This is a genomic window from Vagococcus sp. 211 (assembly GCF_056322705.1).
Map to the genome: position 1 here is coordinate 173015 of NZ_CM150475.1, position 230686 is coordinate 403700.

General features: G+C 37.5%; 223 protein-coding genes, 2 tRNA genes, 1 other RNA gene, 1 pseudogene and 3 other annotated features (2 of these 230 cut by a window edge). Of the genes and pseudogenes, 179 read left to right on the forward strand and 48 right to left on the reverse strand.

Going from position 1 to position 230686, the window contains the following annotated elements; genetic code table 11:
* The 12 genes from ACVWM0_RS00940 to ACVWM0_RS00995 form a co-directional block, all read left to right on the forward strand.
* Positions 1-71 carry the 3' end of a Maf family protein gene (locus ACVWM0_RS00940; RefSeq protein ID WP_476472782.1) on the forward strand. The gene continues 493 nt to the left of window position 1, outside the view, so only the last 71 of its 564 coding nucleotides appear in the window; the start codon falls outside the window, past its left edge; the stop codon is at positions 69-71.
* Positions 68-496 carry a peptide-methionine (R)-S-oxide reductase MsrB gene (gene msrB, locus ACVWM0_RS00945; RefSeq protein WP_476472783.1) on the forward strand — a complete coding sequence of 143 codons (429 nt, stop codon included), beginning with the start codon at positions 68-70 and terminating at the stop codon, positions 494-496. Before ACVWM0_RS00940 ends, msrB begins: the two co-directional genes overlap by 4 nt.
* Before the next feature lie 102 nt (positions 497-598).
* On the forward strand, positions 599-1216 hold the full coding sequence (gene ruvA, locus ACVWM0_RS00950; RefSeq protein ID WP_476472784.1) for a Holliday junction branch migration protein RuvA: 618 nt from the start codon (positions 599-601) through the stop codon (positions 1214-1216).
* A gap of 12 nt (positions 1217-1228) precedes the next feature.
* Positions 1229-2233, forward strand: a complete 1005-nt coding sequence (ruvB, locus tag ACVWM0_RS00955; protein ID WP_476472785.1) for a Holliday junction branch migration DNA helicase RuvB — start codon at positions 1229-1231, stop codon at positions 2231-2233.
* A 124-nt stretch (positions 2234-2357) separates the two neighbouring features.
* Positions 2358-2612, forward strand: a complete 255-nt coding sequence (locus ACVWM0_RS00960) for a hypothetical protein (protein WP_476472786.1) — start codon at positions 2358-2360, stop codon at positions 2610-2612.
* A 103-nt stretch (positions 2613-2715) separates the two neighbouring features.
* Positions 2716-3750: a tRNA preQ1(34) S-adenosylmethionine ribosyltransferase-isomerase QueA gene (gene queA / locus ACVWM0_RS00965; protein ID WP_476472787.1), complete on the forward strand. Its 1035-nt coding sequence runs from the start codon at positions 2716-2718 to the stop codon at positions 3748-3750.
* A gap of 17 nt (positions 3751-3767) precedes the next feature.
* Complete coding sequence (tgt, locus tag ACVWM0_RS00970) at positions 3768-4913, forward strand: tRNA guanosine(34) transglycosylase Tgt (protein ID WP_476472788.1); 1146 nt, start codon at positions 3768-3770, stop codon at positions 4911-4913.
* Between the two features lie 80 nt (positions 4914-4993).
* Complete coding sequence (yajC, locus tag ACVWM0_RS00975) at positions 4994-5335, forward strand: preprotein translocase subunit YajC (protein WP_476472789.1); 342 nt, start codon at positions 4994-4996, stop codon at positions 5333-5335.
* Between the two features lie 170 nt (positions 5336-5505).
* Positions 5506-8109, forward strand: a complete 2604-nt coding sequence (adhE, locus tag ACVWM0_RS00980; RefSeq protein WP_476472790.1) for a bifunctional acetaldehyde-CoA/alcohol dehydrogenase — start codon at positions 5506-5508, stop codon at positions 8107-8109.
* 156 nt (positions 8110-8265) lie between these two features.
* Positions 8266-9135 (forward strand): rod shape-determining protein MreC, encoded by an 870-nt coding sequence (gene mreC, locus ACVWM0_RS00985; protein WP_476472791.1) that lies wholly within the window; start codon positions 8266-8268, stop codon positions 9133-9135.
* Positions 9128-9640 carry a rod shape-determining protein MreD gene (gene mreD / locus ACVWM0_RS00990; RefSeq protein WP_476472792.1) on the forward strand — a complete coding sequence of 171 codons (513 nt, stop codon included), beginning with the start codon at positions 9128-9130 and terminating at the stop codon, positions 9638-9640. Before mreC ends, mreD begins: the two co-directional genes overlap by 8 nt.
* A gap of 148 nt (positions 9641-9788) precedes the next feature.
* Entirely contained in the window at positions 9789-11138 is a 1350-nt protein-coding gene (locus tag ACVWM0_RS00995) for a C40 family peptidase (RefSeq protein WP_476472793.1), read from the forward strand.
* Positions 11139-11232: 94 nt separating this feature from the next.
* Here ACVWM0_RS00995 and ACVWM0_RS01000 read toward each other — a convergent pair whose 3' ends face one another.
* Positions 11233-13047: a M3 family oligoendopeptidase gene (locus tag ACVWM0_RS01000; RefSeq protein ID WP_476472794.1), complete on the reverse strand. Its 1815-nt coding sequence runs from the start codon at positions 13045-13047 to the stop codon at positions 11233-11235.
* A 113-nt stretch (positions 13048-13160) separates the two neighbouring features.
* Here ACVWM0_RS01000 and ACVWM0_RS01005 point away from each other — a divergent pair, with 113 nt between their 5' ends.
* The 11 genes from ACVWM0_RS01005 to ACVWM0_RS01055 all read left to right on the forward strand — a co-directional run bounded on the left by ACVWM0_RS01005 (position 13161) and on the right by ACVWM0_RS01055 (position 20626).
* Entirely contained in the window at positions 13161-13664 is a 504-nt protein-coding gene (locus ACVWM0_RS01005) for a VanZ family protein (protein ID WP_476472795.1), read from the forward strand.
* 72 nt (positions 13665-13736) lie between these two features.
* Positions 13737-14462, forward strand: a complete 726-nt coding sequence (locus ACVWM0_RS01010) for a YebC/PmpR family DNA-binding transcriptional regulator (RefSeq protein ID WP_476472796.1) — start codon at positions 13737-13739, stop codon at positions 14460-14462.
* 61 nt (positions 14463-14523) lie between these two features.
* Positions 14524-15501 carry a competence type IV pilus ATPase ComGA gene (comGA, locus tag ACVWM0_RS01015; RefSeq protein WP_476472797.1) on the forward strand — a complete coding sequence of 326 codons (978 nt, stop codon included), beginning with the start codon at positions 14524-14526 and terminating at the stop codon, positions 15499-15501.
* Complete coding sequence (gene comGB / locus ACVWM0_RS01020; RefSeq protein WP_476472798.1) at positions 15458-16513, forward strand: competence type IV pilus assembly protein ComGB; 1056 nt, start codon at positions 15458-15460, stop codon at positions 16511-16513. Before comGA ends, comGB begins: the two co-directional genes overlap by 44 nt.
* Positions 16503-16823, forward strand: a complete 321-nt coding sequence (gene comGC / locus ACVWM0_RS01025) for a competence type IV pilus major pilin ComGC (protein ID WP_476472799.1) — start codon at positions 16503-16505, stop codon at positions 16821-16823. Before comGB ends, comGC begins: the two co-directional genes overlap by 11 nt.
* Entirely contained in the window at positions 16810-17265 is a 456-nt protein-coding gene (gene comGD / locus ACVWM0_RS01030) for a competence type IV pilus minor pilin ComGD (RefSeq protein ID WP_476472800.1), read from the forward strand. The genes comGC and comGD overlap by 14 nt, the downstream gene beginning before the upstream one ends.
* Positions 17255-17566: a hypothetical protein gene (locus tag ACVWM0_RS01035; protein ID WP_476472801.1), complete on the forward strand. Its 312-nt coding sequence runs from the start codon at positions 17255-17257 to the stop codon at positions 17564-17566. The genes comGD and ACVWM0_RS01035 overlap by 11 nt, the downstream gene beginning before the upstream one ends.
* On the forward strand, positions 17563-18003 hold the full coding sequence (comGF, locus tag ACVWM0_RS01040) for a competence type IV pilus minor pilin ComGF (RefSeq protein WP_476472802.1): 441 nt from the start codon (positions 17563-17565) through the stop codon (positions 18001-18003). Before ACVWM0_RS01035 ends, comGF begins: the two co-directional genes overlap by 4 nt.
* Positions 18004-18038: 35 nt before the next feature.
* Positions 18039-18299 (forward strand): hypothetical protein, encoded by a 261-nt coding sequence (locus ACVWM0_RS01045; protein ID WP_476472803.1) that lies wholly within the window; start codon positions 18039-18041, stop codon positions 18297-18299.
* Between the two features lie 115 nt (positions 18300-18414).
* On the forward strand, positions 18415-19434 hold the full coding sequence (locus tag ACVWM0_RS01050) for a class I SAM-dependent methyltransferase (RefSeq protein ID WP_476472804.1): 1020 nt from the start codon (positions 18415-18417) through the stop codon (positions 19432-19434).
* Between the two features lie 4 nt (positions 19435-19438).
* Positions 19439-20626, forward strand: a complete 1188-nt coding sequence (locus ACVWM0_RS01055; RefSeq protein ID WP_476472805.1) for an acetate/propionate family kinase — start codon at positions 19439-19441, stop codon at positions 20624-20626.
* Between the two features lie 44 nt (positions 20627-20670).
* Here ACVWM0_RS01055 and ACVWM0_RS01060 read toward each other — a convergent pair whose 3' ends face one another.
* The 4 genes from ACVWM0_RS01060 to ACVWM0_RS01075 all read right to left on the reverse strand — a co-directional run bounded on the left by ACVWM0_RS01060 (position 20671) and on the right by ACVWM0_RS01075 (position 23006).
* On the reverse strand, positions 20671-21126 hold the full coding sequence (locus tag ACVWM0_RS01060) for a universal stress protein (protein WP_476472806.1): 456 nt from the start codon (positions 21124-21126) through the stop codon (positions 20671-20673).
* A gap of 25 nt (positions 21127-21151) precedes the next feature.
* The gene (locus tag ACVWM0_RS01065; protein WP_476472807.1) at positions 21152-21421 is read right to left on the reverse strand and encodes a hypothetical protein; all 270 of its coding nucleotides are present in this window, start codon (positions 21419-21421) and stop codon (positions 21152-21154) included.
* A 79-nt stretch (positions 21422-21500) separates the two neighbouring features.
* Positions 21501-21690, reverse strand: a non-coding RNA gene (gene ssrS / locus ACVWM0_RS01070) — 6S RNA.
* Between the two features lie 41 nt (positions 21691-21731).
* Complete coding sequence (locus tag ACVWM0_RS01075; protein WP_476472808.1) at positions 21732-23006, reverse strand: replication-associated recombination protein A; 1275 nt, start codon at positions 23004-23006, stop codon at positions 21732-21734.
* 132 nt (positions 23007-23138) lie between these two features.
* Between ACVWM0_RS01075 and ACVWM0_RS01080 the strand changes: the two genes are divergently transcribed.
* The 10 genes from ACVWM0_RS01080 to ACVWM0_RS01125 all read left to right on the forward strand — a co-directional run bounded on the left by ACVWM0_RS01080 (position 23139) and on the right by ACVWM0_RS01125 (position 35239).
* Positions 23139-23615 (forward strand): DUF3013 family protein, encoded by a 477-nt coding sequence (locus ACVWM0_RS01080; RefSeq protein ID WP_476472809.1) that lies wholly within the window; start codon positions 23139-23141, stop codon positions 23613-23615.
* A gap of 16 nt (positions 23616-23631) precedes the next feature.
* The gene (gene prmA / locus ACVWM0_RS01085; RefSeq protein WP_476472810.1) at positions 23632-24579 is read left to right on the forward strand and encodes a 50S ribosomal protein L11 methyltransferase; all 948 of its coding nucleotides are present in this window, start codon (positions 23632-23634) and stop codon (positions 24577-24579) included.
* Between the two features lie 5 nt (positions 24580-24584).
* Complete coding sequence (locus ACVWM0_RS01090; RefSeq protein WP_476472811.1) at positions 24585-25337, forward strand: 16S rRNA (uracil(1498)-N(3))-methyltransferase; 753 nt, start codon at positions 24585-24587, stop codon at positions 25335-25337.
* Positions 25338-25458: 121 nt separating this feature from the next.
* Positions 25459-27675 carry a RelA/SpoT family protein gene (locus ACVWM0_RS01095; RefSeq protein ID WP_476472812.1) on the forward strand — a complete coding sequence of 739 codons (2217 nt, stop codon included), beginning with the start codon at positions 25459-25461 and terminating at the stop codon, positions 27673-27675.
* Between the two features lie 14 nt (positions 27676-27689).
* Entirely contained in the window at positions 27690-28136 is a 447-nt protein-coding gene (dtd, locus tag ACVWM0_RS01100; RefSeq protein ID WP_476472813.1) for a D-aminoacyl-tRNA deacylase, read from the forward strand.
* Between the two features lie 68 nt (positions 28137-28204).
* Entirely contained in the window at positions 28205-29515 is a 1311-nt protein-coding gene (locus ACVWM0_RS01105) for an FAD-dependent oxidoreductase (RefSeq protein WP_476472814.1), read from the forward strand.
* A complete protein-coding gene (locus ACVWM0_RS01110) occupies positions 29505-30992 on the forward strand; it encodes a helix-turn-helix domain-containing protein (protein ID WP_476472815.1) in 1488 nt (495 codons plus the stop codon). The genes ACVWM0_RS01105 and ACVWM0_RS01110 overlap by 11 nt, the downstream gene beginning before the upstream one ends.
* A gap of 172 nt (positions 30993-31164) precedes the next feature.
* Positions 31165-32679 carry a glycerol kinase GlpK gene (gene glpK, locus ACVWM0_RS01115; RefSeq protein ID WP_476472816.1) on the forward strand — a complete coding sequence of 505 codons (1515 nt, stop codon included), beginning with the start codon at positions 31165-31167 and terminating at the stop codon, positions 32677-32679.
* Between the two features lie 12 nt (positions 32680-32691).
* On the forward strand, positions 32692-34512 hold the full coding sequence (glpO, locus tag ACVWM0_RS01120) for a type 1 glycerol-3-phosphate oxidase (protein WP_476472817.1): 1821 nt from the start codon (positions 32692-32694) through the stop codon (positions 34510-34512).
* A gap of 7 nt (positions 34513-34519) precedes the next feature.
* Positions 34520-35239: an MIP/aquaporin family protein gene (locus ACVWM0_RS01125; RefSeq protein ID WP_476472818.1), complete on the forward strand. Its 720-nt coding sequence runs from the start codon at positions 34520-34522 to the stop codon at positions 35237-35239.
* Between the two features lie 60 nt (positions 35240-35299).
* Here the strand turns inward: ACVWM0_RS01125 and ACVWM0_RS01130 are convergent, their stop codons facing one another.
* The gene (locus tag ACVWM0_RS01130; RefSeq protein ID WP_476472819.1) at positions 35300-36940 is read right to left on the reverse strand and encodes a peptide ABC transporter substrate-binding protein; all 1641 of its coding nucleotides are present in this window, start codon (positions 36938-36940) and stop codon (positions 35300-35302) included.
* A 207-nt stretch (positions 36941-37147) separates the two neighbouring features.
* Between ACVWM0_RS01130 and ACVWM0_RS01135 the strand changes: the two genes are divergently transcribed.
* Complete coding sequence (locus tag ACVWM0_RS01135; RefSeq protein WP_476472820.1) at positions 37148-38236, forward strand: M42 family metallopeptidase; 1089 nt, start codon at positions 37148-37150, stop codon at positions 38234-38236.
* 46 nt (positions 38237-38282) lie between these two features.
* On the opposite strand, the gene ACVWM0_RS01140 is transcribed toward ACVWM0_RS01135, so the two are convergent.
* Entirely contained in the window at positions 38283-39653 is a 1371-nt protein-coding gene (locus ACVWM0_RS01140; RefSeq protein WP_476472821.1) for an N-acetylmuramoyl-L-alanine amidase, read from the reverse strand.
* Between the two features lie 124 nt (positions 39654-39777).
* Positions 39778-39985, forward strand: a binding site (T-box leader).
* 53 nt (positions 39986-40038) lie between these two features.
* Here ACVWM0_RS01140 and aspS point away from each other — a divergent pair.
* Both aspS and ACVWM0_RS01150 read left to right on the forward strand, forming a co-directional pair.
* Complete coding sequence (gene aspS / locus ACVWM0_RS01145) at positions 40039-41811, forward strand: aspartate--tRNA ligase (RefSeq protein WP_476472822.1); 1773 nt, start codon at positions 40039-40041, stop codon at positions 41809-41811.
* Between the two features lie 30 nt (positions 41812-41841).
* Positions 41842-42726, forward strand: a complete 885-nt coding sequence (locus ACVWM0_RS01150; RefSeq protein WP_476472823.1) for a YitT family protein — start codon at positions 41842-41844, stop codon at positions 42724-42726.
* Between the two features lie 11 nt (positions 42727-42737).
* Here the strand turns inward: ACVWM0_RS01150 and ACVWM0_RS01155 are convergent, their stop codons facing one another.
* Both ACVWM0_RS01155 and ACVWM0_RS01160 read right to left on the reverse strand, forming a co-directional pair.
* A complete protein-coding gene (locus ACVWM0_RS01155; RefSeq protein ID WP_476472824.1) occupies positions 42738-43007 on the reverse strand; it encodes a GIY-YIG nuclease family protein in 270 nt (89 codons plus the stop codon).
* Positions 42994-43740, reverse strand: coding sequence for a tRNA1(Val) (adenine(37)-N6)-methyltransferase (locus ACVWM0_RS01160; protein WP_476472825.1), 747 nt, complete (start codon positions 43738-43740; stop codon positions 42994-42996). The genes ACVWM0_RS01155 and ACVWM0_RS01160 overlap by 14 nt, the downstream gene beginning before the upstream one ends.
* Positions 43741-43856: 116 nt before the next feature.
* On the opposite strand from ACVWM0_RS01160, the gene ACVWM0_RS01165 reads away from it, so the two are divergent.
* The 5 genes from ACVWM0_RS01165 to ACVWM0_RS01185 all read left to right on the forward strand — a co-directional run bounded on the left by ACVWM0_RS01165 (position 43857) and on the right by ACVWM0_RS01185 (position 53323).
* A complete protein-coding gene (locus ACVWM0_RS01165) occupies positions 43857-44483 on the forward strand; it encodes a lysophospholipid acyltransferase family protein (RefSeq protein ID WP_476472826.1) in 627 nt (208 codons plus the stop codon).
* Positions 44484-44598: 115 nt separating this feature from the next.
* A complete protein-coding gene (locus ACVWM0_RS01170) occupies positions 44599-45735 on the forward strand; it encodes an exonuclease SbcCD subunit D (RefSeq protein ID WP_476472827.1) in 1137 nt (378 codons plus the stop codon).
* An 11-nt stretch (positions 45736-45746) separates the two neighbouring features.
* Complete coding sequence (locus ACVWM0_RS01175) at positions 45747-48872, forward strand: AAA family ATPase (protein ID WP_476472828.1); 3126 nt, start codon at positions 45747-45749, stop codon at positions 48870-48872.
* A 15-nt stretch (positions 48873-48887) separates the two neighbouring features.
* Positions 48888-52109, forward strand: a complete 3222-nt coding sequence (locus tag ACVWM0_RS01180; RefSeq protein WP_476472829.1) for a DEAD/DEAH box helicase — start codon at positions 48888-48890, stop codon at positions 52107-52109.
* A gap of 5 nt (positions 52110-52114) precedes the next feature.
* Positions 52115-53323: a chloride channel protein gene (locus ACVWM0_RS01185; protein WP_476472830.1), complete on the forward strand. Its 1209-nt coding sequence runs from the start codon at positions 52115-52117 to the stop codon at positions 53321-53323.
* A gap of 20 nt (positions 53324-53343) precedes the next feature.
* Here the strand turns inward: ACVWM0_RS01185 and ACVWM0_RS01190 are convergent, their stop codons facing one another.
* Positions 53344-54042, reverse strand: a complete 699-nt coding sequence (locus ACVWM0_RS01190) for a GTP pyrophosphokinase (protein WP_476472831.1) — start codon at positions 54040-54042, stop codon at positions 53344-53346.
* Between the two features lie 165 nt (positions 54043-54207).
* Here ACVWM0_RS01190 and ACVWM0_RS01195 point away from each other — a divergent pair, with 165 nt between their 5' ends.
* The 7 genes from ACVWM0_RS01195 to ACVWM0_RS01225 all read left to right on the forward strand — a co-directional run bounded on the left by ACVWM0_RS01195 (position 54208) and on the right by ACVWM0_RS01225 (position 64041).
* Positions 54208-55923, forward strand: coding sequence for an ABC transporter ATP-binding protein (locus ACVWM0_RS01195; protein ID WP_476472832.1), 1716 nt, complete (start codon positions 54208-54210; stop codon positions 55921-55923).
* A gap of 120 nt (positions 55924-56043) precedes the next feature.
* A complete protein-coding gene (locus ACVWM0_RS01200; protein WP_476472833.1) occupies positions 56044-57432 on the forward strand; it encodes an aldehyde dehydrogenase in 1389 nt (462 codons plus the stop codon).
* A 276-nt stretch (positions 57433-57708) separates the two neighbouring features.
* Positions 57709-58197, forward strand: a complete 489-nt coding sequence (locus tag ACVWM0_RS01205) for an ECF transporter S component (RefSeq protein WP_476472834.1) — start codon at positions 57709-57711, stop codon at positions 58195-58197.
* A 252-nt stretch (positions 58198-58449) separates the two neighbouring features.
* Positions 58450-60123 carry a ribonuclease J gene (locus tag ACVWM0_RS01210; protein ID WP_476472835.1) on the forward strand — a complete coding sequence of 558 codons (1674 nt, stop codon included), beginning with the start codon at positions 58450-58452 and terminating at the stop codon, positions 60121-60123.
* 71 nt (positions 60124-60194) lie between these two features.
* A complete protein-coding gene (locus ACVWM0_RS01215; protein ID WP_476472836.1) occupies positions 60195-61616 on the forward strand; it encodes an MFS transporter in 1422 nt (473 codons plus the stop codon).
* Between the two features lie 142 nt (positions 61617-61758).
* On the forward strand, positions 61759-63084 hold the full coding sequence (locus tag ACVWM0_RS01220) for a DRTGG domain-containing protein (protein WP_476472837.1): 1326 nt from the start codon (positions 61759-61761) through the stop codon (positions 63082-63084).
* A gap of 12 nt (positions 63085-63096) precedes the next feature.
* The gene (locus tag ACVWM0_RS01225) at positions 63097-64041 is read left to right on the forward strand and encodes a DHH family phosphoesterase (protein WP_476472838.1); all 945 of its coding nucleotides are present in this window, start codon (positions 63097-63099) and stop codon (positions 64039-64041) included.
* A 67-nt stretch (positions 64042-64108) separates the two neighbouring features.
* On the opposite strand, the gene ACVWM0_RS01230 is transcribed toward ACVWM0_RS01225, so the two are convergent.
* Complete coding sequence (locus ACVWM0_RS01230) at positions 64109-64840, reverse strand: response regulator transcription factor (protein ID WP_476472839.1); 732 nt, start codon at positions 64838-64840, stop codon at positions 64109-64111.
* Positions 64821-66452: a histidine kinase gene (locus ACVWM0_RS01235; protein WP_476472840.1), complete on the reverse strand. Its 1632-nt coding sequence runs from the start codon at positions 66450-66452 to the stop codon at positions 64821-64823. The genes ACVWM0_RS01230 and ACVWM0_RS01235 overlap by 20 nt, the downstream gene beginning before the upstream one ends.
* A 164-nt stretch (positions 66453-66616) precedes the next feature.
* On the opposite strand from ACVWM0_RS01235, the gene ACVWM0_RS01240 reads away from it, so the two are divergent.
* From ACVWM0_RS01240 to ACVWM0_RS01255, 4 genes are all read left to right on the forward strand, one after another.
* A complete protein-coding gene (locus tag ACVWM0_RS01240) occupies positions 66617-68371 on the forward strand; it encodes a flavocytochrome c (RefSeq protein WP_476472841.1) in 1755 nt (584 codons plus the stop codon).
* Between the two features lie 191 nt (positions 68372-68562).
* Positions 68563-69009 carry a DUF3290 family protein gene (locus ACVWM0_RS01245; protein WP_476472842.1) on the forward strand — a complete coding sequence of 149 codons (447 nt, stop codon included), beginning with the start codon at positions 68563-68565 and terminating at the stop codon, positions 69007-69009.
* Between the two features lie 6 nt (positions 69010-69015).
* Positions 69016-69666 carry a DUF421 domain-containing protein gene (locus tag ACVWM0_RS01250; protein ID WP_476472843.1) on the forward strand — a complete coding sequence of 217 codons (651 nt, stop codon included), beginning with the start codon at positions 69016-69018 and terminating at the stop codon, positions 69664-69666.
* A gap of 56 nt (positions 69667-69722) precedes the next feature.
* Positions 69723-70169 carry a DUF4829 domain-containing protein gene (locus ACVWM0_RS01255; RefSeq protein WP_476472844.1) on the forward strand — a complete coding sequence of 149 codons (447 nt, stop codon included), beginning with the start codon at positions 69723-69725 and terminating at the stop codon, positions 70167-70169.
* Between the two features lie 267 nt (positions 70170-70436).
* On the opposite strand, the gene ACVWM0_RS01260 is transcribed toward ACVWM0_RS01255, so the two are convergent.
* The 3 genes from ACVWM0_RS01260 to ACVWM0_RS01270 form a co-directional block, all read right to left on the reverse strand.
* Positions 70437-70895, reverse strand: coding sequence for a GNAT family N-acetyltransferase (locus ACVWM0_RS01260; RefSeq protein ID WP_476472845.1), 459 nt, complete (start codon positions 70893-70895; stop codon positions 70437-70439).
* Positions 70896-70994: 99 nt separating this feature from the next.
* Positions 70995-71738: a DUF6681 family protein gene (locus tag ACVWM0_RS01265; protein ID WP_476472846.1), complete on the reverse strand. Its 744-nt coding sequence runs from the start codon at positions 71736-71738 to the stop codon at positions 70995-70997.
* Positions 71738-72202, reverse strand: a complete 465-nt coding sequence (locus tag ACVWM0_RS01270) for a hypothetical protein (RefSeq protein WP_476472847.1) — start codon at positions 72200-72202, stop codon at positions 71738-71740. The genes ACVWM0_RS01265 and ACVWM0_RS01270 overlap by 1 nt, the downstream gene beginning before the upstream one ends.
* 184 nt (positions 72203-72386) lie before the next feature.
* Here ACVWM0_RS01270 and ACVWM0_RS01275 point away from each other — a divergent pair, with 184 nt between their 5' ends.
* From ACVWM0_RS01275 to ACVWM0_RS01285, 3 genes are all read left to right on the forward strand, one after another.
* Positions 72387-72650: a hypothetical protein gene (locus tag ACVWM0_RS01275; RefSeq protein ID WP_476472848.1), complete on the forward strand. Its 264-nt coding sequence runs from the start codon at positions 72387-72389 to the stop codon at positions 72648-72650.
* 100 nt (positions 72651-72750) lie between these two features.
* Complete coding sequence (locus ACVWM0_RS01280; protein WP_476472849.1) at positions 72751-73281, forward strand: RNA polymerase sigma factor; 531 nt, start codon at positions 72751-72753, stop codon at positions 73279-73281.
* A complete protein-coding gene (locus ACVWM0_RS01285; RefSeq protein WP_476472850.1) occupies positions 73265-74356 on the forward strand; it encodes a hypothetical protein in 1092 nt (363 codons plus the stop codon). Before ACVWM0_RS01280 ends, ACVWM0_RS01285 begins: the two co-directional genes overlap by 17 nt.
* 29 nt (positions 74357-74385) lie before the next feature.
* Here ACVWM0_RS01285 and ACVWM0_RS01290 read toward each other — a convergent pair whose 3' ends face one another.
* Positions 74386-74961: a hypothetical protein gene (locus ACVWM0_RS01290; protein ID WP_476472851.1), complete on the reverse strand. Its 576-nt coding sequence runs from the start codon at positions 74959-74961 to the stop codon at positions 74386-74388.
* Between the two features lie 12 nt (positions 74962-74973).
* The gene (locus ACVWM0_RS01295; protein WP_476472852.1) at positions 74974-75492 is read right to left on the reverse strand and encodes a GNAT family N-acetyltransferase; all 519 of its coding nucleotides are present in this window, start codon (positions 75490-75492) and stop codon (positions 74974-74976) included.
* Between the two features lie 98 nt (positions 75493-75590).
* Here ACVWM0_RS01295 and ACVWM0_RS01300 point away from each other — a divergent pair, with 98 nt between their 5' ends.
* Positions 75591-76448: a S41 family peptidase gene (locus ACVWM0_RS01300; RefSeq protein WP_476472853.1), complete on the forward strand. Its 858-nt coding sequence runs from the start codon at positions 75591-75593 to the stop codon at positions 76446-76448.
* A gap of 20 nt (positions 76449-76468) precedes the next feature.
* Here the strand turns inward: ACVWM0_RS01300 and ACVWM0_RS01305 are convergent.
* From ACVWM0_RS01305 to groES, 4 genes and pseudogenes are all read right to left on the reverse strand, one after another.
* Positions 76469-77593: pseudogene (locus ACVWM0_RS01305) on the reverse strand (IS3 family transposase).
* Between the two features lie 532 nt (positions 77594-78125).
* The gene (locus ACVWM0_RS01310; protein WP_476472854.1) at positions 78126-78785 is read right to left on the reverse strand and encodes a lysostaphin resistance A-like protein; all 660 of its coding nucleotides are present in this window, start codon (positions 78783-78785) and stop codon (positions 78126-78128) included.
* Between the two features lie 133 nt (positions 78786-78918).
* Positions 78919-80544: a chaperonin GroEL gene (gene groL, locus ACVWM0_RS01315; protein WP_476472855.1), complete on the reverse strand. Its 1626-nt coding sequence runs from the start codon at positions 80542-80544 to the stop codon at positions 78919-78921.
* A 23-nt stretch (positions 80545-80567) separates the two neighbouring features.
* Complete coding sequence (gene groES, locus ACVWM0_RS01320; protein WP_476472856.1) at positions 80568-80852, reverse strand: co-chaperone GroES; 285 nt, start codon at positions 80850-80852, stop codon at positions 80568-80570.
* Positions 80853-81030: 178 nt separating this feature from the next.
* On the opposite strand from groES, the gene ACVWM0_RS01325 reads away from it, so the two are divergent.
* A complete protein-coding gene (locus tag ACVWM0_RS01325; RefSeq protein WP_476472857.1) occupies positions 81031-81669 on the forward strand; it encodes a lysostaphin resistance A-like protein in 639 nt (212 codons plus the stop codon).
* Between the two features lie 33 nt (positions 81670-81702).
* Here ACVWM0_RS01325 and ACVWM0_RS01330 read toward each other — a convergent pair whose 3' ends face one another.
* Entirely contained in the window at positions 81703-82338 is a 636-nt protein-coding gene (locus tag ACVWM0_RS01330) for a redox-sensing transcriptional repressor Rex (protein ID WP_476472858.1), read from the reverse strand.
* Between the two features lie 191 nt (positions 82339-82529).
* Between ACVWM0_RS01330 and ACVWM0_RS01335 the strand changes: the two genes are divergently transcribed.
* Positions 82530-84467, forward strand: coding sequence for an ABC-F family ATP-binding cassette domain-containing protein (locus ACVWM0_RS01335; RefSeq protein ID WP_476472859.1), 1938 nt, complete (start codon positions 82530-82532; stop codon positions 84465-84467).
* Between the two features lie 47 nt (positions 84468-84514).
* Here the strand turns inward: ACVWM0_RS01335 and yjeM are convergent, their stop codons facing one another.
* Both yjeM and queG read right to left on the reverse strand, forming a co-directional pair.
* The gene (yjeM, locus tag ACVWM0_RS01340; protein WP_476472860.1) at positions 84515-86011 is read right to left on the reverse strand and encodes a glutamate/gamma-aminobutyrate family transporter YjeM; all 1497 of its coding nucleotides are present in this window, start codon (positions 86009-86011) and stop codon (positions 84515-84517) included.
* Positions 86012-86195: 184 nt separating this feature from the next.
* Positions 86196-87338: a tRNA epoxyqueuosine(34) reductase QueG gene (gene queG / locus ACVWM0_RS01345; protein WP_476472861.1), complete on the reverse strand. Its 1143-nt coding sequence runs from the start codon at positions 87336-87338 to the stop codon at positions 86196-86198.
* A gap of 79 nt (positions 87339-87417) precedes the next feature.
* Between queG and ACVWM0_RS01350 the strand changes: the two genes are divergently transcribed.
* A complete protein-coding gene (locus ACVWM0_RS01350) occupies positions 87418-88584 on the forward strand; it encodes a competence protein CoiA (protein WP_476472862.1) in 1167 nt (388 codons plus the stop codon).
* Between the two features lie 25 nt (positions 88585-88609).
* On the forward strand, positions 88610-90421 hold the full coding sequence (gene pepF / locus ACVWM0_RS01355; RefSeq protein ID WP_476472863.1) for an oligoendopeptidase F: 1812 nt from the start codon (positions 88610-88612) through the stop codon (positions 90419-90421).
* Positions 90422-90454: 33 nt separating this feature from the next.
* On the opposite strand, the gene ACVWM0_RS01360 is transcribed toward pepF, so the two are convergent.
* On the reverse strand, positions 90455-91066 hold the full coding sequence (locus tag ACVWM0_RS01360; protein ID WP_476472864.1) for a DsbA family protein: 612 nt from the start codon (positions 91064-91066) through the stop codon (positions 90455-90457).
* Positions 91067-91165: 99 nt separating this feature from the next.
* On the reverse strand, positions 91166-91756 hold the full coding sequence (locus ACVWM0_RS01365; RefSeq protein ID WP_476472865.1) for a CYTH domain-containing protein: 591 nt from the start codon (positions 91754-91756) through the stop codon (positions 91166-91168).
* 135 nt (positions 91757-91891) lie between these two features.
* Between ACVWM0_RS01365 and yjbM the strand changes: the two genes are divergently transcribed.
* The 5 genes from yjbM to ACVWM0_RS01390 all read left to right on the forward strand — a co-directional run bounded on the left by yjbM (position 91892) and on the right by ACVWM0_RS01390 (position 96646).
* Positions 91892-92575, forward strand: coding sequence for a GTP diphosphokinase (gene yjbM, locus ACVWM0_RS01370; protein WP_476473631.1), 684 nt, complete (start codon positions 91892-91894; stop codon positions 92573-92575).
* Positions 92572-93381 carry an NAD kinase gene (locus ACVWM0_RS01375; protein ID WP_476472866.1) on the forward strand — a complete coding sequence of 270 codons (810 nt, stop codon included), beginning with the start codon at positions 92572-92574 and terminating at the stop codon, positions 93379-93381. Before yjbM ends, ACVWM0_RS01375 begins: the two co-directional genes overlap by 4 nt.
* A gap of 6 nt (positions 93382-93387) precedes the next feature.
* Positions 93388-94281, forward strand: a complete 894-nt coding sequence (locus ACVWM0_RS01380) for an RluA family pseudouridine synthase (protein WP_476472867.1) — start codon at positions 93388-93390, stop codon at positions 94279-94281.
* 29 nt (positions 94282-94310) lie between these two features.
* Positions 94311-95663: a magnesium transporter gene (mgtE, locus tag ACVWM0_RS01385; protein ID WP_476473632.1), complete on the forward strand. Its 1353-nt coding sequence runs from the start codon at positions 94311-94313 to the stop codon at positions 95661-95663.
* 77 nt (positions 95664-95740) lie between these two features.
* Complete coding sequence (locus ACVWM0_RS01390; protein ID WP_476472868.1) at positions 95741-96646, forward strand: magnesium transporter CorA family protein; 906 nt, start codon at positions 95741-95743, stop codon at positions 96644-96646.
* 38 nt (positions 96647-96684) lie between these two features.
* Here the strand turns inward: ACVWM0_RS01390 and ACVWM0_RS01395 are convergent, their stop codons facing one another.
* Positions 96685-97332: a copper homeostasis protein CutC gene (locus ACVWM0_RS01395; protein WP_476473633.1), complete on the reverse strand. Its 648-nt coding sequence runs from the start codon at positions 97330-97332 to the stop codon at positions 96685-96687.
* A gap of 118 nt (positions 97333-97450) precedes the next feature.
* Between ACVWM0_RS01395 and ACVWM0_RS01400 the strand changes: the two genes are divergently transcribed.
* From ACVWM0_RS01400 to recD2, 4 genes are all read left to right on the forward strand, one after another.
* Positions 97451-98320 (forward strand): methyltransferase domain-containing protein, encoded by an 870-nt coding sequence (locus tag ACVWM0_RS01400; protein ID WP_476472869.1) that lies wholly within the window; start codon positions 97451-97453, stop codon positions 98318-98320.
* Positions 98321-98523: 203 nt separating this feature from the next.
* Positions 98524-99027: a tRNA (uridine(34)/cytosine(34)/5-carboxymethylaminomethyluridine(34)-2'-O)-methyltransferase TrmL gene (gene trmL, locus ACVWM0_RS01405; RefSeq protein WP_476472870.1), complete on the forward strand. Its 504-nt coding sequence runs from the start codon at positions 98524-98526 to the stop codon at positions 99025-99027.
* 14 nt (positions 99028-99041) lie between these two features.
* Positions 99042-99665 (forward strand): histidine phosphatase family protein, encoded by a 624-nt coding sequence (locus ACVWM0_RS01410; RefSeq protein ID WP_476472871.1) that lies wholly within the window; start codon positions 99042-99044, stop codon positions 99663-99665.
* 21 nt (positions 99666-99686) lie between these two features.
* Positions 99687-102185 carry an SF1B family DNA helicase RecD2 gene (recD2, locus tag ACVWM0_RS01415; RefSeq protein WP_476472872.1) on the forward strand — a complete coding sequence of 833 codons (2499 nt, stop codon included), beginning with the start codon at positions 99687-99689 and terminating at the stop codon, positions 102183-102185.
* 34 nt (positions 102186-102219) lie between these two features.
* Here recD2 and ACVWM0_RS01420 read toward each other — a convergent pair whose 3' ends face one another.
* Complete coding sequence (locus ACVWM0_RS01420; RefSeq protein WP_476472873.1) at positions 102220-103173, reverse strand: diacylglycerol/lipid kinase family protein; 954 nt, start codon at positions 103171-103173, stop codon at positions 102220-102222.
* Between the two features lie 606 nt (positions 103174-103779).
* Here ACVWM0_RS01420 and ACVWM0_RS01425 point away from each other — a divergent pair.
* From ACVWM0_RS01425 to ACVWM0_RS01455, 7 genes are all read left to right on the forward strand, one after another.
* Positions 103780-106422, forward strand: a complete 2643-nt coding sequence (locus tag ACVWM0_RS01425; protein ID WP_476472874.1) for a vWA domain-containing protein — start codon at positions 103780-103782, stop codon at positions 106420-106422.
* Between the two features lies 1 nt (position 106423).
* Positions 106424-107551, forward strand: coding sequence for a SpaA isopeptide-forming pilin-related protein (locus tag ACVWM0_RS01430; protein WP_476472875.1), 1128 nt, complete (start codon positions 106424-106426; stop codon positions 107549-107551).
* Positions 107544-109079 (forward strand): SpaH/EbpB family LPXTG-anchored major pilin, encoded by a 1536-nt coding sequence (locus tag ACVWM0_RS01435; protein ID WP_476472876.1) that lies wholly within the window; start codon positions 107544-107546, stop codon positions 109077-109079. Before ACVWM0_RS01430 ends, ACVWM0_RS01435 begins: the two co-directional genes overlap by 8 nt.
* A gap of 73 nt (positions 109080-109152) precedes the next feature.
* The gene (locus ACVWM0_RS01440; RefSeq protein ID WP_476472877.1) at positions 109153-110340 is read left to right on the forward strand and encodes a class C sortase; all 1188 of its coding nucleotides are present in this window, start codon (positions 109153-109155) and stop codon (positions 110338-110340) included.
* A complete protein-coding gene (locus tag ACVWM0_RS01445; protein ID WP_476472878.1) occupies positions 110318-111478 on the forward strand; it encodes a class C sortase in 1161 nt (386 codons plus the stop codon). Before ACVWM0_RS01440 ends, ACVWM0_RS01445 begins: the two co-directional genes overlap by 23 nt.
* A gap of 192 nt (positions 111479-111670) precedes the next feature.
* A complete protein-coding gene (locus tag ACVWM0_RS01450; RefSeq protein WP_476472879.1) occupies positions 111671-112597 on the forward strand; it encodes an NAD(P)H-dependent flavin oxidoreductase in 927 nt (308 codons plus the stop codon).
* 153 nt (positions 112598-112750) lie between these two features.
* Positions 112751-113680 (forward strand): nitronate monooxygenase, encoded by a 930-nt coding sequence (locus ACVWM0_RS01455; RefSeq protein WP_476472880.1) that lies wholly within the window; start codon positions 112751-112753, stop codon positions 113678-113680.
* Between the two features lie 46 nt (positions 113681-113726).
* On the opposite strand, the gene ACVWM0_RS01460 is transcribed toward ACVWM0_RS01455, so the two are convergent.
* The gene (locus tag ACVWM0_RS01460; protein WP_476472881.1) at positions 113727-114638 is read right to left on the reverse strand and encodes a LysR family transcriptional regulator; all 912 of its coding nucleotides are present in this window, start codon (positions 114636-114638) and stop codon (positions 113727-113729) included.
* A 293-nt stretch (positions 114639-114931) separates the two neighbouring features.
* On the opposite strand from ACVWM0_RS01460, the gene ACVWM0_RS01465 reads away from it, so the two are divergent.
* The 8 genes from ACVWM0_RS01465 to ACVWM0_RS01500 all read left to right on the forward strand — a co-directional run bounded on the left by ACVWM0_RS01465 (position 114932) and on the right by ACVWM0_RS01500 (position 122918).
* A complete protein-coding gene (locus tag ACVWM0_RS01465; protein WP_476472882.1) occupies positions 114932-116110 on the forward strand; it encodes an acetyl-CoA C-acetyltransferase in 1179 nt (392 codons plus the stop codon).
* A 30-nt stretch (positions 116111-116140) separates the two neighbouring features.
* The gene (locus ACVWM0_RS01470; RefSeq protein ID WP_476472883.1) at positions 116141-116992 is read left to right on the forward strand and encodes a 3-hydroxybutyryl-CoA dehydrogenase; all 852 of its coding nucleotides are present in this window, start codon (positions 116141-116143) and stop codon (positions 116990-116992) included.
* Positions 116993-117007: 15 nt separating this feature from the next.
* Positions 117008-117790 (forward strand): enoyl-CoA hydratase-related protein, encoded by a 783-nt coding sequence (locus tag ACVWM0_RS01475; RefSeq protein WP_476472884.1) that lies wholly within the window; start codon positions 117008-117010, stop codon positions 117788-117790.
* 9 nt (positions 117791-117799) lie between these two features.
* Entirely contained in the window at positions 117800-118531 is a 732-nt protein-coding gene (locus ACVWM0_RS01480) for a CoA transferase subunit A (protein ID WP_476472885.1), read from the forward strand.
* The gene (locus ACVWM0_RS01485; RefSeq protein WP_476472886.1) at positions 118531-119184 is read left to right on the forward strand and encodes a 3-oxoacid CoA-transferase subunit B; all 654 of its coding nucleotides are present in this window, start codon (positions 118531-118533) and stop codon (positions 119182-119184) included. The genes ACVWM0_RS01480 and ACVWM0_RS01485 overlap by 1 nt, the downstream gene beginning before the upstream one ends.
* Before the next feature lie 60 nt (positions 119185-119244).
* Complete coding sequence (locus ACVWM0_RS01490; RefSeq protein ID WP_476472887.1) at positions 119245-120471, forward strand: hypothetical protein; 1227 nt, start codon at positions 119245-119247, stop codon at positions 120469-120471.
* A 78-nt stretch (positions 120472-120549) separates the two neighbouring features.
* Positions 120550-121476 carry a nitronate monooxygenase gene (locus ACVWM0_RS01495; protein ID WP_476472888.1) on the forward strand — a complete coding sequence of 309 codons (927 nt, stop codon included), beginning with the start codon at positions 120550-120552 and terminating at the stop codon, positions 121474-121476.
* A gap of 131 nt (positions 121477-121607) precedes the next feature.
* Positions 121608-122918 (forward strand): hypothetical protein, encoded by a 1311-nt coding sequence (locus ACVWM0_RS01500; RefSeq protein WP_476472889.1) that lies wholly within the window; start codon positions 121608-121610, stop codon positions 122916-122918.
* 44 nt (positions 122919-122962) lie between these two features.
* Here the strand turns inward: ACVWM0_RS01500 and ACVWM0_RS01505 are convergent, their stop codons facing one another.
* Entirely contained in the window at positions 122963-123421 is a 459-nt protein-coding gene (locus ACVWM0_RS01505; protein WP_476472890.1) for a GNAT family N-acetyltransferase, read from the reverse strand.
* A gap of 144 nt (positions 123422-123565) precedes the next feature.
* Between ACVWM0_RS01505 and ACVWM0_RS01510 the strand changes: the two genes are divergently transcribed.
* Positions 123566-124090 (forward strand): QueT transporter family protein, encoded by a 525-nt coding sequence (locus ACVWM0_RS01510; RefSeq protein ID WP_476472891.1) that lies wholly within the window; start codon positions 123566-123568, stop codon positions 124088-124090.
* A 35-nt stretch (positions 124091-124125) separates the two neighbouring features.
* On the opposite strand, the gene cbpA is transcribed toward ACVWM0_RS01510, so the two are convergent.
* Positions 124126-124761: a cyclic di-AMP binding protein CbpA gene (gene cbpA / locus ACVWM0_RS01515; protein WP_476472892.1), complete on the reverse strand. Its 636-nt coding sequence runs from the start codon at positions 124759-124761 to the stop codon at positions 124126-124128.
* Between the two features lie 171 nt (positions 124762-124932).
* Between cbpA and rpmG the strand changes: the two genes are divergently transcribed.
* From rpmG to ACVWM0_RS01550, 7 genes are all read left to right on the forward strand, one after another.
* Positions 124933-125085 (forward strand): 50S ribosomal protein L33, encoded by a 153-nt coding sequence (gene rpmG / locus ACVWM0_RS01520; RefSeq protein ID WP_476473634.1) that lies wholly within the window; start codon positions 124933-124935, stop codon positions 125083-125085.
* Between the two features lie 13 nt (positions 125086-125098).
* A complete protein-coding gene (gene secE / locus ACVWM0_RS01525) occupies positions 125099-125266 on the forward strand; it encodes a preprotein translocase subunit SecE (protein ID WP_476472893.1) in 168 nt (55 codons plus the stop codon).
* Positions 125267-125376: 110 nt separating this feature from the next.
* Entirely contained in the window at positions 125377-125919 is a 543-nt protein-coding gene (gene nusG, locus ACVWM0_RS01530) for a transcription termination/antitermination protein NusG (protein ID WP_476472894.1), read from the forward strand.
* 51 nt (positions 125920-125970) lie between these two features.
* Positions 125971-126813, forward strand: coding sequence for an alpha/beta hydrolase (locus tag ACVWM0_RS01535; protein ID WP_476472895.1), 843 nt, complete (start codon positions 125971-125973; stop codon positions 126811-126813).
* Positions 126814-127187: 374 nt separating this feature from the next.
* On the forward strand, positions 127188-128564 hold the full coding sequence (gene nhaC, locus ACVWM0_RS01540) for a Na+/H+ antiporter NhaC (RefSeq protein ID WP_476472896.1): 1377 nt from the start codon (positions 127188-127190) through the stop codon (positions 128562-128564).
* 174 nt (positions 128565-128738) lie between these two features.
* On the forward strand, positions 128739-130112 hold the full coding sequence (locus tag ACVWM0_RS01545) for a transglutaminase-like domain-containing protein (RefSeq protein ID WP_476472897.1): 1374 nt from the start codon (positions 128739-128741) through the stop codon (positions 130110-130112).
* A gap of 19 nt (positions 130113-130131) precedes the next feature.
* The gene (locus ACVWM0_RS01550; RefSeq protein ID WP_476472898.1) at positions 130132-131781 is read left to right on the forward strand and encodes a peptide ABC transporter substrate-binding protein; all 1650 of its coding nucleotides are present in this window, start codon (positions 130132-130134) and stop codon (positions 131779-131781) included.
* A 50-nt stretch (positions 131782-131831) separates the two neighbouring features.
* Here ACVWM0_RS01550 and sdaAA read toward each other — a convergent pair whose 3' ends face one another.
* Positions 131832-132707, reverse strand: coding sequence for an L-serine ammonia-lyase, iron-sulfur-dependent, subunit alpha (gene sdaAA, locus ACVWM0_RS01555; protein WP_476472899.1), 876 nt, complete (start codon positions 132705-132707; stop codon positions 131832-131834).
* A 12-nt stretch (positions 132708-132719) separates the two neighbouring features.
* The gene (gene sdaAB / locus ACVWM0_RS01560; RefSeq protein WP_476472900.1) at positions 132720-133379 is read right to left on the reverse strand and encodes an L-serine ammonia-lyase, iron-sulfur-dependent subunit beta; all 660 of its coding nucleotides are present in this window, start codon (positions 133377-133379) and stop codon (positions 132720-132722) included.
* A gap of 177 nt (positions 133380-133556) precedes the next feature.
* Here sdaAB and ACVWM0_RS01565 point away from each other — a divergent pair, with 177 nt between their 5' ends.
* The 3 genes from ACVWM0_RS01565 to rny all read left to right on the forward strand — a co-directional run bounded on the left by ACVWM0_RS01565 (position 133557) and on the right by rny (position 137683).
* Positions 133557-134768, forward strand: coding sequence for a competence/damage-inducible protein A (locus ACVWM0_RS01565; protein WP_476472901.1), 1212 nt, complete (start codon positions 133557-133559; stop codon positions 134766-134768).
* A 92-nt stretch (positions 134769-134860) separates the two neighbouring features.
* Complete coding sequence (gene recA / locus ACVWM0_RS01570; RefSeq protein ID WP_476472902.1) at positions 134861-135910, forward strand: recombinase RecA; 1050 nt, start codon at positions 134861-134863, stop codon at positions 135908-135910.
* A gap of 219 nt (positions 135911-136129) precedes the next feature.
* Positions 136130-137683 carry a ribonuclease Y gene (gene rny / locus ACVWM0_RS01575; RefSeq protein WP_476472903.1) on the forward strand — a complete coding sequence of 518 codons (1554 nt, stop codon included), beginning with the start codon at positions 136130-136132 and terminating at the stop codon, positions 137681-137683.
* Positions 137684-137875: 192 nt separating this feature from the next.
* On the opposite strand, the gene ACVWM0_RS01580 is transcribed toward rny, so the two are convergent.
* Both ACVWM0_RS01580 and ACVWM0_RS01585 read right to left on the reverse strand, forming a co-directional pair.
* Entirely contained in the window at positions 137876-139792 is a 1917-nt protein-coding gene (locus ACVWM0_RS01580) for a heavy metal translocating P-type ATPase (protein ID WP_476472904.1), read from the reverse strand.
* A 151-nt stretch (positions 139793-139943) separates the two neighbouring features.
* Positions 139944-140513 (reverse strand): GNAT family N-acetyltransferase, encoded by a 570-nt coding sequence (locus ACVWM0_RS01585; RefSeq protein WP_476472905.1) that lies wholly within the window; start codon positions 140511-140513, stop codon positions 139944-139946.
* Between the two features lie 242 nt (positions 140514-140755).
* Here ACVWM0_RS01585 and rplK point away from each other — a divergent pair, with 242 nt between their 5' ends.
* The 15 genes from rplK (at position 140756) to ACVWM0_RS01660 (ending at position 155569) form a co-directional block, all read left to right on the forward strand.
* The gene (gene rplK / locus ACVWM0_RS01590; RefSeq protein ID WP_476472906.1) at positions 140756-141178 is read left to right on the forward strand and encodes a 50S ribosomal protein L11; all 423 of its coding nucleotides are present in this window, start codon (positions 140756-140758) and stop codon (positions 141176-141178) included.
* Between the two features lie 112 nt (positions 141179-141290).
* Positions 141291-141980 (forward strand): 50S ribosomal protein L1, encoded by a 690-nt coding sequence (gene rplA, locus ACVWM0_RS01595; RefSeq protein WP_476472907.1) that lies wholly within the window; start codon positions 141291-141293, stop codon positions 141978-141980.
* 49 nt (positions 141981-142029) lie between these two features.
* Positions 142030-142152: a sequence feature (ribosomal protein L10 leader region), on the forward strand.
* A gap of 37 nt (positions 142153-142189) precedes the next feature.
* Positions 142190-142693, forward strand: a complete 504-nt coding sequence (gene rplJ / locus ACVWM0_RS01600; RefSeq protein ID WP_476472908.1) for a 50S ribosomal protein L10 — start codon at positions 142190-142192, stop codon at positions 142691-142693.
* A 59-nt stretch (positions 142694-142752) separates the two neighbouring features.
* Positions 142753-143118, forward strand: coding sequence for a 50S ribosomal protein L7/L12 (rplL, locus tag ACVWM0_RS01605; RefSeq protein WP_476472909.1), 366 nt, complete (start codon positions 142753-142755; stop codon positions 143116-143118).
* 107 nt (positions 143119-143225) lie between these two features.
* Positions 143226-144101 carry a helix-turn-helix transcriptional regulator gene (locus tag ACVWM0_RS01610; protein WP_476472910.1) on the forward strand — a complete coding sequence of 292 codons (876 nt, stop codon included), beginning with the start codon at positions 143226-143228 and terminating at the stop codon, positions 144099-144101.
* A gap of 80 nt (positions 144102-144181) precedes the next feature.
* Positions 144182-145261 carry a Gfo/Idh/MocA family protein gene (locus tag ACVWM0_RS01615; protein WP_476472911.1) on the forward strand — a complete coding sequence of 360 codons (1080 nt, stop codon included), beginning with the start codon at positions 144182-144184 and terminating at the stop codon, positions 145259-145261.
* A 15-nt stretch (positions 145262-145276) separates the two neighbouring features.
* A complete protein-coding gene (locus ACVWM0_RS01620; protein WP_476472912.1) occupies positions 145277-145987 on the forward strand; it encodes a ThuA domain-containing protein in 711 nt (236 codons plus the stop codon).
* Positions 145988-146010: 23 nt separating this feature from the next.
* Positions 146011-146979, forward strand: coding sequence for a sugar phosphate isomerase/epimerase family protein (locus tag ACVWM0_RS01625; RefSeq protein ID WP_476472913.1), 969 nt, complete (start codon positions 146011-146013; stop codon positions 146977-146979).
* A gap of 16 nt (positions 146980-146995) precedes the next feature.
* Complete coding sequence (locus ACVWM0_RS01630) at positions 146996-148048, forward strand: Gfo/Idh/MocA family oxidoreductase (RefSeq protein WP_476472914.1); 1053 nt, start codon at positions 146996-146998, stop codon at positions 148046-148048.
* 102 nt (positions 148049-148150) lie between these two features.
* Positions 148151-149131 (forward strand): LacI family DNA-binding transcriptional regulator, encoded by a 981-nt coding sequence (locus ACVWM0_RS01635; protein ID WP_476472915.1) that lies wholly within the window; start codon positions 148151-148153, stop codon positions 149129-149131.
* A gap of 155 nt (positions 149132-149286) precedes the next feature.
* Positions 149287-150603 (forward strand): ABC transporter substrate-binding protein, encoded by a 1317-nt coding sequence (locus ACVWM0_RS01640; protein WP_476472916.1) that lies wholly within the window; start codon positions 149287-149289, stop codon positions 150601-150603.
* A 64-nt stretch (positions 150604-150667) separates the two neighbouring features.
* Positions 150668-151552: a carbohydrate ABC transporter permease gene (locus ACVWM0_RS01645; protein ID WP_476472917.1), complete on the forward strand. Its 885-nt coding sequence runs from the start codon at positions 150668-150670 to the stop codon at positions 151550-151552.
* Positions 151549-152397 carry a carbohydrate ABC transporter permease gene (locus tag ACVWM0_RS01650; RefSeq protein WP_476472918.1) on the forward strand — a complete coding sequence of 283 codons (849 nt, stop codon included), beginning with the start codon at positions 151549-151551 and terminating at the stop codon, positions 152395-152397. Before ACVWM0_RS01645 ends, ACVWM0_RS01650 begins: the two co-directional genes overlap by 4 nt.
* 20 nt (positions 152398-152417) lie before the next feature.
* On the forward strand, positions 152418-153890 hold the full coding sequence (locus ACVWM0_RS01655) for a glycoside hydrolase family 32 protein (protein WP_476472919.1): 1473 nt from the start codon (positions 152418-152420) through the stop codon (positions 153888-153890).
* Between the two features lie 218 nt (positions 153891-154108).
* Positions 154109-155569, forward strand: coding sequence for a nicotinate phosphoribosyltransferase (locus tag ACVWM0_RS01660; protein WP_476472920.1), 1461 nt, complete (start codon positions 154109-154111; stop codon positions 155567-155569).
* Between the two features lie 41 nt (positions 155570-155610).
* On the opposite strand, the gene pgmB is transcribed toward ACVWM0_RS01660, so the two are convergent.
* Together pgmB and ACVWM0_RS01670 are read right to left on the reverse strand one after the other, a co-directional pair.
* Complete coding sequence (gene pgmB / locus ACVWM0_RS01665) at positions 155611-156267, reverse strand: beta-phosphoglucomutase (RefSeq protein WP_476472921.1); 657 nt, start codon at positions 156265-156267, stop codon at positions 155611-155613.
* A gap of 19 nt (positions 156268-156286) precedes the next feature.
* Positions 156287-158209 (reverse strand): fructose-1,6-bisphosphatase, encoded by a 1923-nt coding sequence (locus ACVWM0_RS01670; RefSeq protein WP_476472922.1) that lies wholly within the window; start codon positions 158207-158209, stop codon positions 156287-156289.
* A gap of 155 nt (positions 158210-158364) precedes the next feature.
* On the opposite strand from ACVWM0_RS01670, the gene ACVWM0_RS01675 reads away from it, so the two are divergent.
* Positions 158365-159066 (forward strand): O-methyltransferase, encoded by a 702-nt coding sequence (locus tag ACVWM0_RS01675; RefSeq protein ID WP_476472923.1) that lies wholly within the window; start codon positions 158365-158367, stop codon positions 159064-159066.
* Between the two features lie 58 nt (positions 159067-159124).
* On the opposite strand, the gene ACVWM0_RS01680 is transcribed toward ACVWM0_RS01675, so the two are convergent.
* Positions 159125-159198 (reverse strand) — tRNA-Arg (locus ACVWM0_RS01680).
* Between the two features lie 273 nt (positions 159199-159471).
* Between ACVWM0_RS01680 and ACVWM0_RS01685 the strand changes: the two genes are divergently transcribed.
* From ACVWM0_RS01685 to recN, 14 genes are all read left to right on the forward strand, one after another.
* Complete coding sequence (locus ACVWM0_RS01685; protein ID WP_476472924.1) at positions 159472-160092, forward strand: TetR/AcrR family transcriptional regulator; 621 nt, start codon at positions 159472-159474, stop codon at positions 160090-160092.
* An 81-nt stretch (positions 160093-160173) separates the two neighbouring features.
* Positions 160174-160247 (forward strand) — a sequence feature (ribosomal protein L21 leader region).
* 19 nt (positions 160248-160266) lie between these two features.
* Positions 160267-160575, forward strand: a complete 309-nt coding sequence (gene rplU, locus ACVWM0_RS01690) for a 50S ribosomal protein L21 (protein WP_476472925.1) — start codon at positions 160267-160269, stop codon at positions 160573-160575.
* Positions 160576-160597: 22 nt separating this feature from the next.
* Positions 160598-160927 (forward strand): ribosomal-processing cysteine protease Prp, encoded by a 330-nt coding sequence (locus ACVWM0_RS01695; RefSeq protein WP_476472926.1) that lies wholly within the window; start codon positions 160598-160600, stop codon positions 160925-160927.
* Positions 160928-160939: 12 nt separating this feature from the next.
* Positions 160940-161224, forward strand: coding sequence for a 50S ribosomal protein L27 (rpmA, locus tag ACVWM0_RS01700; protein WP_476472927.1), 285 nt, complete (start codon positions 160940-160942; stop codon positions 161222-161224).
* 116 nt (positions 161225-161340) lie between these two features.
* Positions 161341-162405 (forward strand): M24 family metallopeptidase, encoded by a 1065-nt coding sequence (locus ACVWM0_RS01705; protein WP_476472928.1) that lies wholly within the window; start codon positions 161341-161343, stop codon positions 162403-162405.
* Between the two features lie 30 nt (positions 162406-162435).
* Entirely contained in the window at positions 162436-162993 is a 558-nt protein-coding gene (gene efp, locus ACVWM0_RS01710; RefSeq protein WP_476472929.1) for an elongation factor P, read from the forward strand.
* A 22-nt stretch (positions 162994-163015) separates the two neighbouring features.
* Positions 163016-163444, forward strand: a complete 429-nt coding sequence (locus tag ACVWM0_RS01715; protein ID WP_476472930.1) for an Asp23/Gls24 family envelope stress response protein — start codon at positions 163016-163018, stop codon at positions 163442-163444.
* Between the two features lies 1 nt (position 163445).
* Positions 163446-163880, forward strand: a complete 435-nt coding sequence (nusB, locus tag ACVWM0_RS01720; RefSeq protein WP_476472931.1) for a transcription antitermination factor NusB — start codon at positions 163446-163448, stop codon at positions 163878-163880.
* An 86-nt stretch (positions 163881-163966) separates the two neighbouring features.
* Positions 163967-164827 (forward strand): bifunctional methylenetetrahydrofolate dehydrogenase/methenyltetrahydrofolate cyclohydrolase FolD, encoded by an 861-nt coding sequence (gene folD / locus ACVWM0_RS01725; RefSeq protein ID WP_476472932.1) that lies wholly within the window; start codon positions 163967-163969, stop codon positions 164825-164827.
* Position 164828: 1 nt separating this feature from the next.
* Entirely contained in the window at positions 164829-166178 is a 1350-nt protein-coding gene (gene xseA, locus ACVWM0_RS01730; RefSeq protein WP_476472933.1) for an exodeoxyribonuclease VII large subunit, read from the forward strand.
* 4 nt (positions 166179-166182) lie between these two features.
* Positions 166183-166413: an exodeoxyribonuclease VII small subunit gene (locus ACVWM0_RS01735; protein WP_476472934.1), complete on the forward strand. Its 231-nt coding sequence runs from the start codon at positions 166183-166185 to the stop codon at positions 166411-166413.
* A gap of 2 nt (positions 166414-166415) precedes the next feature.
* A complete protein-coding gene (locus tag ACVWM0_RS01740; RefSeq protein ID WP_476472935.1) occupies positions 166416-167309 on the forward strand; it encodes a polyprenyl synthetase family protein in 894 nt (297 codons plus the stop codon).
* Entirely contained in the window at positions 167309-168136 is an 828-nt protein-coding gene (locus ACVWM0_RS01745) for a TlyA family RNA methyltransferase (protein ID WP_476472936.1), read from the forward strand. Before ACVWM0_RS01740 ends, ACVWM0_RS01745 begins: the two co-directional genes overlap by 1 nt.
* Positions 168137-168175: 39 nt before the next feature.
* The gene (gene recN / locus ACVWM0_RS01750; RefSeq protein WP_476472937.1) at positions 168176-169852 is read left to right on the forward strand and encodes a DNA repair protein RecN; all 1677 of its coding nucleotides are present in this window, start codon (positions 168176-168178) and stop codon (positions 169850-169852) included.
* Positions 169853-169884: 32 nt separating this feature from the next.
* Here recN and ACVWM0_RS01755 read toward each other — a convergent pair whose 3' ends face one another.
* Positions 169885-170004 (reverse strand): DUF4044 domain-containing protein, encoded by a 120-nt coding sequence (locus ACVWM0_RS01755; protein WP_476472938.1) that lies wholly within the window; start codon positions 170002-170004, stop codon positions 169885-169887.
* Between the two features lie 236 nt (positions 170005-170240).
* Between ACVWM0_RS01755 and ACVWM0_RS01760 the strand changes: the two genes are divergently transcribed.
* The 18 genes from ACVWM0_RS01760 (at position 170241) to ACVWM0_RS01845 (ending at position 188982) form a co-directional block, all read left to right on the forward strand.
* Positions 170241-170618, forward strand: coding sequence for a DUF3397 domain-containing protein (locus ACVWM0_RS01760; RefSeq protein ID WP_476472939.1), 378 nt, complete (start codon positions 170241-170243; stop codon positions 170616-170618).
* 154 nt (positions 170619-170772) lie between these two features.
* Entirely contained in the window at positions 170773-171204 is a 432-nt protein-coding gene (gene mraZ / locus ACVWM0_RS01765; RefSeq protein ID WP_476472940.1) for a division/cell wall cluster transcriptional repressor MraZ, read from the forward strand.
* A 23-nt stretch (positions 171205-171227) separates the two neighbouring features.
* Positions 171228-172181 (forward strand): 16S rRNA (cytosine(1402)-N(4))-methyltransferase RsmH, encoded by a 954-nt coding sequence (rsmH, locus tag ACVWM0_RS01770; protein WP_476472941.1) that lies wholly within the window; start codon positions 171228-171230, stop codon positions 172179-172181.
* A 14-nt stretch (positions 172182-172195) separates the two neighbouring features.
* Positions 172196-172582 (forward strand): cell division protein FtsL, encoded by a 387-nt coding sequence (locus ACVWM0_RS01775; RefSeq protein WP_476472942.1) that lies wholly within the window; start codon positions 172196-172198, stop codon positions 172580-172582.
* The gene (locus ACVWM0_RS01780) at positions 172582-174480 is read left to right on the forward strand and encodes a peptidoglycan D,D-transpeptidase FtsI family protein (RefSeq protein WP_476472943.1); all 1899 of its coding nucleotides are present in this window, start codon (positions 172582-172584) and stop codon (positions 174478-174480) included. The genes ACVWM0_RS01775 and ACVWM0_RS01780 overlap by 1 nt, the downstream gene beginning before the upstream one ends.
* Entirely contained in the window at positions 174481-175449 is a 969-nt protein-coding gene (mraY, locus tag ACVWM0_RS01785; RefSeq protein ID WP_476472944.1) for a phospho-N-acetylmuramoyl-pentapeptide-transferase, read from the forward strand.
* Between the two features lie 15 nt (positions 175450-175464).
* Entirely contained in the window at positions 175465-176829 is a 1365-nt protein-coding gene (gene murD / locus ACVWM0_RS01790; RefSeq protein ID WP_476472945.1) for a UDP-N-acetylmuramoyl-L-alanine--D-glutamate ligase, read from the forward strand.
* A 14-nt stretch (positions 176830-176843) separates the two neighbouring features.
* Positions 176844-177932: an undecaprenyldiphospho-muramoylpentapeptide beta-N-acetylglucosaminyltransferase gene (gene murG, locus ACVWM0_RS01795; RefSeq protein ID WP_476472946.1), complete on the forward strand. Its 1089-nt coding sequence runs from the start codon at positions 176844-176846 to the stop codon at positions 177930-177932.
* Positions 177933-177948: 16 nt separating this feature from the next.
* Positions 177949-178899 (forward strand): cell division protein FtsQ/DivIB, encoded by a 951-nt coding sequence (locus ACVWM0_RS01800; RefSeq protein WP_476472947.1) that lies wholly within the window; start codon positions 177949-177951, stop codon positions 178897-178899.
* Positions 178900-179023: 124 nt separating this feature from the next.
* On the forward strand, positions 179024-180355 hold the full coding sequence (gene ftsA, locus ACVWM0_RS01805; protein ID WP_476472948.1) for a cell division protein FtsA: 1332 nt from the start codon (positions 179024-179026) through the stop codon (positions 180353-180355).
* A gap of 23 nt (positions 180356-180378) precedes the next feature.
* Positions 180379-181644, forward strand: a complete 1266-nt coding sequence (gene ftsZ, locus ACVWM0_RS01810; protein ID WP_476472949.1) for a cell division protein FtsZ — start codon at positions 180379-180381, stop codon at positions 181642-181644.
* Between the two features lie 15 nt (positions 181645-181659).
* Positions 181660-182346, forward strand: a complete 687-nt coding sequence (locus ACVWM0_RS01815) for a YggS family pyridoxal phosphate-dependent enzyme (protein ID WP_476472950.1) — start codon at positions 181660-181662, stop codon at positions 182344-182346.
* A gap of 25 nt (positions 182347-182371) precedes the next feature.
* Positions 182372-182953: a cell division protein SepF gene (locus ACVWM0_RS01820; protein ID WP_476472951.1), complete on the forward strand. Its 582-nt coding sequence runs from the start codon at positions 182372-182374 to the stop codon at positions 182951-182953.
* Between the two features lie 20 nt (positions 182954-182973).
* A complete protein-coding gene (locus ACVWM0_RS01825; RefSeq protein WP_476473635.1) occupies positions 182974-183246 on the forward strand; it encodes a YggT family protein in 273 nt (90 codons plus the stop codon).
* A 19-nt stretch (positions 183247-183265) separates the two neighbouring features.
* Entirely contained in the window at positions 183266-184048 is a 783-nt protein-coding gene (locus tag ACVWM0_RS01830; protein WP_476472952.1) for a YlmH family RNA-binding protein, read from the forward strand.
* 16 nt (positions 184049-184064) lie between these two features.
* Positions 184065-184847 carry a DivIVA domain-containing protein gene (locus tag ACVWM0_RS01835; protein ID WP_476472953.1) on the forward strand — a complete coding sequence of 261 codons (783 nt, stop codon included), beginning with the start codon at positions 184065-184067 and terminating at the stop codon, positions 184845-184847.
* A gap of 269 nt (positions 184848-185116) precedes the next feature.
* Complete coding sequence (ileS, locus tag ACVWM0_RS01840; protein ID WP_476472954.1) at positions 185117-187903, forward strand: isoleucine--tRNA ligase; 2787 nt, start codon at positions 185117-185119, stop codon at positions 187901-187903.
* 197 nt (positions 187904-188100) lie between these two features.
* Positions 188101-188982 carry an NADP-dependent oxidoreductase gene (locus ACVWM0_RS01845; protein ID WP_476473636.1) on the forward strand — a complete coding sequence of 294 codons (882 nt, stop codon included), beginning with the start codon at positions 188101-188103 and terminating at the stop codon, positions 188980-188982.
* A gap of 43 nt (positions 188983-189025) precedes the next feature.
* On the opposite strand, the gene zwf is transcribed toward ACVWM0_RS01845, so the two are convergent.
* Positions 189026-190555, reverse strand: a complete 1530-nt coding sequence (gene zwf, locus ACVWM0_RS01850; protein WP_476472955.1) for a glucose-6-phosphate dehydrogenase — start codon at positions 190553-190555, stop codon at positions 189026-189028.
* Positions 190556-190723: 168 nt separating this feature from the next.
* On the opposite strand from zwf, the gene ACVWM0_RS01855 reads away from it, so the two are divergent.
* The 6 genes from ACVWM0_RS01855 (at position 190724) to ACVWM0_RS01880 (ending at position 196316) form a co-directional block, all read left to right on the forward strand.
* Positions 190724-191449, forward strand: a complete 726-nt coding sequence (locus tag ACVWM0_RS01855; protein WP_476472956.1) for an acyl-[acyl-carrier-protein] thioesterase — start codon at positions 190724-190726, stop codon at positions 191447-191449.
* A 104-nt stretch (positions 191450-191553) separates the two neighbouring features.
* Positions 191554-192741 carry a betaine/proline/choline family ABC transporter ATP-binding protein gene (locus ACVWM0_RS01860; protein WP_476472957.1) on the forward strand — a complete coding sequence of 396 codons (1188 nt, stop codon included), beginning with the start codon at positions 191554-191556 and terminating at the stop codon, positions 192739-192741.
* Positions 192741-193379, forward strand: coding sequence for an ABC transporter permease (locus ACVWM0_RS01865; RefSeq protein WP_476472958.1), 639 nt, complete (start codon positions 192741-192743; stop codon positions 193377-193379). Before ACVWM0_RS01860 ends, ACVWM0_RS01865 begins: the two co-directional genes overlap by 1 nt.
* Positions 193376-194305: an osmoprotectant ABC transporter substrate-binding protein gene (locus tag ACVWM0_RS01870; RefSeq protein ID WP_476472959.1), complete on the forward strand. Its 930-nt coding sequence runs from the start codon at positions 193376-193378 to the stop codon at positions 194303-194305. Before ACVWM0_RS01865 ends, ACVWM0_RS01870 begins: the two co-directional genes overlap by 4 nt.
* The gene (locus ACVWM0_RS01875) at positions 194305-194988 is read left to right on the forward strand and encodes an ABC transporter permease (RefSeq protein WP_476472960.1); all 684 of its coding nucleotides are present in this window, start codon (positions 194305-194307) and stop codon (positions 194986-194988) included. Before ACVWM0_RS01870 ends, ACVWM0_RS01875 begins: the two co-directional genes overlap by 1 nt.
* 110 nt (positions 194989-195098) lie before the next feature.
* Positions 195099-196316: a pyridoxal phosphate-dependent aminotransferase gene (locus ACVWM0_RS01880; RefSeq protein WP_476472961.1), complete on the forward strand. Its 1218-nt coding sequence runs from the start codon at positions 195099-195101 to the stop codon at positions 196314-196316.
* A gap of 39 nt (positions 196317-196355) precedes the next feature.
* Here ACVWM0_RS01880 and ACVWM0_RS01885 read toward each other — a convergent pair whose 3' ends face one another.
* Positions 196356-196535 (reverse strand): DUF2187 domain-containing protein, encoded by a 180-nt coding sequence (locus ACVWM0_RS01885; RefSeq protein WP_476472962.1) that lies wholly within the window; start codon positions 196533-196535, stop codon positions 196356-196358.
* 241 nt (positions 196536-196776) lie between these two features.
* On the opposite strand from ACVWM0_RS01885, the gene nagA reads away from it, so the two are divergent.
* The 6 genes from nagA to argS all read left to right on the forward strand — a co-directional run bounded on the left by nagA (position 196777) and on the right by argS (position 202673).
* A complete protein-coding gene (gene nagA / locus ACVWM0_RS01890) occupies positions 196777-197928 on the forward strand; it encodes an N-acetylglucosamine-6-phosphate deacetylase (RefSeq protein ID WP_476472963.1) in 1152 nt (383 codons plus the stop codon).
* A 57-nt stretch (positions 197929-197985) separates the two neighbouring features.
* Entirely contained in the window at positions 197986-199077 is a 1092-nt protein-coding gene (locus ACVWM0_RS01895; protein ID WP_476472964.1) for a M24 family metallopeptidase, read from the forward strand.
* 55 nt (positions 199078-199132) lie between these two features.
* On the forward strand, positions 199133-199687 hold the full coding sequence (locus ACVWM0_RS01900; RefSeq protein ID WP_476472965.1) for a ClbS/DfsB family four-helix bundle protein: 555 nt from the start codon (positions 199133-199135) through the stop codon (positions 199685-199687).
* Positions 199674-200081 (forward strand): GNAT family N-acetyltransferase, encoded by a 408-nt coding sequence (locus ACVWM0_RS01905; protein WP_476472966.1) that lies wholly within the window; start codon positions 199674-199676, stop codon positions 200079-200081. The genes ACVWM0_RS01900 and ACVWM0_RS01905 overlap by 14 nt, the downstream gene beginning before the upstream one ends.
* Positions 200082-200194: 113 nt before the next feature.
* Positions 200195-200674: an arginine repressor gene (locus ACVWM0_RS01910; protein ID WP_476472967.1), complete on the forward strand. Its 480-nt coding sequence runs from the start codon at positions 200195-200197 to the stop codon at positions 200672-200674.
* Between the two features lie 304 nt (positions 200675-200978).
* Entirely contained in the window at positions 200979-202673 is a 1695-nt protein-coding gene (gene argS, locus ACVWM0_RS01915; RefSeq protein WP_476472968.1) for an arginine--tRNA ligase, read from the forward strand.
* 26 nt (positions 202674-202699) lie between these two features.
* On the opposite strand, the gene ACVWM0_RS01920 is transcribed toward argS, so the two are convergent.
* The 4 genes from ACVWM0_RS01920 to ACVWM0_RS01935 form a co-directional block, all read right to left on the reverse strand.
* Positions 202700-203209, reverse strand: coding sequence for a MepB family protein (locus ACVWM0_RS01920; RefSeq protein WP_476472969.1), 510 nt, complete (start codon positions 203207-203209; stop codon positions 202700-202702).
* A gap of 51 nt (positions 203210-203260) precedes the next feature.
* Positions 203261-203692: a GNAT family N-acetyltransferase gene (locus ACVWM0_RS01925; RefSeq protein WP_476472970.1), complete on the reverse strand. Its 432-nt coding sequence runs from the start codon at positions 203690-203692 to the stop codon at positions 203261-203263.
* 78 nt (positions 203693-203770) lie between these two features.
* A complete protein-coding gene (locus tag ACVWM0_RS01930; protein ID WP_476472971.1) occupies positions 203771-204151 on the reverse strand; it encodes a hypothetical protein in 381 nt (126 codons plus the stop codon).
* Positions 204152-204168: 17 nt separating this feature from the next.
* Positions 204169-204858 (reverse strand): DNA/RNA non-specific endonuclease, encoded by a 690-nt coding sequence (locus ACVWM0_RS01935; RefSeq protein ID WP_476472972.1) that lies wholly within the window; start codon positions 204856-204858, stop codon positions 204169-204171.
* Between the two features lie 145 nt (positions 204859-205003).
* Between ACVWM0_RS01935 and ACVWM0_RS01940 the strand changes: the two genes are divergently transcribed.
* The 4 genes from ACVWM0_RS01940 (at position 205004) to ACVWM0_RS01955 (ending at position 210617) form a co-directional block, all read left to right on the forward strand.
* Positions 205004-205705: an ABC transporter ATP-binding protein gene (locus ACVWM0_RS01940; RefSeq protein ID WP_476472973.1), complete on the forward strand. Its 702-nt coding sequence runs from the start codon at positions 205004-205006 to the stop codon at positions 205703-205705.
* Between the two features lie 11 nt (positions 205706-205716).
* A complete protein-coding gene (locus ACVWM0_RS01945) occupies positions 205717-208467 on the forward strand; it encodes an FtsX-like permease family protein (RefSeq protein WP_476472974.1) in 2751 nt (916 codons plus the stop codon).
* Positions 208468-208623: 156 nt separating this feature from the next.
* Positions 208624-209145: an NfeD family membrane protein gene (locus tag ACVWM0_RS01950; RefSeq protein WP_476472975.1), complete on the forward strand. Its 522-nt coding sequence runs from the start codon at positions 208624-208626 to the stop codon at positions 209143-209145.
* 11 nt (positions 209146-209156) lie between these two features.
* A complete protein-coding gene (locus tag ACVWM0_RS01955) occupies positions 209157-210617 on the forward strand; it encodes a flotillin family protein (RefSeq protein ID WP_476472976.1) in 1461 nt (486 codons plus the stop codon).
* Positions 210618-210649: 32 nt separating this feature from the next.
* On the opposite strand, the gene ACVWM0_RS01960 is transcribed toward ACVWM0_RS01955, so the two are convergent.
* Both ACVWM0_RS01960 and ACVWM0_RS01965 read right to left on the reverse strand, forming a co-directional pair.
* Entirely contained in the window at positions 210650-211252 is a 603-nt protein-coding gene (locus tag ACVWM0_RS01960; protein ID WP_476472977.1) for an FUSC family protein, read from the reverse strand.
* Between the two features lie 11 nt (positions 211253-211263).
* Positions 211264-211893 (reverse strand): hypothetical protein, encoded by a 630-nt coding sequence (locus tag ACVWM0_RS01965; protein WP_476472978.1) that lies wholly within the window; start codon positions 211891-211893, stop codon positions 211264-211266.
* Positions 211894-212007: 114 nt separating this feature from the next.
* Here ACVWM0_RS01965 and ACVWM0_RS01970 point away from each other — a divergent pair, with 114 nt between their 5' ends.
* From ACVWM0_RS01970 to ACVWM0_RS02065, 20 genes are all read left to right on the forward strand, one after another.
* Positions 212008-212964 carry an aromatic acid exporter family protein gene (locus ACVWM0_RS01970; protein ID WP_476472979.1) on the forward strand — a complete coding sequence of 319 codons (957 nt, stop codon included), beginning with the start codon at positions 212008-212010 and terminating at the stop codon, positions 212962-212964.
* 108 nt (positions 212965-213072) lie between these two features.
* A complete protein-coding gene (locus tag ACVWM0_RS01975; protein WP_476473637.1) occupies positions 213073-213630 on the forward strand; it encodes a hypothetical protein in 558 nt (185 codons plus the stop codon).
* 3 nt (positions 213631-213633) lie between these two features.
* Positions 213634-214377, forward strand: coding sequence for a M15 family metallopeptidase (locus ACVWM0_RS01980; protein ID WP_476472980.1), 744 nt, complete (start codon positions 213634-213636; stop codon positions 214375-214377).
* A gap of 3 nt (positions 214378-214380) precedes the next feature.
* A complete protein-coding gene (locus tag ACVWM0_RS01985; RefSeq protein ID WP_476472981.1) occupies positions 214381-215007 on the forward strand; it encodes a glycoside hydrolase family 73 protein in 627 nt (208 codons plus the stop codon).
* A 55-nt stretch (positions 215008-215062) separates the two neighbouring features.
* Entirely contained in the window at positions 215063-215755 is a 693-nt protein-coding gene (locus tag ACVWM0_RS01990) for a hydrolase (protein WP_476472982.1), read from the forward strand.
* Between the two features lie 20 nt (positions 215756-215775).
* Positions 215776-216516, forward strand: a complete 741-nt coding sequence (gene lepB, locus ACVWM0_RS01995; protein ID WP_476472983.1) for a signal peptidase I — start codon at positions 215776-215778, stop codon at positions 216514-216516.
* Positions 216517-216531: 15 nt separating this feature from the next.
* On the forward strand, positions 216532-217326 hold the full coding sequence (locus ACVWM0_RS02000; RefSeq protein WP_476472984.1) for a hydroxymethylpyrimidine/phosphomethylpyrimidine kinase: 795 nt from the start codon (positions 216532-216534) through the stop codon (positions 217324-217326).
* 87 nt (positions 217327-217413) lie between these two features.
* Entirely contained in the window at positions 217414-217797 is a 384-nt protein-coding gene (locus ACVWM0_RS02005) for a DUF1149 family protein (RefSeq protein WP_476472985.1), read from the forward strand.
* Between the two features lie 169 nt (positions 217798-217966).
* Positions 217967-220075, forward strand: a complete 2109-nt coding sequence (locus ACVWM0_RS02010) for a hypothetical protein (protein ID WP_476472986.1) — start codon at positions 217967-217969, stop codon at positions 220073-220075.
* A 4-nt stretch (positions 220076-220079) separates the two neighbouring features.
* A complete protein-coding gene (locus ACVWM0_RS02015; protein ID WP_476472987.1) occupies positions 220080-222254 on the forward strand; it encodes a Tex family protein in 2175 nt (724 codons plus the stop codon).
* Between the two features lies 1 nt (position 222255).
* Positions 222256-222693, forward strand: coding sequence for a SprT family protein (locus tag ACVWM0_RS02020; protein WP_476472988.1), 438 nt, complete (start codon positions 222256-222258; stop codon positions 222691-222693).
* Between the two features lie 37 nt (positions 222694-222730).
* Positions 222731-222816: transfer RNA gene (locus ACVWM0_RS02025), tRNA-Leu, on the forward strand.
* Positions 222817-223488: 672 nt separating this feature from the next.
* Positions 223489-224484, forward strand: a complete 996-nt coding sequence (locus ACVWM0_RS02030; RefSeq protein ID WP_476472989.1) for an FAD-dependent oxidoreductase — start codon at positions 223489-223491, stop codon at positions 224482-224484.
* Positions 224485-224572: 88 nt separating this feature from the next.
* Positions 224573-225400 (forward strand): DUF72 domain-containing protein, encoded by an 828-nt coding sequence (locus ACVWM0_RS02035; protein WP_476472990.1) that lies wholly within the window; start codon positions 224573-224575, stop codon positions 225398-225400.
* Between the two features lie 13 nt (positions 225401-225413).
* Positions 225414-226262: a Cof-type HAD-IIB family hydrolase gene (locus tag ACVWM0_RS02040; protein WP_476472991.1), complete on the forward strand. Its 849-nt coding sequence runs from the start codon at positions 225414-225416 to the stop codon at positions 226260-226262.
* Between the two features lie 15 nt (positions 226263-226277).
* Positions 226278-226787: a pyrophosphohydrolase domain-containing protein gene (locus ACVWM0_RS02045; protein ID WP_476472992.1), complete on the forward strand. Its 510-nt coding sequence runs from the start codon at positions 226278-226280 to the stop codon at positions 226785-226787.
* Between the two features lie 185 nt (positions 226788-226972).
* Positions 226973-228004, forward strand: coding sequence for a lipoate--protein ligase (locus ACVWM0_RS02050; protein WP_476472993.1), 1032 nt, complete (start codon positions 226973-226975; stop codon positions 228002-228004).
* The gene (locus tag ACVWM0_RS02055; protein WP_476472994.1) at positions 228001-228726 is read left to right on the forward strand and encodes an ATP-binding cassette domain-containing protein; all 726 of its coding nucleotides are present in this window, start codon (positions 228001-228003) and stop codon (positions 228724-228726) included. The genes ACVWM0_RS02050 and ACVWM0_RS02055 overlap by 4 nt, the downstream gene beginning before the upstream one ends.
* Positions 228723-229406, forward strand: a complete 684-nt coding sequence (locus ACVWM0_RS02060) for a methionine ABC transporter permease (RefSeq protein WP_476472995.1) — start codon at positions 228723-228725, stop codon at positions 229404-229406. The genes ACVWM0_RS02055 and ACVWM0_RS02060 overlap by 4 nt, the downstream gene beginning before the upstream one ends.
* 1 nt (position 229407) lies before the next feature.
* Positions 229408-230238 carry a MetQ/NlpA family ABC transporter substrate-binding protein gene (locus ACVWM0_RS02065; RefSeq protein WP_476472996.1) on the forward strand — a complete coding sequence of 277 codons (831 nt, stop codon included), beginning with the start codon at positions 229408-229410 and terminating at the stop codon, positions 230236-230238.
* Between the two features lie 45 nt (positions 230239-230283).
* On the opposite strand, the gene ACVWM0_RS02070 is transcribed toward ACVWM0_RS02065, so the two are convergent.
* Positions 230284-230686 carry the 3' portion of a hypothetical protein gene (locus ACVWM0_RS02070; protein WP_476472997.1) on the reverse strand. The gene runs 272 nt beyond the window's last position, so only the last 403 of its 675 coding nucleotides appear in the window; the start codon falls outside the window, past its right edge; the stop codon is at positions 230284-230286.

Below are 230686 nucleotides of genomic sequence, written 5' to 3' on the forward strand. Positions count from 1 at the left end.
ATTATTATTCTGTTATGGGATTGCCCATAGGTCAGCTAAATCAATTATTGAAAGCGAGGGAATTAGGATGAAAAAAGATTTAAATAAATTGCGTCAAACACTCACCCCGACTCAGTATCAAGTAACACAAGAGAGCGGGACAGAAATGCCTTTTTCAAGTGAGTACGACCAACAATTTGAAGAAGGTATTTATGTGGATATCGTCGGTGGAGAAGCCTTGTTTAGCTCATTAGACAAGTATGATGCTGGATGTGGTTGGCCATCATTCACGAAACCTATTGCGACTCTTGAAGAGATTGAAGATACTAGCCTATCCCGAGTCAGGACAGAGGTAAGAAGTCAAGACGCAGATTCCCATTTAGGTCATGTGTTTCCTGACGGTCCAGTAGAAGCTGGTGGTTTAAGGTATTGTATCAATGGGGCTGCCTTAAAATTTATTCCAGTGTCAGAAATGGCAGAAGCGGGTTACGAAAAATACTTACCCTTGTTTGAATAATAAAGTGTATCTTCTGATACGCTTTATTTTTTTCTTTAGTGAAACAAAGTGATTTATGGTACAATTTTAGGGAACATGCGTGCGTGAAAGGAAGATGACAAAGTGTTTGAATATATAAAAGGAACGGTAACGTTTGTTAGTCCGTATTATATCGTAGTAGAAAATAATCAAATAGGGTACCAGATTAGTGTGGCTAATCCTTTCCGATTTTCAGCTTATTATAACGAGGAAGTGACGGTTTACTTACATCAAGTGATTCGTGATGATGCTCATTTATTATACGGCTTTTCTAATTTAGAAGAAAAACAACTCTTTTTAAAGCTTATTAGTGTGTCTGGTATTGGACCTAAAAGTGGGTTGGCTATTATGGCACTAGATGACCATGGTGGTTTGGTTCACGCCATCGAAACGGAAGACGCTAAATATTTAACAAAATTCCCAGGTGTCGGTAAGAAAACAGCTCAACAAATGGTCTTAGATTTGAAAGGCAAATTGGATGAATTAAGTATCACCCCTTCTGCCGTCGAAGCTATGGCAACACAAGATGACTTGTTTAATGTGGTGCCAACAACAGGTTTTGATGAGGCAATTGAAGCGCTAAGAGCTTTAGGTTATACGGAACGAGAAGTGAAAAAAATAACCAAAGAACTAGAACAAGCCACAGCCACAACGACGGATGAGTACTTACGATTTGGTTTGAAATTATTAATGAAAAAATAAGGAGGGACAGATATGGAAGAAGAGCGATTAGTCTCAGGTGCCTTTGTTTCTGAGGAAGAGATGTTAGAAAAATCACTTCGTCCCCAGTGGCTATCTCAATATATTGGGCAAGATAAAGTGAAAAAAGAATTGTCAATTTATATTAAAGCCGCAAAACAAAGGGAAGAAGCTCTCGATCATGTGCTCCTTTATGGCCCTCCAGGATTAGGTAAGACCACAATGGCAATGGTGATTGCCAATGAGATGGGAGTAGCGATTAAAACAACGAGTGGTCCAGCTATTGAAAAACCAGGAGACTTGGTAGCGATTCTTAACGAATTAGAGCCGGGAGATGTTTTGTTCATTGATGAGATTCACCGATTACCACGAGTAGCAGAAGAACTGCTTTATTCTGCTATGGAAGATTTTTATGTGGATATTATGGTAGGACAGGGGCCTAGTGCTCATCCTGTTCATTTCCCACTCCCACCTTTTACCTTAGTAGGGGCAACAACACGTGCCGGTATGTTATCGGCCCCTTTGAGAGATCGATTTGGTATTATTAGCCATATGGAATATTATCGGGATGAAGACTTAAAAGAAATTGTGCTTCGTTCTGCCGCGATTTTTGATACAGACATTCAAGAAAGTGGTGCCTTTGAGATTGCGAGACGTTCAAGAGGAACGCCTCGAATTGCTAACCGATTGTTGAAGCGTGTCAGGGACGTAGCCCAAGTTGAAGGAAATGGAGACATAGACGAAGCCATCGCAGACCAGGCCTTGAAAATGCTACAAGTAGATAATAAAGGTCTTGATTATGTGGATCAAAAATTATTAAAAACCATGATAGAGCTATATAGCGGTGGTCCAGTAGGGTTAACGACCATTGCTGTCAATATCAGCGAGGAAACAGAAACAGTAGAAGACATGTACGAACCATACTTGATTCAAAAAGGCTTCATCAAACGAACTCAGAGAGGTCGCGTGGCAACAGAACTTGCCTACGAGCACTTAGGTTATGTGTATATGGAAAAATAACGACAACTCTGATGTATGAAGGAGTTGTCTTTTTCATTTTTAATATAAAGTTAATTCATGCTTACGTGTTAATTAAATTGCATCAGTTATATTTACATAACAAACAAAGAGGGGGAGTTGTAGGATGATAATTAGTGGATTAGTATTTGGAGTCGTTTCATTGGTATTGGCTATCATGGGTAAAGTAAAAAGTAGCGACAAAGAAAGAAGGGTGAGTTTACTGGCATTAGGCCTCGCTTTGACGCTTCATATTACTTACATTGTGGGGTTAATCGATCATGAGAATCATGTGGCGTTGTATGATGTCGCCAAAACCTTACTTCAGGGGATGCTTGGATATAGTGTGTTAAGTTTAATTATAAATAGTCTAGGAAGATAGATTAAAATGAGAGACTCACTATAAAAGGAGGAGCAATGGTTTTTATTTTGGGGTAAAAATGATAGAATACAACAGAAAGACTTAAATAGAAAAGGTGACAATCATGACATTAAGTACCGCAGATTTTGATTTTGATTTACCAGAAGAGCTTATCGCACAAACGCCTTTAGCTAACCGCGTCGCATCACGACTTTTGGTATTAGATAAAACCACAGGCCAAATGGAAGACAAGGTGTTTAGTGATATACTAGATGAACTTCATCCAGGAGACGCCTTAGTAATGAACAACACCCGGGTATTACCCGCAAGGTTGCACGGTGAAAAACCAGACACAGGCGGGCATTTGGAAGTATTATTACTAACAAATACTGAGGGAGATCAATGGGAAACCTTGATTAAACCAGCAAAGCGTGCCAAACTGGGAACAGTGATTTCTTTTGGTGATGGTAGACTACAAGCCACTGTTATCAAGGAATTAGAGCATGGTGGCCGCATTGTTGAATTCTCTTATGATGGCGTATTTTTAGAAATATTAGAATCTCTAGGAGAAATGCCATTACCACCATACATTAAAGAAAAGTTAGAAGATAACGATAGATACCAAACCGTTTATGCTGAAGAAAATGGTTCAGCAGCAGCACCTACGGCAGGGTTACATTTCACGACTGATTTGTTAGAAAAAATCGAAGCCAAAGGGGTTAAACTTGTTTATTTAACCTTACATGTTGGGTTAGGAACGTTTAGACCCGTAAGTGTGGATGATTTAGATAACCATCAAATGCACAGTGAATTTTATCGTTTAACAGACGAAGCAGCAAAAGAACTAAGAGACATTAAAGCCAAAGGTGGTCGTATTGTTGCGGTTGGGACAACCTCAATTAGAACCTTAGAAACCATTGGCACCAAATTTGATGGGGATATCCAAGGAGACAGCGGTTGGACAGATATCTTTATCAAACCAGGGTATGATTTTAAAGTGGTCGATGCGTTTTCAACGAACTTCCATTTACCAAAATCAACCTTAATTATGCTAGTCAGTGCTTTTTCAGACCGAGAAACCGTTCTAAAAGCGTACGAGCATGCGGTAGAAGAAAAATATCGTTTCTTTAGTTTTGGAGACGCGATGTTTGTCAAATAAAGAAAGGTGGAGAAAAAGTGGGAGAACCAGCGATTAAATATCGATTAATAAAAAAAGAGAAACACACAGGGGCTCGTTTAGGTGAAATTATTACCCCTCACGGGACATTTCCGACGCCTATGTTTATGCCTGTTGGGACATTAGCGACAGTAAAAACAATGGCACCAGAAGAATTAAAGGACATGGGTGCAGGTATTATTTTGAGTAATACGTATCATTTATGGTTACGTCCAGGAGAGGACATTGTAGAAGAAGCCGGTGGTCTGCATAAATTTATGAACTGGGATCAAGGGATTTTAACGGATTCTGGTGGTTTCCAAGTATGGTCATTAGCAGACATGCGTCAGATTGAAGAGAAGGGTGTTCATTTTAGAAATCATTTAAATGGGTCTAAAATGTTCTTATCTCCAGAAAAAGCCATTCAAATTCAGAATAAATTAGGACCAGATATCATGATGAGTTTTGATGAGTGTCCACCTTTTGAACAAAGTCATGATTACGTGAAAAAATCAATTGAGAGAACATCACGTTGGGCGGAACGTGGGCTAGAAGCTCATGCTAACCCAGACCGTCAAGGGTTGTTTGGTATTATTCAAGGTGCTGGTTACCAAGACTTACGTGAACAAAGTGCGAGAGACTTAGTGAGCATGGATTTCCCAGGTTATTCTATTGGCGGGTTATCTGTTGGTGAAAGTAAAGAAGAAATGAACCGTGTATTGGAATACACAACACCGTTAATTCCAGAAAACAAACCACGTTACTTAATGGGAGTTGGTACGCCAGACTCATTAATTGATGGTGTGATTCGCGGGGTCGATATGTTTGATTGTGTCTTACCAACGCGTATTGCGCGTAATGGCACATGTATGACAAGTCAAGGTAGATTGGTTGTTAAGAACGCTCAATATGCCCGTGATTTCCGTCCTTTAGACGAAAAATGTGGCTGTTATACTTGTCGTCATTATAGCCGTGCTTACATTCGTCATTTAATTAAGAGTGATGAGACGTTTGGTATGAGATTAACGTCATATCATAACTTATACTTCTTATTAGACGTAATGAAAAAAGTAAGACAATCTATTATGGATGATAACTTATTAGAATTTAGGGAATCATTCTTTGAAGAATACGGTTTTAACGCGAAAAATGCGAAGAATTTCTAAAGTTAGTTAAATAAAACTAGTGAAACCGATTAAAATTTGATACAGTGTATAGTGACTTAAAATTAAAGTGAGGTGTAGATATGGGCGGAGCAGGATTAGGCGGTATGTTATTTCCATTGATTATGATTGGTGGTATGTTGTGGTTTATGACGCGTTCACAAAAAAAACAACAAAAACAACGCCAAGAATTATTAAGCAGTATTACAGCTGGTAGTGAAGTTATTACTATTGGTGGTTTATATGGTATTGTTCACGAATTAAATGAAGACAAAGGCACAGTGACATTAGACTGTGAAGGTATTTATTTAGAATTTGAACGTGCAGCAATTAAAACAGTGAATGCTACAGCAACACCAGCACCAGTCGTGGCAGAAGAAGTTGTTGAAGAAACGATAATAGAAGAAACTGTAAAAGAAGACTAATCGTCTTCTTTTTTTTTTTGCTTTTTCCTATAAAAAAGGGATATTTTGTAAAGAAAACGTATTCATTTGAAAAGTAGTGAAAAAAATCACAAAAGGTATTTACAAGCCTCTTAAAATGTTGTATATTTTAATTGTGAAATACATAACAAACTGTTCTTAGGAGGACTAACATGGCTAAAATAGAAGATAAAAAAGTAGAAATGAAAGAAACGGTATCAGTCGAAGCAGTCATTGATAACTTAGTCGTAAAAGGTAATCAAGCGTTGAAAGAGATGAAAACTTTTGATCAAGAAAAAGTGGATCACATTGTACATGAGATGGCAATGGCCGCACTTAATGAGCACATGCCCCTAGCAAAAATGGCAGTTGAGGAAACAGGTAGAGGAATATATGAAGACAAAGCAATAAAAAATATGTTTGCATCAGAAAGTATTTGGCATAACATTAAACATGATAAAACAGTAGGTGTGATTAGAGAAGATAAGCAAAATGGTATCATAGAAATTGCCGATCCTGTAGGAGTTGTATGTGGTGTGACACCGACAACTAACCCAACATCTACGACCATCTTTAAAGCGATGATTTCCATTAAAACACGTAACCCTATTGTATTTGCTTTTCACCCAAGTGCTCAAAAATGTTCAGCAGAAGCGGCACGTATTGTAAGAGATGCAGCAATCAAAGCCGGTGCACCTGAAGATTGTGTACAATGGGTAGAAGAGCCATCAATAGAAGCAACCAACGCTCTAATGAATCATGAAGGTATCGCCATTGTGTTAGCCACAGGTGGTTCAGGAATGGTAAAAGCAGCGTACTCAACAGGGAAACCAGCTCTAGGTGTTGGACCAGGTAATACCCCATCATACATTGAAAAAAGTGCTAAAATTAAACGCGCAGTGAATGACTTGATTGTATCAAAATCCTTTGATAATGGGATGATTTGTGCGTCAGAACAAGCAGTGATTGTCGATAAAGAAGTATATGCCTCAGTGAAAGCAGAGTTTGAAGCACATCAAGTCTACATTGTTAAACCAAGTGAGCTTGAACAGTTAGAAAATGCCGTGATGAATGAAGCAAAAACAGCAGTGAACCCTCGTATTGTTGGGCATTCAGCAGTATCTATTGCGAAAGACGCAGGGATAACCGTACCAGAAGGAACGAAAATCCTCATTGCTGAATTAGAAGGTGTGGGTGCGGATTACCCATTATCTAGAGAAAAATTATCTCCAGTATTAGCTATGCTAAAAGCAGAGAACACAGAGCATGGTTTAGAATTATGTGAGCAAATGTTACGTTTAAACGGTGAAGGGCATACCGCTGTTTTACACTCTGAAGACGAAGAGTTACAATTAGCCTTTGGTTTAAGAATGAACGCGTGCCGTATCTTGATCAACTCACCAGCTGCCCAAGGTGGGATTGGGGATATTTACAACGAAATGATTCCTTCTTTAACATTAGGTTGTGGCTCATATGGTAAAAATTCAGTGTCTAAAAACGTTACAGCACTTAACTTAATCAATACAAAAACAGTGACGAAACGGAGAAATAACATGCAATGGTTTAAACTTCCTGAGAAAATATTCTTTGAATTAAATTCATTACAGTACTTACAAAAAATGGAAGGGTTAGAACGTGTTTTCATCGTATGTGACCCAGGAATGGTTCAATTTGGTTACGCACAAAAAGTCATTGATGAATTAAACAAACGACCAAACCAAGTACAATTTGAGATGTTCTCGGATGTTGAACCTAACCCATCAACGAATACAGTGTATGCAGGAACTGACATGATTAAAAAATTCAAGCCAGACACAATCATTGCCATTGGTGGTGGTTCTGCGATTGATGCGGCTAAAGGCATGTGGTTATTCTATGAGCATCCAGAAACAGAGTTCTTTGGCGCAAAACAAAAATTCTTGGATATTCGTAAACGTACCTACAAAATGGAAGCAGCGAAGAAAGCCAAGATGGTATGTATTCCAACAACATCAGGTACAGGAGCCGAAGTGACACCATTTGCTGTTATTACTGATAGTGAGACGCATGTAAAATATCCGTTAGCTGATTATGCGTTGACACCAGATGTGGCAATTATCGATCCGCAATTTGTGATGAGTGTCCCAGCTTCAGTCACAGCAGATACAGGGATGGACGTATTGACTCATGCTTTAGAATCCTATGTATCGGTGATGGCTTCTGATTACACACGCGGTTTAAGTTTACAAGCGATTAAATTAGTTTTTGACTATTTAGAGGAATCAGTTAAGAACCCTAACTTAGAAAACAGAGAGAAAATGCACAACGCATCAACAATGGCGGGTATGGCTTTTGCCAATGCTTTCTTAGGTATTTGCCATTCTATTGCACATAAAATCGGTGGAGAATATGGGATTCCTCATGGTCGTACGAATGCCATTTTGTTACCACATATTATTAGATACAATGCTAAAGACCCTTCAAAACACGCTCTATTCCCTAAATATGATTATTTCAGAGCGGACGAAGACTACGCAGATGTGGCTCGTTTCTTAGGCCTAAAAGGCAATACAACAGCGGAGCTTGTGGATGCTTTAGCCACAGAAGTGGAAGAATTGGGAACGCGTGTCGGTATTGAGATGAACCTAAAAGCTCAAGGCGTAACCCAAGAAACCTTGGATAGTACAGTGGATCGTATGGCTGAATTAGCTTATGAAGACCAATGTACAACAGCTAACCCTAAAGAACCATTGATCAGTGAATTAAAACAAATCATCATTGATTCTTACAACAACTAATCATTGATTCCCCTTTGAAGGCGCCACAAACCAGTGGTGCCTTTTTTCATTGCCATTTATCAAAAAAACTGAGGGATGAATGATGGATAAACCCGTGTTTTGATGGTAGAATAAAGGCTGTGTATTTAAAATAGACTCTTTATAAGGTGGAAAAAAATGAAGAAATTTAAATCAAGTAGAAATATAATTATTGCCTTAATCGTGACAATCGTTGTGGTACTGTTAATAAGTTTTAGTGCGGCACAACGTGATGATAAAATGAAAAGTTTACCAGGTCAGTCAGAGGTGAATGGGGTTATTGGAAAAATTGATCGGGTATTGGCAGTTCCTTTTAAGGGGATTGAAGGAAGCGTGAGAGGGATAGGTAATTTGTTTAGCACTTATGCTGAAAACAATCGTTTGAAGAAACAGATTGATTACAACAAAGCCCTAGAAGCACAAGTTGCAAATTATAAAATAGAAAATGACAAGTTAAAAACACAGTTAGACTTAAATGAAACACTATCTAATTATGATGTCATTAACGCTAGTGTGATTAATCGTTCCCCAGATAGTTGGCAAGATGTTTTAACAATTGATAAGGGTTCTAAAGATGGTATTGAAGCTAATATGTCAGTGATGGGTGATAAAGGCTTAATTGGTCGTGTCATTATTGCAGACAAGAGCAGTTCAAAAATTGAGTTATTGACCACAGTGAATCAAAACACGAATCATTTTCCGGTAATGATGAAAGCCAAAGGTGAGAAAGAAGCGTATGGCTTGATGGAAAAATATAATAGTAAGACCCACACGTTAACTGTTAACCAACTGACAACCATCGAGGGAGTCGAAGTAGGCAACCAAGTAACGACGTCAGGATTGGGGAATAATTCACCTAAAGGCTTGTTGATTGGTGAAGTAAAAGAGATTAGAAAAAGTAAAACAGGTTTAGATGATGAAGTCCTATTGACGCCAGCAGCAGATATGTATGATGTAACCACAGTAACGGTTGTTAAACGATTAGCGGGGGCTGGTAGTGATGAATAATCAAAAAATATACCGTTATACGTTGCCCTTTGTGTTCTTTTTGATGATGCTAATTGATGGTCATATTAGTAGTGCGTTATTAGGTTATTTTTCAGTCCCAATGGATTTTACAAGCAATCTATTGTTAATTGTTTTGATGTTTTCTACATTTCAAATGGAAAAAAGTTATATGATTACTTGGTCAAGTATTATTGGTTTGTTGTATGATTCTTATTACTATAATATTTTGGGAGTTAATTTTGTTTTACTTCCGATTATGGTGATGTTAACGTATCTATTATTTGAACATGTTATTCCAAATACTTATACGATTATTTTGAGTGTTATTATTTTTGTCACTACCTTATCTATTGGCCGTGCTAGTATGTTAGTTCTTTTTAATTTAACAAACGGTACAGCATTAGACTTTTTTGTGAGAACCTTGGCGCCTACTCTAGGAATTAATATTCTACTTATTTTGTTACTAATCATTCCTTTAAAACGTTGGTTTAATGTCAAAAATTAACCCTATTACGACTTTGAAATAATCCTGTAACATAACGAACATAAGATTGACATCTATCTATGCTACAATATCAATGTCGTTGAAATTAAAAGTAACTATCTAAAAAGAGATTGAATATAAAAAAAAGAAAACTTGGGGGAATAACCAATTGAAGAAGAAGATTTTTTCAACATTACTAGTAAGTAGTATGGCATTATCGGCAACAGTATTGCCCTTAGTAGCTAGCGCAGAGACAGTGAATCAAAAGATCGAAAATCAAGATAAAAAAATTAGTGACTTACAATCCAAAGAAGCGTCTGCTCAAGCAGAATTAGCAGGGATTGAAGGGAATATTTCATCAATTCAAGAAGAAGCGTCTGCTTTACAAACAAAACAAGCAGAATTAGGAACAGAAATTAAAACATTAGCAGAAGAAATTGCTGAGTTAGAAGAACGTATTGAAAAACGTGACGCGTCTATTAAAGAACAAGCACGTTCAGTACAAGTAGACAGCAATAATTCTAATGTCGTAGAATTAGTATTAAATTCTGATTCTGTTTCAGATGCGGTGACAAAAGTCATGGCAGCAACTAAACTAGTTGGTGCAAACAGTGATATGATGAAACAACAACAAGAAGATAAAGAAGCCGTTGAAGATAAAAAAGAAGCAACGGAAGATAAAGCGACTGAAATTCAAGAAGCAGCTGTTGCTTTAGAAGCTAAAAAAGGCGAACTTGAAGATCAACAATTAGCACAAACAGCTCTAGTAAGTGGTATTGCTGCTGAAAAAGAAACAGAAGAAGGTAAAAAATCTGCATTCTTAGCACAAAAAGCATCTGCTGAAAAACAACGTGCTGCTCAAAAGAAAGCTGTTGAAGTAACGACAACACAAGCTAAAACAACAACAAAAGAGCAATCAGAAAAAGCAACAACGAATGAATCGACAACTGAAACAGTTGTTAACAACACAGATACTAATAACACAAATACTAATAACACAAATAGTAATAATACAAATAATAACAATGTACAACCGTCACAACCAGAAACGCCTGCAGAAACACCAAATACACCAGTTGAAACACCAGCAGAGCCTTCTCAACCTGAGACTCCTGTACAAGAACAACCAGCACCACCAGCTGAAACACCGGCACCACCCGCAGCAAACGGTAGCGCTGTTGTAGCAGAAGCTTACAAACATATTGGTAAACCTTATGTTTGGGCCGCTAGAGGACCAGAAGCGTTTGACTGTTCAGGATTAACGTCATACGTTTACCGTCAAGCAACTGGTAAAGAAATTGGTTCATGGACAGTACCACAAGAAAGTTCAGGAACACAAATTTCATTAAGCCAATTACAACCTGGAGATTTAGTATTCTGGGGTGCTAGAGGCTCAACTCACCACGTAGGTATCTATGTAGGTGGTGGACAATACATTCATGCTCCTCAACCAGGACAAAATGTAACAGTTCAAAGCATTGCTTATTGGTCACCAGACTTTGGTGTACGTGTTAACTAATAATCATAAGAACCAACACATGATGTGTTGGTTCTTTTTTTGTAATAAAAAAGCTTACCTCATATTATGGATGAGGTAAGCTTTTTGGTTATCATTAAATATATTTTTCTGTTAATGTCATGAATTCATTGATATCTTCTTTGATAATATCAATACCTTCTTGCCAGAAATCAGGTTGAGTCAAATCAACATTTAAATGTTTCATAGCTAGATCTTCTGTGGTCATAGATGCCGTATCTTGTAATAAAGCAATGTATTGATCTTCAAAAGAAGAGCCTTGTTTCTTAGCGTGTGCGTAGATACCCAAGCTAAATAAGTAGCCAAAGGTATATGGGAAGTTGTAGAATGGCACATCGTCAATAAAGAAGTGCAATTTACTTGCCCAGAAATGAGGATGGTATTCACCTAATGAATCTTGGTAAGATTCTTTTTGAGCTTCTACCATTAAGGCAGTTATCTCATCTTCTGTTAAGACATTCTCTTTACGGGCTTCATGGAATTTATTTTCAAAAATAAAACGAGCATGAATGTTCATGAACATGGCAATCGCATTTTGCATTTTGATATCAATCAAATTGATTTTTTCTTCTGTTGAAGCGGCTTGTTGTAGAGTAGCGTCAGCCACAATTAATTCAGCAAAGGTACTAGCTGTTTCTGCTACGTTCATAGCATAATCTTGTGACATTGAAGGTAAATCCCACATACAATGAGAATGGAAGGCATGACCTAGTTCATGAGCTAGTGTAGATACCTCGTTAATTGATTCGCCGTAAGTCATAAAGATACGAGATTCACGACTTTCAGGTAACCCAGTACAGTAACCACCAGGGCGTTTTCCAGGACGGTCTTCTGCTTCAATCCAGCTTTTTTCAAACGCCATTTGAGCAAATTCAGACATTTTAGGACTGAATTTATTAAAGTTATCAATAATAAATTCAGCAGCATCATCAAAGCTAAAGCGTTTTTCTTCAAAATCACCTAATAAGATAGGTGCATCTTGATCGTTCCAATCCATTCGTTCTTTGCCGAAAAGATTCGCTTTACGTGTTAAGAAATCAATAAATGGTTGTTTATTGTCAGAAATAGCGCCCCACATTGCATTGAGAGTCTCTTCTTTCATGCGATTGTATTCTAAAGGAATGGTTAGATGATTCGTAATACCGTGTAATTTGTTATTGTTTAAACGGAAACCATCTAAATGGTTTAGGGTATCAGCAGCTAAAGGTGCGACAGCTGACCATGCTTCCTCCCATTTTACAAATAAGTCGTCACGTACTTTTTTATCAGCATCGCCAGTCATACGGTTAAAGGCTTGTCCTGCAGATAATTGAACTTCTTCTCCTTCAGGCGTTGTAAAAGGAATACTTATTTGAGCGACAATTGTGTCGTAATGAGAACTCCATGCATTAAAACCATCTGTTGATAAGGTGTTAATAATGTTCTCTTCAGATTCGCTAAGTAAACGTTGACCTTGTTCTCTTAGTTCAGATAAATTAAAGGCAATGCCTTGTTTTTTTGCTGTTTCTGTTTCTAGTAAGGCTGACCATAAGTCTTCAGACATTGCTGTGATTTCTTTTGTGAATAATACGTTAGCATTTTTGAAATCAGTTGCTTTTGTGAATAGGCTAGCTAGCATGGCACCTGCTTTTTTATTGGCAACATCAGCTGATTGGATAGCATTAACAAAACTAATGGTTTGTCCAAAGCCTGCTTCTACTTTTTCTTGAACCGCTAAAATGTGATCAAAATGGTTAAAATGAGGTGCATCTTGAGCTACGTTCCATTCTTTAACCGATGTTTGATAATCAAGAATTTCTTGATCTAATTGTTCCAATCGTTGTTGTAGAGCGTTTGATTCAATGCCACCTTCAAAGAGTGACTCTAAGTCCCATTTAATTGCATATTTCATACTTTTAAAAACCCCTTTCATTATTACTCATTATTATACACTATTATTTTATTAAAAAAAGTTTGAAAATTGAGACTGACACAGGTAGGATTAGGAAGACAGGAGTGAGACAAATGCAAAAGCACATGAAAAATGGCAACTTTTATATTGGAGTAGCCGTCTTGATGATGGTTCTCTTATTTATTAGTTCTTCCCAAACCTATGAACAGCAATCCAGTGTTTCTTTTTTAAGTAAATGGTTAAAAAACGAGCCATTTAAAGCGTCTTTGAGTGGCATTTCTTTTAGTTATGCGGGGAGTATTATTAGTATTGAAACAAGTGGCTACATTAAATTTATTGAGTTTTTTGTTAGAAAAGGGGCCCATTTCTTTTCTTATTTTATAATGGGCGGTAGTTTATTTTTAGGTATATATCCTAAAATAAAAAACACAGTACTGGCCTTATTCTTAGCCTGGTTTAGTGCAACGGGCTATGCAGCGATGGATGAGTACCATCAAATGCTAACAGGTGGTAGAAGCCCTTTGTTTGAAGATGTGGCGTTAGATAGTTCTGGTGCACTTACTGCGTGCATTATTGCGGTGATTTCTTTCTTATGGGTATCGAACAAGAAAAAATAAGGGAATTTCCGTTACATTGGGTTTTATGATAAGATGCACATGTATGTGATTTTTATGAAAGAGGGGATTAGAATGGCAGGACATTCAAAGTGGAACAATATTAAAGGACGAAAAGGCGCGCAAGATGCTAAGCGTGGCAAAATATTTCAAAAATTATCTCGTGAAATTTATATGGCAGCTAAGAGTGGTGGACCTGATCCTTCGACCAATCCTTCCTTGAGATTAGTATTAGATAAAGCAAGGTCAGCGAATATGCCAAATGATAACATTCAGCGAGCGATTAAAAAAGCGAGTTCAGCTGGAGAAGGCGAAAATTATGATGAGGTAATCTATGAAGGGTACGGACCGGCCGGAGTGGCTATTTTAGTCCATGCCTTAACTGATAATCGTAATAGAACATCCACTAACGTGCGAGTGAGTTTTAACAAAAATGGTGGGTCTTTAGGAGAAACAGGATCAGTGGCGTATATGTTTGATCGTAAGGGCTATATAGCTATTGAAAGAGATGGTTTAGACGTGGATGAGGATACTATGATGATGAGCGTCTTAGAAGCCGGTGGGGATGAATTAGAAGCGTCAGATGAAGTGTTTGAAATTTACACAGAAGCCAGTGAATTTGCGACAGTGAGAGATGCGTTAGAAGCAGAAGGATATACTTTAGCACAATCAGAATTAACGATGGTTCCACAAGTTGTGACGGAACTAACAGAAGAGCAACAAGTAACATTAGAAACGATTGTTGACGCATTGGAAGAAGACGACGATGTCTCAGATGTGTACACGTCTGCAAATATATAATGAAAAAATCTCTTGATAGAGATTTTTTTTTCGTCTAAAACCAATTTTTTAGCGAATATTGATGAGTAAGAGAGGAAGTGGTGGGAAAATAAAAACAGAAGGGATAAAACTACTTAAGCAAGCCCACGATCTAAAAGTGAGTGATCTTTATTTGTTACCTAATGGTGATAGATATCAATTGTTATTTAGGAAGCATCATGATGTCATTTATAAGAAGCGATTAAAAACAGAAGAAGCAGAAAAATTATTACTTTATTATAAGTATCTCAGTGGCATGGATGTGTCCGAAAAAAGAAAAGTACAGCTGGGAAGTGCCACAGTAAGAAGTGGTAGTGACAACATCAGAATTAGGTTATCAAGCGTTGCGGACTTTATGAATAGAGAAACATTGGTCATACGTCTACTTTATACAAATGTGGGTCTAAAAGATGTGAGTTTCCTCTATCCAGATCAGTTACAGGAACTGAGTCACGCTATAAGAGGGACGGGAATGTATTTGTTTTCTGGCCCCACAGGATCAGGTAAATCAACCACCATGAATTTATTGGCTCAGCATGTTATTAAAGCTCAATCGTTGCAACATGTGATGACGATTGAAGACCCTGTGGAGTTAATTCATTCAGATTTCACGCAATTACAAGTCAATCAAAAAATAGGACTGACGTATCCTGAGCTAATCAAAGTATGTTTAAGACATCGTCCAGATGTCTTAATTATCGGTGAGATTAGAGACGAAGAAACCGCCCAAATGGCAATGAGAGCCGCATTAACGGGGCATCTGGTCTTTTCTACGATTCATGCGTTTAGTAAGGAAGGAATGAAGAGTCGATTGCTGGATTTAAATGTGAAAGAAAGCCAAATGGATGAATGTGTCAAAGGGTATATCTATCAAGAACTGTTGCCTATTAATCGAGCAGAGGAGTATGGTGTCTTGTTTGATTACTCTTTAAGCCATCATCACACCAAGTGGGAACACAATCTGAGAAGGGCACTAAATGAAAACATTATTAAAGAAACAACGTATCACCGGTTCAAGTAACACATCATTCACTAAAAAAGAACGGATTCGTTTTATGACGTTGTTAGCAGAGTTATTAGACAACGGGTTTCATTTGCAAGATGGGTTGAGTTTTTTGATGGTCACTATGCCTAAACAACAGCCCATAATTAAACAAATGAAACGCTCCTTGACTAAAGGGATGCCTTTGAGTCAAGTGTTAAAGCAAGTGGGGTTGACAGAATCTCAAATCGCTCAAATCAGTTTTTCTGATGTACATGGTCAGCTATCTGAGACCTTGCTTAGAATGGTTGAACAGATGACAGATACGGAAAGGAACAGACAGACCCTTATTAAGCTTGGGACATATCCTTGTTTATTATTGTTATTTCTTTTCGGGATGATAGGTGGCATGAAGCGTTATGTTTTACCTGAACTAAATGGTATCTATGAGACTGATACATCCCAGTCGTTTGGTGTGGTAGTGATTGAAAATGGCCCTTTGATTTTACTCAGTTTATTGCTAGTGGTAATAGCAGTGTTAGGTGTAATGAAATGGCTAAAACGCCACAACAATCCCTTAACGCTGATTAACAAATACAGTCGCTTACCAATTGCTGGACCATTAGTAAAAGGTTATTATACTTCTTTATTTGCGATTGAATGGGGGTATTTATTGAGTCAGGGATTGGAGATAAGAGATGTCATTTTAGTAATGAACCGGAAAGGATATAGTCCTCTAATGAAAGAGATGGCAAAAGATGTGGAGAGAGAGTTAGAGAAGGGGCACGAATTAGATGTAGCGTTAAAAGGCTGGGCATTCTTGTTGCCAGAGTTACGCATCATTATTAAACGAGGAGAAATCAAAGGGAATTTGGGAAAAGAGTTAGTTATCTATGGTAAAAAAGTATGGGAAGACTTTGTATTAGGGATGGAAAAGTACATCCGATGGTTACAGCCTATTTTGTTTTTGATTATTGCTATCTTAATTGTATCAGTGTATGCGGCGTTATTATTACCGATTTATGGAAATATGGGAGGTTTTGATTATTAATTACATCCAAAAGAAGAGAAAAAGAAGAAGAAGAAAAAATAATAATGGGTTTACGTTACTTGAAATGTTAATCGTGTTATTTGTTATCGCTGTTCTCATTATTTTATTTGTTCCCAATTTAGCCAAACAAACGGACAGTATTAACAAACAGGGTGATGCTGCTTTAGAAAAGGTGATAGAAACACAAACAGAGATGTATTACCTAGATAACAATGAAAAACCAGCTTCTTTAGACACTTTGTTTAAAGACGGCTATATCTCTAAAGACCAACACGATAAAGCGAAAAAATTAGAAATTGTTATTCCATAAGCAAAGAAATCAGGCTGGTTTTACCTTGTTAGAAATGATAATTGTGTTATTGATTGTGAGTATTTTTATGATGAGTCCGTTAATAATGATTAAGAATTGGCGAGAAAATAATAGCGTTCAATGGCAATTGACAGAGTTTGAACGCATAGTACAAAGAGCGCAACAAGGAGCAATTGTGGATAAATATGAGGGGCAAGTAACGTATGTTAAGGATTCGCAAAAAGTAGAAACGATTGTCCGGTATAAAGGAGAAATCATTAAGAGAAATCTAATGGTTACACCACCTTTAGAACTGAGAACAGATGGGACAATAAAGTTTGGTAGCGGCACAGGTAATATCTCTCAAATGGAATCCATTGTGTTTAGAGACACAAAAAATGAAGTGAAGTATACTTATAGAACACAAGTTGGTAGTGGAAAGTTGATCCGATATGAAGAATAATCAGGGTTTTATGTTGTTAGAAAGTATGTTAGCAGCAGTCGTATTATTAGGTAGTGTGTTGTTGTTACTCACGACATTGGGTTTTTTATTTGAACAAGAGCATGACAGCCGTGAGAGATTAGAAATGTGTGTTTTCCTACATGAATTGCAGCAAGTTGAAGAAAAGAAGGCTGATCCTGTGGTACAAAGAGAAGTCCAGATGAAGTTAGAGGCAAATGACTGGTTATTGTTGACATGGGAGGCGACAGCTATTGTGATTAGTAATGGGACAACTGAGGTGAGTGTGAGATCAATCGAATGACATTAGATAATAACAACCGAGGATTTACCTTACTAGAAAGTTTAATTAGTTTATTTATCTTGTCCTTACTGCTACTCTATATTACTCCTTTTATTAAAATGATGGTCAGTATGGATGAACGAGCTAAAAATGATACCTACGTGGAACTTCAAATCGGCAAGATTCAACTGGAGAGAGAGATGTCTGCCTTGGCGTTTGTTGAAGTGAAAAATAACAAATTGGTTTTTTTAGATGATTCAGGAGAACACCCAGAAAAATACAAATTTGAGCACTACAAAAACATGATTCGAAAAACACCAGGGCATCAACCCATTATTATGGGGGTACAAACAGTGAGATTTGCAGAAGTTGATCAGAACATCAGGATGTCGATAAAAATGACTGATGGGAGGCGTTACACGTATTATTTCAACGAAGAGATGAAGGAGGCATACTGATACCTGTTCTGAGTTTACTGGTTATGGTGAGTGTGATGACACTGTTCATTGTGAAAGAATATCAGTACAAACGAGAAATCACTCTGATCACAAGTGATTTTTATATGGCTCAAGTCATGAGTGATATGACCTTTGAACAGATTAAGAAAGAGGGCAAATTAGACAAACATTACGTGTTTGAGGAAGGGCAAGTTGTCACAGAATATGATGATAGACAAAAAGAACTACAACTAGAAGTTCTCTTAAAAAATAGCTATAAACGAACATTTTCATATAAAAATTACAAGAAAGAATGAGAAAACTTACCACTCATTCTTTTTTTCAGTTTCTTTATCTTGAAATATTCGGTTTCATTCGCTAAAATAAAACAAGTGAGGGACTTTATATGATGTGATGGAAGAGGTGAAGAGTTTGTCTCAAGCTGAAATTGAACAAGGCTTTCAATTATTACTTGAATCAGTGGAGCTATTACAACAAGCATTGAACACTTCTTTTTTTGATGCTTATATTGAGAATGCTGAGAATTTGTTAGATGCTCGTAAAGTAAGAGTCATCGAGGGAATTCCGTCTGCTGATACCTGTGCTAAGATTGAAGAAAAATATCATCAATTAGTAGCGCTAGATTTACCTTTGGAGGAGAAACGGAAGGTAAGCCAATTGGTGTTGTTGAAAGGGTTAATGAATGAACCATTACAAGCGAATCATCAGTTAACACCGGATGGTATCGGTTTTTTAATGACCTATTTTGTGGAAACCATGACCAGAGGGACTAAGACATTAACGTTGTCTGACATTACTCTAGGAACAGGGAACCTACTTTATACAGCGATGACTAATTTAACCTTAGCTGGCGTTTCTGTTAAAGGATATGGCGTGGAAGTAGATGATACGATTTTATCAGTTGCCGCAGTGAACCGTGATTTAATGGGATTAGATGTAGAGTTATTGCATCAAGACAGTTTAGGACCTATTTTATTGAATCCTGTGGATGTTACTATCGGTGATTTACCTATCGGTTATTACCCAGATGATGAACGAGCAAAAACGTTTATTATGGGAGTTGAGGAAGGGCATAGTTATGCTCATCATTTATTGATGGAACAGGCTATGACATACGTTAAAGAGGCTGGTTTAGGCGTCTTTTTAGTACCTTCTAACTTTTTAGAAACAGACCAAGCAGATCGTTTTAAAGAATGGATTGGCGAGAAGGTTTATTTACAAGCCATCTTAAAATTACCAAATACATTGTTTAGTAAGAGAAGTTTGGAAAAATCAATACTCATCCTTCAAAATAAGGGAGCAGAAGCATCGCAAGCATCTGAAGTTTTATTAGCAGAATTGCCATCACTAAAAGACAATCAAGCAATACGATCATTTATGGAAGAATTTCGTTCTTGGAGCGAAATTAATATAACTAAAAGGGAGAAATAATAACATGTCAAAAACAATTGCAATTAATGCAGGAAGCTCAAGTTTAAAATGGCAATTATACACTATGCCAGAAGAAGAAGTTATCGCTCAAGGAATCGTGGAACGTATTGGAATCAATGATTCAATTTTCACTATTAAATACGGTGAAGGTCAAAAATACGAAGTGGTTCAAGATATCGAAAACCATGAAATCGCAGTTAACATGTTATTAGAGCAATTAACAGCTTTAAAAATTATTGAATCATTTGAAGAAATTACAGGAGCTGGACACCGTATTGTTGCTGGTGGAGAGCACTTTAAAGAGTCTGTTATCATTGATGATGCAGCATTAAAATTAGTAGATGAGTTAGCAGAATTCGCACCATTACATAACCCTGCTGAAGCAACAGTTATCCGTGTTTTCCAAAAAGTTTTACCAAACACATTAAATGTTGGTGTTTTTGATACATCATTCCATACATCAATGCCAGCAGTAAACTATATGTACAGTATTCCAACTGAATACTATGACAAATTTGCAGCACGTAAATATGGCGCTCACGGAACAAGTCACCGTTATGTTTCTGAAAGAGCTGCTGAAATGTTAGGTAAACCAATTGAAGAAACTAAGATTGTTACTTGTCATTTAGGTAACGGCGCATCAATTACAGCCGTTGAAGGTGGTAAATCAGTAGATACTTCTATGGGATTCACACCATTAGCAGGTTTAACAATGGGAACTCGTTCTGGTGATATTGATCCATCATTATTACAATACTTAATGGGTAAATTAGGTTTAACAGACATTAAAGACATGATTAACATCTTAAACAAAGAATCAGGTTTATTAGGTTTATCAGGTGTGTCTAGTGATATGCGTGACTTAGAAAATTCTGAAGAAGAAAACGCTAAATTAGCATTAGAAATTTTTGCTGACCGCACACGTAAATACATTGCAAGCTACATTTCAGTAATGAACGGAGCAGATGCGATTGTCTTTACTGCTGGTATCGGTGAAAACGACATTAACATGAGAAAATCAATCATCAATGGTATGTCATGGTTTGGTTGTGAAATCGACGATGAGCAAAACGATGTTCGTGGTAAAGAACGCGTTATCTCTACACCAGATTCTAAAATCAAAGTATTATTAATTCCAACAGATGAAGAATTAATGATTGCTCGTGACGTTGAAGCATTAAAAAACAAATAAAGTAAAAAAATAAGACCACACGTCTCAATGTGTGGTCTTATTTTTTATTGATTAGGTTGGTTATCTGTTCTAACGATGAGAACGTCGCACTCTGCGTGTCGCGTCACATAAGTTGATACAGAGCCGATTAACATGCGTTCAACCGCGTTAAGTCCCGTTGCGCCAAGCATGATTAAATCAATGTTATGTTGTTTAGGTAATTCTTTTGTGATGATGGTTTTAGGTGTCCCAAATTCAATTAAACAATCCACATTAGTTACACCGTGTTTTTCAGCGTAAGCAACATAATTATCCAATGTTTCTTTGGCAATTTGGCCTGCTTCTTCTGCTAGTTTTTCGTTGAAGGATGAGACAGACTCAAAAGCGCGAATGTCAATAACGTGACCGATATACAAGTGGGCGTTATTTCTCTTAGCAACATGTACCGATTTTTTAAAGGCTTTTTCTGCTTCTTTGGACCCGTCAACGGCGATTAGAATATTTTGGTAGGGTTTGATCATTTATTTATCATCCTTTCTATTTATATCATGTCATTTGGTTAGCTATTTTAATGGTTAAGACAGCAGAAATAACTAAGACCAAACTAATGAAAGTAAGCAATAAGGTTAAGGTAGGTGTGAAGATACCGATAATGATTCCTATAATACCTAAAAGTATGAATGAGATAGCTAGTTGTTTTAAGGTGCTAAGATTATTTTTTGAAAAAAGGACAACCAGTTCGTTTCTTTTTTTTAGGAGGTAGCCACCAATACCTAGTAATACGAATGAAAACACTAATAATAATACCTGATTCAATTATATCATACTCCCGTCTGTTGTTTAAAAATAGAGGAAAAAAAAAGCAACTTGCCTATTAAGCAACTTGCATAAAAAAACGATATCCGTCGATGCCGTTTTGTGTCTTCGATGGTTGAACCCGCGGTATATGCAGGTGGGAATCACGGTCATTATATCAAGCTACCAAGTGAAAAGGCTTGCTTTCAATCATGAGGCGTTAACTCCCAAGGTATAATGATTTGTTCGGTCAACACTAAATAAAAACACGGCGTACATCACAGATATCTCATAAATTAATACTAACATAAGAAAATGAAATCGGCAATTGTTAGCTCCTTTTTAGTTTGTTTAAATTTTCTAAATAGTGCGCAATCACTTGTTCATATTTTCCAGTTGTTTTTGGTTGGTAGTAAATAGCTTTCTTTAATTTGTTTGGTAAATATTGCTGATTGACCCAACCACCAGGGTAATCATGAGGGTATTTATAATCAACCCCTCTATTCAATTCTTTGGCTCCTACATAATGAGAATCTTTGACATGGTCAGGAATGTCACCAATTTTACCCTGTTTAATATCGGATAGGGCAGCATCAATACCTAAATAGGCAGAGTTTGATTTAGGAGACAGACAAAGATCGATAACCGCATTAGCCAAAGGGATGCGGGCCTCAGGAAGTCCTAGTTTTTCTGCTGCTTGGACAGCTGCAACGGTTCTGGTACAAGCACTAGGATTAGCTAAGCCTATATCTTCATAGGCGATGACAAGTAACCGTCGGCAAGCAATCACCAGTTCACCTGCTTCCATTAATCTAGCTAAGTAGTGTAGAGCAGCGTGGACGTCACTTCCTCGAATCGATTTTTGGAAGGCTGATATCACATCGTAATGGGCGTCGCCATCTTTGTCGTGAGAGAAGGCTTTTTTTTGAATACATTCTTCCAAGATAGGTAACGTTAGCTCAATCATACCTTCAGAGTTAGGTTCCGTGGATTTAGCCGCCAGTTCTAATCCGTTCAAAGCACTTCTCAAATCGCCATTTGTCGCTCTAGCAAGATGGGTTAAAGCTAAGTTATCTAGATTTAAGGGAAGTTCTCCTAGCCCTTTTATTGGGTCATTTATAGCTCTATGTATTGCCTTTTCAATGTCAGATTCTGTTAAGGATGTAACTTCAAATATTTGCGCCCGACTTCTAATGGCAGGATTGATGGTAATGTAAGGATTTTCTGTGGTAGCGCCAATTAATATCACCCGTCCGTTTTCTAAGTGAGGTAAAAGGTAATCTTGCTTTGGTTTATCTAAACGATGAATCTCGTCTAAGAGGAGAATCACTGAGCCACTCATTTTAGCTTCTTCAACGACGACTTGTAAGTCTTTTTTTGTATCTGTGGCGGCATTTAATATTCTGAAAGCATATTGAGTCGAGCCTGCAATCGCACTTGCAATACTTGTTTTACCGGTTCCAGGTGGACCATATAGAATCATGGACGACAGCATTTTGGCTTCCACCATTCGCCTGATAATCTTTCCAGGTCCAACGAGATGTTGTTGCCCGACAATCTCATCAATGTGAGTAGGTCTCATCCTATAAGCTAAGGGTTTGTGCATCTGTCTCCCTCCTTTTTCTTCTTTGTATTAGTATAACATAGTAACATTAAAATAAATGTGAGTGGATGATTGCAAATCTGACTGAATTCTGTATGATAGAAACAGACAAATAAAAGGAAAATGGGTGACATAATGAAAAAAGAAAACATGTTAACAGTAATGGAATATGAGCTAGAAAAAGCATTAACTGATTTTGATTTCGCAATGGACTGGAACACGAAGAAACATACGATTGAACTATTTGTGGTAATCTTTGCTGAAAATAAAGAGTTATCAGAGATTGAAGATGACGAAGGTGTTGTGTCGGAAGAAGAAGTCATTGAGTTTGAAGATTCTATTTTGTTTTACGACATCACAGGTAGCTCGCCGGATTCAGAGGAGTACTTAGCAGTCATTCCTTTTGACCGTAAAAAAGGGATGTCTCGCGAATGGTTGAAAGCTTTTGCTAGTCATTTAAACGATGTATTAGTGGATGGACAAGACGATTTATTAACCTTCTTATCTAATGAAGAGGAAGAAGTCTTTGAATTAAATTGGTCACAAGAGGCATTTGAGCAACACATGGCATCCGTTGAAGACAAGACTATGATCGCGTATCCACGCTTTTAATGAGAGGAATAATAAGATGAAATGGAATCAAGTATCAGTTATAACATCAAGTGAAGCAGTCGAAGCAGTATCAAGTATTTTAATGTCCTTTGGGGCTAATGGTGTTGCGATTGAAGATGCCTTAGACGTGGCTAATTTTGAAAGTGATCCTTTTGGAGAAATTTTAGATAAGAGTACCTTTAAACATATTAAAGAAGGGGCAGAGGTGATTGCGTACTTCCCTGAAACAATCTTTTTACCAGAAGTATTACCAGACATTACAGCAAAAGTAGCTGAGTTAGAGAGCTTTGGTTTAGCCTTAGGTGAGAACGTCATCAGTATGTCTGAGGTAGAAGAGTCTGACTGGGCAACAGCATGGAAAAAATATTACCATCCAGTCATGATTAGTCGTTATTTAACCATCGTACCAGAATGGCAAGATTATACACCGCATCATGCAGATGAGCACATTATTAAGTTAGACCCAGGTATGGCTTTTGGGACTGGAACACATCCAACCACTCGTTTAACATTACAAGCGTTAGAAGTAGTACTACGTGGAGGAGAAACAGTGATAGATGTTGGAACAGGATCTGGTGTCTTGAGTATTGCCAGTAAGTATTTAGGAGCTGATACTGTCTATGCCTACGATTTAGATGATGTGGCTGTAGCTGCGGCAAAAGAAAACATGGCATTAAACCCTGTGGCAGAGGATGTTATTGTTGGAGCCAACAATTTATTAGTAGGTGTTGATAAAAAAGCAGATGTCATTGTCGCTAATATTTTAGCAGACATCATTATTGCACTGATTCCCGATGCTTATCGTTGTTTAACAGATGAAGGAACCTTTATTGTGTCAGGTATTATTGAAGACAAATTACCAAGTGTGATATCGGCTTTAGAGCAACAAGGGTTTGACGTCGATCAAACGTTCAAACAAAAAGATTGGTATGCTCTGATTATCAATAAACGAAACGAGGATTAAGACTTATGCAACGTTATTTTTTAGAAGGGACGTATGCCCAACAAGAGACATATGAACTAGAGGGCAATGACTTTCATCATGCGGCTCATGTGATGCGAATGACAACGGGACAAGCGTGTTATTTGTCTTTTTCTAATCAGGAGACGATTATTGCTGAGGTAACAGAAATAGCAGAGGACAAAGTCTTACTTAAAGAAGTAGGAAAAGAAGAAATGACCAAAGAGATGCCATATGATGTCACCATAGCTTGCGGCTATACCAAAGGGGATAAACTAGAATGGGTCGCTCAGAAGGCTACAGAACTAGGTATGGCAGGTCTAATTGGTTTTCCAGCCAAAGCCTCGGTGGTAAAATGGGACCACAAAAAATTAGATAAGAAGCAACCGAGATTAGAAAAAATTGTTAAAGAAGCTGCGGAACAATCTCATCGTCAATTAGTGCCTAGAGTTAGCCTGCTAACAGCGTTTAGCGAGTTAATCGAGGAGATAAATGGTTATGATATCGTTCTTGTTGCTTACGAGGAATCTGCTAAGGTTGGTGAACAGACGCAACTCGTTCAAACGCTACAGAGCATCACTCGCAACCAACGAGTTCTTGTTGTATTTGGGCCTGAAGGTGGTGTAATGCCAGAAGAAATTTTAGCATTAGAAGCCAAAGGGGCTAAGTTGTGTGCGCTTGGACCAAGAATCCTTAGAGCAGAGACTGCACCGTTGTACTTATTGTCAGCTATGAGTTACCAATGGGAGCTGTTACGTTAGATTAACAAATCGCAACCGCAATGATTGAAATCATCTTTTAAAGTGAGTATAATAAGACTAATAAACAAAACACGAAAAGTACTATTTTAGTACTTTTTTTTAATAACAAAGGAGGGATATCATGCCAAAAGAAAAAGTACTAAGTGAAGAAGAAGTCATCCAAATGGTGTCGAATTATATGAGTCCAGACCATGTGGCTTTTGTCCAAAAGGCGTGTGATTACGCAACAAATGCTCATAAAGAACAATTCAGACAATCTGGTGAACCTTATATTATTCATCCTATTCAGGTGGCTGGTATTTTGGCTGAGCTCAATATGGACCCTCATACTGTAGCCACAGGCTTTTTACATGATGTTGTGGAAGACACAGACGTAACGCTAAAAGATTTAGAAGAGGAATTTGGTTCTGATGTGGCAATGTTAGTGGATGGCGTCACAAAGCTTGGAAAGATTAAGTACAAATCTCATGAAGAACAGTTAGCTGAAAATCATCGTAAGATGTTGTTAGCAATGGCGCAAGATTTACGTGTTATTATGGTGAAATTAGCTGATAGAGTACATAACATGAGAACCTTGCACCATTTAAGAGAAGACAAACAACGTCGTATCGCAAAAGAAACCTTGGAAATCTATGCGCCATTAGCTCACAGATTAGGGATTAGTTTGATTAAGTGGGAATTGGAAGATCGTTCTTTGCGTTACCTTAACCCAAGACAGTATTACCGTATCGTGCATTTAATGAAGACCAAACGCGGTGAACGTGAAATGTACATTCAAGAAGCGGTGGATGATATTACAAAATCAACAGAAGAGTTAGGAATCTACGGGGACATTTATGGTCGACCAAAACACATCTATTCTATTTATTGTAAAATGTCTGATAAGAAAAAAGAGTTTGATGAAATTTATGATTTATTAGCCATTCGCGTGATTGTGGACTCGATTAAGGATTGTTATGCGGTTCTTGGTGCCATACATACGAAGTGGAAACCATTACCTGGCCGTTTTAAAGACTATATCGCGGTTCCAAAAACTAACATGTACCAATCTTTACATACAACGGTCATTGGTCCTAGTGGCAACCCCGTGGAAATTCAAATTAGAACCCATGAAATGCATCAAATTGCTGAATTCGGGGTGGCAGCTCACTGGGCGTATAAAGAAGGGAAAACCGAAGAACAAAAAGATTCCAATGCGAACCAAATTAGTTTGTTGCGAGAAATCATCGAGTTACAGGATGAAAGTTACGACGCCTCGGAATTTATGGAGAGTGTCAAAGGTGAAATCTTTAGTGATAAAGTCTATGTGTTCACACCTAAAGGAGACGTAACGGAATTACCGAAGGGATCTGGACCGTTAGATTTTGCTTATAACATTCATACAGAGGTCGGAAATAAAACAACGGGTAGCAAAGTGAATGGTAAAATGGTGCCACTCGATTATAAACTTAAAAATGGAGATATCATTGAGATATTAACATCAGCGAACTCATTTGGTCCTAGTCGAGACTGGGTTAAGATGGTGGCTACCAGCAAAGCACGAAATAAAATCAAACGTTTCTTTAAAACAAAAGACCGAGAAGAGAACGTGGATAAAGGCAAAAATCAATTAGATAAAATGTTATTAGAAAATGACTTTGCACCAAAAGAATTTTTAGGCAAAGAAAAAGTCGCTGATTTACTTGAACGGTTTAACTATCAAACCCTGGAAGATCTCTACGCAGCCATAGGTTTTGGAGAAGTAACGACTCAAGTTGTGTACAATCGTTTAACTGAAAAAGAACGTCATGAAAGAGGCGTAAAAAAACAACAAGAAGCAGCCGAAGAATTGATGAATCAACCGGTTCAAAAGAAAGACACTGAAAAAATGACCATCCGTCATGATGGGGGTGTCGTGATACAAGGAGCGGATAATTTATTGGTTCGCATCAGTCGTTGTTGTAATCCAGTACCGGGGGACAAAATTGTTGGGTATATCACAAAAGGTCGAGGGGTATCCATCCATCGCCAAGATTGTCCTAATATGACGCATTCCCCAGACATCCAAAATCGCCAAATTGAAGTGGAATGGGAAGACCATGCAGCGGTAAGCGAAAAAGAATACAATGCTGATTTAGAGATATATGGTTATAACCGTTCTGGTTTATTGAACGATATTTTACTTGTTGTCACGGCCAACAGTAGACGTTTAATAGGAGTAGAAGCCAAGCCAGCGAAGAATAAAATGGCAGTGATACACTTAACGTTGTCTATTCAGAACTTATCTCATTTGGAGAGTATTGTAGAGAAAATAAAAAATATCCCTGATGTTCATAGCGTGCGACGAACGAAAGGATAAATCAGGAGGCTCCTATGAAAGTTGTCTTACAAAAAGTAACAGAAGCAAGTGTTGCCATTGAAGGTAATACAAAAGCAAGCATTCAGCAGGGATACATGCTACTTGTTGGTGTCAAAGAAGGAGACACCACTCTTGAGGCAGATTATCTTGCTCGTAAAATAAGCAACCTGCGTGTCTTTGAAGATGAGGAAGGTAAGATGAATTTAGACGTTCATCAAGTGAAAGGGAGCATATTATCCATTTCTCAATTTACCTTACTGGCGGATACTAAAAAGGGCAATCGCCCAAGTTTTACGCAATCGGCAGAGCCGTCTCAAGCACTAGCGTTGTATGACTATTTGAATAACAAACTGCGTCAAGACGGACTCGAGGTTCTTGAAGGTGAGTTTGGTAGTCACATGGCTGTGTCACTTGTTAATGATGGTCCAGTTACTATTGTGTTTGATACAGATCATAAATAATCATAGGTTCTCAAAAAGATGCTATACTCTTTTTGAGAACTTTATTTGTTTAAGGAGAGGGTTTATAAGTGAAAATTATCATTGTTGGGGGCTCTTTTTCAGGCATCCATTGTGCACTAAAGGCACGCGAGTTATACCCTACTGCACGTATCACAGTTATAGAAAAACAATCAGAAATCGGCTATATCCCTAGTGGACTAACATTATATTTAAAGGATCTCATTTCTGATTTGGATGAAGCCCATTTTATTCAGGCTTCGTACTTAGAAAGTAAAGGCATTACGTTACGGTTATCAGAGGAGGTTGTAAGTTATCAATTTGACAACAAGCAAATAACCACGGACAAAGACTCTTTATTCTATGACCGGTTGGTATTAGCTACGGGGTCATCTCAATCTTCTTATAAATTGAGTATGGAACATGAGTGTTTATTAACGTATAAAACAAAAGCATCCGCACAACAAGTGCTACAAAGCATTAAAGACAAACATAAACTACTAATTGTTGGAGCAGGACAAGCAGGAATGGAGATGGCGAGTGCCTTATACCATCAAAAAAAAGAAGTAGAAATTATCGAAAGCATGTCTTATCCTTTATATAAATATTTTGATCAAGATTTCTTATCAGGGTTTCAAAGGTACTTGAATGGACTGACAGGCATAACGTTTACCTTCAATGAAACGGTTAGAGAATTTGAAGGGGAAGATGAGGTTATATTGAAAGGGAATGACATTATCAGACAAGGAGAGGCTGCTGTGTTGACAGTCAATGTGAGACCGGAATTTTCTCAATTTGACAAACAACTAAAAAGTAACCTTGATGGCACGATTTCAGTGTCACCATACCTAGAGACCTCAGAAAAAGACGTTTTTGCTATTGGAGACTTGATACAAGTGCCTGATAAAGTATCAGGGCATCCAGTTTATTTACCTTTAATAAGTAATGCCATTAAATCAGGGGTTGTCTGTGCTGAAAATTTAGAGAAAAAGACCGTTGCTTATACAGGGACATTACGTATTGTGGGGACCTTTTTATTTGATTACTACCTAGCTAGTTGTGGTTTAACAGAATCGGATAGTTTCTTATACCAAGGTGAGGTAGAGGTAGCTGAATTTGTCAAAACGGTCTCCACCCTAAATCAAGAAACCATTCATATTAAATACGTCTTTGATAAAGACACCCATCGATTATTAGGGGTGCAGCTATTATCAAAAGTTAACATATTAGAGCGTATTAATCGCTATGCTTTAGCCATTGAATCAAATCAGACCATTGAGGAGCTAGAACAGAATGGCATGTTTTATCATCCCTTCTTTGGTTCTCAAGTGGATGGATATAATTTAGCCATTAGTAAGGATGTTGATAAGGGTGAGATATGAGCAATTACTAGAGAAAAAGGAATTGAAACAGGTTGAACTCTTGAAATACCTGATGTTAACAGAAGGTGAAGGGAGTATTCAAGAAGTAGCGAAAGAATTGAGTATTTCTAAAACATCTATGGAGAGTTATCTAGAGGATTTAGTGATTTATTTAGAACCGTACCGACCAGATGTAACAATCAGATATGACGGCACAAGGATAACACTCGATATGTCCTATGATTTTTCTCTGACGCAAGTGGAGAGAAGCTTGTATATGGGGTCTATTAAGTATCGAATTCTTGATTATATTTTTCATCATCCTGACTTTTCTAGTGTGTCCTTGTGTTCAGAACTCATGATTAGTGATTCCACTTTGTATCGTAAAATTAAAGAACTAAATAAAATGTTAAAAGAATTTGATATTGAAATTAGGCACGGAAAAATAGCAGGGGAAGAAAGTCAGATCCGTTACTTTTATTTCCAATTTTACTGGTTTTTAAATCACACTTTTTATAACCACCAAGATCTAGAAAATCAATCTCTGATTAGAGTCATTGAGAAAGGGTTAGAAGTGACCTTTACTTTGGAAAGTCAACGACGCTTAAATTTGTGGTTACAGATTGCAAAAAAGCGGATTACGTTAAGGCATTTGACCTTTGATAAATTCAACCGTAAAATCAAAGCTTATGAGAAAGACCCACTGTACAATAAAGTGCGGACGCTTATGCTTCGATTGGTTGGGAATTATGCCATTGAAGTAGAAGAAGGGGAGGTTATGTTACAATTTTCCTTTCTAATTTCTATGTCTATGCTCTCAATGGATGATTTTTATGATTATTCCTTGATTCGGTCAAGGTTTACACCTACTGCTTGGGCAGATACAATGACGTTAGAAACCATCTTACTTTATTATCGACCTATACTTATTCCAAGAACGCTAGAAAAGCGAATTTATTATCTCTTAGCACAAGCTCACCCTCGCCTTTATTTTTTTACGGGAGATATTGAAATATACGATCAAGAGCACATTTGGCGACTTGAGAATGATTTCTCTAGTCACCCGATGCTTCCGTTGGTCACTCATTTAATGCAAATTTTAGAAGGTAAATTTGACCAGACCACTTTTTCTGAGAGTAATAGCTTGATTGCTCTGACAAAAATCAAATATCTGAGTATTCTTTCAATCATTGATTATGAGACAAACCGTGAAATTGAAGTAGGTGTGTCGTTAGAAATGGAAGACATATACCAAGAAGCTACCCTCAGAATGTTGATGACACAATTGAAAAGCTTGAACGGGGTAGTTTGTGAAGTATATAAACCTGGTAAAGAGTATGATTTAGTCATCACTAATAAAAATGGTTTGAAATGGTCAACGGAAGTTTATTTAATATCAGAGCTTGGTGCAGCTTACGACATGTTGCACATCAGAAAATTAATTCGTCTGATCTATAAGCGAAAAAACAACGTTAAGTTACAACCAATCTACCTATAAATTGTCCGATATCAGATTAATATTTTTGATAAAATGACTGGAATCTGTTGGTAATACTGGATTCCGTCATTTTTTTTGGAAATAAAAAAAAGATTGACTGTTTAAAACTGAAAAAAACGGTTACAATAAAGGTACAAAAAGAAAGCGCTAACTATCAAGGAGGAAAATTAACATGACAGAAAAACAATATATTATGGCAATTGATCAAGGAACAACGAGTTCACGAGCAATTATCTTTGACAAATCCGGTAAAAATATTGGGAGTTCACAAAAAGAGTTTACTCAAATTTTTCCAGAATCAGGATGGGTAGAACACAATGCCAATGAAATCTGGAACTCTGTACAGTCTGTAATTGCAGGTGCCTTGATTGAAACAGGCGTTAGACCAACTGAGATTAAAGGAATTGGTATTACAAACCAACGTGAAACGACTGTTATTTGGGATCGTAAAACAGGACAACCTATTTATAACGCAGTGGTATGGCAATCACGTCAATCAGCACCTTTAGCTGATCAATTAAAAGAAGATGGCCATTCACAAATGATTCATGAGAAAACAGGATTAGTTGTAGATGCTTACTTCTCAGCAACAAAAGTTCGCTGGATTTTAGATCATGTAGAAGGGGCACAAGAAAGAGCTGAGCGTGGAGAATTAGCCTTTGGTACTATTGATACGTGGTTATTATGGAAATTAACAGACGGTGAAGTTCACGTGACGGATTACTCTAATGCTGCGAGAACGATGATGTATAACATTCATGAATTACAATGGGATAAAGAAATTTTAGAGTTATTAAATATTCCAGCTGCTTTGTTACCAGAAGTGAAAAGTAACTCAGAAGTTTACGGACACACTCAAAACTTCCATTTCTACGGAGCAGAAGTACCGATTGCAGGGATGGCAGGAGACCAACAAGCAGCGCTATTTGGTCAATTAGCTTTTGAACCAGGTATGATTAAAAACACATACGGTACTGGAGCGTTCATCGTGATGAACACAGGTGAAAAACCTCAACTATCAAAAAATAACTTATTAACAACCATTGGTTATGGTATCAATGGTAAAGTTTACTACGCTTTAGAAGGTAGTATCTTCGTCGCAGGTTCAGCGATTCAATGGTTACGTGACGGCATGCGTATGATTGATTCAGCACCAGAATCAGAAGAATTAGCGAAAGCATCAACAGGAGATAACAGTGTTTACGTAGTACCTGCTTTTACTGGTCTAGGCGCACCTTACTGGAACTCTGATGCACGTGGGGCAGTCTTTGGTTTAACAAGAGCTACAACGAAAGAAGATTTTGTTAAAGCAACGTTACAAGCGATTGCTTACCAATCAAAAGATGTTATCGACACCATGCAACAAGATGCTGGCATTGACATTCCATTATTAAAAGTGGATGGTGGTGCGGCTAAGAATGACACATTAATGCAATTCCAAGCAGATATCTTAGATATTAAAGTACAACGTGCTCCTAACTTAGAGACAACAGCTTTAGGTGCTGCTTACTTAGCTGGTTTAGCAGTAGGCTTCTGGAAAGACTTAGATGAATTAAGAGAATTCCAAGGCAATGGCCGTATTTTTGAGCCAAACATGGCAGAAGAAGAACGTGAAGATTTATATGAAGGTTGGAAAGAAGCTGTCGCAGCAACGCAAGTATTCAAACGTATTGGAAAACGAAACTAAGGACTGATAGACATGAGTTTCTCATTAAAAGATAGAGAACAATCAAAAGCATTTGTAAAAGAGAATGAAGTAGATGTATTAATTATCGGTGGGGGGATTACTGGAGCAGGAGTAGCAATACAAGCTGCTGCTTCTGGTATGACCACGGCTCTTGTAGAGATGCAAGATTTTGCAGAAGGCACATCCTCTCGTTCAACCAAATTGGTGCATGGTGGGATTCGTTACTTGAAAAATTTCGATGTTGAAGTGGTGTCAGATACAGTGAGTGAGCGTGCAATTGTACAACAAATTGCCCCTCATATTCCCAAAGCAGACCCAATGTTATTACCTATTTATGATGAACCTGGCGCAACTTTTTCCATGTTTTCGGTGAAAGTAGCGATGGATTTATACGATCGATTAGCTGGCGTAACAGGAACGGCTTATGAGAACAAGGTATTAACAAAAGAAGAAGTTTTAGAAAGAGAACCCCAATTAAAAGAAGATAAATTACTTGGTGGTGGGGTGTACTTAGATTTTAGAAACAACGATGCACGTTTGGTAATCGAAAATATCAAGCAAGCACAACGTGATGGCGGCCATATGTTAAGCAGAACTAAGGTGATTGGTTTTACGTATCATGAGACAGGCAAAATATCGGGTGCGATTGTTGAAGATTTAGTCACAGGAGAAGAGTATACCATCAAAGCTCGCGTGGTTATTAACACAACAGGACCTTGGTCGGATACCATTCGACAATTAGCTCCAGGTTATGAGCATGTGTCACAAATGAGACCAACTAAAGGGGTCCATTTAGTCGTAGATAGAAGCAAGTTAAACGTGCCACAGCCAACCTATTTTGATACAGGTCGTGGTGATGGACGTATGGTCTTTGTGGTACCTCGTGAAGAGAAAACTTACTTTGGTACGACAGATACAGACTACGATGGGGACTTCAAACACCCAACGGTCACACAAGAAGATGTGGACTACTTAATCAGTATTGTGAACCATCGTTTCCCAGAAACGACTATCACATTAGAAGATGTAGAAGCAAGCTGGGCTGGACTAAGACCGCTCTTATCAGGAAATGGCGGTTCGGATTATAATGGTGGTAACAATGGTAGTCTAACAGAAGAAAGTTTAGACAACGTGGTACAGGCCGTTGAATCTTATGTTCATGAAGAAGGACAACGTGAAGATGTTGAAAAAGCGATTAAAAATGTAAAAAGTAAGTTAGTCGAAAGCGACGCCAACCCTTCAGCTGTCTCAAGAGGAAGTAGCTTAGAAGTAGATGATAATGGTCTATTAACCTTAGCCGGTGGAAAAATCACTGACTACCGTTTAATGGCAGAAGGTGCATTAGCTCTTATAACGGATATTTTGGCTTCTGACTATGATAAAGACTTTACTCCGATTGATTCTAAACAATACCAAGTATCTGGTGGCCGTTTTGATCATAGCCAAGTGGAAGAAAGCTTAGCAGGTTTTGCGAAAGAATTAGCTGTTTCTGAGATTACAGAAGAAGAAGCGTTATTCTTAGCCCATCTATATGGTTCGAACAGTTCAGAATTACTAAACTATCAAGACGTGTTACCTGGTTTAACAAAAGCACAAAGCATGAGTTTGAATTATGCTTTGCATCATGAAATGGTACTAACACCTGTGGATTATTTCTTACGCCGCACTAATTACTTATTATTCATGCGTGACCAGTTAGACCAGATTGATGAAGCAGTCGTTAATGCCATGTCAGCATTTTATGGTTGGAGCAAAGAAACAAAAGATAAGTACTGGGAAGAATTAAAAACCGTCATGGCTGAATCAAGCCTTGAACAATTAAAAAAAGGATGATGAAAAAATGGACTCGAATATGATTCAGATTTTTAGTGAATTTTTAGGAACAATGATTTTAGTATTACTTGGAGATGGCGTTGTTGCTGCAGTCAGCTTAAACAAGAGTAAAGCACAAGGTGCTGGTTGGGTTGCTATTACATTAGGTTGGGGAGCAGCAGTAACGATGGCTGTTTATATCGCAGGCTTTATGGGACCAGCTCATTTAAACCCAGCTGTAACATTAGGTATGGCAATGACAGGTAATGTTGAGTGGCGTTTAGTAGCACCATTTATTATCGCACAAGTATTAGGTGGTGTGGTTGGTGCAATCCTTGTATGGATTACTTACATGCCTCATTGGGAAGAAACAAAAGACGAAGCAGCTATCCTTGGAACATTTGCTACAGGACCAGCTATTCGTAATCGTTTTGCTAACACTGTAACAGAAGCTATTGGTACTTTTGTTTTAGTATTCGCTTTACTAGCATTCTCACAACATACGATTGCTGATGGTATGAACCCTGTTCTTGTAGGTGTGTTAATCCTTTCTCTTGGTTTATCATTAGGTGGACCAACAGGTTATGCTATTAACCCAGCTCGTGACTTAGGTCCTCGTATTGCTCACCAAATCTTACCAATTGCTAACAAAGGTGGTTCGGATTGGGGTTATGCATTAGTACCGATTGTTGGACCTATGATTGGTGGAGCCGTTGCTGCATTGTTATGGATGTTAATGCCACTTTAATTAAAATTAAACTAAAGATAAACAAAAAGAGCCGTGATGATCACGGCTCTTTTTTTGTTGTTAGTCTAGGCTAACATTTTTATAATAAGGACTACCTAAGGCACGGTGCACCAATCCTTTAACATTTGGTTTGATTAAGAAGCTTTCGCTAATTTGATAAAGAGGTGTGTAAGGTAATTCTTTCATCATTACTTTGTGGGCATCCACTAATGCGTCAAATCGTTTAATCGGATCATTAGCAAGAGTGGTTGACGCTTCTGTTAATAAATCAGCATATTCTTTGTTTTCCCATTTACCGTAGTTTTGTGGCGTGCCAATGTTCGCTAGTTGTAAGAAGTCATAAGGATCTGAGAAAGTAGCTGACCAACCAGCCAGTACCACATCGAAATCACCTTTAGACATCGCATCTAAACGGTTAGCAAAAGGAACGGTTGATACGTTGACTTTTAAGCCATCCAGTTCGCTCTCTAGCGTTCCTTGGATGTATTCAGCTAACTTCTTAGCAGAGTCTGTATCAGAGGTTAGGAGGCTGAATTCAAGCTTCGTTGAACCAAGTTCTGCTTTCGCTTCTTTCCAAGTTGCTTTGGCTTTGTCTTCGTCATAAGAGAATAAAGTACCAGATGTTTCAGCAAAGTCTGCTTTATCTGCAGGATTCACAATACCGGTCGGAACGAAACCTTTAATTTCTTTGGATCCATCAGCGACAATTTGTTCTGCTATCTGCTTAGAATCTAAGATATACGTAAAGGCTTCACGGACTTTCTGATTGGCTACTAACTCATTTTCAAAGTTGTATTGTAAATAATAGTTAGCTGGGAATTCTCTAATATGTAAATCCGGATTGCCTTGTTCTTGTTGAGCAAACTCACCTTTGATTTGTACCACGTCAGCTTCGTCAGTGTTGTAAAGATTTAGACTGGTACCATTTTCTTTCACCACCGCTACATCGACTTCGTCAATTGCAACTTTATCAGCGTCGTGGAAGTCTTCGTTTTTAGCGTAAGTCCAAGAAGTGTTTGTACCATCCCAGTTTTCTAGAGTGAAGGCCCCGTTATAAACTAAGCTATCACTATTTGTTGCATAAGCATCGCCCGTTTCTTTTACCAGTTTTTCATTTTGTGGATAAAAAGTAGGTTTTGCTAGTAAAGAGCTTAGATAAGGGATCGGATGGTCTAGTGTAATTTCAATCGTATAGTCATCCGTAGCGACTGCCCCTAACTCACTTGGGTCTTTTTTACCCGTTTTAATGTCTTCATAATTCTTGAATCCGTCAAATAAATGAGCGTACTCAGAACCTGTTTCTGGGTTAACTGAGCGTTGCCATGAGTAAATGAAATCATGAGCTGTCACAGGATCTCCGTTACTCCATTTGCCGTCATCTCGCATGTTAATCACGTATTTTTTACCGTCATCTGTTGGTTCTGCTACTTCTTTTGCAAGGGCTGGTTGACTAGTGCTGTCATCACTGAATTCATAAAGCCCTTCCATTACTTGGCTGATTGCTGAGAAACTTACCACGTCAGTGGCTAATGAAATATCCATTGTTGGTAATTCTGATGACTCAATAACGTGTAAGACTTGTTTTGTTTCCTTGTTATCTTCTTTTTTACCAGCGTCTTCTTTGGTATTTGCATTATTAGAGCAAGCTGCTAATAATAATACCGATGTTAAGACAACCCCATATTTACTAATTACTTTCATAAAACTCCTCCTAAAAAACTATATTAAAAAACAGTTAGTATTTTAATCACTTTATAATATAGTTGACTGTTATGTCAAGAATTATTTATTAATTGTTGATTTAATAGCTTTTTTATATGAGAAAACAAAGAGATTTGTTATTGATTTATTGGGTAGATAGGCTATAATAGTCATAAAATCAACGAGAAAAACAATTGGAGGAGAAACATGAATAAAGAAAAAGCAATTAACACCATTAAGGAATTATCATCATTAAATGGCGTGTCTGGTTTTGAAGAAGAGGTAGGGAAATACGTGGCTTCTGAATGGGCTAGTTTAGGCGATGTGAGTTCAGATGGCATAAAAAACGTGTATGTTTCTCATAAACATAACAAAAAAGAACAGCTAGTAGTACAATTAGACGCTCATAGTGATGAAGTTGGGTTCGTGGTTCAAGGGATTCAACCCAATGGACTATTACGCTTTTTACCTGTGGGAGGGTGGGTAGCAAGTAATGTAGCTGCTCAAAAAGTAAGAGTTAGAACCCGTTCTGGGAAGTATCGTATCGGGATTGTGACGAGCAAACCGCCCCATTTTATGAGCGAACAAGAACGACAACAAGGGGTATCTTTTGATAGTTTATCGATTGATATTGGAGCAACCTCTGCTAAAGAAGTGTCAGAGGTCTTTGATATTGGGATTGGCGCACCTGTGGTTCCTGATGTGGACTGTGTGTATGATGACGAAACAAGGCTATTTTTAGGTAAGGCTTTTGATTGTCGTATTGGTGTGGCATGCATGATGGATGTCTTAAGTGACATTGAGGACAAAGAGTATGATTTTAACGTGGTTGGAACTCTTACCTCTCAAGAAGAAGTAGGTTTAAGAGGCGCACAGGTGGCTGTCAGAAAAGTTAAACCAGACATTGCCATTGTATTTGAAGGCTGTCCAGCGGATGATTTTGCCCCAAACGACTATATGACCCAATCAGCTATTGGTAAAGGACCGATGTTACGTCATTTTGATGTATCCATGATTACGAACCCAGAATTTCAAGGGTTCGCTTTAGAAATGGGTAAAAAGTATGGCTTACCTGTGCAAGATTCTGTCAGAAAAGGTGGTGGAACGAACGGGGCGTCGATTAATCTGTACGAAGGGGCTCCGGCCATTGTTGTGGGGATTCCAGTAAGATACGCTCATACCCATCACTGTTATGTATCCTTTGAGGACTACGAAGCAGCGAAACAATTAGTAATCGCTATGTTGGATGAGTTAACGCCAGATAAGATAGAAGAATGGATCCATCCTTTCGCTTAAGAGAATATCCGACACAAAAAAAGGAACCCCGTAAAGGGTTCCTTTTTTATTCTGCCACAGTGTTATCTGTGCTACTGCTACTTTCTTCAAAGGTTTCTGGTGAATTTGTTTCAGCCGTGTCCACTTCTTCTGGATTAAAGTAAGTGAGTAGTCCTTCGTAGACGGCTTTTGCCACCCGTTCATGGTATTTAGGGTGTTGTGCGTATTGTGCGTCTAAATCGTTATTAATATACCCTAGTTCTAGTAAAATAGCAGGGCGTTTATTTTCACGTAAGACTTGGTAGTCTTGTGTTCCAAATCCTCTGTTATCAAGAGGTAAGAGGCTTGCTATTTTATCGTTGACCGCTTGAGCCAAAGGTTGATCTTCTTTGTGTAAATAGAAGGTCGTTGTTCCTGACCCCTCATTAGGATTAGGAGTGGAGTCATAGTGGAAGCTAATAAAGGCATCGGCATGGCTTTTGTTACTAATATCAGCAATTTTAGACAGTGGGACAAAGTCATCTTTGTCCCGAGTCATCATCACAGTAAACCCATTTTTTTCTAACACATGACGGACTTCTTTAGCAGTCGCTAAGGTCACATTTTTTTCTAAGGTTTCTCCATTATTTGATTCAGCCCCAGGATCGCTGCCTCCATGCCCAGGATCTAACATAATCCGGTATTCAGCCATGGGCGTCGCAGGTCTTTTATCTAGAGCTTCTGGTTTGTTACTTGTTACTTCAAAAGGATGAAGGTATCCCGTTTCCCCAGATTGCGTGGTGACTTTATACCAATGCTCTTGTTCTTCGTTAAAGGTTACTTGTTCACCGTACTCTAGAGTAATATCAGAAATAGCTTTCCCTGTTTTTTCCGTTTTTAGGCGAGCAGTGTCTGTTGCGATACGTAAGGTAGTATTTTCGTCGATTTTTCCGCGCTGTTTTTTTCTGATAGAAACAGTTTCAGAAGGAACAAAGCCATATTGATCGCCCACAAGGACACGGGCCCAGCCATTTTTTTCTAAGGTAACTGTGACTTTTTGCTTCCGTTTGAGGGTACTGAGTGTTTTACTTTTTTTACTGTCTTTTTGTTTCAAATCAACGCTTCTCTGATTAATGATGGCAGGTAGTTGTGTAAAGGGGCCAGAAGTCCCATCAAAAATCAACCAATCAGCTACCCAACCTTCCGTTTTATCAGGGGTGATAATTTGGTACCAGTCGCCTTTTTTGTCAGTGATTCTTACCTGATCTTCCTGATGAACTTGGGTTAGGATGTCACTTGTCACACTAGGAGATTCTCGAACGTTTAGGGCTAAGACTTTAACATCTACAATTTGACTATTCCCCTTCATAAAAATAAAGCCCACAATAACCAGGCTGATGATAAGGATATTAATAATAAAAAGTTTGATAGTATTTCTACTATTATCTGAATTTCTCACAACGTAATCTCCAATTTTTTTATAGTGCCCTTATTATAGCAAAAAAATGGATTTAAAAGTAGTTTTGATGATTTATCTTAGTAAATTCTATTGACTTTTTTTGCATTATCTAGTAATTTTAGTAGTAATATCAATGATAGAGAAACACCTTTAGGAATTACTTAAAGAGAAGGCTAGCATGGTGAAAGCAGCCCAGTAAAATAAAGGTCAGACACTCTGGAGATGAATGATTAAAGTCATTCCGTTAGCGAGCGTTAATCGTCTGAGTGGGAAGTTAAGAGTAACTTCCAATGATAGGTGGTACCGCGTGTGTGTAATCATTCGTCCTTGTGTGTTTAACAAGGGCTTTTTTTATTGTTTTTAAAGAAAAAAAGGGGCGATAATTATGACAAAAAGAACCAATTATTGTGGACAAGTTTCAGAAAAGGATTTAGGACAAGAAGTCGTTGTCAAAGGATGGGTACAAAAGCGCCGTGACTTAGGAAATCTTATTTTTATCGATGTAAGAGACCGTGAAGGTATTGTACAAGTTGTCTTTAATCCAGAGGAATCAAAAGAAGCATGGGAAATCGCGGATACGTGCCGTAGCGAATATGTTATCGGTGTGACAGGGACCGTTGTAGCACGTGGAGACTCAGCGATTAATCCTAATATGGCAACAGGTAAAATTGAGATCAGCGCAAGCTCTATTGAAGTGTACAACAAAGCTAAAACGCCACCGTTTACCATCGATGATGACCAAACAATCAGTGATGATGTTCGTATGGCTTACAGATACATGGATATCCGTCGTCCAAGCATGTTAAATAACTTAAAACTACGTCATCACACGAGCCAAGTGATTCGTGAGTATTTAAACGAGAATGACTTTATGGATGTTGAAACACCTTATTTAAACAAATCAACACCAGAAGGGGCTCGTGATTATTTGGTACCGTCTCGTGTTCATCCAGGTCACTTCTACGCGTTACCTCAATCACCACAAACAACGAAACAATTGTTGATGGGTGCAGGGATTGACCGTTATTACCAAATCGTTCGCTGTTTCCGTGATGAAGATTTACGTGGTGACCGCCAGCCAGAATTTACCCAAGTGGATATCGAAACAAGTTTTCTAACAGCGGAAGAGATTCAAGAATACACAGAAAACATGCTACAAAAAGTGATGAAAGATGTGATGGGCTTAGATATTCCATTACCTTTCCCTCGTATGCGTTACGATGATGCTATGGCCCGTTTTGGTAGTGACAAACCAGATACACGATTCGAGATGGAATTAATTGATGTGGCGGAAGCAGTAAAAGACGCCGGATTTAAAGTCTTTGATGCAGCGATTGAATCAGGTGGTGCAGTTAAAGCCTTGAACGCTAAAGGTGCAGCAGCTAATTATTCTCGTAAAGACATGGATCAATTAGGAGAATGGTTAAAACAATTTGGCGCTAAAGGATTAGCTTGGATGAAAGTAGAAGAAGAGGGACTAAAAGGTCCTATCGCCAAATTCTTTACAGAATCAAGCGATGCTCTTATTGCTGCAACCAATGCTGAAGTTGGAGACTTATTATTATTCTGTGCAGACACAAAAGATGTTGTCGCAGCCTCTCTTGGTGCTTTACGTAATCGTTTAGGGAAAGAATTGAACCTAATTAATGAAGATCAATTTAACTTCTTATGGATTGTTGATTGGCCATTATTTGAATACGATGAAGACGCAGGCCGTTACATGGCAGCGCACCATCCGTTCACGATGCCAAAAGAAAGTGATTTAGACTTATTAAAAACAGACCCAAGTAAAGTATATGCTCAGGCTTATGATGTTGTATTAAACGGTTATGAGTTAGGTGGAGGCTCACTACGTATCTTTAAACGTGACGTTCAAGAAGACATGTTTAAGGCACTAGGGTTCACAAAAGAATCAGCAGAATCACAATTTGGTTTCTTACTAGATGCTTTAGAATATGGCTTCCCACCACATGGAGGGATTGCTTTAGGATTAGACCGATTGGTTATGTTATTAGCTAAAAAAGATAACATTCGCGAAGTGATTGCGTTCCCTAAAAACAGTCGTGCTACCGACTTAATGACCCAAGCACCAAGTGTGGTTTCTACAGAACAACTCGGTGAATTAAGTCTGTCAATTGTTAAGGAAGAGAACAAGTAAGAGTTGAAAAACTAAGGAGTTATTACAACCATGTTGAAAGTTAACCATTGGAAAGATCAACTAATTGAAGATGGGTATATGGAAAAAATGTCCATCGCAGTAGTGAATGGGATACTACAAGCCGTTGCCTTGAATATGTTTTGGCGTCCTGGTCACATATACGCCAGCGGGATTACGGGATTAGGACAAATTATTGTGACACTGACAGAAACAGTTTCCAATATCAATCTACCAATGAGTGTGGTGTTATATTGTTTAAACATCCCCTTATTTATCCTAGCTTGGAAAAAAATAAGCAGGAAATTTACAGTATTTACGATGTTTTCAGTTTTTATGACATCTTTATTTATTCAAATTATCCCAGTGACTGAATTATCAAAAGATCCCATCATTTGTGCCATTTTTGGTGGGGCATTATGTGGGTTAGGAATTGGTTTAGCTTTACGACATGGTTTATCTTCTGGTGGTCTAGATATTGTGAGTATGACCATTCGCAAAATGACAGGCCGTAATGTAGGTGCCATGAATATCATTTTTAACACCTGTATTATTATGACTTCTGGCTTTTTATTTGGCTGGCCTTATGCCTTTTACAGTGCTTTCTCAATTTTCGTTAATGGAAAAGTAGTGGACATGGTATTTACCAAGCAGAAAAAAATGCAAGTAATGATTATTACATCTAAACCAGAGGCTGTAGTGGAAGAAGTTCAAAAAAGAATTCGCCGAGGCATCACGATTTTAAATGATGCTGAAGGTGCCTTTAGCCATGCGGAACAAAAAGTATTGATTACTATCATCACCCGTGATCAAATTCCTTTTTTAGAGCATGCGATGCGCCATTCAGACCCCAAAGCGTTTGTTAGTATCTCAGAAAACGTGACGGTTATGGGGAATTTTTACGAACAAGTGGATTAAAAAAAGAGACCTTAGGGTCTCTTTTTTTTGTCCAAGTAGCGTTCTTTTTGAGGTCTAGATAGTTGTTTGAAGGCATACTCCGCCTTCATCGCGGCACTTCGTGTGTCAAAGATTTCGTGATGAATCATTTTGGCTGGTCGTCGTTTGGCAAGTCTTGTGTATTTAGCGCCTTTACCAGAGTTATGCTCTTCTAATCGTCTGTCTAGATCAATGGTATACCCTCCATAAAAGGTGTTATCCTTACAGAGCAAAACGTAAAAGTAATGATTAGTTGTTGCCATGTAACATCTCACTTACTTCAGGTAGGTAGTTGTTTTCTTCATCGTAGACGACAAGGGGCGGTAAAATTTTCAGTCCGTCTAACTTGCCGTCTTTAATGCCTTCAATGAGTAAAATGTTTGCTTCCTTATGGGCTTTAGGGTAGACAAATTGTATCCGTTTTGGCGCTATTCGGTGTTGCTTCATACTATCCAAAATATCTAATAACCGGTCAGGTCGATGAACCATAGCGATTTTCCCGTTCATTTTCAACAATCTTGACGCATTGGAGAAAACATCGTCAAGACTGAGATGGATTTCGTGTCTTGCGATAGCTAAATGTGGGTTAGGATTTTTTTTGCTATTCGGTTGTGTCTTAAAGTAAGGGGGATTACATGTAATGAAATCAATGGAATCTGTAGGGATGAGAGACGTGATGTCTTTGATGTCCCATTGTTCCATGGTGACCTGTTCTTCTAAATGATTTAACTGAATGCTTCGAAGCCCCATATCAGCAAGACGATCTTGTAGTTCAATGCCTCGAATCAAGGCGTTGGTTCTAGGTTGCATAAAAAGAGCAACAGCCCCGTTACCAGAGCAAAAATCCACAATTGTCCCTCGTTTTGGAATAGAAGCAAAGTGGGCGAGTAAAACAGCATCTAAGGAAAAAGAAAAGACCTCAGGACTTTGAATAATTTGCATGTTTTGGGAAACAAGTTGGTCAATACGTTCTCCAGGTTTTAGTAAATCAGACATAAGAAACTCCTTTATTTTGTATTCCATTCATTATAACAAAGGACAGAAAGAAATACTTGCAAGTTAATTGAAATTTAGGCATACTTAGGAAGAATTCAAAGAAAAGGATGAGACAAATGTACCGATTTCTCTTACAAGTTGTACGAGTATTGACTTTTTTAATTAATACTAATGCGCACTATGAAGGCACTGAAAATTTACCAAAAGACGATAATTATGTTCTTGTTGGTCCTCACAGAACCTGGTTTGAACCCTTGTACTTTGCCATGGGTGCTTGGCCAAAGACCTTTAGCTTTATGGCGAAAAAAGAATTGTTTGATAATAAACTATTAGGGTACATCTTGACCAAGTGTCATGTTTTCCCTGTTGACCGTGACAATCCTGGCCCAAGTGCCATTAAAACACCAGTAAAAACGTTAAAAAATACGGATCGAAGCGTTATGGTTTTTCCAAGTGGTAGCAGATATTCTGATGACTTAAAAGGCGGCGCGGCTTTAATTAGTAAGCTAGGGAAAGTCAACATTGTCCCTGCGGTGTATCAAGGCCCACTGACTTTCGGAAAATTATTTAGTAAACGCCGTGTGACCATTAAATACGGTGAACCGATTGATATTTCAGATATTAAAAAAATGAATAAAGAGGGAATTGAAGAGGTAGAACGCCGAATGCAAGCGGCCTTTAGCCAATTAGATACGGAAATCAATCCTGATTTTGTGTATCGTGTTCCAACGAAAAAGAAATAAATGTTTTGTCCTTATGGGCAAGGCATTTTTTTATTTTAGAAATAACCCATCATAAATACTCGTTTAATGGGAAATTTGGTATAATGATAAGAAGGCCTTTTTTAGGAGGATGAAAATGAAATTTTTACATACAGCAGATTGGCACATCGGACGTAAGTTAAATGGGTATTCCTTATTGGAAGAGCAAGAAGATGTGTACAAACAAATGCTACAAATTGCCAAAGAACAGGAAGTCGATGCCATCATCGTCGCTGGAGATTTATATGACCGGTCGGTTCCATCTGTGGATGCGGTGGCATTACTTAACAAGATGATGATTGATATGAATTTAACCCATCGTTTTCCAGTGTTAGGGATTTCTGGTAACCATGACAGTGGGACACGTTTAGAGACCGGTGCGCCTTGGTTGAAGGCTTCGGGTTTTCATCTACATACGCGGTTAGAGCAAGCTTTTGAACCCGTGGAAATGAAGAATGTGCAATTCTTCTTATTGCCTTATTTTGAACCCTTCCATGCTCGAGAGTATTTTGGGGATGACAGCATTAGAGACATTCAAACAGCCATGCCTCTCGTGATTGAAGAGATGATGACGTCTTTTGATAGCACCAAAAAACAAGTACTCGTGGGGCACTTTTTTGCGACAGGGAGTAGCAAAGGAGAGTCTGAAACGCCTTTAGAAGTAGGGGGGTTAGATAATGTGCCTCTTAATGTTTTAGATGTGTTTGATTACGTTGCTTTAGGGCATTTACATAGTCCAAATGCCTTAACTCAAAGTGAGAAGATTAAATACAGTGGCTCATTACTTAAATATTCACTGTCTGAGGAGAACCAAACAAAAGGAGTTCGGCTTGTGGCGTTTACTGAGGAGGGGATGGATCAACAGTTTTACCCAGTAACCCCTTTAAGAGACGTGAAGCAACTAACCGCTTCCTTTGAGACCTTGGTATCTAAAGATTATTATGAAAGTATTAACAGAGAGAACTATTACGGCATCACGTTGACTGATAAAGTTGTTATTGTGGATGTGTTAAACCAATTGAGAGAAATTTACCCTAATATTATTAGTCTAGAGCGAGCTCATCTAAAGAAAGTTTCCCATCATTCTTTAGTATCAGATAGTGAATCTGAGGGCAGTTTAAAACCAGAAGAACTCATCAAGAGATACTATGAGGAAGTGGCGAGTGTCCCATTAACAGAGGGGCAAAAAGACTGGTTAGAACAGAGCATTATAGAGTACAAAAAAGAACGTTAGGAGGGATAAGCATGCAACCTATTCGCTTAAGTTTAGTTAATTTTGGTCCTTATGAGGAGACAACCATTGATTTTTCAGATTTTTATGCTCAGTCTTTATTTTTGATTACAGGTAAGACGGGGGCTGGGAAAACAACGATTTTTGATGGCATGTCTTATGCTTTATACGGTCAAACATCAGGAAGGCAAAGGCAAGGAAAAGAAATGCGGTCTAATTTCGCTGATCCTAAAATTAAAACCAAAGTAACTTTTGAATTTAAACAGAAAAACCAACGGTATATCATTGAAAGGGAGCCCGAACAGCGAGTGAAAAAACAACGCAGTGAGGGATTTACCAATCAGGCTTCTAAAGTCACACTGACAGTGTTTGATGAAGAAGGAGAAGAGGTTAACCAATTAACCAAACAAAGAGATGTTGGGATTTTTCTGGATGACTTACTAAAGTTAAATCAAGAACAGTTCACACAAATTGTGATGTTGCCTCAAGGTGAATTTAAGCAATTTTTAAGTGCTGATAGTAACGATAAAGAAAATGTTTTGCGTAAATTATTTAATACTTATTTTTACCGAGATATCGCTCAATCAATAAAAGAGCAGAAAAAAATCTGGGAGAAAGAGCTAGGTAGTAAGCAGCAAGAGCTTAGGATTGGTTTGAGTCATCTTGAATGGGACGAAACGTACCAAGAAAAAATAGCATTAGCTGTAACGGTTGAGGATATCTTATCTTTATATGAAGAACAACGTTTAGTATATGAAGAAGACTTAAACAAGGCCAAAGAAGAACAGGCAAAACGCGTGATAGAGACGCAAGCCTTAATTCAAAAAGAAAAAGAACAAGAGCAGCTCATAGACGCTTACAAAGAGTTGCAAAAAGTAGAAGAAGAGCTTGTCTTATTGGCAGCTACTAAAGACCAGATAGAGGAAGAAAAACAGACCTTATTCCAACTGAAAAACATTGAGAAAAGTGCCCCTGTATACTATCAACTGATGGAACAAAAACAAGATATCATGACAAATGAAGCCAGTCAGTTAGAAACAAAGGAACAGCTATCTGTTACAAATAAAGCGTTAGAGGCAGCAAGACAAACGCTTCAATCAGTGAATGAAAAAGCGAAAGAAAAAGCAGCATGGGAGCAAGAAATAAGAGAGTTGGAAAGAGTGCAACCTCTGTTTGAAAAAAAAGAACAGATGACGCTTAAAAAAAGACAACAAGAAGAAGCGTGGCAAAAAGAACAAACCATACGACAAGCTTTGGAGGAACAACTCACTCAGATTGAGACCCAAATGGTACGCTTGCAACAAGAAGAAGCTAAGCGTCCAGATTATTTATTAGAACAGCAAGAGCTGAAAGAGTTAGCGATTCACATCGGCAACGTTGATTTGTCTATGGAAGAACATAAACGATTAGAACAACAACATCTGGCATGTACTCGTGAGATAACTAAAAACATTGGTTTGACTGAAGAATTTCAACATAAATTGCAGGATGTTGAGACAAACAGGCAAGAAAAAAACAATGACTGGTTGAAAGCGCAAATTGCTGTACTGAGTGCTCAATTAGTGCAAGAAGAGCCGTGTCCTGTTTGTGGTTCTAAAGAACACCCTTCCCCAGCCTATGAACGAGTGTTGAGCAAAGAGGAATTGGCTATATTAGAACAAGAAGTTGCGGACTTAGAGACGCAAAGAGATAGTCTTAAAGAAAAGATAGCCTCACTCCAGCAAGAAATGTGCCATTTACTAGAACAACAAGAAGAATTAGAAGCAGCCAGAGAAGTATGTCACACACGATTATCCACTGAATTAGAAGGAATCGGGTTAACAGAAACGGACGCTTTAAAACAATTAAAAGAAAAACATAAAGAAACATCTGAAGCAAACAGTATGTCACTTCAGGTATTAGAGCAACAAGTAGAAGAGCTTAACGCCTTAAAAGAAGAGCATACTGCCTGTCAAAAAGACCTAGAAAAGACACAGGCAAACAGTCAAAGACTAGAAATGGAAAAAGCTGTGTTGGAACAACAGCTGGTTGATCTAAGGGCTCAACTACCAGAGGGATTTGACACCGTAGAGTCGTTGTTACATCAGATGACAGTAAGAGAGGCACAATTAGCAGAGTGGGAACATCAGCTAGAGACGGCAACTAAAGAAATAAAGGCGCTTGAAACAAGGCAAGGGAGCCTGCTTACATCGAGGGGCTATTTAACTGATTCTTACGAAGTGTTGTTAACCAAACAAACTGTGACACAAAGCAAACTAGAGGTTGTATTAAAAGAATTAGACTTAGATGTGTTAAACTATGAGTCTCTTTTAGAGTCGTTAGTAACGATACCCAAGCTTGAAGAAACTATCACGGCATATGAAGAAAAAACCCGGATTGTTGGTCATGACCGGGAACGCTTAAGAAGACAAATTGGTCAACAGGTATTGCCCGAGATAGAGTTAATCAAACAGGAATTGGTGGAACGACAAAAAGAAGAAGAAGTAGGACAACAAATTATTGTGACGCAACATTATAAACTAGAACAAAACAAGAAAGTTATGTCACAAGCTGTTAGAACCTTAGATGAGATGGGGAAAGAGCGCCAACAATTGGAAGAGCTGACCCTATTATCAGATGTGTTGAACGGTGACACTGCTAACAAATTGAGTATGGAGCGGTTTGTTCTACAAACCTATTTACGTCGTATATTACATGTGGCAAATGATAAATTATTAGTCTTAACCAATGGCCGTTACCGCTTTGAATTAAATGAAGAGCAAGGATCGTATAAGAGTCAAACCGGTCTTGAAATTAATATTTTTGATGATAATGTAGGGGCCTTAAGGAGTGTCAATACATTGTCAGGTGGGGAAAGCTTTATTGCCTCCCTGTCTTTGGCATTATCTTTAGCAGAAGTGATTCAACACGAAGCAGGAGGCATTCAAATCGATGCCATGTTCATTGATGAGGGCTTTGGCTCCTTAGATGAAGATGCGTTAGAGATGGCCATTCGTTCTTTAGAAATGATTCAAGGAGATGGCCGTTTAATCGGTATTATTTCCCATGTGAGTGAACTAAGGGAGCGAATACCGCAACAGTTACAAATAAAATCAAATACTAGAGGTCGAAGTGAGATTGCAACGACCTTAGAATTGTAGTTAGGGAGTGAGTCAATGAAGTGGTCAATTCCAGAAAAAGTAGTAGAAGAAGGTCGTGCCTACGCAAAAGAAGGCCGAGTTGTTTCAGTAAGTAAGAATGAGGAACAACAGGTATGGTACGCAGATGTCATTGGTTCAGAAGTGTTCCATATTGAACTAGACGGGACGGCGAGAGAGGAAGATGTGTGTCAATGTCAGTATTGGCACCAACACGGATTTTGTAAGCACACTGTCGCAGTTGAATTAGCCATGAGGGACAAAGGAATTAATCGTTATATTAAAAAGAAAGTTGTGGCTGAAAAAGCTTACCAACCCCCCTCTCATGCAGATATTTTTTCTAAAAGTTTTGAAAGATTACAGTCTATGGAAACGGAAAAAATGTTTGTTTCAAGTGATCCTTTAAAAGTAGAGTACTTTTTAGATGTGGTAGAAACCTTATCTTATCATCCAGAACAATCGGTGATTGGCATGAGCTTGAAGATTGGAGGCAGATACCCTGGTGCTAGAACTTACGTGGTAAAACACCTGGAAGAATTTTTGTCTGTGTATGAATCGAGTGGTGGATACAAAATCAATGATCATGAATTTGAACTGGGTACCACATCATTCTTACAAAAAGATCGTCAGTTATTGGACCGGTTAGTGACCATTAGTAATGACCAAGAGCTGCTCAATCAAACGGGTGTTCAACAAAAAGGGAAAATCAATCGTCGTTATCTCTTATTAGATAAGACGAACGCTCATTATTTTATTACTGCCTTACAAGAACGTGGCGAGTTGAATCTGAAAATGGAAGAAGATAAGAAACAGACCTTGACCTTTAAAGAAGGCTTACTGCCAATTGACTTGTCTATTTCACCAATCGGCTTGTCAGACTATAAAGTGGAGATAGACAATCGCGTCGAATTGTATTTAGAAAAGTATCAGTGGGCATTTGGGGCACATTCTGTGTACCAATTATCACATGATCAAGTGAAACGCTATGAATTGTTAATCCAGTTATTGAAGCGATTGGAAGAACCTGTTTTGCGATTTTCAAAAGATAATGTGGGTGATTTGTTCTCTTATATATTGCCAAATATGGAAGAGATTGCAACCATTCATGTCTCTGATATGCTTGTGTCTGAAATGATACGAGTGCCATTAACAACACGCCTTTATATTGAAAAAAAGGACGCTCATTTATCCGCGCGAGTGGACTTTATGTACGAAGATGTGACGTTCTCATCTGATGCCGCATTTGACACACATACCGGAAAAGAAAATCAGGTTATTCGTAATCAAGTCCAAGAAAAACGCATCGAAACATTACTTGGCCATTTTGGGTATGCTAAAAGACAAACATCATTTGAAAAATTGTTGCCATTGGAGCATGAACTGTATTCATTTATACGAGAAGAAGTCCCAACATTAAGACGCTATATGACCGTTGAATTGGCTGATAATGTGTCCGAAATGTTCTTAAACACAGGTAATCACCAACCAAAAGTACGTATTCAAGAAGATGGTTCTTGGTTAGATATCCAATTTGATATCTCTAATATTGAGGACTCAGAGGTGAATGACGTCTTAGTTAGTCTGATGAAACAACAAGATTTTCATCAATTAGCAAACGGACAAATGCTATTCCTGGACGATGAAGGCTTCCAACAAACCAGCCATGTCTTGCAACAATTAAGAGATGACGTGAAGGTTCGTAAAGGGAAATTAGAAATACCTAAGTACCGAAGCTTGATGATTAGCGACGTGTTATCTGAGGTAGAAGAGGTGGAAACAACTCTAGATTTCAATCAAATGGTGACGGATTTAACCACACCTGGAGACTTTGATGTGGCTTTACCTAAAGGCATCCAAGCAACCCTTAGAGATTATCAAGTGGCAGGGTTTAAGTGGTTGAAAATGTTGAGTCGCTATCAATTTGGTGGTATTTTAGCCGATGATATGGGGCTGGGTAAGACCTTACAAACCATCACTTACCTATTATCTGAAAAAGAGGATGGCCTTTTAACCAAGCCATCTCTAATCGTAGCCCCTGCGAGTTTGCTTTATAACTGGCAATTAGAAATTAAACGTTTTGCACCAGAGTTGTCATGCCAAATTATTACAGGTGCTAAAAATGAAAGAGCTGAATTATTAGACAAAATGACAGGGATAGACATTATCATCACGTCCTATTCTACTTTGCGTCAAGACAGCGAACTGTACCAAAGCATTGGTCTTCATAGCTTAATACTTGATGAAGCTCAAATGATAAAAAATGCGGCAACGAAAACGTTCCAAGCGATTGAAACCTTAAAAGCAGATCGTCATTTTGCTTTAAGTGGGACACCGATTGAGAATAAACTAGAGGAATTATGGTCGATATTCCGTATCTTAATGCCAGGATTTTTCCCCTCGTTACGTAAGTTTAAGCAATTACCAACAGAAAGTATTGCTTTAATGATTCAACCTTTCGTCTTAAGACGTGAGAAGAAGGAAGTATTAAAAGATTTACCAGACAAAGTAGAGACAGACTTGTACAGCAATTTAACGACAGAACAAAAAACAGTCTATGTAGCCTACTTAAAACAAATGCAAGATAGCGTGGCAGCAATGTCTCAAAGCGACATGCGAAAAAATCATGTGTCTATTCTGGCTGGACTGACTAGACTGCGCCAAATCTGTTGTCACCCAGGGTTATTCCTTGAGGATTATGAGGGAGATTCTGGTAAATTGAATCAAGCCTTAGACATTGTAGCGACAGCGAAAGAGAACGGTCGTCGGATTTTGTTATTCTCTCAATTTACAAGCATGTTAGATATCTTAGAAACAGAGTTATCTGAAATTGGGGCAGAAACATTTTACTTACGTGGCAGTACGCCTCTAGAAAAACGACAAGAGATGGTTGACCGATTTAATCGTGGTGAAAAAGACGTCTTCTTGATTTCACTTAAAGCAGGTGGAACTGGACTCAATTTAACAGGGGCAGATACGGTTATTTTATATGACTTGTGGTGGAATCCGGCAGTAGAAGATCAAGCAACTGGCCGAGCACATCGGATGGGTCAAAAAAATAAAGTAGAAGTCTTCCGTCTGATTTCAGAAGGAACGATTGAAGAAAAAATGAATCGCCTTCAAGAAGAGAAAAAAGAACTGTTTAAACAGGTATTGAACTCTGATGAAGTGAAAGATATCTCCCGCATGACCGTTGATGATATTAGAGACATATTAGATGTGGGACGAGACCAGGAGGTATAAGGAAAATGATGTCACGCAAAAATACGTTCTTTTTTGTGATGTACGGCTTAATCATGAGCTTATTTATTGGGATTGTTTCTTTTGTGTTCTTGCTTTTACAAGGTGGCTTAACAGAAATACTATGGGAAACCATACCTAATGAACTTGTGCTAAATCGTTGGTACTTTTTGGTCATGTGTTTGGTGGGTGGTTTGGCAGTAGGCCTTGTGAGAAAGAAATGGGGAAACCTACCTGTGACAGCTCACAGAACCATGACACAATTAAAACAACATCGGACATTGGACTATCGCTTAATTTGGCACAGCTTGGGTATTGCTTTGATTGTTTTAAGTTTTGGAGCAGGGGTTGGACCAGAGGCAGCCTTACTCAGTGGGATTATTTCTTTATCTGTTTGGCAATCAGACAAGTTAAGGTATTATTACTTTAATCAAAAACAATTGGCTCGATTAACCAAAAAAGAACGTCTACTGAGGATGATGAATCCAAGGGATTATTTACAGAAGTATGACCCGATTTTGGCACCAAATAAAGGGAAATTATTAGCAAAAAAACGCTTGTTTAATACGTTATTTATTATCAATGGGACCGCCGCGTTTAGTTTGTTAATGAAAGTGACGAGTCAGCCTTCTTTTGTAAGTAAAATGGGAGAATCGGCCTTTGAGTGGCAAAATGTGTGGTTAATTTTACCTTTATTATTAATAGGCATGTTCTTTAGCCGACTGTATGATAAGGCCTCCCACCAATTAGAGTATGGGTTGCATCGACTATTGCCCTCTGTGATTATCAGAGCTTTGTTTGGTTCGGTTGTGATTTTTGGTGTTAGCCAGTTGTATCCCAATCTTTTGTTTTCAGGTCAAACGAGTATGTCCTTACTAGCAAGTATTGGGCGAAAAGAAACCGTTGCGACTCTGTTACTCCTTGCCATGATTAAACTGTTATTTTTACAGATTTGTTTGCACACAGGATGGGTCGGGGGAGACATTTTTCCTGTTGTCTTTTCAAGTATGATTATCGGCTTTGCTGTTTCAGGACTATTACCTCAGTTTGATGCCCTTTTTATTGTCGCAGTAACAGGGGCGAGTGTTGCTATTAGCGTGTTAAAATCACCGATTCTGGTGGGACTATTTATGATGTTATTTTTCCCTCTTAATTTGGCCCCAGTGATTGGTTTAACGGCATTGTCTTATCTTGCAGTGGATAAAATAATCAAATAAAAAAACAGGTAGCAACAAGTCTAGTGACTTGATGTTACCTGTTTTTCGTTAGATTCAATGGTGTGTCTAATTCCTAGCATATCCTCTTCCAGTTGTTCGATTAAGTGAGAGGTAGCACCGAGACGTTTAGCCACATCTTCACCATGATCGTGGCTTTTATAACGTAAAGTGTGTTCCAAACTTGCCCAGTAATCCATTGCAATCGTTCTAAATTGAATTTCCACATTCAAATGCTCTGTTTTTTGTAAAAAGAAGACAGGAATTTGGACGATCGCATGAAGGCTCCTGTAGCCATTTGGTTTAGGGTGTTTAATGTAGTCTTTAATTTCTACAACAGTAACGTCGCTTTGTTGACTAAGAGCATCAAGAACAAGGTAAATATCGTCGACATAGGAACAAATCACTCGAACCCCTGCAATATCAAATAGTTGTGTCATGATGATGTCTTTTGAAAAATCTAACTGACGTCGTTCGAGTTTTTTGACTAAACTAGGCATGGTTTTAATCCGACTTTGAATGGTATGAATGGCATATTTGTGCTCCATAGCAGGTCGGTAATTGAGTTCTCTGTTAATAATATTAAGTTTAGTTTCCACTTCATCGGCAGCAGAACGGTATAATAAACGCATCTCCATATAGGTATCAAGAGCTGCTACGTAGGAGTTAGTTTGTGTTGCTTCTTGCTTTAAGATAGAGACTAGTTCTTTTGTGTCATACATGTGTATCGCCATCACTTTCTATGGAATAATATAAATAACTTAGCACACATTATGAATAATGAACACCCAAATAGGAAAATTCTCATGAAGGGTAAAAGCATGAAACTAAAAAAAATCATGTTTTATGGTATAGTGATATTTCTATAGTTAAAAAGGAGGAGAAGTATGTTTAAACGTTTTTTTAGTTATTATCGTCCTTATCGGGCGTTGTTCTTATTAGATTTTGGTTGTGCCACTTTGGCCGCCATTTTGGAATTAATCTTCCCTGTACTGGTTAACCGGGTGATTGATGATATTATGCCGAGTAAAAACATCCAATTAATCGTGGTTGTCTGTGCAGGATTGTTTGGGTTTTATGTTATCAATACCATCTTCCAATATATTGTGGTTTATTTTGGTCATAAATTAGGGGTGAACATCGAGACAGATATGAGAAACGAATTGTTTGCTCATCTGCAAAAACAACCCTTTGAATACTATGATAATCAAAAAACAGGAAAATTAATGACCCGACTAACCAGTGATTTGTTTGAAATATCAGAGTTGGCTCATCATGGTCCAGAAGATATTTTTATAACGATAATGACTTTAGTCGCGTCTTTTGCTTTAATGTTTAATATTCACCCACAATTAGCAATCATAACATCGATTATGGTGCCATTTATAACGATTGCCTTAGTATTCTTTAACAAGCGCATGACGAAAGTCAACACGCATATCTATGAGAATTTAGGTGAATTCAATGCGGGGATTGAAGCCAGTGTGAGTGGTATCAGGGTAACACAGGCTTTTGCTAATGAGGCTTATGAAAACAAAAAATTTCAAGGTCTGAATCAATTGTATCGCCAGTCTAAATTAGCTTTCTACAAAACCATGGCAATGAGTTCGTCATATAATTACTTATTGATTCGTTTGATTAGTTTATTTGCGTTACTATTTGGTGCTTTTTATACCATTCGAGGGGAAATCACAAACGGTAATTTTGTTGGTTTCATCTTACTGTCTAATGTATTTGCTCGCCCAATTGAGAAAATCAATGTCATGATTGAAAGTTATCCAAAAGGGTTCGCAGGATTCAAACGTTTTGCTGAGGAGTTGGATAGAGAGATTCCGTTTGGTGATAAGGAAGAGGCGATCGTTGTTAGCCATTTAGAAGGACATATTAAGTACGACAATGTTTCTTTTAGTTACAGTGATGGGACAGAAGTATTTGATCACTTGTCTCTAACCATCAAACCAGGTGAGACGGTCGCTTTTGTAGGTCCAAGTGGAGCAGGTAAATCGACCCTATGTCATTTGTTGCCAAGGTTTTATGACATTGATGGAGGAGCTATCACAGTAGACGACATCAATATTAAAGACATGACCATGAGTAGTCTTCGTCAAAACATTGGTATGGTTCAACAAGATGTGTTCCTATTCCCAGGAACGATTAGAGATAACGTAGCTTATGGGAAATTAGGGGCTTCAGAGGAAAAAATTAATGAAGCAATCCGTCTAGCTCACTTAGAAAAAGTGATTGATGGTTTACCAGAGGGCCTTGATACGGTCATTGGGGAACGTGGAGTGAAGTTATCTGGTGGACAGAAACAAAGAGTATCGATTGCAAGAATGTTCTTAAAGAATCCACCTATTTTAATACTTGACGAAGCGACATCGGCGTTAGATACAGAAACGGAAACGATTATTCAAGAATCGTTGTTATCATTATCAGAAGGTCGTACGACGTTGATTATTGCTCATCGATTGGCTACGATTAAACAAGCCACACGCATTATTGTCGTCAATGAAACAGGGATTGCCGAAGAGGGTAGCCACGAAGAATTAATGGCGCTAAACGGTGCATATAAAGCATTATATGATGCACAATTTAGAGCTTGATAAGGGATTATATCAAAAAGATGCTTCTTTGATGAGAAGTGTCTTTTTTTGCTTCCAATTGACATCTTCAAAGGAAGGATAGAAAATAGAAGAAGACAAAGAACAGAGGAGCGGAGAAAAATGGATAAGATAGGCACGGTTATTCAACAACAAAAAGCCTTTTTTTATAGCAATGGGACCAAATCATATGACTTTAGAATGGAACAATTACATAAGCTGAAAGAAAGTATTATTCACTATGAAGGCGCATTATATGATGCTTTTGAGCAAGATTTACATAAGAGTAAATTTGAAGTGTATGCCACTGAAATAGGTTATGTATTAGGGAGTATCGGTGATAGTATCAAGCAGTTAAGAAAATGGATGGCCCCAAAAAAGGTAAGGAATCCTATCTATTTACTTGGCTCAAAAAGTTATACCCTATCAGAACCTTACGGAGTCATGACGATCATTGGTCCTTTTAATTATCCTTTTCAATTAGTGATAGAGCCGTTAATTGGTGCCATTGCAGCAGGAAACACGGCAGTTATCAAAACGTCAGAGCTCACACCGAATGTGTCAAAAGTTATAAAAGAAATGATAGAATCAACGTTTGATTCGTCTTATATTGCAGTCGTTGAAGGTGGTATTGAGGAGACGACAGAGTTATTAACACAACCTGTGGATTATATTTTTTTCACAGGGAGCTCCAGAGTTGGAAAAATCGTGATGGAAGCGGCAGCAAAACAATTGATTCCTGTCACCCTAGAATTAGGCGGGAAAAGCCCGGCTATTATTACGGCATCTGCGAATTTAAAAAAAGCAGCACGAAAAATTGTGTGGGGAAAATACCTTAATAATGGTCAAACCTGTGTTGCGCCGGATTATGTGTTAGTGGATGACTCTGTGGAAAAAGTGTTTTTAAGTTATTTAAAAAAAGAAATTAGAGCCTTTTATGGGGAAAACCCTGTGGATAATCCTGATTATGCTAGGCTTGTCACGCAAGGTCATACGAAACGATTGGCATCTTTGCTTGAGGAAACAAAAGGGGAAGTGGTTATTGGTGGACACTACGATGTAAGCGAGAAATACATCAGTCCTACGGTGATTCATAAGATATCCACAGTGGATAAAGTGATGGAAGAGGAACTATTTGGCCCTATTTTACCCGTATTAACTTATAAGGCATCTGCGTTTGATCAAGAAGTAATAGATGTTATTAAAAGAGGGGATAAACCATTGGCTTTGTATTTATTTACGGAAGATAAGGCAATAAAAGAGCAGGTGCTTTCGGAACTATCATTTGGTGGTGGGACGATTAATGATACTATTTATCACCTTGTTAATAACCGCCTGCCTTTTGGAGGGGTGGGAGCTTCTGGTATGGGTCATTATCACGGAGAAACTAGTTATCAACAGTTTACTCACAAAAAAGCTATTGTGGAAAAAAATACTTGGTTGGATATGACCTTACTATACCCACCATACAATAAAAAGAAGTTGAGTGTGATTAAACGGGTGATGAAGTAAAGACAAAAAAAGCGGCAGGTATGACGACCTGCCGCTAAAAAGGATTGTCTTTATTTACTTTGGAGGAGTAAATAAAAAAGAAAAAATGTTATTAGGGTTGTTTGTTTGGTATGTCTTTATAATAGAGTCAAAATGTGACGAAATCATGTTCATTTATGTTTAAAAATGTGATTTTTTATTGATAGAATAAAGGGTATTTTTTTATATAAAGTCTAGGTTTATAGAATGCCTTACGGTATAATGTGTGAATAAGTTATCACGTGAAAGGTGGACAATATGAAAGAATTTAGAGAGAATTTAACGTTATTAGCAGTACTAACAGCGCTATGTGTGGCTATGGCAATGATGTTACCCATCCCTACGCCTACGGGATATTTAAATTTACTGGATGTTGGTATCTATACGGTGGCTTTTTTGATGGGGCCTGTATCTGCAGCTGTTGTGGGGGCTGCAAGCGGAGGGATGTTGGATTTATTATTAGGGTATCCCCAATGGATGTTTTATTCTTTGGTCATTCATGGTCTTCAAGGTTATTTAGCTGGTAAAGGCATAAAAAGTAAGAACAGAGGGATGATGGCTATTTATCTCGGCACATCTGTTGTGGTGATGGTGGTTGGTTACTATATTGCTGCGGCTTATTTATTATCTTACGGTGTGGGAGCTGTCGCTGATATTCCGGGAAATATCATTCAAAGTATGGCAGGTATTATTGGGGCATTGTTCTTATCAAAGCCACTCAAACGAACGCGTTATTTCCGTCAGTGAATCTAAAAAGCTTTTTTACGCAATCTGTGATAAAATAGTGAGTGAGTTATGTTGAGAAAAAAACAAAACAGATAATAAGAAAAAGAAACGGCATATTTTATTCTAACAGTTGAGAGTGTTATGAGAAACATATCGTCTTAATAACAGCCTCTAAGGTTAGATTATTAATGTGCCCTTTTATTTAATACACAACAAAAAAATAAAATAAAATGATAGCAAGGAAGACTTGCTAGATTAATGAGGTGGACATAAGTGAGTCAAATAAAAATCGTCCCATTGGGTGGCGTAAAAGAAACAGGTAAAAATTTATACGTAGCAGAAGTCGGAGAAAGTATTTTCGTCCTTGATTGCGGAATGAAGTATCCAGAAAACGAACAATTAGGTATTGATATTGTTATTCCTGATTTTTCTTATTTATTAGAAAACAAAGACAAAGTCGCAGGTATCTTTTTAAGTCACGGACATGCAGATGCTATTGGGGCTCTACCTTATCTGTTAGAGAACATATCTGTTCCAGTGTTTGGATCAGATTTAACCATTGAATTAGCAAAAATCAATGTTAAAAATTACCCACAAACAAAACAATTCAATGATTTTCATGTTATCAACGAATTCAGTGAAATTGATTTTGGGGATGCAGTGATGAGCTTCTTTAGAACAACACACACGATTCCAGATTCGTTAGGTGTTTCAATTAAAACGGATCAAGGTAGCATTGTTTATACTGGGGATTTCAAATTTGATCAAAGTGCTAGTCCGATGTACCAAACAGATTTTGCGAGATTGGCTGAAATCGGTAGAGAGGGTGTCTTTGCTTTATTAAGCAATTCAACGGATGCTGAAAGCGAGTTATTAACAGCTTCTGAAAACCAAGTAGCCGAAGAAATATTTGATACGGTTCGTTATTGGGATGGTCGAATTATCGTCGCAAGTGTCGCAAGCAATATTCAACGCATTCAACAAATTTTTAATGCGGCTCACAAGTGCCAACGTAAAGTTGTCTTAACGGGAGCAGATGCAGAGAAAATCGTGAAGATTGCGATTCGCTCAGAGCGCTTAACATTACCTGATGAAGAGCTATTGATCTCAGAAAAAGAAATGAAAAAAATGGATGCCTCACAAGTCTTGATTTTAGAGACGGGTCGTCGCGGTGAGCCACTAAATACATTACAACGTATGGCCAGTCACCGACACAAATCAATTAAAATCCAAGAAGGCGACTTAATTTATATTACAACAACACCATCCGTGTCTGTTGAAACAGTCGTAGCTAAAACAGAAGACATGATTTACCGTGCAGGTGGTACGGTTAAAACGATTTCTGATAATCTTCGTGTATCAGGTCATGGAAACCAAAATGATCTTAAATTAATGCTTAATCTAATGAAACCAAAATACTTTATTCCTGTCCAAGGTGAATACCGAGTATTAGCGGCTCATGCAGGTTTAGCCAATGAAGTAGGCATGAGCTACCAAGATATCTTTATCACAGGTAAAGGCGATATTTTAGAGCTTGAAAATGGCCGCTTAAGAATGACAGGCACAACGGATGCGGATAATATTCTCATTGACGGTCTAGGGGTTGGAGACATTGGTAACATTGTCTTACGTGACCGTAAAGTGTTATCAGAAGATGGCATCTTTATTGCAGCAGTGACGATTAATCGTCGTGCTAAAAAAATTATTTCAAAACCGCGCATTACATCTCGTGGATTTGTCTATGTTAAGACATCCACTGATTTGATGGAAGAAAGTGCTGCGATTGTTGAGAAAGTCGTCCTAGAGAATTTAGAAAAACAAGATTTTGATTGGGGCGTCTTGAAACAAGAAATTAGAGATCAATTAGGTCGTCATTTGTATGAGCAAACTAAGAGACGTCCAGTGATCTTACCGGTTATAATGGAATCAAGTCAAAAAAGAAAATAAGTGACGCATATCAAAACTATCGTTCGCTCTCACAAGGGACGATAGTTTTTTGTTTTGGAAGGGGAAAAAACATGAAAAATGAAGAAATGATTCATAAGTATCGTTGGCTAAGTCTGGTGTCAGTGGGGTTATTTACCTTTATGGCTACACTAGATGGAAGTATTGTTAATATAGCATTACCGACGATGTCAAAAGATTTAGGGATTGAAATGAACCAAGCCGAATGGGTTGTTTCCGTCTATTTAATGGCTATTTGTATCTTCTTGTTATTCTTTGGGAGATTGAGTGACAGTGTGGGGAAAGTCCGTATTTTTAAATTAGGTACCTTTGTCTTTATTATTGGTTCGTTGTTGTGTGGGATACCTGGGAGCTTGCCTTTACTATTATTTTCACGGGTGATTCAAGCTATCGGGGCAAGCATGACTATGTCTACAAGCAACGGAATCATTACCGAAGTATTCCCACCTCATGAACGTGGGAGAGCCTTAGGGTTAATTGGTTCTTTTGTTTCATTAGGAGCCATTGCAGGACCAGGGATCGGCGGGGTTATTTTAGCTGGTCTACATTGGTCATATATTTTTTGGATCAATGTACCGGTGGGGCTGATTACCATTGGGATTGGTTGGCGTTTCTTACCAAGACATGAAGAAAAGAAAAAAGCATCCGTTGATATTGTTGGCTTTGTTTTATTCTCATTGTTCATATCTACTGTATTTGGTGGTGTTTTCTTAGGACAAGAAATTGGTTTTGGTCACTGGCTCGTATGGTTACTATTTGTAGTAGGTATCACCTCTCTGGTTATCTTTTATCGCTATGAGAAAAAAATAGAGGAACCACTTGTTCAGCTGAGTTTATTTGAAAATAAAACCTTTAAAATTAGTTTAATTACGGCTACATTGATTTTTGTGACTAATTTCTTTTCAAACGTCATTTTACCTTTCTATTTGCAAGAAGTGAGAGGTATTCCAACGCATCAAGCAGGATTACTAATGATGATTTTCCCCTTAGTGATGGTCGTTGGAGCACCCATTAGTGGGTATCTAACAGATAAAAAAGGCCCTTATTTAATTACTTTAATGGGATTGACCATTGTGATGTTAGGGCAATTAGGCTATGTGTTCATGAAAGATAGTAGTCCTATTGCTTGGTTTATTATTGTAACAGCTATGGTTGGCGCAGGGAATGCCATGTTCACTGCACCTAATAACACCATCATTATGTCGAGTGTGGAAAAGAAACACTTAGGTATTGCAGGTAGTATGAATGCTCTTGCGCGAAACTTTGGAATGGTACTTGGTATTTCTTTATCAACAACAATCTTGTACCAACGTATGAGCCTTGAGTACGGAGAAAAGGTAACAGGTTATATTGTTGGGCGACCTGATATTTTTGTCAAAGGGATGCACGCGGCCTATCTAGCATCATTTGGTATTTGTGTCATTGGTCTTATCCTGACCTTGTCACGTTTTAAACAATCAAAAAAAGATTACTAGATAGTGTCACAGTTAAGAGGTAATTCTGTTACAATCAATCTCATTTATTTTTAGAACAAAAGATGATACTATTAAGGTTAATAGTCGATTATATGACATAAGATAGTGTATGATTATGACAAAATAGAATGTGGTGAAAAAAATGGCAATAACAAAACATGATCAAATATTAGAACATATTGAATCTCTTCCAGTAGGAGATAAGATTTCTGTTAGAGGAATTGCTAAAGTCCTCAATGTAAGTGAAGGGACAGCGTATAGAGCCATAAAAGAGGCAGAGAACCTTGGTTTGGTCTCAACGATTCAAAGGGTTGGTACCATCCGAATTGAAAAAAAAGTAAAAGAAAACATTGAAAAATTATCCTTTGGTGAAGTGGTTAAAGTTATTGAAGGGGATATTTTAGCTGGCCGAAAAGGGTTAGATAAGATTTTGAATAAGTTTATTATTGGTGCTATGACACCAGGTAACATGACACGCTACATTTCTCCAGGATCTTTGATGATTGTGGGAGATAGGGAGGAAGTTCAACGTTTGGCCCTTGAAAATGGTGCAGCGGTTCTGATTACAGGCGGATTTAATATCTCAGAAGATATTTTATCTTTGGCAGATACGCTAGAGTTACCCATTTTAAGAACAACCTATGACACCTTTACAGTAGCGACGATGATTAACAGAGCTATTAGTGACCAGTTGATTAAAAAAGATATTATGACAGTGGCTGACATCCGGACTAAAGTGGCAGATACTTGTTTCATGAACGTTAAAAGCACTGTTGCTGATTATCAAAAATTGACGGAGAGTACAGGATTTACGCGTTTCCCTGTCGTCAATAAATCCAACCGATTAGTAGGGATCATTACATCAAAAGATATTGTGAATAAACAGCCCTCTCAACTCATTGAAAAAGTCATGACAAAAGAGCCAAGACAAGCAAAAGAACACATGAGCGTCGCAAGTATTGGGCATCAAATGATTTGGGATGGGTTAGAAATTGTTCCAGTAGTAGAAGATGATTTGACGTTAATAGGCATTGTATCACGCCGAGATGTGATGAAGGCAATGCAGATGAGTCAACGACAACCACAAGTTGCTAATACGTTCGCTGATGTGGTTGCAGGGGATATATTTGAAAAGCCAAGTAATGGTGAAGATGAGTTGCCTAATTTTTCATTTGTGGTCACACCGCAAATGGTAGATAGTATGGGGACCATTTCTTTTGGTGTGTTAAATCAACTCGTTGCAGCAGTCACGCAAAGAGCGATGGTTTTATCTCATAAATATCATTCCGTAGTGGAACAATTAAGTTTGTATTATTTTAAATTAATTCCCATCGACAGTGAAATTGATATGCGTCCTAAGATAATTGAAATGGGGCGTCGTTCAGCCAAGGTGGATATTGAAATATTTATTGATAATGTAATGGTGGCAAAAGCAATTATGGTCTGTCAATTGATGGAGCAATCTTAGGAGGTAGGACACGTGAACATAACAAAGAAAGTACTAGCTGAAATCGAAGGGTATGATACGATTATTATCCATCGTCATCAAAGTCCAGATCCCGATGCACTGGGGTCTCAAGGGGGATTAACACAGATGCTTAGAGCATCATTCCCAGAAAAGAACATCCTTATGTCTGGTGGACCTGTGAACGATTTAGATTACCTTGTCACAATGGATGAGGTGTCAGATGATACCTATAAAGGCGCGCTAGTCATCGTGACAGATACAGCCAATGAACCACGTATTAGTGGGAAACAGTATAGTTTAGGTGATAAACTTGTTAAGATTGATCATCATCCGAATGACGAACCTTACAGTGATTTATCTTGGATCAATACAGAAGCAAGCAGCACGAGTGAAATGATTTATGATTTTTATGAAGCCCATTCAGATGTGTTAACTATGACATCTGAAGCCGCTCGATTACTTTATGCAGGCATCATAGGAGACACTGGTCGATTTTTATACCCAGCAACGACAAGTCATACCTTATGGGTAGCATCAAAACTAAGAGAGTACGATTTTGATGCCTCTCAATTAAGTCGTCACATGGACGAAGTAACGGAGAAAATTGCTCGTTTGTCTAGTTACGTAGCAGAAAATGTGATCATTGATGAGAATGGTGCTGCTATGGTGGTGTTGACTCAAGAGGTCTTGGATAACTATGGTGTAGTGGATTCTGAAACACCGGCCATTATTCCAATCCCAGGAAAAATTAAGGGAGTCATCGCGTGGGGCATTTTTGTGGCTCAACCAGAAGGTTTTTACCGTGTCCGTTTACGTTCTAAAGGACCTGTGATTAATACCATTGCGAAACGTCATCATGGCGGTGGCCATCCTTTAGCCAGTGGGGCTAATGCGAAAGATATGGATGAAGTTGCGGCTATTTATAAAGAAATTCAAGAAGCTGTTAGTAATAACTAATAGATAAAGCCGTGTATGATTTAATAAAAAGAGGAAGCCGTTATGGTCTTCCTCTTTTTCTATTGTTTTATAAGTGGTTATCTTTATATTCTGAAGGGGATTGCCCCATGTGTTGCTTAAAAAGTCGGCTAAAATAATGAGGATTACTATAGCCAACTTTTTCGCCAATTACTTGAATGGAATAGGGCAATGCGGGTTGTTGTAATAATTCTTTTGCTCTGGTTATACGTATCCCAGTTAAGTATTCATTAAAGGTTTTTCCTGTGTGTTTCTTTATCTGTTTGCTGAGATAGGAAGGGTCAACGAAAAGAGTATTAGCCACAGAATTCAGCGTTAATTCAGGGTTAGCATACTGTTCCTCTATGGTTGTAATGGCAGATAGACAAAGCTTAGGAATGTCTTTTGTTTTATTTGAGTGTGGTACAGGTCTTAATTCTTCTTCAATTTTTAGCAATAACTGGTTAATATCTGAGGGAGCCAAAGGTTTTAATAAGTAGTCAAATACCTGTAACTGAATGGCTTGTCTAGCATAGTTAAAATCATCATAACCACTAATCATAGTGATTAAAATAGCGGGATGCATGGCTTTTATTTTTTTTGCCAAATCAAGGCCGTTCATATCTGGTAAATTGATATCCACAAAAGCCACGTCTAAGCCTCTTTCCTGACTCGCAATAGCTAAAGCTTCTTTAGCAGTTCCTGCTTGAAAGATGCGCTGAATGAAAGGTTGATTGGTTTCAACGACGTTAGTTAGGCCACGTCTAAAAATAGGTTCATCATCAATGATTAATAGTTTCATCCGTGCTCTCCTTTTCTTCTTGGTGTAGCGGTACAGTGAGTGTGATTCGGCACATTTGTTGGTGAAGAGACATGCGAATAGAGGCCTGCTCTTTGTATGCATAAGTAAGCTGTGAATGGATACTGAATAACCCGAATCCAACAGCTTGTCTTTTGTCTTCGTCTCCGTCTAAAAAGGCGTTAATAGCATGAATGGTCTCCGCAGTTGGGAGATCACCCGTGTTATCTATGTGTATGATGATATGTTGCTCATCTTGATAAGCCGTGATGGTGATAGTATGTTGCTCTTCTTCATTTGGCCGAATACCGTAATAGAGGGCGTTTTCTACAATTGGTTGCAGTATAAAATGAGGAACAGGACAAGAAAGTAAGTCCTCTGGCACCCGTGTTATCATCAACACCCTGCGGTCATATCGTATGCCTTGTATCGCAAGATAGCTCTCCACATGACTGAGTTCATTTTCAAGACTCGACCAATCGTTGCCGTCATTTAGTCCGCGTCTAAAATAGTTACTGAGAGATTGAATCATTTGTTCTACTTTGTCCATGTCACCGGAAGCGGCTAACCATTGAATGGTATTTAATGTATTGTATAGAAAATGAGGCTTCACTTGCTCTTGTAAGAGACGAACATGATACTTTGCTTTCTCTTGTTCTGCTAGGGATAAGGAGTCTAACATAGTATTAAATTGATGGGACAACACTCCGATTTCGTCATTAGATGTCACAGGCACCCGTAACTCACTTTCCCCATCAGACACCCGAGTCATGGTCCGCGTCAGTGACTCAATTGGTTTAATTAAGATATCTAATTGAAAGAGAAAAAAGAAAAAAATAGCTAACATTAAGATAGATAATACCCAGTAAAGGAGCTTCTGTATGTGTAAACTGGTTCTCAGTAACCGGGCTTGGCTGACTTCATAGGTAATTTGCCATTCTGGGAGTAGAGGGATATCTCCTGTGAAGCGCAAGGTTTTATTAGGAACCCATCTAAAGGAAGGGAGTTCGGTCTGTTTGTGCTCATTCACTAAGGTCCCCACTCCGTCATACATATCTAATTCTTGTGTCATACGTTTCATTTGATTCACAGATACGGCAGCTGCGATGTACTGCATGTTATCTGTGGTTGGTTGATCCAATGTGTATAAAATGATAATGATATCTTGCTTCGCTTCTTTTGAATGCAGGGCATTACTAATACTATATTTCAAAGAGCCTTCTTGTGTTATTTTTTGGTAATAGGGCCTTTCAACAATTGAAAAGGGTGGTGTAATCCAGGAATGAGACATCCCGTCAGTATCTACTAATCGAATGGACTCATAAATATCATGGCGTCGCTGTTCAAGTGCTTTAGTCTCAATAAAAAAATCCGTTGTGTCTAGATCTCTCCGGGAGGCATAATCAGCGAGGGTTGCGACTTCACTGATCCGTTCACTGAACCAGTCATTTATTTCTTTGCTTTTGTTATCAACGACTTGTTGTGTTAATTCTGTGTTGATTGGCAATAAAGTCTGACGCATTTCGTAATGAATCACGAGATATAAAAATAAGAATAGAACAAGAAATAAGGTCAAAAGTCCAAGTAAGACTTTTTGTTTGATGGTTTTTAACATAGGTCACCTCAATAGTTAGTGAATAATGTAACAATAAACCGATATGTGCAAGAAAAAACGGGTTTGTGTACAGACAAAATCTTGTATTGTTATATAATTCACATTATAAGTAGTAGAAATAAATCTTACTACCAGTCAGTATATCATGTATGGGGGAGAAGAAAATGAAGAAATTTAGACGTAGTTTGGTTGGCTTGTTTGCAGTGGTATTGTTAGCATCTTGCGGTGCAGGTCAAGGGAAAAGTGAAAGTTTTGAAGGTGTTGGAACCGGGAAACATGGTGAAATTAAAGTATCAGTCACCCTGAAAGACAATCAAATAGAAGACATTAAGGTCTTGAATCATGATGAAAATAAAGTATTAGCAGAACCTGTTTACGAAGAATTACAAGCGGCTATAGTGACTGACAATACAACAGAAGTTGACAGTGTCACAGGCTCGACAGCAACAAGCGATGGGTATATTGAAGCCGTGAAAGATGCGATTAAAAAATCAGGTATCACACTTGCTGCTGCTAAAAAAGGAGACAAAAAAGAAACAGCTAAAGAAGAGGAAGACCAAACCTTTGATGTTGTTGTTGTAGGGTCTGGAGGCGCTGGATTTAGTGCAGCGATTGAAGCAAAAGAAGCCGGTAAATCAGTGGTTCTTTTAGAAAAAATGCCTGCTGTTGGGGGCAACACCTTAATCTCAGGTGCTGAAATGAACGTACCAAATAACTGGGTACAAGAAAAGTTAGAGATTAAAGGAGACTCGCCAGAAAAAATGGCAGAAGATACCATTAAAGGCGGAGACAAATTAGGGGATCCACATATGATTGAAGTCATGACTGAGAATGCACTGCCTGCAGCTGAATGGTTAAGAGATGATATCAAGGTTAAGTTTCTAGAAGATCAGTTATTCCAATTCGGAGGACACTCATATAAACGTGCCTTAATACCTGAAGGCCATACTGGACAAGAAGTCATTACTAAATTTAGAGCAAAAGCAGATGAACTAGAGATTCCAATCAAACTGAACACCACAGCTAAAGATTTGGTCAAAGAAGATGACCGTATTACAGGTGTGACAGCTGAGAATAAAGAGGGTCAAACCATTACGTATCATGCAAAAGATGGTGTTGTATTAACAACAGGTGGTTTTGGTTCGAATGTTGAGATGCGTAAAAAATACAACAAAAAGATGGATGAAAGTTATATGTCTACTGTGACAGAAGGTTCTACAGGAGATGGTATTGTGATGGCAGAAGCAGTGGGAGCTGACATTACAAACATGGAGAGTATCCAAACCTACCCAATCTGTAATCCGGAAACAGGAGTGATCTCATTATTAGCAGACACTCGTTTTGATGGTGCTATCTTGATTAATCAAGAAGGTAAACGATTTGTGGAAGAGTTAGAACGCCGTGATGTGATTTCTAATGCTATTTTAGAACAAACAGGTGGTTATACGTATCAACTATGGAACGATGCCATTAATGATATTTCAGGAACATTGGAAGTACATGAAGCAGAGTACAATGAATTACTAAAACAAAAATTGATTGTTAAAGCAGACACATTAGAAGAAGCAGCAGACTTTTTTGATATTGATGTGAAACAATTGGAAGAAACAGTCAAAAAAGTTAATCAATACGCGAAAGACGGTAAAGACAAAGACTTTAATCACCGTGGCAAATTAGTATCCCTTGAAAAAGGGCCATATTACATTGAAAAAGCAGCCCCTTCTGTTCATCATACAATGGGTGGTCTTGTTATTAATGATAAAACGGAAGTGCTAGACAAAGATGGAAAAGCTATCCCAGGCCTGTATGCTGCAGGAGAATTAACAGGTGTCATTCATGGTAGCAATCGTCTAGGAGGGAATGCTATCACAGATATTATTGTCTTTGGTCGTATCGCTGGTCAAGAAGTTGCTAAATAAGTGATTATTGTGAACAAGTAGTTAACTTATTTTACATAAGAATCATTCTTTGAAGAGGTTAGTGTAATAGCTAGCCTCTTTTTTTGTGTTGTCGTTATTCCAGAATAAGATAAGAGACTTTTTAAGTAAAATTGAAAAGAAGGGGGAAAGAGACTACAATGGCAATAAGAGATATTTAGGAGGCGCGACACATGGATTTTTACTCGTATCAATATTTTATTAATCAATCAGAACATAGTAACCTATTAAAGTTTGGTTTACTTAGTGGTTTACTAGTATTGTTGCTTGTTCTTATTTTAAAACAATACAATAGCCGAGAGAAACGCAAATACAGGGATTTGGTGATTCTTATTTCTTTGGTTATTTTATTTCAAGTAGGGATGCAAATAAATAAATTTGAAGTGGGAAAAACCAATCAAGACAATTCCTCTCAAATGGTGGTATTTTTAGATAATATGGCAAGAAGTCAAGATGTATCACCACGTGACTTGATGGTGAACGCTAAAGTAGTTAAAGACGAGATGCTCATTAAAATCAAAGAGGATTATTATCAAGTCAATTTGAACAGTGATTTTAGTTCTTATAAATTAGAAGAGACGTTCTTAATCAATGACACGATTAATGAAATAAAGGAGTAGGACGAGATGAATGATTACTTACAAGTGGCGCTGAAATTAGCTGTTGGTATTATGGCTTTGATCATGCAAATGAATTTATTAGGAAAAGCAAACCTAGCACCAAGTTCTTCTTTAGACCAACTCCAAAATTTTGTTCTTGGGGGAATTATTGGAGGGGTTATTTATAATAATCAAATCAGTGTGTTGCAATTTATCTTAGTCTTAATTATCTGGACTTTCTGGGTGACTTTGTTTAAATATTTGAAAGAGAATGTGGGCTTTGTTAAGAGATTAATAGATGGACAGCCCACGACTTTGATTAAGAATGGGGAAGTCTTAGTGGATGAATGTGCTAAAAAAGGCATCTCTGCGAGTGATTTGATGTTCAAGTTAAGGTCGGCTAATATCTATGATACTAGACAGGTGAAGAGGGCTATTCAAGAACAAAACGGACAATTAACCATTATTCAATACGGGGAAGAGAGTGCCCGTTTTCCTTTAATTACGAATGGGTTCGTTAATACGGATATTTTAGATATGTTAGATAAGGATACAGCATGGTTAGAAGATGAGATAAAGAAACAAAAAGAAGTCATATCAAATGTGTATCTAGGTGAATTCATTAACGGAAATCTGGTCCTTAGTGTGTATGAAAAGAGTACTAATGGTGAGGTGTAGGGTATCAGTTGACAGAAAAAGTGAAAAATAGTACCTTTTTAAAAAGAGGTGATTCGTTGAAGTGTAAGAAACAAGCATGGCTTGTATTAGTAGTGAGTAGTGTGTTGATGGTGGTTGTGACCTTCTTTTTTATGACTGTCGTGGGACATACTAATGAAGTGGAAATCGAGTTAGAGGCTTCTCCTTATTTTTCAAAGGAAGAAATGACGGATGCTGTGAGCACTGTGCTTAAGACCTTCAAAAAGGACTGGAAAGGCGCCAATTTAACGCAACTCTGTTTTGATGAGACCTTCTATGAAGAAGAAGTGACCCGTCGGTATAATACTGAGAGTGACGACAAAGAGTTTGTGCAAAACAATGTCATTATTTTTGAGAGCACGTTTAAAACAGGTCCGTTTGACCAAACGAGTTTAGGTAAAGGGAATACAGTAAAAAATTGGCAATTCGTCTTATCAAGAGAGAACGCTAGCAGTCCGTGGCGAGTGGTGGATCAAGGGATTTAACAGATATTAGTGAAGAGCTGTTTGTTGTCTTAAGTTTTAGTTATCATAATCTTCATAAAAAGGCATCAAGTGAATCACAAAACCTTCACAATTTGTGGTTATTATATAGGTATACCAACAAAACAACCCAAACAAACTTTTTCATTTTATTTACTCCTCCAAAGTAAATAAAACAACTCCTTTTTAGGTCCTAGCAGAGGCTAGGGCCTTTTTTTATATAGAAAAAAGACCATCAGATTGTTAGAGCCTTTCTGATGGTCTTTTTGCTTAGCTTAATGTTTTTGTTAACATGTTGTCTGTTGCAACGTAATCATGCTTATCCCAGAAGACAAGAGAAGCTTTGTCCATTGGTTGTTTGGCTACTTGGATTGTTGTGATACCTGTTTCCATGGCTGTTTTTTCTAAAGCATCGTACAGTAAGTTGGCTAACCCAACGTAACGGTATTGTGCATCTAAAATAAAATGTTTGATGGTTGCTAGTTCTTTTTCATCTTCTTCTAACCAGTTAATAATACCCACTAATTGGTTATCGTTCCAAATACCATAGAAGTATTGTTTATTAGTTGTTTCGAATAATGACGTACTAGGATCAAAACTCGTAGTTAATTCAGTTAAACTATCAATAGATTCTTGTTGTAAAAAAGTGTCAAGGTCTGCTTTATTGGCAGCTTCATTTAATAATTTAATTGTAATCTCTAAAAATTTAGGGTGTGAAAAATGGTTCATAATGGGTTGGTCCTTTCTGTATGTATCCTCATAGTCTAATCACTATTAGAATAACGTAAAACGGATAAGAATGAAAGTCAAAATAAAAAAAGCCAATGATTAATTGGCTTTTCGACGTGTCATAGGAGCTTCTTCTAGGCTTTTGATTGGTTCAGAGTGCTTGACACGTAGTTGGATATCATAAGGCTCTTTGTAAACAATGCCATCTTTTTGATACGCACCACCTAGAACGAAGACACCTAAAGGAATTAACTCTTCTTCGTGTTCAGGTAAATCCAGTGTGGCCACAGAAGACATGTGTCGTAGATCGTATCCTATAAAGAGCTCTTGATGTCTTATTTTGTAATAAGGAATCAACGTGAATTTTTCCACTTGATAGACATCATCGGCTAAGATGTTTACTGGAATGCTATTGTTTTTTATTAGGTGCTCCATGGTTTCTTCAATGATAATATCACTGTCTTCATTGAAAACAAGAGGCACATTAAGGCCAATCAACTCACCTGTTTTTTTACCAGTTGTGGCATCTATCGCTTGGAAGGTTAAATCTTCAGGCACAATGTCTTCAATGAAGTTTGTCACATCCCATTTAACTTTCTTTTCTCTAAAGTAATAAAAGAAATTAAGGATAATGAAATACACCAGAACGATGAAAATCATTAAATATATGACTCCACGGACATAGTTGTCATTACGGAAGTACCCGCGTACAATCCGTAAAATATAAAGAGTGGGAAACACACTAACAACGGTAAAAATTTTGTTTTGGATTCTAATATTAATGTTTAAGTAGCTTAAGAATTTAGAAATATTGTTTAGTACTAAGTCTAATAAGGTCGACATTATTTATCCCCTCCTGTTGCTAAATCAGCATCTTTTTGAGGAGCTGCATCATTTATGTCTGGACTTTTACTCTCTTCTGTCGGTTGTTCCTCAACAGGTGCTTCAGAATTGACGTCACCAGAGGGCTGTTTGTCTGTGTCTTTCGCTGGTGGAGTCACGTTTTGATTCGGACGATTGTTATCTTCTTTTTCTTGCTCCGTGTCTTTTGTTTTATCTAGAGCGTTCTCTTCAGGTTCACTAGAGCGTTCTGTTTTATTTTTTGAAGGCATTTCCTCATCACTAGTAGGGGGTGTTTCTTTCTGGATTACGCTACTTTCAGTGGTGATAGTCTCTTCTGTCTTAGGTTCTTTCGGTGCTTTAAAATTCTTACTATCCACAACAGCCGTTGTTGCAGAAATACTCAGTGCAATACCCAAAATAGCAGCTGGTTTTAAGAAAGGTGCAACAATTTTTTTCTTCGGCATTTTCTCGTCTCCTTTTATATGGTCTCTATTAGTAACCATATCATAGATAAGTGAAAAAAAAGAGAAAGATAACATGAATTTTTTGTGAAAGAGCTCTTAGCATTTTCTTAAGTTAAAAAAAGAAGCTGGAAAGGAAGATAAAAAGGCTTTATGATAAAGGTAAATAAAAAAGAAGAGGTGCGCTATGTTTAAGAAAATAACATGGTATGTCTACGCATTAATTAGTGGGTATTTATTACTGCGTTTATTTACAGGGGTTAGTAGGTATGATCTAGCAGGGTTTGGTACGGGGATTTATTTTCTTTGTTTGATTGGTTTTGTATTATACACCAAATGGCTATCACAAAAAGAAGAAAGAAGTTGGTTTGTCTACCCATCCATCTTTTTAGGTGTCATAGTTCTTATCTTCCTTATTTTTTTCATTGCTTTAAATAATAGTTACAAGTAAAAATAACCTAATCATCGTATTTAGGTTATTTTTTTTTAACAGGGAACTTTTTTCATGATTTATTCCTCTAATTAGTATATAGAGAAGGGGGTCACACTTAGTGGTATCAAACAAACGATTGGTCAAGCGTGCTCAAAAGGGTGACAATGAAGCTTTTGTTCGCCTGATTAAAGAATACGAAAACGTCCTGTACGGTACAGCGTATAATATTCTGAAAAACGATGATGATGTGGCAGATGTGTTACAGAACACGATTCTTATTGCTTATGAAAAGCTAGGAACATTGAAGGAGCCCAGTTATTTTAATACTTGGATTTGCCGAATTATGATTCACGAATGTTATAGCTGGATTAATCAGGCAGAAAAAAATGTATTAGAAACACGGGAGAGTCACGATTGTCAGAATGATTTGGCATACATTGAGTTTCTAGATTTAATTCATGCCCTAGATGAAAAGCATCAAGTTACACTGATTTTATTTTATTATTCTCGTTTTAAGATTAAAGAAATTAGTGAGATACTAGGCATATCAGAAGGAACAGTTAAATCTAGGTTATCAAGAGCCAAAGAACAATTGAAGCACTATTTAATAGAGGAGACAGGAGGCGTATATCGTGAAACAAGCCATTGATAAAGAAATAGAAAAAAGACTAAAGCATACACCGGACATGTCAAAGGAAACCAGGATAACGTTGGATAAGACCTACCAAAGTATGTTGAAGGAACCCCTGGTAGAAAGACCCATCAAGAAAATGAAGAGATGGTCATTACCTACAGCGTTGGTGGTTATCCCATTATTGTTTGTCATTTTCACGAATAAACAAGTGTTGGGAGCCATTAATGAAATGTTAGGCTTTACATCTAGTTGGCGTCAAGATGTTTCTACTGATTTATGGAAAGGCAATGATTCAAGTGTCACAGCAAATGATGTCACCGTCACTGTGACGAAAGTATTAAGCACGAGACAATCCTTTGCCTTTGATTATGAAATAATGTTTCAAGAGGGAACAAAGGTTGATAAAGTAGACTTTATGAATATGTCATTCAGAGTGAAAAATGGAGACGGGACTTATGTTTTTGAATCACTCAATGACTTATCAGACTATGTTAATTATCCCACACAATTAGGGTTTGAAAAGATGGATACAAGCTTTGAGAAGAGTGAAGAGAGTCATACATTAAAGGGAAATCAAACGTTTATTGGAGCGACTGAATACACGTGGGGAGATGAGGGACTTCTTAATGCAAAAACAGGACAATTTCCTCAATTAAAAGGCGCCATCATCGAGATTGATGAACTGTATGTTGGGAGAGGAGATGGCAAAGAAGCAAAAACAATAAAAGGCCCTTGGCATATCCCAGTAGAGAGCGTTCAAAAAGAAGACGAGGTCATACAAATGGTGGGGACAAACGAAACAGGGGATATCAGGTTGAATGAGTCCTTTTTAACCTCAACCTACTTATATGTTTCGTTTGATGTCCCATCCTTAATGAATGAAGAATTAGAACTGATTCATTTTTATGTTCTTGATAATAAAGGACGGACCTATCGTACGGATAGCTTTCATCTAGACAACCAGACAATCAGAGGGTATTTACCTATTACAACGAACGGTCATGACGTATCTGATTTAAAATTAGTTGTGACACAAGGTAAGGATGAAGCGGTTATTGGAGAGGTGAGGTTAAAGGACGTAGAAAAATAAAGACAATGCAGGCGACGGGTAATTAGTTCTTACTCATCGCTTGCTTTTTTTCTTAGATAGAGACCGTTGGCAGTCACAATTCTTTCTAACAAATGGAGAAACGCTTGATTATTGGTGTGGACATTTAAATGGCACGCACCACAAAAAAGAAAGGTCTCTTGCTTAGGTAAAAGAATCAGTGAGCTGTAAAATTCATGTAGACTACCTAGTAACACTTCGTCTAGGACGTGAATATCTTCTAGTGTGTTATTTATCTTTAAAATATGAGGGGATTCTAAATCAGTGTAAGAGGAAGAATCAATATACACCTCTGTCTGGTACCCTAAAAGAGTCATAATGGTACGTCGAAACTGTTCAGTATAGCGTTCACGGTTTTGACGCCATTTAATATTTGTTGCACTATGATCGTGGTCAAATTCATAAAAATAAATCTCGCTGAACGTCATGGGTTCAGGTAAGTAATCAATAATGTATTCAGTGAGGGTACAGGTGATCTCTTCTTCTGTGTAATGGGTTAAAAAATAGTCTTCTTTGTAAAGTAAATCAGCGATATCTGGCGTTGTTTTACCATTTAAAAAACCATAGGCAAGCTGGTAATCGTTCATAATGGTTCCTCCTTAATTCGTCCATTGATAGGCGTAACGTTCGCCGTTAGCTATAGGTAATTGTATGACACCTTTGAATAAAAAATCATTTGCTAATATGACACGTTGCATGCTGTGATTCACAGGATGCGTATCAATTCTAATATCCTTATAGCCTTGTCGTTTACCGATTTGAAGCAGAAGGGTTAAAAAGAGTTTAGCGTAGCCTTTCCCATTTTCTTCTGGGGCGATAGCAAATCTGTGAATCGAAAGATAAGGTATTTCTTTTTTCTCCCAGGCTCCGAACGTGATGGTATCATAGGCAGTTTCAGGTATATCCGTCATTACTGCTGTTCCTAACAAGGTGTCTTCTATCAAGAAGACGTAAAGACGCTGGTTTAAGATATGAGTCCGTATTTCTTCTTCTTGTGGACCATCTTTTCCAGACCATTGGGGTGATCCGGATAGAGTAAGTTGTTGCTGACTTTGTTTTAACAGTGCCATCACCGCAGTTATATCCTCTAAGGTGCCTTTTCTAACGTTAAGTGTCATATGACGTCTCCTTTGCTATAATAGTTAGTATAAGTTAATGACAGTTTATCATGTTCAAAGAGGAAATACTTGATAAAAAGAAGAAAGGGCTGGACTGGATGTACGATAAACTAGTGGATATTATGACGATGTACTATCAAGGATTAAATTTGTTTCCTTATTGGACTGATGAGAGTGTATCGCAATGGGAGAAGGACTGTTTTCGTCTGTTTCACAGTGTGACAGAAGATACGAGTGAGATTGATTTTTTTAAAGGATTAATGAAAGTGAGTGGGACGTTAAACGATGGTCATACCTTAATTTTTTTACCGAGAAATAAGCAAAATAGGCTGCATCCACCCTGTTCTTTTAGAGTTATCCAGGATGAATTAGTCATGGAACATTCTTTAGACATGTATCATTCTTATTGCTTTAAAGGGATTAAAACCATTAACGGTGAAGCTAGTGGATTATTTATCCAAAAAATCAGCGAACATTATTGGAAAAATAGCATTAATCTCTCTCTCCATTATTATCAGCAAGACAGTTGTTTTTGGACGCCAGAATTGAGCTATAGAATTGTCTTAAACACGGGGGAAACAGTGGTGCTACCTTTCACCACGGAGACGATTAACCAAACTGGGACGCCAATAATTGGTGACGTGTGGTGTGAGGAAGAGGGAATCACTCTTCAAAAAATTGGAAATAAAGCACTCGTCACGTTGCCCCATTTTATGTCTGATAGAATCGTAGATAATTTTTACGCTTATGTGAACGATTTATCACGATGTGAAGAGATTATATTCGATGTTCGTGGAAATGTAGGTGGCAATTCTGATTATGCGAATCAATTAACGCAATCTTTATACAACGGGGCTTACGACATTGAAAAAGTATACCAACAAGTGAGTGACGGTGAAACGTACGCCTCTGCAACCATGCTGTTTTATACATCTGGATCTAAGTCAATATCTTAGACACATTTTTGTAGAGACAATTAAGCCATTCTAATTTTTTCTTGTATTTCAAATTCATGTGGTGTTAAATAGTTAATCGAACTATGGATTCGATTACGGTTATAAAACCCTTCAATATAACTAAATAAGGCTTGATTCGCTTCTTCAAAATCTAAATAGCTTGTTGTGTAAACTTCTTCTTTCTTCAATGAAGCATGAAATGATTCAATCCCTGCGTTATCATAAGGCGTTCCTTTACGACTATAGGAATGTCTTATTTTATTTGTTGTTAACCATTCTTCATATTCTGAGGAGGTATATTGGCTGCCTAAATCAGTATGTAGAATCATTCCTTCTGGAATGTCATAACGCTGTTTAGCTTGATTTAAAGTCTTTAAAACACAATCTACTGTCATACGTTTTGAAAAAGTATAGCTAATAATTTTTTGGTATGTAAATCCATAATCGAAGATAGGTAACACCAACCATTTTTCTTTGTTGGAATGTAGGTGATATCAGCTACCACTTTTCACAGATATTTTTAGTAGAGAAGTTTTGATTTAAAATATTTTCTTTTGAAATAATTTGTTTATTAGATAATTGAGGTCTATATTTCTTGACAACAATTGATTTTAAACTTAATTGTTTCATTAATTTTTGGACATGTTTAAGCGATACTGAAATTCCTTCTTTTAACATCATTTGATGTATTTTAGTTGCGCCATAACGCTGTTTACTATCAAAAAAGATGGTTGAAATTTTCTTTTTTAATTTGTTATTTCTAATTTCTGTAGCTGTCAGAGATTTATTTTTATAAAAATAATAGACGCTTCTAGGGATTTCTAATAAACGGCACAACAAAGAAACAGTGTGTTTGGTACACCATCTTTCAATAAATTGAACAATTGACTTTAGATTTTTCGAGAGAATATGGCAGCGGCTTTTTTTAAGATTTCTAATTCCTCCTTTAAACGGGTATTTTCTTTCCTTAATTCCGCTGTTTCTTTTCCAGTCAATCCCGTGGATTGATTTGGTACATATAAATTTTTCGATTTATAAATAGTTGCTTCAGATATGCCATATTCTTTCGCTAAACCACGAACTGAACGTCCAGTTTGATTAAGTTCTACAATCATTCGTTTAAAATCTTCTTCGTATCGGGTCATAAAAAATCATCCTCTCGTAGATAAGTTTAATATATTTCTGTCTCTACGAAAAGTTGTCTAGGATTTGATACTAACACCAAATTGGAGATACGAAAGAATAGTTCCAATATTAGAAAATATGACTAAACAAAGAAATAAATTTCATGCCCATAATGATTCTAAATATTTTAATAACCCTGATTTGATTTCAGAAGACTATCCAATTACCTATAAAGATATGGAAAAAAGTTTCTGTAAGTAATCTTGATGACTGGGAAAATACACTTGAAATAGTTAGGAAAGGTAATAATTACAATAGTTTAAGAGTTGATATTGCTAAAATAGTATTCAAAAATCAAGAAACTCTAGGAAAAATAATTGAAGAGATTAAGAAAGAACCTAGTCATAAAATGCTAGTTGAAGAAATTGAGAGTACCCTGAATAAACATGGTTTTGATTCATATCGAACACTTAGACTGTAAAGTTTAACATCACATTACATATCAAAAAAACCACATGAAACGAAAAATCTCATGTGGTTTAAACATTTAAACTATAAAGGTATTTTAAAAGTTATCATGATGCTAAGTAAAACTATAGGTAAAGCATTATTAACAAAGTGAGCTAATATAGGGATTTCCAGCTTATTTGTTTTTTTGTAAACCAATGCATAAATGATAGCAGGTATAAAATATTGTAAAAAGAAAGCTAAATGAAATGTACCACCTAAAATATCAGGTAGTATGTGTGGTAAAGAGAATAAAAAAGCTTGAATAAGTAGTCCTATAATATTTTTATTGAATATTTTTTGATAAATTATTCCCCTAAAAATTATTTCTTCGAATAATGGGGCTGTCAAAAGAACCAAACTTACAGGTATAAATCCTTTTGAAATATCTGATAGAATAGCTTCTTGATTTTGTGAATTATCAGTTATATTAAATAAAGCCTTTGTAACAACGTTGATAACAAAAATAGCAATAGGTGTCATAAATACATACTTAATATCTGATTTTGTTAAATTACTTTTCAAATTTAATTTAGTTGATATGAATAAGAAACAACTGATTAAAAAAATGAAAAATAAAGCAAGTAATGAAGTGTTTAATATGTTTGGAGATAGCTCTATTGTTATGTACGCTGATAATAGAGTTCCTGATTGGCTCATTACAAAAAGAAAAATAGCTAAAAGAAACAACTTGATTTTATTCATATAAACCTCCTTTAGAAAATCATTATACCATACTAAATTAAGTGAATTTACATCACAACCCACATCAAAAAACCACATGAGAACAAAACTCTCATGTGGTTCCTTTTATATCAACGTAAGTCTTTTAAAGAATTTACATCATACCGCCCATCATTGATGGGTCCATGCCTGGCATAGGAGGCATATCTGGAGCAGGTCGGTCAGCAATAACACCTTCTGTTGTAAGAAGTAGAGCTGCGACACTCGCTGCATTTTGTAGAGCTGAACGGGTTACTTTAGTTGGATCCACGATACCAGCTTCAATCATGTTTACCCATTGGTTTGATTTAGCATCGTAACCAATGCCTGCGTCTGCTTGTTTTAATTTGTCAACAATGACAGACCCTTCCATGCCAGCATTTTCTGAGATTTGACGAACAGGTTCTTCTAAAGCACGTAGGACAATGCTAACACCTGTTGCTTCATCGCCTTCAGCTTCAATGCTTTTTAGTGAATCTAAGACATTAACAAAGGCAGTACCACCACCAGGGACAATCCCTTCTTCAACGGCAGCACGTGTTGCATTTAAAGCATCTTCAATGCGTAATTTTAATTCTTTTAATTCTGTTTCAGTTGCTGCTCCGACTTTAACAACTGCCACACCACCAGCTAATTTAGCTAGACGTTCTTGTAATTTTTCGCGGTCAAAATCAGACGTTGTTTCGCTGATTTGAGAACGGATTAGACCGATACGGTTGTCAATGGCTTCTTTGTTTCCGCCACCTTCAACAATGACTGTATTGTCTTTATCGATAACCACTTTGCTAGCTGTACCTAAGGCTTCGATGGTTGTATCTTTTAAATCTAGTCCAAGTTCTTCAGTAATCACTGTTGCACCCGTTAAGGTTGCGATATCTTGTAACATTTCTTTACGACGGTCACCAAAGCCAGGAGCTTTAACAGCGGCCACGTTGAATGTTCCGCGGATTTTATTTAATACAAGAGTTGGTAGAGCTTCGCCATCTACATCATCAGCAATGATTAATAATGGGCGACCTTGTTGTAGAATTTGTTCTAATAACGGTAAAATATCTTGAATGTTAGAGATTTTTTTATCCGTAATTAATAAGTAGGGGCTCTCTAAAACGGCTTCCATTTTATCGTTGTCAGTTACCATGTATTGAGATAAATAACCACGATCAAATTGCATTCCTTCAACCACATCTAATTCTGTTTCAATCCCTTTAGATTCTTCGATTGTAATAACGCCGTCGTTTCCGACTTTATCCATAGCCTCAGAAATTAACTCACCAATCGTATCACTACCAGATGATACAGCAGCAACTTGTGCAATGGCTTCTTTAGAGTTAACTGGTTGAGATAATTCGTGTAACGCTTCAACTGCTTGTTTTGTCGCTAATTCAATCCCACGACGAATCCCAATTGGGTTGGCACCAGCAGTGACGTTTTTAAGGCCTTCACGAACGATGGCTTGCGTTAAAACAGTCGCTGTGGTTGTTCCATCTCCTGCGATGTCGTTTGTCTTAGAGGCTACTTCAGCAACTAATTGAGCACCCATGTTTTCAAAACGATCTTCAAGTTCCACTTCTTTAGCAATAGTAACCCCGTCATTGGTAATTAAAGGAGAACCAAATGATTTGTCTAAAACAACATTACGTCCTTTTGGTCCTAATGTTACTTTTACAATATCAGCTAATGTATCCACACCACGCATCATAGAGGCGCGTGCGTCTTCAGAAAATTTAATATCTTTTGCCATTATGTCATTCCACCCTTTTTATTTTATTGAACGATTGCGATAATATCTTTTTCATGTACGATTAAATAATCTTTTCCGTTGTAAGTGACTTCTTGTCCTGCATATTTTTCAAACATGACTGTCTGCCCAACTTCAACAGCAACAGGTAGTGTTGTCCCGTTTTCAAGGGTACGTCCATCACCAGTAGCGATAACTTCACCTGTTTGAGATTTTTCTTTAGAAGCAGCAGTTAGAATAAGTCCACCAACTGATGTTTCCTCAACTTCTTTAACGTCAATAATGACACGATCTCCTAATGGTTTTAACAATGAATATCCCTCCATAATATAATTAATTTTTTAGCACTCAACATTATCAAGTGCTAACTCACTCTTATATAATAACGAGTTTCGTTTGTTTATGCAAGAAAAATGATAGAGCTTCTTCTTTTTGTCAAGATGTGGGTGTGTTACTCTATAGAAAGAAAGAAAGAAAGGAAGGATCACGATGACTCTTAAGAAGAATACAGTGTACACCCTCTTTTTTTATTTATGCACTTTAATGAGCCGTTCCTTTTTTATGTTGGTTGGTTTAAGTACTAAAGGGGGATTGAATCTAGCGGCACTGAGTTACTTAGTCGGAGCGATTCTTTTATTGAAGGTGTACCAAATAACAGAAAAAGAAGACGCACCATTAACAGACAAGAAGGACTGGATAAGAGTGGGTGGATATGGCATAAGTGGGATTGTTTTAGCACTATTGTTGCAACTGGTGTTACTTAAATTAGAACAAATGATAGGGTACTCAAATAGTACGTCACCCAATACTGAAGCCATTGTCCTTTTAGTTAAGACGTCCCCTTGGTTCATCTTAGCAGTAACTGTCGCAGGACCTATTATGGAAGAATTAGTCTTTCGGTTTAGCTTGCTTCACCTGTTTCAACAAAAATTGCCTTGGCTAATGAGTGCGTTACTAAGTTCTGTTATGTTTGCGCTGCTTCATCAGGATGGCCATTACTTCCTCTATACAGGTTTAGGCTTTTTCTTTTGTTGGTTGTACCGACAAACCCAAACCATCGCAACATCGATGATTGTTCATATCGGCATGAATAGCATTGTGATGTTAATTCAATTGTCACACATATAAAAAAGCACAGACTAACAAAGTCTGTGCTCGTTTTTATTCACCTTTATAATGATTTAAGAAATAAATCAGTGTTTGCATCTCATTAGTTAAATCAACGTTTTGAATTTGAACAGATTCTGGTACGTTTAAGCGAACCGGAGTAAAGTTCATAATGCCTTTAACCCCTGCTTCAACTAAAAGTTCAGCGTTTTCTTGTGCTACGGCAGTTGGTACTGTTAAAATCGCCACTTCGATGTGTTGTTCTCTAACTTGATCTACCATATCATTGGCAGAATAGACAGGAACGCCTTCTAAGATATGTCCCACGATATCTTGATTGACATCGAAGGCAGCACTAATACGAATGCTGTCACTTTGGTGGAATTTGTAGTTTAGTAAAGCATGTCCTAAGTTACCGACACCAATTAGAGCAACGTTGGTTAATTTGTCTTCGTTTAATGTTTTTGCAAAGAAATTCATTAAGCTTTCTACATCATAACCGTAGCCACGTTTGCCTAGTTCTCCAAAATAAGAGAAATCTCGTCTAATAGTTGCACTGTCAACTTTCACTGCTTCACTTAATTCAGTAGACGATACTTTCGTTTTACCTGAATCAAATAAAAATTTTAAATATCTATAATAAAGCGGTAGCCTTTTTGCTGTCGCTTTAGGAATAGTCGCCTCTTTCATTTATAAAATCCCCTTTACTTATTTAACTAAATAACCCTTAACAAGTTATAAACTTCACTTTAATAGAATACCGTTAGTACCTGATAAAAGCAATTTATACGCCTAGCTTGAACAAAGAGTCACGTTACTTTTTTCTATTTATTACCGAAATGTGATAAACTGTTTTCAGAATATAAAAGGTGGACATCAAAATGATATTACTACAAGCAAATCACGTGGCCAGATTATTTGGTGACGAGGTGTTATTTGATAACATACAATTGGAAGTACAAGATAACAGTCGCATCGCTTTGGTTGGGCGTAATGGTGTTGGTAAATCAACGCTATTAAAGATGCTAGCTGGAGTTGAAGAACCAGATAAAGGAACCATTACAAAAACAAAAGAGTTAACATTAGGTTATTTAGAACAACACACAGGGTTAGAGTCGTCAAAAACCATTTGGGATGAAATGATGACAGTCTATGCTCCTTTAAAAAAAATGGAGAAACGTATTGAAGAATTAACCGTTCTTATTTCAGAAGAAACGATTCAACAAGATAAGGAAAGGTACGAACAAGTCTTAAATGAATACGATAGCCTGCAACACACATTTGGTGACATGAATGGTTATGGTTACGAGTCAGAACTGAAATCAGTGTTACATGGTTTTCGATTCACAGATGAGTTTTATGACCGAGAAATTAGTACACTTTCTGGGGGACAAAAGACACGTTTAGCTTTAGCTAAATTACTGTTAGAAAAACCAGATTTACTTATTTTGGATGAGCCCACGAACCATTTGGACATTGATACATTAGACTGGTTAGAAGGGTATCTTCAAGGATACCGTGGGGCCTTATTGATGGTATCCCATGACCGTTATTTCTTGGACAAGATTGTCAAAGAAGTGTATGAGATTAGTCATCACAAATCTTACCGTTATAAAGGAAATTATAGTAAGTATTTGGCGTTGAAAGAAGAGCGTTTAGAACAAGAGTGGAAAGAGTTTGAGAAACAACAAGTTGAGATTAATAAATTAGAGGATTTCGTGGCTCGAAATATTGTGAGAGCCTCAACAACGAAAAGAGCTCAAAGTAGACGGAAACAATTGGATAAAATGACGCGCATTGAGCGCCCACAAGGAGATGAAAAATCTGCTCATTTCTTATTTGGTGTGGAGCGACCATCAGGGAAAGATGTGTTAGAGATTACGAATGGGGCCATTGGTTATGATGATACAGTGTTGTGTGAACCTGTTACGTTTTCAATGAAGCGACAAGAAGCAATCGCATTAGTCGGACCAAACGGAGTAGGTAAATCAACCTTATTGAAATCTATTATTGGAGATATCCCATTTGTTAAGGGAGAGTCTCAATTAGGGCATCACGTAGAGGTGGGGTATTACGATCAAGAACAAGCCCAATTGCATTCTACAAGAACGGTGTTAGAGGAATTATGGAACGAACACCGTACGGTACCAGAAAAGGAAATTAGAACCGTATTAGGCAGTTTTTTATTTTCAGGTGAAGATGTCCAAAAAACCATTCCATTGCTGAGTGGGGGAGAAAAAGCACGGGTGGCACTGGCTAAATTGTCCATGAAGCAAGATAACTTCTTGATACTAGATGAGCCGACCAACCATTTGGATATTGACAGTAAAGAAGTTCTAGAAAATGCCTTAATTGATTATGAAGGGACTATTTTGTTTGTGTCCCATGATAGGTACTTTATCAACCGAATTGCCACAAGCGTTGTGGAATTATCAGAAGCAGGTAGCAAATTGTATCATGGTAATTATGATTATTACCTAGAAAAAAAATTCGAAGAAGAACAAGTCAAAGCGTTGACCGAGCAAGCAGAACAACAGATAGATAGTTCTGTCACAGATACTAAAAGACATTTTGAAATGGATAAGAAACGTCAGAGAGAGCTACGAAGCTTGGAGCGACAAGTGGAGAGTCTAGAGGAAGCACTAAGTGTGATCGAGGTAACCATTAACGACATTCAACGGGACATGGAGCAGCCGAAGAACTTAGAGGATCATGTGATCTTACAACAATTAAACGATACATTAAACGAGGCTTACGATAAACAAGAACAGTTGTATGAAGAATGGGAAACGGCCTCTTTAATGATAGAAGAATTTTAAAAAAAACGCCTGGATTGCGTCATAGCAATTCAGGCGTTTTTGTGAGATTATTTTTGTTTTTTTTCATAACGGGTAAATAAAATCAAAGCAAGCGTTGAAAACAGGACAGGACCTGCCGCTTGCCAAAGAGTTTCGCTCCATACAGCCCCCTCAGGTCTAAACAAGGGTTCTACTAGGGTAAATAGAATAGCAAAACCAGTCACACCAACCACTATAATGGTTGCTGTAAGATACTGTGCTTTGTTTTTGTATAAGGTAAAAGAATGATCAATGTCTTGTTTGCGTCGAAAGGCAGGAAAAGCACTCGCCATAAAGACATAAGGAATTGCCGTAGCAATATTTGACATCAAGGTTAAAATGTTATAAAAATTCTGAGCCCCACGACCACCAAAGGCCACAATGAAAATAATGAAGACAACCAAACCACATTGAACCCACATAGCGAACTCAGGCATATCGTTGTGATTTTTCTTAACAAAACGCTCAGGCCATAAACCTTTTGGTGTTCCTTCGATAATGGCTTTAAGTGGTGAATAGATTAAGGTGAAAAAAGCACCTAGATAGGCTAGAAACATGCTTAACCCTGTAAAACGAGCAAACCAATGTCCCACAGTAATCGCTGTAGCTTCAGATAAATTAATAGCTTTACCAAATTCAAACCCTAAATTATTCATCAACACGTAAGTAATATTACCTAAGTTAACAGAATCCCCACCTAAGACAGATTGCCAGTTAGTTGAGATTCCCCAAAGAAAAATTGTCACAGCATAACCAACAGAAATGATTAAAGCAGAGAGGATGATAGCTCTAGGAAATGTTTTTTCTGCGTTTTCCGTTTTATCTACTAATCCCCCAACGGCTTCAAGCCCGCCATAAGCGAAGACAGCAAAAACCAAGAAAGAAACCACTGATAGTGGGGTGTTAAACATAGGACTTGGCGATTTAATAAAGGATGCTGCTCCTTCGATGGGTTGTGCTAATTGCCCGCCATTCCCGATTAAAATAACCGCACTGGCAATAAGTAGAATAACATTTAGGGACATAACAGCCACACCACCAACTGTGGTAATTTTGGTTATTTGGTCCAAACCTTTGGCGGCAAAGAAAGTTACCACTAACATAAATAGAATGGCTAACATACTAACAGTTTGGGTGGAGTTCAACTGTAAGAACGACCAAGTTCCAGTGTTGTCATACCCTGAGAACGTTGTTGACAAGGTAATGAATACTTTGTTAGCAATCGTTACCATCCAAATAATATAAGAGGTATACCACATGAAGGTACCAACAAAAGCATATTTGGCACCAATGGATTTTTCCATCCATGTGTACATGCCTCCTGTTTCATGTTTGAAGGCTGAGCCATACTCTGCCATCATTAATGCAAAGGGAATAAAGAATAAAAGAGCCGCAAGGACGTACCAAATAATAGCACCATACCCCATGCGGTAGAATGCAACAGGAGCATTCCCAAAACCAAAAACAGATGTAAAAATCATTAATACTAAACTAAACAGACTTAGCTTTTTAGTTTGCTTGGACATACAATTCCTCCTAAAGGATGTTTTATTTATAATATCTTATTAATGGTATCAAAGAACTGGCCAAAACTAGCAAAAAAACAGTAAAATGAGATATTTTTTACTGTTTTCTAGCTGTTTGTTTATTAAACTGTTAGGTAGTTATGGCTGTAGTCTTAATTAGCCCGTAATACTCTCATGAAAGGCGTTAGTTAAAGTGATCAATCGCTTCTGTAAATTCAAGAAGGGTTTCTTCTTCGGTTTCTTTTTCACGTTGTTCTTCTAAGAATTTTTTTACTTCCAAATTATGAGGATTAATCATACTAAGAGCCCACGCGGCGGTACCACGAATCATTGGACGTGGATCGTGTTCCACGCATTGAAGTAGATTGGGTACAGATGATTTATCTCGAGCATTAGCTAGGGCGATAATAGCGTTTCGTTGTATCGGTTTTTTCCCACGCCATGAACCAGCGAGGTAACCAAACTGTTCTTTGAATGCTTTGTTAGAAATAGTCAAAAGAGGTTTCAGTAAAGGTTGTACGACTTCTGGGTCTGGTTCCATTTCTTCATGGAAGTGAGAATCTTTTCCTTTATTGAACGGGCATACTTCCTGACAGATATCGCACCCGTAAATAATGGTTCTGATTTTGGGGCGGTATTCTTTTGGCATGTAGCCTTTGGTCTGAGTTTGATAAGAGAGGCAACGCTGAGCATTCATCCGACCATCGCCTAGTAGAGCTGAGGTGGGACAAAAATCGATACATTTCGTACATTCTCCGCATTGATTCTCCATGGGTGTATCAGGTTCAAAAGGGATATTGGTGATAATCTCCCCTAAATAAACATAAGAACCAAATTCTTCTGTAATTAGTAAGCCATTTTTCCCGATGAAACCTAGGCCCGCTCGTTGGGCAACAGCAACATCAATTAATTCTCCTGTATCTACCATAGGTTTAAAGGTGATGGTGTCGTCGGATTCACAAGTTTCCTCTATGTAGGTAATAAGTTTTTCCAGTCTATCTCTCAAGATATTATGATAATCAATCCCCCAAGAGGCTCTCGCAAAGCGTCCTCTTTTTTCTCCTCGAATGGATTTAGCTCGAGTAGACATACGAGAAGGGTAAGCTAGAGCAATTGAAATAATCGATTTGGGTTGATCAAAAATTAAGTCAGGATATAACCGTTCATCAATAACAGGATGTTCGAATCCAGTTGTATGACCTTTTTCTTTTTGTTCTTCTAGACTATCCTTTAAGTGATCAAACGGCTCAGCAGAAGCAAAGCCGATTTTATCAATGCCTATTTCTTTACTTGCTGTAATAATTTGTTGTTTCAGTTCCGTGTACATAGGTAACCTCCTAAATAAAGAGTGATGGTTTTCAAGTATTTTCTCTCCTTTAACGAATATTATAAAAAAGGAGTTGAAGATGATGTTGATGGCACATAATAGTGACAAGCAATGGGAAGACTTAAGTCGTTTAACTAAATCAGAGATAGAAGGGCTGAAAAAAGAACAATGGTATTGTCCAACGTGTCAGTCGAAAGTGGTCATCAAAAATGGCCCCCATCAAATGAGCCACTTTTCTCATTGGTCAAAGGACGTGTGTGAGGCTTTTTCTGACAATGAATCACAGGCTCACTTACTAGGTAAGGAAAAAATTATGTCTAACGCTGTACGATTCGGTTACGAGGCGCAATTAGAAGCCTATTTACCTGAATTAAAGCAGCGGCCAGATGTATTAATTTCTCCTAACTTAGCCATAGAAGTACAATGTAGCGCCTTGAATGAAGCTCGTCTGAAAGAAAGAACGAGTCACTATCAGACTCACGGCTATCAGGTCATCTGGTTGCTAGGCCCCACGCTACATCTCAAGCATAGGATGAGGGATCTACATAAGCAGGTCGCTCAGACTACGTTGAACCTAGGTTGCCATTTGTATGAATATCATATTGACGCTTCAGAAATTCATTTACTATATGGTATCACAGAACATGATTCGAGATTGTATTTTAAGCGAAAAATTTGGTCGCTCACTGAGAGTTCCTTGCTTGAGATAGTCACAGCGAAGGTCAAAAAGAAAACAGTGGCCTACAAGAGCCCGATTTTAGAGGATTATGAAGAACAGTCTGTAGTAAAGTGTCAAAAGAAACTCAGGCACCAACAAAAAGAGATGATGACGTTGCAATCCTTTTTATATGAGCATCACTTGAATGTGTTGTCATTACCTAGGATGTTATTATATCCCACCATGTATCACCCGACTTTAGGCTGTCATGAGATAATCCTTCGTTATTATGTTTGTGCTTATTTTAGTGAGCATGACACCGGGACTATCAAGGATATTTTGTTTTATATCAAGGAACAGTCCACATTAGATGGTGTCGTTTTGGATGACTATGGTCACACCCAGGACTGCATGACGTATAGCGTTATTGTCTATGTCTCTTGTTTATTGGAACATCACAGATTAGCGAGTAGGTTGTCCGATATGGGAGAGAAGGTCTTTTTTTTAGTAAAAACACCGATTGACCAGACAAAAATTGAGCGAGAAATCCTCTGGTTACCATTAAAATATGATATGATAATTAAGTAGAAGATTAGAAGGGGGTTATTAGATTATGAGTGAAACAAAACAATTACCAAATCGCTCGGATTTACCAGAAGAACTGACATGGGACTTAAGTCCACTGTTTAAAGATGATGCAGCCTTTGATACGGCTTTTGAGGCGTTAAAAGAGGAGTTATCATTAGCGACAAATTATGTAGGAACATTGAAGGATGGGGCGTCAGCTTTCTTAAAAGCCATTGAATACACATTATCAGTGTATCGCCAAATTGAAAGTTTATATGTCTACGCTCATTTGAAGAATGACCAAGACACTGGTAACACAACTTATCAAGGCTTGTACGCTCGTGCTAGCTCATTAGCAGCACAAGCAGGAGAAGCGGTTGCTTTCTTCCAACCTGAGTTGTTAACCTTAACAGATGAGGACATTGAGGCTTATTTTGAAGAAGAAGAAGCATTAGCTGTGTACCGTTATTTTATTAAACAAATGACAGATAACCGCAAACATGTTTTATCTGCAAAAGAAGAAGCTTTATTAGCTGGAGCAGCTGAGATTTTTGATGCATCAAGCAATACGTTCTCTGTGTTAAATAATGCTGACTTAGTGTTTCCAACTGTTAAAGACGACAATGGAGATAAAGTAGAACTATCAAGTGGTGTGTATGGTCAATTAATTGAAAGTACGAACCGCGAAGTGCGTGAGGAAGCATTTAAGGGATTATACAGTGTGTACGAACAATTTAGAAACACCTTTGCAAGCACCTTAACATCTCATGTCAAAAAACATAATTATCAAGCGAAGATTAGAAATTATTCATCGGCACGAGAAGCGTCACTAAGCAACAACCATATTCCAGAATCAGTGTATGACACGTTGTTAGATGTTGTAGATACTCATCTGCCTTTATTACATCGTTATGTGGCATTACGTAAAAAATTATTGGCTGTGGATACGTTACACATGTATGACATGTATACACCTATTTTAGGGGATGCTCCAATTCGTTATTCTTACGACGAAGCCAAAGAAAAATCATTAGAAGGCTTAGCACCTTTAGGTGAAGAGTACTTAGCAATTGTTAAAGAAGCATACGCAGATAGATGGATTGATGTTGTAGAAAATAAAGGCAAACGAAGTGGTGCTTATTCTTCAGGAAGCTATGACTCAAAACCTTATATTTTATTAAACTGGCACGAAAGCCTAAACCATTTATATACTTTAGTACATGAAATGGGACACAGTGTTCACAGTTACTATACTCGTAAAACACAACCTTACGTTTATGGAGATTATTCAATCTTCTTAGCTGAGATTGCCTCAACAACAAATGAAAACTTGTTAACAGAGTACCTATTAGAAACTGAAAAAGATCCTCACGTGCGTGCGTTTATTTTAAATCATTATTTAGATGGCGTAAAAGGAACCATCTTCCGTCAAACACAATTTGCTGAATTCGAGCATTTTATTCACACAGAAGATGCTAAAGGCGTGCCGTTAACAAGTGATTACTTAAGTGATTACTATGGTAATTTAAATGCGAAATATTACGGAGACTCTGTTGAGAGAGACCCTGAAATTGCTTTTGAGTGGAGCCGTATCCCTCATTTTTATTACAACTATTATGTATACCAATATGCTACTGGCTTCTCAGCAGCGTCGGCGTTATCACAAAAAATATTAAACAATGAGCCAAATGCCTTAGAAAATTATATTAATTTCCTAAAAGCTGGAAGCAGTGATTACCCAATAGAAGTGATTAAAAAAGCGGGCGTAGATATGACGCAACCGACTTATATTGAGGATACAATGGTACTATTTGAAGAGCGCCTTAATGAATTAGAAGCGTTAATCGAAAAATTATAAAGAAAAATGCCAAGCTGATTAGCTTGGCATTTTTTAATTATGTAATTGGTTTTTAAAGTTAAAACGATTTACTTTATGTTTGTAATCTGTTTTTAGTAACGCTTGAATGTCACCTTGGGAAATGTTATCAGTCACAAGGACACCAAAGTCTCTATCAGAATGATAATTAAAAATAACAGCATCTGAAAACCGTTCGATATTCATTTCATGTGACATTTGTTGATCGAGTTTAAAGAAATCTACGACTAATTTTGTCTGGCGATCAGCTTTAAAATCCTCTACATTAGCACCGATATCTGATAGGATATCTAGGACTAAATCGTTTGAATAGGTTTTACCTAGATTGCCAACTTGTTGTTGTAAGGACAAAATAAATTTACGGCTTAAATGCCTACCCTGTAATTGTACGGTCTTAACATCTAAGCAAGCGGAATAAATCGCATTGTTTAAATCGTTACGATAATCCAAGTCTTTCTGTGGAAGATGGTGTTGAACGATATAATGTTGAAGTACTTTTGGATTCAAAATAGGAATCAATCGAAAATGCACCTTCTCTTTTTCATTAGATATTAATGTTAAAAATTTCTTTTCAGTCTCTAGACAATATTTACCTAATGGATTGACAAAAAGATAAATTTCAGTCAAACTTCTCGCCTCCTTCAATACCACCTAATCTGTCGTTCATTTATAATTTAACAGATATACCATTAATTATAAAGTAATAGGCTTGTGAAAATAAACGTGTTAGTTATTTTTTTGAGCCATCATCCGAGCAATCTTTTTTGCTGTAGGCACACGTTTCAAGTGATGTGTGGTTAAAAATGTGTCAAAATACTCTTTACCAATAGAGGCATCTGCTACTTCCATTTCTAATTCATAATCTGTTTTACCAAAATAATGGCTTTCATCTAAAACCATCAAAATATCATCACGCAATTGATATTCTTGTCGATAGGTAGTCAAAGCACCGATGTTCATGAGTTGATCTATTGGAATGTGTTCCTCTTTTAATTTTTTTTCAACCAGGCTATCTTTTGGAAAGGACAGAGTCAAAGTAGGTGTTATTTCGGGATCCATAGAAGGCAATACATCTGTATATTCCAGATAAGCATCTTCATTCTCTGTGGGCCATTTTAAGGTTAATTCTGTTTTGTCTTTCAACAAACGTAAGCGTAATCCGGCTTTTTTAAGTTTCAAATCCTGTGTATGCGTATCAAAATAGACGTTTGTTTGGTTGATACACCGCGTTAAGTTATCTTTAAAAAGATGGGTTAAGTGATCGTATTCTGACGCTTTTAATAAATTTTTGTATTCTATTTCTAATTCAGTTGTCATTATTGCACCTCTATTAGACATTCTAAAAAAAATGTCTAGTAAAGTCAATTTTTATAATTGTTGGTGCGACTAACTTTTTAAAGTCAGTTATGATAAAATGTAAACTGATGTTGAAAGATAAGGCGGCGATGAATGATGACAGATAGAAATTGGGATCTTTTTTTAGCACCATACGAACAAGCAGTAGCTGAGCTTAAAGTTAAATTAAGAAGTATTCGACAACAGTATAAAGAGCAAGATTTACATGCTCCTGTTGAGTTTGTGACAGGTCGAGTAAAACCGAAAGAAAGCATTATCACCAAATCAAAGATCCGAGGAATGGATATGAACCATTTGGAGTCTGAAATGCATGACATTGCCGGTTTAAGAATCATGTGCCAGTTCGTTGAAGATATTTATGAGGTAGTTGAATTATTAAGGAAACGAACAGATTTTAAAATTATTGAGGAAAGAGATTACATTTCTCATAAAAAGGACAGTGGTTATCGGTCGTATCATATTGCCATAGAATATCCGGTCCAATTGATTTCTGGGGAAAAACGTATTTTTGTTGAAATCCAAATTAGAACCTTATCCATGAACTTTTGGGCGACGATCGAACACTCTTTGAATTACAAGTATCAAGGAGAGTTTCCTGAAGAAATTAATAAGCGATTAGAACTGACAGCTGAGGCTGCTTACTTACTTGATGAAGAGATGTCTAAAATTAGAAATGAAATCCAAGAAGCGCAACACATGTTTTCATATAGAAGACCTCGGCCTGATACCCCTAATAGGAAAGAAGGACGAGAGGCAAAGGAGAGGAAGGGTGAGTTGTGAGAATAGCAGTAATTACAAATGACGTGGTAAAATCTAAAAAAGTAGCCACAGAATTAATAACAAAACTTGAGGCCGCTAATTTTATTGTCACAGCAGAAGACCCTAATTTAGTCATTACAGTGGGTGGAGATGGTACTCTGCTAAATGGCTTTCACGCATACGAAGACGCTTTAGATAAGGTGATTTTTATCGGTGTCCATACGGGACATTTAGGTTTTTATACAGATTGGCGAGATTATGAAATAGAGTCATTGGTTGATAGCTTGAAAAATGAACCCTTGCAGAGTGTCTCATACCCGCTATTAGACGTCTGCATGAGTCAGCATGGTAAACATGACAAAACGAAATTTCTAGCACTGAACGAATCGACGATTAAGAACATTCACCGGACGATGGTGGCAGATGTTTATATTAAAGAGGATTGTTTTGAGAAATTCCGTGGAGATGGCTTATCGGTTTCCACACCAACAGGCTCTACGGCGTACAGTAAAAGTTTAGGTGGGGCGGTAATTCATCCAAGAGTTAATGCTTTACAATTAAACGAGGTAGCCTCCATTAATAACCGGGTTTACCGGTCCTTAGGCTCACCTGTTATTATTGCGCCAGATGAATGGATTCGAATCGCAGTGAAAAGTGGGGAAGACTACCAATTACACGTGGATAATCAAGTCCATAATTTTGATGATTTAAAAGATGTTACTTATAAAATTTCTGAGAAACGCATCCATTTTGCTTACTACCGCCATACTCATTTTTGGCACAGAGTGAATGACGCCTTTATTGGTGGATGGGGTAGAGAGGATTAACAGTATATGGAATTTATATGGTCTGTGACCGAGGAAAAAACCTTGTTACGTACTTTTTTAAAAGAGCAAGGGATGTCAAAAAAGTTATTAGCTAAAGTAAAGTTTCATGGAGGTCAACTATTAGTTAATGGTGAAGAACAAACCGTGCGCCAATTTGTGGTGGCTGGTGATGAGGTAACGGTTATTATTCCTGATGAAGGGGAACATGAGACGTTAATACCTTATAAAAGTGATATCGATATTGTCTTTGAGGATGACCATTTACTTGTGGTGAATAAACCAAGTGGTGTGGCGTCTATTCCGTCTCAGTATCACAAAGAGGATACTATGGCTCATAGGGTGAAGTATTACTACAACCAACAAGGCTACGCGAACCGAGTCATTCATGTGGTGACCCGGTTAGATCGAGACACGACAGGGTTGATGTTATTTGCTAAGCATGGTTTTTCTCATGCTATGATGGATCGTCAATTACGAAGTAAGGAATTAAAAAAATTCTATGTGGCTCTTGTTTCAGGTGATATTTCCTCATTACCAAAAGAAGACGTTATACGATTACCTATTGGTCGAGACGTGACGTCCCTTGTAAAGAGACAAGTCATTGAAACCGGTCAAATGGGAATCACTGAATACACCATTAAAAATAGCCACGATGATATTGCTAGTGTAGGTATCCAGCTACATACTGGTCGCACACATCAAATTAGAGTTCATTTTTCAGCGATAGGTTACCCTTTACTTGGGGATAGCATGTACGGGGGAGAGATGGACCGGGGGATTGAGCGTCAAGCGCTCCACTGTGAGCGATTAGAATTGCGTCATCCTTTTACAAATGAACCATTAGAATTAAGGCAAGAAATACCAAACGATATGAAGCGATTGGTAGTGCCAATAGATTAGGGGGAGTCTTATTGAGTGACATCATAGATATGGATAGACAGATGGATTTGTTGAGACAGCTTCTTGAAGACGAGAAGATGTCTCAATTTAGAACACTATGGTTGGATTGGCATTTATACGATCAAGGCCAATTTTATCTAACTTTAGATAAAGAGTTGAGAGATAGATTATATACGTATCTTTCACCAAAAGAAATGGCAGATATGTTAGATGTGGTGGAAGAAGACCATCAAGACATCAAAGAATACATTGCCGAAATGCATCCAGAATACGTGGCGAGCATTCTGACGGAGATGTTTACCGATAATGCCGTGGATATATTAAGTCAATTAGAGAAAAAAGATATCCGTAAGTACTTAAGTTTGATGGATGTTGATACTGCAAGAGAACTAAAAGAGTTGCTGCATTATGAAGATAAAACAGCAGGGTCTATCATGGCTACTGAATATGTGTCGATTTACGCCAATCAGACGGTGCAATCTGCACTAGCTATTTTGAAAGAAGAAGCCAAAGAAGCTGAAATTATTTATTACGTGTATGTGGTAAGTAAAGACAATAAATTGGTTGGGGTTCTGTCTTTAAGGGATTTGATTGTGAGTGATTACGATGAAATGATCTCAGACGTGATGAGTGAACGTATTATGTTTGTGGACGTAGATGACGATCAACAAGATGTGGCTCAGGTCTTTAGAGATTATGATTTACTAGCTATTCCCGTGACAGATTATAATCAACAACTCGTTGGTATTATCACAGTCGATGATATCATTGATGTGATTGATGATGAAGCGACAAGTGATTATTCTGGATTAGCTGGGGTTGATGTGGATGATATGACAGAGTCTCCAATCAAAGCGGCAAGCAAACGTCTTCCGTGGTTGATTACGTTACTATTTTTAGGGATGTCAACGGCGACGTTAATTAGTAATTATGAAGAGTTAATTAGTGAAGCAAGCATATTAGCTGTATTTATTTCCTTAATTACAGGAACGGCTGGTAATGCTGGGACGCAATCTCTAGCCGTAGCGGTTAGGCGACTAGCTGTGACAGATGAAGAGAACATCAATATTAGCCGCTTAGTGTTAACGGAAGTTCTAACGGGTCTGTTAACTGGTTTTGTCACAGGGGTCGTTATCTTCTTAGTTGTTGGTGTCTGGAAGCAGAACTTTATTTTAGGTTTTGTGATTGGGGTAGCCATGATGTGTGCGATTACGGTAGCTAATTTGGCGGGAAGTATCATCCCGATGTTGATGGAAAAACTAGGGTTTGATCCGGCTGTTGCGAGTGGTCCATTCATTACAACACTTAGTGATTTAACCAGTGTGCTTATTTATTTTAATATCGCTAAATTGTTCCTATCATTCTTTACAGGGACGCAATAAGACACAGGACTATTTATGGTCTTGTGTTTTATTGTATAATGAATAAGATGAGTAAATTGACAGAAGAGGTGACTGACATGCTAATAGAACGAAAAATTAATCCCGATTTGATTTGGGTTGACACCATGCACTTAACAGAAGCTGAAAAGAACACATTATTAACGGATTATGACTTGCCTCTTGAAAGCTTAGACTATGTAACGGATATCTACGAGCAAAGTAATTACATTGTTGATAAGGACACAGATATCCAGCTAATGATCTTGCATATTCCAAGTAAATTATCCGGTCAGAATAAGTATTTGACTCGGCCGATTAGTTTTCTAGTGAAGGAGAGATATGTTTTTACTTTTTATGAGGGAGAACCTTTTGTTGAAACAGATGGTCTGGATAGACTTTTAGATGAGGGGAAAATAGTGACACCTCTGGATTTTTTATTAGAAGGAATGAACTATTATTTGGCAGGTTTTTTCCCGGTGTTGAGAGAAGTCACAAAAGAGCGACACAAACTAGATGATTTACTAACACAGCGATTAACCAACAAAGATTTGGTACAATTGGCTTCTTTACAACAGACGTTAACGTTCTTTTTAAGTGCAACGGAAACTAATTTAGAAGCGTTATTATCTTTAGAACAATCCAAATTTGGTAAGCAATTTTCAGAGGATGAGAGGGAACGATTGAGTGACGTTATCATTGAGGCACAACAGTTATCCCATATGACAGATTTAGAAGTCAAAATCGTGAACAAAATTTCTCAAATTTTTGATAGTATTATGAATAACAATCTAAATGACACTATGCGTTTTTTGACGGTGTGGTCTTTGGCGCTAGCCATACCAACCCTTATCACAGGTTTTTTTGGAATGAACATTAATTTACCTGTAGTTGATCATAAGTATGGGTGGATATACTTAATTATTTTATCTGTTATTTTAATTGTTTGGATGTTTGTTGCTTTAAAGAGACGTCGGAAAATGTAAAAAAAAGCCATTCTTTTCATAAAGGAATGGCTTCTTCTTTATTTAATAAAATTTAAATCAACAATGCGAGTGCCGTGTACTTCTTTTGCTTTTAAGAACGACGCCACTGAATCTAAATTTTCGTAAGATACACCGCCACCAGGTAACAGGGTGATACGGTTATTTGCATAGGAAATCAAATCGTTGATGTATTCTAAATGATGCTCAATCGGTGTGTGTGTTGGACCACCATGAGTAAGAATGCGTTCGACACCATGATCAGATAACCAGTCGATGGCTCTAAATTGATCGTCACGAGACATCATATCAAAAGCCATATGGAAAGTCACTTGTAGACCTTGGGCAGCTTCTAGTAAAATAAGCATGGCTTCTTCGTCAATCCAATCACTTTCATTTAAACAGCCGATGACAATCCCATCAGCACCTAGTTGCTTGGCTTCATAAATGTCTGTTTCCATCATTTTTACTTCTGTATCATTGTAGATGAAGTTACCACCACGAGGGCGAATAATCGTCATCACGGGTACTTGCTTTTCATTACAATAAGCTAAGGTTTCAACCATAACCCCTTTACTCACTGTTGTCCCACCCACTGTTAGGTTATCACATAGTTCAATTCTATTAGCACCAGCAGCAATTGCTTTGGGTATTTGGGTAAAGTTTTCAGCACAAAATTCTTTGATAATCACGAGGTATCCTCCATTTAAACCATTTTTTTATTTTAGTATAGCACAAAGCACAGACAGAACGAGAGTATTTATGATATGATAATTTTAATATTTTGTATTGAGGAGCTTCAATAAGATGAAAAAAAAGAAGATAGACTATGCGAAGCAATTTTTAAAAGAAGAAGGATCGATGTTTCGTTGCCCAACGTGTTTAAGTGGTTTTAAAGGCTTAGATGAGACCTCGTTATTGTGTCCTAAGGGTCATAGATATAATATATCGAAAAAAGGAACCATCCATTTTCCGGATCATCCAATGACCACAGACTACGATCTAGCCATGTTGACTCATCGACGTCAGATGATTATGAATGGGTTGTATCACCCGGTGTTAGAGGCTATGATTGACCTGTTACCTGAACTGGGAGAAGACAGTGTGATGATAGATTTAGGCTGTGGAGAAGGTAGTTTTTTGAAACAATTAACGGATATAGGTCACTTACCGGGTAAGAAAATGGGCTTTGACTTATCAAAAGATGGGGTACAGTTAGCCAGTGATTACAGTGACATGGCCTTTTGGTTTTTAGGAGATGTTACAAGTGTGCCTGTGTTAGATGAGCGTGTCGATGTTTTATTTAATATTTTTTCACCCGTACAATACAGCGAAGTGAAGCGTTTATTAAAACAAGACGGTATGATTGTTAAAGTTATCCCCAACGAACACTACTTAAAGGAATTACGAGAGTTGTTCTACCGCGATAATGTGGACAAACAACATTATTCTAATGAAAAAGTCTATGAAAAATTTAAAAAAGAATTAGTACTTGTGGAAGAGAGAGATATCACGTACCGCTACCCAATCTCGCGAGAAAATTATGAGCATGTTTTAAAAATGTCCCCTGTTCACTGGGGCGCAAGTGAAGAGTCACGGGAATACGCTGCCTCCCATTATTTTGATGCTTTAACCATTGATGTGAAAATTCTAATCGGAAAGACCTCCGGAGACTAGAAAATCTGGTTGCTCTTTTCACAGTTAGATGCTACAATGAATAAAAGTCATTTTCAACGGTTTTTATCAGATTCCTGTTCTGATAAAAGTTGGTGAGGTGACGCTCATCAACGTAACGACTCGCAGTGAATTGACACCGAGGCGGTACGTTTTTTTTTATGCCAAAAAATAACCTATTTAAAGACAGAAAGAAGTTAATTATAATGAATCATATTGTTTTATACGAACCACAAATTCCTGCCAATACGGGAAATATTGCCCGTACCTGTGCAGCAACGAATACACCCTTACATTTAATCGAACCCTTAGGCTTTTCAACGGATGATAAACAACTAAAAAGAGCAGGGTTAGATTATTGGCATGATGTCAATATTACTTATCACGCAGATTTAGACTCATTTTTAGAAACAGTTGAAGGGAAACAACTTCACCTGATTACTAAATTTGCGAGACAAACGTACAGCGACGTTAATTTTGCTGATGGTGAAGACCACTACTTCATGTTTGGGAAAGAAACCACTGGCTTACCAGAAGAATTGATGAGAGAACGAGAAGAAAGTTGTCTTAGAATACCTATGAATGATGAGCATGTCCGCTCGTTAAACCTATCAAATACAGCCGCTTTAATTATTTATGAAGCGTTAAGACAACAAGATTTTGTGGGCTTAGAAAAGAGTCACATTTACGACAACGATAAATTAAGCTAGAAGGGTTGGTAATCATGAAACTATACTTTACAAGACATGGTAAAACAGAATGGAACAATGATATGAGATTGCAAGGAATGAATGGGGACTCTCCATTACTTCCTCAAAGTTTTAAAGAAATTGAAGCATTGGGAAAACATTTATCAGAGATTGCTTTTGAAAGAGTGTATGTTAGTCCCATGAAACGTACGAGATTAACGGCAGAAGGTATAGTAAAAGAATTGGTTCATCAACCAGAGATTGAATACAAAGACGCGTTAAAAGAGTTAGGGTTAGGAGAATTAGAAGGGCAAAAAATCATGTGGACACGAGAAAAGTACCCAGAAGAGATGCATGCTTTGAGATTTGAACCTGACAAATATGATCCAAGTCCATTTGGTGGGGAAACCTATGAAGAAATGCTTGAACGGAGCATGTCAGTTGTGACCCAAGCTGTGTCAGAAAATACAGAAGGGCCATTACTCTTTGTTAGTCACGGTGCTACATTAACAGGTTGTATTCAACGACTAGCGGGTGCACCTTTGGCTGAAATCAGAGCTCAAGGTGGTCTGGACAATAATAGTTTAAGTATTATTGATGTGACAGATGGTATTTATACCTTAGAACGATGGAATGATGTTAGTTTTTTAGATAAATAACCAAGAGTTGGAGGTGAGGAAATGTTACCAGATGACACAACACCAGAGTTGTACATGGTTGGTCAGATAGAAACCATTTTTTTTGAGAGTGCTACCAATTTTTACAAGGTGATGCTCATCAATATAACAGAGACAAACACTGATTTTCCAGACACACAAATTGTGGTGACGGGAACATTCGGACAAATCAGGGAAGAAGAAAGTTACCGGTTTGTTGGTAATATTATCCAGCATCCCAAGTACGGGGAACAATTTCAAGTTACCCATTATCAACAAGATAAACCTTCATCAAGTTCAGGACTGATTCATTATTTGTCTAGTGATCAATTTCCAGGTATTGGGCCAAAAACAGCTAAAGGAATTATTGATGAGCTTGGTTTAGAGGCTATTGATTTGATCATAGAGGACGCGACGATTCTAGAAAGAGTCCCTGGTTTAAATGCTAAGAAGCGCCAAACCTTAGTGGATACATTAAAGAAAAACTATGGGATGGAACAAGTGGTTATTCGTCTTAATGAGATGGGATTTGGTAACCAACTAGCTTTTAGTATCTATCAGTTCTATAAGGAAAAAACATTAGAAATTATTGAAGAAAACCCTTATCAATTGGTAGAGGATATCGACGGGGTAGGCTTTAAAAAAGCGGATAATTTAGCAGAGAAAATTGGGATTGAAGCCGACTCGCCACGACGAATTAGGGCAGCTATTATACATGAATTATTTCAGGATTGTTTGGCGTCAGGTAATACTTACATGGAGGCCAAGCAACTTCTTGGGGTGACTTTAACGACATTAGAAAGTAGTCGTGCAGTAGAGATAAACCCTGAAGCCATTGCAGATGAGATAATTAGACTTGGTGAAGAAGAGGTTATCGTTCAAGAGGGAACACGTCTTTATGAAAAGTCTCTGTATTTTTCGGAAATAGGCATGACGACCTCGATTCGACATATGCTAAAACGCAAGAAGAAGATTGTCTACAAAGAAAAAGACATCGATGCGACTATTGCCATGGTGGAGAAACAGTCCGGGATGACCTATGGAGAATCTCAGAGATTGGCTTTAAAAGAGGCCATTCGTTCGCCTTTCTTTATTTTAACGGGAGGTCCAGGTACGGGTAAAACCACTGTGATTAATGGGATTGTTAATCTATTTGCTGAATTAAATGGCTTATCTCTTGATATAACTGATTATACACAAGAGGTATTTCCCATTCTCTTAGCCGCACCAACAGGTCGTGCAGCGAAACGGATGAATGACATGACTGGTTTACCAGCAAGTACGATTCACCGTTTATTGGGTCTAACAGGCCAAGAAAAAGATCCGTTGATGGATGGTAAGGAGCTTGAAGGTGGCTTATTGATTGTGGATGAAATGTCCATGGTGGATACATGGCTAGCTAATACGTTATTAAAAGCGATACCTACTAACATGCAAGTGATTTTTGTGGGGGATAAAGACCAACTACCATCTGTTGGTCCAGGGCAAGTACTAACGGATTTATTAGGCGTCCCAGATATTCCCAAAAGAGAACTTGTGGATATTTATAGACAAGAGGATGGTTCTACTATCATTTCTTTGGCTCATGAGATGAAAGAAGGCCGATTACCTGCAGATTTTATGAAAAATCAAAAAGATCGTTCTTTTATCCCGTGTCGTGTGGATCAAATTGAGTCTGTCGTCGGTCAAGTGGTTGAACGGGCAAAAGTGAAGAAATTTGAAGCCCAAGATATTCAAGTCTTGGCACCTATGTACCGAGGCAAAGCAGGGATTGACCAACTGAATATCATGATGCAAGGTATTTTGAATAATAATGATTCAGGTAAGCGTAAAGAAGTAACGTGGATGGATAAGACTTATCGCATCGGTGATAAAGTCTTGCACCTCGTTAATAGTCCTGAATCTAATGTATTTAATGGAGACATTGGTGTCATTACAGGGATTACTTATGGTAAGGAAACCGAAGATAAGATAGATGAAATGACCTTGTTATTTGATGACATTGAAGTGGTTTATAAGAGGAACGAATGGCATAAATTTACACTAGCTTATGCCTGTTCCATTCATAAGTCTCAAGGAAGTGAATTTAGCATGGTTATTTTACCTCTAGTCAAGCAATACGGACGTATGCTTCAACGAAAATTAGTTTACACGGCTGTGACAAGGAGTAAAGATTTTCTTATTTTAGTAGGTGAAGTTGAAGCATTTCAGCAAGCCATTGAAAGTGAAACACTGCCACGTCAAACCACGTTAAAGTTACGTCTAACCAATGGCGATGGCCAGTTGTTAAGCTACGAGAAAGAACTTGAGAATGAAGTGAAACAAAGGGTAGAAGAAACACGGCAAGAAATGACAGTAGAAACAAAGCCCCAAGAAGAACCTGTACAGGAATTATCTTTGTTCCAACAAGATGAGGTTGAGGAAAACAGTGGAACGTTTATACTGACACCAGAGATGATTAGGCGTGGAATGGTAGACCCGATGATTGGTATGACAGGTTGCTCGCCTTATGAGTATAATTAAAAAAGACACGACTAGTTTTACTAGTCGTGTTTTTTTAAATCCACATAAGTCGTTCTTTTAATTCGAATTGCAAGTGATAACTGCGTTGTCCCAAGGCTTCTCCATCTACTTGTCCATGTTCTGGCGCTATAGAGGAGATGTTGAGGGATTTACCTTTAAAGTGATGAACGTGTTTGGAGCCGAGATGTTTTTTGTTAAGCAATTGCATAGCTAAAAAAATAATTTTAAAGAGGTTAATCTTTTCCACAATGACAAGGCTGAATTCATCGTCCAACAAGCTTGCTGTAGGGTCTAGGGCAATTCCCCCTCCAAAATAAGGATGGTTTGTCGTAGTACAAAGATAAGCTTTGTCAAAAGAGATGGTTTCTTTATTATCTAAAGTAAAGGCAATAGGAAAACTTTTCTGTTGAAACAAGACTTTGATTGCAGCAAAGAGATAGGAAAGGGAACCAAGTCCATATTGATTAAGTCGTTTTTTAGCTGCCGATTGATTCGCGGTTGAAACAATAAAAGCATCTAAGCCAATGCCCACATTATTAAGAACAGATAAAGTTTTATTATCTTCATCCATTGCTTGTAAGAGATTAATGGATTTGGGTATATCTAGCTGGATGATATTATCAATCGCTTGCTTTGTATTCAAAGGAATACCAGCTCCCCGAGCAAAGTCGTTACCAGAGCCCCCTGGGATATAAGCAATGGGAATATTAGGATAATCTTGAATGGCATTTAAGACTTGATGGAGTGTTCCATCCCCTCCAATAACTGTTAATAGAGGAAAAGTGTCAGCTTGATGCTCCCAATCAGTTAGAGCTTCTTTAACAAGAGTCTTAACTAATTCTTTCTCGTGCCCAGCATAGTGCGTTTCATATATATGAAAAGGGACGTTTTGTTGTGTTAAATAATTCTTGGTCGTCGTGAGAGTTTTGTGACCATTGCCAGATCCTGAAAAGGGGTTGGCGATAATATGTAAGTTCATTGTTCCCATGAAAGTGCTCCTTTTATTCTTCATATTAAACATAATACCAAAAATCCCGAACTTTTGCTTAGAGAGAGGAATAAAAAAGAAAAAGAGGCCTTTTTTGATTAGGCGGAGTAGAAATAAAGAGGGAAAATAAAGGACATTAATGTTAACCCTCTTTTTTTGAAGGATTCATTTATTAGTACAAATAATATAATATGTGTAATTTAACATGTAACCAGAACTATTAATGCTACTACAATAACGTTTTAATGCTTTTTAATGGCTTTTTTATGAGTAAAATTATATTTTAATGAGAAATAAAAATGAGCAGATGTTTAAAATAACAATCTTAATTGAACGATTTTTCAAGTTAAACAGCCAATATTGTTTTTTATTTTGGAAAAACGTCTTATTTTTATTGGGTTTGTATCAAAAACTACTGATTAAATAAATCACATTCTTTTGTTTATATAACGTATATAAAAAGGCGTTTTCTGAAAATTTTTCATATCTTACATAAGCTATTGTAATAAATGACAGGGTCTTTTTTTCACAATTTTGGTATAAATAAATAGTCAGAAAAAAGGACTAATTTTAAAAATGAACATGACAAAAAAAGGAGGGGTTTTGGTGCTTTGTAAACAAAATAAGAGAAGTCAAGTCGTATTTATCATTGTGACGCTCGTAATGATAATGAGTAGTTTAATGATTGAGTTGCCGATGGCGTTTGCAGCAAATTATCAAGACCCTTTCAGATATGTGAATGACAGTAATAGGAAAGGAATTTATCCTGAAAATAACACCACTCTTTATCAAGGAAATAACCGGTCTGAAGCGATTAGAAATTATAAGTACGAGACAGAACCAGGGAGAATTCCTTACTGGGAAAGAGGATTTGATGGGGGATATCATCAATATCAAGTAGAACAAGGTGATGTTTATACGAAGAAAATAGTCAAGCCAACAGATGATCCCACGGTGTTTGATGTTCAGTTAGATGTGTTAGGTGGTTATAAAAAGTCAGAAGAAAAGAAACAAGTAGACATTGTCTTTGTCGTAGATAAATCAACTAGTATGAAAGAATGGATTTACGACCAGTACGGTAGAGGTAAGACTAGGTGGAGAGCGTTAACTGAGTCGGTACAACGCTTTACTAACAATATTTCTAGCAGTCCTTATATCGATGCCCAATATGGCTTAGTTGGTTTTGGCTCCCTTGGAGAGACGCCTATCACAGATGTTGCTAAATTTAGCAGTGGACGGGCACCAACCATGTTTACTTCTGATGTAAATCAGTTGAATCAACACGAAATATTAAGTGGAGGGTATCTTAATAACTCAGGGACACCGACTGTTTTAGGCGTGTCCGAAGGGTTTAGTTTACTGAATGACAGGAACAAAGGGTCAAGACCAACGGCTGAAAAAGTCCTCATTATTTTAACGGATGGTGAACCAACGTTTAGTTATTATAGGATAGCTAATTATCTATCGAATGACTATTACAGTCAGTACCGCTATAGGTATTATAATTACTATGATTCAGGTGATTATCGATACAGTTCATTGTATGGAGATGGTACGAACCGATACGATGCGAGTAAATTAAGTCAAATGACCATTGATGCGACGAATCAGTATTACAAGATGAACACAGGTATAGCTAAGTATAGTATTGGATTAGGGCTCAATCGTCATTCTAATAAAAATATTGATAATGTATTAAATAGCCTTGGTCCTAATGGTAGCTTTACAACCATGGATACTGAAGGGATGGACAGCATTCTAAAAAATATCGAAAATGATATCAACCATAATGATTTTTTAAAAGAGATGACTTTAACGGATCCAATGAGCACGTATGTGACCATGAGACCTGACACGCTTAAGAGATCTAAAATAGAGGTGACAGCGAATACTAATCCTAAAATAACACCCTCTGAACGGTTGGCACAAAGTGATTATACGAATCAATTAGTGATTGATAGTAATGAATCTGGTATGACATTGTCTCATCTGACATTAGATGGTAATGTATCGGAACGATGGTTTAACGGACTTAGGTTGACCTATCAAGTGCAGTTGAAAGAGGCGTATCAGGATGGTAAGTTATACCCAGCGAATGGCGGGACCTATGTCACCAGTCCTAAAGCCTTAGACTTCGGCTTTGCAGTTCCTTCTGTATCAGCCAAACGGCCATTGCTTACTTTAACTTTTAGTAAACAAAGCAAGGATGATGGTGCCTTATTAGCTGGTGCGGCATTTAGGTTATCTAAAGAAAATAGATATGGCGGTTATGACGAAATAAAGCAGGTCACGAGTGATAACGATGGACAACTTACCTTTGATCAATTGTCCGAAGGGCTGTACGTTCTAGATGAGGTGACAGCACCTAAAGGGTATGTGAAAATGACAGAACCTATTTATTTTGAAGTGGAAAAAAGTACTGAAGGGTTTAAGCTTGAGGCAAGAGGCTTACCTAAGAATAATGTCATCTACAACGATGAAAAGACCACGGATCTGTTATTACAAAAAGTAGCAGACGATAATAAGACCCTTTTGCAGGGGGCGGAATTTACGCTATACCGTACAACAAATAATAAGCGAGACAAAGTAGGGAACGTCACCAGTACTGATAATGGGTTCATTCATTTTACTCATTTGCGTCAAGGGACGTATGAACTAGAAGAAACGAAAGCACCAAGAGGTTACGATAAATTGAAAAAACCTTTAACCTTTACGATTAAATATGAAGAAAGCACTAATAATTTAGTGACGTATGGGTTGCCACGAGATTTTAAAATTAAGAATCAATCCACCCGGTATGCTGTAAGAGTATTAAAAACAGATTTAGATAATAAGGGATTGGGCAAGGCGTCTTTTGATTTGTTCAAGGAACAAGGCAATCAATCTGAAGAGTTAACGACAGATAGCCAAGGTTGGTTACTGTTTGAGAATTTAACTAGAGGACGGTACCGTCTAATAGAAACGAAAGCACCAGAAGGATATGACGGTATCAAAGACCCGATTTATTTTGAAGTAGATATAGACGGAAAAGTGAGTTTACTAGATACCTCGAATGACCGTATCACAGTACACGCTAAAGAAGACCAGTTTTATATTCAAGTGAAAAATGAAGAGACAAAACGGGGCATGTTACCTTCCACAGGCGGTGATGGTTACACTAAATATCTTATTGTAGCAGGAACCATGTTTGTGATAGGGCTACTTTTAGCAGGCTACTACTTGTACCAAAAGAGAAAGGGGCGATGGTAGTATGTTTAAAAGAATTAATAAAGCCTTAGTTATGATTGTGTTTGTCTTATTATTTCCAGTACAGAGTATGGCTGATGGGAACCATCCAAACGAGGTTTTGGTGACAATCCGCCATGAACTCAAGGGATCAGAACCCAGTCGTTTCACCTTGTATCAGCTAACAGATAAACAATACGATGAGTTAGTGAACGAGGCCTTTGTTTTGAGCTTTGAAGAGGCTAGACGAGTGGTGATTGAAGAAGATTTACCTGTGTATGGCACCTATGATATGACAGGGGGAGAAGTGAACTTATCCCTAGACAGGTATGGGATTGATGGTAAGGAGAGCGTTAACTATCTCATGTTACAGGATCAATCGGAGCTCACTGAAAACAAACAAGAATACGTGGTATTACCCATACTAATATCAGCCTCTCTCTTGTCAGAAACAGACCCAATAATAGAAACAAAAGCCGTGTCTAAAGAAGGCTATGTTTATTTTTATAAATTCGGACGAGACCTTCAAGATAGAGAGAAGCGAAGCTTGTCTGGGGCGGTCTTTGTTTTCTATCGTTACAATCAGCAAAAAGAAAAAGAGTACTTGGTGACAACAGAGCCAGTAATGTTTCGAAAAGCTTTGCCAACAAAAGACAAGGTATTAGAAATTACTTCTGATGAAGAAGGGCTCGTAAAACTATCAACCCAAAACATTGAACCAGGGACTTACTATTTTGAAGAGATTAAAGCACCAACGGGATACCGAATAACAGAAGAATCGAAAAAAATTGAGGTCATCATCTCTAGCAGAGACAACGGGCGAATGATTACACCGATTAGAGTTAAAAATGAGCCGTTATACGAAGTGCTAGCAGGTCAGCTACCTAGTAGTGTGACAGAAGAAAAGCGTCCGCGTATTTGGAATAAAGAAATACCTCATTCTAAAGTAGATGGCGACAAACATAAAAAGCCACCGAAAACAAATGAGCCAAACCAACATGGCGAATCTAATACGCCAATAAAACAAACAGGGAACCATAGAACAGGTTATTTACCACAGACAGGAGAAGCTATTGTCGCTATTTCAGGATTGGGCTTTGTCTTGATGGGGATCGCTGTTGTTCTATTAAGAAAGGGAGAAAAAAATGACTAAGAAATTAGGAGTACTTGTATCATTTATCGTTTTATTATTACCAATGTTAGCAGGAGTATCAGTTACAGCAAATGCGGCAGCAACGGAAGAGCCAACAGCTAAGACTGTGACTGTTAATTTGCACAAGCGTGTGTTTGAAGAAGGACAAATGCCAGAAGTAATGGCCAATACAGGGGAAGAGATGACATTTGAAGGAACAGCCTTAAAAGATGTTACCTTTAAAGCCTATGATGTGACAGCGCAATACAACAGCTTAGTTAAAGCAACAGATTCTAAAGAAGCCATCAACACGATTGTAAAAGACACAGAAAATGCGACAACTGAGACCGATTATGTTCCTGCTTACGCAACGCAAATTGGAGATAAAAAAGTAACAGATGAAGAAGGTCTAGCACCGTTTACTAATCTGCCGATTAAAAAGGACGGAACGTTTGCGACTTATTTATTTGTTGAAACAGACTCACCAACTAATATTGGCCAAAAAGCAACACCGATTGTTTTAACCATGCCTATCTACAAAGGTGAAACAGATGAATTGAATACAAACATTCATATCTATCCAAAAAATGAGCGTCAAACAATGTTAAAGAAAGACTTAACAGACGACGCTAAAAAAGCATTAAAAGCAACGGTTAATGGCACAGAGATTTACAATGCAGAAATTGGGAAACCCTTTGGCTACACTATCTCTGCTTTATTACCATGGAACTTAGCAGATAAATCACATTTTGATATTGTGGATACACCAGATGCTGGTATGGCTGTAGATACAACGACGATTAAAGTAGCAGGGTTAAAACAAGACACAGATTATCAAGTAGAAAAAGAAGCAACAGGTCGTGGTTATAAATTAGTATTAAACATGGCTTCTGAAGCAGTGAAAGAATTAGCAGGTCATCGTATGACTATTACTTATGACGCGGCGTTAACAAAAGATGCAGTCATTGATACAGGGATCAACAATGAAGCTAAAGTTGAAACAGGAACAACAACGACACCTAATGAACAAGTGGACCCTCCAGTACAAGGACCAGAGATTTTTACAGGTGGTAAGTCATTTGTGAAAAAAGATGAAAAAAGTGGTAAAGCCTTACAAGGTGCAGCATTTAAATTAGCGAAAGTAACAAAAGAAACAGGAACGATTATTGCTTATGCTACTTTAGATAATGGTAACTATTCATGGTCAGACAGCGACAAAACAGGAACTATTTTTACATCAAATGATAAAGGTGAATTTGCAGTTACAGGTTTAGAGTATTCTGATAAATTAAGTTCAGAAGAATCTTATGCGATGGTGGAAGTAAAAGCACCGAAAAATTATGTGAAGTTAACCAAACCGTTTATGTTTGACGTTGTAAAAGATGAAAAAGAGGCAGTTAAAAAAGTGGATGAGATTACTAATATCTTAAAAGGTATTTTACCATCAACAGGTGGTAATGGTATTTATCTCTTCTTAGCGGTGGGTACAATTCTTATGGCAGGTGCTTTAGTATGGTACCGTCGGACAAAAGTAGAAGCTGAAATTTAGATAACAAAAGACGAGTAACGGAGAGAGTAGGAACCGATGCTACTCGTCTTTTTTTAGAAAAGGGGAGAAGAAGATGAGAGAACAACAGACAGCTATGTGGTTAAAAGTAGTGATAACACTTATGTTTGTCACAGGTGCTTTGATTTTCTTATACCCTTTTGTGTCTAATGTTATCAATCAACAAGTCGACCAATACCGTATTACTAAGTATCAGGAAATGACAGATAAGGAAAAGAAAGAACAACTGGTTCGTAAGGCTGCTTTAGAAAAAGAAGCAGAAAAGCGACATCAATTAGGGTTGGATTTAACAGACGATTTATTTGATGAGGTACCATCTAGTCATACTGTGAGTCAAAAAGAGATGAAAGAGCATTTAATCGGAGCTATCAGTATCCCTAAAATTGATGTTTCTTTACCTATATTTGATGTGACAACCTCCGACTATTTACAGGTAGGTGCCACGTTATTACCTGGGGCTTCTTATCCGACGGGAGGTAAAAGCACACACTCTGTTATCACCGGTCACACCGGCCTAGCAGAAAAAAAACTCTTTACGGATGTAAGGGACTTAAAAAAAGGGGATCATTTCTATGTGACCGTGTTGGACGAGCCATTAGCTTATGAAGTGGATCAAATTAAAACCGTCTTACCTGATCATTTGGATGATTTAAATGTGGTACAAGATAAAGATTATATGACCCTTGTAACGTGTACTCCTTATATGGTTAATACTCATAGATTGTTAGTGAGAGGTCATCGTATTCCTTTAGATAAAGAAAAAATATCTGTTGAAACAAAGAAAGTAAAAGAGCACCAACGCCGATTGTTAGGAGGATATTTACTTCTTATACTAGGTTTAGTTAGTTTGTTACTCGCAGTGATTTACCGACAAGTGACACTTTACTTAGGGCTTAAAAGGAAGCATCATGTGGCTTTTCGAGTATTACGTAAAGGGAGACCTGTGCAAGGAATCGCTTTTCAGTTAGTAAATCCTAAGACAAAAAAAGCAGTGAAAAGGAACAGAAAACCAATAGTTGCACAGAGTAACCGCAAGGGAATCGTTACGTTTAATAATGTCACAGGTTATCATTATGAGATTATGCCAGTGAAGGACTCTTCCTTAGCTCGTTTACGTCTCACAACAGGATTACCATTAGTACGCAAATTTAATCTTAAGATAAGAGTGTTAGGGAAATCTGATAAATGGTCAATAGAAAAAATAAAGGGAGGAAACCATCGTGTCAAAAAAAATAAGTCGTAAAATTGTGTTACTTGTCTTATTGGCAATTGGAGCCATGATTTTTCTATACCCTTTTTACATCAATAGTTTGAACTATTTTATTGACCAACAACGGATGAAACAACATGAAGTACTAAGTGCCAAAGAACAAAAAGCAAAGAAAACAGAGCTGGAGACTCGTAATAACCAGATTAAAGTGGATGGATTAATTATTGAGCATGATCCATTTGACGCTAATCAAGGGGTGAAAGAGTCAGTTGAGTTAAAGGAGCATTTGATTGGCTCCATAACCATACCAAGTATTGATGCCAAAGTTCCTATTTATGATACGGTCACGAACCAAGTCTTAGAAAATGGCGCTGGCGTGTTGCCTGGGACTTCTTTACCAGTAGGAGGGGAAGGCACTCATTCTGTATTATCTGCTCACAGAGGCTTAGCCGAACGTATTCTATTTAGAAATTTGGACAAGGTTACAAGGGGAGATTATTTTTTACTAGATGTTTTAGGAGATACTTTGGCCTATGAAGTCATCGGGATTGAAACAGTATCCCCAGAAGATACCGAGGTTATTGCTCTGGATAAGAACAAGGATTTGGTGTCACTCCTAACATGTACGCCTTATATGGTAAATAGTCACCGGCTGATTGTAACAGGGAAACGTGTCCCTTTAACGAAAGAAATGACACAGGTAGCAAAGACAAGCGAGAAAACACTAAAGCTCAAAGAGTGGGGTGTTTTTTTAGGGACAGGTATGTTACTTCTGCTAGTGGGTTACCTTTTCTTTCGATGGGTGAGGCAGTGGCTACTAGCAAAACGTCAATATGATTTGGTTTTTTATGTTAAAGATAGTAGAAAAAAACCGTTAGAGCATCAAGTATTCGTTTTGTATTCAAAATACGGAAAAAAACCTCTTAAACGTCAAGGGAAAATTTTAGTGGGAGAAAGTCGTTCCAATGGAAAGGTAGTCTTCAAAGGGTTACCAGGTGGGGAGTATCGATTAGGATTACACAAGAAAAAAAACATACTTGCCAAAGTGGGTGTCACTCAATTAAAGGCTAAGAAACTGACTGTATTGAAAGAATTCTTGCCAAAAGTAAGGTTTAAAGAAGGGCAGGGGAAGGTCACATTAACCTTACCTCGTCGCTATCAACAAAAATAAATAACATGTATGTGACGCGTCACATCTTCTGCCAAAAAGAGGATGTGACGCTTTTTTAGTCAAAATAGTGTCTTTTTAGAATAATATATGTTATTTTGGTAGTGTATTTTTATAAAGTTGATGATTATTATTGAAAGCGTTTTTACATATAATTAATAGAAACTAATTATACGTAGAAAGAAGGAAGAAAAAATGAAGAACATTACTGAATTAGTGGGTGTAGAATACCCAATTTTCCAAGGAGCCATGGCTAAAATTTCCACACATGAATTAGCAGGAGCCGTATCAGAAGCAGGTGGATTAGGAATCATTGCTTCAGGTGGTATGACTGTGGACGAACTACGTTCAGAAATCAAAGCGGTTAAAGCAATGACTAATAAACCATTTGCTGTTAATTTAATGTTAATGATGCCTAATTGTGGTGATTTGATGGATGTTGTGATTGAAGAGGGCGTTAAGATTGTTACCACTGGGGCAGGTAGTCCCAAAGCCTTTATGCCTAAATTAAAAGAAGCTGGGATTATTGTTATCCCTGTTGTTCCAACTGTTGAGATTGCTAAAAAGATGGAAGCCATTGGAGCAGATGCTATTGTTGCTGAGGGAACGGAAGCTGGTGGGCATATTGGTGAGATTTCAACTTTCCCACTGGTTGCTGCGGTAACCAAAGCGGTTAACATTCCAGTGATTGCTGCGGGGGGTATTTCTGACGCCCGTGGAATGATGGCAGCTTTTGCGTTAGGCGCAAAAGGGATTCAAATGGGGACAGCTTTTCTTGCAAGTGAAGAATGCCCAATTGCAGAAGCTTACAAAGAACGTATTTTGAGCTCTAATGAGACGTCAACCGTTGTCACAGGTCGTAAATTCAGAGCCCCTGTTCGTACCATTCGTAACCAAATGACCGATGTGTATTTGAAAATGGAAGAGCAAGATATGGAGCGAGATGAGCTTGAAAAATTAACGATTGGCTCCCTTCGTAAAGCAGTAATTGAAGGAGACGTTGATAACGGATCAATGATGGCTGGACAAATTATTGGTAATATTCATGAAATCAAATCAGTCAAACAAATGTGTGATGAGATTATTGATGAAGTGAAAAACACAAAATTAGTTATTTTATAAGCCATAAAGGACGCTTACTTCGAACTAAGAGATAAGCGTCTTTTCTTTGTTAACAGGGAAAAACATGTTAGATTGGAAGGGTATTTTTATAAGAAAGAACCTTCCTGTGATGACGATAAGTGAGAGTATCAAAAGATAAGAAGGAGTAACATCATGAAAAACATAACAGAATTAGTAGGCATTGAGTACCCAATTTTCCAAGGGGCTATGGCTAAAATATCAACGCACCAACTGGTTATCGCAGTATCAGAAGCTGGAGGTCTAGGAACGATTGCTTCCGGAGGCATGACGACTAAAAAATTAAGAGAAGAAATCAGAGCAGTTAAAGCAGGGACAAATAAGCCTTTTGCTGTAAATATTGTTCTTTTGATGGATAATTGTGATGAATTAGTCGACGTTGTGATTGAGGAAGACGTTAGCATCGTTACAACGAGTGCTGGAAGTCCAAAACGATTTATGTCTAAATTAAAAGACGCTGGGATCATTGTTATACCAGTAGTCCCTAATGTTGCGATTGCTAAAAAAATGCAAGACTTAGGGGCAGATGCAGTCATTACTGAGGGAACAGAAGCAGGTGGGCATATTGGTGAAGTCTCAACGTTGCCTTTAGTATCAAGTGCTGTAAGAGCTCTAGATATTCCAGTCATTGCGGCAGGAGGCATTTCTGATGCCCGTTCCATTACTGCAGTTTTCGCTTTAGGCGCAAAAGGGGCACAAATGGGCACGGCCTATTTAGTCACAGAAGAATGCCCTATTTCTATGGCATATAAAGAAAAAGTTATGGCTTCTGCTGAAACAGATACTGTCGTAACGGGGCGCAAATTTGGTGCACCAGTCAGAGCCATTAGTAATGAGATGACCGATATTTATCGAAAAATGGAAGACGGGGACGTGGACCGTCAAGAATTAGAAAAATTAACATTGGGTTCTTTAGATAGAGCTGTTATTGAAGGGGATATCACAACAGGATCTGTCATGGCAGGTCAAATTGCAGGTAACCTAGATAAAATCCAAACGGTTCAAACGTTTCATGACACGGTGATTAAAGAATTGAAAGAGTTAGAAATTACTGTATTGAACTAAATAAAAAAATCACTACAGGCTGATAAAGCTGTAGTGATTTTTTTTGTTATAGCATTGGTTTTCGATTAGCAAAGCAGGTTAGAATAGCACCCTTTATATAACGTTCAATACTAGTATATGACTCTTTGACTGGACGACATAAGACGACATCAAACGGAATGGGATCCGCAAAAGGAAGCATTTTTGTCTGGTCATCTGTATACCACTTAATAGAGGTTGGTAGGAGTGCAATGGCATTGGATTCCGTTGTTACTTCGATTAAAAAATCCCACGAAGAGGAGGTAAATGCCATATCTGTTGAATTTTGCTCTTTTTTCAGTTGGTTTTTAATCAGGTCATAACTTAAAAAGGAGTCGTTGAAAGAAGCGACAGGATAAGATTCAATGTCATCCCATTCCAAGGAGTCATGTTCATGTTGGATTAAAGGGTGCTCGATGTTTAAAAAAGCACCAAATTGGTCTTGGATTAAGGGGTAAGATTCAAACTTATCTTTACTTAAAAAAGTAGGTTCTATTAATACGGCTAAATCAAGTTCACCTTTAACTAAATATTGTAGGAGTTCTTTTGAGCCACCTTCGACAATTTCAATTTTGACATCTGTATTTTTAACAATAAACTTTGTGAAAAAACTAGTGAAATATAACCTTAAAATTAAAGAGGGAATGCCGATACGTACTTCCCCTTTTTTCTTCATAGAAGCCCGTCGGATCATTTCATTCATGTCTGAGTGGAGTTTGGTAATTTGCAAAGCATAGTGATAAAAATCTTTTCCACAAGGGGTCAACTCGGATAAACGGCCCTTTTCTCTATAAAAGAGCTCAACGCCTTCTTCTTTTTCAAAGTTAGAAATCATTTGGCTTAAGGCAGATTGTGAAATATTAATTTTTTTTGAAGCGAGAGTCAAGCTACCCCCAGATTCTACCACAGTGATAAAATAATCTAATTGATAAATATCCATATGTCTATCATCCTTTTTGTGTATGTTATCCTCTCCATTATACCTCTATTTCCAAACAGTTTGTCTGAAAAGTCTGACAAGTTCTTCTTTTTTACAATAAACACACCATTAAATCAAATTAATTCACAAATGTACGGATGTAACCGTTGTTATATAAAGACTATTAGTGAAAGTTAATGACTTGATAACTTTTCTTAAATTGTAAACCCTTACATTTAGAGGTAAATTTATAAGTGAAGTTTGCGCAAACAAATTTGAATACTATTATTCGAAAGTAGAAGGTGACTAAACGGATGAAAGAAGTAGTAATTGTATCAGCATTAAGAACACCCATTGGATCATATGGAGGTGCTTTCAAAAATTATTCTGCAGTAGATTTAGGGGTTGATGTGATTAAAGAATCCTTGAAACAATTAAATTTAGCTCCAGAACAAGTGGATGAAGTGATTTTAGGTAATATCTTAAACGCAGGCATGGGACAAAACGTCGCACGTCAAGTATCCATGAATGCCGGGATTCCAAAAGAAGTACCAGCTATGACAATCAATCAAGTCTGTGGCTCAGGATTAAGAACAGTGATGCTAGCGGCTCAATCGATTGTTAGTGGTGACAATGATGTGGTCATTGCAGGGGGAACTGAGAACATGAGTCAAGCGCCTTATGTGATTGATAACCAACGTTGGGGTCAACGCATGGGAAATGGTCAAGTCATCGATACGATGATTAAAGATGGTTTGTCTGATGCTTTTGACGGGATTCACATGGGAATTACCGCAGAAAATATTGCTGAAAAGTATGGTTTCACTCGTGAAGAACAAGACGCATTAGCGACGGCTAGTCAAAATAAAGCAGAAGAAGCCATCAAAACAGGTCGTTTCAAAGAAGAAATCGTTCCAATCACTATGCCACAGCGTCGTGGAGATGACATTGTGATGGATACTGATGAATACCCTCGTTTTGGTAGTACCAAAGAAAATTTCGCTAAATTACGTCCAGCTTTCAAAAAAGACGGAACAGTGACTGCAGGTAATGCTTCAGGGATTAATGATGGAGCGGCTATTCTGGTAGTGATGAGTAAAGATAAAGCAGATGAATTAGGCTTAACACCATTAGCAACCATTAAGTCTTACGCAACATCAGGAGTCGATCCAAAAATCATGGGAACAGGTCCAATCCCTTCCACTAAAAAAGCGTTAGAAAAAGCGGGGATGACCGTGTCAGACCTAGAATTAATTGAAGCGAACGAAGCCTTCGCAGCACAAGCGCTTAGCGTTATCAAAGAGTTAGAATTAAACACAGACATCGTTAACGTTAACGGTGGAGCCATTGCTTTAGGTCACCCAATTGGAGCAAGTGGGGCGAGAGTGTTAGTTACCTTACTACATGAAATGCAAAAACGTGAGGCGAAAACAGGTCTAGCGACGCTATGTATCGGTGGCGGCCAAGGTGTATCGCTGATTGTTGAAAGATAAATCGATTAATAAAATTTAGGAGAGTGTCATATGTCAATCAAAACAGTTATGGTTGTTGGTTCAGGTCAAATGGGAAGCGGGATTGCCCAAGTCTTTGCTAAAGCAGGGATGAAAGTTTATTTAAATGATATCTCAGAAGAAATCGTAGCAAAAAACTTTGCCATGATTGATAAGCAATTATCATCACTTGTCAAAAAAGAACGCATGACAGAAGAGAAAAAAGCAGAGGTATTAGGAAACATTGAAACGTGTTCGACTTATGAACCTGTTAAAGAAGTTGACTTAGTAGTAGAAGCTGCGACTGAGAGAAAAGACATCAAATTAAACATTTTCAAACAATTAGATGAGTTAGCAGCAGAGCACACTATCTTAGCAACAAATACGTCATCTCTTTCTATTACAGAAATTGCTTTAGCGACGAAACGTCCTGATAAAGTGATTGGTATGCATTTCTTTAATCCAGCACCAATCATGAAATTAGTAGAAGTTATTTCTGGTTTAACCACATCAGAAGAAACACAAGCAATGATTAAAGAAACCGTTGATGTTATTGGGAAAACAGGGGTAGAAGTGAAAGATTCTTACGGCTTTGTGGTGAACCGTATCTTAATTCCAATGATTAATGAAGCAGCTTTTGTATTAAGTGAATCAGTAGCAACAGCAGAAGAAATTGATTCAGCTATGAAACTTGGCGCAAATCATCCGATTGGGCCACTAGCATTGGCTGACTTAATTGGACTAGATGTGGTGTTAGCTATTATGAACGTTTTATATGACGGATTTAAAGATCCTAAATACCGCGTGGCACCAATTATTCAAAAATACGTGGAAGCTGGTTGGTTAGGCCGTAAGTCAGGCAAAGGATTCTTTGATTATAAATAGGGAGGACAAGATAATATGAGTACAATGTCATGTGTGGATTACAAGAGAGAAGAAGCCGTAGGGATTTTAACGATTAATCGCCCTAAAGCTTTAAATGCGTTAAACACAGAAGTTTTAGATGCTTTAGATATCTTATTAGATAAGATTGAAGACGACGGCATTAAAGCACTTGTTATTACAGGTAGCGGTGAAAAAGCGTTTGTTGCTGGTGCTGATATCTCAGAAATGTCAGATATGGGAACATTAGAAGCTCGTGCTTTCTCTCAAAAAGGGAACCGTGTCTTCTCGAAATTAGAAAACTTCCGAGTGCCAGTTATTGCGGCTGTTAACGGCTTTGCCTTAGGTGGTGGGTGTGAATTAGCTTTATCTGCAGATATACGTTATGCGTCAGAAAATGCGAAGTTTGGACAACCAGAAGTTGGACTAGGTATTATTCCAGGATTTGGTGGAACACAACGTTTGTCTAGAACCGTAGGAATGGCTAAAGCGAAAGAATTAATTTTCTCTGGTAACATCATTGATGCCAATGAAGCAGAAAAAATTGGTTTAGTAAACAAAGTAGTTCCTCAAGAAGAATTATTAGAAACAGCCATGACATATGCTAATAAAGTAGCTAAACAAGCACCATTAGCTGTTGAGTTTGGTAAAAAAGTGATGAATGATGGCATTAATTTAGATTTACGTCACGCACTCGACTATGAAGCAGAATCATTTGGTTCTTTATTCTCTACAGAAGATCAAAAAGAAGGTATGTATGCCTTCATGGAAAAACGTAAAGCTAAATTTGAGAGCAGATAGGAGATTATCATGAATAAAATTAAAACAGTTGATGAAGCTATTGATTTAATCAAACCAGATTCAAGTCTTATGATTTCAGGATTCTTAGGAGTTAGTTCTCCTATTCGTTTAATCGAACAATTAGCAACAAAAAAAGAAATTAATGGCTTAACATTAATTATGTCAGTGGCATCTTATCCAGGAAAAGCGCATGACATTGAAGAATTGTTCTTAAATAAACAAGTGAAAAAATACATCGGTGCTCACGTAGGAACATCTCGTGAATTGAGCCGTCAATATTTAAACAATGAAACAGAAGTTGAATTTTGTCCAATGGGAACGTTAGCAGAGCGTATCCATGCAGGTGGTGCTGGTTTAGGAGCAGTTGTTACGCCTGTTGGTGTCGGAACACAACAAGAAGAAGACCATGAATTAATGGAAATCGACGGTAAAAAATTCCTAGTTTATACACCTCTTAAAGCAGATTATGCCTTAATTAGAGGGTTCAAAGCAGACAAAGAAGGAAACATCCAATCAAGAGGTACCTCAAAATCTGCAGTTCTTCAAATGGCTTTAGCTGGAAAAACAGTCATTGCTGAGGTAAATGAAATTGTTGAAGTTGGAGAGATTGCTCCGGATGATGTGGAAGTACCAGGACCATTAGTGGACTATATCGTTCAAGGTGACACATTATTAGAATCAAAAGAATACTTTAACGAATTATGGTCAAGTACGAACCAATTAAAAGTGGAGGTAGAGTAATGAAGCCAAAAGAAATAATTTCAAGACGTATTGCACAAGAATTTACAAATAACTCAGTGGTGAACTTGGGATTTGGTATTCCAAACGATGCTGCTAACTATATTCCTGAAGGCGTTAATGTTTTCTTACAAGCAGAAAACGGTGCTCTAAGTTTTGGTGCAACACCAACAGCTGAAACCTCAGATCCTGATTTAGGTAACTCAGGTGGCGCACCTATTACTCTTTTACCAGGGGCATCAACATTTGATATGTTAACATCTTTTGCTATCATCCGTGGGGGTCACGTTGATATGACCGTACTAGGTGCACTTGAAGTGGCAGAAAATGGAGACATTGCTAACTGGTTAATCCCAGGTGTTTTAGCACCAGGGATGGGTGGCGCAATGGATTTATTAGTAGGAGCTAAAAAAGTAGTGGCTTCGTTACAACACACTGATAAAAAAGGCAATTCAAAAATATTGAAGAGCTGTTCACTACCATTGTCAGCAGCAGGTGTGGTTAATTTAATCATCACTAATATGGCTGTGTTTGAAGTGGTTGAAGGTGGGTTATTGTTAACAGAAACAGCACCTGGTGTGACTGTGGATGAGGTGTTAGAAAAAACAGAAGCAACAGTGATTGTTTCTGAAGATGTGAAAGAAATGACTATCTAAGGAATCACCTGACAAGGGGGTGATTCCCCCTTGTTTATTATATTGAAAAGGGAGAAGGTTATGGATAATTATACAATGAAAAAAAAGATCAGTAATCCACTACTAAGTGGTATTATCTCATTTATTCTTATTTTGGTTATTGCATCAGTAGGATGGATTATTTGGTCAAATGTGTGGAAGTTTATCATTCTAGCCATTGGTGGTAGTGCTGTTTCTAGTTTGAGTCCAGAAGTTCAAGGGCATTTCTTAAAAGAGGCAGTGGAAGGAACATTCTTCTGGATTGTTATTTCTACTTGGGTTTGGTTTACATTAAACATGGGCAACTATGGGAAGTATGCTAAAACAACACAACAACCTCAAGCAGGCACACGTTATACATTGTGGGCTTTTCTATCAGGGATTGCAGGTTTTGCTTTCTTTGTTACCTTTTTAGGTTTATGGTGGGAACCATTTAGTTGGCAAGTCTTGTTTAGACCAGGAAGTGAAGCCCAAGCCTTGTTAGCTATTAAAGGCTGGTCAGCGATTAACTTCTTTGCACTATCTGTTATCTTAGCGCAAATTCCATTGGTTAGTGTGTTTGGGAAGTACCCATTTAGTAAATACAGTAAAGAGCCATGGACTGTGGCGATTGGTACGCTAACATTAGGGTTACTTTTAGCCTTGTTTAATTGGATTGTGTTTATCGTTCCAAGTTTTATGACCTTACAAATTGACGGCGTTGCTATTACATCTGCCCCATTTGGTGGGTGGCCAACAGCTCTTGCATGGTGTCAGTTATTTATCTTCTTCTTCTTAATCCCAGCAGAGGGTGGAGAAGGATACCCACAAAAATTAGTAACAACGAAACAACCATGGGGAGGATTTATAGGATTAGGTATTGCTGTTGCAGGCGCGTTTATTTTCTTACCTATCTTGCGATCTATTCTAACGCCATTAGCTAATTCAGTGGATATTGCACCTGACTTAGCGGTAGCATCCTTTACGTTAACGATTATTAACGTGTTGTTAACTTGGCATCATCATTTTGATGATTATCCTAACAAAGACATGATACCTTCAGCTTTCCCAAGAATCATGGCTCAGCTGGCTATTGTTATTGTAGTTGGTTCTATTTTAGGAGTTATCTGGATAAAAACGGTTCAATTATGGCCGTTTGGTGGTAATGATCTAGGCATGGGACACCCAATGTTAGGTATTATGGGTGGACAATTTGTTTATATGATGCCAATGTTATTTATGAATACTTTCTTTGACAAATGGCCAATGGCTAAGAGTGTTAAAGGATAACTTAGGGATGACATGAGCTAGAGAGTTTCTGCTCTAGCTCTTTAATAGTAATAACTAAAAAGAAATGAGGAGAACAAAATGACCAAAATAACAGAACTTTTAAACATTGACTACCCGATATTTCAAGGAGCTATGGCGCAAATCTCAACATCGTCTTTAGTTGGAGCGGTGTCAGAGGCTGGTGGGTTAGGAATTATTGCCTCAGGTGGAATGACGGCAGAGCAGTTAACGGAAGAAATTAGAAAAACAAGGGCTATCACCAATAAGCCATTTGCAGTGAATATCATGTTAATGATGGATAATTGTGACGAGATAGTCAATGTTATTTTAGATAATCATGTGAATATAATCACAACTGGAGCAGGAACACCTAAAAAATATATGCCTCGATTGAAAGAGGCTGGAGTGATTGTTATCCCTGTTGTACCCAGTGCTAAGTTAGCGAAAAAAATGGAGGATATTGGTGCTGATGCGGTTGTAGCAGAAGGGACGGAAGCCGGTGGTCATATTGGAGAAGTAGCAACAATGCCTTTGATAACAGCTGTAACTAATGCTGTCTCTATTCCTGTCATTGCAGCTGGAGGAATATCAGATGGTAGAGGATTAGCTGCTGCGGTTGCTCTAGGGGCAGAAGGCGTTCAGATGGGAACCGTTTATCTAGCTTCAAAAGAATGTCCTATTCCTAAGAGTTTTAAAGAGAAAGTGATAGAATCTATCGAAACATCTACAGTGGTGACTGGACGTAAGAATGGCGCTCCTGTACGTACTATAAAAAATGATATGACCCAGCATTATTTAGAATTAGAAAATAAAGATGTACCTAGAGAAGAATTAGAAAAATTAACGATGGGCTCTTTAAGAAAAGCGGTTGTAGAAGGTGATGTTGATAACGGTTCTCTAATGGCGGGTCAAATATTAGGGAATATTTCAGAAATTAGAAGCGTTGAAGAGATACATCAAGAGATATTAAGAGTGTATCGACGCATTGATTTACCTAAATTGTAGATAAGACACTCTCGTGAAGGGAGTGTTTTTTTGTTTCTATTATTTTTGGTAATAGATACTCTTAATTTTATTAATTTGTAATCGCTTTCCCTTCAGGTTAGATTTAAGGTGTCCTTTGCGCAAGGAGAACAATGAAGGCTATGATAAATAGTCAGAACATTAAGAATAAAATGACCATCAATCGACAGAATGCGATTGATACAAAGGAGACGATCATGGAGACATTTGTAATGGAGAAGAGAATAAAACAGCCTGTACTCAGTGGGTTAGTAACAGTAGGGGTATTGCTTGTTATTGTTTCTTTATTTTGGGTAGTTTGGTCTAATGTATGGCAAGGAATCATTTTACTTATTGGAGGTAGTGCGGTAAGTGGGTTAAATCCAGAAGTGAAAGCTCACTTTTTGAAAGAATCCGTTGAAGGAAGCTTTTTCTGGATGGTTATTTCTACGTGGGTATGGTTTACCTTAAGCTTAGGTAACTATGGAAAAGATAAACCAGGACTAAAGCAACCGATGGCAGGGTTGAGATATACAGGAATGGCATTAGCCACAGGTTTGATTGGTTTTATTATTTTTAGTTCATTACTAGGATTGTGGTGGGAACCATTTAGTTTTAATGCTCTGTTTAGACCCGTAGATGAGACACAAGCTTTATTAGGTATCAAAGGATGGGCAGCCATTAATTTCTTTGCTTTGGCTGTCATATTAGCTCAAATACCATTAACGAGCTTATTTGGGAAATATCCTTTTAATAGAAAAAATAGTGATGGGTTTAGTACTGGTTTTGGCACGCTGTTCTTAGGATTATTCCTTGCAACGGTTGTCTGGATCTTCTTCATCGTCCCAAGTTTCTTCACTTTACAGATAGACGGAGTCCAAGTGACACAGCAACCTTTTGGGGATTGGAGTACAGCCTTGGCATGGTGTCAGCTATTTATCTTCTTTTTCTTACTACCTGCAGAAGGCGGAGAGGGGTACCCACAAAAACTTGTAACAAGTAAACAACCTTGGTCTGGTTTGGTTGGTTTGGTTATCGCTTTGTTAGGCGCCTTTTTATGTTTACCATTGTTAAGAGCTTTGTTGACACCTTTAGCAGATTCTGTAGCCATTGCACCAGATTTGGCTGTGGCGTCCTTCACTTTAACGATTATTAATGTCTTACTAACATGGCACCATCATTTTGATGATTACCCGAATAAAGAAGTGATGCCTTCTACTCTAGGACGCATATTAGCTCAGTTAGCGATTGTTTTAGTTATAGGAAGTGTATTAGGTGTTATTTGGATCAAGACGGTTCATTTATGGCCATTTGGAGGGAATGACTTAGGTCTAGGTCATCCGATGCTTGGTATTATGGGTGGACAGTTCGTTTATATGATGCCAATGTTATTTATGAATACTTTCTTTGATAAATGGCCAATGGCTGTAAGTCGGAAAAAATAAAAACACCCCATTTGTGTGAGCTGTTCACGCAAATGGGGTGTTTTTTATAAAGTCATGGACAATCGAACCATGTCTTTGAGGACCAAGTTGTTTTCTATAATTGGTTCTGAATAATGGATTAAAAAGAAGTCACGGTCAATATGAGTCAGTCTAAAACCTACTTTTTGATAGAGGTAAAGCTGCATGAAACTCGTGCTACCAGTACCAATTTCTAAGGTGTCAAAAGAATGGGATTTGGCATAATCCATCGCAAATTGTAATAGCTTTTGACCTAATTTTTTATTTTGGTAGTCCGGGTGTACGGCTATATTAACAATTTCTAAGGTTTTAGGACGTGTGGCTAGTAAGACTAAAACGCCTACTAATTGCTGATTGTGTTTTTTTTCGTAAATAATACCGCGCTTTAAATAATCTTCTAGGGCTAATCTACTAGGGTCGGCCTCTAGCAACAAGTCATAATGTGCCGCTGTGGCCTCTTCTTTGGTTATTTGTCTCATCGTCATGAATGAATCACCTCGTTATTTATTATAAAAGCTTTAATACCCTTTGACAACCAGATAAGAAAGGAGTAGGATAATAAACGTTGTACACAACACGCAGTTCGTTGATACCATCCTGCGATATCAAAACTAGGAGGAGGAAGAAAAATGGAAAAAAGAGAAGTACAAACGCGAAATAATACGCAAGTACTCATTATGAACGGGTTAATTGCGGCATTGTATGTCGTATTAACTGTAGCTGTAGCACCGATCGCACAAGGACCTATCCAATTCAGATTATCAGAAAGTTTGAATCACATAGTTGTTTTTAACAAAAAACTACTGTGGGGTGTTGTAACAGGTGTTGTTATGTTTAATTTATTCTTTTCTACAGGAGGGATGCTAGATGTATTCTTTGGTGGGGGTCAAACATTGATTGCCTTACTAATTACAGCAGCATCTGCTAAATGGATTAAGAGTGATATTAAGCGCATGATTCTGAATGTTATTGTGTTTTCAGTAAGTATGGTGCTCATTGCTATTATGATTTGTTTATTGGGTGACATTACTCTTGGCTCAGGTGCTTTTTGGTCAATTTATGGCTCATTATTCTTGAGTGAAGCAATTATTATGAGTATTTCTGCCCCAGTTATTTATTATATAAATAAAACCGTTAAATTTGATCGATTTTAAAAAAATAAAAGGATGACATTTGTCATCCTTTTTTGTTATTTTTGTAAGTCTTCTACTGTGGCAACGTAGAAATCTTTGCGTTCTAATGCTTTCACGATAAGATCGCAGGTTTCTTTTTGTGTATCAGCTGGAAGTGTAATAATTGTCCGACGAATGTACTCGTCTTTACCCACATCTAAGGTAATGCAACTAGCAATATCAGAGTACTTAGAAATGACTTTTGTCATTGCCGCTAGATCACCTTGTTTACCAGTGGAAGCAATGGTTAATGCGAAGCGTCCTTCTTTAACATTCCAAGATTGCGATAAAATCCCTAATAAGCCACTGTGAGTTAAAATACCGTAAAAATGATTGTTACTGTCAAGGACAGCGATGTACGGTAATTCTTTAATGGTGAAGAATATTTTGAAAAATGAAGAATCCAAAGGTATAAATTTGGTTGAATTTTTCAATAGGTGTGTTACGGGTAATTGCATGTCGCCGCCTTCTGATTTATGGCGATAAATATGCATTTTGTAAATGTTCCCTCTAAAAATCTTTCCAGACTCATCTAATATAGGAACACATCTGAAACCTGATTCTTCTAAGATTTTTAAAGCATCTTCTAAAGAACAAGATTCGTTGACGGTGGTTAACTGTCTTTTTGGAATACAAACTGATTCAATTAACATGGTAACAATCTCCCTTCATTTTTGGTTATACTTAATAATACCATAACTAAAGTAAGAAGCATATTAGGTTATGTGAAAAAAATACAACAAAAGATAGGTTAGAGGTGTTTGACAAGGTGGTCATTTGATGATACATTTAAAGGGTTATTAATAGAGTGGGAGGATACTATTTTGGCCCCAAGAAAATCAGCATTAGCTTGTTCAGTCTGCGGATCTAGAAACTATTCTAAAGCAGTCAATGATGCTCATCGTACAGAGCGATTAGAAGTTAAGAAATTTTGTAAATACTGTAAAAAACATACGCTGCATAGAGAAACGAAATAAAGGAGTTGACATCATGAAATTTTTAAAAAGTGTTAAAGATGAAATGAAAATTGTTACTTGGCCTTCAAGTCAAAAACTAACAAAAGACGTAATCACAGTTATTCAATCAACCTTATTGTTTGCTGCGTTTTTCGCTGTTGTTGATTTTGGTTTAGGCGAATTACTTAAATTCTTTATTTAAGCATTAATCACTAGCCAGAACCTTGGTGTAGTGCTATAATTATGTGGATAGGAAAAACTTCGGATATCTGAGGTTTTTTTATTTTATCATGAAAAGGAAGGTTAATCTAAATGGAATCTTTTGAAAGACACTGGTATGTGTTACATACTTACTCAGGTTATGAAAACAAAGTAAAACAAAACATCGAATCACGTGCACAAAGCATGGGCATGGAAGATTTTATTTTCCGTGTAGTTGTTCCTGAAGAAGAAGAACGTGAAATTAAAAACGGCAAAGAAAAAGTAACAGCTAAAAAAACATTTCCTGGTTATGTCTTAGTTGAAATGACCATGACAGATGATTCTTGGTACATTGTACGAAATACACCAGGTGTAACAGGGTTTGTCGGCTCTCACGGAGCGGGTAGTAAACCAGCACCTTTATTAGATGAAGAAATCGCTCATATCTTAAATAAACTAGGTATTAGTAGACGTCATGCTGATCTAGATGTTGAATTAGGCGAAAGTATTACGATTGTTGACGGAGCATTCTCAGGTTTAACTGGTTTAATCACTGAAATTGATACGGAAAAACAAAAACTTAAAGTTAATATTGACATGTTTGGTAGAGAAACAAGTACTGAACTTGATTTTGATCAAATTGACAAACTGTAAAAAACCGATAATTTATCGGTTTTTTTATTTTTATAATGAGGGTGTGAGAGAATGAAAAAAGTAAGACTTAGTGTGTTATTGATGCTATTGCTTGTTGTAACAGGGTGTGGAAATGTCTTTAAAGTGACCCAGAAAGAACCGAAAAATAAGGAAGTAGTTGTTAAAAAAACAGAAATGCCTACGTTATTTATTCATGGTTACAGAGGGTCGTCTTATTCTCTAGGCGGAATGATGACACGTTTGGAAAAACAAGGGGTTGCTGATAAAGAAATGACGATTCGAGTGACGCCTGAGGGGCAGGTTGAAAAAGAGGGAGAATTGACACAGGAAGCGACGAATCCGATGATTCAAGTGCTGTTTGAAGACAATGAAAAAGATGAATGGACACAAAGTTTATGGCTCCAACGAATACTTGTTACTTTGGCACAAGAAGAGCAAGTAACGTCAGTCAATGTGGTGGGACATTCTATGGGAGGAGTCTCAACACTGCGTTATTTAATGAGTGGTGACATTGAAGGGGCAGCAAAGGTGAATCAACTGATTGCGATTGGTTCTCCTTTCAATGAATTTGTAGAAACGAGAAGCATGGAACAATTAAAAACAGAAATGCTTGAAGGGCCAGAAGAGTTATCTGATCGTATGGAAGACATTGAGGCATCGGTGAAGGACATACCATCCACTGTTCGAATGGCTTTGATTGGTGGACAATTATCTGATACCGACCTGAGTGATGGAACTGTTCCAGTAGGAAGTGCTGTTGCAATTAATGCAGGATTAAAAAAGAATGGAAACAAAGTAAGTAGTTATATTTTAACGGGTGAAAACGTTGATCACAGTGGGTTACATGAAAATAAACAAGTAGATGAAATAGTCATAAATGAATTGTGGAAATAAAAAGAGTTGACATTTAGTCATAAAGTAGATAGGATAGTCATTAAGTTTTAAGCTTATTAGCCCAGTAGAAAATAAGAGCCAGTCATTAGAAAGTCGATGGGTACTGAAAATCGACCTGACTTATTTTTGAATTACACTAATTAAGTACATGCAAATATGAGAACGTTAGAGATAAAAGCAAGGAATAGTGTGCTTTTAATTAAGGTGGTACCGTGAATTCAAATTCGCCCTTATCAATAAGATAAGGGCGGATTTTTTTTATTTTTATTTTAGATTTAGGAGGGGAAAGTATGATGAGCTGTGGCGGAGTGATTCGATATTGTCGTTTTGTTGTATTTTGAGTAACTAAAACAACAATATGAGGAGTTTGAGAGATGAAAAAGACAAATGAGATTAATTTATTAGAGGCAAGTTTGGTATTATTAGTGATTATATTAAGTATATCGGTGAGTGTGATTGGGTTTAAACTATCCCCAAACATTGCCATACTCGGCGCGATTAGCATTACCATGTTATATGTTGTGATTAAAAGGTTACCCTTGATGTTGATTAACGAAGGGATTGTCAAAGGATTAAAGCCAGGGATTATTCCTATTTTTATTTTTTTACTGGTAGGGGCTTTAATTGCGGTATGGATTCAAGCTGGTATTATCCCTACTTTGATGGTCATTGGCTTCAAGTTAATTAGTGTCCGTTGGTTTGTTCCGTCAGTGTTTATTGTATGTGCAATCGTGGGAAGTGCTGTAGGTAGTGCCTTTACCGTTATGTCCACTATCGGTATTGCCTTTTTCGGTATTGGAACAACGCTTGGTTTAAATCCAGCTTTAGTAGTTGGAGCAATTGCTTCTGGATCCATTTTTGGTGATAAAATGTCTCCTTTATCTGAATCTACTAACTTAGCTTCAGCTATCGCAGGTTCTGATTTGTTTGACCATATTAAACACATGGGTTGGTCAACGTACCCAGCATTTCTGGTTTCTTTAATTTTGTACACTGTATTAGGATTTAATAGCAGTAGTGCTGATTTGAGTGATATTGCGGTTGTCATTAGCACACTAGAATCACACTTTACGATTTCAGCTTGGTCTTTATTGCCTATTGTGGTGATGTTATTATGTGCCTGGAGAAAAATTCCGGCAATTGTGACCATTCTGTTGAATGTGGGTGTTGCTGTATTAATGATTATTTTTCAAGGAAGAGGCGTGTCTCTACCAGAATTAGCAGGTGTCATTGAAAACGGGTTTGTTTCAGTTACAGGCAACGAACAAATTGATTTATTGTTATCTCGGGGAGGTATCAATAGTATGATGCCAACGGTCCTATTAATTATTCTAACATTATCATTAGGTGGTATTTTGATGGAAGTTGGTTTAGTGAGTACGGTGATTGAAGCGTTAGCACGTAAATTGAGCGGACCAAAACAGCTTATTATTGTCACATTGTTATCAAGCATTGGGGTTAATATCTTTATTGGGGAACAATTCCTGTCAGTTATTTTGCCAGGGAATGCTTTTAAAGATGTTTACGGTAAAATGAAATTGGATCCTGTTGTCTTAAGTCGAACACTAGAGGATGGAGGGACGGTGATTAACTACCTAATACCGTGGGGAATTGCTGGAAGTTTTGTGGCCAATACCTTTGGCGTACCAACGATGACTTACCTTCCTTTTGTTTTCTTCAGTTTATTATCACCAGTATTTTCTATGCTAAGTGCTGTGACTGGTATTGGTGTGAAATACCAAGAAAATTAAGTCAGTTTAGAACACTCTATTTTTTAGAGTGTTCTTTTTCATTAAAATAAGATTAGTATATTTTAATTTATTTTTAATAAAAGGATTGACTTTGATAATATCAAGGCTTACCATAGAGAACAATTAAGAAAACAAATGTTACTTAACTGTAAACATAAGGAGGAAATCGTTTCTATGATGTATGATTTAAGTTATTTAAGTGTGCCACTGCCTGAAGATGTGGAAAAAATGAAACATTATGGTGATTATGAGGGAGCTAAAGAGTTGATTCATTTTCTATTAGACAAAGAAGCCACACCAAAAGCTTTAAAAAAACGTCTGGAAATAGAATTAGAGACGCTGACTGTCATGGGGATGAATGAATACCCGTATTCTTTTGAAGAGGCTGTAGCACTAATGGAAGAATCGGTTCAGGACTTTGAAGCAGTTGAGTTAGAAGGATTAAAGGCAACAGGAAAAGTTGATTGGATGTATGTAAACGGAGAGCCTGCTTTTCAACGTCGATTCTTAGCTAATTTAGTGAAAACGCAAAAAGAGTATGCAGAGCGTTATCGTCATGTGGAAGAAAATAACATAGAATCACTGCGCCAAGTTGAATTAGATGAAAATGTCATAAAGATGAAAGAACAAGGGGAGCGAGAAGTCTCCATTCATCTCCAAGCGAGTATCAAAGTGAAAAAAGAATACGAAAAAGTGGGGGAGAAAGTAAAGGTATATCTCCCTATTCCAAAAGAGTGTCAGCAACTATCGGATATCGAGATTATTCAAACTAATCCAGAAGCTATTTTTGTAGCACCTGAAACAGAAGAGCAACGAACGGTTTGTTTTGAGGCAGTTTTAGAGGAAGATCAGATTTTTTCTGTGTCATACCGTTACACGAACCATGTTAAGTACACCACATTGGATCCTGAGTTATCTGAAGCTTGTGATATTACAACGGATCTATCAGAAGAGTTGCCACATATGGCGTTTACCCCTTATTTAAGATGGTTATTGGAGGAGATATTAGAGGGAGAGGACAACCCGATAAAACAATCTCGACTTATTTTTGATTTTGTGACAACTAAAGTCAATTATTCTTTTATGAGAGAGTATGTGACTATCCCTAATATCTCTGAATACGCAGCCGTTAATCTTAAAGGGGATTGCGGGGTTCAAGCAATTCTTTTTATCACCTTATGTCGCATGGCTGGAATTCCAGCTAAATGGCAATCTGGATTATATGTATCTAGTTATTATACAGGGTGTCATGATTGGGCTCAATTTTACGTAGCACCTTATGGTTGGGTTTTTGCTGATTTATCTTTTGCTGGTGGGGCTTATCGGAATGGCAATTTGCAGAGATGGGATTATTATTATGGTAATCTAGATGTTTTTAGAATGGTGGCTAACAGCAGCATTCAACAAGATTTTAACCCAAGCAAACAAGGATTCAGAGCAGATCCAATCGACAATCAACGAGGTGAATTTGAGTATGAAGGTTTAGGGTTACTTTATTCTCAATTAGAGGTAACGCAAGAATTGATTGAAATGAAGGAAATTAGATAGAAAGAGGAGGAATGAAACAATGAAAGGGAGAGTATGGAAGAGTAGTATGGCCTTGTTGAGTGTCTTAGTGTTGTTTGGTTGTTCTCAGACGGATAATGAAACAAAAAAGGCAGATAAGAAAGGGAATATGGGTCAGGTAATTAATTTGATGGAACAAACTGAAGTAGGTTCGCTAGATACTATCTTTACTCAAGATGAAGCGAGTATTAATGTACAGACTAATGTCTTTGAAGGACTATATCAATTAGATGGTGAAGATAACGTGTTACCTGGAGTGGCAAAAGATTTACCTGAGATATCTGAAGATGGAAAAACATATACGATTGCACTTAGAGAAGATAGTAAATGGACAAATGGAGATCCTGTTACAGCTCATGACTTTGTATTTGCTTGGCATAAATTAGTCAATCCTGAGAATCAAGCTAACTATTTCTTTTTATTAGAGGGAACCATAGAGAATGGTACAGATATTATTAATGGTAAAAAAGAGGTTTCTGAATTAGGTGTGAAAGCATTAGATGATTATACGTTGGAAATAAAATTAGAAAAACCAGTAGCCTATTTTACCTCACTGCTAACTTTCTCACCTTTCTTTCCACAAAATGAATCCTTTGTAACAGAACAAGGGAAAGATTATGGTTCATCTAGTGAGAATATTGTGTCTAATGGCCCATTCGTCATTAAAAATTGGAATCAAGCATCTATGAACTGGGATTTAGAAAAAAATAATGAGTATCATACTCCTGATGAAGTGAAAGCTGATAAATTACATTTTGAAGTGATCAAGGAAGGGAATACTGCCTATAATTTATATGAATCAGGGGAGTTGGATGTGGCTATTTTAAGTGGTGATTTAGCGACAAATAATAAAGATAATCCAGATTTTAATGCCATACAAGGTTCTAAGATTTATTACTTAAAATTGAATCAAGTTAGAAATGATGAGGACTCTATTTTTGCGAATGAAAATGTAAGAAAAGCTATTGCATATGGTTTAGATAAACAAAGTCTAGCAGAATTGATTGTAGCGGATGGTTCAAAAGAAGTCTACGGTTTTGTACCAAATCAATTTGTTTCGAATCCTGAGACAGGAGTAGATTTTAGAACAGATGCTGGTGATTTAGCTGTTACTAATGCTGAAAAAGCGCAAGAATACATTGAAAAAGCTAAAAAAGAGTTAGACGGTAAAATAGAAATCGAATTACTAGCAAAAGATGGAGACAAGGACAAACGCATTGCAGAATTTATTCAAGGGCAATTAGAAGAAACTCTACCAGGCCTAACAATTACTATTAAAACAGTGCCTCTTCAAAATTCTATTGAATTAACCAAAAAAGGGGACTATGAATTAGCTGTTGGGACATGGGGACCAGATTACCAAGACCCTACGACGTTTTTAAATAATCTGAGAACAGGTAATAACAGTGGCTATTCTAATGGTACATATGATGCTTTATTAGAAGATGCAGCAAATAAATACGCGAATGATTTAGAAAAGCGTTGGGATACTCTTGTGAAGGCAGAAAAAATAATGGTAGAAGAAGATGCGGCGATTGTACCTTTATTTCAAGAAGCACGTGTTCAATTAAGACGACAAGGATTAGTTGGTATTGACTATCATGGGTTTGGTGCGACAGCAACGTTAAAACACGCTGAATTAACAGAATAAAAAAACAAGTTTCTTCTATATATTATATAGAAGAAACTTGTTTTTTTTATTTAATTGGAACCTTTCGAGTATAGGCGTTCCATAATTTCTTTTCCTGTCTTTGAAGCAGCTAGGCCACCCTCAGCTGTTTCTTTGAAGATGCTTGGCATTTGCATTCCGACGCGGTGCATTGTTTCTACCACTTCGTCTGGTGGGATAACACTAGTAATACCTGCTAAAGCCATATCGGCAGAGATAAACGCTTGAGACGCGCCTAAAGCGTTACGTTTAACACAAGGAACTTCTACAAGACCAGCTACAGGATCGCAAATTAAGCCGAGCATGTTTTTAATCGTAATCGCTGCTGCTTGAGCAGATTGTTCGGGAGTCCCACCACAAACTTCAACAAGGGCCGCACTTGCCATGGCACTTGCTGAACCAATCTCAGCTTGACAACCGCCAGCTGCACCACTAATAGAAGCTTTGTTAGCAATGATAAGACCGAAAGCTCCTGCAGTGAAAAGGAAATTAAGTTGTTGTTCTAATGTTAGGTGACGTTCGTCATTTAATGCAGAAAGCACACCAGCTGCCACACCAGCACTGCCCGCGGTTGGGGTCGCACAGATTAGGCCCATTTCAGCATTCACTTCATTAACGGCAATCGCATTTTGAGCTGCGGTTAAGATGGTTTTGCCGCTTAAAAAATCACCTTTATCAATGTAATCTTTCATACGTGTTGCATCGCCACCTGTCAAACCGGTAACAGAGGTAACGCCTTTGACACCTTTTTCAATGGAAGCCATCATAACGGTTAAATTACGCTCCATGTGCTCAATGATGACTTCCCTAGAGCGTTGTGATACTTCCATTTCAGTTGTAATCATGACTTCTGAAATCGAGCCATGTTCATGGGCTAATGCTACTAATTCTTCAATTGTTTCAAACATATTATTCTCTCCTTATCCAAAGAAACTCACTTCGTGGACATCTGTCACCTCTTTTAACACCTCTGTTAGTCCTTCTACGCGTTCATCGACTTCGATAATCATGATAGCGTGCTCACCTTTTGATTCTCTGGTCACGGTCATGGTGCTAATGTTGATACCTTGTTCTGATAAGATGCGAGTGACATTTGCTACGACACCAGGTTTATCTTGGTGAACCGTTAAATACGTCGGCGTAGATAAATCTAAATTAATTTTAAAACCGTTCAATTCAGAGATTTGAATAGCGCCACCACCAATGGAAATCCCTGTACAACTTAGGGTTCTACCATTTCCTTTAACGATTAGCTTAACAGAGTTAGGGTGGTCTGCCTTTTCGTTCTTAGGAACAAAACAAACTTCCATCCCTGCTTCATAAGCAATTTTTAAAGAATCAGCTAATCGCTCATCGTCTGGTTCCATATCTAGTAACCCACCGACTAAGGCAATGTCTGTCCCGTGTCCGCGGTACGTTTTTGCGAATGATTCATATAGGTAAATATCGACTTGCTCAGGTTGTTGGCCGAAAATACGTCTAACGACTTTTCCGATTCTAGCAGCACCGGCTGTGTGTGAACTACTAGGACCAATCATGACAGGCCCGATAATATCAAAAACACTTTTATACTGTCCCATTTTTTATAACCCCTCTCAGATTAAACATACAGTACGCTTATTTTACCATAGGTTGGGGCATTTTTATTCTATGTGAGGCTCAAAAAAAGAGAAGAACGGAATATTTTATGAACTCTCTTTAACTATGCTAAAATAATAAGAAGGAAATAGCGTATATTGACAATGAGGAGAGTAAAGATGAAAGCTGAAATGATTACTGTAGGTACTGAAATTTTATTAGGTCAAATAGTAAACACTAATGCAACATATATCGCCCAATACTTGGCTGATATTGGTTATGATGTGTTCTATCAAACCACAGTTGGTGATAATGAACACCGGTTACTAGATGAACTTGAAAGGGCGCATAAACGAAGTGATTTAGTGATATTGTGTGGTGGCCTTGGACCGACGAAGGATGATTTAACCAAAGAAGTTGTGGCTCGTCATGTCTCCTCTTCTTTAGAATACGATGAATATGGCTTACAACATGTGCTTGATTTCTTTGAAGGCAGTCAAAGACCGATGACAGAGAACAATAAAAAACAAGGGTTAACGATAAAAGGGGGGATAACGCTCCAAAATCCAGCAGGACTCGCTTGTGGTGTACTGTATGATTTTGAAGAAACGTGTTATGTGTTATTACCTGGTCCGCCGAGGGAATTAAAAGCCATGATGGAAAGTGAGTTAAAAGAAATTCTAATCAATCGGTTGCCGGAAGAAACGCATCTTGTTTCCAGATATCTCAGATTTATGGGGATTGGAGAATCTCAAATTGCTAAAGATTTGGAAGATTTAATGGATAAACAGACGAACCCTACTATTGCACCTTATGCTAATTCTAATGAAGTGATGCTTCGTTTAACTGCTAAACATGCGTCGATAAAGACAGCCAATGAGTGGTTAGATGAGGTGGAAGCAAAAATACAAGCGCGTGTAGGGAGTTATTTTTATGGTTACGGGGAACACAATAGCATAGAGAATGTCGTGTTGAAAAAATTGGCTCAGAAAGGTAAAACAATCTCTATTGTAGAGGGAATGACAGGTGGTGCTTGTTTAGAACGTCTATCACGTGTACCTGGTTATGAAGAGGTGTGTGTAGGTGGTGTAGTACTGAGTTCAAATGCCAGTAAAAAGGGATTCTTGCATACTGATAACGGTGATGTTACGAAAGAGTCTACAATGCAGATGGCTGAACGTAGCCGGGAGCTTGTGGGGGCTGATTATGGCTTAGGCGTGGATGCTATCATAGATCGAACAGATGGGTCTCAGCCTGTAGGTACAATCATTGTTGCTGTATCAAGTGAGTCAGGAATTGATGTTGAGGAATATCTGATTAACCGAGAACGAGATTATATTGTAGATGGTGCAGTAAAACGAAGTTTGAATCAATTAAGACAATTAATTTAAAAAAGGCGAACAAATATTCGCTTTCTTCTTGATTTTTGTTAATAAAAAAAGTATGATATATAAGTAAGAGACAAAGCGAAGGAGGCACACGGATGTCTGATAATAGAAAAGCGGCATTAGATGCAGCACTTAAGAAAATAGAAAAAGATTTTGGTAAAGGTTCCGTTATGAAACTGGGTGAAAAAATTGATACACAAATATCAACCATTTCCAGTGGTTCACTTGCCTTAGACTCAGCATTGGGTGTAGGTGGTTATCCAAGAGGGAGAATCATAGAAGTTTACGGACCAGAGAGTTCAGGTAAAACAACAGTGGCACTTCACGCTATTGCCTCTGTACAAAAAGAAGGCGGAACAGCAGCGTTTATCGATGCTGAGCATGCGTTAGATCCAAAATATGCAGCAGCCTTAGGTGTTAATATTGATGAATTATTACTTTCTCAACCTGATACAGGTGAGCAAGGGTTGAATATTGCGGAAGCATTGGTATCAAGTGGTGCCATTGACATTGTTGTTGTCGATTCAGTAGCTGCTTTAGTACCAAGAGCAGAAATTGACGGCGAGATGGGCGACTCTCACGTTGGGTTACAAGCAAGGTTAATGTCGCAAGCTTTACGTAAATTATCTGGAACTATCAATAAAACAAAAACCATTGCTATTTTCATTAACCAAATTCGTGAAAAAGTTGGGGTTATGTTTGGTAACCCGGAAATTACACCAGGTGGACGTGCTCTTAAATTTTACGCTACTGTCCGTTTAGAGGTACGTCGTGCAGAGCAGTTGAAATCAGGGACGGATATCATTGGAAATAGAACGAAGATTAAAGTAGTTAAAAATAAAGTTGCACCGCCTTTCAAAATAGCCGAAGTGGATATCATGTATGGAGAAGGTATCTCTCAAGAAGGTGAATTGATTGATATGGCTTCAGATAAAGACATTGTCAATAAAAGTGGCGCATGGTATTCATATCATGATGAGCGTATTGGACAAGGGCGAGAAAATGCGAAAAATTTCTTAAAAGAGCATCCAGAGATGATGGAAGAAATTTATCAACAAGTACGTATTGCGTACAATATTGATGACGCACCCGTTGAAGAAACAGTAGAAGTTGATGCTGAGAAGTTAAACATTGACGAAGAATAAATAAAATAAAAACGTGAAGGTGGGTGAAGCAGCTCCTTTCACGTTTTTTTAACGCCAAAGTTCTCTTTTTTTAAGTTGACACTCCTTTTAACAAAGATTAGAATAAAGGTTGTATAGTTTTAATATATATACTCGTGCCTGTAGAGCACGATTTAGTAATATTTTTTACTTTTAATCTACATATAAAAATAAATGGAGATAGTCCGGAGGTGTTTTTTTATGGTATTGGTACTCCTCACTATCATCGGATTGATTGTAGGTCTAACAGTCGGTTATTTTGTTGCAAAATCTCAACATGAGAAATCAATGGACGGGGCTAGAAATACAGCCGCAGGAATCATTGAGCATGCTAAAAAAGAAGCTGAAACTCTGAAAAAAGAGTTGTTGTTAGAAGCGAAAGAACAGAATCAGCATTACCGTGCAGAAATCGAAAGTGAGCTGAAGGAAGAAAGAGCAGAACTAAAACATCAAGAAAATAGACTATTGCAAAAAGAAGCTAATCTTGATCGTAAGAGTGACTCTTTAGAAAATCGTGAACGCTCGTTGGAAGACAAAGAGGCTAAAATTGATTCTAAGAAACAATTAATTGATGAGCGAGAAAAAGAAGTGTCAGCACTGATTGACATGCAGCAAGTAGAGTTAGAAAAAATTGCTACTTTGAGTAAAGAAGAAGCGAAAAACATTATCATGCAAGAAACAGAAGAAGAGTTAACGCATGAAAGAGCAATGATTGTTAAAGATAGCGAACAAAAAGCAAAAGAAGAAGCAGACCGTAAAGCGAAGAATTTATTGTCCTTAGCGATTCAACGCTGTGCAGCGGATCAGGTATCAGAATTAACCGTAACAGTGGTTAATTTACCTAATGATGACATGAAAGGTCGAGTTATCGGTCGTGAAGGTCGAAATATCAGAACATTAGAAACATTAACTGGTATTGATTTAATTATTGATGACACACCTGAGGCAGTCGTGTTATCTGGTTTTGACCCAGTGAGACGAGAAGTTGCTCGTATGGCATTAGAAAAACTAATCCAAGACGGACGCATTCATCCAGCTAGGATTGAAGAACAAGTTGAAAAAGCACGTAAAGACATGGATGAACGTATTCGTGAATATGGCGAGAACGCTGCCTTTGAAGTAGGGGTCCATTCATTACATCCAGATTTAATTAAGATTTTAGGACGTTTGAGATTTAGAACAAGTTATGGACAAAATGTACTGAATCACTCGATAGAAGTTGCTAAATTAGCTGGGGTACTTGCCGAAGAGTTAGGTGAAGATCCAGTGTTAGCAAGAAGAGCTGGTTTGTTACATGATATCGGTAAAGCATTGGATCACGAAGTAGATGGTTCGCATGTAGAGATTGGGACAGAGCTTGTAAGTAAATACAAAGAAAATTCAGTTGTTATTAATTCAGTGGCTTCCCATCACGGGGATGTAGAAGCAACTTCTGTTATTTCCGTATTGGTTGCAGCAGCAGATGCTTTATCAGCCGCTAGACCAGGAGCTAGAAGTGAATCCTTAGAAAATTACATTAAACGCTTAGAGAAATTAGAAGGCATTGCCAATGATTTCCCAGGAGTTGAAAGTAGTTTTGCTATCCAAGCAGGACGTGAGATTCGTGTCATGGTTAAGCCTGAAGAAGTGACAGATGATGAAGCTATTTTACTAGTAAGAGATGTTAGAAAACGCATTGAAAGTGAATTAGAGTATCCAGGTCATATTAAAGTGACTGTTGTCAGAGAAGTTCGCGCTGTGGATTATGCTAAGTAAACGTTCAAATATGAGGAAATACATCTTAAAACATTGTTAAATCAATAAAAAAGTGATAATGTATGAAGTGACATTTTATTTTTAAACTACATAGATAGTATGCATACTATCTAAAGGAGACGGTGTTTGACAGACATCGTCTTTTTTTATACCAAAAAGGATACCTCTTTAAAAAAAGAGGTATCCTTTTGTTTATTTAGGTAATGGTTTTAATAAACGTAGACCATTTAGTAGAACAATTAATGTACTGCCTTCGTGAGCGATAATACCAAGTGGTAAATTAAGGTTACCGAAGATATTTAGCAACACTAACAGTAGGACGATTAACATGGAAAAAATAATATTTTGTGTGACGACTTTGTCTAGTTTTTTAGAGACTTTATGGGCATAACTCAGTTTCGTTAAATCATTTTTCATCAATACAACGTCAGCTACATCAATCGCTACATCTGTCCCTTCCCCCATAGCAATACCAATGTTGGCTTTCACTAACGCTGGGGCATCGTTAACGCCATCGCCAATCATAGCTGTTTGGCCATATGTATCTTGCAGTTTGCTCACAATATCTGATTTGTTTTCAGGTAAGACATTTCCTACCACTTCATCCATATGTAACTGATTTGCTACAGCGATACCTGTTGATTCTGCATCTCCTGTAATCATTGTTGTATGGATACCTTGTTCTTTTAAGTAGGCGATCACAGGTTTAGCATGTTCATTAGGTAGGTCCATCATAGCAATCAAGCCAACAACAGTATTGTTTTCTGCAATATATACAACGGTTTTACCTTCAGTCATTAAGGTAGAAGTAGTGGATTTGATGGCTTCAGGCACTTGGCTAAACTGTGAAGGTTTACCAATGTTATAAAGATTTCCGTTGTAATGCGTCACTAATCCTGATCCAATCTGATTGTCTATCTCTAAGTCAATGTTTTCAGTTTCTTCTAACGCGTTTAAAATAGCATCTGCTAGAGGATGATTGGATAGTTTCTCCATAGCAATCACAATGTTTGTGTAGTGTTGTTGCTTAACTTGATCTGTTGTATGGAAAAGGACATCAGTTACTTCTGGTTTCCCTTCTGTTAGAGTGCCTGTTTTATCAAAGGCAATCGCTTTAATATCAGATAAGTTTGAAAGGAAGGAACCGCCTTTGAAAAGAACCCCTTCTTTAGCTAAGTTCGAGATGCCTGATAGAGTAGCTGGTATATCACTAGCAGCTAAGGCACAAGGAGAAGCGACGGTTAGAAACACCATTCCTTTGTAAAAACTAGTATGCCAAGAATAACCAAGTATAAAAGGAGTTAGAATGATGTAAAGAGTCACTAAGACGAGTACTAAAGTCACATACTTAGGTTCAAAACGTTTAATTTTAGTCGCTGTTTTTGATAAGTTGCTTTGGGAATCGCTGACGAGAGCCATGATTTTAGCGAAGACGGTGTCTTTGCTCTCTTTTGACACTTCCATGGTAATGGTACCAGTTCCATTGATGGTACTACCGTATATAGCGTCACCGATGACTTTATCTGCAGGCATACTTTCGCCATTGATAGAAGATTCATCAATCGTGGTAAATCCAGAAGTAATAATACCATCCGTTGGTACTTGATCCCCGTTTAATACCTGAACCAAATCACCCACTCTTAACTCAGCCACATCGACAATGGTAGTCGAACCATCTTCGTTGAATCGTCTTGCTTCTGTGGGATTCATTTTGAGCAGATTTGTAATTTCTCGTTTACTTTTTCCTTCAACGTAATCTTCTAAGAAATGAGCACCGGCAAAGATTAAAATAAGAAGCGCACCTTCTCGGAAGTCACCAATTAAAGCGGCACCGAATGCTGCTAGAGCCATGAGTACATGGACGTTCGGCGTGAATTTTTTATTGATGCTTGTTTGGATATAAGTGTCTTCAAAACCTTCAAAAATCACATGGTAGCCAGAAAGGAAAATAGTTAGGGTAGAAAAAATATTTTGCCAAAAACCGGTTGGGACGAAAAAACTAATGATAAATGTAGCAAGCCCCATGAAGAATAGGTAAACTGGTAACGCGCCATGTGAATGTTCATCAGTGTGATTATGTGGGTGTGTGTGTTCATGTTGGTGAGTCATAGTAATCCCTCCTAATAATTATATATGAATATATATTCATATGTTCATATATAATTATAAACGGGTTTAAAGACAATTGCAAGAATATATAGCAAAAAAAGAGGGACATCTTTAAGATGTCCCTCTTTTTTATCGAATCTATTCTTTTAAGTTAGATGACTTCTTTTTGTAAGTGGTCATAACGATGATTAGCAATATCAATTTCCCCGACTTTTTCTAGTCCGTTGTTAATATAAACTTTACGCGCACCATCGTTTCCTTGGTCACAATTTAAGCCTAATTTGGTTAAGTTATGTTTTTTTGCTTGTGTAGGAAGAGCATCAAGTAATTCAGTTGCTACTCCTTGCCCTCGGAATTTTTGAGAAGTTACTAGGGTGTCCAAATACCATTCTCCTTCAAACACTTCTGCTTCAGTAAACAAACGGTGATCACGAGACAACCCATTCTTTTCTAATAATTGAATGAAAGGTTCATCAATAACTTCTTCCCAGTGGTCTGGATAGCCAAATGCGACACCTGCTACTTCACCGTTAATCTCTTTTATCAGAGCATTATTGTAACCATAACGATAGTCTGGTTCTGTTTCAAAAGCTTCTACTAATAGGTCAATTACCCGTTCTTCTGGCAATTTGTTAAAAATATCTAATTCCATATCTCTTAAGACAATCATAACGAGTTCAATGGCTTCTCGTCCGTCACTTGGTTTTGCAAAACGAATCATAATCCTTATTCCTCCTAAAAATATCTGTCCTCACTCTAGCATGATGTTCTTTTGAGTGTCAAATAAGGACCATTCAGAATATAGAGAAAGTTATAGAAAAAGTGGGTTTGTGCTTGCAATTATAATTTAATATGAGTATAATGTGTTGGTACGTCAATTATTGACTTGTACTGTTTCAGAATGTGGGAGGAGAAATTTCCATCTCCATTAAACCACATCACGGACTTAAGGAGGTATGTCTCGTGGCAAAAAAAGTAGAAAAATTAGTTAAGTTACAAATTCCTGCGGGGAAAGCAACACCAGCACCACCAGTAGGACCAGCATTAGGTCAAGCGGGAGTTAACATCATGGGATTCACTAAAGAATTCAATGCTCGTACAGCAGACCAAGCAGGTTTAATTATTCCAGTTGTAATCTCAGTATATGAAGACCGTTCATTTACTTTCATTACAAAAACTCCACCAGCGGCTGTATTACTTAAAAAAGCGGCTAAAATTGATAAAGGTTCAGGTGAACCAAACTCTAAGAAAGTTGCAACAGTAACTAAAGACCAAGTGAAAGAAATAGCTGAAACTAAAATGCCAGATTTAAACGCAGCAGACGTTGAAGCAGCAATGCGCATGGTAGAAGGTACTGCAAGAAGCATGGGTATCACAGTAGAATAATTTACTGTCAATCCAGAACTTAGAGGAGACGTCTCATTCTTATCTATATTGCAAGATATAGAAGCATGGGAGGTTCATCCATCATAACCACAATCAAGGAGGAAATTCAAAAATGGCTAAAAAAAGCAAAAAAATGCAAGATGCATTAAAAAAAGTAGAAGTAATGAAAGAATATTCAGTAGCAGAAGCTGTCGCTTTAGCGAAAGATACTAACATTGCAAAATTTGACGCAACTGTAGAGGTTGCTTATAGATTAAACGTAGATCCTAAAAAAGCAGACCAACAAATCCGTGGAGCAGTAGTACTTCCAAACGGAACTGGTAAAACACAATCAGTTTTAGTGTTTGCTAAAGGCGAAAAAGCAAAAGAAGCAGAAGCTGCTGGCGCTGACTACGTAGGTGAAGATGACTTAGTAGCTAAAATTAAAGGTGGCTGGTTCGACTTTGACGTTGTAGTAGCAACACCTGACATGATGGCACAAGTTGGACAATTAGGACGCGTATTAGGACCTAAAGGTTTAATGCCTAACCCTAAAACTGGAACAGTAACAATGGACGTTACAAAAGCTATCGAAGAAGTTAAAGCTGGTAAAGTAACTTACCGCGTTGACAAACAAGGTAACATCCACGTTCCAATCGGAAAAGTTTCATTTGACGATGCTAAATTAATCGAAAACTTTGAAACAATCCACGATGTAATCTTAAAAGCTAAACCAGCTGCAGCTAAAGGTAACTACATCGAAAACTTAACAGTTACAACAACATTTGGACCTGGAGTTAAAGTAGACAAAGCTTCTTTCTAATTTAATCTATTTTAACTTGACTTAGACAATTGTACATGGTACAGTTGTCTAGGTTATAATAAATGTGCCGAAGACAGTAGGTGACGCAAGTCTTAATTTCCTGCCGAGGACCGTATTGAGTATTCAATAGTCCCTCTATGTCAACGGTGGCATGGAGTTTTTTTATGCAAAAAAACTCCACCATCTAACAATCCAGGAGGTGAAAATACATGAGTGAAGCATCAATCGCTAAAAAATCTCAAGAAGTTGACGTTGTTGCTGCAAAATTGAAAGAAGCTGCATCAGTAGTCGTTGTCGATTACCGTGGTTTAACAGTAGATCAAGCAACAAGTTTACGTAAACAATTACGTGAAGCCAACGTTGAGATGAAAGTTATCAAAAATGGTATCTTACGCCGTGCTGCTGAAAAAGCTGGCTTGGAAGGAATGGAAGACGTATTCGTTGGACCTACAGCCGTAGCATTCAGTAATGATGATGTGATTGCCCCTGCTAAAATCATGAATGATTTTTCAAAAGAGGCAGAAGCATTAGAAATCAAAGGTGGGGTAGTAGAAGGTAACGTTTCTTCAATTGAAGAAATTCTTGCACTTGCAAAATTACCAAACCGCGACGGTTTACTATCTATGTTACTATCAGTACTACAAGCGCCTGTACGCAATGTTGCATACGCAGTCAAAGCTGTTGCAGACGACAAAGAAGAAGAAGTAGCTTAATCCAATTAGCTGCTTAACTAAAAAAACTATCGTAAGATAAAATAACGGAGGAAATTACAATGGCATTAAATATTGAACAAATTGTTGCTGATTTAAAAGAATCAACAATCTTAGAATTAAACGACTTAGTTAAAGCAATCGAAGAAGAGTTTGGCGTTTCAGCTGCTGCTCCTGTAGCTGCTGCTGCTGAAGGTGGCGCTGCTGCTGCTGAACAAACTGAATTCACTGTAGAATTAACTGCAGCTGGAGACCAAAAAGTTAAAGTTATCAAAGCAGTTCGCGAAGCAACTGGTTTAGGACTTAAAGAAGCTAAAGCTGTAGTTGATGGAGCTCCATCAGCAGTTAAAGAAGGCATCTCTAAAGAAGAAGCAGAAGCATTAAAAGCTTCATTAGAAGAAGTTGGCGCTTCAATTACATTAAAATAATAATGTTTAAAAAGAAGGTATTTATACCTTCTTTTTTTTTATTTTCAAATAAATGATGGACTTTGTTATACTAAGGTAAGAGTGAATGGTTGAAACGAGGGACTTGTATGAGTTTATATTTAGAATTTCCAGAATGGGATTTGCCTTTTTCTTTTAGAACCTTTGAAAATGTAGGAGAAACAATTGTTTCTCCTCATTGGCACAAAGAAATTGAAATGATTTATGTTACTAAGGGATCAGTAAATATCGGTCACGATGATCAATTGATACAAGTGCATGAAGGAGAAGTGTTTATTTTTGGTAGTGGGGAACCACACTATTTTTTAGCTTCTCCCGGAAGTGTTAGGATTGTTTATCAATTTGATTTGGGTCTTTTTAGAGATGTTTTTATTAAAGAAACAGAACAAAAAGAACTATTAAAAACCTTTGAGAGGATTCATAATCATAGTAAACATTGGCCTAGTTCTGTGGTGTCATGTATAGTGCAACACCTAGAGATTTTATATGAAGAAGCACATTATCAGCCAAAGGGATTTGAGTATGCTATTTTTGGAGAATTATATCAACTGGTAGCTTGTTTCTACCGAGAGGTTCCAAAGAAGGAAGGAACGGTGATGAATAAGGATTTTGTTGCTGCGATTAAAAACAATGAGACGTTAGAGCGGTTGAACGCTATTTTTATTTTTATCGAAGAGAACTACAATGAAGGCATCACGTTAGATAGTGTCGCTCGATTTAGTGGTTTCAGTCCTTATTATTTTTCTCGTTTTTTCAAAAAAAATACAGGTCAAACTTTTATGCAATTTTTAACAGAATATCGAATCAATCAAGCGAAATACATATTAGCCCATGAAAGCTTACCAATGATAGAGGTAGCTGAAAAATCTGGCTTCAATAGTGTGAAAACATTTCACCATGTCTTTAAAGAGTATGTTGGAATGTCTCCTTTAAAGTATCAGAAGACAAAATTCGGGAATAATTAGCCATAAATTAGGGAAGAAAACCTTATCAATGTTTTGTATGCTAGAGATAGCAAAAAAACAATGATGGAGGTTTTTTTATTATGACATTGAAAATTGGGATTATTGGGTGTGGAGGTATTGCTAATGGGAAGCATATGCCTGCGTTAAGTAAAATAGAAAAAGTTGAAATGGCGGCTTTTTGTGATACGGACATTGAAAGAGCTGAACAAGCTAGAAATGATTACGGAGGTCCTAACAGTAGGGTTTACACCGATTATAGTGAGCTTTTAAAGGATGACAGCATTGATATTATTCATGTGTGTACACCGAATAATTCTCATAGTACTATTTCTATCGCTGGGATGAAAGCTAATAAACATGTCATGTGTGAAAAACCTATGGCAAAGACGAGTGAAGAAGCCAGAGCTATGTTAGAAGCATCTAGAGAAACAGGGAAGAAATTAACTATTGGTTACCAAAATAGGTTTAGAAAAGATGCGACTTATCTTCAAAGGGTTTGTTCAGAGGGTGAGTTAGGGGATATTTATTTAGGGAAGTCCCATGCGATTCGTCGTCGTGCAGTTCCGACTTGGGGGGTATTTTTAGATGAAGAAGCACAAGGGGGAGGCCCGTTGATTGATATTGGTACCCACGCATTGGACCTTACCTTGTGGATGATGAATAATTATAAACCAAAATATGTCGTAGGTAATACGTACCACGAATTATCAAAAACTAAAAACGCTGCGAATGCTTGGGGATCTTGGGATCCTGAGAAATTTACAGTAGAAGATTCCGCTTTTGGTTTTATTACTATGGAAAATGGTGCGAGTATTATCTTAGAATCGAGCTGGGCACTTAACAGTTTAGATGTGGATGAGGCGAAGACCAGTCTTTCTGGAACACAAGGTGGTGCTGATATGAAAGATGGCTTAACTTTGAATGGAGAGCATCACGGGTTGTTGTATCAGCAAAAGATAGAATTACAAACAGGAGGGGTGGCTTTTTACGATGGGGCAGAAGATGATCCTGCTTTACTAGAAGCCAAGTCTTGGATTGATGCGATAGTGAATGACACAGAGCCTGTGGTTAAGCCTGAAGAAGCTCTAGTAGTGACAGAAATTTTAGAGGCAATGTATCTATCTGCTGAACGAGGAGAGCCCGTATTTTTAAATAAATAAAGAAGGTGACGTAGGTTGATTAATGTAACGGTATGGAATGAGTTTAGGCATGAAAAAAGCGATAGTAAAGTCAAAGAGATTTACCCAAATGGGATTCATGAGCAGCTTCGCACTTTTCTAGAGGAAGATTTTGTCGTAAGAACAGCAACATTAGACGATGATGAACATGGTCTGACGGAAGAGGTGTTAAATGAAACAGATGTATTGATTTGGTGGGGGCATATCGCTCATGACGAAGTACAAGATGTGATTGTCAACAGAGTACATCAACGCGTCTTGGAAGGCATGGGGTTGATTGTTTTACATTCGGGCCATATGTCAAAATTATTTATTAAATTAATGGGAACAAGCTGTGACTTAAAATGGCGGGAAGCGGAAGAGCATTGTCGTATTTGGAATGTTAACCCAAGTCATCCCATTGTAGAAGGAATTGGGGAATACATTGAACTTGAAAAAGAGGAAATGTATGGCGAACATTTTGATATACCTACACCAGAGGACTTAATTTTTATTAATTGGTACCCAGGAGGAGAGGTTTTTCGAGGAGGATGTACGTATCGAAGAGGGAATGGGAAGATTTTTTATTTCCAGCCAGGACATGAGACCTATCCTTCTTATTATCATCCCAAGGTACAGCGAGTCATTCTGAATGCGGTTAATTGGTGTGCACCGATGGATAATTATTATCCCAATTATGGCAATCATCAACCTCTAGAAACACTATAAACGACTAAGAAAGGATGTTTACTATGAAATTAGGTGTATTTACACCATTATTTAATCATTTAGGATTTGAGGAAATGATTGATAAAGTAGCAGAGCAAGGTTTACAAATGGTTGAAATCGGGACAGGGGGGTCACCTGGTAAGGCTCATTGTGATGTAGATGCTTTATTGGCTAGCAGTGATGCAAGAAAAGAATACACCGCTAAATTGGCAGATAAAGGGTTAGGTATTAGTGCCTTTAGTGCACATCATAACCCTATTTCTCCTAAACTAAAAGAAGCACAAGAAGCAGATAGTCTTTTAAGAAAAACCATTAAATTAGCTTCATTAATGAATGTACCTGTGGTCAATGGGTTTTCTGGTGTGGCAGGAGGCAACGCGACAGATACCAGTGTTAACTGGCCTGTGTTACCTTGGCCAACAGACTACACGGACATCTATCATTATCAGTGGGAAGAAAAGTTAATCCCATACTGGAAAGGAATTAATGAAGAGTGTCATGCGGCGGGTGTAAAGATTGGGATTGAACTTCATGGCGGTTTTCTAGCGCACACACCGTATACTATGTTGAAACTACGAGATGCAGCTGGAGATAACATCGGTTGTAATTTGGATCCTTCTCATTTATGGTGGCAAGGAATAGACCCCGTTGGAGCTATCAAGATATTAGGTAAGGAAAACGCCATTCATCATTTTCATGCGAAGGATACTTACTTAGATCAAGAGAATATTAATATGTATGGCTTAACAGATATGCAATCGTATGGGAATGTACAAACGAGGGCTTGGACGTTCCGTTCTGTTGGGTGTGGTCATAGTATGCAAGAGTGGTCAGATATTGTGAGTGCATTGAGATTATATGGTTATGATTATGTTCTAAGTATCGAGCATGAAGACCCGTTGATGTCGATTGATGAAGGGTTTGCACGTGCGGTGAGGAATCTACAATCCATTATGATAAAAGATAACCCAACCGATATGTGGTGGGCCTAGATGAGGAGAGAAAGAGATGGAAACAATTAAGTTAGTGATTGTCGGTTACGGCGGTATGGGGAGTTATCATGCTCGTGAACTGATTAAAGAATCTGAGGGAATCCTTGTTCATGGGATATATGACGTAGACGATGTTCGTTTAGGTATGGGACAAGAGGCAGGGTTTAAGGTGTATTCTTCTTTGGAAGAGGTATTGTCAGATGAGGAAGTAGAAGCTGTTTTGATTGCGACACCTAATGATACGCACTGTGATATTGCTATCAAAGCGTTGGAAGCGGGAAAACACGTTGTTTGTGAAAAACCTGTAATGATGAGTACAGAGGAATTAGATGCTGTCTTATTAGTAGCCAAGGACACTGGAAAGGTATTTATGGTACATCAAAACCGTCGTTGGGATGCTGACTTTTTAATGATTGCCTCGTTGTATGAAACCCAACCAATAGGGGAGGTATTCCAACTAGAATCTCGAGTGCACGGTGCTAATGGTATCCCTGGCGATTGGCGTCATATGAAACAACACGGTGGTGGAATGCTTTTGGATTGGGGCGTTCACTTGTTAGATCAATTGTTATATTTTATTGATAGCCCTGTGAAGAAAGTCGCTGCTGATTTAAGTTTTATTCTAGGAGATGATGTAGATGATGGGTTCATTAGTTATTTAACCTTTGAGAACGGTGTCAAAGCGGTCGTTGAAGTGGGAACAACTAATTTTGTTACATTACCTCGTTGGTATATTAAGGGACTAGAAGGTTCAGGTGTTATTTATGATTGGGATCTATCAGGCCACATTGTTAAGCAGACAGGTGCTATTGACCACCATAATCTTATCCCGATAAAAGCTGGACAAGGTCTGACTAAAACAATGGCGCCACCGTCAGAAGAGGCAACGACACGCTTTGACTTACCTGAAGGAAAAGTAATGACCACAACGTTTTATCAAAATTTCCATGATGTCATCAGGAAAAATGCGGAACCTGTAGTGAAAAACACGGAGGTTCGCCGAGTGTTAGCGTTAATTGAGACAATATTTGAGGCTCATAATACGGGACAAGTGATGCCTTTTGAATAGGAAAGAAAGAGGGAGCTCAAAAGAGCTGCCTCTTTTTATCTAGACCAATACGCAAAAGGTCAACTTTGTGATAAAATCAAAGGTGTTAGAGGGGTGTTTTGTATGAAAGCAACAATGAAAGATGTAGCAGCTTTAGCTGGCGTTGGGGTGGGGACGGTGTCTCGTGTTATTAACGGGGTTAAGGTAAAAGAAGCCACGAAAGAAAAGGTAGAAGCTGCAATTAAAGAGTTAAATTACGAACCTAATGAATACGCTAGAGGGTTAAAAATGAACAAAACGCAAACCATTGCATTAATTATTCCAACGATATGGCATCCTTTTTTTGCAGAATTTGCCTATCATGTGGAACAATATTTAGCTAAAGAACATTATAAGGTATTGTTATGTAATGCAGATGGTGATCCTAAAAAAGAGGCAGAGTATGTGCAAATGGTTAAGCAAAATAAAGTGGATGGTATTATTGGCATTACTTATTCAGATATTGATAAATATGTATCTAGTAACATCCCATTTGTCAGTATTGACCGTCATTTCTCAGAAGACATTAATTATGTCACTTGTGATAATGAAGCAGGGGGACGTCTTGCTGCGAAGCATTTACTAGACTGTGGTGTGACATGTCCAGCTTATATTGGAAGCTATTCAACGTTTAAAAATGAAACGACTCATAGAAAAGAAGGGTTTACGAGTTATTTGAAAGAGCAAGGTGTTTCTTATCGGTTGCTTCATATGTCCGAACCTGTGCTGGATTTAGAGCAAACGATTCTGGCTTTTTTTGAGGAGTATCCTGAAATAGATGGCTTTCTCGGAGTAAACGACGTAATGGCGATGAATGTTATGTCTATTTTGACAACAAAGCTAGGCAAACGGGTACCAGAAGATGTCCAAGTGATGGGATTTGATGGAGTGAGGATGTACATGGAGCATCAACCTTATCTCAGTACGATTGTCCAACCTATCCAAGAGATGGCAAAAAAATCTGTGGATATATTGTTATCTAACGTGGCTTATAAGTCTACTTCTAAGAGAGTTGTTTTACCTATACAGTTATTTGAAGGAACAACTACGAAAAAAATAGGATAAAAATAGTTGACATCATTATTAAATGATGTTAACTTTATAACAGAAACGGAAACGTTTCCAAATTGATGGAGACGAAAGTAAAGGCAATGTTTTATCGAATTGTTTTTATTTTTAGTAAATAATTTGAACGTTCCAAAAAAGAAAGAGGGATATCAATGAAAAAAGTGTGGAAAATTAGTGCGTTAATGTTGGCCAGTGTAACATTGTTAGCTGCTTGTGGCGGCAACAAAGAAAAAGCTAAAAAAAATGACAATCCTGGAGATATTTCTGTATGGGTACAATTCTCAGATGAAACACCTGAAGGAGAAGCGTGGAAAGAGATTGTCGACAACTTCAATGAAGAAAACAAAGGAAAATACACGGTCACTACAGAGTATATCCCTCGTAGTGGAAGCGGTGGGGGTTATGAAGATAAGGTAAACGCAGCTGTGACGACTAAAACGTTACCAGACGTTATTACGTTAGACGGACCTAATACAGCAGCATATGCTCACTCAGGAGTGATTTCCCCGCTAGATGATTATCTAAAAGATGCTGATATGGATGATGTGTTAGAGAGTATTAAAACACAAGGAACTTATGACGGAAAAATGTATGCCTTTGGTTTCTCTGAATCAAATGTGGGAATCTATTACAATAAAACAATGTTCAAAGAAGCTGGTATCAAGGAATCTGAGTTACCAACTTTAGAAAAACCTTGGACTTGGTCAGAGTTTGAAAAAACAGCAGAAACATTACAAAAGACATTTGATGGACCAGTATTCGATATGCAAATTGCGAATAAAGATGAAATGTTGACATATGGCTACACGCCTTTTGTTTGGTCAAATGGTGGTAATTTAGTTAATGAAGATGGAACGCAAGCAGAAGGTGTTTTTAATTCTAAAGAAACAGTTGAGTCTTTAGAATTTATTCAAGGGTTGATTAAAAAGGATATCGTAGCGGTGACGCCAATTGAAAAAGGTTTCGAAACAGGGAAATACCCATTATATCTAAGTGGTTCATGGACAATGGCTGATTTAGAGGCTAACTACCAATCCCTTGATTACGGTATTCTACCTTATCCAGTCTCTGATACAACGAAAGAATTAGTCTCACCAACTGGTAGTTGGGAATTAGCAATGACAACTAGTACTGAGAAACAAGAAGCAGCTGCAGCCTTTATCGTTCATGCGACAAGTACTGAATCAAGTAAAATCCTGAGTTTAGGTAACAGTGTTTTACCAATTAGACATTCAACCATTGAATTAATCAAAGAGGACGTACCTGAAGGAATGAAATTCTTGATGGAACAAAACCAACAATCAGGACATGCTAGACCTGTTGTTGTTGCTTATCCTCAAGTATCAAGAGCGTTCCAACAAACGATTCAAGACATTACTTATTATGATCAAAACCCAGACGTTAAAAAAGTAGCGGATGAGCGTGCGAAAGAGATGCAACAAGCGATTGATAATTCGTTGAAAAAATAAGGAGATAAGAGGTGCTTACTTCGTTGAGTGAAGTAAGCATCCTTCTCTTAAAAGGAGGAACATCATGAACAAGAAACCAACACTAAAAGAAAATCTGATTGGTTATAGTTTTTTAGCACCGGCTCTTATTTTACTTAGTATTTTTCTATTAATTCCAATTGGTATGGTTTTCTATTATGCGTTTACAGACTATTACTTACTGACACCTGATGCCAGACAATTTGTAGGATTAGACAATTTCAAACGACTTGTTCAAGATCCTATCTTTATAAAAAGTGTCCTGAATACAGGGAAATTTGTCATATGGATTATCCCTGTCCAATTAGGAGCAGCTTTAGGTATGGCTTTGTTAATCAACAAGCAACGTAAAGGGAACATGTTTTTCAAAGTCGCATTTTTTGCTCCCGTTGTCATGTCCTTAGTTGTTATTTCTATTTTGTGGTTGTATTTGCTTAATCCAAACGATGGGCTGATCAATGCCTTATTGAATAAAGTAGGCATCTCTTCTCAACCGTTCTTAACAAGTCCGAATCAAGCCATGTATACCATTGTGTTTGTGTCTGCTTGGCAAGGAGCTGGTTATCAAATGTTATTATTATTAGGAGGCATGCAAAACATTCCACAAGACGTGTATGAAGCAGCTGAAATTGATGGTTTTTCTAAATTTCAACAATTTAGATACATCACATTACCTTTGTTGAAACCAACGGCTATTTTTGTTCTATTAACGACATTGATTTCTGCTTTCAAACTGATTGTACAACCAATGGTTATGACACAAGGAGGACCGATGAATTCAACGATGACAATGGTTTATTACATCTATCAAACTGGATTTACAGATCGTTTAGTAGGGTACTCAAGTTCTATTGCTCTTGTCTTTACAACCATGATTGGACTGATCACCATTGCCCAACGTAAATTGATTAAGGAGGATGACAACGGATGAAAAAGAGACTAACACCATGGAAAATGGTAGAGTATGTGTTACTATTTTTGCTCGCAGCCTTATTTATTTTTCCGATGCTTTGGATGGTTGTTTCATCCATGAAACCAGAAGCAGATGTGTTTAACAATTTAACCTCCTTTAAAGCTTTTTTACCAAGTTTGAATCCGGCCAATTGGTTTATAACTTATTCAGAGGTTATTTCACGATTTAGTGTAGGCACTTACTTGTTTAATAGTATTTTTTATGGGATTACTTTTGCTGCAGGTTCGATTTTTGTTAACTCTCTTGCAGGTTTTGCTTTTGCTAAATTGAATTTTACAGGAAAAAAATTCATTTTTGGATTATTGCTAGCTTTACTAATTATTCCAATGGAAACGATTTTGATTTCACAATTTACCGTCGTTAATGCACTAGGGTTAGTCAATACGAGATTAGCAGTGATACTACCAGCGATGGCTAGTGCTTTTAATATTTACCTTTTTAGAAACTTCTTTATCGCGATACCAGATGAAATTATCGAGTCAGCACAAATTGATGGTGCGACTATTTTTACTATTTTCTTTAAAATAATGTTGCCTATGTCAAAACCTGCGATTGCAACGGTGGGAGTTCTATCCTTCATAGGTAGCTGGAATGATTATATTTGGCCATTGATGGTTTTAACGGACAAGAGTAAGTTTTCAATGCAAGTGGCTATTACCACGATAAATACGACGCAACCAGTATACATTAACCAAGTTATGGCTGTGTTGACGATATCAACGATTCCGTTAATTGTGATTTATGTGATTGCTCAAAAATACATATTACAAGGTCTGGGTGGATCAGGCACGGGTATTAAATAAATATAGGAGGTTATTGTCATATGATGACTATAGAAAAAGCGAATGACTATATTCGGAAAAAAAAGGCGGATGTTAATCCGGAGTACCGACAAGGCATTCATTTAGCCGCTCCTGTTGGGTGGATGAATGATCCTAATGGTTTTGTCTATTATGAAGGTTATTATCATTTATTTTATCAATTTTATCCTTATGATAGTGTGTGGGGGCCGATGCATTGGGGGCATGCTAAGTCGAAGGATTTAATACACTGGGAAGAGTTACCTGTCGCTTTAGCACCAACAGAAGACTATGAGTTAGATGGTTGTTTTTCAGGGAGTGCTATAGTGAAAGATGGCGTATTATGCCTACTTTATACTGGTCATTATGACCGTGAAGGTGTTAGACGAGAAGTGCAATGTCTAGCAACTTCGACAGATGGCATTCATTTTGATAAGCATCCTAATAATCCTGTCATTGATGAAAGACAGCTAGGAAGTTATGGAGATAGTCAAGATTTTAGAGACCCTAAAGTATTAGAACGTGACGGGGCATACTATACGGTTTTAGCGACGAAAACGCCGAATGAATTAGGTCGTATCTTAATGTTCAAGTCAGAAGATTTACTCACTTGGACGTTTTATTCTGTGGTTTTAGAGGGGGAAGCGCATCAGGGAATTATGTGGGAGTGCCCTGATTTATTTCATCTAGATGGAAAAGACGTTCTTATTATGTCGCCTATTGAAATGAAGCAAGAAGGACACGCTTATGCTAACCTAAGTTCTACAGTAGCATTTATTGGGGAAATGAACTGGGAAACGGGGAAACTAAGGGTTGATAACTATCATGAAATAGACGGAGGATTGGATTTTTATGCTCCTCAAACCTGTGAGAACGAGGAGGGCGAGCGGATAATGGTTGCTTGGATGCAAATGTGGCAACGTAATTTTCCAACGCATGATTTAGGTCATGGCTGGGCGGGATGTATGACTCTTCCACGCCGATTACGCGTGGTTGATAACTATCTATGCCAAGAACCTATTAAAGAGTTAGAGACCTCTCTAACGCCAATAGTTCATGAAGACAATGCTACCTTTGGAGTAAGTGAAAGTAAAACATATCAAGATGTTCTTTCAAATCAAAGTGTCGTGGAAATTGAAGCAGTATTAACTGAAAAGGGACACGTTGAATTATCTTTATTAGAGACCGATAATGAAGCGTTTATAATTACATTGGACGGCAAGAATAATACTTTGGTTGCTAGTAGAAAAGATGTGGGACATTCTATTAAGGGTTTAGAAAAAGTCCATCTAACAGAGCGTCAAATAACACTACCATCTGATCAACGACAGCTAACTTTAAAAATAGTCATTGATACTTCTTCAATAGAAGTGTTTGTGAATCAACAACACAGCTTATCCTTTACCGTATTTCCAAAAGAAAGAGGGAAGGATCTAACTATCATGTCTAAAGGGATGGTAACTTTCGAGAGGATTCTGATTTCTGACGTTAATTAAGAAACGAAAGGAGTAGCTAATGCTAGCTCCTTTTTTTGTTTGGTGATTATAAAGGCCGAAAGAGGGAAGAAAAGATGACATAAAACACAATCTTATCAGACATTTTAGGTAAAAAAGGCTTTAATTAAGGAATAACGGTCTAGAAGAGTTGAGAAAAATGTGTGAAAGTCGTAAAATAGAGAGTAAATATAATCTTTTATTAGGAATTGGAGAATCTTATGAAACCAAATTACGTAGATGATAGTTTAGCTTTACATACGGATTTATATCAATTGAATATGATGAAAACTTATTGGGAACTTGGAAGAGCAGATCGTAATGCTGTGTTTGAGTGTTACTTTAGACAAATGCCATTTGACCATGGCTATGCTATCTACGCAGGATTAGAAAGAACCATACAGTATTTAGATAATTTAACGTTCTCAGAGTCAGACATTGATTATTTAAGAAGTGTGACAGAATATCCAGAAGCCTTTTTAACGTATTTAAAAGACTTTGAATTTAAGTGTACGGTACGTTCTGCTGTAGAAGGAGAAATGGTGTTTAATGATGAACCTATTTTTCAAGTAGAAGGGCCTTTAGCGCAATGTCAGTTGGTCGAAACGGCGATACTTAACATTATTAATTATCAGACACTTATTGCGACAAAAGCTGCAAGGATCAGAGCTGTATCTGGGGATGATCTATTGATGGAATTTGGCACAAGACGAGCGCAAGAATTGGATGCTGCTTTTTGGGGAACGAGAGCGGCTTATATTGGTGGGTTTGATGCAACCAGTAATGTTAGAGCGGGTAAAATGTTTGGCATCCCTGCATCGGGAACGCATGCTCACAGTTTGATTCAGTCTTATTTAGATGACTACGAAGGCTTTAAAGCCTACGCTCAAACACATAAAGACTGTGTCTTTTTAGTGGATACTTATGATACCCTACGTTCAGGTGTGCCTAACGCTATCAAAGTAGCTAATGAGATGGGTGACAAAATTAATTTCTTAGGGGTTAGAATTGATAGTGGTGACATGGCCTATATCTCTAAGAAAGTCAGAGAGCAATTGGATGATGCTGGTTATACAGAAGCTAAAATTTATGCGTCTAATGATTTGGATGAGTCAACGATTCTGAATCTAAAAATGCAAAAAGCAAAAATTGATGTGTGGGGTGTGGGAACAAAATTAATCACAGCTTACGATCAACCAGCCTTAGGAGCTGTGTATAAATTAGTTTCAATTGAAAACGACGAAGGTATTATGATTGATACCTTGAAGCTATCAAGCAATGCGGAGAAAGTAACCACACCAGGTAAAAAACAAGTATGGCGCATTACTAGAAGAGCCGATCACAAGTCAGAGGGAGATTATGTTACGTTATGGCATGAAGACCCAAGGAAAGAAAAAGAACTGTACATGTTTCATCCCTTACATACTTATATTAATAAAACGGTCACAGATTTTGATGCCCGTCCATTGTTAAGAGACATTTATGTGAAGGGTGAAAGGGTATACGATGTACCAGATTTAAAAGAAGTGAAAGACTATGCTAAAGGGAATTTGGATTCTCTTTGGGAAGAATACAAACGTAATCTGAATCCTCAAAAATACCCGGTAGATTTATCGTTAGAATGTTGGAACCATAAAATGTCTTCTATTGCAGATATTCGAAAAATGACACACAATCAATAAAAAAATAACCTGTCTTTCTCTTAAGGAAGACAGGTTATTTTTTATGGCCATTGTTTCTTTAAATAGTCTAAAGTAAGGAAACGTGTATTGGGAACTACAGGGATAGTATCCCCGAGATCTTCTTGTCTACCGACCCCAATAGGTAATGCACCGCTAGATGTGATAGCTGTTATTCCTGCGATGGAATCTTCTATCCCTATGCAGTGTTCAATTGGTACATCGAGAGCCTCCGCAGCGGCAAGGAAAATATCCGGTGCAGGTTTTCCTTTTGCGACAGAACTTGGATCGACAATAGCATCGAAATAAGAAGTGATACCCATTCTATCTAGAAGCAACGGCCCGTTCTTGCTGGCTGACGCTAAGGCGATTTTAATCTGGTTCTCTAGCAGTTCATCCAATAATTCTTTGATACCTGGAAAGACATCTTTTTCAGTGACATCTTCAATCATAGCTACGTACGTTTTGTTTTTAGTAAGTGCTAAGTCGTCAAACATTTCTTGTGATACAGTATCTGCTATTCCCCCATGTTCTAAGATTAAGCGAAGGGATTCTTCTCGACTAATGCCTTTTAAACCTTCGTTAAAATGTCTGTCAAAGGAGATATCAAGGGAGTCACCTAATTTTTTCCATGCGCTATAATGATAGTTTGCTGTGTCAATAATGACACCATCTAAATCAAATAAAACAGCCTCGAACATGTTATCACTCTTTCCGTGGTTATTTTTTCAAGTTAATATAACGTAGTAAATCTTCTAAATCATCAATCTCTTCTTGTATTTTCTGACCAACGGTTGTATCTTTTACCATTTTACGTTTAAGTGGTTTATCCACTACTTTTTTGATAGACAAAATATCGTCATGTTCAGCTACTACATGCTCGATAGAAGAGAAGGGTTTATGGGAAACGAGCTGCATACCAAATGAGTTATAAAGAAGGGTATATCCAGCCAACCCAGTTGTTTGTTGGTAAGGTTTAGAAAAACCGCCATCAATAACAATCATTTTGCCGTTTGCTTTGACAGGACTTTCTCCTTTAATGGCTTTAATAGGTGTGTGTCCATTGATAAGGTGACTGTCTTCGCTAGATAAGCCGAATTCATGTAATATCATATCGATGGTTTCTTCTTTTTCTCTTAAACTATAGTAAGGGTTTTTGATTTCTTCGTGAGTGCTTTTGTCAGAGATGAAGTATCTCTCAAAAGTTGTCATTTCTTTTTTACCAAACAGAGAAGAGTATTCGCCAGACCATAAGTACCATAAGATGTCTGTGGATAAGTCATCAGGTGTGTGTGGGTCTTTATACGCTGTTCTTAAAGCGTTTTCGAATAAATCCATCAACTCTTTTCCCTTGTAGGATTGATTGTTTAACGTGAAACTTTGGAAGTCGCCGTCTTTAGTGAGAGGAACGCATCCATGAATAAGTAAATTATCATTATAAACCAAATACATGCTTCCTTTTTCGAATAGGAAATCGGTATGGCGTTTTAATTTATCTGAGTGTATCGTGTTACTCACAATGCGCTGAATCACTTCTTCTTCTTCCTCTGATAATTTATTAGGGTTATCAGGTTGAATCGTGGCGAAACAGGTATTGGTTAAAGGATAGTGAGTTCCTTTAATAAAGGTTTCTAAGGTATCATAGTTTGTTTCGGTTAAAAGTAGTCGGTGAGACATGTTGAAATCTGGTCGACGATTGACTAATTGAGCTTCTAATTTGAATTGTAAAATAGCTGCGGCTTGGTGAATTTTAGTGATTTCTAAGGATTCTTCTGCACTTAATTCTTCACCATGAGGCAGTTTTGGCCTAAAGGCAGGGTTGTCATCGTAATATTTTTCAGCAAAAGTTAATAAGGGCCTCAAGTTAATCCCATAACGTTCTTCAATAATATCTAGATTGTTATAGCGAGCGGATATCCTGATAATGGTAAGTAAACAAATAGGCGAACCTGCGGCGGCTCCCATCCATAAAATGTCATGATTGCCCCATTGGATATCAACGGAATGGTAGTCCATCAATGTATCGATAATCTCGTCAGGTTTTGGACCACGGTCGTAGATATCTCCAACAACGTGCAGATGATCAACAACTAATCGTTGAATGGTAAAACTTAAACCGATAATTAAAGGTTCTGCTAAATCAAGTTCCATTACGTTACTGATGATTTGCTCATAGTAGTCATCTTTGTCATTTTGATCTGGTATTTGATAAAGTAATTCTTCAATAATATAGGCTAAATTAGTAGGTAGGGCTTTTCTTAATTTAGAGCGACTGTATTTTGAAGAAGAGAATTTGACTAATTTAATTAATTGCTTAATGGTTTTTTGATACCATAGATACGTTGTAGAATCTCTTAAAAAGATTAACCGTTCTTCAGGGTAATAAATCAGAGTGGCTAATTCTTTTTGCTCTGATGGGCTTAACTCGTCTTTAAATAAGACCCTTATTTTTTCTTTGATATTACCTGAACCGTTTCTTAAGATGTGCTGGAAGGCGTTAAATTCCCCATGGATATCGCTTACAAAATGTTCTGTACCTTTTGGTAAGTTTTGAATGGCTTTGAGGTTGATGATTTCACTCAGTATTTCTTCTCTGTTGTTAAAACGGGATTTTAGTAAATTGAAATATCTTTCTTGATTCATAATAGTTAACTATACCTGTTCCTTTTTTACTCCAATTATAAATTAAAAAAAACATAAGTCAAATCTATACCAATTTAATAAGAAGGAAGGAATGATGTTGTATTCTAATGAGATAATTTGTATAATTTACAAGAAATAGATTGAGGGGGAGAAGCATGAGAAATGAAATGATGCACAGACCAGTCGTAAACCAAGAAATATTAGATTTAATGAGAGTTCGTCAGCCACGTGTTGGAGGAGCTGTAGGTGAGATTCAAAATGAGGCGGAAACAAATGGCGTTCCAGTGATTCCGAACGAAACAGCCTCTTTTTTACGTTTCTTTTTAAAACAAATAAAAGCGAAAAAAGTATTGGAAATAGGTACAGCTGTTGGTTTTTCTGCAAGCTTGATGCTAGAAGCAATGGGTGAGTCTGCTCATGTGACAACGGTGGACCGTTTTGATGTAATGATACGTAAAGCCAAAGCCACGTTTGAAACATTAGGTGTAACGGATCAGATTACGTTGCTTGAAGGAGATGCGAAAGACATTCTTCCGGAACTAGAAGGACCATTTGATTTTGTTTTCATGGACAGTGCTAAGTCGAAATACATTGAGTTCTTACCAGAGTGTTTGCGAGTATTAAAAAAAGATGGCGTGATTATGATTGATGATGTGTTCCAAGCGGGAACGGTCATGTGGGACATTAAAGACATACCTAGAAGTCAGCGGACAATCTATCGTAAATTAAATCTATTATACGATACGGTATTAAATCATCCTGACTTAACAGTAACGATTCTACCTTTAGGTGATGGGGTACTGATGATTTCTAAGGACAAAGAAGAAGTTATCTTGGATATTGACTTAAAAAGTTAATTAATAACAAAAAAAGCAACTACCTAGGTAGTTGCTTTTCTTTATGTGAATGTTATGACGTCGCAGGAGGGATTCGAACCCCCGACCGTTCGCTTAGAAGGCGAATGCTCTATCCGGCTGAGCTACTGCGACATTTTGTTGTTTTGTCGTTTTTCAACAACATCTATATAATATAATTTTTTGAAGCATTAGTCAACAGTAATTTGAAAATAAAAATTAATTTATTTTTCATTAAAAAACAAGACTAAACTCATGAAAGATGAAAGATGTGAATATTTAATAATGTTTGAGGATTAATACTAGACAAAACTCGATTGATTGATATATAATGTTATAAGTATCGAACTGGTTTTGGGAGACCGATTCGGACGTAAAAATATCAATTAATAAGGGGAATGTAATATTATGGGGAAAATTGATCCAAGAGTTATAAAAACTCGTAAAAAGTTGAGACAGGCTTTTCTAGAACTGTTGAAAACACGCCGATTAAACGAGATGAACATTAAAGATTTAACCAATCAAGCAGGTGTAACACGTGGGACGTTTTATTTACACTATCGTGACAAAGATACCTTTGTAGAAACAATCATGGAAGAAATCATTGAAGATTTCTATGAAAAAGTGATTGAATACACACCGTTTGAAGAAGACCAAGAGAAAATGATTCCACACATGACACTTGTTAATGTGTTTGAATACATTGGAGAGTCACCTGAATTCTTCGTTACGTTATTAAAAGAAAATGACGCTGAAGTTTACCGTAATCTATTTAGTGATAAAATTTATGATTTTATTTTACAACATGTGAATTACAGTAATTCAATTCCAGTAAGAAAAGTACCAAAAGAGATTTTAACTAACTTTTTAGTGTACGCTTTATTAGGAATTGCTGATGCATGGGTAGTAGAAGGTCAAATTTACGCGAATCATTATATGGCAACAAATGTTACTAAATTATTCCGTTCAGAATTATTTGATGAGATTGGTTTATCAGAATTCTTTGTGGCTGAAATTGAAGCTCAATAAAAAAAGATATGAAAGTAAGGTCGAATTAACTTGACCTTGCTTTTTTTATTTGGTACAATTCTAATGTTGTAATTGTGTGCACCACAACTACAACCGCACAAATTAAGTACAAGAACACGAAAGTGTCGCTTATGCTGGCGAGTCTAAGTAAAGAGAAGGAGGTGCGAAACAAACATGTATGCTATTGTAAAAACTGGTGGAAAACAAGTTAAAGTTGAAGTAGGTCAAGCAATTTACGTTGAAAAATTAAACGTAGAAGCTGGCGAAAAAGTTGTGTTTGATGAGGTCGTTTTAGTAGGTGGCGAAACAACAAAAATTGGTACGCCAATCGTTGAAGGTGCAACTGTTGAAGGAACTGTTGAAAAACAAGGAAAACAAAAGAAAGTTGTAACTTACAAGTACAAACCTAAAAAAGATTCTCACCGTAAGCAAGGACATCGTCAACCTTACACTAAAGTGATGATCAACGCGATTAATGCCTAATTTTTAGAAAGTAGGTATCATTGTGATCCAAGCTGAATTTAAAAAAAACAGTCAAAATGACTATATATCTTTCGAAATGAAGGGCCATGCAGATGCGGGACCTTATGGGTATGATATTGTGTGTGCAGCATGTTCTGCTTTGTCTGTTAATGCAGTTAATAGTTTAGAACAGTTAGCCAACTATCAACCTATTGTTGAAGTGTCTGATGGGTACTTGTATTTTGAAGTGATTTCCGAATTGTCTTCAGAACAACAGAGTATTACTAATCTTTTAATTGAAAGTTTAGTTATTGGCTTGCAGTCAATTGAAGATGACAATCAAAAATTTATCAAAGTAATAACTACTATCTAAGGAGGTGCGCTCATGTTGAAAATGAATTTACAATTATTCGCCCATAAAAAAGGTGGAGGTTCTACTACCAACGGTCGTGATTCACAATCAAAACGTTTAGGAGCTAAACGTGCTGATGGACAAACTGTTTCAGGTGGTTCAATTCTTTATCGTCAACGTGGAACTAAGATTTATCCTGGTACTAACGTTGGTCGTGGTGGCGACGATACATTATACGCTAAAGTTGAAGGCGTTGTCCGTTTTGAAAGAAAAGGACGCGACAAAACTCAAGTTTCTGTGTATCCAGTAGCTAAATAATGAAGTAATGACGGATGATATCCATGGATATCATCCGTTTTTTTGTATTTGTTTTTAAAAGAGTCTGATGTTTGTTATAATGGAATGACAGCTAATGATGGGAGTTCTTATATATAATGGAAGAAAGAATAAAGAATTTAAGAAAAAGAATGAAGGAAGAAGAAGTAGCTAGTTACTTGGTTACAGATCCTTTTAATTTAAGGTACTTAACAGGGTTCACTGGCACGACAGGTGTTGGGTTAATTACGTTAGACGACGCTTTTTTTATTACAGATTTTAGATACACTGAGCAAGCAGCTACACAATGTGTGGGCTATACAATAGTAGAAAATAAAACACCGATTTTTGATGTGGTTGCGGATCTATTAGAAAGTAGAAATGTAGAAACCTTAGCTTTTGAGGAAAATCATATAACGTTCCAACAGTATGTTCAGTTAGAAATGCTGTTAGAATCAGAACTGATTCCTGTTTCTGGATGGGTAGAGAATTTAAGAGAAATCAAAGATGAAACAGAAGTTAACATCATCAAACAGGCGTGTCAAATTGCTGATAACGCGTTTCAACATATTTTAACGTATATTGAAGCTGGAATGACAGAAATTCAGGTAGCAAATGAGCTTGATTTCTTTATGCGTAGTCAAGGAGCGACAGGCGTTTCCTTTACAACCATTGTGGCTAGTGGACTTCGCTCTGCTTTACCTCATGGTGTTGCTAGTGATAAAGTGATTGAACAAGGGGATTTGATAACCTTGGATTTTGGTTGCTACTACGAAGGGTATGTGTCCGACATGACTCGAACCATCTCTTTAGGAGAGCCTTCAGAAAAATTAAAAGAAATGTATCATGTGGTCTTAGAAGCACAAGAAAGAGTGCTTGCTGAAGCTAAGCCTGGGATGACTGGAAGAGAGTTAGATGAGGTAGCGCGAGGGTACATTGCTGAAAAAGGATACGGAGATGCCTTTGGACATTCTACGGGTCATGGGATTGGGCTTGATATTCATGAAGGGCCAAATGTCTCTAAAATGTCAGAGAAGCGTTTCGTCCCGGGGAATGTCATAACGAATGAACCGGGGATTTATTTGCCTGGAATTGGCGGCGTTCGTATTGAAGATGACATGTTAGTCACAGAAACTGGTGTGGAGAGATTGACACAATCACCAAAAGAGCTTATTATTTTATAGATAGAGATAGATAAATTAGGAGGCCGAAATATGATTTCTGTAAATGACTTAAAAACAGGCTTAACCATTGAAGTTGATGGGAACATCTACCGAGTAATTGAGTTCCAACATGTGAAACCTGGTAAGGGTGCCGCATTTGTTAGAACGAAGTTAAAGAATCTGAGGAATGGCAACACGGCTGAAAAAACGTTTCGAGGCGGAGAAAAAGTAGGGAAAGCACAAATTAATAATAATAAGATGCAATACCTCTATGAATCTGCTGGTAATCACATTTTTATGGATATGACGACTTATGAACAGCTAGAACTTCCAGAGGAACAACTGACAGAAGAATTACAATACTTGTTAGAAAATAGCGAATGTAATATAGTGATGTACGGAACTGAAATATTAGGCGTGGATTTACCTAATACTGTAGAATTAGAAGTAGCGGCGACGGAACCAGGGATTCGTGGAGATACATCATCAGGAGGCTCTAAGCCTGCAACGATGGAAACAGGACTGACAGTACAAGTCCCATTCTTTATTAACGAAGGCGACCATTTGGTTATTAATACAAATGATGGTTCCTATGTTTCTCGTGCTTAAAAACTGAAGGAGGAAGACAAAGATGACTGAGAATAAGAATTTGGTATTAAATAATGATGATCAAGATTTTGGTGGAGAAATTGTTATAGCTCCTGAAGTGTTAGAAATTATTGTAGGGATTGCAGCATCTAAGGTAGACGGTGTTTATGGGATGCGAGGCAACCTAGCTTCTAATGTGACAGAATTATTTGGTGGCTCTGTTCATGATAAAGGAGTCTCTTTAACAAATGAAGAGGGTAACATCAAGATTAATCTATACTGCTATTTAGACTACGGCGTATCAGTGCCTAAAGTGGCCATTGATATGCAAGAAAAAGTGAAACAGCAAGTTCTTTATATGACAGATTTAGAAATTTCTGAAGTGAACGTACATGTTGTAGGTATCGTTCCAGAAAAAACGAAAATGCCAAATTTAGATGAGCTGTTTGATACTGAAGATGAGGAAGACTAGAGTGGAATTTACGAGACATCAATTAAGAGAAATGGCTTTTCAAGCCCTATTTTCAATGTTGTACAAAACAGACGTTACCGCTGATCAAGCCATTGATCACGTGTTGGATTACAATGTGAACATGGAATTGGAAGAAGCTATCGAACAACCTATGTATTTACGTGTTTCTGTTGAAGGGGTAACAACCAATCAAACAGAGATTGATGCGTTGATCCAAACGCATTTAAAGGGCTGGAAAATCAACCGTATTTCTAAAGCTGATTTAATTATTTTAAGATTAGCGATATTTGAAATGTTATATCTATCGGATATACCAAGCAAAGTATCTTTAAACGAAGCATTAGAATTAGCGAAAGAATTTAGTGATGACGAATCACGCCGTTTTATCAATGGTGTATTATCATCAGTTATGGCAGACTTAGACTCGAACAAATAATATTTGTTCGGGTTTTTTATTAGTTTTAAAGGCTTCTTATTTTATGCTAGAATAGGACTAAGTATCACTTACGAGGAGGCGTCAACATGGGGAAGATAATTGATGGAAAAAAAGTATCGTTGCAATTGCAAGATGAGTTGAAACAAGAAGTTGCACGTTGGCGTGAGATGGGACAACGTGTTCCTAAATTAGAGGTGATTTTAATTGGCGATGACTCTGCTAGTCACGTGTATGTTAAAAATAAAGAAGCGGCAGCTGCGAGGATTGGGATTGAATCAAGAGTTGAGCGATTGCCAGAGACAACAACAGAATCTGCGTTGTTAGAAAGAATTGCAGCGTATAATCAAGATGAGTCCGTTGATGGTATATTAGTGCAATTACCATTGCCGAAACATATTAATGAAGAAAAGGTTCTATTAGCGATTTCTCACGAGAAAGACGTAGATGGGTTTCATCCTTTGAATATGGGACATTTGTTTGTTGGGAATCCAGACAAGATTCCGTGTACACCGTATGGCATTATGACGCTGTTATCAGCCTACGACATTGATCCTAAAGGGAAAGATGTGGTTGTGGTAGGACGAAGTAATATTGTGGGCAAACCAATGGCTCAATTACTACTTAATGCAGGTGGGACAGTGACCATTACTCATTCTCAAACAAGAGAGTTAAAAGAAGTGACCAAGCGGGCAGATATATTAATCGTGGCTATCGGTGTGGGGGAATTTATAACAGGCGAGCATGTTAAAGAAGGCGCTGTGGTAGTAGACGTTGGGATGAATAGAAATGCTGAAGGGAAGCTTGTTGGAGATGTGCTGTTTTCAGAAGTAGAACCTTTGGCAAGTTATATTACACCCGTTCCTGGCGGTGTGGGTCCAATGACGATTGCTATGTTAATGGAACAAACAGTGAGTAACGTAAGAAAAATTCATGATGGGAATGTTTAATATGACGGCGGAAAATTATTTATCTGTCACAGCTCTGACAAAATATTTGAAAGCAAAATTTGATAAAGATCCTTACTTAGATAGAGTGTATCTTACAGGAGAAATATCTAATTTTCGTAAGCGTCCCAATGCCCATCAATATTTTAGTTTGAAAGACGACAAAGCTAAGATATCAGCGGTTATGTTTAAGGGTGCCTTTGGTCAATTGAAATTTCAACCAGAAGAAGGGATGAAAGTTCTTGTTGTTGGACGTATTTCCCTTTACGAGGCGAGTGGAAATTATCAAATGTATGTGGAACATATGGAACCTGATGGTGTAGGTGCTCTGTATAAGGCTTTGGAACAAAGAAAAATAGCCCTTCAAAGTGAAGGGTTATTTAAAGAAATTCACAAGCAACCCTTGCCCATGTATCCTAAACGAATTGCGGTGATAACTAGTCCGAGTGGTGCTGTTATCAAGGATATTATGACAACGGTGAAACGCCGGTACCCGATTGCGCAATTAGTCGTTTTTCCAACCTTGGTACAAGGAGATAAAGCCGCCGGGGATATTGTAAAACGGATTAAGCAAATGGATGAGCTTGGGGATTTTGATACGGCAATTGTGGCACGCGGTGGCGGTTCTATTGAAGATTTGTGGCCGTTTAATGAAGAGGCCGTAGCGAGAGCTATTTTCGAAGCAAGAACACCTATTATTTCTTCTGTCGGGCATGAAACGGATGTGACGATTGCTGATTTGGTCGCTGATGTTAGAGCGGCAACACCTACCGCTGCGGCTGAATTATCTGTTCCTGTTTTGACAGAGGAGATAATGAAGGTGTCAGATAGGGAAAAACGATTGTACCAAGCATTAAACAATCAGTTGAAAATGAAGCAACAACAATTAGATTATATTAAAGACACCCCAGTATTTAAACAACCTCAACGACTGTATGATGCATTTTCAGTGCAAGTCGATCAATTGACAGTGGCGTTAGAACATAGTTTAGAATCATTGGTCGCAAAACAAGAAAAAGAATGGCAAGGGTTAACGCAACGATTAATGTTAGTCCATCCAGAACGCAGTGTGACGTACCATCAACAGGCGCTTCTCAATTTACAGGAACGTTTGGAATATGGAATGAAGCAGCAGTTAAAAGGAAACAGTCACAAATTAGGACAACTAGTTGGGAAATTAGACACTCTAAGCCCACTGAAGACAATGTCTAGAGGCTACAGTTATGTGTCAGTCGAAAATCATATTGTAACGAGTGTGTCTGAATTGTCTGTTGGTCAAGGAGTCGAAATAGAAATGCATGATGGTGTGCTATATGGCACAATCAATGACATAAAACAAGAAGAGAAGGAATGAGACGATGGCTGAAAAAAAAGAGTTAACATTCGAAGAGTCGATGAGAGAGCTAGAACTTATTGTTAAGGGATTAGAAACAGGAGATGTCCCCTTAGAACAAGCGTTAGAACAATTTAAAAAAGGGATAGAACTGAGTCGATCATGTCAAGAAACCCTAGTAAAAGCAGAAGAGACGTTAACCCATATGATGTCTGAAAATGGTAAAGAAGTTGTCTTTGAAGGCGAAGGAGAATAGAGATGACAGATAGCTATAAATTATTTGCTAAAGAGCAGATCCCTTTAGTGGAACATGCTATGGTTCAGTTCATCGAAGAGGTAGGGAGTTCAGAGTTACTATTAGAATCCATGACCTATTCTGTGACAGCTGGAGGGAAAAAATTTAGAGCGTTGTTACTATTAGCCACATTGGATTTTTTCAACGTATCTTTTGATAAGAATCATTACGGTGTGGCAGCGGCCCTAGAAATGATTCATACGTATTCTTTAATTCATGATGATTTACCTGCCATGGATGATGATGACTTAAGAAGAGGGAAGCCGACCAATCATAAGGTGTTTGGTGAAGGCATAGCTATTTTAGCCGGGGATGCGTTATTAACAGAGGCGTTTTGTCTTATTGCGAATCTAAGGATAGACAGTTCGATCCGGACAGAGTTGATTAGAGCTTTGGCTAAAGCTTCAGGGAGTCAAGGCATGATTGCGGGACAAGTAATGGATATCTCTGGTGAAAACAAAAAGATCTCGTTGAAAGAACTACAAGAGATGCATGCTAAAAAAACCGGGGCGCTGATTCGATTTGCTGTTGAAGGTGGTTTGATTCTTTCAGGAGCAACTCATGACGTGCGTAAATGGTTATTAGCCTATGCTGATAATATCGGTATTGCTTTTCAAGTGAGAGATGACTTGTTAGATGTGGTCGGAGATGAGGCGTCTTTAGGTAAACGAGTGGGTGCAGATGCAGAACACCAAAAAAATACCTATGTCTCATTATTAGGCTTATCAGGAGCTGAAAAAGCGTTTGCCAATCATTGTGATTTAGCGGAACGTTCCCTAATGAAGGCAAAAGAAGAACTAAATAAAACAGAAGCAACCTTATTGGAAGCTATCTTAGAAGAATTGCGGGTAATATAATGGGAGAAAAAATAGGCAAAGAACGCATTGATGTCTTGTTGGTGCAACAAGGCTTATGTGAAACAAGAGAAAAAGCGAAACGTACAGTGATGGCAGGTTTAGTCTGTGATGAAAAAAATCAAAGGTATGACAAACCTGGAGAAAAAGTGCCTCAAACAACAGTCCTCAGATTAAAGGGCCAAGTGTTAAAATATGTTTCACGTGGCGGTTTGAAATTAGAAAAAGCGATTGACGTCTTTGGTATTGATTTTCAGGACAAAATCTTGTTAGATATCGGTTCGTCTACAGGAGGCTTTACTGATGCAGCTCTACAAAACGGGGCGACCCTAAGTTACGCATTAGATGTGGGGTCTAATCAATTGGCATGGAAACTGAGACAAGATGAGCGAGTAGAAGTCATGGAAAAAACCAATTTCCGTTATGTTACTCCTGATAATTTTCAAAAAGGGCAGCCGACAGTTGCGACCATCGATGTCTCGTTTATTTCTTTGCGACTTATTTTACCCGTATTGAAAGAGATATTGTCAAAAGAGGGTGAAGTGGTTGCTTTGATCAAACCGCAATTTGAAGCTGGTAAAGATCAAGTAGGTAAAAAAGGGGTTATTCGTGATAGCAAAGTACATTTATCCGTTCTTGAAGGGGTTCTTCAGTTTGTGACGGCCTTTGGGTACAATGTGGTTGCGTTGGATTATTCTCCGATTACAGGTGGGGATGGGAATATTGAATTCTTAGCTCACTTGAAGCCAGTGGAAGGTGAAGGGGATTATATGGTGTCTCGGACACCAGAAGAGGTTGTTAAATCAGCACATGGACAACTAAGAGGGTAATTAGTAGAGATTATATTATGTGAAAAGAAGGTGTCACGAGTGATACAAGAATTATCAGTTCAAGATTTTGCGATTATTTCGAATTTAAATATTACTTTCAAAGATGGCATGACCACGTTAACAGGAGAAACCGGTGCGGGTAAATCGATTATTATTGACGCGATGGGTTTGCTTGTTGGGGGTCGAGGTTCAGCAGATTTTGTAAGAAAAGGCGCTGAAAAATGCCGCATCGAAGGGTCTTTCTTTGTCGAGCATCAGGAAGAATTAGAACGTAAATTAAATGACATAGGCATTGAAATGGACGATAATGTTGTGTTTTTACAACGTGAAATTTTTCGAAGTGGTCGTAATAATTGCCGAATCAACGGCCAGTTAGTGAATACAAAAACGTTAAGAGATGTGGGGCGATGGTTAGTGGATATTCACGGCCAAAATGAGCATCAGGAACTAATGCAAGCTCACGCTCACTTATCGCTATTAGATAGCTTTTCTACAACACGTATTCCTCGGATCCTATTAACATACAAAGAAGTGTTCCATCGGTACGATAATCTGCGTAAGGAAATAGATCATTACTTAAAAAATGAGAAAGAATACGCTCAGCGAATGGATATGTTGTCGTTTCAATACGAAGAAATTGAAGGAGCGGCGTTGGTCGAGCAAGAAGAAGACCGGTTAATTGAGACTCGAAATAAGCTAATGAATTTTCAAAAAATAGCTGACTCATTAAAAATTGCTTATTCAGCTGTTGAAGGTGAAGGCGATAGAGCCCTTGATATGGCAGGGACAGCGATGAATGCTATTAATAGTATTGAAGAATTAGACTCGGAATATGTTGAAGTAGGGGAATTACTTAGAACGAGTTATTATTCGTTACAAGAAGCCGCTACTACGTTGTCTTCATTAATGGATAACTTAGAAATGGATGAAGAGAAATTATTAGAAATAGACACGCGACTAGACTTGATTAGACAACTGAAACGAAAATATGGTAATTCAGTCGCGGATATTTTAGACTATTTTGAAACAATTAAAGAGGAGCTTGGGTTGGATTCTGAACTTAACTTTAATATTGAGGCGAGACAAGAAGAACTGAGCGCTCTTGAAGAACAGCTGGATAGTTTGTCTAAAGAACTAACAGAAGAAAGACGTGTGGTGGCTAGGAAGTTAGAGAAGGATGTCATGATTCAGTTGAAAGAGTTGTACATGGAAAATACGACTTTTGAAGTCATGTTTTATCCCTTAGATCACTACGTTGAAACAGGGTTAGACCGAGTGGAATTTTATATTTCAACTAATATTGGAGAAGAATTAAAACCGTTAGTAAAAGTGGCTTCTGGTGGAGAGCTGTCTCGGATTATGTTGGCATTGAAAACAATTTTTTCTCAGTCTAATGAAATTACAAGTATTGTCTTTGATGAGGTAGATACTGGAGTTAGTGGGCGCGTGGCCCAAGCTATCGCAGAAAAGATACACCAAGTGGGGCGTAATTCTCAAGTGTTGTGTATTACTCACTTACCTCAGGTCGCAGCTGTTTCAGATATGCAATACTTTATTGAAAAGCGAGTGATTGACGAACGAACAGAAACACGTATTCGAGAGTTAACAGAAGAAGAGCGGGTGCGAGAAATTGCTAGAATGCTATCTGGTAGTGAAATTACGCCACTTACTTTAGAACACGCTAATGAACTACTGGAATTAGCTAAGAATAAATAAAAACAGGGATGGAGGTTCTCCATTCCTGTTTTTTAGATGACACCTAGACTTGCTAAGGCTGCGATAAGTGAACCGCCAACCATTGTGATAAGCATGACCCAAATGACAACTTTAGTAATTTTGGCAAAACGGCTCGTTGGTTTTTTATCCATTAATAGACACTTCCTTTGAATTATTCTTCCCATAGTTTACAACGTATCGGTTTGAAATAGCAAGGTTTTTAGACAATAGGACTTAAAATAAAAGAGAAACTAAAAAAATTTGAATGGGCTTATGATATAGCATATAATGTTGTAAGTAACTATAATAACAAGAGTATCAGGTGATATCCTGGACGAAGCGATTGAGTCTAATAAATCAGACAGTAACAATGGCAGAGGAGACGAGTATGATAACTTTTAATTTAACGACGTTCTTTTGGTACCTATTTCCAATAGTGGTGTTTGTCGTTTGTTCGTGGATAGTAAAGAAAACCATGTTGAATGACAAATATGGTATTAAAGCACCAGACATTGCGACGCCTTTTTTACTTGTGGGCATTCACTATATTTCAAAAGCGACATTTGATGAAAGCTTTTTACCTTATGTCTTATTGATGATTTTGTTGATTGGTATGCTAGTAGTTGTTTTTCAAGCGTATCAATTTCATGAAATTAAGTATAAGCGTTATTTTAAGATGCTTTGGCGCATTGTCTTTTTAGTAACATTATTGATTTATATCTTGTTGGTAATTGTTAGTATTATCACTTTTTTAACTATCGCATAATGGAGACAATATCTAGTTTATTACTAGAATTGTCTTTTTTTGTACATTTAATACAGTTAGATAACAATTGTTAATTTTTTTTATAAGAATGTGGTAGAAAGTGGGTGGATGTGGTAGACTAGTCCTAGTAAGTGGCAAGATGAGGTGACAGCTAATGTTTATGGGAGAATTTCAACATAACATTGATTCAAAAGGACGTCTCATTGTTCCTTCAAAATTGCGAGAAGACTTGGGTGACACGTTTATCGTAACGCGAGGGATGGATGGGTGTCTATTTGGCTATCCTCTAGAAGAATGGCGTGTCTTAGAAGATAAGATGAAAGAGATGCCATTGTCTAAGAAAGAAGCAAGAACCTTCGTTCGATTCTTTTACTCTGCCGCTACAGAATGTGAAATTGATAAACAAGGTCGTATTAATGTTCCGTCCAATCTAAGAACTTATGCTCAATTGGAAAAGGCATGTGTGATTATTGGCGTCTCTAACCGAATTGAAATTTGGAGTGAGGAACGTTGGTCTGAATTTACAATAGAAGCAGAAGAGAATTTTGACGAAATCGCAGAAAATATGATTGATTTCGGATTTTAAATAAACAGTTGGAGTTAAAAATTATGACGGAAACATTTTCACATATCACTGTACTATTAAAAGAAACAGTAGACGGACTTAATATCAAACCAAATGGTATCTATGTAGACTGCACACTTGGTGGTGCTGGACACAGTGAGTATTTGTTGTCTCAATTAACTGATGGTGGTCATTTATACGCCTTTGATCAAGATGAAACAGCGATTAACCATGCTAACAAAAAATTAGAAACATACGTTGCATCGGGACAAGTAACGTTTATTCAAAATAACTTTAGACACTTAAAAGCCTCTTTGGCTGATCATGGTGTAACAAAAATTGATGGTATTCTTTATGATTTAGGTGTATCTTCACCGCAATTAGATGAAGCAGAGCGTGGTTTTAGTTATCATCAAGACGCACCTCTAGACATGAGAATGGACCAAAGTGCGTCATTAACGGCTTATGATGTTGTGAATGACTACCCGTATGAAAAGCTAGTTAAGATCTTTTTTAGATACGGAGAAGAGAAGTTTTCCAAACAAATTGCTCGCGTGATTGAAAGAGAGCGAGAAGTAAAACCCATTGAAACAACAGGAGAGCTTGTAGACTTAATTAAAGAAGCTATTCCCGCTCCAGCGAGACGCAAGGGTGGACATCCCGCTAAACGTGTCTTCCAAGCCATTCGAATTGAAGTTAACAGTGAACTAGACGTTATTGGCGAGTCAATGGAACAAGCCATCGATTTATTAAAAAAAGAGGGACGCATTAGTGTTATTACTTTCCATTCTTTAGAAGATAAAATCGTTAAAAACTTATACAAAGAATACAGTCAACCACAGGATTTACCACCAGGATTACCTGTTGTTCCAGTGGAATATCAACCTGTATTAAAACTAGTTAATCGTAAACCAATCGTTGCTTCGGATGAAGAATTAGAGATGAACAACCGATCGAGAAGCGCTAAGTTAAGAATTGCTGAAAAAGTAAAAGATTGAAAGGATGGGTGAGGATGTCTCTGCCTGAAAAACAAAGTTATCACGAAACAGAATATGAGCACTCACAACCATCGGAACAACCAAGACAGTTATTAGAAGCTGTCCCACCAATGGTTCCTCAAAGTAGGTTGAAAAAAGTGAGTAAATTAGAAAAAATAATTTTTGCTGCTTTCATTGTGACTCTATTGTTTCTATCGATTGCAACAATTAAGATAACCACAGCGATTAATAAAGAAGAACAGTTAATAACAAGTGTGAAATCTGACATGGATGACAACATAAGAACAATTGAAAAATTGGAGCAAGAAAAAAATGAATTGTTGAGAGCAGAACGAGTGAAAACCATCGCAGGAAATGCTGGTATCGAACTACACGAAGACAATATAAGGAAAATAAAGTAATGAAGAATTTTTTAAAGAAGTTAAATCAAAAAATACAAAGTAAAAGTTTAAGCCCTACTGAAAATAGAAAACGAGTAGGATTTGTCCTGTTAGGAACAACTCTACTCGTTTTTTCTATTTTTGCGCTTAGATTTACCTATATTATTAGTGTAGGTAAAGTAGGTAAGAATAGTTTAGATGAAAAAAGACAAGCATTATATCAAGGAAGTAGCGTTATCAAAGCAAAACGGGGGACCATCTATGATAGAAATGGTCAAGCAATTGCTGAAGATGCTACTTCCTATTCGTTATACGCTGAGTTAAGTAAGGACTACATTGGTATTAAAGGTGTTGAGTTGTTTGTTCATGAGAAAGACCATGAAAAAATAGCAGAGATTCTTTACAAGCACGCAGGTGTTGAGAAAAGCTTAACGATGGATCAATTGCAACCTAAGAAAAACAAAGATGGCAAAGTCATTAGCTATGTTGAATTTGGTTCAAAAGGCAAGAATTTAAGTCTACAAACCAAAAAAAGCATCGAAGAAGAACTTGAAAAAAATAAAATTACAGGGATTTATTTTACTGAACACCCTGCACGTATGTATCAGAACGGTGCTTTTGCTTCTTATCTGATTGGGTATGCCCAAGTAGAAGATAACGATCAAAAAGATACCGTCATCAGTGGTGAAAAGGGCATGGGCATTGAGAAAGCCTATGATGATATTCTAAAAGGAAAAGATGGCAAGAAATTTTTCCAAAAAGACAGTCGTGGTAATGAGTTACCAGGCTCAGTCATCATTGACAAAGAAGCTCAAGATGGACAAGATATTTATACAACCTTAGACAGTAATTTACAGGTGCGCTTAGAGGATGCAATGAATGAAGTTATGGATAAATCAGCACCAAAAGACATTACAGCCATGTTAATGGATGCTAAGACGGGAGAAATCCTCGCTGCATCACAACGTCCGACCTTTGATCCTCAAACAAAAGAAGGATTGTCTGAAGAAGAAGGAAAACCAAAGCCTGTTTGGGAAAACCTATTAATGGAATCTCCCTTTGAACCAGGTTCTACAATGAAAGTCTTTACAATCGCTGCGGCGATGGACACTAATAAACTAGATGAGAATGAAAGTTTTAATTCCGGAAGTATCCAAATTGGGGATGTGAAAATCAATGATTGGAAACCAGAAGGAAAAGGTATTCTAAATTATAGACAAGCCTTTTCTTGGTCTAGTAACGTGGGGATGGTCTTATTAGAAGATAAGATGGGACCGATATGGCAAGATTATATGCAACGTTTTGGTTTTGCTCAAACAACGAAATCAGGCCTACCAAATGAAAAACCGGGATACATACAAGATAAGTATCCTGTAGACAGAGCCATGACCTCCTTTGGACAAGCTGTGGCAGTAACGGACTTCCAAATGATGCAAGGTTTTACAGCGATTGCGAATAAAGGAACCATGTTACAACCACAGTACATCAAAAAGATTACTAAAGAAGATAAGACAGAAGAAGTCTTTGGGCCAAAAGAAGTTGGGAAACCGATTAAACCAGAAACAGCGACACGTGTGTTAGATTACATGACAAGCGTTGTGGAGGACCCGGATTACGGGACAGGCTATGATATTTATAACATCCCAGGTATGAATGTCTCAGCTAAAACAGGGACAGCTCAGATTTCTGAGAATGGTCAGTATTTAAATGGTGCGTACGACTATGTCTATTCAGTTGTACAAATTGCACCAACAGAAGATCCGCAATATATTATGTATGTCACACTACGCCAACCGAACATTACGGCTGAAACAGGCATACCACAGCAACTAGTAGCAGAAATTTCAAACAGTACGTTGAAGCACGCTTTCCAAGTGGATGCCTCAGCTGTAGATAATCAAAAGGAAAGTGATGAGTAAATGATGAATACAGAATTATTAATCCCTATATCGTTAGGGTTTGCCTTTGTTTTAATGGTAATGCCTCTTTTTATCGGATTTTTCAAAGCAAAAAAAATGGGGCAAGCAATTAGAGAAGCAGGTCCTAAAGGGCATCAAGTGAAATCAGGAACACCGACTATGGGCGGGATGGTTTTTCTTTTTAGTATTGTTTTAACGTCGATTATTATGGGGATTTGGAAAGACCAATTAACCACAGGCTTATGGATGGTGTTATTCATCTTAGCGTTATATGGAGGCTTAGGTTTTATTGATGACTTCATTAAGGTTTTCAAAAAACGGAACCTTGGCTTGAATTCTAAACAAAAATTAATCGGTCAAATCATTGGCGGTATTGTTTTGTACATGGCATTAAAACCAATGGGATTGTCAAACGAATTGTATGTTCCATTTATCGGAGACGTTAATTTTGGTATCTTATATGCCTTCTTCCTTGTTTTTTGGCTGGTAGGTTTCTCTAATGCTGTGAATTTAACAGATGGTATTGATGGTCTTGTAGCAGGATTAGGAACGATTTCTTTTGGGACGTATGCTATTATTGCAACAAAACAAGAGCAAATCGATGTGTTGATCATTTGTCTAGCGGCGATGGGCGCTTTGTTAGGTTTCCTTGTGTACAATAAAAAACCTGCTAAGATTTTTATGGGAGATGTTGGGTCATTAGCTCTAGGAGGTATGCTAGCAACGATTTCTATCTTGCTACACCAAGAGTGGACATTGTTACTCATCGGATTAGTTTATGTCTTAGAAACCTTAAGTGTCATGATTCAAGTCACATCGTTTAAATTAACAGGCAAACGTGTTTTCAAAATGTCACCCATTCATCATCACTTTGAGTTAAGTGGTTGGTCAGAATGGAAAATTGATATTGTTTTTTGGATAGTAGGATTAGTCATGTCAGGAATAACATTAGCTATATTATATGTGTAAGGAGATTGAAATCGGATGAAAGCAACAACGAAGTATGAGAATAAAAAAGTACTTGTTTTAGGGTTAGCTAGGAGTGGTGTTGCTGCTGCAAAATTGTTAAATCATTTAGGCGCATTTGTAACAGTAAACGATGCTAAAAGTATTGAAGGCAACGAAGAGGCAAATGAGTTGCTAGAAAATGGGGTGACAATTATTGCAGGAAGTCATCCGGTAGATCTTCTTGATGAAGGGTTTAGTCTAATTGTTAAAAATCCAGGGATTCCTTATACGAATCCTATTCTCGAACAAGCAATAGAACGCAAGATACCAATTATGACAGAGGTTGAACTGGCTTACCAAGTAAGTGAAGCGCCAATTGTTGGCATTACAGGAACCAATGGTAAAACAACTACTACGACAATGATTGGTAAAATATTAGAACAAAGCAACTTATACCATAAGGTGAGTCTTGCTGGAAACATTGGGTTCCCAGCAAGCGAAGTTGTGACAGAGGCAATAGATACAGATATTTTAATTACAGAATTATCTAGCTTCCAACTAATGGGAGTCGAACAGTTTAAGCCGGAGATTGCTGTTATAACGAATTTATTTGAAGCCCATCTAGATTACCATGGTAGCCGGAAAGAATACGTTAAAGCCAAATGGAACATTCAAAATAATATGACAGCGTCTGATTGTTTAGTGTTTAATGCTAATCAAGAAGAACTCATTGAGTTAGCGCGTACAACCGAAGCGAAACTTGTGCCATTTTCTAGCGAAAGAAAAGTTACGACAGGCGCCTATTTAGAAGAAGGTAAATTGTACTATCAAGAAGAGTACATTATGGACGGGAAAGACTTAGGTGTACCAGGTATTCATAATATTGAAAATGCGCTGGCGGCGATATGTGTTGCTAAGCTACTGGATACGCCTAATGCAGTGATTAAAGAAAGCTTAATGTGTTTTTCTGGCGTGCCTCATAGAACAGAGTATTTAGGAACCTTTGAAGGTCGCAAAGTGTATAATGATTCAAAAGCAACAAACATCTTAGCTACACAAAGAGCGTTAAGTGGGTTTGATAATCAAGAGGTTGTTCTCATAGCAGGTGGTTTAGACCGAGGTAACGACTTCGTAGAACTTGAACCAGATTTGATTGGTTTAAAAGGCATGGTTGTTATGGGGGAGACCGCTGATAAACTAGCAGAGTCTGCCAAACATGTTGGGATTAAACACATAGAAAAAGCCCAAAATATGACAGAAGCTGTGAGTAAAGCATTTGAGCTGAGTGAGGCAGAAAGTGTTATACTATTATCACCCTCTTGTGCAAGCTGGGATCAATACAAAAATTTTGAAATAAGAGGCGACGCATTTGCCTCAGCTATTAAACAAAGACATAGCTAGAATTAGGAGAAGATATGAAAGTTTTATTATCAGGTGGCGGTACAGGTGGACACATTTATCCGGCTTTAGCCCTTATAGATTATATTAAAGAACAACATCCAGAAACAGAATTTTTGTATGTTGGAACTAAAAAAGGCTTAGAAAGCAAGATTGTACCAGATAAGGATATTCCGTTTGAAACTATTGAGATTCAAGGGTTTAGACGTACTTTATCAATGGATAATGTGAAAACAGTAACCTTATTTATTAAAGGAATTAAGGAATCAAAGAAAATTATTAAAGAATTCAAACCAGATATCGTCATTGGGACAGGTGGGTATGTGTGTGCACCGATTGTGTATGCTGCTCATAAATTAAAAATTCCTACGCTGATACATGAACAAAACAGTGTCGCTGGAATGACTAATAAGTTCTTATCACGATACGTCGATAAGATTGGTATTTGTTTTCCAGATGTCGCAACGGATTTTCCAAAAGAGAAAGTAGTTTTAGTAGGGAACCCTCGCGCACAAGAGGTTGCCAATGTAGGTAAAAGTGATGTGTTAATGGAGTATGGCCTAGAACCATCTAAAAAGACAGTTGTCATTTTTGGTGGTAGTCGAGGTGCGTTAACCATTAATAACGGCATGAAAGAAGCCTTGCCCTTATTTGAAAAAGAAGGGTATCAAACACTCTATGCCTCAGGTAATTTGTATTACGATGAAGTGAGTCAATTAGCAGAAAACATGACATGTTCACACGTTAAAGTGGTTCCTTATATTAAGAACATGGAGCATGTTTTAGCAAACGTTGATTTGGTTGTTGGACGAGCAGGGGCTACTTCTTTAGCAGAAATTACAGCTTTAGGTCTCCCTTCTATTTTGATACCAAGTCCTAATGTAACAAATGATCATCAAACAAAAAATGCTAATAGCTTGGTACAGGTAAATGCTGCTAAGATGATACGAGATAGTGAACTAACAGGAGCTGTATTGGTCAAAGAAGTCAATGGTATCATGAACAACGATGACGTAAGACAAGAGATGGCAAAAGCCTCTAAAGAACAAGGAATTCCTGATGCAAGTCAACGGATTTACCAATTGATAGAAAGTCTTACCTCTTAGGAAGGAGCTTGTGACATTGTCAGAACACAGTGATGAGAATACAACAGACAAACCTGCCAATCCTTCAGAAAAAAATGAAGTAATGGTGAATCATGAGAAACATGAGCAGGAACAAACAGACAAGATGTCCGATGTTAATAAAAATAAAATAAAAACTAATAAAAATGGCTTGAAATTGAGTGCGATTCGCTTTAAATCGAAGCAACAAGATCAAGAATTGTTTAAACGGTTAACCTTTATATTGTGTCTATTAACTGTTTCTACATTAATTACCTTGTACTTTATCTCTCCATTTAGTAAAGTAGATAAAGTTATATTAGCAGGTACTACTCATTCTAATCCTGAAAAGATTGCTAAGTCGTCAACAATCCAAGTGGGAAAGAGTGTATGGCCTCAATTTTTTCACAAAAATGAGATGATTCAATCCATCAAAAAAGAAAACAAACGGATTGAGGATGCTAAAATTAACTTGATCAAAGGAAATCAATTTAGGATTACAGTTAAAGAGTATCCCACAATAGGTTATGTGAAAGACAAAAAGAACACCCATGAGGTTTTAAGTAATGGTGTGATACTGAGTGAAGAAAACAGTGATCATCCTGATAAAAGTCTGCCCATCCTTATTCATTTTAAAGAAGGGGACAATTTGGATGAATTTCTAAAAGCTTATACTAAATTTAATGACGATACGAAAAATAATATCGAAACCATCGAATCTGTATCGACAAAAACGAATCCTTTCAGAATTAAGCTTAAAATGCGTGATGGTAACGAAGTAATTGCTCTATCAACGACAGTAGCCGATAAAATGGTGTTTTATAATAAAATTGTTGCTGAGATGAAACATCAAGGAGTCATTGATATGGAAGCGGGAACTTCAGGTGTCTTTTCTTACCCCTTTGAACCAGAAGAAAGCTCAGAGATGATGGAAGAAAATGGCTCAGATAGTCAAATGGTTACAGAGTAACAAAAAAAAACTAACAATTATAGTATTCTTCTTTATTTACTACCCTTAATTATGATAGAATAATGTGAGGTATCATGCAATTAAAGAGGATAACTCTGTTAGAAAATAGGAGGGAATACCTTTCATGGCTAAAACAGGTATATATGTCAGTCTTGACATTGGAACGACATCGATTAAGGTTGTCGTAGCTGAATACATAGAAAATCAAATTAACATTATTGGTGTTGGAAATGCAAAAGCAAATGGTTTAGACCGAGGAATTATTATCGACATCGATAAAGCTGTACAGTCTATTCAACGTGCAATTAAACAAGCAGAAGAAAAATCAGGAGTACAAATCCGTAGCGTAAGCGTTGGTATACCAGCAAACTTACTAGAAGTTGAAAAATGTGAAGGCATGATTGCAGTGAATACTGAGTCAAAAGAAATCACATCAACAGACGTGAAAAATGTAGCGTCAGCGGCAGTTGTTAGGTCAACACCTCCAGAGCGTCAAGTCATCACACTTATTCCTCAAGAATTTAAAGTGGATGGTTTTGAAGGCATTAAAGATCCAAGAGGCATGATTGGTGTTAGACTTGATATGAAGGGCTTAATTTTTACTGGACCAAAAACAGTGGTTCACAACATTCGTAAGTGTGTTGAAAAAGCTGGATTATCAATTGATGAAATGGTGATTACACCTCTAGCATTAGCAGAATCTATTTTATCAGATGGTGAAAAAGATTTTGGTACAACGATTATTGATATGGGTGGCGGACAAACAACGACTTCTGTTATGTACGAAAGAGATTTAAAATTCTCTCACGTAGAACAAGAAGGTGGCGAGTTTGTTACAAAAGATGTATCGGTTGTTTTAAATACATCCTTAACAAACGCTGAAGCTTTAAAGATCAATTATGGCTATGCTTATCCAGAACGCACGTCTTCAAATGAAGAGTTTCCAGTTGATGTTATTGGTAAAAATGAACCAGTTAGAATTGATGAACGTTACTTATCAGAAATTATTGAAGCACGTGTTGAACAAATTTTTAATAAATCTAAGTCAGTCTTAGATAGCATTGATGCATTAGATTTACCAGGTGGCGTTATTTTAACAGGTGGAGCAGCAAGTTTACCAGGAGTGGTAGAATTAGCAGCAGATATCTTTGGTACAAATGTTAAACTGTATGTGCCAAACCACATGGGACTTAGAAACCCAGTATTTGCTAACGCGATTGCTATCGTGGAATATGTAGCAAAACTAGATGAAGTGTATCATGTAACGAAATTAGCTGTTAAACATGAGACACCGAAAGTACAAACATCTAACAAAGAAGTCAGAGTAGAAAAAGCTCAAGTTGAAGCGAAAGTAGCGCAACCTAAAGCTCCTGTTACTGAAATGAAAGTAGATGAACCGGAAAAAGAGGGTATTGGCGGTAAGTTAAAAGGCTTCTTGTCTAATATCTTTGACTAATATCCCATAGGAGGAAACGAACAATGGAATTTTCTTTAGATAACACAGTTAACACTGGAGCAGTTATTAAAGTTATTGGTGTTGGTGGTGCTGGTGGAAATGCTGTTAACCGTATGATCGATGAAGGCGTTAAAGGCGTGGAATTCATCGTGGCGAACACAGACGTTCAAGCATTACAACATTCTAAAGCTGAAACAGTGATTCAATTAGGACCTAAATTTACTAAAGGTTTAGGAGCAGGTTCTTTACCAGAAGTTGGTCAAAAAGCCGCAGATGAAAGTGAAGAATTTTTAGCAGAAGCATTAAAAGGTGCTGACTTAGTCTTTATTACAGCTGGAATGGGTGGAGGTACCGGTACAGGTGCTGCACCAGTTGTTGCAGGTATTGCTAAAGCACAAGGTGCTTTAACAGTAGGTGTTGTAACACGTCCATTCAGTTTTGAAGGACCAAAACGTAGCCGTTTTGCAGCAGAAGGTATTTCTAACTTAAAAGAAAATGTGGATACATTAGTGATTATTTCTAATAACCGATTATTAGAAATCGTTGATAAACGTACGCCAATGATGGAAGCATTCAGAGAAGCTGACAATGTGTTACGTCAAGGCGTTCAAGGTATCTCAGATTTAATTACATCACCAGGATATGTCAACTTAGACTTCGCTGATGTTAAGACAGTGATGGAAGACCAAGGTACTGCTTTAATGGGTATCGGTGTGGCTAATGGCGAAGATCGAGTAATCGAAGCAACGCGTAAAGCGATTGCCTCACCATTACTTGAAACATCTATTGAAGGTGCTGAACAAGTATTGTTAAACATTACTGGTGGCTTAGATATGACATTATTTGAAGCACAAGATGCTTCAGAAATCGTTGCAAGTGCAACAGGTGGCGATGTGAATATCATCTTAGGTACATCTGTTAATGATCAACTAGGCGACGAAATTATTGTAACGGTTATTGCAACAGGAATTGATCCAGGTAAAAGAGAACGTCCTGCAAGAGGAACATCTTCTACTCAAGGAATGGTACAACGACAAGCAAGACCACAAGCACCAACAAGAGAAGTGGTTGAGCCAGAAGTAGCACCATCATCAAATCAACAAACAGCTAATAGCGCGTTTGGCGACTGGGATATCCGACGTGAGCCAAATACAAGAAACGTTGTTGAAACAAATGATTTTGACGCGACTGAAAAGAAAGACTTTGATGCATTTAACCATGACGTAGATACGTCATCAGATGATGAAGATGAGTTAAGTACACCACCTTTCTTCAGAAGAAAAAAATAAGAGGTGTAAACAGACATGCTTAAATCGACCCTTGAGCAGAATATAAAACTAATTGAAAAAAACATTCAGACAGCTTGTGACCAAAGTCAACGGTCACGAGCTGATGTGCAATTAATCTGCGTCAGTAAATCAGTAGATGTAGAGACAACACAACAAGTGGTTGATTTAGGTATATTACATCTTGCTGAAAATCGTATGGAGCCATTCTTACATAAAAAAGAAGCATTAGGTCACAATCCGAATATTACTTGGCATTACATTGGCCACCTACAGCGTCGAAAAGTAAAATCTGTTATTAATGAGATTGATTATTTTCACGCTTTAGATACGCTGTCTTTAGCTGAAGAAATTCACAAAAGAGCAACCAAGAAAATCAAGTGTTTTGTCCAAGTGAACGTGTCAGGAGAAGAGAGCAAACAAGGAGTACATCCAGATGAATTAGATCAATTCATATTGCAATTAGAACCATTGACGAATATTGAGGTTGTAGGCTTAATGACAATGGCACCCTATGATGCCCATGAAAAAGAACTGAGCGCCTATTTTTGTCACTTGAAAAAGTTACAAAGAGAAATAGCTAGTACAGACTATTCTTACGCACCTTGTACTGAATTAAGTATGGGAATGAGTGGGGATTATCAGCTAGCCATTCAATCTGGAGCAACGTTCATTAGAGTGGGGTCACGTTTTTTTAATCAATAAAATAAAGAAAGAGGTGGGTATGGGCATGAATTTATTCAAAGTAAAAAGTTTTTTTGGTTTGGATGAAACAAATGATACAGAGTATCATTTTGATGAGCCGGTTGATAATTTTGAGCCTTCTATAACGGAAGAAAAAATCACGACAAATCAATATGAATCGCATCCTCCTGTTAACGAAAGTAGTAATACTAATGTTAGCAATGTCGACACTCAAAAAGAACCTGCTCAACCATCTTTTAATCAGTACACAAATAAAAAAGTGGTGGATATGAATCAATATCAAACAACCACAGATAAAAATAATTTTAAACAAGTTGAAAATAGACGAGTTCATAGAAAAATAACTGTGTTCGAACCTAGAGAATACACAGATTGTAAATTGATTGCTCAAGGGCTATTCCGTAAAGAAATCGTGATTATTACTTTTTCAGCTATGGAAGAGTTACAAGCAAGACGTGTCGTTGATTTTGTAACAGGCGCAGTTTACGCTGTAGATGGAGATATTCAACGTATTGGTGAAGAAATTTTTATTTGTACACCTGCGAATGTGGATATTGATTCAGGCGTTGCGCAAAGTTTGATTGCAACTCATTTGGCGGATTATTAAGGACGTGAGCTATTTTGTTAATCTTGTTAATTAATTTAATTTATAAGCTAGTCGATATTTATACATTTGTACTAGTAATATACGCGTTAATGTCCTGGTTTCCAGGTGCTTATGATAGTAAGGTAGGTCAGTTTATAGTGAAGATTAGTGAACCTTATTTAGGGATTTTTGATCGACTGAACTTAAACATTGGACCGATTAATTTTACTGTCATTGCAGCCATCTTTTTCTTGCAATTATCAAGTCAAGGATTGGTATTAATTCTAAGTAAATTAATGTTTATGAACATATAAAAGAAAGGGTGTGAGTTTTTTGCAGGCTAATGTGTATCAACATTTTCGCAAGGACGAGCATCCTTTTATTGATATAGTTTTAAATTGGCTGGACCAAGTTGAAACGATGTATGCCCCTGTAGTGACGGAATTTTTAAATCCTCGTGAAGCATTTATCCTATCTACATTGATTGGAAAACGAGACGATATTAAATACGCACACTTTGGTGGGTTTAAGGATGCTGAAAGAACATGTGCTATTATTTATCCAGATTATTATGAAGTGAAGGAAGAGGATTATGAAGTGGATCTTTATGAGATTCATTACCCTACCAAATTTGCTAATTTGAGTCATGGACAAATATTAGGAACGTTAATGAGTACTGGTTTAAAAAGAGAGTTTATTGGGGACATTATTACTGATGGCGAACGTTGGCAAGTATTGTTAAAGCGTTCCATATCTAATTATGCTACGAGTCAGATAGATAAGATTAGCTCTTTTGGTGTGAGATTTGAAAAGAAAGCACTGCAAGATTTACTGGTGCCAATTGAAGAATGGGTAACAGAATCAACGACGGTGAGTTCCTTAAGAATTGATAATATCATTAGTACGGTATATAATATCTCTAGACAGAGAGCAAAAGTAATAGTAGAATCTAAGAAAGTTAAAATAAACTGGACGGAAACAGAACGTCCTGATTTTGTTTTAGAATACTTAGATATTATGTCAGTTAGAGGTTTGGGTCGGGTCCAAATATTGGACATGGAAGGCAAAACTAAAAAAGATAAAATCCGATTAAATTACCGGATTTTAAGAAAGTAACGTAAGAGGTGCAAGAATGTCAATTAAACCAATAGATATTACAAACAAAAGTTTTAATACAAAATTTAAAGGATACGATCGGGATGAAGTAGATGATTTCTTAGATCAAATCGCTTTAGAACTTGAAAAACAAGTTCAAGAAAATCGTGAACTAGATAAAAAAGTAAAATACGCTAATGAAAAATTAAGCTACTTTAATGAGTTAAAAGACTCATTAAACCAATCAATTATTGTTGCCCAAGATACGGCTGATAAATTGAAAGAAAACGCATCAAAAGAATCTGATTTAACGATTCAACAAGCACAAGCCCAATCTGAAGATATTTTAGCTCATGCTAACAAAATGTCAGAAGAATTAATCACAGGAGCAACAACTAAAGCGAACCAAATTTTAGTTGAAGCAAGTGAACGCGCTCGTGAATTGGCTGTTGAAACAGACGATTTGAAGAAAAAAACACGTGTGTTCCACAGAAACTTATCTGTCTTATTAGAATCACAATTACAAATTGTGAAAAGCGAAGAATGGGATGATTTATTAAAACCATTTGGAGCTTATGTTGATAGCAGCCATACAGCTTTTAAAGAAGTATTAGAAGCGGTAGAAGCAGCTAATGGTGGAGCTAAAGAAGAGCAAACAAGCGTTGCTGTAAACACTCAACCAGAATTCAACCAAACAAGAGAAGTGGTTATTCCGGATGTTAAAGTTGAGGTCACTCAAGGACAAACACCAGAAGCCAAACAAGCAGACACATCGAAAAAAGCACGTCCAGAACGTCAAAATCGTAATAGAGTAAAATAATAAACAAAACAGAAAAATCCGATGAATTCTTTTAGTGAGCTAGGGAGAGTGAGAACCTAGTAGACCCTTAATCGTGATTAGATCCTTTGTTTTAATGAATAGCTGAACGACAAGTAGGCTATTCCGGTAGAGTTACCGTTATCAAAAGAGAGAAAAATCACACTAGTATGATGTGGTTTAAATTTGGGTGGTAACACGAAAGCTTCGTCCCTTTTATAGGGAGGGGCTTTTTTTATTTATATAAATTATGTCTAAGGAAGGGATATTAGATGAAAACAAAAGAAACGTTACATTTAGGTAAAACAGGTTTTCCAATGAGAGGAAACTTACCAGTTAGAGAAGTTGAATGGCAAAAAGACTGGGAAGAACAAAAAATTTATGAGAAACGTCAAGAATTAAATGAAGGTAAACCAACCTTTATTTTACACGATGGCCCTCCTTATGCTAACGGAAATATCCATTTAGGCCATGCGTTAAATAAAATTAGTAAAGACATTATCGTTCGTTCGAAATCAATGTCAGGATTTAGATCACCTTATGTTCCTGGTTGGGATACTCACGGTTTACCAATCGAGCAAGTGTTAACTAAAAAAGGGGTAAAACGTAAAGAAATGCCACGTGCAGAGTACCTACAACAATGTGAAGACTATGCAATGAGTCAAGTCAACACACAACGTGAAGACTTTAAACGTTTAGGTGTCGCTGGAGATTGGGAAAATCCTTATATTACCTTGACTCCTGATTACGAAGCAGCTCAAATCCGTGTGTTTGGTAAAATGGCTGAAAAAGGCTACATTTACAAAGGGTTAAAACCAATCTACTGGTCTCCATCAAGTGAATCATCACTAGCTGAAGCAGAGATTGAATATCAAGATGTTAAATCACCTTCTATTTACGTATCATTTGATGTGAAAGAAGGCAAAGGTCTATTAGAGTCAGACATGAAATTTGTTATTTGGACAACAACGCCTTGGACATTGCCAGCAAACTTAGCAATTACAGTTAATGCTGATTACACTTATGTTGTAGTGGAAACAAACAATGAAAAATACGTTGTAGCTAAAGACTTACTTGAAACAGTCTCAACAGCGATTGGTTGGGAAGATGTGACAGTTATCAAAGAATTAAAAGGTTCTGACATGGAAGGCATGATTGCACAACATCCATTCTACGACCGTGATTCACAATTAATTTTAGGAGATCATGTGACATTAGATGCTGGTACAGGACTTGTTCATACAGCACCTGGACATGGTGAGGATGACTATTTTGTTTGTCGTAAGTATGGCATTGATGTTATTTCACCTGTGGATGGACGCGGTATTTATACAGAAGAAGCACCTGGATTTGAAGGGATTTTCTACGATAAAGCAAACCCAATGATCACAGATTTATTAACAGAGAAGGGTCATTTATTAAAATTAGAATTCTTTACACATAGTTACCCACATGACTGGAGAACTAAAAAACCAGTTATTTACCGTGCAACACCACAATGGTTTGCGTCAATCGATAAATTCAGAGATAACATTTTAGAAGAAATTAAAAAAGTAGATTGGGTGATTCCATGGGGCGAAACACGTCTTTATAACATGGTAAGAGACCGTGGAGATTGGGTAATCTCACGTCAACGTGCTTGGGGTGTACCATTGCCTATTTTCTACGGTGAAAACGGTGAACCAATCATTACACCAGAAACGATTGAACATACAGCTAATTTATTTGCTGAACATGGTTCTAAAGTATGGTTTGAGCGTGAAGCGAAAGAGTTATTACCAGAAGGCTTTACTCATGAAAGCAGTCCAAATGGGGAATTTACAAAAGAAAATGACATCATGGATGTTTGGTTTGATTCAGGATCATCTCATGAAGCGGTGTTAAAACAACGTGATGATTTATCCTTCCCGGCTGATTTATACTTAGAAGGCTCTGATCAATACCGTGGTTGGTTTAATTCAAGTATTACAACAAGTGTGGCTATCAACGGAGTGGCTCCTTATAAATCAGTCTTATCTCAAGGCTTTACTTTAGATCCACAAGGTCGTAAACAAAGTAAATCATTAGGTAATACGATTGAACCTGGTAAAGTCATTAACCAAATGGGTGCTGATATTTTACGTTTATGGGTAGCCAGTGTGGATTATGAATCAGATGTTCGTGTTGACATGAATACTCTGACTCAAATCTCAGAAATTTATCGTAAAATTAGAAACACTATGCGTTTCCTATTAGCCAATACGTCAGACTTTAAGGCAACAGAAGATAAGGTTGCTTACGAAGACTTACGTTCAGTTGATAAATACATGATGGTTCGTTTGAATCAAGAAATTAAAACAATTCGTGAAAAAGGTTATGATAAATACTCATTCTCAACAGTGTATAAGAGTTTAGTTAACTTTTGTACGAATGATTTATCAGCGTTTTATTTGGATTTTGCTAAAGATGTGGTATACATTGAGGCAGAAGACAATCACGATCGTCGTTGTATGCAAACAGTGTTCTACGAGATATTAGTGAACTTAACTAAATTAATGACACCAGTATTACCTCATACAGCAGAAGAAATTTGGTCACACTTACAAGAAGAAGAGGAATACGTTCAACTTGCTGAGTTACCTGGTTATACAGTATACCCAGACCAAGAAGAGATTTTAGACTTATGGGCTAACTTCATGGACTTTAGAGATAAAGTACTAAAAGCGTTAGAAGAAGCACGTAATGCTAAATTAATTGGTAAATCATTTGAAGCCAGCGTGACTGTCTACCCATCAGATGTGGTTCGTACATTATTGATTGGTTTAAATGCTAACCTGGCACAAATTTTAATCGTGTCAGACTTTAAAGTGGCTACAAAAACGGATGAAGTGTCAGCAGACGCTGTGACTTTTGATGATGTGGCAATTCTTATTGAGCAAGCGTCAGGCGAAACATGTCAAAGATGTCGTGCGATTAAAGAAGATGTTGGTAGCCATAAAGGATTAGATACGCTATGTGACCGTTGTGCAACGATTGTGGAAGAAAACTTCCCAGAAGCGTTGACAGAAGGACTAGAATAAACCAATGAAAGCAGACGATAATTCGTCTGCTTTTTCTTCTTACTTTCAGTAAGTGTAAAAAGCTACAAGCAAAATAATGGTGAGAACCTAAAAAAGAGACTACACTCAGGGTGAGAAAAATGAATGGAGTGAGCTAGTTGAAAACAAGAGCAGTCGTGATTAATGCCTATGGTGGCAAAGAGAATTTAGAAGAAGCGATGGTGGAGTTACCTGAGTTAGGAGACAATCAATTATTAGTACGAGTAAAAGCAACCTCGATTAATCCGATAGATTGGAAAGTCAGAGAAGGTTACTTACAACAAATGATGCCATGGACCTTCCCAATCACATTAGGATGGGATGTTGCAGGAGTGGTAGAGGAGATTGGAAGCAAGGTTCAAGGGTTTAAAGTAGGGGATCGGATTGTATCAAGACCTGCTACAACACGATTTGGTACTTATGCAGATGTAACCATCGTAGATGCGTCTTTAGCAACGTTTAAACCAGAGAAGATTAGCTACTCAGACGCCGCTGCGTTACCTCTAGCAGGTTTAACTGCTTATCAGGGACTATTTGACCATGGTAAACTTGAAGAAGGTCAGAAGGTCTTAATTCATGCAGGAGCTGGCGGTGTGGGCATGTATGCTATCCAATTGGCTAAAGCAAAAAATGCTTATGTTTACACCACTGCGAGTGAAAAAAATCATGAATTATTAAAAGAATTAGGTGCAGATGAGGTGATTGATTATCATCAGGTGGCTTTTGATGAGGTCGTTACAAATGTGGATGTTGTCCTAGATACTATGGGAGGAGAAGTCCAATTAAATAGCATTAAAACCTTAAAACCAGGAGGACGTTTAGTAAGTATTGTAGGATTAGCTGATGAAGAAACCATAGCAGAGGCTGACATAGAAGCGAGTGCGATTTGGTTACAACCAAATGGTGAGCAATTAAAAGAGTTAATTGATTTAATGGAAGCAGGTTCATTAAGAAGTATTATAGGAGCGACATTCCCATTGACTCAAGAAGGTATTTATAACGCGCATGCTTTAAGTGAAACCCATCATGCTGTAGGAAAAATTGTTGTGGTAAATGATTAAAAAAATACCTTAAGCTCTTTTAGAGAGCTTAAGGTATTTTTGTTTATCCATTAAGTAATCCTTGTTCTTTGTACCAGTCATCAGGTGACCAAACCCATTGACGACCATCATTACTTAGAAGGTCGAAGGCTTCTTTTGGTCCCATTGTCCCGGCTGAATATTGAGGAACGGGCTTATCAGCATCTTTGTCCCATTTTTTACGAACAACATCCACAATTTTCCAAGAATTTGCGACTTCATCCCAGTGTGTAAAGTTTGTCGCATCTCCGTTTAAACAGTCAAGAATAAGTTTTTCATAGGCTTCTGGACTGTTGTCAATATGATCGGCTGAATGACGATAGTCTAATTTTACTGGATCAATATGGAAACCACTTCCCATTTCTTTTCCATTTAGTGTTAATGAAAAGCCTTCTGTAGGCTGGATATAAATAGTTAGAATGTTTTCAGGTAGGGCTTCTTGTGCTTCAGCTTCAACCATGATATTACGGAAAACATTGATAGGAGTTGATTTGAAGACGATGTGAATACGCGTCCCTTTTTCTGTCATACGTTTCCCAGTTCTTACATAGAAAGGGACACCTGCCCATCTAAAGTTATCAATCATGAATTTACCTGCTACGAAGGTTTCCGTTGAAGATTCAGGACTGACACCTGGTTCTTCTTTATAGCCAACCATGTTGCGATTACCTAAAGAACCATGAGTGTATTGTCCACGAACAAAGGAAGCATCGATTTCCTGTTCTTTATATAAACGAATGGACTTAAGTGCATTGATTTTTTCCGCACGAATCGATTCTTCAGAAAAGACAGTAGGGGGTTCCATTGCTAGTAAAGCGACTACTTGTAAGATATGGTTTTGGACCATGTCTTTCAACGCACCACTCTCATCGTAATAGCCTCCACGTTCTTCAACACCTAGGTCTTCTGATAAAGAAATTTGAATGTTATCGATGTACTTATGATTCCACAGTGACTCAAAAATATTATTACCAAAACGAACAGCTGAAATGTTTTGAATCATTTCTTTCCCAAGATAGTGGTCAATACGGAAAATTTGATTTTCATCAAAGACACTTGCAATAGAATCATTTAATTCTTTTGCAGTATGATAATCTGTTCCAAAGGGTTTTTCGATGATTAAGCGATTAAACCCATTATCAGTCAAAATGTTTTCTGATTGGATGTGATGTGCGATCGTACCAAAGAAATTAGGAGCCATCGCTAGGTAGAAGAGACGATTACCATTTAATTGATACGTCTCATCTAATTGGTCTGCCAACTTCCCTAATAGCTGGTATTCTTCCGTATTGTTAACATTGTGAGCTTGATAATAAAAGTGACTAGTAAAGGTTTCTAGCTCCTTAATAGTTGGTTGAAGAGATGCGATAGACTCTCCAACAACTTCACGGTAATAGTCATCTGACCACTCACGTCTAGCTGTTCCAATCACCGCAAAATGCTCTTGGAGGTTTCCTTTTCTAAAAAGTCTAAATAGAGAAGGGTATAGTTTTCGTTTTGCTAAATCTCCCGTTCCTCCAAATATGATAAACAAAGCTTTTGTTTCAGTTGTCATGAAATTGCCTACTTTCTGTCCCGAAAAATTAATAAGAATGATTATACTTATTTTACTGATAAAGAGGAAACAAAGCAATCATTTAAATTGAGAGGAAAGGATACTTCAATCACTAGGCAAAATGTTAACTTGTGCTATAATCGATAAGGAACGAAGGAGTGAACACGTATGGCAAAAAAACACACAGAATTATTTCAAATAGCGCGTTATGATTGTGATGTGGTAGGAAATCAAACATTACCAAGTATGGTACGAATGATGATCAAAGTATCCGGTGACCAAAGTCGTGCTTTGGGAGTAACGGATGACAAGATTCATTCATTAGGCTTAGGATGGATTATTACGCAACATGACATGTATATTAACCGGTTACCAAAAGCAGGTGAAGAGGTTCAAATTACAACAGAAGCGGTGAGTTACAATAAGTACTTCTGTTACCGCCATTTCTGGATTCATGATGTATCGGGAGATGAATGTGTCCATATGAAGTCGACTTTCGCTTTGATGGATATGAAAGAGAGAAAAATGGGGCATGTCGCGGACGAAGTTGTCGCACCTTTTGAGTCAGAAAAAATCAAGCGAATTATTCGTTCTGAAAAAATAGCGAGTCTAGAAACTCCTGAGTTAGAGGGAGAATATAAAGTGCGTTATTTAGACATAGATGACAATCAGCATGTCAATAATTCTGTTTATTTAGGATGGATGATGGATGTATTGGGGTATGACTATTTAAGTACTCATGAACCCGAACAAGTGAGTATCAAATTTAACAAAGAAGTACGATACGGAGAGAGCGTTCATAGTCTAGTAGAGAGAGACAATCGTGTATCTAGACATCAAATAAAAGTGAACGAAGATATTTGTGCAGAAGCTAATATTACATGGAGAGAATAAAGGGATGATACCGTCCTTTTATTCTTTTTTTATTTGGATTATTTGCAAAAAAAGGAGATATCGTGCATGATTAAATAGTAAACTTTTGAAGAGGAGATGACAAAATGATAGAATTTCAAAATGTAACAAAAGTCTACAAAGGCAATAAAAAAGCAGTATCAGATATGACTGTTAAGTTTGAAGCCGGTGAATTTATTTGTTTTATTGGAACCAGTGGGAGTGGTAAAACCACTGCCATGAGGATGATTAATCGCATGATTGAACCAACTTCAGGAAAAATACTCATTAATGGTAAAAGTAATCAAGACATGAACCCTGTAGAGTTAAGACGAAGCATTGGTTATGTTATTCAAAATATTGGGTTATTGCCTCACATGACGATTAGAGAGAATATCTCTTTGGTACCTAAGTTAATGAAGTGGCCAGAAAATGAACGAGCAGAAATTGCAGAGCGCATGATTAAATTGGTTGAACTTCCAGAAGATATGCTAGACCGTTACCCAAGTGAATTATCAGGAGGGCAACAGCAACGAATTGGTGTTGTCAGAGCTTTAGCAGCAGATCAAGACATTATTTTAATGGATGAGCCTTTTGGAGCTCTAGATCCGATTACAAGAGATGCCTTACAAGATTTTGTCAAAGAATTGCAAGAGAAAATGGGGAAAACAATCGTGTTTGTTACCCATGATATGGATGAGGCTCTTAAATTAGCCACAAAAATTGTGGTCATGAGTCATGGAAAAGTCGTGCAATGTGACACACCAGAAAATATTCTAAAAGCCCCAGCAAACGATTTTGTTAAAGAGTTGATAGGAGAGGACCGTTTAATTCATAGTCAACAAGATTATATTACCGTTGCGGAAGTAGCGACACTTAAAGCCATCTCTATTACACCAGAGAAATCGTTGTCAGAAGCGATTCGTTTGATGAGAGAAAAACGAGTGGATACACTGTTAGTTGTTGATGGACGTGGTATCTTAAAAGGATACATTGATGTTGAAATCATCAATGACAAGCGAGGTATTGCAACAAGTGTTGGGGATGTATTGAACCCAGAAGTGTTCTTTGTTAGAAAAACTTCTCTGTTACGAGATGCTATCCAAAAAATCTTAAAACGTGGACTGAAATATGTTCCTGTTGTGGATGAGCAAAAACGCTTAGAAGGGATTATCACACGGTCATCTCTTGTAGACATGGTCTATGAAACAATCTGGGGAGAAGAAGATGGTATGTTAGCCGTAACCAGTGATGCTGGTTCTGACTCACCTGAAAAAGAACAGGAGGGGGCGTAATGAATCAATTCTTGCAAGAACATGGCAATGAACTCGTAACGAAAACAGTAGAACATTTGTATATATCGTCTATTGCTTTAATATTAGGCATCATTGTAGCTGTTCCCTTAGGTATTGCTTTAACGAGAACAAAAAAGACGGCAAGTTTTGTGATTGGACTGGCAAGTTTACTACAAACCATTCCATCTCTGGCCTTACTGACGATGTTTATCCCTCTTTTTGGTGTTGGTAAAAAGACAGCTGTTGTGGCACTTTTTATCTATTCCTTATTACCGATTCTTAGAAACACCTATTTAGGGGTTAAAAATGTGGATAAGAACTTAGTAGATGCGGCGAAAGGGATGGGGATGACCAGTTTTGAGCAGGTTAAAATGGTAGAATTTCCATTGGCAATCCCTACCATTATGCGTGGGATTCGTTTAGCTGCGGTGTATGTCATTGCTTGGGCAACACTTGCTTCTTATATTGGTGGGGGTGGTTTAGGTGACATGATTTTTGGTGGTCTAAACCTATACAAACCTGAATTAATTATCGGAGGCACCTTACCTGTTATCGCCTTAGCTTTATTAAGTGATTTTTTACTTGGTCTGTTAGAGAAGAAACTATCACCGATTAAGAAGGGGGAGTTGTCTTCATGAAACACATTAAAAAATTAACCGTTATCGCCTTAACCAGTGTGTTCCTGCTAAGTGGGTGTAGTTTCCCAGGCTTAGGAGGCACAAGCAAGGGAGAAGAAACCATTTCAATTGGCTCTATGTCAACCAGTGAGAATCAAATCCTGGCTAACATGGTCAAAGGAATGATTGAGCATTACACAGATGAGCAGGTTGTCATGATCAATAATCTAGGAACCAGTACGGTGGCTCATAACGCCATGGTGAATAAAGACATTAACATATCTGCCGGACGTTACACAGGAACTGACTTAAGCGGCACGTTAAATTTACCACCTGAGAAGGAACCTGACAAAGCATTCGAGATTGTATCAAAAGAATTTAAAGAACGATTTAACCAAGAGTGGTTACCCTCTTATGGTTTTGCTAATACCTATGCATTTATGGTCTCAAAAGAAACAGCAGAGACTTATGATTTAAAAAAAATCAGTGATTTGAAAAAAGTCCCAGGGGAATTAACAGCGGGAGTGGATACTTCTTGGATGAACCGGGATGGAGATGGCTACAAAGCATTTTCTGATACGTATAATGTGGACTTCAAGAAAGTCTATCCTATGCAGATTGGTTTAGTATATGATGCTGTTGCAGCGAATAAAATGGATGTGGTATTAGGTTATTCAACAGATGGTCGAATTTCCAGTTATGATTTGGTCATTTTAGAAGACGATCTTCAATTTTTCCCACCTTATGATGCAAGCATTGTGATGAGTGATCAACTGATAGAAGCTAAGCCAGAATTAAAACCCATTCTAGAAAAACTATCTGGAAAAATTGATACAGACACGATGCAACAATTAAATTATCAAGCAGATAATAACTTACTGGAGCCAGAAAACGTGGCGAAACAATTTTTAAGAGATCATAATTTTTTTGAAGGAGATGACAATTAATGGAAAATTTAAACGTGCTCGAACAAATGATGTATTATTTACAACACAATAGTGGCTACGTCTTAAATCAATTCATTCGTCATTTCTTGATTTCAGCGTATGGTGTACTATTTGCGGCAATTGTTGGTATTCCTATTGGTATTTTGATTGCCAAACACCGCCATTTATCTGGATGGGTGATTGGGGCGGCCAATGTGATTCAAACGATTCCTTCTTTAGCAATGGTTTCTATTTTAATGCTAGGGTTAGGTTTAGGGGTCAATACCGTGATATTCACTGTCTTTTTATATTCATTACTGCCGATTATTTCTAATACTTATACAGGAATGATTCAGGTTGACAATACCGTCCTTGATGCTGGAAAAGGCATGGGGATGACAAAAGGACAACGCTTATGGATGATTGAACTTCCTTTATCGGTTTCTGTTATCATGGCGGGAATTAGAAATGCGTTAGTCGTAGCAATAGGTATTACAGCGATCGGTTCCTTTGTTGGAGCGGGTGGTCTGGGAGATATCATTATCAGGGGTACCAATGCCACAGATGGCACGGCGATTATCTTAGTAGGTGCCTTGCCTACAGCGTTAATGGCGATTATTACGGACTGGTTACTGGGGATTGTCGAACGAAGACTTGATCCTAGTTCTAAGATGTCAAAAGTAGCAAACTCATCAAGTAACTAAAGCTTAAATATTGTCTACAAATACATAAATATCTTGCATTTCATGCTTAAAAGGTGTACTTTTAAAAAATGAAATGCAAGTTTTTTTATGGAAATTGAGGAGGTCACACCATGAGATATTTTAAAAAATCCAGTAAATTAGATTATGTAAGCTATGATGTACGAGGTCCTGTGTTAGAAGAAGCAGATAAGATGGCAGCAAGAGGCATTGATATTTTGAAGCTAAATACAGGGAATCCTGCATCTTTTGGGTTTAAAGCCCCCAATGAAATTATTCATGATTTAATTACGAATGCCAGAGATTCTGAAGGATATTCTGATTCTAAGGGGATTTTTTCAGCCCGTAAAGCCATTCAACAGTATTGTCAGTTAAAGGGCTTTCCAAATGTTGGGGTAGAGGATATTTATACAGGAAATGGTGTCAGTGAATTAATTACTATGTCTATGCAAGGCTTAATAGATGATGGGGACGAAGTGTTGGTTCCAATGCCAGATTATCCTTTGTGGACAGCGGCGGTGACTCTGTCTGGCGGACGTGCGGTTCATTATATTTGTGATGAAGAAGCAGAATGGTACCCAGATATTGCAGACATTAGAAATAAAATTACTCCTAGAACGAAGGGGATTGTGGTGATTAACCCAAATAATCCCACGGGAGCATTGTATCCGAAAGAATTACTAGAAGAAATCGTTGAGGTTGCGAGAGAGCATCAGTTAATCATTTATGCTGATGAAATTTACGATCGTTTAGTTATGGATGGCTTAGAGCACATATCACTGGCTTCTTTAGCACCGGATGTTTGTGTCATTACATTTAACGGTTTATCTAAATCCCATCGTGTGGCTGGTTTCCGTTGCGGTTGGATGATTATTAGTGGTGAAAAAAAATACGTCCAAGATTACATAGAAGGCTTGAACATGTTAGCTTCTATGCGTTTATGTTCCAATGTATTATCCCAACAAATTATTCAAACAGCACTAGGAGGTCATCAAAGTGTGGATGAATTATTATTACCTGGTGGTCGGATTTATGAGCAACGTGAATTCATCACGAATGCCCTAAATGATATTCCTGGGATTAGCGTGAAAAAACCAAAAGCGGCCTTTTATATTTTCCCTAAAATTGATGTGGCACGGTTCAATATCACCGATGATGAACAATTTGTCTTAGACTTTTTACATGAACATCATGTATTACTTGTTCATGGTAAAGGGTTTAACATGAATACGCCAGATCATTTTAGAGTGGTTTATTTACCTGAAGTGAAGGAACTACAAACCATGACGACAAGTTTAGAACAATTTTTAAGGACATACAAACAAAAATAAAAAATGAGTCGACGTCTTTAACAGGCGTCGGCTCATTTTTTATGACACAAGAGCAGTGCATTGTTTTTTACTTACAACCACTCTGCCTAGATACTTATCTGCTAATTCATCGCTAGGGTTGTTAACTACAATTAATACAGCGTTTTCATATACTTTTTCGATGATTCCTTCAAACGGTTGTTCGTTCCATATAAATGTGACCCGATTCATTTCGTCCATATCAAAAACACTCCTATTTTTGTACAATTTGTGATAGTTATTTATCAAAAAAATACCTTGGGATGATTATAGCATGAAATGTTGTCAGATGGTATATAAAAATGTGTTTTATCCTATTTTATAACCACTATTATTAAAAGAGTTCTATAATATTCTGGATAGATGTATAGTCCAATTCTTGACTAAAAGGGAAAACAGTGATAATTTTAACATAAATCTTATACAGAAAGAAGTTATGACAATGAAAACATTTGTTTACGCAGATAAGTTCTTTTTACATTCAGGTGTCGCACAAGCTGGTTATTTAGATATTACTAACGGTGTCTTTGGTAACGTGCAAAGAAGTCGCCCAACAGGAGAGGTAACCATTATTGATCATACAGGCAAATGGATAGCGCCAGGTTTAGTGGACACACACATTCATGGCTTTATGAATCATGATGTGATGGATAATGATGCTGAAGGAATAAAAGCGATGTCAGAAGGGTTGTTATCTTGTGGTGTGACGTCTTTTTTACCGACGACTTTAACCTCAAGTAGAGAACAGCTAACAAAAGTGGCAACCACTATTGGAAAAGTTAAGGATGATGTAAAAGGGGCTAAAATTCAAGGCATTTACTTTGAAGGACCGTTCTTTACAGAAGAATACAAAGGGGCTCAAAATCCAGGGTATTTCTCAGATCCAAGCCTAGAGGTTTTCAACGAGTGGCAAGAAGCGTCTGGTAACAACATCAAAAAAATTGCTATGGCGCCTGAGAGAGAAGGTTCTCGAGACTTTATTAAAGAAGTCACGAACCAAGGTGTGGTTGTCGCTCTAGGACATAGCAACGGTACTCTTGAAGAAGCGACGGCAGCTGTAGAATCAGGAGCAAGCGTCTTTGTTCATACGTTCAATGGTATGCGTGGGCTTAATCACCGGGAACCTGGGATGGTTGGAGCGGCAATGACACTTCAAAATGTTTTCTCTGAGCTGATTTGTGATGGGCACCATGTTCATCCAAAAGCCGCTAGCGTATTAATGGAAAAAACAGGACATGACCATGTGGCATTGATTACGGATTGTATGATGGCTGGAGGAATGCCTGATGGTGAGTACATGTTAGGCGAATTCCCAGTTGTTGTAAAAGACGGGACAGCGCGGATGATGGAAGGTAACTTAGCAGGAAGTATCTTGAAATTAAAAGAAGCCATTAAAAATGTAGTGGATTGGGATATTGCTACACCAGAAGAAGCGATTATGATGGCAACCTTAGTTCCTGCTGTTAGTTGTAAAATAGATGACGTGTGCGGTAGCATTAAAGACGGCCGTGCTGCAGACTTTATTGTCTTATCAAAAGATTTAGATTTAGAAGCAACATACCTAGACGGAGAATGTCGTTATCAAGTACAATAGAATAAATACACAAAAAGAAGAGTTTTCCTCTTCTTTTTTTATTAGGAGGTAGTAAGTATGTATGAAAAACGTGTGAATCGAGTGGTAGAAGAAATGGTAAAACGTCAGCAAGGCCAGTTATTGGTATCTGATCCGGCGACTATTTTTTATTTAACAGGGAAAATGATTGAGCCAGGTGAGAGGTTAGTCACGTTGGTACTAAAAGAAGATGGCAATCATGTTGCTGTGATTAATCGTCTGTTTCCTGTCAAAGAAGAAGAAGTGGGTATGCCAATTGTTTCTGTTGATGACACTGATGAGGGAATGGGAATGGGTATTTTAGTAGAACAACTTGATCCAACCGTAACCATTGGCGTGGATAAACACTGGGCAGCGCATTTCTTACTAGATTTAATGAACCGTGTAAAACAACCTTTGTCACATTTTAATATAGGGTCAAAAATTACAGATGAATTAAGAGCAGTTAAAAATGCGGATGAAATAGCTAAGATGAAAGAGGTGTCCTTAGACAACGATACAGTAATGGGACATATTGCTGCTAAAGTTGTTGAGGAACTAACAGAAGAAGAGATGACAAAAGAATTAGCTAAACTCTATCATGAGCAAGGTAATTCAGGCTTTTCCTTTGATCCAATCGTAGCTTATGGAGCTAATGGGGCAGACCCGCATCATGAGAATGACGATTCTACAGTTAAAGTAGGAGACAGTATCATTGTTGATATTGGTGGCGTGAAAAATGGCTACTGTTCAGATATGACACGTACCTTTTTCTATAAAGAAGTCTCTGACAAGAGCCGTGACGTATATGAAACGGTCTTAGAAGCCAATTTACGTGCGATTGCCATGGTAAAACCAGGGGTTAAATTAAGCGCAATTGATGCAGCTGCACGTGATTACATCACTGAAAAAGGATACGGTGATTATTTTACTCACCGTACGGGTCACTTTATTGGTATTGAGTGCCATGAAGCAGGAGATGTGTCAGGTATTAACCATGATACCGTAGAGCCAGGAATGATTTTTTCTATTGAACCAGGCATTTATTTACCAGGAGAAGTTGGCGTGAGGATTGAAGACTTAGTACTTGTGACGGAAGAGGGTTGTGATGTATTGAATCACTATCCAAAAGAATTGACATTACTAGGTTAAAAAAGATTAAGAGGATACTGTCAGAGTGTCCTCTATTTTTATAAGGAGTGATAAAATGGCACGACCAAAGACAAAGCAAGAGATACTAACGCAAAGTAATGAGGACTTTGATGCTTTGCTTACGCTGATTGAGGGGTTATCTCCATTGGAAGAAGAGACGCCCTTTGATTTTACAGATCAACCTAATAAAAAAGAAGCACACTGGCAGAGAGACAAAAACACACGAGATGTTCTTGCTCATGTATTAGAATGGCAACGCCTCTTAATCCGGTGGCTAGAGGATAACCAACAGGGAAAGTCTCGTCCTTTCTTACCCGCTCCCTATACTTGGAAAAATTACGCAGAGATGAATCAATGCCTCTGGGAAGAGTGCCAAGGGGTCTCTTTTGAAGAAATCAAAGAACAGTTAGAATGGACGCATCGACGAACGATGGCGTTAATTGATGGTTTTGAAGAAGAAGCCTTAGTAACTAAAGCGTATTTTACATGGACTGGAACGACTAGCGTGGCAAGTTATTGTACGTCATCAACTACCAGTCACTATCAGTGGGCCATGAAAAAAATAAAGGCTCATAAAAGGAGTGTAAAAAAAGCAAATGATTCTGTATAAAGAAAATATTAGCATTGCCTCGGATCAAATCGAAGGACTGTACAATAGCGTGGGATGGGTAACGTACACTAATGATATGGCAACGTTATGTCGAGGTATCAGTCGGTCTCTCTATGTCTTAACGGCATGGGATGACGAACGGTTGATTGGATTAATCAGAGTCATTGGTGACGGGGAAACGATTATTTATATTCAGGACCTTTTAGTCAATCCAACGTACCAACAGCAAGGTGTTGGAGAGAGATTGATGACTAAAACATTAGCGGTTTACAAGGGCATCAGACAAAAAGTACTCTTAACAGAGGATGCCCCATTGGTGAGACATTTCTATGAAAAAAATGGGTTTGTCTCTTGTGATCAAGGTGGTATTGTATCGTTTTATAGAGAGTACTAAAAGGAAATAGCCAGATAAAAATGATTTGTTATCTTACTTATTTACTTATGATTCGTTAAATGGTATTGTCAATTTATGTAAAGGTACTGGATAACAAGAGGAGGAGACTAAGGATGGATAAAAATCAAAGGCATGCCATTATCAAACGAATAATTGATGAAAATCAAATAACCAAACAAAGTGATTTGATTGAGTTATTGATTAATGAAGGAGTTCTTGTGACACAAGCGACGATTTCTAGAGATATTAGAGAATTAAATATCGTAAAAAGTCCTAATAGTGACGGTCAAGTATGCTATAGAATACTGGCGCAAGGTAGTCGACCAACAAAAATTCGTTCGGATGAAGAACGACTAAAACATGCTTTGGAAGATTCCGCTGTTTCTTTGACTCAAATTGAGTTTATCAATTTGTTAAATGTTTTACCAGGAAATGGTCAAGTAATAGGGGTATTGATTGATAATATCCGAGAAGACGTGACGGAAATTGTTGGCTGTTTGGCTGGAGACGATACGGTTCTCATTTTATCTAAGACAAAAGAAGATGCGACACATATTAATGACTACTTAACACAATTTTTAGTTCATGGGTAAAAAGGAAGGAAAGACATAAGTCCGTCTTTTTTAACTAGAATTACAAAGTGAGATTTGTTATAATACGGTGAATAGATTAAGTACTTGTTGGTGACACCATTGAGAGAAGCGAACCTGGGATAGTGAAAGCCAGGACAATGACTAAAAGGAAACGCCTCTATTTTCAGACATATAGATATAGGTAAAGTGGTTGAGGTTATCAACAACAAGAGTGGTACCGCGGATTAATTATTAAATTCGTCTCTTATGATTATTCATAAGAGGCTTTTTGTATTCATTTTTAAACATTGAGAGGGGAAACAACATGGATAACAAACAACAAATCGTTGCAGATTTACAAAGCGTTGTCGGAGAACATTTAAACGCAGAAGATATCTATCAAGCATTAGAAGTACCAAAAGTAAGTTCACACGGAGACTTTGCTTTTCCAACATTTTCATTAGCTAAAGTATTCAGAAAAGCACCAAAAATGATTGCTGAGGAGTTAATAACACAGCTTCCAACGGATCATTATGAAAACTTAGTCGCAGTGAATGGTTATATTAACTTCTTCTTGAAAAAAGAAGACATCAGCAATAGTGTCTTAACAACAATTGTGACAGAAAAAGAACATTACGGAGACGCAGACTTAGGCCAAGGTGGAAACATTCCTATCGATTTATCATCACCAAACATTGCTAAACCAATGTCAATGGGACATTTACGTTCAACAGTTATTGGTAACTCATTAGCTGAAATCGTTGAAAAAATTGGTTACAACCCAATTCGTATCAATCACGTAGGTGATTGGGGCACGCAGTTTGGTAAGTTAATTGTTGCTTATAAAAAATGGGGTTCTGAAGAAAAAGTCCAAGCTGAACCGATTCAAGAATTATTAAAATTATACGTTCGTTTCCATACAGAAGCAGAAGAAACACCTGAGTTAGAAGACGAAGGTCGTGCTTGGTTCAAGAAATTAGAAGACGGGGACGAAGAAGCCACAGAATTATGGACATGGTTCAAAGACGAATCATTACAAGAATTCAAAAAAATCTATAAAATGTTGGGCATTGAGTTTGATTCTTATAACGGGGAAGCCTTCTATAACGATAAAATGGATGAAGTTATCCAATTATTAGAAGAAAAAGACTTACTTGTATCGGATCAAGGAGCTGACATTGTTAGTTTAGAAAAATATGACCTAAATCCAGCATTAATTCGTAAATCAGATGGGGCAACGTTATATATCACGCGTGACCTAGCCGCTGCTATTTACAGAATTAATAATTATGACTTTAAAGAAGCGTTATATGTTGTAGGGAACGAGCAATCGATTCACTTTAAACAATTAAAAGCGGTTCTAAAAGAAATGGGTTATGATTGGTCAGATAACATTCATCACATTCCTTTTGGTTTAATCACATCAGGTGGTAAGAAATTATCAACTCGTAAAGGAAATGTTATTTTACTTGAAGAGGTATTAAACGAGGCAATCAACGCGACCAAAGAACAAATCACAGCTAAAAACCCAACCTTAGAAAACAAAGACGAGGTAGCTCATCAAGTAGGTGTTGGTGCTGTTGTGTTCCACGATTTGAAAAATGATCGTATGAATAGTTTTGATTTTAACTTAGATGAAATCATCCAATTTGAAGGAGAAACAGGTCCTTACGTTCAATACACTCGTTCTCGTTGTGAAAGTATTTTAAGAAAAGCAGAATGGACGGTTCCTTCTGACTTACCTACTCTTGCTTTAAACGATGAAGATTCATGGGAAATTATTAAAGTGTTAAACATCTTCCCAGAAAAAATTGTGGAAGCGTCACGTAAATATGAACCATCAGTTATTGCTAAATATTTAATTGATTTAGCTCAAAAATTCAACAAATACTATTCTAAACATAAGATTTTAGCTGAAGACGAGCAAAGAGAAGCACGCCTTGCTCTTGTTTACTCTGTATCAGTTGTTATCAAAGAAGGTTTACGTTTACTCGGCGTAGAATCACCAGATATGATGTAATTAAAAAAGGATAACCCCAAGTTGGGTTATCCTTTTTTTGTGTTTAGTAATACTTCATAAAGTGGGGAGTGAGACCAGTCTGAGGCAGTCTCAGTAAAGTAGAGAGTTTGCCAGTTCTGAGTCTTTTGAGCAGAAGGATTTAAGTCTGTTACCCAGGAAGGATAAACCCGCATGCCCATCTTTCCTTTTTGTGAGTCTGTTTGAAGAATGCCTTGCTGTCGTAATACCTCTTTTGGAAAAGTAAATACCCCTTCTAATTCACCATCTATAACAAAGACCAACAAGCTATCAGGGCTATTTTGATAAGAAAAGGCTTGATTAGTGTTTGATTCATCTTTTTCCCAAAAGACAACAAAATAGCCTTTTTTAGTGGGTGTTTTTTTTGCCAAACGACTTCTAAAGGAATGTTGCTGAAGTTGAAAGCTCACTCCTTCGTATTCAGCATTTTGGTCTTCATGTTGCACCTCTTTGATTGGTGGGAGTTGGCATGTTTCTAAATAAGAAGCTAAAAGAGTGAGGCTTTTGTTGGTCATCATATGTCCTCCTTTTCAATGAAAAAAGCTATCCTGTGACAGATAGCTTTTTTATTAAGAATGCCAAGTCATTAAATACTCGGCTTCACCTGTTGCCTCATCCACGCTTTCTTCAGCTATAATAAAGCCTTTAGAAAGATAGAAGGCAAGAGCTTGTTTATTTTGTTTGTAGACATGGAGAGATAATGTCGTAGCCTCTTGCTGAGCGACGTCAAGCAATTGTGTTCCAATCCCATCCCCTTGCCTCTTTGGATGGACAAAAATACCTGCAATATAAGTCTCTATTAGTCCGATAAAGGCAATAAGAGAGCCTTCTTCATAGTACCCATAAATCTGAGCTTGAGGGAATAAGCCCTTAACAAGCTCGTAATTATGTTGCCAGTAGGTGGCGGGGATAAAATCATGTGCTTGTTTATTGGTATCAAGCCATAGGTCACAAAGTTGTGTTAATTCCGGTTCTTTTAATGGTGTTACTTTTTTTATCATGAGGGTATCATCCTTTCAGTGGTGTTCTAGTGAGTCTGAAAAGAGTCCTATCTAGGCATTAAGCCACCTCCTAAAATATTAAGAATTATCTGCTAAGATGTTTGAAGCCAGAGAGCCTTCTAAATACTGCTCGAAAAAAGGGATAATGGTTACTTCATAGGTCTCTGAGTCGTCACGATATAAATGGGAGGGAATCACCATAACGTGATTGTTAGAAGCTAGAATATAGTCATTATCAATGGATTGTGCGACAAGTTGATAGTCGGTTAATTCTTCCGCGGTCCACACATCCTCTTCTGCCAAAAAGGCTAAATTCTGTAGAAATAGAGCCTGTTTTTCTGATGTTCCAAAGAGAAGATACTCATGAAAAGAGTTAATTTGAGCTTTAGACAAAGCATCTAAAAAGCCATCAGTCGTTGTGGTCGCTGGTAACGAGTGTAAACATTCTTCAAACGTCATGTTTCTTCCTTCTTTCTTTATTTTTTATTTTCGATGGTGACATTAAAGTTGACTGTGTCAGACCCTAAACTTTTTCCTTGCATATCAACAGCTATTGGCATGGGTTCGTCTTTGTCATAAACAGGCGTGACTTGATAGCGAATCGTCTCTCCGTTGTCCGCTGCTTTACGAACCATGTTTTCATATTTGGTCATAAAAGGCGTATTTACTGGGTTTTGATAGAGAGTTACTAGGTTTTTAGGATCGTCTCCACTTCCTCCCATTTGTCGTCCGATTAAATGACCTCTAGAATGATTATGAGGATCTAATCCAGAGATAAAGCCTGGTGGTTTAATCTCTTGTCTTGCGCTCGTACCAGTATTGATCATATCAGGTTTAATCAAGGCATTGGCTTGAGTTGGTCGGCCATATTTGTCGTAATCACCATAAGTAATCCAGCCTTTTTTACTATCTTTTAATTCCTTGTTAGAAAACTGGGCAGATCCATGTTCAATCGGTCCAGGGTTATCTCCTGATTGTGACCCTTTTGAAGGGGATGTCTTAGGTGCTTCTGTCTGAGAGTGTGATTGCCAGTCGAAGAGATTCATGACTTCATTTGGCATCTGAATCCCAATATAACCTAATACAACCACAACAAGGGTTAAGATGAAGCTACCTCTTGTGCTTAGTTTGATTTTGTTCTTGTTTTGTTTCTTTTTTTGAGCCATAGTGACCTCCTTAAGTATGTTCATATTATACGAGATGTTGAGAGAAAGAACAAGCGTTCGTTTTTTTCGTTTTTGTGGCAGATAAGACTTAAAATGAAGATTTTGCTATAATAAGGTATGTTAAAAAGGAAAGGGAGGATATATCATGAGTTACGTAGAAGTAAATAATGTGTATAAACGATATCATATGGGGGATAATGTCATAGTAGCGAATAATGGTGTCTCGTTTTCCATTAATGAAGGTGAATTTGTGGTGATTTTGGGTCCCAGTGGGGCGGGAAAATCGACCGTATTAAATATTTTAGGAGGCATGGATAGCTGTGATGAAGGTGAAATCATTGTAGATGGAACAGATATCGCTAAATTTAATGCCAAACAATTAACAGGGTATCGCCGGGTTGATGTGGGGTTTGTTTTTCAATTTTATAACTTAGTTCCTAACTTAACCGCAAGAGAAAACGTGGAACTAGCCTCTCAAGTCGCGCCAAATGCTTTAAATGTGGATGATGTGCTACAACGAGTGGGATTAGATCACAGAAAACAGAATTTCCCAGCCCAATTATCAGGGGGAGAACAGCAACGTGTGGCTATTGCTCGTGCTTTAGCTAAAAACCCTAAATTATTGTTATGTGATGAGCCTACGGGAGCCTTGGATTTTGAGACAGGAAAGCAAATTCTAGGGATATTAGAAGACACGTGCCGAGAACAAAAGACAACAGTGATTGTTATTACACATAACTCAGAAATTGCAAAAATGGCAGACAGAGTCATTCGCATTAATGATGCCAAGGTAAGAAGCGTGGAGATGAATGAGACGCCATTACCAGTGGCAGAGATAGAATGGTAGGTGGAAAAGGAATGAAGAAAAAAGCCTTAAGAAAATCAACCATGAGAGAAATCTTCGCATCAAAAGCCCGCTTTTTTTCTATTCTATTAATTATATTATTAGGCGTTTGTTTTTATGCAGGGATAAAAGCAACAGGACCAGACATGGTCAATACAGCAGATACGTACTATAAGGAACAACAACTAATGGAGACAAAAGTGGTATCACCTCTTGGTATCACAGAGGATGATATTAAAGCAGCCCGTCAAAGTAAAGGGATAGATATCGTTGAACCAAGTTATTCATTGGATGTGACACAATCTAATAGTCAACGTGTTGTAAAGCTTATGTCTTATAATCAAGAAAACAAAGAATCCTTGAATCAACCGGTTGTTATCGAAGGACATCTTCCTGAAAAAGAAGGTGAGATTGCGATGGACTACCGAAGCAAGGAACTAAATGACGTGAAGATTGGGGAGACGTTGACTTTCGATGTGGATACGGATGAGGAAGTTTCTCGTGCTTCTTACAAGGTAGTGGGCTTTGTTAACAGTCCATTGTTTATTGACCGCGTTTCCCGGGGGAATACCATGGTTGGAAAAGGGACCGTTGATTATTTTGGTTTAATTCCTGAAACAAACTTTTTATTGGACCGATTCACCGAACTCTATGTGACGTACGCGTCAATGACCGAGCAAGTAGCTTATGGCCCGTCCTATGAAAAAGCATACACTGAATATGAAAAAAACTTAAAGGAGCAGTTGAAAGATCGGCCAGAAGAAGAAATCGCTAAGATAAAAAAAGAAGGGGAAAAAGAGATTGATAAAGGCCGACAAGAGCTTAATAAAAGTAGCAATCAGTTGAAAGAAGGCGAAGCTGAGTTGCGTCTTGCTCGTCAGCATCTTGATGACCAAAAGAATCAGTTAGAACAGGGAAAAGCGTTAGGTATGCCAGTGTCTAAAGAGCAAGAACAGATAGTAGAAGAGGCAGAGAATACCCTGTTAACAGAAGAAAAAAAACTAGAAGATAGCAAAGAGGCGTTAGAAAAAGCTGAAACAGAGTTACAGGACAAAGAAAGAGAACTCTCAGAGTTGAGTGCTCCTGAGTATTTGTATTTTAGTCGGCATGATAATCCGTCATTCTCTGAATTTGAAGACAATGCAGACCGTATTTCTTCGATAGCCACTGTATTTCCAGTCTTCTTTTTTCTTATTGCGGCATTAATTTGTTTAACAACTATGACGCGTATGGTAGATGAGAAGAGGGGCGAAATCGGCACGCTTAAAGCATTAGGTTACACGAACTGGGAAGTGGCTCAAAAATTTATTGTCTATTCTACTTTGGCCAGTGTTATAGGGACAGGGCTAGGATTAGTCATTGGGTTTAACTTATTCCCAACAGTTATTTTTGATGCTTACCGTAACTTATATAATTTACCTCCTGTGATTGTCACTTATTATGCAAGTTACACCATTCAGTCCATTGTGGTTGCTTTGTTATGTACCTTATTGTCCTCATTGATTGTCTTAAGGGTTGACTTGTTGAGTACCCCTGCTGTTTTAATGAGACCCAAAGCGCCAAAACCAGGAAAACGCATCTTTTTAGAGCGACTACCTAAAGTATGGTCGCGCTTTAATTTTAATCAAAAAGTGACAGCTAGAAACCTGTTTAGATACAAACAACGCATGCTTATGACGATTCTAGGGATTGCTGGTTGTATGGCAATGATTTTAACAGGATTTGGCTTAAAGGATTCTATTGGGGACATTGTTACGAAACAATTTTCAGATATTTGGCATTACGATGCTTCTGTTTATCTAGACAGAGATGATATGGAACAAAGCATAGAAACCTACGAAGCAAAACGGGACGGCATACCGGAAGTGTCAGAGCATTTAATGATGTCTCAAAAAACTGTAGATGTGGTTAAAAAAGGCATGACGAGTCAAGAAGTGATTATTGATATACCCAAAGAATCAAAAGAATTAACTAAGTTCATCACATTTAAAGACCGGGTATCAGGAGAAGGGTATGAACTAGATGACACAGGTGTTATTATTAATGAAAAGTTAAGCCGCTTATTAGAAATTAAGGTGGGGGACACGCTAAGTATTAAAGATGCAGACAATCAAGAGCATCAGGTGAGAGTGTCACAGATTGTGGAGAATTATGCCATGCATTTTATGTACATGACACCAACTTATTATGAAACAATTTTTAAAGAATCCCCAGTGTTCAATGTGGATTACCTCTTGTTTAATAAAGAGTTATCTAACAAAGAAGAAGAGCAACTGTCGAAGAAACTAATGGAAGAAGAAGAAGTGATGACGGTTTCTTATACAAGCAAAATCGGTGAAGCCATGGATGATACGATGGAGAGTTTAAATATTGTTGTGTGGGTTTTAATTGTTTCTGCAGCGATGCTAGCTTTTGTGGTGTTATACAATTTAACGAATATCAACATATCTGAACGTATTAGAGAGTTGTCAACGATTAAAGTACTAGGTTTCTACGATAAAGAAGTCACCATGTATGTTTACCGAGAAAATAATATTCTAACGGTGCTAGGCATTCTGTTAGGTTTTGTTCTTGGAAGGCTCCTTCATGGCTTTGTCTTAACCACAGCAGAAGTTGATATGATGATGTTTCCAAAAGACATACATTTAGTGAGTTACCTCTATTCGACTTTACTAACGGTCTTGTTTTCTACGATTGTGATGCTAGTGATGCACCGTAAATTACGAAAAGTAGACATGATTGAAGCATTAAAATCAACGGAATAATTAGAAAAAATGAGTAAAGATGTTCCTTCATATAAGGAGCATCTTTTTGATTGATTTAAAAAACGTATGTCTTGAAAATCGACGAGAAAGCCTATTTTTTTATCGTTTTTACTGGTAAAATGAAAATAGGTTAACAGAAAGAAAGGGGTGAGGATAGTGTTAAACGGTGTACCGTTAGATACTATTTATTTTTATACATTAATCACCTGTGCCGCTATTTCAGTCGTATTGTTTCTCTTTGGAGACATTTTTGATTTTGATGGGCCAGTGGATCCAATGTTGATTGTCCCTTGGATAGCTTTTACATCATTGTTTGGTTATCTAGGAGAAAAAGCCTTTGATGTTAATAGTTGGGTTATCCTATTCATTGGGATTGGACTAGCCACACTGCTCGTATTTTTACTGAATTTTTATATCTTAGTACCAATACGAAACTCAGAAGCCACTATTTCTATGTCAGAAAAAGACATGGAAGGGTTGAAAGGGATTGTTATAACACCTATCCCAATTAAAGGAATGGGTGAAATAAAAATTTCTAGTGTCACGGGAAGTATGAGTCGACCAGCTGCTTTTTATGAAGAACAAGAGCAAGGAGTCGCTCAAGGAAAAGAAGTGCTAATTATAGAAATAAGAGACCGTGTGTGTTATGTGGTTCCTTATAAAGACAATTTTATGTAGGAGGAAGTTAGATGGGATTTGTATTATTACCGATAGGCCTTGTGGTGTTTATTTTGTTGATGTTATTGATAGTGTTTGTGTCAAAATACCAAACAGCTAAACCAGATGAGGCACTAATTATTAGTGGTAGTTATTTAGGGACTAAAAATGTGCATCAAGATGATACTGGCAACAAAGTAAAAATTGTTCGTGGTGGAGGAGCTTTTGTCTTACCCGTCTTCCAACGTTCGAACCGATTAAGTTTATTATCAAGTAAATTGGACGTATCCACACCAGAAGTCTACACAGAACAGGGTGTACCAGTGATGGCTGATGGCACGTCGATTATTAAGATAGGATCATCTGTGGAAGAAATTGCCACAGCTGCAGAACAATTTTTAGGTAAAACAAGAGAAGAATTGGAAAATGAAGCACGAGAAGTGTTGGAAGGTCATTTACGCTCGATTCTAGGCTCAATGACTGTAGAAGAAATTTATCAAAACAGAGACAAGTTTAGTCAAAGCGTTCAAGAAGTAGCCAGCGTGGATTTAGCTAAAATGGGTCTGATTATTGTTTCTTTCACTATTAAAGAAGTGAGAGACAAAAACGGTTACTTGGATTCTTTAGGTAAACCAAGAATTGCTCAAGTAAAAAGAGATGCTGAGATTGCAGAAGCCGAAGCAAACAAAGAAACACGTATCAAAAAAGCACAAGCAGAAAAAGAATCTCAAGAAGCAGAATTAATGCGTGAATCAGAAATTGCAGAAGCAACGAAAGGCAAAGAATTACGCTTAGCTGCCTACAAACAAGAACAAGACGTGGCTAAAGCAAGAGCTGATCAAGCGTATAATTTGGAAAAAGCCAAAGCACAGCAACAAGTTATCGAGCAAGAGATGGAAGTTAAAGTCATCGAGCGTCAAAAACAAATCGAATTAGAAGAAAAAGAAATTCTACGTCGTGAGAAACAATACGACTCAGAAGTGAAGAAAAAAGCAGACGCAGATCGTTATGCTAAAGAACAAGAAGCCTTAGCTTTTAAAGCCCAAGAAGTAGCGGAAGCGGAAGCTGAGAAGTTTAGAGTGGAAGCTATGGCTGAAGCGAATGCCTCTCAAGTCCGTATGGAAGGGGACGCTTTAGCGGCATCGATTTTAGCCCAAGGTCGCGCTGAAGCGGAAGCAAAAGAAAAAATTGCAGAAGCTTTCAAAGAATACGGAGAAGCTGCTGTGTTAAGTATGGTTCTAGAAATATTACCTAACTTAGTGAGAGAAGCAGCTCAACCATTAGGCAACATTGAGAAAATATCAGTGGTAGATACGGGACAAGGTGGTGAAGGAAGTGGTGCGAATCGTGTCACGAATTACGCAACCAATCTTCTAGCAAGTTCACAAGAAACACTGAAAGAAACAACAGGTCTAGATGTGAAAGATTTATTAGAAACCTTTGTATCTAGAGGGCCTAAAACAAAGATTGTACCAATGGATAAAGAAGACTAAATAAAAAACGACTAACTGTTCACTGTGAGCAGTTAGTCGTTTTTTAATGTGAAGGCTATCTCATCTATTTCTCTTTGAAGCGCGTCAATGTCGCGCTGTTTTTGTTGAATCAAGGCTTCTTTGGCTTCAATACTGTGCTCTTCAGGACTATCAACAGGAATAGGCGGCTTAATAAGCAGATTCCAGAACAAGGCGAAGAAAGCACCAATAAAGGTGTCAATCACACGACTTATAGCGTACATAATTGACTGTTCTTGAGGAATGGAGAAGCAGATGAATAATAAAGTAGCAATGCTACCAATCAAGCCTTTTTTATTTCCCATACGAATGGAGACGGTGATGGTTACACCGACAAGTAAAGGGATAAGAAAGGTTTCAGCTAGGTTTTTATTAGAAAAAAACTGATAAAAGAACGTGTAGATAACAGCATTAAGCCCACCTACTGTATTCCCAATAATACGAGCTTTACCAAAATCTAGGGTGTTAGTTAAATCTTCTCTTAAAATAAAAACAGTGGCCAAAGTAGCTACAACAGGCGTTCCCCGGTGTGTAAGATGAAAATAGATGATGCATGACATGACAGCTAAACAGGTTTTAACTGTTCTAAGGCCAATATGGTATTTACCAATAAACATAGCAAACCTCCTTATTTAGCAGGGACTTGTGCAGTGTCTTGGAAGTGCTTGATTAAGCTTAAAGTATAGTTGATGTTTGTAATACTTTCTTCAGAAGCCATCATAACTGAGCCATAAGTGCGTTCAATCAATGAGGTCTGGGCACTTAGATTATCCACAGGTAACTGATTGTATAAGTCTTCTTCTTGAGAAGTGCCTGTTTCGATGTAAGTTTGGTTCGCATCGAAGTTATTTTTGATGATATCTAAACTACTGGTAATGAGTTCTAGTTGCTCGTTATCCACATCTACGGCTTCTTTAGATATAATTCGTTGCAACTCTTTTTTTAATTTAGCCATCTCTTTTTGCTCAGCAGTCATTGTTTCAAGTAATTCTTGACGCTTAGTGAAGTTGCGGTATAAATCGCCCTCAGATTCTTTAAATAACCCTTCAGGATCCCCTTTTTTCAAGTCACGTTCAAAAGCATCCGGTATCTCATCCACTCGCTTTTTGAATAATTTAATGTTTTCTTTGTAATCCTCAAGAGTGGTATTAAGTTCAGTTGTTGTTGTGATCGCTTGATCCAGCTCTTGAGTAATGCCACATCCTTGTAAGGTTAAAATTAGGATGAAAGAAAACAATAGTGTTATCTTTTTAGTCATAGTGTATCCTCCTAGTGTATATGACTATAATAAACGATTATGTTTGTTTCGGCTAGTATTTGACGTGAAAGAAAATATGTTTTTTAATAGAGAGAAGAGACAGGAGCGAAAGAAATGAAAATAGGACTACGAACAATAAAAACGGTCATTACGGCCACAGTAGGAATAATGTTAGCCAGTTATTTAGGGCTACAATTCCCAGCAACAGCAGGAATTATTGCTATACTGAGTGTTACTAACAGTAAAAAATCATCCTTTAGAGTAGGTATTGGAAGAATTATCGCCTTGTTGGTTGCTTTTGTGATTGCCTATGGCTGTTATTCTCTTTTAGGATATACCCCTTTGGCTTTTGGTATGTATTTATTAATCTATATTCCACTAGCAGCTAGGTGCAAAATGAGTGAAGCCATCCCTGTGAATTCAGTGTTGATTACTCATTTTTTAAATGCGAAAAGCATGGATCTTGGCTTGGTATTAAATGCCTTGAGTTTGTTATTGATCGGTGTAGGTTTGGCATTATTAGCTAATTTATATATGCCAAATGTGGAAGAAGATATCAAAAAACACAAAGATTTGATGGATGAGCATATTCGTTTCTTACTAAAAAACATGTCGGAACTATTAAACGGTTCTGCTACTCCAAAAGAATGTCACGTCTTGATAGAGGGTGCGGCTAAGAGTATCAAGCAAGGGGAACAGTACGCCAAAAATCATAGGGAGAATCAATTACGGACACAAGATGATTATGAATTACTGTATTTTCAGATGAGACGCATGCAATTAACGGTGTTAGAAAACATGGTGAGATTGATGACGTCTATTCAAGTCGAGTCAGATGTAGCAGAAGGGGTATCGAATCTAGTTGGGCGTATCTATGATTTATATTCTGAAGATAACGATGGACGGTTACTCAGCCAACATGTCCAAGAAGTATATGAAGAATACGAAGGCAGAGAGTTGCCAAAAACACGGGAAGAATTTGAAAATAGAGCGAGGTTGTACCAGTTATTAACAGAGATTCAAACCTTTATTGACATTAAAGTGGCTTTTGCTGATACTAACAAAGACTAAAAGTTTCTAAATATTGTTAACGAAGTTGGAACAAACGTGCATTTTTCCTTCTGAAAGAGTAAAATGAAGGTATGTGATATTAAAATGAAACGGGAGTGTGATGAGCAAATGCATCAATCAATCGTATATATTATTGTTGACCGAGTGAAGGAACAATTTATCACGGAAAAGGTATTTTGTCAGGAGTATTTAGACATCAGTGAGACAGAATGGGCTAACTGGAAAACAGGGGCAGCCGCTATACCTGGAGATAAAATGCAAAAAATTAAAAGCATGTTTTCGGATTATGAATGGATGTTGATTCAAAAAATAGCGAGACAAACGATCCTCTTCCCAGAAAAAAGACATTATGTTGTCTCAGAATACAAACGCTTAAAATCAATTATTGCCACCAACTGGTTAAAAACAGGTGTAGCACAGGTTGAATTAATAACGCAGCAACAACGTGTGACGCTACCTATCAATGACAAACGACAAGACAATGTGATTCTACGAATTGTAGCGAGCTATGGTGAGTGGGGGTATGACGATATATTAGAGTTTGCCATGCCAGCTATGATTCAACAACAAATAGCAGAATCAAAAGTAGATTTATTGGAATGGGTAGATGAAAACTTAGTAGAAGCGTACACGGAAAAAAGAGAAAGAGAGACTAATAACAAATAAGTAATGGCAAAAAAATTATTAATATGTATGGTTTGTTTATTTATTGGCGTGTCAGTTATTTTTTTAGTACAAAAAGATAAAGCCAGCGTTGTCGTAAATAAAGCAGACGGTAACAAGGCAGAAATAACAGAAACATCAAAAGAAAAGGAGCCATTACCTGGAAAGTACGAGGATTGGAATTTAGTCTTGGTGAATGAAAATCATCCGATTATTGAAGAGCCAAAGAATCTTGTTGATATAGGGGATGGCAAGTTAATTGACGAGCGTGTCTTACCCCATTATAATGATTTAGCAAAGGCTGCAGAGGAAGCAAATATCGAGTTAGTAGTGGTCTCTTCTTTTCGCTCAGTAAGTGAACAAGAAGCCATTGTCGAACGAGATACTAATCAATACATCAATCAAGGGTATGCTGAAGATGAGGCAAGAAAAGAGGCCATGGGTTATTTGACAGAGCCTGGATTAAGCGAGCATCATACAGGCATGGCTCTTGACGTACTTGAAGCGAATTGGTATAACGACGGTAATATGTTGGAACAAGAATTTGGAGAAACAAAGGCTGGTAAATGGTTAGAAGAAAACGTCTGCCATTATGGTTTTGTGATACGATACGAGCGAGGAAAAGAACAGTTAACAGGAATTAACTATGAACCATGGCATATTCGATACGTAGGGAAAGAGAATGCAGAGTACATGATTGCGAATGATCTAAGCCTAGAAGAATATGTCGAACAACTGAAAAGTAGGTAAACGATGGCAAAACGAAAAAGAAAAACGTACGCGTCACCGGTAGTAAAAAAAATGCCTCTTACATTAAGTGTGTTTGTGTTATTAATTGGAGCAATTGTTTTTGTATTTAGCTTGCGAGGTTTAACACAGCGTCTTCCAGAGGCTCCAAGAATTCAAGAGGAAAGCATTCAGAAAAATGATTTCATCAATGATTTATTACCCGTTGCGAAACAGTTACAAAGTGAGTACGGTATTTTACCAAGTATTATTATGGGGCAAGCAATACTAGAATCTGACTGGGGAAAAAGCGAGTTAAGTGCCAAGTACAATAACTTGTTTGGGATTAAGTCCTTCTATCCAGGAGATGATTCTGTTAAGTTATCCACTAAGGAATACAAAGATGGTAAGTGGATTGATATTAGTGCTAATTTTAAAGTGTATGCAAGTTGGGATGATTGTATGAGAGATCACACTTTATTATTTGTCAACGGTGTGGATTGGGATCCATACCTATATCAAGGTGTTTTGTTAGCAGATAATTATGATACAGCAGCCAAAGCGCTTCAAGTATCAGGTTATGCAACAGACCCGGATTATGCCGACAAAGTGATAGATGTGATTGAATCCAACCAATTGTCACAATATGATTGATAAAAAGTGGAATTAACAGAAATGTTATTCGGCTTTTTTTATGAAGGAGAAAGACATGAAAAAGGAAAAAGGGAACATCCCTGAAATTATGACAGATTTAAGAAAAGACATTATTCAAGTACCAAATGTCATTAGAAATTGTTCAGGGATAAAAATTTTTGGTAAACGCATTAAATCAATTTGTTATTCAACAGACATTGCTATTATTCGAAACATCGATGCAGATGCAGTGATTGCAGTCTACCCATTCACCCCACACCCATCTATTACAAAATGTATTGTAGAAAGTGCGGATGTCCCTGTATTTTCAGGTGTTGGAGGAGGGTTGACCCAAGGGAATCGCTCTGTCAATATGAGCATGTTTGCAGAAGCTAACGGCTCTTTAGGTGTTGTGGTCAATGCACCCACACCGAAAGAAACCATTGAAGACATTTATCAAGTGATTGATATTCCAATTATTGGCACAATTACTTCAGAATACACAGATGTGAAAGAAAAAATAGATGCTGGTGTTAAAATACTAAATATTAGTGGGGGAAAAAACACAGCAAGTATTGTGAGACAAATCAGACAAGATTTTCCTGATATCCCAATTATTGCTACAGGCGGTCCTACAGACGAGATGATTATGGAAACCATCGAGGCTGGAGCGAATGCGATAACGTATACACCACCAAGCAATGGGAAACTATTTAGTAGTAAGATGGAAAAGTACCGTCAAATTGAAAAAGAAGAGTTTGATCAGTAATATCTAAGGAGGTGTAAACAATGAATCATGACCAAGTACCTGATAAAACGGAACAGGATGAAACATTGGAACAACATCACCTCTTACCAGATACAACCCCCTTGAGGTTAGAACTAGATGAGTTACGCGAGACGATTGAAAATAAAGCAAGTTTCCACAAGGTATTAGAGGAAAAGAAACAGGTAAAAAGAACACGTAAGAGAAGGAAACGCTTGTTTATAGGTTTCCTTCTCTGTGTATCTATGGTTTCTTTGCTAACCATTTTTTATGTGTTAACTAAATTAAACAGAGATGATATTAGCACAAGTAGTATGTCGGGTCATTTGAATTTAGGAGATAAAGTATTGGTTAATCCGGATTTAGCTATTCGTCGTTTTAACATTGTTCAAGTGGAAAAAAATGGTAAAAGGGATTATTTGAGAGTCATTGGAACACCTGGTGATAAAGTGAACATGGCAGATGATATTTTATTTATTAATAATGCGGAATTTAATGAACCGTATTTGAAAGAAAATTTTTTGGATTTTAAGTATGAGTTAGATAACCCAGAAACACTATTTACAAAGAATTTTGATTTGAGAAACATTGAAGGGACGACGGAGGATATTGAGGTTGTTCCAAGTCTTAAATATTTATTACTAGCAGATAACCGACAAGAGGGAGACGATAGCCGGAAGTTAGGGTTGTATGATCGTAGCGAGATTAAGGGAGTTGTCTTAATCAAGTATTGGCCCTTATCACAACTTGGAGCTGTTCAGTAAGGAAGAGAGAAGCCAATGATAAAACTTTTAACCATAGCAGGTTCTGATACGCTTAGTGGTGGTGGCCTTCAAGCGGATCTTAGAACATTTAGAGAGTATGGAATAACTGGTGACAATGTGTTGACTTGTATTGTAACAATGGTGAGAGAGACAGAAGAGATTAGTATCGAAGAGTTACCTATTTCTGTTATTACTGATCAGTTGAAAGAGGCTGAAAAACAATTAGATACCTATCAAGGCATCAAGGTAGGGATGTTAGCTAATCTAGAAACAGCCCAAGGGGTGGCCTCTTTTTTAGAAAAAGTTCACACTGTTCCCATTGTTTTAGATCCTGTACTCGCGTTAAAAGAGTCAGGATTAACAACAAGCCAAGATATTGTCACGTATTTTATTGAAAGACTATTGCCTTTAGCAACCATTACGACACCTAATTTGCATGAAGCGGAGTTATTATCTGGAATTGAACCCATTGATACTGTAGAAAAAATGATACTGGCAGGTAAGAAAATTCAGTCTTATGGTGTCCCTTATGTTGTAGTGAAAGGTGGACTGAGAATGCCAGGGACAGAAGCCATTGATGTGTTAGTGACACCAGAAACGGAGCACGTCTACAGAAACCCTAAACTGCATTCAGGCTGTAATAATGGAGCCGGTTGTACGTTTGCTTCTTCTATAGCTGCTGAAAGAGTAAACAATGATAATATGCGTGAAGTAATCCAGTCTTCCAAAGATTTTGTCTACCGAAGCATTGAGAATGGCGTTGATTTTATGGACGGATTAGGCAATGTGTGGCAAAAAGGAAAGTGCTAAAAGATATTTATTTTATCCTATGAATAATGTACAATAGAAGTAAGACTTTTAAAGCAAAAAATCGAAGTGTTAGAAAGAGGTCGTAACATGGAATTAAAAAGACAAAAAGAGTTCGTTCAAGCATTTTATTATGAGGCATTACCTCAAGATAATACGGATGAAACAAGAATCGACGTAAGCATGAATCCTTTTGAAATAACAGAAGAGATGAAGTTAGATCCAGCAAACAATTCAGTGTTGGGATTAAGAATAGAATTTCAAATCATTTTAGATAAAGCGAAAGTGTCTGGAGATGTGGCACAATTTGTTCAAATCCTTAATCGTAAAGTGGATAAAGTTGAAGATCTGACAACGGATGAAGTGAATGAATTAGTTAGACCCTTGTTTTCAATCATCGAGAGAATGGCCTATGAAGTAACTGAAATAGCTTTGGACCAACCCGGAGTAAAACTTAATTTTTCACAAGAATAGTCAAGTGTTGCCCTAAGAGCAACGCTTTTTTCTTATGAAGGCATCTTTATAAAGAAAGACAGGCTGGGCATAAATTAAGTAGAGAGTGCAGTGAGTGACACTAGCCGGTTGTTTCATGCACGCCCTTTTGAATCACGTTTTTAAAGAAGAGGAAATAAGGAGAAAACACATGAGTGAGAGAGATTACGAAATAAATGGTCGTATTTTCAAACGAGAACGTTACAAACCATCTACTAATGATATTGTTCTAGTATCAAATACGACAGGGGACACGACTAAAAATCAAGTGACATTAAGTTGGGCATCTAGAGGGTTAGAAAAAGAGTATCAACTTGTTGCGTGTAAAGTGATGTTGAATGATTGGGCACAATGCTTACCAAACTACCCGGTACTCAGAGCGTTTGTAAAAGCACAGGATAGTTCAGATAATATAGAATTATTTATTACTTTTGAAGTGGCAGAACATTTAGAAAGTAGTGAGATTCGTCTTGTGATGACCCATGCTACGGTAAGCATGGGTAACTGTTTGAATAAGGTGACAGAAAGAACAATCACAGAAACTAACTCATTCACGCTTCTAGACGAGGAACAAAGAGAACCTGTTGAGGTAAATTTATTAAAGGATAAGTTGTTATCACAAAGTTTAATCATTGATAAATTAAACAAAGAAACAGAACGGAAAGACCAGATGCTTGAAAACGCATTGAAACAAAAGAAAGCGAATGACACGATTCGACCTACAACCAGTATGACAGAACAACTGGAATACTTAGAAGCAGAAATAAAAAATAAGAACGCACAGATAGAACTAATGAAGGACAAGGCACTTTCTTATGCCACAACGAATGATAAATTAGTTGCGGGGCAAAGACAGTGGGAAATGACGTTAGAAAATGTTCAAAAAGAGTATCATGGGAAACTCACTGAATTAGAGCAGTTGTTAAGAAAACAAGAAGCTTACCAAGAGATGTTGATAAGACAACGAGATGGTTTTGAACAACAATTATTGAAAAGTGAAGCCTTAAATAGGGAACTAGACAAGGCCAATGTACTATTGACCACTAGAGTCAGTGAGTTACAAGTCGATCATCAGCGATTAGAAAAAGTAGCCGAATTGGAACGTGAAACGAGTAGTCTAAAAGAACGGCTATCTGAAGAGTTAGGGAACAAAAAAAGAGTAGAGATGGCCAATAAAGCATTGGAAGAGGCACTAGAACGATTAGAAGTTAAGCAACATCATTTGGTGGAAAAAGTTCAATCTGACTATAACACCTTAGAAAACACTTTAAAAGAATCTGAGAAAAAAGCCTTGTTAGAAGCCACAAATAAACATCAAGCACGGCATGAAAAGCAAGAAATAGAAAACAGATATGAAAAAGAGAAAGAGAAACGAGTCAGTTTAGAGGCAGACAGAGATTATTTAGAGATTCAACTACAAGAAAAAGAAATGATACTCTCTCAGTCCGATGAACAGAAGTCATTCTTGGAGCGACTAGTGACTACCTTAGAAGATGAGTTAGAAAAACTAAGGGAAGAACAAGCAATGATGAGTTACCATATGTCAGAAGTTGCAGCGAGTGCCCAAGAAGAAGAAAACAAGCAAAATGCAGAATACCTTCAACTGGATGAAACCATTAGGCAATTAACACAAGCAAATAAAGTAGCAGAACAAAGAATAGAGAGTTTGCTGACTCAAATGCCAGAACAAGAAGTGAGCACAGAGTTAATAGCATCAACTACTTTTGATTCAGAGAGGCAGGAGAATGAGCACACCGAAACATGGGCACTTTCACACGATAAAGAAGAGGCTATCTATGAATCAGATCCTTTTAAAACAGAAGTTGAGATTGAGGAATTGACTCAATCCATCTTGGACACTCGAAAAGAAGAAGAAGATGACATTATTCATTTGTTCGATATAGCTGAAACGGCAGGATTTAAACAAGTTCGATTAACGACAAAACAATTCAAAGAATGTGTCTCTGAACTGAGATTCTTAAACTTCAGATGGAACCAAATTTATGAGTTGGACAGTATTGATCATAAACAAGGCTTTTTAAAATTGTGCTTGCCTTATATTGAAGATGTGGAAAACTTTCAAGAGATTCTAGACGAAGATGTAAAAGCTTCCCTATTTAGCCGTAAATCAGTTACAATGGGTGAGGACACGCTGTTATTATTAGAAGCGTACAGCGCCTTATCTGTGTACCTAGATACCTATTATTTAAAAGTATCATCATACATCGACAAGTATTTTATAAATGAGGAGAATCAGTAAAATTATGCAAGAAACCGCGCCATTTAAATTATTAGAAAAAGAATTAACAAGTTATAGAAAAGAGCAGTTACTCACTGTCCTAACCCTTTTAAGCGAAGGGAATACGGTTCCTTTTGTGGCGAGATACCGTAAAGAAATGACAGGAAGTCTAGATGAGGTTCAAATTCGTGAAATTGAAGAACGTTATCAATATCTAGAAGGATTAGTCAAACGAAAAGAAGAAGTTTTAAGGTTAATTGCTGAACAAGATAAGTTAACAGAAGACTTAGAAAAAGCCATTAAAAAAGCGACAAAAATGCAACAAGTGGAAGATTTATACCGTCCCTACAAACAAAAAAGAAGAACCAAAGCCACGATTGCGAAAGAAAACGGTTTAGAACCCTTTGCGGAATGGTTACTTCGTCTTGAAACAACGCCTTCAGTAGAGGAAGAAGCCTCAAAATATATTAACGAAGCCAATGAGATAACGACTGTTACTGACGTGATGGATGGCGCACATGAAATCATTGCTGAAAAAATTGGAGATGACCCAGAGTTTAGAAAATGGATCCGTTTATATACTTGGAATAATGCTGTCATCAAAGCAAGTGAAAAAGACGCAAGCAAAGATGAAAAAGGCGTATTTGAAATGTATTATGACTATTCAGAACCGATTAAACGTGTGGTAGCTCATAGAATATTAGCGATGAATCGTGGTGAAAAAGAAGGCGTGATTAAAGTCGCTTTTGCTCTAGATGAATCACGTATTTTAGGTTATTTAGAAAAACAGCTGATTACAAAAGACGGCAGTGGCGCAGAAGAATGTGTTAAACGAGGCATAGAAGACAGTTATAAGCGTTTCATAGGACCTTCTATTGAGCGGGAATTACGTGGTGAATTAACAGAAAAAGCAGACCAACAAGCCATTGATATTTTTGGTGAGAACTTGCGTAACTTGCTATTGCAATCGCCATTAAAAGGGAAAGTGGTCTTAGGATTTGACCCAGCTTATCGAACAGGTTGTAAACTAGGGGTTGTGGATGAAACAGGGAAATTATTAGCTGTGACGGTTATTTATCCACATAAACCAGCAGCACAACAAAAACGTGCAGATGCTATCACCCAATTTAAAACATTTGTAGAAGAATACAAAGTAGACATGGTTGCTATTGGGAATGGTACGGCAAGTCGTGAATCAGAGCAATTTGTATCAGAACATCTAAAAGAGTTAAACAGAGAGGTCTTTTATGTGATGGTTAACGAAGCAGGAGCTTCTGTTTATTCAGCAAGTGCTGTGGCGCGTGAAGAATTCCCTGATTTACAAGTGGAAGAACGTAGCGCGATTAGTATTGCTAGACGACTACAAGATCCTTTAGCAGAACTTGTTAAAATTGAACCAAAAGCCGTGGGTGTTGGCCAATACCAACACGATGTTTCTCAAAAACGCTTAACAGAGCAATTAGACTTTGTGGTGGAAACAGCAGTTAACCAAGTGGGTGTCGACGTTAATACGGCGAGCCAGCAGTTACTACAACATATTTCTGGTTTGAATAAAACAACGGCTAAAAACATTGTTGTCTACAGAGACGAAAATGGCGAATTTTCAAACCGTAAAGAACTAAAAAAAGTACCAAGATTAGGGCCTAAGGCGTTTGAACAGGCAGTTGGTTTCTTGAGAATACCAAGTGGGGATAACATTTTAGATAACACAGGGATTCATCCTGAAAGTTATAAAATGGTCAATCGTTTACTGGATATTTTAGGATTAGACGTGACAAGCTTAGGGACAGAAGAAGCACGCAACGCATTAGTAGGTGTGAATACCACAAGCATGAGTGACGAGCTTGAGGTAGGTAAAGCAACCCTTGAAGATGCAATTGCTGCGTTAATCCAACCAGGAAGAGACATGCGAGATGACATGTCAGGGCCACTGCTTAGACAAGATGTGTTATCCATGGAAGATTTGAAAGTCGGTATGGAATTACAAGGAACGGTTAGAAACGTGGTAGATTTTGGCGCCTTTGTAGATATCGGAGTCAAACAAGATGGTATGGTTCACATATCCAAATTGAGCCAACAATTTGTTAAACACCCAACAGACGTTGTTGCGGTGGGGGATGTTGTGACAGTATGGATTGAAGAAGTTGATCTGAAAAAACAACGAATTGCCTTAACCATGTTAGGTAAACCGCAAGATTAGTATGAGGAACGAGTCATTACAAGAGCTAGTTGAAAAAGTGTCTTTGACTTACTTTAATAAGCCCTTTGAACATAAAGCAATCTATAATTCACGATTAAAAACCACTGGTGGTCGCTATCATTTAGCTGACCACCATTTGGATTTTAATCCGAAAATTATGGAAAAGTACGGTGAAGAAGAGCTTGTTAAGGTCATTATTCATGAGTTGTGTCATTACCATTTGCACCTTGAAGGAAAAGGCTACAAGCATCAAGACAAAGCGTTCAAACAGTTACTAAAGATCACAGGTGGGAGCAGATACGCACCACCATTAAAAGAAGCGACATGGTTATATTATTCTTGCTTAAGTTGTCAGAAGGAATTTAAGCGGCAACGGCAAGTCAACGTTACTAAGTATGGCTGTCCTTGTGGTGGTAGACTGAAACGTATTGACAAGTGAGTCGTTAAACGTTATAGTTTTAGTGTTATTATCACTAGCGAGAATGGCGGAACTGGCAGACGCGCAAGGTTGAGGGCCTTGTAGAAGGATTCTTCTGTGAGGGTTCGAATCCCTTTTCTCGCATACAGAAAGTTACTCTATCTAGAGTAACTTTTTTTGTTATGTCATGTTATCTCTATGTTTTTTATATAAGTAATAAATACCTATAACAAAAGGTATTTATTACTTATATTTTTTTGTAAATTTTTTTTTGTGTTATTTAATTTTTGTAAAAAAGCAGAGTGCATCCTTAGGTGGGACAAAATAAGGAGAATGGGGCAAAAATTTGGCCTATACTGAATCATTCGGAAAAATGAGAAAAAAAGGAAGGATTAGACGAACTATTTATTTTTATATCGTGATTGGTAAAAAATACTTTAATTAATGAGAGTAGCATTGAATAATTGGTATAGATGAGCATGTGTTAAGGGGTTGAAAAGAAGGCATACAAGATATAGTAAGAACAAAATAAGAACAAATACTATATGTTGTGGATAACTCTGTTGATATGTGCATAACTCGCTTTTAAATGAGAGAGTTAAAAGATAAAAGTTATTTCAACACGTTCGGGGTTATTAAAGTTTAAAATACCTTTAATACCGTGTTTTTATAAGGGAAATACAAGGAAAATAGCTTTGACAAGAAAAAATAATTTTGCTAGGATGTGGTTGATTGAACGTTCGGTTTTTAAAGAAAAGCGAATGAGAGAAGAAAAATCAAACACAACTATTCATATACTGGAGGATTATAAGGAAAATGATTTATGATTTAGCTATTGTAGGTGGGGGAGCTGCGGCTTTATCAGCAGGCGTTTATGCTGGTAGAAGTTTGTTAAACACAATTATCATTGAAAAAGATTCATTCGGAGGTCAAACAAGTACCACATCTTTGATTGTGAACTATCCAGGTATCAAAGAAGCAAGTGGACCAGCATTAATTAGAGAAATGCGAGAACAAGCATTGGATTTTGGTTGTGTGTTCCAAACAGGAACAATCATTAAAACAGATTTTTCGAGAGACGTTAAAGTACTAACAGATTCAAAAGGCAATGAAATTAAAGCGTATGCTGTTTTAATTGCAACAGGTACCACACAGAGAACACTAGGTTTTCCAGGAGAAAAAGAATACACTGGAAACGGGATTACTTACTGTGCCACATGTGACGGTGCTTCTTGTGCTGAAATGGAAATTTTTATTATTGGTGGTGGCTATGCTGCTGCTGAAGAGTCTGTTTATTTATCTCAATTTGCTAAAAAAGTGAACGTGATGATACGTGATGAGGACTTTAGTTGTGCCAAAGCCACAGCTAATTTAGCCAAAGATCACGACAAAGTGAATGTTTATTATCATACTGAAATCAAAGAAGTGGCTGGGGACGAAGGCATGGACAAGTTGGTCTTTGTTAACCGTCAAACAGGAGAAGAACTTATTTTTGATAAAAGCCATAAAAAGAACCCTTACGGCATGTTTATTTTTGCAGGGAGTTATCCGAATACCAGTTTTGTCTCAGATCATATCGACTGCAACAGTCGTGGGTACATTGTCACCAATGACAAAATGGAAACAAACATTCCAGGTGTGTATGCAGCGGGAGACTTAAGAGAAAAGGAACTGCGCCAAGTCGTAACAGCTGTCGCAGATGGAGCAATTGCTGCAACAGTCGCAGGAGGCTATATTAGTAACATCAAGAAGAAAACAGAAATTAAAACCATTATTGAAATCAAAAACAAAGAAACGAATCATAAAAAATAGAGACTGTCTCTTAGACAGTCTTTATTTTTTTAACTCTCTTTTAGGAATGGTATAATAAAAGTTAATTCAAGAAAAAAGGATGGATTGCATGATAAAGATAGGATTAACTACATTCAAAGAGCATGGGAGCTTGTTAAATAAAGACGAACTGACGTTGAGTGAATATGCCTCCTTTTATCCTATCATTGAGCTGAACACGTCCTTCTATGGCATTCCAAGAACAAGCACGAGTGAAAAATGGGTCAATGAAACCCAAGACGGCTTTCAATTTATTGTGAAAGCTTATAAAGGGATGACCAAACACGCTGACTGGCAAGAGGCCTATGAAAGTGAAAAAGAGATGTATCGCATTTTTTCCTCTTTTTTAGCCCCCTTAAGAGACAATCAGCGTTTAGGTGCTATTCTTTTTCAATTTCCTAGTTATTTCAATTGTACACGAGAGAATGTTCAGTATTTGCGAAAAATACGCGCGTTTCTTCCACATGATATGATAGCCATAGAGTTACGGAATGACAGTTGGTATAAAGAAGACTTTAGAGAGGATTTATTTCATTTTATGAGAGAAATGGCTTTTTCTCTTGTTATTGTGGACCAACCCCAAGTACCGATTCATTCGGTTCCTTTTGTGCCGGTCATTACCAATGAGTCTTTTGTTTATCTCAGGTTGCATGGTAGGAATAAAGGGAATTGGCGAGATAAGTCAGGAGACTGGCGACGCAAACGCAATCTCTACTGTTATTCAGAAACAGAACTGACAGAGTTTGCTACGATTTTGAACGATTTTCCTGTAAAGGATCCTGTGATTATTTTTAATAATAATTCAGATGGAGACGCAGCACCCAATAGCCAAACATTGAAACAATTATTAGGGATTGATTATACAGGATTGAACCCGAACCAATTAACTTTATTTTGAGAGGAGTTAGACAATGATAAAAGCTGTATTTTTTGACATAGATGGCACCTTTTTAGATAGCCGAGGGGAAATATTAGCTTCTACTTTACGAGGGGTTGAAGCGTTGCATCAGCAAGGAATTAAGTGCTTTATTTCCTCAGGTCGAGGACCAAGTAGTGCAGAGGACTTATTGAAAGGCACACCCTTTGATGGGTATGTTTTATACAATGGTCAGTTATGTTTTTCTCATGAGACAGGGATTTATGAGCATTATTTTTCCGTTGAAACCTTAGAAGCTTTAGGTCGTTATACAGAAAAAGAACAACGACACATTATTTTTGGTGGACGAGAACGGTATTATGGCAGTAAATCCTTACAGTGGGGACAAGTTAAATGGCTCAAAAAAGTGCATAACCTGTTACCGCTAAAAGTGACAGTTCCTAAGTTAGAAGCAAATTTACAAAAGATACGACGAATCATTCGTCCTAAAGAAGAACAGGTGAAGACGCCAAGAGAAATTTTTTCAGAACCTATGTATCAATGTGTCTTACTCAGCTCGCCTTCTGAACAGGGAGCATTAGAGACGCAATTTCCGGACTGCAAGTTTACCCGTTCCAACCCCTATGCTGTAGATATTATTCCTAAGGGTGGCTCAAAGTTAGTGGGAATTACCAAGGTACTTGATCATTACGGTCTTTCTTTATCAGAAGCCATGGCCTTTGGTGATAGTTGGAATGACCTTGAGATGCTTGAAGGTGTTGGGATAGGTGTGGCTATGGGAAATGGGGAAGAAGATGTGAAGCGCATAGCTGATTACGTCGCAGAGTCCAATGATGATGATGGGATTTATAAAGCATTGCAGCATTTTGAGTTAGTTAGGTGATAGGGAGAGGTAACTATGAAAAAAGCTTACGAACAAGTGGCAGAGTTTCACCGAGTGTTTGATCCTGTGGAACAAAAGACAATCGCCGCATTACCTGTTGAAACAGCTGAATACAGAGCAGGGTTTAAATTAGAAGAAATTCTTGAGTTATTATATGCAGCCAGTGAAGGGGATCACCACCGGTTCGATCAAAGTGTGACGTACCTTCAAAAGGTACTTGAGACAGAATCTAACAAGCTTAAAGAAAAGCAGTCCCCTGTAGACACATTAACGGACGAAGTGGATGCTTTGATTGACTTGTTGTACTTCACGTATGGTTCTTTTGTTATGATGGGGATTCATCCAGAACCTATTTTTGACATTGTACACCAGGCGAATATGGGAAAAGTATTTCCTGATGGGGAAGCTCATTATCATCCAGAAACAGGAAAAGTGTTAAAACCAAAAAACTGGGAAAAAGACTTTGCACCTGAAAGCAAAATTAAAGCAGAAATCAAAGGACAGATGGAGAAACAAAAACAATAATGTTTTTTGTTATATGGTAATTAAATGAATAATAACTTGTGAAAAACACGATTATTAAAGGGTTTTAGCTAATTAAGAGAAAAGAGTGAGCAACTGTTGAAAGACAGAAAAGCACTCTTTTTTTGCTATTTTAGGGTGTTATTCATTACTATGGTTCTGTCGACAAAAGAAATGGAGGAGTCCGCGTGTTATTTCACATAATGAAAAGTCGTGATATTCGTAAGAACTTGGCCACTGAATATTACTTGATGAATGAAAAAGATTATAATCAACCAGTCCTCTTGTTTTATATCCAAGAGCCATGCGTCATACTGGGACGAAATCAAAGTGTGTATGAAGAAGTGAATATAAATAAATTAAAAGAGAAAAATATCGTATTAAGTAGACGGATGTCTGGCGGTGGTGCAGTTTATGATGATTTAGGTAACCTTAGTTTTAGTTATATCTTGGATAAAGAAGCCAAAACGTTTGGCCACTATGCATCTATCTTAGAGCCAATCGTTAAAGCTATTAAGAAGTTAGGTGTTTCAGATATTAGGGTAGAGGGTCGGAACGATATGGTGATTGGTCAAAAAAAAATATCGGGCAATGCAATGTATACCAAGGGGACAAAAATGTTTTCCCATGGGACCTTATTGTTTGATGTGGATTTAGACGTGTTGCCAGACTTATTAACCGTCTCTGAGGAAAAATTAGCTTCTAAAGGAGTTAAATCTGTTAAGTCCAGAGTAACCAATATAAAACCTTATTTAGAGAGTCAATATCAAGAAATGACCACTGAGATGTTTAGAGATTACTTGGTGACCGAATTAATGGGGACAACAGATAAACAACGCTTATCTCGCCAGGAAATTCATCTAACAGCTGAAGATGAGCTGTGCATAGAGGCTTTAATGGAGAGGACTTACAGTAATGACGCTTGGATTTATGGTGCTTCCCCAGAGTTTACATTGAAAAGACGACGCTATTTCGATGGTGTTGGAACAATACATGCCGAATGGTCTGTTGTGGAAGGTAAACTCAGTGCTATATCTTTAAGAGGCGATTTTTTTGGCCAAAAACCTGTAAGTGAATTGGAAGAAAAATTACAAGGATTCTCTCTTTATTCAAAGGATAGTGTGGCTGAATTAGACGCCTTGAATCTTTCCCTGTATGTGTCAGGACTACAACCAGAGCAGTTGTTGGAAGTATTGACAGAATCGAGGGAGACAGAATGATTCGATGTGAGCATGTATTAAAGAAATACCAGAGTGAGTCTTTTGCTATTCAGGACGTTACTTTTGAAGTGTTACCAGGTGAGATAGTTGGAATTGTTGGTGAAAGTGGTTCAGGTAAATCAACGTTACTTAAGTTATTAAATGGAATGTTAGTACCAGACAGTGGGATAGTAGAGTTATTTGGGATTAATACCAAATCAGCCACCAAGAGTCAACGTCAATTAATAAAAAATCAAACGGGAATGATTTTTCAGCATTACAATTTACTGCATAATCTAACGGTGTTAGATAATGTATTGTTACCCTTGACGTTACTAAAAAGGAAAGACAAAGAGAAAGCCATAGAGTTATTAGAAATGGTCGGTCTAAAGGATAAATTGCACGATTATCCAAGCCAATTAAGTGGGGGGCAAAAGCAACGTGTTGCCATTGCTAGAGCATTAATCCGCGAACCAAAGGTATTGCTTCTAGATGAAGCCACAAGTGCATTAGATGAAGGAACAACGTATGAATTGTTGGATCAATTGAAACGGATTCATGCCCAATTGAAACCAACGATTATTTTTGTGAGTCATGAGTTAGAAAGTGTGAAATACTTATGTGACCGAAGTCTAGTGTTGGACAAAGGGCAACTTATTGCTGATGTAGCTATCTCTCAAGTGTCTTCAGAACAACGAGAGATGAGCTACAAAGAAAAAGCAGTAAGGAGTTTAACCTCATGACAGAGAACATCGAAATGATTAAGTATTACACACCAGAGTTGTTAAAATCATTAAAAGAAACAGGGCAAATGATAGGCATTAGTATGTTGGTTGGAAGTTTGATAGGACTCCTTATAGGGACTCTGTTGTTTTTACTCCGAAAAGACGGTGTCTATGAAAATATTTGGTTACAAAGAGGGCTGAATGTTTTTGTGAATGTCATTCGCTCCTTTCCGTTTTTATTACTGGTTGTCGCTTTAATTCCACTAACACGGATAGTGTTTGGGACAGCCTTTGGTCCGATTGCGGCTTCTTTTTCACTGAGCATTGTGGCCATTGCTATCTATGCCCGTCTAGTGGAACAAGTGTTACTTGATATCCCAGAAGAAACCTTGGAATTAGCAGATTCTTTAGGGACAACCCTCCCCCAGCTTGTTTACCATTTTTTGTGGTTAGAAGCTCGAAGTGGTTTGGTTTTAGCTGTCACGTCCATGTTAATTAGTTTGGTTTCTTATTCTACCATTATGGGCGTTGTTGGTGGTGGTGGCATTGGAGACTTTGCGATTAGATACGGTTATCAGCGGTATGAATATGGTGTGATGTATTTTGCAATTGTGGTAATGATAGTTATTGTAGGTAGTATTCAAATGATTGGAACGAATATAGCAACACGATTAGATAAAAGGAAAGTAGGAAAATAACATGAAAAAAAGTATTAAAGCATTAGGTTTATTAGGATTAATGATTGGTCTTGGGGCTTGTGGAAACCAAGAAAAAACAGCGACAACGGAAACAACAAGTAAAGAAGATAAAGTAATCAAAGTAGCGTCTCAAGCAACACCTATGACTGACGTTGTTGAAGTAGCAGCGAAAGTAGCTGAAAAAGATGGCTGGAAAGTTGAATTAGTTCAAGTTAACGACAACATCCAATACAATGAATTATTGAAAAATGAAGAAGTTGATGCGAACTTCGCTCAACATGAACCTTATATGATGAAATTTAATCAAGAAAAAGACGCTAAATTAGTAGCAATCCAAAAAATTTACAATGCTAAAGTTGGGTTCTATTCTAAAGAATTCACAGATGTAAAAGATATCCCAGAAAAAGCAAAAGTAGCTATCCCAAGTGACGTGTCAAATGAGGGCCGTGCTTTAGCGATGTTAGCCGATCAAGGATTAATTACAATGAAAGATGGCGTTGGTTTCCAAGGAACGTTGAAAGATATTGAAGAAAATCCTAAAGACTTAGAATTTTTATCGATTGATTTATTAAACTTAGCAGAGGCTTACGATGAAAAAGATGTGGCTTTAGTTTATAACTACCCAACTTATATTGCTAAAATTGGTTTGAAACCAACAGATGCTTTATTCTTAGAGAAAAACATTGACGAGCGTTTTGCCATTCAATTAGTAGCAAGAGAAGACAACAAAGATTCAGAAAAAATCAAAGCTCTTAAAAAAGCAATGACAAGTAAAGAAGTAAAAGACTTCTTAGAAAAAGATCACAGTGACACATTAACACCAGCATTCTAATGAGGATAAACAAGCCGATGAATAATCTATTCATCGGCTTTTGTTTTATAAAGGATCAGCGCTTAGAGAAAGTGTCGGTACAGGTCGTCCGGGGTCATAAGAAGTAGGCTCTTCCTCTTTTGGCACAGTTATGCTAACGGTAACCGGACCTACCTTAGAATAGAAGCCAATAGCCTCATAGGTCATGTCTGTGAGATGAGCTGTAGCAGTTAGTCGCTGTGTGCGTGTGGCATCATCTAAGAAAATAACCCGCTCTTCCTTGTTGTCGATTTTTTTTACTTGATCTTGGATAGAAAAAAAGTAGTAATAATCGTTTTGGCCTAAATAGGTAGTATCTTGTTGGACCGTTTCTGTTAACTCATAAAAAGGTAAATGATCCGTTTTGATGAGGGAATCATAGGTTAGATTAGCATGCTTAGCAGAAGAGGTATCTTCCGCTGTTAAAAAT

Bases quoted from the DNA above. Each gene is read 5' to 3' on its own strand.
- ACVWM0_RS01470 (WP_476472883.1), top strand. From the start codon at position 116,141: ATGTCAATCAAAACAGTTATGGTTGTTGGTTCAGGTCAAATGGGAAGC.
- ACVWM0_RS01485 (WP_476472886.1), top strand. From the start codon at position 118,531: ATGAAGCCAAAAGAAATAATTTCAAGACGTATTGCACAAGAATTTACA.
- ACVWM0_RS01875 (WP_476472960.1), top strand. From the start codon at position 194,305: ATGGAAAATTTAAACGTGCTCGAACAAATGATGTATTATTTACAACAC.
- ACVWM0_RS01645 (WP_476472917.1), top strand. From the start codon at position 150,668: ATGAACAAGAAACCAACACTAAAAGAAAATCTGATTGGTTATAGTTTT.
- ACVWM0_RS01380 (WP_476472867.1), top strand. From the start codon at position 93,388: ATGGAATTTATATGGTCTGTGACCGAGGAAAAAACCTTGTTACGTACT.
- ACVWM0_RS01045 (WP_476472803.1), top strand. From the start codon at position 18,039: ATGACACTGTTCATTGTGAAAGAATATCAGTACAAACGAGAAATCACT.
- ACVWM0_RS01075 (WP_476472808.1), bottom strand. From the start codon at position 23,006: ATGCACAAACCCTTAGCTTATAGGATGAGACCTACTCACATTGATGAG.
- ACVWM0_RS01970 (WP_476472979.1), top strand. From the start codon at position 212,008: ATGAAAATAGGACTACGAACAATAAAAACGGTCATTACGGCCACAGTA.
- ACVWM0_RS01925 (WP_476472970.1), bottom strand. From the start codon at position 203,692: ATGATAAAAAAAGTAACACCATTAAAAGAACCGGAATTAACACAACTT.
- ACVWM0_RS01675 (WP_476472923.1), top strand. From the start codon at position 158,365: ATGAGAAATGAAATGATGCACAGACCAGTCGTAAACCAAGAAATATTA.
- ACVWM0_RS01820 (WP_476472951.1), top strand. From the start codon at position 182,372: ATGAATTTATTCAAAGTAAAAAGTTTTTTTGGTTTGGATGAAACAAAT.
- rny (WP_476472903.1), top strand. From the start codon at position 136,130: ATGGTATTGGTACTCCTCACTATCATCGGATTGATTGTAGGTCTAACA.
- ACVWM0_RS01250 (WP_476472843.1), top strand. From the start codon at position 69,016: ATGAATGATTACTTACAAGTGGCGCTGAAATTAGCTGTTGGTATTATG.
- msrB (WP_476472783.1), top strand. From the start codon at position 68: ATGAAAAAAGATTTAAATAAATTGCGTCAAACACTCACCCCGACTCAG.
- ACVWM0_RS01495 (WP_476472888.1), top strand. From the start codon at position 120,550: ATGACCAAAATAACAGAACTTTTAAACATTGACTACCCGATATTTCAA.
- adhE (WP_476472790.1), top strand. From the start codon at position 5,506: ATGGCTAAAATAGAAGATAAAAAAGTAGAAATGAAAGAAACGGTATCA.
- ACVWM0_RS01965 (WP_476472978.1), bottom strand. From the start codon at position 211,893: ATGACTAAAAAGATAACACTATTGTTTTCTTTCATCCTAATTTTAACC.
- ACVWM0_RS01410 (WP_476472871.1), top strand. From the start codon at position 99,042: ATGAAACTATACTTTACAAGACATGGTAAAACAGAATGGAACAATGAT.
- ACVWM0_RS02000 (WP_476472984.1), top strand. From the start codon at position 216,532: ATGATAAAACTTTTAACCATAGCAGGTTCTGATACGCTTAGTGGTGGT.
- ACVWM0_RS01335 (WP_476472859.1), top strand. From the start codon at position 82,530: ATGATATTACTACAAGCAAATCACGTGGCCAGATTATTTGGTGACGAG.
- murG (WP_476472946.1), top strand. From the start codon at position 176,844: ATGAAAGTTTTATTATCAGGTGGCGGTACAGGTGGACACATTTATCCG.
- ACVWM0_RS01900 (WP_476472965.1), top strand. From the start codon at position 199,133: ATGGCACGACCAAAGACAAAGCAAGAGATACTAACGCAAAGTAATGAG.
- ACVWM0_RS01455 (WP_476472880.1), top strand. From the start codon at position 112,751: ATGAAAAACATAACAGAATTAGTAGGCATTGAGTACCCAATTTTCCAA.
- ACVWM0_RS01975 (WP_476473637.1), top strand. From the start codon at position 213,073: ATGCATCAATCAATCGTATATATTATTGTTGACCGAGTGAAGGAACAA.
- ruvB (WP_476472785.1), top strand. From the start codon at position 1,229: ATGGAAGAAGAGCGATTAGTCTCAGGTGCCTTTGTTTCTGAGGAAGAG.
- ACVWM0_RS01150 (WP_476472823.1), top strand. From the start codon at position 41,842: ATGTTGAAAGTTAACCATTGGAAAGATCAACTAATTGAAGATGGGTAT.
- sdaAA (WP_476472899.1), bottom strand. From the start codon at position 132,707: ATGTTTGAAACAATTGAAGAATTAGTAGCATTAGCCCATGAACATGGC.
- ACVWM0_RS02060 (WP_476472995.1), top strand. From the start codon at position 228,723: ATGACAGAGAACATCGAAATGATTAAGTATTACACACCAGAGTTGTTA.
- ACVWM0_RS01390 (WP_476472868.1), top strand. From the start codon at position 95,741: ATGCTAATAGAACGAAAAATTAATCCCGATTTGATTTGGGTTGACACC.
- ACVWM0_RS01500 (WP_476472889.1), top strand. From the start codon at position 121,608: ATGAAGGCTATGATAAATAGTCAGAACATTAAGAATAAAATGACCATC.
- ACVWM0_RS01125 (WP_476472818.1), top strand. From the start codon at position 34,520: ATGGACTCGAATATGATTCAGATTTTTAGTGAATTTTTAGGAACAATG.
- ACVWM0_RS01835 (WP_476472953.1), top strand. From the start codon at position 184,065: ATGTCAATTAAACCAATAGATATTACAAACAAAAGTTTTAATACAAAA.
- ACVWM0_RS01200 (WP_476472833.1), top strand. From the start codon at position 56,044: ATGGATAAGATAGGCACGGTTATTCAACAACAAAAAGCCTTTTTTTAT.
- ACVWM0_RS01855 (WP_476472956.1), top strand. From the start codon at position 190,724: ATGGCAAAAAAACACACAGAATTATTTCAAATAGCGCGTTATGATTGT.
- comGA (WP_476472797.1), top strand. From the start codon at position 14,524: ATGAGTAAGAGAGGAAGTGGTGGGAAAATAAAAACAGAAGGGATAAAA.
- ACVWM0_RS01195 (WP_476472832.1), top strand. From the start codon at position 54,208: ATGTTTAAACGTTTTTTTAGTTATTATCGTCCTTATCGGGCGTTGTTC.
- ftsA (WP_476472948.1), top strand. From the start codon at position 179,024: ATGGCTAAAACAGGTATATATGTCAGTCTTGACATTGGAACGACATCG.
- ACVWM0_RS01815 (WP_476472950.1), top strand. From the start codon at position 181,660: ATGCTTAAATCGACCCTTGAGCAGAATATAAAACTAATTGAAAAAAAC.
- ACVWM0_RS01265 (WP_476472846.1), bottom strand. From the start codon at position 71,738: ATGTCGACCTTATTAGACTTAGTACTAAACAATATTTCTAAATTCTTA.
- sdaAB (WP_476472900.1), bottom strand. From the start codon at position 133,379: ATGGGACAGTATAAAAGTGTTTTTGATATTATCGGGCCTGTCATGATT.
- ACVWM0_RS01660 (WP_476472920.1), top strand. From the start codon at position 154,109: ATGAAACCAAATTACGTAGATGATAGTTTAGCTTTACATACGGATTTA.
- ACVWM0_RS01055 (WP_476472805.1), top strand. From the start codon at position 19,439: ATGTCAAAAACAATTGCAATTAATGCAGGAAGCTCAAGTTTAAAATGG.
- ACVWM0_RS01755 (WP_476472938.1), bottom strand. From the start codon at position 170,004: ATGGATAAAAAACCAACGAGCCGTTTTGCCAAAATTACTAAAGTTGTC.
- mraY (WP_476472944.1), top strand. From the start codon at position 174,481: ATGATGAATACAGAATTATTAATCCCTATATCGTTAGGGTTTGCCTTT.
- aspS (WP_476472822.1), top strand. From the start codon at position 40,039: ATGACAAAAAGAACCAATTATTGTGGACAAGTTTCAGAAAAGGATTTA.
- ACVWM0_RS01480 (WP_476472885.1), top strand. From the start codon at position 117,800: ATGAATAAAATTAAAACAGTTGATGAAGCTATTGATTTAATCAAACCA.
- zwf (WP_476472955.1), bottom strand. From the start codon at position 190,555: ATGACAACTGAAACAAAAGCTTTGTTTATCATATTTGGAGGAACGGGA.
- ACVWM0_RS01940 (WP_476472973.1), top strand. From the start codon at position 205,004: ATGAGTTACGTAGAAGTAAATAATGTGTATAAACGATATCATATGGGG.
- trmL (WP_476472870.1), top strand. From the start codon at position 98,524: ATGAATCATATTGTTTTATACGAACCACAAATTCCTGCCAATACGGGA.
- ACVWM0_RS01935 (WP_476472972.1), bottom strand. From the start codon at position 204,858: ATGGCTCAAAAAAAGAAACAAAACAAGAACAAAATCAAACTAAGCACA.
- yjbM (WP_476473631.1), top strand. From the start codon at position 91,892: ATGACAGATAGAAATTGGGATCTTTTTTTAGCACCATACGAACAAGCA.
- ACVWM0_RS01625 (WP_476472913.1), top strand. From the start codon at position 146,011: ATGAAATTAGGTGTATTTACACCATTATTTAATCATTTAGGATTTGAG.
- ACVWM0_RS01175 (WP_476472828.1), top strand. From the start codon at position 45,747: ATGCAACCTATTCGCTTAAGTTTAGTTAATTTTGGTCCTTATGAGGAG.
- mreD (WP_476472792.1), top strand. From the start codon at position 9,128: ATGAATAATCAAAAAATATACCGTTATACGTTGCCCTTTGTGTTCTTT.
- comGB (WP_476472798.1), top strand. From the start codon at position 15,458: ATGAAAACATTATTAAAGAAACAACGTATCACCGGTTCAAGTAACACA.
- ACVWM0_RS01580 (WP_476472904.1), bottom strand. From the start codon at position 139,792: ATGACTCACCAACATGAACACACACACCCACATAATCACACTGATGAA.
- ACVWM0_RS01870 (WP_476472959.1), top strand. From the start codon at position 193,376: ATGAAACACATTAAAAAATTAACCGTTATCGCCTTAACCAGTGTGTTC.
- ACVWM0_RS01245 (WP_476472842.1), top strand. From the start codon at position 68,563: ATGGATTTTTACTCGTATCAATATTTTATTAATCAATCAGAACATAGT.
- dtd (WP_476472813.1), top strand. From the start codon at position 27,690: ATGAAAGTTGTCTTACAAAAAGTAACAGAAGCAAGTGTTGCCATTGAA.
- mraZ (WP_476472940.1), top strand. From the start codon at position 170,773: ATGTTTATGGGAGAATTTCAACATAACATTGATTCAAAAGGACGTCTC.
- ACVWM0_RS01715 (WP_476472930.1), top strand. From the start codon at position 163,016: ATGACTGAGAATAAGAATTTGGTATTAAATAATGATGATCAAGATTTT.
- ACVWM0_RS01610 (WP_476472910.1), top strand. From the start codon at position 143,226: ATGAGTTTATATTTAGAATTTCCAGAATGGGATTTGCCTTTTTCTTTT.
- ACVWM0_RS01775 (WP_476472942.1), top strand. From the start codon at position 172,196: ATGTCTCTGCCTGAAAAACAAAGTTATCACGAAACAGAATATGAGCAC.
- ACVWM0_RS02030 (WP_476472989.1), top strand. From the start codon at position 223,489: ATGATTTATGATTTAGCTATTGTAGGTGGGGGAGCTGCGGCTTTATCA.
- ACVWM0_RS01450 (WP_476472879.1), top strand. From the start codon at position 111,671: ATGAAGAACATTACTGAATTAGTGGGTGTAGAATACCCAATTTTCCAA.
- cbpA (WP_476472892.1), bottom strand. From the start codon at position 124,761: ATGTTAATTGAATCAGTTTGTATTCCAAAAAGACAGTTAACCACCGTC.
- ACVWM0_RS01180 (WP_476472829.1), top strand. From the start codon at position 48,888: ATGAAGTGGTCAATTCCAGAAAAAGTAGTAGAAGAAGGTCGTGCCTAC.
- comGF (WP_476472802.1), top strand. From the start codon at position 17,563: ATGACATTAGATAATAACAACCGAGGATTTACCTTACTAGAAAGTTTA.
- ACVWM0_RS01955 (WP_476472976.1), top strand. From the start codon at position 209,157: ATGGGATTTGTATTATTACCGATAGGCCTTGTGGTGTTTATTTTGTTG.
- ACVWM0_RS01760 (WP_476472939.1), top strand. From the start codon at position 170,241: ATGATAACTTTTAATTTAACGACGTTCTTTTGGTACCTATTTCCAATA.
- ACVWM0_RS01365 (WP_476472865.1), bottom strand. From the start codon at position 91,756: ATGACAACTGAATTAGAAATAGAATACAAAAATTTATTAAAAGCGTCA.
- ACVWM0_RS01080 (WP_476472809.1), top strand. From the start codon at position 23,139: ATGAAAAAAGAAAACATGTTAACAGTAATGGAATATGAGCTAGAAAAA.
- queA (WP_476472787.1), top strand. From the start codon at position 2,716: ATGACATTAAGTACCGCAGATTTTGATTTTGATTTACCAGAAGAGCTT.
- ACVWM0_RS01980 (WP_476472980.1), top strand. From the start codon at position 213,634: ATGGCAAAAAAATTATTAATATGTATGGTTTGTTTATTTATTGGCGTG.
- ACVWM0_RS01490 (WP_476472887.1), top strand. From the start codon at position 119,245: ATGGATAATTATACAATGAAAAAAAAGATCAGTAATCCACTACTAAGT.
- ACVWM0_RS01130 (WP_476472819.1), bottom strand. From the start codon at position 36,940: ATGAAAGTAATTAGTAAATATGGGGTTGTCTTAACATCGGTATTATTA.
- ACVWM0_RS01920 (WP_476472969.1), bottom strand. From the start codon at position 203,209: ATGATGACCAACAAAAGCCTCACTCTTTTAGCTTCTTATTTAGAAACA.
- prmA (WP_476472810.1), top strand. From the start codon at position 23,632: ATGAAATGGAATCAAGTATCAGTTATAACATCAAGTGAAGCAGTCGAA.
- ACVWM0_RS01220 (WP_476472837.1), top strand. From the start codon at position 61,759: ATGGCAATAACAAAACATGATCAAATATTAGAACATATTGAATCTCTT.
- ACVWM0_RS02010 (WP_476472986.1), top strand. From the start codon at position 217,967: ATGAGTGAGAGAGATTACGAAATAAATGGTCGTATTTTCAAACGAGAA.
- ACVWM0_RS01170 (WP_476472827.1), top strand. From the start codon at position 44,599: ATGAAATTTTTACATACAGCAGATTGGCACATCGGACGTAAGTTAAAT.
- yajC (WP_476472789.1), top strand. From the start codon at position 4,994: ATGGGCGGAGCAGGATTAGGCGGTATGTTATTTCCATTGATTATGATT.
- argS (WP_476472968.1), top strand. From the start codon at position 200,979: ATGGATAACAAACAACAAATCGTTGCAGATTTACAAAGCGTTGTCGGA.
- ACVWM0_RS02045 (WP_476472992.1), top strand. From the start codon at position 226,278: ATGAAAAAAGCTTACGAACAAGTGGCAGAGTTTCACCGAGTGTTTGAT.
- ACVWM0_RS01510 (WP_476472891.1), top strand. From the start codon at position 123,566: ATGGAAAAAAGAGAAGTACAAACGCGAAATAATACGCAAGTACTCATT.
- ftsZ (WP_476472949.1), top strand. From the start codon at position 180,379: ATGGAATTTTCTTTAGATAACACAGTTAACACTGGAGCAGTTATTAAA.
- ACVWM0_RS01275 (WP_476472848.1), top strand. From the start codon at position 72,387: ATGTTTAAGAAAATAACATGGTATGTCTACGCATTAATTAGTGGGTAT.
- ACVWM0_RS01550 (WP_476472898.1), top strand. From the start codon at position 130,132: ATGAAAGGGAGAGTATGGAAGAGTAGTATGGCCTTGTTGAGTGTCTTA.
- ACVWM0_RS02005 (WP_476472985.1), top strand. From the start codon at position 217,414: ATGGAATTAAAAAGACAAAAAGAGTTCGTTCAAGCATTTTATTATGAG.
- ACVWM0_RS01735 (WP_476472934.1), top strand. From the start codon at position 166,183: ATGGCTGAAAAAAAAGAGTTAACATTCGAAGAGTCGATGAGAGAGCTA.
- mgtE (WP_476473632.1), top strand. From the start codon at position 94,311: ATGGATAGACAGATGGATTTGTTGAGACAGCTTCTTGAAGACGAGAAG.
- ACVWM0_RS01465 (WP_476472882.1), top strand. From the start codon at position 114,932: ATGAAAGAAGTAGTAATTGTATCAGCATTAAGAACACCCATTGGATCA.
- ACVWM0_RS01985 (WP_476472981.1), top strand. From the start codon at position 214,381: ATGGCAAAACGAAAAAGAAAAACGTACGCGTCACCGGTAGTAAAAAAA.
- ACVWM0_RS01295 (WP_476472852.1), bottom strand. From the start codon at position 75,492: ATGACACTTAACGTTAGAAAAGGCACCTTAGAGGATATAACTGCGGTG.
- ACVWM0_RS01885 (WP_476472962.1), bottom strand. From the start codon at position 196,535: ATGGACGAAATGAATCGGGTCACATTTATATGGAACGAACAACCGTTT.
- ACVWM0_RS01635 (WP_476472915.1), top strand. From the start codon at position 148,151: ATGAAAGCAACAATGAAAGATGTAGCAGCTTTAGCTGGCGTTGGGGTG.
- ACVWM0_RS01205 (WP_476472834.1), top strand. From the start codon at position 57,709: ATGAAAGAATTTAGAGAGAATTTAACGTTATTAGCAGTACTAACAGCG.
- ACVWM0_RS00960 (WP_476472786.1), top strand. From the start codon at position 2,358: ATGATAATTAGTGGATTAGTATTTGGAGTCGTTTCATTGGTATTGGCT.
- ACVWM0_RS01095 (WP_476472812.1), top strand. From the start codon at position 25,459: ATGCCAAAAGAAAAAGTACTAAGTGAAGAAGAAGTCATCCAAATGGTG.
- ACVWM0_RS01740 (WP_476472935.1), top strand. From the start codon at position 166,416: ATGACAGATAGCTATAAATTATTTGCTAAAGAGCAGATCCCTTTAGTG.
- ACVWM0_RS01155 (WP_476472824.1), bottom strand. From the start codon at position 43,007: ATGGCAACAACTAATCATTACTTTTACGTTTTGCTCTGTAAGGATAAC.
- ACVWM0_RS01585 (WP_476472905.1), bottom strand. From the start codon at position 140,513: ATGATTCGTTTTGCAAAACCAAGTGACGGACGAGAAGCCATTGAACTC.
- ACVWM0_RS01430 (WP_476472875.1), top strand. From the start codon at position 106,424: ATGTTTAAAAGAATTAATAAAGCCTTAGTTATGATTGTGTTTGTCTTA.
- ACVWM0_RS01905 (WP_476472966.1), top strand. From the start codon at position 199,674: ATGATTCTGTATAAAGAAAATATTAGCATTGCCTCGGATCAAATCGAA.
- recA (WP_476472902.1), top strand. From the start codon at position 134,861: ATGTCTGATAATAGAAAAGCGGCATTAGATGCAGCACTTAAGAAAATA.
- mreC (WP_476472791.1), top strand. From the start codon at position 8,266: ATGAAGAAATTTAAATCAAGTAGAAATATAATTATTGCCTTAATCGTG.
- ACVWM0_RS01310 (WP_476472854.1), bottom strand. From the start codon at position 78,785: ATGAATAAAATCAAGTTGTTTCTTTTAGCTATTTTTCTTTTTGTAATG.
- nusG (WP_476472894.1), top strand. From the start codon at position 125,377: ATGGAATCTTTTGAAAGACACTGGTATGTGTTACATACTTACTCAGGT.
- pepF (WP_476472863.1), top strand. From the start codon at position 88,610: ATGAGTGAAACAAAACAATTACCAAATCGCTCGGATTTACCAGAAGAA.
- ACVWM0_RS01685 (WP_476472924.1), top strand. From the start codon at position 159,472: ATGGGGAAAATTGATCCAAGAGTTATAAAAACTCGTAAAAAGTTGAGA.
- ACVWM0_RS01670 (WP_476472922.1), bottom strand. From the start codon at position 158,209: ATGAATCAAGAAAGATATTTCAATTTACTAAAATCCCGTTTTAACAAC.
- ACVWM0_RS01135 (WP_476472820.1), top strand. From the start codon at position 37,148: ATGAATAAAGAAAAAGCAATTAACACCATTAAGGAATTATCATCATTA.
- ACVWM0_RS01615 (WP_476472911.1), top strand. From the start codon at position 144,182: ATGACATTGAAAATTGGGATTATTGGGTGTGGAGGTATTGCTAATGGG.
- groL (WP_476472855.1), bottom strand. From the start codon at position 80,544: ATGGCAAAAGATATTAAATTTTCTGAAGACGCACGCGCCTCTATGATG.
- ACVWM0_RS01780 (WP_476472943.1), top strand. From the start codon at position 172,582: ATGAAGAATTTTTTAAAGAAGTTAAATCAAAAAATACAAAGTAAAAGT.
- ACVWM0_RS01035 (WP_476472801.1), top strand. From the start codon at position 17,255: ATGAAGAATAATCAGGGTTTTATGTTGTTAGAAAGTATGTTAGCAGCA.
- ACVWM0_RS01460 (WP_476472881.1), bottom strand. From the start codon at position 114,638: ATGGATATTTATCAATTAGATTATTTTATCACTGTGGTAGAATCTGGG.
- ACVWM0_RS01945 (WP_476472974.1), top strand. From the start codon at position 205,717: ATGAAGAAAAAAGCCTTAAGAAAATCAACCATGAGAGAAATCTTCGCA.
- ACVWM0_RS01060 (WP_476472806.1), bottom strand. From the start codon at position 21,126: ATGATCAAACCCTACCAAAATATTCTAATCGCCGTTGACGGGTCCAAA.
- secE (WP_476472893.1), top strand. From the start codon at position 125,099: ATGAAATTTTTAAAAAGTGTTAAAGATGAAATGAAAATTGTTACTTGG.
- queG (WP_476472861.1), bottom strand. From the start codon at position 87,338: ATGTACACGGAACTGAAACAACAAATTATTACAGCAAGTAAAGAAATA.
- ACVWM0_RS01845 (WP_476473636.1), top strand. From the start codon at position 188,101: ATGGTGGAGTTACCTGAGTTAGGAGACAATCAATTATTAGTACGAGTA.
- xseA (WP_476472933.1), top strand. From the start codon at position 164,829: ATGACGGCGGAAAATTATTTATCTGTCACAGCTCTGACAAAATATTTG.
- rsmH (WP_476472941.1), top strand. From the start codon at position 171,228: ATGACGGAAACATTTTCACATATCACTGTACTATTAAAAGAAACAGTA.
- ACVWM0_RS01240 (WP_476472841.1), top strand. From the start codon at position 66,617: ATGAAGAAATTTAGACGTAGTTTGGTTGGCTTGTTTGCAGTGGTATTG.
- ACVWM0_RS02035 (WP_476472990.1), top strand. From the start codon at position 224,573: ATGATAAAGATAGGATTAACTACATTCAAAGAGCATGGGAGCTTGTTA.
- nhaC (WP_476472896.1), top strand. From the start codon at position 127,188: ATGAAAAAGACAAATGAGATTAATTTATTAGAGGCAAGTTTGGTATTA.
- ACVWM0_RS01545 (WP_476472897.1), top strand. From the start codon at position 128,739: ATGATGTATGATTTAAGTTATTTAAGTGTGCCACTGCCTGAAGATGTG.
- ACVWM0_RS02055 (WP_476472994.1), top strand. From the start codon at position 228,001: ATGATTCGATGTGAGCATGTATTAAAGAAATACCAGAGTGAGTCTTTT.
- recD2 (WP_476472872.1), top strand. From the start codon at position 99,687: ATGTTACCAGATGACACAACACCAGAGTTGTACATGGTTGGTCAGATA.
- ACVWM0_RS01000 (WP_476472794.1), bottom strand. From the start codon at position 13,047: ATGAAATATGCAATTAAATGGGACTTAGAGTCACTCTTTGAAGGTGGC.
- ACVWM0_RS01930 (WP_476472971.1), bottom strand. From the start codon at position 204,151: ATGACGTTTGAAGAATGTTTACACTCGTTACCAGCGACCACAACGACT.
- ACVWM0_RS01400 (WP_476472869.1), top strand. From the start codon at position 97,451: ATGAAAAAAAAGAAGATAGACTATGCGAAGCAATTTTTAAAAGAAGAA.
- ACVWM0_RS01640 (WP_476472916.1), top strand. From the start codon at position 149,287: ATGAAAAAAGTGTGGAAAATTAGTGCGTTAATGTTGGCCAGTGTAACA.
- murD (WP_476472945.1), top strand. From the start codon at position 175,465: ATGAAAGCAACAACGAAGTATGAGAATAAAAAAGTACTTGTTTTAGGG.
- ACVWM0_RS01650 (WP_476472918.1), top strand. From the start codon at position 151,549: ATGAAAAAGAGACTAACACCATGGAAAATGGTAGAGTATGTGTTACTA.
- ACVWM0_RS01330 (WP_476472858.1), bottom strand. From the start codon at position 82,338: ATGAAAGAGGCGACTATTCCTAAAGCGACAGCAAAAAGGCTACCGCTT.
- ACVWM0_RS01475 (WP_476472884.1), top strand. From the start codon at position 117,008: ATGAGTACAATGTCATGTGTGGATTACAAGAGAGAAGAAGCCGTAGGG.
- ACVWM0_RS01505 (WP_476472890.1), bottom strand. From the start codon at position 123,421: ATGACGATGAGACAAATAACCAAAGAAGAGGCCACAGCGGCACATTAT.
- lepB (WP_476472983.1), top strand. From the start codon at position 215,776: ATGAATCATGACCAAGTACCTGATAAAACGGAACAGGATGAAACATTG.
- ACVWM0_RS01325 (WP_476472857.1), top strand. From the start codon at position 81,031: ATGACTCTTAAGAAGAATACAGTGTACACCCTCTTTTTTTATTTATGC.
- ACVWM0_RS02020 (WP_476472988.1), top strand. From the start codon at position 222,256: ATGAGGAACGAGTCATTACAAGAGCTAGTTGAAAAAGTGTCTTTGACT.
- ACVWM0_RS01435 (WP_476472876.1), top strand. From the start codon at position 107,544: ATGACTAAGAAATTAGGAGTACTTGTATCATTTATCGTTTTATTATTA.
- ACVWM0_RS01655 (WP_476472919.1), top strand. From the start codon at position 152,418: ATGATGACTATAGAAAAAGCGAATGACTATATTCGGAAAAAAAAGGCG.
- ACVWM0_RS01215 (WP_476472836.1), top strand. From the start codon at position 60,195: ATGAAAAATGAAGAAATGATTCATAAGTATCGTTGGCTAAGTCTGGTG.
- ACVWM0_RS01010 (WP_476472796.1), top strand. From the start codon at position 13,737: ATGGCAGGACATTCAAAGTGGAACAATATTAAAGGACGAAAAGGCGCG.
- ACVWM0_RS01165 (WP_476472826.1), top strand. From the start codon at position 43,857: ATGTACCGATTTCTCTTACAAGTTGTACGAGTATTGACTTTTTTAATT.
- ACVWM0_RS01565 (WP_476472901.1), top strand. From the start codon at position 133,557: ATGAAAGCTGAAATGATTACTGTAGGTACTGAAATTTTATTAGGTCAA.
- ACVWM0_RS01910 (WP_476472967.1), top strand. From the start codon at position 200,195: ATGGATAAAAATCAAAGGCATGCCATTATCAAACGAATAATTGATGAA.
- ACVWM0_RS01535 (WP_476472895.1), top strand. From the start codon at position 125,971: ATGAAAAAAGTAAGACTTAGTGTGTTATTGATGCTATTGCTTGTTGTA.
- ACVWM0_RS01440 (WP_476472877.1), top strand. From the start codon at position 109,153: ATGAGAGAACAACAGACAGCTATGTGGTTAAAAGTAGTGATAACACTT.
- yjeM (WP_476472860.1), bottom strand. From the start codon at position 86,011: ATGTCCAAGCAAACTAAAAAGCTAAGTCTGTTTAGTTTAGTATTAATG.
- ACVWM0_RS01865 (WP_476472958.1), top strand. From the start codon at position 192,741: ATGAATCAATTCTTGCAAGAACATGGCAATGAACTCGTAACGAAAACA.
- rpmA (WP_476472927.1), top strand. From the start codon at position 160,940: ATGTTGAAAATGAATTTACAATTATTCGCCCATAAAAAAGGTGGAGGT.
- ACVWM0_RS01090 (WP_476472811.1), top strand. From the start codon at position 24,585: ATGCAACGTTATTTTTTAGAAGGGACGTATGCCCAACAAGAGACATAT.
- ACVWM0_RS01990 (WP_476472982.1), top strand. From the start codon at position 215,063: ATGAAAAAGGAAAAAGGGAACATCCCTGAAATTATGACAGATTTAAGA.
- ACVWM0_RS02015 (WP_476472987.1), top strand. From the start codon at position 220,080: ATGCAAGAAACCGCGCCATTTAAATTATTAGAAAAAGAATTAACAAGT.
- ACVWM0_RS01160 (WP_476472825.1), bottom strand. From the start codon at position 43,740: ATGTCTGATTTACTAAAACCTGGAGAACGTATTGACCAACTTGTTTCC.
- folD (WP_476472932.1), top strand. From the start codon at position 163,967: ATGGGGAAGATAATTGATGGAAAAAAAGTATCGTTGCAATTGCAAGAT.
- pgmB (WP_476472921.1), bottom strand. From the start codon at position 156,267: ATGTTCGAGGCTGTTTTATTTGATTTAGATGGTGTCATTATTGACACA.
- ACVWM0_RS01745 (WP_476472936.1), top strand. From the start codon at position 167,309: ATGGGAGAAAAAATAGGCAAAGAACGCATTGATGTCTTGTTGGTGCAA.
- rplA (WP_476472907.1), top strand. From the start codon at position 141,291: ATGGCTAAAAAAAGCAAAAAAATGCAAGATGCATTAAAAAAAGTAGAA.
- efp (WP_476472929.1), top strand. From the start codon at position 162,436: ATGATTTCTGTAAATGACTTAAAAACAGGCTTAACCATTGAAGTTGAT.
- rplL (WP_476472909.1), top strand. From the start codon at position 142,753: ATGGCATTAAATATTGAACAAATTGTTGCTGATTTAAAAGAATCAACA.
- ACVWM0_RS01230 (WP_476472839.1), bottom strand. From the start codon at position 64,840: ATGAAACTATTAATCATTGATGATGAACCTATTTTTAGACGTGGCCTA.
- glpO (WP_476472817.1), top strand. From the start codon at position 32,692: ATGAGTTTCTCATTAAAAGATAGAGAACAATCAAAAGCATTTGTAAAA.
- ACVWM0_RS01300 (WP_476472853.1), top strand. From the start codon at position 75,591: ATGTACGATAAACTAGTGGATATTATGACGATGTACTATCAAGGATTA.
- rplJ (WP_476472908.1), top strand. From the start codon at position 142,190: ATGAGTGAAGCATCAATCGCTAAAAAATCTCAAGAAGTTGACGTTGTT.
- ACVWM0_RS01190 (WP_476472831.1), bottom strand. From the start codon at position 54,042: ATGTATGACACAAAAGAACTAGTCTCTATCTTAAAGCAAGAAGCAACA.
- ACVWM0_RS01420 (WP_476472873.1), bottom strand. From the start codon at position 103,173: ATGGGAACAATGAACTTACATATTATCGCCAACCCCTTTTCAGGATCT.
- ACVWM0_RS01290 (WP_476472851.1), bottom strand. From the start codon at position 74,961: ATGAACGATTACCAGCTTGCCTATGGTTTTTTAAATGGTAAAACAACG.
- rplU (WP_476472925.1), top strand. From the start codon at position 160,267: ATGTATGCTATTGTAAAAACTGGTGGAAAACAAGTTAAAGTTGAAGTA.
- ACVWM0_RS01270 (WP_476472847.1), bottom strand. From the start codon at position 72,202: ATGCCGAAGAAAAAAATTGTTGCACCTTTCTTAAAACCAGCTGCTATT.
- ileS (WP_476472954.1), top strand. From the start codon at position 185,117: ATGAAAACAAAAGAAACGTTACATTTAGGTAAAACAGGTTTTCCAATG.
- ACVWM0_RS01350 (WP_476472862.1), top strand. From the start codon at position 87,418: ATGATGTTGATGGCACATAATAGTGACAAGCAATGGGAAGACTTAAGT.
- ACVWM0_RS01880 (WP_476472961.1), top strand. From the start codon at position 195,099: ATGAGATATTTTAAAAAATCCAGTAAATTAGATTATGTAAGCTATGAT.
- ACVWM0_RS01960 (WP_476472977.1), bottom strand. From the start codon at position 211,252: ATGTTTATTGGTAAATACCATATTGGCCTTAGAACAGTTAAAACCTGT.
- glpK (WP_476472816.1), top strand. From the start codon at position 31,165: ATGACAGAAAAACAATATATTATGGCAATTGATCAAGGAACAACGAGT.
- ACVWM0_RS01005 (WP_476472795.1), top strand. From the start codon at position 13,161: ATGCAAAAGCACATGAAAAATGGCAACTTTTATATTGGAGTAGCCGTC.
- ACVWM0_RS01260 (WP_476472845.1), bottom strand. From the start codon at position 70,895: ATGAACCATTTTTCACACCCTAAATTTTTAGAGATTACAATTAAATTA.
- ACVWM0_RS01630 (WP_476472914.1), top strand. From the start codon at position 146,996: ATGGAAACAATTAAGTTAGTGATTGTCGGTTACGGCGGTATGGGGAGT.
- ACVWM0_RS02040 (WP_476472991.1), top strand. From the start codon at position 225,414: ATGATAAAAGCTGTATTTTTTGACATAGATGGCACCTTTTTAGATAGC.
- ACVWM0_RS01860 (WP_476472957.1), top strand. From the start codon at position 191,554: ATGATAGAATTTCAAAATGTAACAAAAGTCTACAAAGGCAATAAAAAA.
- ACVWM0_RS01895 (WP_476472964.1), top strand. From the start codon at position 197,986: ATGTATGAAAAACGTGTGAATCGAGTGGTAGAAGAAATGGTAAAACGT.
- ACVWM0_RS02065 (WP_476472996.1), top strand. From the start codon at position 229,408: ATGAAAAAAAGTATTAAAGCATTAGGTTTATTAGGATTAATGATTGGT.
- ACVWM0_RS01185 (WP_476472830.1), top strand. From the start codon at position 52,115: ATGATGTCACGCAAAAATACGTTCTTTTTTGTGATGTACGGCTTAATC.
- ACVWM0_RS01705 (WP_476472928.1), top strand. From the start codon at position 161,341: ATGGAAGAAAGAATAAAGAATTTAAGAAAAAGAATGAAGGAAGAAGAA.
- ACVWM0_RS01235 (WP_476472840.1), bottom strand. From the start codon at position 66,452: ATGTTAAAAACCATCAAACAAAAAGTCTTACTTGGACTTTTGACCTTA.
- nagA (WP_476472963.1), top strand. From the start codon at position 196,777: ATGAAAACATTTGTTTACGCAGATAAGTTCTTTTTACATTCAGGTGTC.